Source organism: Brevundimonas vesicularis (assembly GCF_027105095.1).
GTDB lineage: Bacteria > Pseudomonadota > Alphaproteobacteria > Caulobacterales > Caulobacteraceae > Brevundimonas > Brevundimonas vesicularis_E.
The window spans coordinates 280,149-503,212 of sequence record NZ_CP114278.1 but is presented as its reverse complement, the minus strand read 5'-3'; the positions used below and the strand labels follow the sequence as shown (position 1 = coordinate 503,212).

Here is a 223,064-nt window from a genome sequence, read left to right as displayed (position 1 = left end):
CATTCAGGCTCTGGGCCTTGGCCTGGCCACCTATGTCCACGAAATCGGTGTCGCGCCGAAGATCGTCACCGGCCACGACTTCCGCGGGTACAGCCTCAGCGTCAAACAGGCCCTGATCCTTGGGCTGCTGGAAGGCGGGATGGAGGTTCTTGATGTGGGGCTGGCCTTGTCGCCCATGGCCTATTTCGGTCAGTTCGAACTGGACGTGCCGTGCGTGGCCATGGTCACCGCGAGCCATAACGAAAACGGCTGGACCGGCGTCAAGATGGGTGCCAACAAGCCCCTGACCTTCGGCCCCGACGAGATGGGCCGACTGAAAGATATCGTGCTGAACGGCGAGGGTGTGGCTCGGCCGGGCGGCAAGCTGGTGCGGGTCGAAGACTTCCGCGAAACCTACGTCGCCGACGTGGCCTCCAAGGTGCAGATCAAGCGTCCCTTGAAGGTCGTTTGCGCCTGCGGCAACGGCACGGCGGGCGCCTTCGCCCCCGACGCCCTGCGCCGCATGGGCGTCGAGGTGATCGAGATGGACACCAACCTCGACTACACCTTCCCGAAATACAATCCGAACCCGGAAGATCACGCCATGCTGGTGCAGATGGCCCAGCGTGTGCGCGAGACGGGCGCCGATCTGGCCCTCGGCTTCGACGGCGACGGCGACCGCTGCGGCGTTGTGGACAACACGGGCGAAGAGATCTTCGCCGACAAGATTGGTCTAATGCTGGCGCGCGACCTGTCCAAGGTTTATCCGGACAGCACCTTCGTGGTCGATGTGAAATCGACCGGCCTCTACAAAACCGATGAGGTGCTCAAGGCGAACGGCGCCGAGGTCGTCTATTGGAAGACGGGCCACTCCTACATCAAGCGCAAGACCGCCGAATTGGGCGCCTTGGCCGGGTTCGAGAAGTCGGGCCACTTCTTCATGGCCGGCGAGCTCGGCCACGGCTACGACGATGGTCTGGTCGCGGCCGGCGCCGTGCTGGCCATGCTGGATCGTAATCCCGATAAGAAGCTCTCCGAATTGAAGACGGCCCTGCCGGACGCCTGGACCAGTCTGACTATGTCGCCTCACTGTGACGACGAGCTGAAGTATGAGGTGCTTGAGCGGATCGTGAAGGAGTATTCCGACCTGGCGGCAGCCGAGGGTGAAATCCTGGGCCGCAAGATCGTCGAGGCCATCACCGTCAACGGGGTCCGCGTGCATCTGGACGACGGCTCATGGGTCTTGGTCCGCGCCTCGTCCAATAAGCCGGAACTGGTCGTGGTGGTCGAGAGCATGCGGTCGGAAGATGATATGCGCGATCTGTTCCGCAAAGAGATCAAGCCGCGCCTGGCCGCCTATCCGGAAATCGGCGCCTTCAATCAGGAAATCTGAAAGATCACAGCGGACTGAACCAATCGCGCCCGTGACCGCTTCCCTCTCGTCTGAGGCCAGGAGGGAAGATTGCCGCGCTACTTTTTCCATACCCAGAACGGCGATTGCGTCCGCGATGAGCAGGGCGAGGAACTGAAAAACATGGACGCGGCGCGCGAAGAGGCCGTCGCCGTCCTTGGTGAAATCCTACGCTATAGGGGGGCGTCCTTCTGGACGACCGGCGCCTTCAGCGTCATCGTCACGGATGAGGAGGGTCAGACCGTGGTCAGCGTGACGGCGGCCGCGTCTGATCAAGCGCCTGAAGGTTGGACGCTGGCGGGAGAGGTTTGATGCCCAAGACCGTCGGCCCCGCCAAGATCACCACATTGGTCGACAAGTTGTCGCTGAGAGACCGTCTCGACGAAAAGGAAATCGCCGCCTTACGAGATGTGCTCGACGCTCCAAAGACAGCCCCCGCTGGCTCAGACATCGTTCGCGAGCACACCCGTCCGCTGCACAGCACACTTCTGATCTCGGGCTTTTCCGCGCGGTATTCAACCTTGGAAGACGGGTCTCGGCAGATCACCGAAATCAATGTGTCGGGCGACTTCATCGACCTGCACAGCCTGTTGATGAAACAGATGGATCATGGCGTCGTCGCGCTGACCGACTGCGTGATTGCAGAGGCACCGCACAGCGGGCTGATCGACATCACCGAACGACATCCACACCTGGGCCGACTGCTTTGGCTCGACACCATCATCGACGCCGCCATCCATCGGCAATGGCTGGTGGCCATGGGCCGACGGAGCGGTCTTGGTCACCTGGCGCATCTGGTGTGCGAGCTCTACCTGCGCCTCCAGGCCGTCGGACAGACGGGTGATCTGACGTTTGATCTTCCGCTGACGCAGACAACGCTGGGTGACGCGCTCGGCCTTTCGACTGTCCATGTCAGCCGTCTGATTTCCGAGCTCCGCAGCGAGGGCGTCGTCGCCTGGGCGGGCGGGCGGATCGATATCCTCGACTGGCGTCGCCTGGCCGAAATCGCCGAGTTCGATCCGACCTATCTGCGTCTGCAGTCAGAGCCCGTCTGAGAGCTTAACGCATGTTATCGCGCAAAACGGCGATTGGGCGTCTAGATGAGGCATGTCAACGTCGAACCTCGCACACGCCTTGCTGTCCGGCCTTGCACTCCAAGGCTTGGACGCAGGCGACGCGTTCTTCGCCGAGGCCGGCGCACGGACAGCACCTACCTACAATGGCGAACCCATCGTCACCTTCGTGCTTTCCGGCGTCGTGGCTCGGATCGGATTCGACGGTTTCCTTTCGAGAGGGCTCGCCTCCAGCGACGACGTGGTCAACTTCGATGCCGTGCTGGGCGGTGGCGAGACCGAAGTCGCCCTTTGGTTGACGGCGGGACGGTTCCTGACCGTATCGGCGGCAAAACTCGCGCAAACACTCCCTCACGACAGCTTGGTCGAGGCATCATTGACGGACCTGAGGCGTCGCAACAGCGCCCTTCAAGCCGAACTTTCTCGCCACGCGGCCCTGAAGGTCAGCCAGCGCCTGGCCGCCCTTCTGCTCGATGTCCATGACCGAGAAGGGGGCGACGTCCTCGCCCTGCGTCAAACCGAGCTGTCGGACCTGATGGCCGTGCGGCGCGCTAGCATATCGACCGCCTGCACGGAACTGTGCGCCGCCGGGGCGGTGCGGCTCCGGCGCGGCGCGATCCAGATCATCGACCCGGACATGCTACGCCGGCTGGCAGGCGAGCCTCACTCGACCGTGACGGACTTGGCCAGGTTGCGGGGCTGATCGACGTCGGTGCCCTTCTGAACGGCGGTGTAATAGGCCAGCAGTTGCACCGGTACGGCATAGACCAGGGGCGCGATCAGCGGGTGGCAGTCGGGGGCGTGGATGCGGCGAATGCCGGCGCCGTGCGGATCAGGCGCCTTTTCCGGTGCGATCATGATGACCGGACCGCCCCGCGCCGCAACCTCCTGCAGGTTGGACGCGGTCTTTTCGAACACGTCGTCGAGCGGAGCCAGAGCGATGGTCGGGGTCTCTTCGTCGATCAGGGCGATGGGGCCGTGTTTCAGTTCGCCGGCGGCATAGCCCTCGGCGTGGATATAGCTGATCTCCTTCAGTTTCAGCGCGCCCTCCATCGCCAGCGGGAACATGGCGCCACGCCCCAAGAACAGCACGTCGTCAGCCTTTGACAGGTCATGGGTCACGGCGCGGATGCTGTCGCCCATCGTCAGGGCCTCGGCGATCAGGCGCGGGCTTTCGAACAAAGCCTTCACCAGTTCGGCCTCGGTCGCAGCATCGATCCGTCCTCGCGCCACGCCCGCCGCCACGGCCAAGGCCAGCAAAGCCGCGACCTGGGCGGTAAAGGCCTTGGTCGAAGCGACGCCGATTTCCGGACCGGCATGGGTGGGCCACAGCACGGCGGCCTCACGCGCCATCGAGGACGAGTGAACATTCACGACGGCGGCGGTCTGCAACCCTTGCGCCTTGCACCAGGTCAGGCTGGCCAGGGTGTCGGCCGTCTCGCCAGATTGGCTTACGGCGACGGCCAGGGTGGATTTCGAGACGGCCGGCGAGCGATAGCGGAACTCCGACGCGATCTCGACGTCGCAGGGCAGGGCCGCCAGCTTCTCGAAGGCGTAACGGCCGATCTGGCCGGCGTAGAAGGCGGTGCCGCAGGCGACGATCTGGATGCGGTCGATGGCGGCGAAATCGACGGGATTGGTCTTGGCCTTTCCCGTCACCAGGTCGAGATATTCCGACAGGGTGTGCTGGACGCTGTCGGGCTGTTCATGGATCTCCTTTTCCATGAAGTGGCGATATTCGCCCTTCTCGACCATGGCCGATGAGGCCGAAACCTGGACGATGGCGCGTTCGACCAGCTTGCCCGCGACGTCGAACATCTGGGCGCCGGCCTTGGTCACGGCGACGTAGTCGCCCTCTTCCAGATAGGAAATCTTCTGTGTGAACGGACCGACGGCCAGCGCGTCCGAGCCCAGATACATCTCGTCCTCGCCCCAGCCGACCACCAGCGGGCTGCCACGTCTGGCGCCCAGGATCAGGTCGTCCGTCCCATCGATCAGCACAGCCAGCGCATAGGCGCCAGTCAGGCGGTCCAGAGTGGTCTTGAATGCCTCCAGAGGGCTGCGGCCCGTATTCAGCTCGGCGTCCAGCAGGTGGGCGATGACCTCGGTGTCGGTCTGGCTTTCAAAGACATGGCCTTCGGCGGCCAGCTCGGCTTTCAGCTCGGCGAAGTTTTCGATGATGCCGTTGTGGACCAGGGTGACGCGCCCAGCCTTGTGCGGGTGGGCGTTCTCCGTCGTCGGGGCACCGTGGGTGGCCCAGCGCGTATGGCCGATGCCGACCGTCGCCGTCATCGGATCCTCGGCCAAGACGGCTTCCAGATTGCGGATCTTGCCCTTGGCGCGGCGGCGCTCGACCGAGCCTTCCACAACGGCGGCGACGCCGGCGGAATCATAGCCGCGGTACTCCAGCCGTTTCAGGCTGTCGATCAGCCGGGGAACGACAGGACCATTGCCGGTGACGCCGATGATGCCGCACATGAGCGAAGGCTCCGAGAAGTCAGGAAAAGGGCGCCGCTTTGCACTGGCGGCGATCCGGGGCTAAGCCACACATCAAGCCCCATCGGCCGTCTATGCAATCTTAAGGCGGGCCGCATCAAAAAAGGGGTTTCGGAACGTTACCCGAAACAAAGGACCGCACCTTGGGCGACAGAAAATATTTCGGCACCGACGGCATTCGCGGACGCGCCAACACCTATCCGATGACGGCCGAAGTCGCATTGCGCGTAGGCCTGGCTGCGGGGAAACTGTTCCGCACCGACGACGATCGCCGCCATCTGGTGGTGATCGGCAAGGACACGCGCCTGTCCGGCTATACGATCGAGCCCGCCCTGGTCGCCGGTTTCGCTTCGGTCGGAATGGACGTGCGCACCTTCGGGCCCGTGCCGACGCCTGGCGTGGCCATGCTGACCCGCTCGATGCGCGCCGATCTGGGCGTGATGATATCGGCCTCGCACAACGACTATGCCGACAACGGCATCAAGCTGTTCGGGCCGGACGGTTACAAGCTGTCGGACGAGATCGAACTGAAGATCGAGGCCATGATGGATCAGGGTCTCGACCAAGGCCTGGCGCCGTCGAACAAGCTAGGCCGGGTCAAACGCATCGACGACGCTCAGGCGCGTTATATCGAGATCGCCAAACAGGCCTTCCCCAAACGTCTGACGCTGCAGGGCCTGCGCATCGCCGTCGATTGCGCCAACGGCGCCGGATACAAGGTCGCGCCGACCACCCTGTTCGAACTGGGCGCCGAAGTCTTCCCCGTGGGCGTGACCCCGAACGGCACCAACATCAACGCCGAGTGCGGCTCGACCCATCCGGCGACCCTGGCCGATGCGGTCAAACGCTATCGCGCCGATATCGGCATCGCGCTGGACGGCGACGCCGACCGACTGATTATCTGCGACGAGACGGGTCGGGTCGTGGACGGCGATCAGATCATGGCCCTGGTCGGGTTGGACTGGGCCAGGCGCGGCCTCCTGACCGGCGGGGGCGTGGTGGCCACCGTCATGTCCAACCTGGGGCTGGAGCGTAAACTGAATTCCGAAGGCCTGACGCTTGAGCGGACCAAGGTCGGCGACCGCTATGTCATGGAACGGATGCGCGAAGGCGGCTTCAACATCGGCGGCGAGCAGTCGGGCCACATCATCCTGCACGACCACGCCACCACCGGCGACGGCCTGATGGCGGCGCTGCAGGTGTTGGCCGTCCTGGTCGAATCCGGCAAGCCGATGAGCGAACTGGCCCGCCAGTTCGATCCCGTTCCGCAAAAGCTGGAGAACGTCCGCTTCACCGCCGACAAGCCGCTGGAGACCGACACGGTCAAGGGCGCCATCGCAGAGGCCGAGGCGGCGCTGAACGGCTCGGGCCGCCTGCTGGTGCGGCCGTCGGGCACGGAAAAACTGATCCGCGTCATGGCCGAGGGCGACGACGAGGCGCTGGTCAAGCGGGTGGTGGCCGACGTCGCGGGCGCGGTGCGCTCAGCCTAGGGCTTGCATGCCGCCGGTGGGTCGCCGTCGCGTTCCCACAGTTTGCAGGACCGGTCGATCTCACCCTGGATGAGGGCGCAGGGGTTTGAGGCTTTGCAGGGAGGGCGGGTCGCAGGGCTAACGCGGATGCAGCGTTCAACCAGCCGCGCGGCGGCTGCGGAACCGATGGCCTCGCGACAATTCTGCACATCGCCCGCCTTCATGTCCCAAGCTTCCGGTATTGTGGTCGGCGATTGCTTGGCGTCAGGCGCTGACGCAGCTTCGGCCGGCTGAGCAGGCGCTGGCTGCGGCTCAGTCTTTTCTGAAGCAGGTGTTTGAGCTTTCGGAGGTGGCGCGGGCGCAGCGTCCGCCTGCAGCGGCACCGCGTCGATCACATCGGCGTTCGCCGCAGCATCGTCGGACGCCGACTTCTGGTTCGGGCCGGCCGGCTGGCAGGCCGCCAGAAAGGCGCAGGCGGCGAGCGAAAGCCATTTGGATCGACGCATGGGCATATCTCCGGTCAGGACTGACCCGACGAGGATGCCCGGCCGCGCCCCGAGGTGAAACCCCCTATCGCTTCACCGCCGCCAAGGCCGCCCTTTGCAGGGCGAACAGTTCGGTGCAGCCGATCTCGGCCAGCGAGAAGAGCCGGTCGAACTCGGCGCGTGAGAAGCCGCGCTTCTCACCGGTGGCCTGGACCTCGACGATCTGGCCCGAGCCGGTCAGGACGAAGTTCGAATCCGCCTCGGCCTCGGAATCCTCTTCGTAATCCAGGTCCAGCACCGGCACGCCGTCGCAGACGCCACACGACACCGCCGCCACCTGGTCCGTGATCGGATCGGCCTTCAGCACGCCCTCGTCGCGCAGATAGTTCAGGGCCAGACTCATGGCGACCCAGGCGCCGGTGATCGACGCCGTGCGGGTGCCGCCGTCGGCCTGGATGACGTCGCAGTCGATCAACACCTGACGTTCGCCGAGCGCCTTCAGGTCCACCACGGCGCGCAGGGAGCGACCGATCAACCGCTGAATCTCTTGTGTGCGGCCCGACTGTTTGCCAGCGGCGGCTTCACGACGGCCGCGCGTGTGGGTGGCGCGCGGCAGCATGCCGTATTCGGCCGTCACCCATCCCTGACCCGAGTTGCGCATCCAGCCCGGCACCTTGTCCTCGATCGAGGCGGTCACCAGCACCTTGGTGTTGCCGAAGCTAATCAGGCACGAGCCCTCGGCGTAGCGGTTGACGCCGGTCTCGATGGTCACGGGACGCAGTTGATCGTCGGTGCGTTGCGAATGGCGCATGAAAGGGATCCTTGGAAGTCTGACCTTGGAAGCTGTGGCGGCGGTGCTTATCCTGAAACCGTGAGCCTGTATGCCCCGAAAAACCCGCCGTTCGACGCCGGCCAGTCCCTCGCGGGTCTGGCGGGGCTGGATGCGCGGGCGCGCGACATCTTCCGTCGCATCGTGGAAAGCTATCTGGAAACCGGCGAGCCGGTCGGGTCGCGGACCCTGTCGCTGGGCGGCATCGCCCTGTCGCCTGCCTCGATCCGCAACACCATGCAGGATCTGACCCTCGCGGGCCTCTTGGCGGCGCCCCACACCTCGGCCGGGCGCATCCCGACCCACGCGGGCCTGCGCCTGTTCGTGGACGGCCTGCTGGAGGTCGGCGACCTGACCAAGGAAGAGCGTCGCGAGATCGACGGGCGGCTCGCCGGGCGCGGCCGGAACTTCGAGTCCGCCTTGGACGAGGCCTCGAATCTGCTGTCGGGCCTGGCCGGCGGCGCCGGCGTTGTCTCCAGCCCGGTCCGTGATTCCGGCGTCAAACATGTCGAGTTCGTCGCCCTGGGCGGAGATCAGGCCCTGGCCGTCATCGTCGCTGACGACGGCACGGTCGAAAACCGCATCATGATTCTGTCTGCGGGCGTCACGCCTTCGACCCTGGTCGAGGCCTCCAACTTCCTGAACGCCCGGCTGCGCGGCCGCCCCTTCGCCGACGCCAAGCGAGAGATGACCCAGGAGCTGGAAATCGCACGGCGCGAACTGGACCAGACCGCCGCCCGCCTGGTCGAGGACGGATTCGCCGCCTGGTCCGGGGGCGCAGACCGGGAGCGCGCCCTGATCGTCCGCGGTCGCGCCAACCTGCTTCAGGACCGGGAAGGCCTGGCCGATCTGGAGCGGGTCCGCGTCCTGTTCGACGATCTGGAGCAGAAGGAACAGCTGATCGGCCTGCTGGATGGCGTCGATGCGGCGCAAGGGGTGCGCATTTTCATCGGCGCGGAGACACGGTTGTTTTCACTTTCGGGTTCCGCCGTGATCGCGGCGCCCTATATGAGCGGCCGACAGCGGGTTCTGGGCGCCATCGGCGTGATAGGCCCCGCAAGACTGAACTACGCCCGTGTCATTCCGTTGGTGGACTATACCGCCCGGGTGCTGGGCCGGATGCTGGACGGGAACGACAAGTGAGCGACAAGCCCCTTAACGACGAACTGAACGCTGTGGACGCCGACATGGCCGAAACCAACGCCGAACACGGCCTGGACGCCCATCCGTCAGACGATCTGGCGCCGCTGGACGCCGTGATCGCCGAGCGTGACGAATGGAAGGACCGCGCCCTGCGCGTCGCCGCCGAGATGGAGAATCTGAAGCGCCGTTCGGAGACGCAGCAGAACGACGCCCGCGCGTTCGCCATCCAGCGCTTCGCCAAGGACCTTCTGGGCGTCGCCGACAATCTGGAACGCGCCCTGATGGCTGCACCCAAGGACGCCGAGGGCGCGACCGCCGGTCTGGTGACCGGGTTGGAACTGACGCAGAAGGCCCTGCTGCAAGCCTTCGACGCCAACGGCCTGAAGCGCGTCGCGCCCCAGGCCGGCGAGGCCTTCAACCCGCACCTGCACCAGGCGATGATGGAACAGCCGTCCGAGACCGTGCCCGGTGGATCGGTGATCCAGACCATGCAGTCCGGTTTTGAACTGTTCGGCCGCACCGTCCGCCCCGCCATGGTCGTCGTCGCCGCCAAGGGATCCGGAGCGCAAGCCCCGAACCCTTATGGCGCCGCCCCCGCCGCCGAGACTCACACCTTCGACGGCAAGGCCTGATCCGCAGTCGTCAGGCGGCGTCGGTCAGAACTGACGCCGCCAGGCTCCGATCAAGGCGAACTCCGGCGGCGCGTCTGCGACATGGCGCGGCTCTCGGCTGGCAACCGCCTGCAGCGTCATGCTGGACCCATCCCATAGCCGACGTTCGCCGCCGAGGATGAAGTCGATCTGGCGGCCGCTGGGCGTCGCCGAAAACCTGCGGCGCGAATAGGTCAGCGGATCGAAATATTCGACCGGCACGTCCGCCAGCATGGCCGAGAAGGTTCCGCGCTCGATCCTGAGCGGCTGAGCCAGGGTGAAGCTGATCCGGTCGCAGATTATCGAACAGCCCGTCAGCAGGCCCAGCCGCCAGTTCGAACTGATCGCCGCCTGATCCATCGACAGGAACCGACCCTCGATCCGGGTCGACCCCATCCCCGCCTCGCCAATCAGGCGCAGGCCCGGCCGCAGGGTCCAGTCGCCGCCCAGCGCATAGAAGCTTGTTCGTGACGGCAGGGCGAAGTCGGACCCACCCGGCAGGAAGGCGCCCAAGGGTCCGAGACGTTCATCCAGCGCGCCGACGCTGAACGACACACCGCCGTCCGCTCCGCGCCACCCGATCGCCGCGCGACTATAGGTCGAGGCGTCCTGCTCGACGCGACGCAGCGGCATCCGGCGATCGCCGCCGCCCCTCTCGCCAGAGACCGTCACCGGGCCGAACCGCATGGCGCCCCGCACGGCGTGGTCGGCCTGGGCCAGGGCGGCGAAACCGTCACCTGCCGCACCGTTGAACGGCGATGTCGCCCCGCCCTTTCCTTGCCAAACCGAAAAATTCATCCGGCCCGTGGCGACGTCGAGCATCGCCTCCTGACGCGGCTCGTCCCCCATCCAGGACGCATCATACAGATCGTGACGAGGCGCGATCGGGTCGGGTTGAGTGCTGGGCTGGGCGGCGATCAGGTTCAATCGACCGCCGCCCGGCAGGGCCAGGGTGGTTGTCGCCGTGGTGTTCTGCTCGAACGGCGCCGCTTGATAGGATCGGCTCGGCGCAGTCGGATAGGCGCCGCCCAGTTGGACGGCGAACATTCGATCGTAGGTGTCGTAAAGCACCGTGTTCAGCGCCGTCTGGCGACCGAAAGCGTCCCCGAACGCCGCGCCGACGAAGCTGCCCGGTTCGCTCATGCTGACTATGGAGCTTCCGTCCGCCATCGGGGTCGAGGTCGTCCCTGCCGGCCGGAAGGCGCGGGCCATGTCCAGCAGACCGCGCCCATAGACGATGTCCGTGCCGGGATCGCCGGCGTCGCGTGCGGTCGTGAGCAAGATATCCAGAGCCGCGCGCGCCGTCAGATTGGGGAAGGCCTGCATCAGCAGAGCGAGCGCACCGGACACATGCGGCGCCGAGAAGGAAGTGCCGCTGACCTCCCAGCACGACGTGCCTTCACAGCCGGTGACTACTTTTTCGCCTGGGGCCGAGATATAGCCCGCCGCCGTATCGCCTGCCCGGTTCGAGAAGCTGGACATCGCATCTGTCGCGCCGTGCGATCCGACCGCGATGACGCTGCCGGCGAACCGGGGGTCGATGGCGTAACGTGCGGGCCAGCCCGGATTGGCGTTTCCGTCATTGCCCGACGAAGCCACGATAACGGCGCCCGAGTTGACCGCGCGCAGCAGCGCCGCCTCGAATGCCGAGCCCAGCCGCCCATCGCCGCCCAGCGACATGTTGATGATCTTGACGCCATTGGCGACGGCGTAGTCCAGCGCGCGCACCAGATCCGAACTGCTGAAACAGACGTCCGTGTTCTTGTCCGTGCAGTCGGAGATGTCGGTGCGGATCGACAGGATGGTCGAATTGTACGCCACCCCGATCGTACCAAACCCGTTGAAGTTCGAGGCGATCACGCCCGACACCCGCGTGCCGTGGCTGCTTGACGCCACATAGGGTGTGTTGCGTCCCACAACCACGTCGGTCGACGCGCTGGAAATACGCCCCTCCAACTCGGGCAGGGTGTTGGCGATGCCGGAGTCGACGACGGCGACGGTGACGCCGGCTCCGGTCGCCCCGGCCTGCCAGGCGGATTGGACCTTCATATTGGCCAGGCCGTAGTTCCGCAGATACTCGCTCGACGTGACCGAAGGAGGCGGTGGGGGCGGAGGCGGGGGCGGGGGCGGAGGCGGAGGCGGGGGAGGCGGCGGGGGCGGTGGGGGCGGGGGAACGGGGGGCGTGATCGCGCCGCCGCCGCCTCCACCACCACCGCCGCAACCGGCCAGCGGTAAAAACAGCAGACCCAGACCCAGGACCACCGCTCCGCGAAGCTTCAATCCGTTCACGCCTACCCTCCTATACTCGAGGCTGCTTCCCGCAGCCTTCGCACCAGTAACGCCCTAATTCTTTAACGCTTTATCGAATGTCGCCAGCAGCTTGGACCAGCCGTCCTTGGCGTCTGCTTCCGAGTAGCTTGCGCGGTAGTCGGCGTGGAAGCCGTGCTGGGCGTCGGGATAGACGACGATCTGGCTGCCGGTCTGGCCGGCGCGGGCCAGGGCTTCGCGCATCCGTTCGACGCTGGCCAATGGGATGCCCTGATCCTTGCCGCCGTACAGGCCGAGCACGGGCGCCTTCAGATCGTCGGCGATGTCGACCGGCCAGGGTTGGCCCGATGATATCTGAACCGGCGTGGCGTCTGCGGCGGGCGCCAAACGGCCATACCAGGCCACGCCCGCGCCGATGGCGGCGAAGCGGGCCGCCGCCTGCCACACCACCTTGCCGCCCCAGCAGTAGCCGGTGATGCCGACCTTGCCGTCCTTGGACCACGACTGTTGGCTGGCCCATTCCAGCGTCGCCGATAGATCGCCCATCACCTGCTCGTAGTTCGCCGCCGCGACGATCTGCATGATCCGCTGCATATCCGACAGCGGCGCGGGATCCTCGACCCGGACGAAGAAGGCTGGCGCAATGGCGGCGTATCCCTGCTTGGCCAGACGGCGGCAGATGTCGCGGATATATTCGTGGACGCCGAAGATTTCGGACACCACCACGACGACCGAGAAAGGCCCGTCGCCCGCCGGCCGGGCGACATAGGCCGGAAGCTGGAACCCGTCCGGCGCGGCATAGGTTACGGTCTCGGTCGACAGGCCCTCGGCGTCGGTCGTTATGGGCTTGGCTTCTTTGGCCAGGGCCGCGACCGCATAGCCGGAAAAGAGCAAGCCCCCCAAGGCGCCCAGAGTTCGACGGCTCAGTTTCAGGTCGTCGGCGGTCTGGCCTTCGGGGCGGATCAGCACGGTCATGGGACGCTCCAACGCGGAAAGGCGTCAGAGCATCACGGCCGACGACAGTCGTCCAGTCACGTTAAGGCGCGCTTTAAAACGGGAAGAAGGGCGCTCAAGCAGCGAGACGCCGCGCGTCGAGCGTTAGCGCCCTTCTTTCCAGCATCAGTGCCGGAAGACCCGAACGCCGGTGAAGGCCATGGCGATCCCCTTTTCGTCGGCGGCGGCGATGACCTCGGCGTCGCGCATGGAGCCGCCCGGCTGTATCACCGCCGTGGCGCCGGCCGCGACCGCTTCCAAGAGGCCGTCGGCGAAGGGGAAGAAGGCTTCCGAAGCGCAGGCCGACCCGTCGGCCAGGGAGTGGGTCAGGCCCTTGGCTTCACCCGCCTCCTTGGCGCGGATGGCGGCGATGCGGGCGCTGTCGCGACGGTTCATCTGGCCGGCACCGATGCCGGCGGTCTGGCCGTCCTTGGCGTATACGATGGCGTTGGACTTGACGTGCTTGGCCACGGTGAAGGCGAACAGCATGTCCTGGATCTCGGTCGGGGTCGGCTGGCGCTTGGTGACGATCTTCAGGTCCGACGGCTTGATCAGCGACCGGTCGCGGCTCTGGACCAGGAAACCGCCGGCGACCGAGCGGAACACCTCGCCCGGACCGTGCGGGTCGGGCAGGCCGTCGGTGATCAGCAGGCGCAGATTCTTCTTGGCCGCGAAGACGGCCTTGGCCTCATCGTCGGCGCCGGGGGCGATGACGACCTCGGTGAAGATGCCGGTGATGGCGCGGGCGTCCTCAGCCGTAAGCGGACGGTTGACCGCTATCACGCCGCCGAAGGCCGAGACGGCGTCGCATTCCAGCGCGCGGGCGTAGGCTTCGGACAAATCACCTCCCACGGCCACGCCGCACGGGTTGGCGTGTTTGACGATGACCACGGCCGGCTGTTCGAACTCCGCGACCAGCTCATAGGCGGCGTCGGCGTCGGCGATATTGTTGTAACCCAGCTCCTTGCCCTGAACCTGCTCGGCATAGGCCACGCCCGGACGACGCTCCCCGGTACGGTAGAAGGCGCCCGTCTGGTGTGGGTTTTCGCCATAGCGCAGGGTCTGGGCCAGGGCGCCCGCGATGGACTTGCGGGCCGGCGCGGCATCCTCGATTTGACCGGCGAACCATCCTGAGACGGCGGCGTCATAGGCGGCGGTGCGGGCGAAGGCGCGGGCGGCCAGGCGTTTGCGCAGGGCCAGATCGGTCGAGCCTTCGGCCTTCAGCGCCTCAAGGATCAGGCCGATGCTCTCGCCGTCGACGGCGACGGTGACATAGCCGTGGTTCTTGGAGCCCGAGCGGATCATGGCCGGGCCGCCGATGTCGATATTCTCGACCGCCGCCTCGAACGCGCCACCGGCCGCGACGGTGCTTTCGAACGGATAAAGGTCGATCCAGACGATATCGATGCCGCCGATCCCGTGGTCCGTCATGGCCTGGGCATGGTCGGCGGCGTCACGCACGCCCAACAGGCCGCCGTGAACGATGGGGTGCAGGGTCTTGACCCGGCCGTCCATCATCTCGGGGAAGCCGGTCAGATCGGCCACGTCCTTGACCGGCAGGCCCAGCTTCTCGATCGCCGCGCGCGTACCGCCGGTCGAGACCAGTTCGACGCCCAGATCGTGCAGGGTGCGGGCTGCGTCCTCCAGTCCGGCCTTGCCGGACAGAGAGATCAGGGCGCGTTGCGGCTTGACCCGGTCAGGGGGGCACGGAAAGTCGGGAGCGGCGGGCATGTGGCGGCGTCCGTGAAGGCTGTGAGGATGGCGGGGCCTCTAGCACCGCTGGCCCAACGCGTCATCCAAGACCTCGCATCAGAACGGATCGACGACTTCTGGTCGTTTGGGATTGTGCAGATAGTTCAGTCGTCCGTCGGCCCCGAAGTTAGCTCCGATCACGTTGCGCGTGATGACCAGGCCTCGCAGGCGCTGATATTCCCATCGAACGACCCTCAGACCGTCCGGCCGCAGATAATCGAAAGTCGGCTCGCCGAGGGCGGCGATGGCTTCCGCAGGCGTCGTCTGGCCAATGACAAATGTCTCACTGCGGTCGCGGTCGAAAACTTGGCCGCGTGTGGCGCAGGATGCGATCAGGATCGACGCCGCCAAAAGCAAGCCAATCCTGATCCCGGCGCGACATCAGCCCGGTTCGCCGCTTGCGCCGGCCGGGCTCAGCTTCCAGCGAATCTTGGTCTCGCTGTCGGTGCGGGCCGAGCCGCGCACCACGATCTGCAGCGAGCGGCGGGTCAGGCCGGCGTCGATATGGACGCTGGGCTCGATGGCTACGTCCGGTCCGTCGGTCCTGAACCACCAGCCCCGGCCCGAGGCGCCCCGCAACAGGATCGAGCGCCGGTCGCGCGCCAGCGAAGCCTGAACCCCCGGCTCCAGATGGAAGCGGATGGCGTAGGGCGCCGCGATCTGGCGCACCATCTCCTTGCGGCCTGGCGTGGGAAACAGCTTCTCTTCGGCCCGCAGCTCGTCCAGCCGCTGATCCAGATACAGCCGGCGCTGATGGTTCAGGCCGAACAACGCATTCCAGCCGTCGTGTTCCATCTCCAGCCAGACGGCGCCGTCGCCGTCGCGCAGGTCGGTGGTCACATGGATCGGCGGTCCGACCAGGCGCGGACCCAACAAGTCGCCCTTCCAGCCGCCCAGCGGCTCGTTCAGCGACCGTTCGCCCAGGGTCAGGGTCGAATGGGCGGGCGTCAGCCGCAGGGCCTGGCGGTCGGTCGAGGCCGGCGTCCACCCCGAGCCGGTCACCAAACGATCCTTGCCGCAGGCGATCTCCAGCGCCAGCGGCTGGGCGCAGGCGGCCGCCCCCCAGGCGTCGCGCGCCGGCGGAGCGGTGTCGGCGATGATGGTGAGCAGGGGGCTGGCGATGCGTGTCAGGCCGGCGACCGCACCGGTCGCTGCAGGCGCGTCGTCGCTCCTCGCCATCGCTTCGTCGTCGTGGGCGCGGGCGGCCGCGACGCGTTCAATGGTGGACGGGCCGCCGCCCTGGAAGCTGGCCAAACGACCATCGGGCAAGGTCAGCAGGCGCAGGCCCTGCGTCAGCGGGACGATGGCGGCCGAGACGCTCTCCGGCGTCGGTTCGGAAAGTTGCGACAGGGCGTCGTCCAGCGTCAACAGGTCGAGCAGCAGCTCAAGCCCCGCCTCGGGACTGCGCGAGGCGTGGCCGCCGTCGGCCTGCACCGTCGTCTTCAGCGCGCCCTCCAGCCGCGACAACGCGCGGCGACGCAAGGCCTGCCCTGGCGCACCCGCCAGCACGCAGCCGCCGATGGCCGCCGCCGTCAAGCGCTCGGCCCGGCTGGCAAGACCGCCGGGCGGGCGCAGCAGCTGTCGGGTCTGGCGCGCCAGACTGTCGGCCAGTTTCAGTCGCTCAGCCTCTGTCGCGACGGCGCCCATCCGCCGTGCGCCGCACGCCAGATTGACGACCCGCCGCGCCAGGATTTCCGGTCCCCAGGCGAAGGGCGACCATCGTGCGAAGGCGTCGGCCCAGGCCAGGGTCAGACGCAGCGCCTCGCGCGCCCCACGGTCGCCTTGAGCCATCAAGGCCGGCAACCAGGCGAAGGCGTGAAGCTCGACCGCAAAGGGCCGCGAGGGACTGGGCCGGTTCCACGGATCGGACGGCGGTTCGACCTCCATCGAGGCGCCGGCCAGCATGAAACGCCCGGCCAGGACATTGCGCCCCGGCGCCGGATCATGAGGGCGGAAATCGCGCGGCGTGGCGGCGAACGCGGTCACCTTGCCCCCACCCAGCGGAGCCCCAAGCGTCAGGCCGTAGCCGGGCAGACCGTAAAGCTCGATCCACAGCTGCCGCGTCGCCAACCGTCCGGCGATGGCGGGCCACAGGCCGGGTCCGGCGATCGTGTCGCCCGACCGCACCGGCGTGCGCACCGGCGCGCCAGGCAGGCCGGGGATCTGACCCGAGGCGACGTCCAGCGTCGTTTCCTGGCCCCGTGGGGCGAAGGGGCCGAGCGGGCTCACGAGAGGCTCGGAGCAGCCGGCGCGGCTTTCAGGGCGGCGATATTGGCCGCGTAATCGCCCTTGAACACGAACGAGCCGGCGACCAGCGCGTCGGCGCCGGCGGCGACGCAGGCCCCGGCGTTGGCGGATGTCACGCCGCCGTCCACCTGAAGGTGAGCCGACGAGCCGGCGCGGTCGAGAATGGCCCGCGCGCCCGCGATCTTCTTCAGCGAACTGTCGATGAACTTCTGACCGCCGAAGCCCGGATTGACCGACATGATCAGCACCAGATCGACCAGATCGACCACCTCTTCCAGGATCGACAGCGGCGTCGCCGGATTGAACACAACGCCCGCCTTGGCGCCCAGCTGACGAATGCGACCCAAGGTGCGGTGCAGATGCGGCCCGCTTTCAGGATGAACGGTCAGAACGTCGGCGCCCGCCTCGCGGAATGCCTCCAGCCAGAGATCCACCGGCGCGACCATCAGATGCACGTCGAACGGCAAGGTCGTGTGCGGTCGGATCGACTTTACGATGTCGGGGCCAAGCGTGATGTTCGGCACGAAATGCCCATCCATCACATCGACGTGGATCCAGTCGGCGCCCGCCGCCTCAAGCGCGCGGACTTCTTCACCAAGCCGCGCGAAATCGCTGGCGAGGATCGACGGGCAGATCAGAGGGGTAACGGCCATGGCCTTCCGGATAAGGCGGGTTGCGGGCAGGAGCAAGGCGCTCCCGCTCAGGACACCCGCTCCAGCCTGGCCGCGAAGAAGCCGTCCAGTCCGCCGTGTTCGGCCCACATGGAGGGCAGGATGCGCAGCCAGCCTTCGGGCGTCAGCGCCTTGGGCGGGGCGCCGACGGCGGCCGGATCGGCGGCGACCGTGCGGAAGGCGGCGTTGCGACGCAGGAAGGCGATGATCTGGGTTTCGCCCTCCTCACGCTCCAGCGAGCAGGTGCAATAGACCAGACGGCCGCCCGGCTTCACGCGCTCGGCGGCGGCGTCCAGCAGGCGGTGCTGGACGTCGGCCAGTTTGGCGACCTCTGCCGGTTTGGTGGCGCGCAGGACCTCCGGGTTGCGGCGGAAGGTGCCCGTCGCTGTGCAGGGCGCATCCAGCAGGACAGCGTCGAAGGTGCGGGCGTCCTCCCAGTCCTCGGCCGGAACGGCGACCACCTCGGCGGTCAGCCCGGTCCGCTCGAGATTCTGTGTCAGGCGTTTCAGGCGCGGGGCCGAACGATCGAGCGCGACGACCGAGGCGCCGGCGGCCGCCAGTTGCAGCGTCTTGCCTCCGGGCGCGGCGCACATGTCGAGCGCCGTCTCGCCGGGCTTCACATCCAGCAGCCGGCCGGGCACGGCGGCGGCCGCGTCCTGGACCCACCAGTCGCCGTCCTCGAAACCGGGCCAGGTCGCCACGTCGCCGCGACGGCCGGTGCGGACGGTGCCGCCGGCTAGAGCTTCGCCCTCGACCGCGGCGGCCACGGCGGCGGGATCGACGCCTGACTTCAGGCTGAGATCGGTCGCGGGTTCTTCGCGCGCGGCTAAGGCCAGACCCGCCAGGGCGGCCTCGCCATAGTTCGCCTTCCAGCGCGCCGCGATCCAGTCCGGCAGATTGCTCTCAGCCGTCGTCAGGCCGGGGCCTTCACGCCCAACCCCGCGCAGCACCGCATTGACCAGATTCTTGTAGGGCCGGGTCTTGGGATCGCGCTCGGCCAGTTTCACCGCCGTCGAGACCGCGGCGAAGGCGGGTGTTTCCAGCACCAGGGTCTGGGCCAGGGCGATGCGCATCAGGGTGCGCACAGCCTCGGGCGGCGACTTCTTCAGGCGGCGATCCAGGATCTGGTCGATCTCACCAAGGCGACGCAGGGCCGCCATGGCCACGGCGCGGGCGAAGGCGCGGTCCACTGGCTCAAGCGCTCGTGCGGCGGGCTGAGACAGGGCTTCGTCCAGGCCGTTGCGCTTCTCCAGCGCGGCGTTCAGCAGGATGCCGGCGACGACGCGGGCCTCGACGCCGATGTCGTCCTGCGACGGACCTTGAGCAGCCTCGGCCGGGGCCGGGCGCGGGCGGCCCTTGGTGGCCATACGACGGCCGCGCGCCTGCGAGCTCTGCCCGCCCCGTCCCTCGGTGCTCATACCGCCACCTGCGCGCCCAACTCGACCACGCGGCCGGGCGGGATGTGGAAGAAGTCGGTCGGATTGGCGGCGTTACGCATCAGGAAGATGAACAGCTTGTCCTGCCACAGCGGCATGCCCTGACGCGCCGACGGGATCAGCGAGCGACGACCCAGGAAGAAGCTGGTCGACATGATGTCGAACTTCAGCCCCTGTTTGCGGCACAGGCCCAGGGCGCGCGGCACGTTCGGCGTCTCCATAAAGCCGTAGGTGACCGTGACCTTCTTGAAGTCGTCGTTGATCGGCTCCATTCGCACCCGATCGGCCTCCTTGACGCGCGGGCGCTCGGAGGTGCGGACGGTCAGGATGACGTTCTTCTCGTGCAGCACCTTGTTGTGCTTGAGATTGTGCATCAGGGCGACCGGCGCGACGTCGGGATCCGAGGTCAGGAAGATGGCCATGCCCGGCGCACGGTGCGGCGGCCTGGCCTGAAGCATCTCGATCAGATCGTTCAGCGGCAGGCTGTCCTTGCGCGTCTTGGTCGTCAGAATCTGCGTCCCGCGCACCCAGGTCCACATCACGACGACCAGCAGGGCGCCCAGCACCAGCGGCATCCACGCGCCGTCCGGAATCTTCAGCAGGTTGGACGTCAGGAAGACGCTGTCGATGAAGGCGAACGGAATGAGGGTCCCCGCCACCGCCCACATCGGCCACTTCCAGCCCTTGCGAATGACCGAATAGGCCATCAGCGTATTGACCAGCATGGTGCCGGTCACCGCCACGCCGTAGGCGGCCGTCAGATTATGCGAGCTCTGGAACACGACCAGCAGCACCAGAACCCCGACCATCAGGAAGGTGTTGACCGCCGGCACGAAGATTTGGCCCGCCTGGGTCTCGGACGTGTTCTTGATGTCGATGCGCGGCAGTAGGCCCAGTTGCACCGCCTGCTGCGTCACCGAGAAGGCGCCGGTGATCACCGCCTGGGACGCGATGACGGTCGCGGCGGTCGCCAGGATCAGCATCGGCCAATAGGCGAACTGCGGCACCATGTTCCAGAACGGGTTCTCGGACGCGGCCGGATTGTCCAGGATCAGGGCGCCCTGGCCCAGATAGTTCAGCGTCAGGCACGGCAGGACGAAGGCCAGCCAGCCCATGCGGATCGGCGCCTTTCCGAAATGACCCATGTCGGCATAGAGGGCCTCGGCCCCCGTGACGGCCAGGAAGACGCTGCCCAGGATCACGAAGCCCAGGAAGCCGTCATTGAGCAGAAGCATGACGCCATAGTGGGGCGACAGGGCCCGCAGCACGCTGACGTCGTCGAAGATATGATACAGGCCGAGCGCCCCCAGGCTCAGGAACCAGACGGCGGTGATCGGGCCGAAATACTTGGCCAAGCTGGCCGTGCCGCGTGACTGGACCAGGAACAGGGCGATCAGGATGCCGGCTGAGATCGGCACGATGAAGGAATCCAGCCGCCCTGCCAGACCCGGCGCGTCCTGCAGCCCTTCGACGGCGGACAGGACCGAGATGGCGGGCGTGATGATGCCGTCGCCATAGAACAGGGCTGCGCCGCAAACGCCCAAGATGAAGATCCAGGCGCTGCGTCGCCCGACCGCGAACTGGGCCAGCGCCATCAGCGACAGGGTGCCGCCCTCGCCCTTGTTGTCGGCGCGCATCAGGAAGAAGACGTATTTGAACGTCACCACCACCATCAGCGCCCAAAACGCTAGCGACACGACGCCGATCACGGCCAGATCGCCGCCGACACCGGTGCGTGCATGGTCGATCGCCTCGCGCAGGGCGTAGAGGGGGCTGGTGCCGATGTCCCCGAACACGACGCCGATCGCGCCGATGGTCAGGGCCCAGAAGCCGCCGTGCTTGGCGGCCTGGCCGCCCAGGACGTGGGATTCCGGACCCGTGGCGTGGGTGGGCTTGTCCGGCGTGTTCGACGCGGGCGAGGGAGCGCTCGCGTCGTGGGGAGTGTCCCCGGCCATGCGTATCCTCCGGGTCTCCGACGCGGCGTCGGTCCCTTCAAAGCGGCGAGCCTTTAGGCCCATTCCACGCTGTCTTCAATCGCGCCGCGACGGATTCGGTTTCGGCGTTCTGTGGCGCGATTTGTGATTCGGCCCCTGAACGCCTATTTTCGCATCAGGAACAGAACCATGTCAGACAGCCAACGCTTCCCCGTCGCCGCCCACGCCCTGGCCTATATGGCCCACAAGGGCGCGTTTGGGCCTGCGCAGGCGATGCCCAGCGGCGTGCTGGCGTCCTCGATCCCGACCAATCCGGTCGTGGTGCGGCGTGTGACCGCGCTGCTGGCCAAGGCTGGGCTGATCGCCACTCGTCCGGGGGCGACTGGCGGCTCCTGGCTGTTGCAGCAGCCCGAGGACATCCGGCTGGATCAGGTGCTGAAGGCGGTGAACGGCTGCGCCCACATCGGCTCGCCCCCCGCCGGCGCCAAGGGTTGCCCGATCAGCGAACACATTCCCCGCCAAGTCGCCAAGGCCCTGACCGCCGCCGACGAGGCCGCGACCGAGGCTTTGTCCAAGATCACCATCGCCGACCTTCTGGCCGAAAACCCGATCTCGTTGGCCGCCTTTGCGCCGCACAAGTCCTGCCCCGTCGCAGCCTGATCGACCTGTGAACCGGATCGTCCTGATCACCGGCGCCTCGGCCGGCATCGGCGCGGCCCTGGCCCGGACCTATGCGGCCGAGGGCTGGAATGTGATCCTGACAGCGCGTCGCCAAGCCCCGCTGCAGGCCTTGGCCGACGAACTGACCGCCGCCCACGGCGTGACCGCGACCGTCATTCCCGAAGACCTGTCCGACCCCGCGGCGCCCGAGCGGCTGGTTGCGACCATCGCGGCCCGCGGCCTGACCGTCGACGGGCTGGTTAACAATGCAGGATTCAGCCGAGTCACCGGCTTTCTGGACACCGATCTGAGCGCGCACCGCGCCATGATCCAGGTCATGCTGACCGCGCCGGTCGAACTGTCGCGCCTGTTGCTGCCCGGCATGATCCAGCGCGACTTCGGCCGGGTGCTGAACGTCGCCTCCCTGGCCGGCCAGATGCCGGCGACCGGCGGCGACACCCTGTACGGACCGATCAAGAGCTTCTTGATCAAGGCGTCGCAGGGGTTGCATCTGGAGACGCAGGGAACCGGCGTTCACGTGACGGTGCTGAACCCCGGCTACACCCTGACAGAATTCCACGACGTCAACGGTTCGCGCGAGCCAGTCTCCAGCGCCTATCCGGCCTGGATGTGGATGGACGCCGCGCGCGTGGCGCGCATCGGCCATGACGCCTGCGAGGCCAACCGTCCCAGCGTCACACCCGGCGTCATGAACAACGTCATGGCCGGACTGGCTCGCTTCCTGCCCGATGGCCTGGCGCTCCGCATGGTGGCGAACCACGCGAAGCGGCTGGACCGGATATGATCAGATGTGGATGGCGTGCCCGAGGGCGCGCAGGCTGGTCTCGTGGAAGGCCTCGCCCAGCGTCGGGTGGACGTGAATCGTCCCGGCGACGTCTTCCAGAACCGCACCCATCTCCAGCATCTGGGCGAAGCTGTTGGACAGTTCCGACACATGCTGGCCCACCGCCTGGATGCCCAGGATGCGGTGGTCGGTCTTGGACGCGATCACCCGCACGAAGCCGCCGTCCTCGCCCGCCTCGATGGCCAGGGCCCGACCGATCGCGGCGAAGGGGAAGACCGACTGGATCACATCGTCACGGCCCGCGACCTCGTTCGGGCCCAGACCGGCCGAAACGATTTCCGGCTCGGTGAAACAGACGGCGGCGATGGTGACGGGATCGAAGATCCGGTCGTGGCCGGCGATGATTTCGGCGACCACCTCGCCCTGGGCCGAGCCCTTGTGCGCCAGCATGGGTTCGCCGGTCAGGTCGCCGACCGCCCAGACGTTCTTCATGCTGGTGGCGCAGCGCTGGTCAATTTTCACGAACGGGCCGTCCATGGCCACGCCCATGTTTTCCAGACCCCACCCTTGCGTGCGTGGACGCCGGCCGACCGTGACCAGCACCTTGTCGGCGTCCAGTTGCAGCGGCTCGCCGTCCTTGGTCGTGATCGACAGCTTCCTGTCGCCGAAGCCCCCGGCGCGTGCGCCCAGATGCAGCTCGACGCCATGCTTCTCCAGCCACTTGGCGACCGGATCGGTCAGAGCCTTGTCGTAGAGCGGCAGGATGCGGTCGGCCATTTCGACGATGGCCACCTCGGCGCCCAGCTTGCGATAGGCGATGCCCAATTCCAGACCGATATAGCCGCCGCCCACGACGACCAGCTTCTTTGGAACGTCCGACAGGCTCAGCGCCTCCGTCGAGGAAATGACGTCGCCGCCGAACGGCAGGAAGGGCAGTTCGACCGGCTCGGACCCCGTCGCGAGGATGACGTGTTCGGCGGTGATGCGGATGTCGCCTTCGTCGGTTTTCACCACGCAGGTCTTGGCGTCGGCGAACTCGGCCCAGCCCTTGATGACCTTGACCTTGGCCTTCTTCAGCAGAGCCGCGACGCCCGCGTTCAGCTTACGGACGATGCCGTCCTTCCATTCGACCGTCTGTTTCAGGTCGATGGCCGGCTGGGCTGCGGTTATGCCCAGGGTCCCGCCGCCGGCCGCCTTGGCCACGGTCTCGAACTTGCCCGCCGCATGGATGATAGCCTTGGACGGAATACAGCCGACGTTCAGGCAGGTACCGCCCAGCCCATCGCCGCCGTCCACCAACACGGTGTCCAACCCCAGCTGGCCGCAGCGAATGCCAGCGACATAGCCGCCGGTGCCTGCCCCGATGATCAGGACTTTGGTTTTCAGGGTCTGGGTCATCGCCGATAACGCTCTAAGATTTCACGTATTTTGGACAGGTCATTCGTGTAGGGAAGCACTTGAAGATCTTCCTGATAACCCGGATCGCCCTCGGCACGAGAAGGCATTTCGAGGCGGGCAGATTCCATGATCTCGGCATATTGGCGACGCGCTTCGGCAATATCCGACTCTAGTAGAAGCAAGACGCGCTGGCCTCTTTTCACTTCGTAACTCGGGCCGCAATCATCGTTTTCCGCCCACCTGTACCTCGGCACATTTCTGGCTGGGACAGGCCCTGTGAGCTTGAACTCGGCTTCGTGAATTGGTCCCAAGCTGCGCTCCCAGTCCATGGGGTAAACCCGACGAACTCGAACTACCTCAGCTTCGAACACTGCTGGCTCAGTCAGAAAGATCATATTGAGAGGGCTGAGCGTGCAGGCGTCAGCCCCGCTTGACGCAAGCAAAGCAAGCAATGTTGCAGCAAACGCGGAGGCGAACCTCATCGCCTCACCCCATCCACAACGTCGCCGGGTTTTCCAGGAGCCCCTTGATCCGCTGCACGAACACCGCCGCATCATGCCCATCGACAATGCGGTGATCGAAGCTGGACGACAGGTTCATCATCTTGCGCACGACCATCTGGCCGTCCTTGACCATGACCCGTTCGGCGATCTTGTTGGGACCGACGATGGCGACCTCGGGGTGGTTGATGATCGGGGTATGGACCACCCCGCCCAGCGTGCCCAGCGAGGTGATGGTGATGGTCGAACCCGACAGTTCCTCGCGCTTGGCCGAACCGTCCTTGGCCGCGCCCGAGACGCGGGCGATCTCCAGCGCCGTGTCATAGGGGTCGCGCGCCTCGGCATGGCGGACCACCGGCACCATGAGGCCGTTCGGGGTCTGGGCGGCGATGCCCAGATGGACCGGGGCGTGCTGGGTCAGGACGCCCGCTTCGTCATCATAGGTGGCGTTGATCTGCGGCTGGTCGCGCAGGGCGACCACGATGGCGCGGGCGATGAAGGGCAGGACGTTCAGCTTGGGCTGATCCTTGGACTTCGTCGCATTCAGGTGGGCGCGCAGCTCCTCCACCGCCGTCATGTCGATTTCCTCGACATAGGTGATGTGGGGAATGCGGCGCACGCTCTCGGCCATCTTCTCCGCAATCTTGCGGCGCAGGCCGATGATCTTGACCTCGGTCGTCCCTTGCGCCTTCGCATAGGTCGAGCCGCCGCCGGACGGCGCCGACGCAGGTTGCGAACCGCCGCGCGCGATGAAGCCGTCCAGATCCTCGTGCGTGATCCGACCCGCCGGGCCGGACCCGGGCACGAAGGTCAGATCGACGCCCAGGTCCCGCGCGCGACTGCGCACGGCCGGCGAGGCCGACGGGCGTTCGCCGGGCGCACGGCCGGTCAGGGCGGGAACAGGCTTGCCCCCCTCCCCCGCTGCGCGGGTACTCCCCCCGGCGGGGGGAGATTTCGAAGGCGACGATCCTCCCCCATCGGGGGAGGGGGACCGCGAAGCGGTGGAGGGGGCCGGAACGGGCGCGGGCGTCGAGACATTGCCCCGACCCTCGACATCGAATGCGACCAGCGGCCCGCCGACCGGCACAGATTTGCCTGCCTCGCCGTACAGGGCGACGACCGTTCCGGCGACCGGTGAGGTGATCTCGACCGTGGCCTTGTCGGTCATGATGTCGGCGATGATCTGGTCTTCCTCGACCGCATCTCCGACCTTGACGTGCCATCCGACCAGCTCGGCCTCGGCCGTGCCTTCGCCGACGTCAGGCAGTTTGAAGACGTAATTGCCGGATGTCGGCGCGGCGTTAGAGAGCCCCTCCACCGCTACGCGGTCCCCCTCCCCACTGTCGTGGGGAGGAGACGATGCAGCGACAGTTTCCTCCCCGCGCGAAGCGGGGGGAGGTGGCTCGGAGCGCAGGGGAGAGACGGAGGGGCTCTCTTCGGCATTGCCCGCCCCCTCGACCTCGAACTCCACCAGGGGACCGCGCACCGGCACCATGGCGCCGGGTTCGCCATGCAGGGCGACGACCTTGCCGCTGACCGGAGCGGTGATCTCGACCGTGGCCTTGTCGGTCATGACGTCGGCGATGATCTGGTCCTCGGCGACCGTGTCGCCGATCTTGACGTGCCATCCGACCAGTTCGGCCTCGGCGGTGCCTTCGCCCACGTCGGGCAGTTTGAAGACGAAACGACCCATCTTATCGACCTCCCGTCATGACGCTCTTCAAGGCGTCTGCGACCCTTTGCGGCCCCGGGAAATATTCCCATTCGAAAGCGTGCGGATAGGGCGTGTCCCAACCGGTGACGCGCGCAATCGGCGCCTCCAGGGAATAGAAGCAGCGCTCCTGCACCAGGGCCGACAGCTCGCCGCCAAAGCCCGAGGTCTTGGGCGCCTCATGCACGATGACGCAGCGGCCGGTCTTCTTCACCGAGGCCTCGATGGCTTCGATGTCCAGCGGCACGAGCGAGCGCAGGTCGATGACCTCGGCGTCCACGCCCGCGTGCTCCGCCCCGGCCAGGGCGACCCAGACCATGGTCCCATAGGCCAGGATAGTGACGTCGTTTCCTTCGCGCATCACGCGCGCCTTGCCGATGGGCTCGACATATTTGCCGGTCGGGACCTGGGCCAATCCTTGCGACTTCCACGGGCTGACCGGCTTCTCGTGCCAGCCGTCGAATGGGCCGTTGTAGAGGCGTTTCGGCTCGAAGAAGACGACCGGATCGTCATCCTCGATGGCGGCGGTCAGCAGGCCCTTGGCGTCATAGGGGTTGGACGGAATGACGACCTTCAAGCCCGCGATATGGGTGAACAGGCTTTCGGGCGACTGGCTGTGGGTCTGGCCGCCGAAGATGCCGCCGCCATAGGGGCTGCGCACCGTGATCGGCGAGGTGAACTGGCCGCCCGAGCGGTAGCGCATCTTGGCCGCTTCGGAGACGATCTGGTCATAGGCCGGATAGATGTAGTCGGCGAACTGGATCTCGACGACCGGACGCAAGCCATAGGCGCCCATGCCGATCGCGGCGGCGACGATGCCGCATTCCGAGATGGGGGCGTCGAAACTGCGGGTCAGGCCGTGCTTCTGCTGCAGCTTGTCGGTGACGCGGAAGACGCCGCCGAAATAGCCGGCGTCCTCGCCGAACGACAGGACGTTGGCGTCTTCCGCCATCTTGACGTCGATGGCCGAGTTCAGCGCCTGGATCATGTTCATGGGGACCACGCCCGCGCCCGTCGCTTCCGAGGCGGGGGCGGCGTTCTGGTCGACCATGTCGGGCTCGACGCCGTCGTTGCGATCGGCGTCGGTGAAGGTGGTTTGCTCGCTCATGGTCAGACCCCCACCTCGCGGCGCTGTTCGATCAGCCGCCAGTCTTCGGTCGCATAGACCTCTTCGAACATCGTCTTCACGCTGGGGCGCGACTGGCCCAGGGTGCCGATGGCTTCGGATTCCTTGCCGGCGGCGCGGACCTGCTCGACGGCGTCCTTCAGCGCGGCGGCGTGACGCTCGTCGTCCCATTCGCCGATGACGGTCAGATGCTGGCGCAGACGTTCGATCGGATCGCCCAGCGGCCATTTCTCATGCTCGTCGCCGGGGCGATAGCGGCTGGGGTCGTCGGAGGTCGAGTGCGGGGCGCCGCGATAGGTGAACAGCTCGATCACCGTCGCCCCCTGGTTCGACCGCGCCCGCTCCTCGGCCCACTGGGTCGCCGCCCAGACCGCCAGGAAGTCGTTGCCGTCCACCCGCAGGGCCGGAAGGCCATAGCCGATGGCCTTGGAGGCGAAGGTCGTTTCAAGCCCACCGGCGATGCCCTGGAAGGAACTAATGGCCCACTGGTTGTTGACGACGTTCAGGATGACCGGGGCGCGATAGACGGAGGCGAAGGTCAGGGCGTTGTGGAAATCGCCTTCGGCCGTGGCGCCGTCGCCGATCCAGCTGATGGCGATCTTGTCGTCGCCCTTGTAGGCGCTGGCCATGGCCCAGCCCACGGCTTGCGGCACCTGGGTGCCCAGATTGCCGCTGATCGTAAAGAAGCCGTAGTCCTTGGCCGAATACATGATCGGCAACTGGCGGCCTTTGATCGGATCTTCGGCGTTCGAATAGATCTGGTTCATCATCGCGACCAGCGGATAGCCGCGCGCGATCAGAAGCCCCTGCTGGCGATAGGTGGGGAAGCCCATGTCCTCGCGGCTCAGGATCATGCCCTGCGCGATCGCGATGGCCTCTTCGCCGGTGCACTTCATATAGAAGCTGGTCTTGCCCTGGCGGTGGGCGCGGTGCATCCGGTCATCGAAGGCGCGCGTCAGGATCATGGCCTTCAGGCCGCGACGCATCGTCTCGGGATCCAGGCGCGGGTTCCACGGACCGACCGCGGCGCCCTCATCGTCCAGCACCCGAATCAGACGGAAGGCGAGATCGCGCATCTGATAGGGCGTCGATCCGACCTCGGGCCGTTCAACGACACCGGCAGGGTCCATCTGCAGATGGCTGAAGTCCGGCGTATCGCCGGGACGGCCGGACGGCTCCGGCACGCGCAAGGACAGGGGCTGGCTGTTCTTTTTGTTCATTTTGTCGTTCATGCGGGCGTCCATATCCGTTCTGGGGTCCGTCCGTGTTTCCTCTGGACGTGTGATAACACGACCCCTAAGCAGGTGCTCGCTCAATTTGACCTTGCGCAATCCCGATATCGGGTATTTTATTTCGCGATAATCATAATCGGAGAAACGCATTGGCCGACGAACTCGACCCCATCGACGCCCGCATCCTGGATATCCTGCAACAAGACGCCGGGCTGTCGGTCGCAGAGGTCGCCGATCGCGTCGGACTGTCGGCCTCGCCCTGCTGGCGGCGGATCAAGCGGCTGGAAGACTCCGGCCTGATCACCAAGCGCGTCACCCTGCTGAACGCTCAGCTGCTGGGCCTGGACTTCGAGGTCTACGCCATCGTCAAACTGATGCTGCCCTCGTCGGAAAACCTCAATGTCTTCGAGGCCGCCGTGGCCAAGTGGCCGGAAGTGGTCCAGTGCGCCACAATCACGGGGCGCGAGGACTATGTGCTGCGCATCATCACCTCTGACATGCATGCGTTCGACCTGTTCCTGCGCGAAAAGCTGTTGGCCCTGGGCATCGTCTCGGACTGCGAAAGCCACATCGTCACGCGCGGCGTGAAGAATGTGACCGCCCTGCCTCTTGGCATCGTCACGCCTCACGTCGGATAACGTCGCTCAGGCGGCGCGGGCCGCACTGGGAGCCGACACATGATCGAACTGGTGATCGACGCACGCCGCAAGGACCTGGGCGGGTTCGAGGTCGGGCGCGTCCTGCCCTTCCATTCGCGCCGGATGGTCGGGCCCTTCATCTTCCTGGACCAGATGGGACCGGCGGAGTTTGCGCCCGGCGCCACGGCCATCGACGTGCGCCCCCACCCGCATATCGGCCTGTCGACCCTGACCTATCTGTTCGAGGGCGAGATCATGCACCACGACAATCTCGGCTACGATCAAGCGATCCGGCCGGGCGAGGTCAACTGGATGACCGCCGGCAAGGGCATCGTCCATTCCGAGCGCACCGATCCGCTGAAGAAGAGCAAGGGCGGGCCGATGCACGGCATGCAGGCCTGGGTCGCCCTGCCCGACGAGGCCGAGGAGATGGACCCGGCCTTTCATCACCTGGGCGAGGACGCTCAGCCCGCCTACGAGAACGGCGGCCTGTTCGCGCGTCTTGTCGCGGGCGAGGCTTACGGCGCCAAGGCGGCCGTGCCGGTGTCTTCGCCGCTGTTCTATATCCATTGGGAGCTTCAGCCCGGCGTGCGCACGGCACCGCCGTCCGGCAAGGGGGCCGGAGGCATGAGCGAGCGCGCCCTCTATGTGGCGAAGGGCTCCATCGAGGTCGGCGATCGCACCTTCCACGAGGGCCAGATGATCGTGCTGGAGCCGACGGCCGAGCCGACGGTCAAGGCCCTGACCCAGTCGACCGTCATGGTGCTGGGCGGAGAGCCGGTGGGGGAACGGCTGATCTGGTGGAATTTCGTCGCTTCCAGCCAGGCCCGCATCGATCAGGCCAAGGCCGATTGGAAGGCGGGCCGGATGACGCTGCCGGACGCCGACGATCTGGAGTTCATCCCCCTGCCCGACGAACCCGCAAAGGCGCAGGCGGAGCCTGCGCCAGTGACGCCCAAGCCGACCGATCCAGTCTAGCGGGCAGGCAGAAGGTGACGCGGCGAGGTCGGATCGCTACATGCGGCCTATGAACTTCGATTTCGACGCCCAGGTCACCGCCGCCCTGTTCGACAACACCGGCGCTGTCTTCGCCCTCGGCGACGGCTCGATCCGGTTCGAAGACCGGACGCGGGTGGAGGCGCACGACGGCGCCGTGCTGTGCGCCTGCGTTCATCCGTCCGGCGACGGGATCGTCACAGGCGGCGATGACGGCAAGGTCGTCTGGACCCGTCGCGACGAGGACCCGGTCGTTCTCGCCACGGCCAAGAACCAGTGGATCGACGCCATCGACGCCTCCCCGGCCTCGGGCCTGATCGCCTTTTCCTTCGGCCGCACCCTGTCGGTGATCGACCCCAAGGAGGTGGGTTTCCGGCGCGATTTCCAGCATGAGCGCACCGTCTCCGGCGTCGCCTTCGAGCCGAAGGGCCGGCGCATCGCCACCTCGACCTATGGCGGGGCGGCGCTGTGGTATGCGCGGATCGAAAAGCAGCAGCCCATGAAACTGGTCTGGGCCGGATCGCACACCGGCGTCGCCTTTTCGCCCGACGGCGCCTTCGTCGTCACGACGATGCAGGACAATCAGATGCACGGCTGGCGCATCAAGGACGCCAAGAACCTGCGCATGGGCGGCTATCCCGGCAAGGTGCGGTCGCTGGCCTTCCTGGCCAATGGTCAGCTGTTGGCGACCTCGGGCGCGCAGGGCGCGGTCCTTTGGCCCTTCATCGGATCGAATGGGCCGATGGGGCGCGAGGCGACCGAGATCGGCTATGACGACACGACCCTGGTCAATCTGGTCTCGGCCCGCGCCGACCATGGCCTGCTGGCCGCCGGCCTGACCGACGGTCGGGTCTGGGTGGCGCATCCGGCGGCCCAGGGTCTGAACTTCGTCAAGGCCGAGAAGGGTCCAGCCATCGTCGCCCTGTCGCTCAGCCCCGCAGCCGACAAGGTGGCCTGGGCCGATGAAGACGGCGCCGCCGGGCTCTTGATCCTCTAATGGCGACGGGCCGCAAGAGCTGGCGTCGCGTGGTGCTGACCGCGCTTCTGATCCTGGCCCTGATCCCGGTTGCAGGCGTGCTGATCGTCGCCATCGTCCCGCCGCCGCCCACCATACTGATGCTGCGTCAACTCGCGAGGGGCGATGGCATGGACTATCGGTGGCGCGGTCTGAACCAGATTTCTCCCAACATGGTGAACGCGGCCATCGCCGCCGAGGACGCCCGGTTCTGCAGCCACCACGGTTTCGACATGGAGGCGATCCAGAAGGCGCTGGACCACAACGCCGAAGGCGGGCGCCTGCGCGGCGGGTCGACCATCAGCCAGCAGACGGCCAAGAACGTCTTCCTGTGGCCCGGGCGCGACTGGATCCGAAAAGGTCTGGAGGCGGGCTACACCGTCCTGATCGAGGCCGTCTGGTCCAAGCGCCGGATCATGGAGGTCTATCTGAACGTGGTGGAATGGGCGCCCGGCGTCTATGGCGCCCAGGCCGCGTCGCGCCACTGGTTCGGCAAGGATGCCCGTGACCTGAGCCCGCGTGAGGCGGCGCGTCTGGCCGCCATCCTGCCGGCCCCGCGCCGTTACGAAGCCGCCGCGCCCGGCCCCTATGTGCGTCGGCGCGCCGCGCGTATTCAGGCGGCTATGGGCACGGTGCGCAACGAGGGTCTGAACACCTGCGTCGTCGGTCGCTGAACCGTCACGCTTGACGGGCGACCGGGCCTGACCTCTCCTGCCCGCGCTATTCAGGAGAACCATCATGAAGCGTCAGATGATGACCGCCGTCGCGGTCTGCGCCCTCGCCTTCGCCGCCGGCTGCGCCAGCACCAGCGAACCCGCCGCCGGCGCGCCAGGCGCCGAACAGACGGCCTCGACGACGCCCGCGCCGGCCGTCAGCGGCATGCGCGCCGACTATCCGATCACCGCCGAGGGCGCGACGGCCTTCATCGCCGACGCCGAAACCAAATGGGCCGAGGTCAGCGAATATGTCGCCCGCATCCAATGGGCGCGCGCCACCAACATCACCTTCGACACCATGTGGCTGGAATCCAAGGCCAACGCCGAGGCGACCGAGCTTCAGGTCCAGCTGGCCAATCAGGCCGCCAAGTTCAACGACGTGCAGGTCGATCCGGTCGTGCGCCGCAAGCTGAACCTGCTGCGGCTCAGCCTGGTCCTGCCCGCTCCCAACCGCCCCGGCGCGGCCGAGGAATTGGCCCAGATCACCACGCGGCTGGACTCGACCTATTCGACCGGCAAGTTCGACTTCAAGGGCAAGCCGATCACGCTGGACGAGGCCTCTCTGATCCTGGCCGACAGCCGCGACCCCGCCGAGACCAAGGCGCTGTATGAAGGCTGGCGGACCATCTCCCCGGTCATGCGCGACGACTACGCCCGCATGGTCGAGATCGCCAACGAGGGCTCGCGCGAACTGGGCTTCGCCGACACCGGCGCCCTGTGGCGGTCAGGCTACGACATGCCCGCCGACGATTTCGCGGCCGAGACCGACCGGCTGTGGGCCCAGGTGAAGCCTTTCTACGAGAACCTGCACTGCTATGTGCGCGCCCGGCTGAACGCGAAATACGGCGACGCGGTGCAACCCGATCACGGTCCGATCCGGGCCGATCTGCTGGGCAATATGTGGTCCCAACAGTGGGGCAATATCTATGATGTGGTCGCCCCGCCCAGCGGCGGCGCGTCCAGCTATGACCTCACCGAACTGCTCAAGGCCGCCGACTACGACGCGACGAAGATGGTCAAGACGGGCGAGGGCTTCTACGTCTCGCTGGGTCTTGATCCGCTGCCACAGACCTTCTGGGAACGCAGCCAAATCACCCGCCCGCGCGACCGCGAAGTCGTCTGCCACGCCTCGGCCTGGGACCTGGACAACGCCGACGACATCCGCATCAAGATGTGCACCAACGTCAACGGCGACGACTTCTACACCGTCCACCACGAGCTAGGTCACAACTACTATCAGCGGGCCTACAAGAACCAGCCGATGCTGTTCCGGAACGGCGCGAACGATGGCTTCCATGAGGCCATCGGCGACTTCGTCGGCCTGTCGGCCCTGACCCCCACCTATCTGAACCAAATCGGCCTGCTCAAGACCACGCCGGGCGCGGAGGAGGACATTCCCTTCCTGCTCAAGATGGCCTTGGACAAGATCGCCTTCCTGCCGTTCGGCCTGATGGTCGATCGCTGGCGCTGGGATGTCTTCTCGGGCGAGACGGCGCCGGCTGCCTACAACACCGCCTGGACCGCCGACATGCTGCAGTATCAAGGCTTGGTGCCGCCCGGACCGCGTCCGGCCAACGCCTTCGATCCGGGCGCCAAATACCATGTGCCCGGCAACACACCCTATACCCGCTACTTCCTGGCGGCCATCTATCAGTTCCAGTTCCAGCGCGCGGCCTGCAAGCAGGCGGGCTGGACCGGACCGCTGCATCGCTGCTCCGTCTATGGGAACAAGGAGGTCGGCGCGCGCTTCGACGCGATGTTGCAGATGGGCCAGTCACAGCCGTGGCAGGAGGCGATGAAGGCCTTCACAGGCGACGACGGCAACGACGCCTCGGCCATCGCCGACTATTTCGCCCCGCTCAATGTCTGGCTTCAGGAACAGAACCGCGGCCACCAATGCGGCTGGAGCGCCACTTGATCATGAGGCGCGGTTAACTCTTCCGCTTGAGGCTTCCCTTAACCGCCTGATGGCAGACTGAGCGCTATTCAGGCGGGATCCGGGCGATCTGCGCCCTTGGGGATGATCATTGTGAACGCGTCCAAACGGATCGGAAATGCGGTTCGGGCCCTGCGCGGGCTGGCGACCCAACTGGCTTCGGACCGGCGCGGCAATGTCGTGATGATCTTCGCCCTGGTGATGCCGGCCCTGGTCATGCTGACGCTGGGCGGCATCGACATCAATCGGGTGACGACGGCCAAGGCGCGGGTGCAGGACGCCTTGGACGCCGCCACGCTCGCGGCCGCACGGTCATCCTACACCGACCCCAAGGACCTGAAGACCGTCGCCCTTGTGGCCCTGAAAGCCAATCTGCGCAACGCCTCGGTCGAGCCGTTTTCCGACGATGCCGTAAAGATCGAGCTGACGAAGGATCAAGTCGTCATCGCCGACATTCAGGTCCAGGTGAAGACCCTGATCGCCAACGTGGTCCTGCCGCCCTATGGCAAGATTCTGGACGACACCCTGCCTGTGAGCGTCCACTCCGAGGTGAACCGATCGTCCAAGGACATCGAGGTCTCGCTGGTGCTCGACATCACCGGCTCCATGGGCAGCAACAACCGGATCGGCGATCTGAAAAACGCGGCGAATCAGCTGATCAAGCTGGTCGTTCAACCGGCGGCGAAACAGACGCCCTACTATTCGCGCATGGCCATCGTGCCCTATTCGATCGGCGTGAACCTGGGCTCTCGCGCAGACGCCGCGCGCGGCGCCTCGATCGGATCAACCAGCATCACCGGCGCCTCGTGGGCGGCGGCCTCCGCCAAGTCGATTTCCGGCATCACCCGCGCCTCACCCGGCGTCGTTACCGCCAACAGCCACGGACTGGCGACCAACGACTACGTCTGGATCAGCGGCGTCAGCGGCATGACCCAGATCAACAACCGCACCTACAAGGTCGTTCGCATCGACTCCAACAAGGTCTCCCTGCAGTATCAGTCCGGCGGCAACTGGTATGCGCTGAACACGAGCAGCGGTTACAGCAGCTACAGCTCCGGCGGCCAGATCCGCAAATGCACGCGCTCGGACTGCTTCATCACCATCACCTCCAATAACCATGGCCTGTCCGAGGACGAAGGCGTTCAGATCACCGGCGTGAATGGGATGAGCGCGCTGAACAACAACGGCGGCCTTTTCGAAGTCTATGAGCGCACATCCAACGATGCCTTCGTCCTGCCCGTCGGGGGCGCCGCCTACGCCGACTATTCCAATGGCGGCTCTGTTCAATGCGGCCGTGACGGATGCGCGAAACGCGTCTTCCGCGATCCGCAGTACAATCGTCTGAACGTGTTCGACAACACCACCTGCGTCAGTGAGCGTGCAGGGTCGTCGGCCTATACCGACACGGCCCCCGGTTCCGCCTACGTCGGCCGAAACTACGCGTCTCCACGCAATCCCTGTCCAGCGGCGACGATCCAGCCTCTGACGTCCAACATCGACACCCTGACCAACCTTGTGAATGGTCTGTCGGTCACGGGATCGACCGCCGGTCAGATCGGCCTCGCCTGGGGGTGGTACACGGTATCCAACCAGTTCAATGCGCTGTGGACATCGAATACGGCCGCCGCCTATGCGCCGACGAAGGTGCTGAAGGCTGTCATTCTGATGACCGACGGCGAGTTCAACACCCCTTATTGCGGCGGCGTGATCGCTCGAAACGCCGGTTCCGGGTCAGGCAGTCTCTACGACAAGATCGCCTGCGACGCGACGAACGGCGACCCGTTCGACCAGGCGGCGAAGCTCTGTGCCGGCATGAAGGCGAAGGACGTCATCGTCTATACGGTGGGGTTTTCGATCACCCCCGGCAGCGAGGCGGCGAACATCCTCAGCAGTTGCGCCACCGACAAGGACAAGGCCTTCCTGCCGCAGTCGGGGGCGGACCTGTCCAACGACTTCCAGGCCATCGGACGCGACATCACCCGACTGAGGATCTCCCGCTGACGGCCTAGAGCAGGCGAATTTCCCGCAGGCGCTCTGTCAGATAGTCCTCGGCCAGGATGGTTTTGCCCGCATAGCGATCGGGATTATCCGGCGTGATGGCGCTGGGCAGGGTCTCGATTGGGAAGTCCGGGTTGAAGTGCAGGAAAAAGGGCGTCGAATAGCGCGCGAACCCGCGGCGCTCGGGCGCCGGATTAACCACGCGGTGGGTGGTCGACGGCAGGACGTGGTTGGTCAGCCGCTGCAACATGTCGCCGATATTGACCACCAGGGCGCCGGGCGGCGGCGCGATGTCCAGCCAGCTGCCGTCCTTTTCCTTCAGCTGTAGCCCGGCCTCCTCGGCGCCCAGCAACAGGGTGATGACGTTGATATCCTCATGGGCTCCGGCCCGAACACCCGGTGCATCTGCAGGCACCGGCGGATAGTGCAGCATGCGCAGGACGCTGTTGCCCATCTCGACCTTGTCGGCGAAGAAGTCGTCGCCCAGCTTCAGATAGCGAGCGATGGCGCGCAGAATCTTGGCTCCCAGAGCGTCGAGGTCTTCGAACATGCCGTACAGATGCTCGCGGAAGCCCTCGACCTCGGTCGGCCAGACGTTGTCGCGCATATAGCGGCGATAGGGATGGCCTTCGGGCAACTCGCGACCGACGTGCCAGAACTCCTTCAGGTCGACCGTCTTGGCGTCCTTGGCCGCCTCGACGCCAAACGGCGTCAAACCGCGCGCGCCGCCTGTGCCGGGTTGGTGATACTGGCGCTTTACGTCCTCCGGCAGGGCGAAGAAGGCCTTGGCGTCGTCGATGGCGGCCGCGATGCGCGCCTCGTCCAAACCATGGTCGGCGACCACCGCGAAGCCGTAGCGCGAGAAGGACGCGCCCAGGGCGTCGCTGAACCCTTGGAAATCGACATCATATTGGGTCATCGAGACCGGCTGGATGGCGCGGCCGGCAGGGCTGTCGTTCAGGGTCGTGCTCACGAACATCCTCGATCTGAAAAGGTGCGGCGGTTCCCATACGCCTAATCTGCGCCCTTGTCAGGGCGTCGCGAAACCATCGGACGAGCGTTCATGCCCGATACAGATTGGAACCTTCACAGTGAGCCTACGTTTTCGCGCCAGATCGCAATCAGAGAAAAGGACTAGTCCATGCGCGCCAAGTTTATCGTCGCCAGCGTCTCCATCGCCGCCCTCCTAGGCGCCGCCGCCTGCACCACCACCGACCCGTACCGCTCGGGTCCGGTCCGCAACAACACCGGAACCGGCGCCATCGCCGGCGCTGTCGGCGGCGCGCTTCTCGGCTATCTGACGAACACGTCGAACGGCGAGCAGGGCCGCAAGAACGCCTTGATTGGGGCTGGCGTTGGCGCGCTGGGCGGCGCCGCAGTGGGCCAATACATGGATCGTCAGCAGCGTGCGATGGAGGCCGAATTGTCCGGCTCCGGCGTCGGCGTGGCGCGTCAGGGCGACCTGCTTGTGCTGCGGATGCCGTCGGACGTGACCTTCGCCACCAACCAATCGTCGATCGACCCGCGCTTCCTGCCCGTGCTGGAGGACGTCGCCCGCGTGCTGCAACAGTATGACCAGTCGACCGTGGACGTGATCGGCCACACCGACTCCTCGGGCGGCGATGCGATCAATCAGCCGCTGTCGGAACGTCGGGCCAGCAGCGTCGCTTCGGAACTGGTTCGCCGCGGTGTTCTCGCCCAGCGTCTCTATGTCGCCGGCAAGAGCTCCAGCGAACCCGTGGCCACCAACGCCACAGCCGAAGGCAAGGCGCAGAACCGCCGCGTCGAAATCCTGATCCGTCCGTTCACCGGCTGATCAGGCCTCAAGTCAGAATACCTGGGGCGGCGTCGCAAGGCGCCGCCCTTTCTGCTGTCGCTGCTCAAAACGGGCAGACGATACGGCAAAGAAAACGCCGCCTCCTTTCGGAGGCGGCGTTCTGTCTTTCGACGACTTCGAAGGTCGGAGCCGTCCCGGACGAACCGGATCGGCTCCGAAAGTCTTAGAAGTTGATGTCGATGGTCGCGCGGCGGTTGAGCGGTTCACGCACACCGTCGGCGGTCGGCTTGGCCAAGTTGGTTTCACCCTTGCCGTCGAGGGCGATCACGCCGCCGTTGACGCCTTGAGCGACCAGGGCGTCCGCGACGGTGCGCGAACGACGGTTGGACAGACCCAGGTTATAGGCGGCCGAACCCGAGGTGTCGGTGTAGCCGACGATCAGGACGCGCGTCGGACGACCCGACTTGGCGTAGTTGGCGGCCTGCGTCACCACCGAACGGGCTTCCGCGGTCAGGTCCGAGCGATCCCAGTCGAAGTAGACGACGAACTGGCGAGCGACCGGGGTCTGAGCGACCGGCGGCGGGGGCGGCGGGGGCGGAGGAGGCGGCGGGGGCGGGGGCGGCGGGGGAGGCGGCGGGGGCGGAGCGTCTTCCGCACCGAAGCTGTAGCGCAGACCCAGGGTCACGGTGTGCGACTGATCGTAGTCGCCGTCCCATTCGCCGAACTGCGTAGCGCCAGGACCAGCGCCGACCGTCGTCGAGGCGAAGTTGGCGTCGCCCGTCAGGTAACGGTAGGTCAGGTCGATGTTGGTGCGGTCGCCCACAGCCCAGGCCAGACCAGCGATCGCCTGAGCGGCGAACTTGGTCGAGTCGTCATCAGCCGTGAAGGTGGCGGCGCGGTTGGCGCGCAGAGCGCCGGTCGTGTCGGTCTTCACGCGGTTGACGCCGGCGCCGAGGCCGACGAACGGACGAACGCCCCAGTACTCGAAGCCGAAGTCATAGATGACGTTGGCCATCAGGGTGGCGGATTCGATGTCGCCTTCGGGCGAGAAGCAACCGCCCGTCGCCGGGGTGAAGTTGCACAGGCCCTGCGTGCCCGACACGGCGCGAACGCGGCCGATGTCGCCCGAGCGATAACCGCCCTCCAGTTCAACGCGCCAGTTCGGGTTGAAGCGATAGCCGAGGCGAGCGAAAGCCGCCCAGCCGTCGTTCACTTCCCAGTTCCAGTTGGCGCCGGTCGTGGACGATTCAGCATTGATATCGTCGATCATGTGGTAGCCGGCGTCGATGGCGCCGTACCAACCATTGGGTTCCGCCGATGCGGCGCCAGCCGACAGGGCCAAGGCGGCCGCTGCGCTGGTGGCCAGCACGAAAGTCTTCATACGCATAGGGGGGTATCCCTCCGCCTCTGTTATAGTAGGGGGCGGGTCTACCGCCTACGCGGGTCTTACCAGCCTTGCCGTATAAGGTCGAGGCGGAAACGTGACGATATCGAACAGCAAATCTGAGACCGTGGCCTTGATGATACACGTGAATTTCGGGTCAGGCCACAGAATGGTTAATCACCAGCCCTCGACACGTCACAATCTAGGACCGCGCGGCGCTATAACCTATGCGAGCGTCATGGCTCGTTTTTTGGATCGACCATCTGCATCCCGAGCCACTCCGCAATCATCGCCGGCTTGTCGGCCCCTTCGATCTCGACGGTCAGTTCGTGTTTCAGCAACCAGCGTCCGCCGCCCTTGTCGTCCGCCGATAAGAGCTTGAAGCGACCGCGAATGCGTGATCCTGCCGGCACCGGCGCCAGGAACCGCAGCTTGTCAAAGCCGTAGTTTACGCCCATCACGACGCCCTCCAGGGGCGCCACCGCATCATAGCTCATGGCCGAAGCGAGGCTCAGGGTCAGAAAGCCGTGCGCGATTGTTCCGCCGAACGGCGTGGCCCTGGCCGCTTCTGGATCGACATGGATGAACTGGTGGTCTTCGGTGCAATCGGCGAAGGCGTCGATCCGGGCCTGAGTGACATCAAACCATTTCGACACACCGACCTCCCGGCCGATCAATGTCTGAAGTTCACTGGCCTTGGTCATTGTGCGTTTCCTCAGTTCATTTGATGTGAGGTTGGCCGACCGTTGTCACGAAGGAAAGACCCTCAGCCGCCGAAGCGCCCCTCGATGATCTCGGCGTACAGCGTCGGATCAACATTTCCGCCCGAAAGGACAATGGCTGTCGTCCGTCCTTTCGTCCGGATCTTTCCGGCAAGCACGGACGCTAGCGAGACGGCGCCGCCCGGTTCGAGGACGATCTTCAGATGGCGGAACGCGAACCGCATCGCTTGCGCAACCTCCTCGTCCGAGACGGTGATCGCCCCCGCCAGCCTTCGATTGATCGGCCAGGTCAGCACGCCCGGCATCGGCGACATCAGGGCGTCGCAGATCGAGGGCGCGCCTTGCGGATGACCGACACGCTCTCCAGCCGCCAGCGATCGCGCGGTGTCGTCGAACGCTTCGGGCTCGACCACGAACACCTTCGTCGCGGGACTGCGTTCGGCCATGACCAGATTGATCCCGGCCATCAACCCGCCGCCGGACGCCCCGCATAGCAGCTGGTCGAAGGGCGCATCCGCCTGATCCAGCATTTCCAGCGCCGTCGTCCCCTGACCCTCGATAACGAAGGGATCATCAAAGGGGGGAACCAGGATCGAGCCGCGCTCGGCGGCGATGGCCGCGCCGATCGCCTCGCGGCTTTCGCTCCAGCGGTCGTAGAAGCGCACCTCGCCGCCGAAGCCGATCACGCCCTCGACCTTCACCCTGGGCGAGTCCGACGGCATGACGATGACCGCCGGCGTCCCGACCATGGCGGCGGCGGCGGCCACCCCCTGGGCATGGTTCCCGGATGAGAAGGCGGCGACGCCGCGCGCCTTCTCATCGTCGGTCAGTCGGCTGATGCGGTTGTAGGCGCCGCGAAACTTGAAGGCTCCAGCGCGCTGCAGGCTTTCCGCCTTCATCAGAACCCGCCCGCCGACCGCTGCATTCAGCGCAGGACTTTCAAGCAGGGGCGTGCGGACGGCGACTCCATCGATCTGGCGGGCGGCGTCAAGGACGCCTTCATAGCTGGGCAGGTGCGTCGTCATATGCTCCCCTTAGCCCAAGACGCAGCCGGGAGAGAACCATGAGCCTGATCCTCGCCATCGACCAGGGCACGACCTCGACCCGCGCCATCGCCTTCGAGATTCGGGAACAGAACCTCAGGCCCGTCGCGGTCAGCCAGATCGAGCTGGCCCAGCATTTCCCGAAGTCCGGCTGGGTCGAACATGACGCCGCCGAAATCTGGGCGGCGACGCTCCAGACCTGTCGAGAGGTAGTGCGCAAGGCCGGCGGCGTCGCCCGCTTCAACGCCATCGGCATCACCAATCAGCGGGAAACGGCCGTAATCTGGGATGCAGCGACCAGCGAGCCGCTGCATCGCGCCATCATCTGGCAGGATCGCCGTACTGCCGACGTCACCGCACGCCTGACCGCCCAAGGCCACGAGCCTCGGGTCCAGACCATGACCGGCCTGATCCTCGATCCCTATTTCTCGGCGACCAAGTTCGCTTGGCTCCTGGACGCTGTGCCCGGATCGCGCGAGCGGGCGGCGAAGGGCGAGGTCAAGCTGGGCACGATCGACGCCTGGCTGATCTGGAAGCTCACTGGCGGCCGGGTCCACGCCACCGATGCGACCAATGCTTCACGCACGTCGTTGATGGATCTGAGGACGGTCGAATGGCGTGACGACCTGTGCGATGTGTTCGACATCCCGCGCGAAGCCCTGCCTGACATCGTCCCCTGCGCGGGTGTGATCGGCGAGAGCGATCCGGCGCTGTTTGGCCAGCCTCTGCCCATCGCCGGATCGGCCGGAGACCAGCAGGCAGCCCTTGTCGGGCACGGGGCGCTGAAGGCCGGGGACGCCAAGATCACCTATGGCACCGGCGCCTTTCTGGTCGCCAATGTCGGCGCGGAGCCGGTGGCCTCGACACGGCGTCTGTTGGGCACGCTCGGCTATCAGGCCGACGGCCAGACCGCCTATGCGCTGGAGGGGTCGATCTTCTCGGCCGGCTCGGCGATCCAGTGGCTGAGAGACGGGGTCGGGCTGATCTCGGAGTCGCGTCAGTCGGAGGCGATGGCGCAGACGCTCAGGGACAACGGCGGGGTCTATATGGTCCCGGGCTTCACCGGTCTGGGCGCGCCATGGTGGGAACCGGAAGCGAGGGGGACCATCGTCGGGCTGACACGGGATTCCGGTCCGGCCCATTTCGTCCGCGCCGCGCTGGAAGCCCTGGCCTATCAGACGCGCGATCTGCTCGACGCCCTGGCCGCCGACGGCGCCCCGCCTCTGAAGACGCTGAAGGTGGACGGCGGCGTCACCGCCAACAGTTTCGCCATGCAGTTCGTTTCCGACATCTGCGAAGTCGAGGTGGAGCGTCCGGCCTTCCAGGAGATGACGGCCCTGGGCGCCGCGCGCCTGGCGGCCCTGGGCGTCGGCCTTTTGCCGGACTTGGAGGCGCGCCCGGCCGAGGCGCCCGCCTGCTGGAAACCGCGCATGAAGGCGGACGAGCGCGAGCGTCTGCTTTCCGGCTGGCGTCGCGCGGTGAAGGCCGCCATCATCGCCGCGTCGGACCGGGCGTGAGATCCGGACGGCTCAAGGAAACGACGAGGACCGCCGCATGACCGACGCCGCCCCGCTGGACGCCCAGAGCGCCTTCTCCGGCACGCGCGAGGTCGATCCGCGCTATCGCCTAGACGAGGCGGCGCTGGATGCCTGGATGCGCGCCCACGTCTCGGGATACGGCGGCCCGCTGACGGTGCGACAGTTCAAAGGCGGCCAGTCGAACCCGACCTATGAACTGGTGACGCCCACGCACGCCTATGTGCTGCGTCGCAAACCGCCCGGCGTCCTGCTGCCCAGCGCCCACGCCGTCGACCGCGAGTTTCAGATCATCTCGGCTCTGGCCGCGCAGGGCTTCCCCGTCGCCAAGCCGCATGCCCTATGCCTGGACGAAACCGTCATCGGCTCGATCTTCTATGTGATGGACAAGGTCGAGGGTCGGATCTTCTGGGATTTGAAGCTGCCCGGCCTGACGCCCGTGGAGCGGCGCGCCGTATATGAAGCCCAGACGGACACGCTGGCCCGGCTGCACGCCTTCGATCCGGCCGCCATCGGCTTGGGCGACTACGGCAAGGCTGGAAACTATTTCGCGCGTCAGGTCGCTCGTTGGACCAAGCAGTACCGGGCGTCTGAGACCGAGCCGGTTCCGGTGATGGACCGGCTGATCGCCTTCCTGCCCGAAAGCCTCCCGGCCGAGGGACCCAGCCGCATCGTCCACGGCGACTTTCGTCTCGACAACATGATCCTGGCGCCGGACCGCGCAGAGGTTCGCGCCGTGCTGGATTGGGAGCTGTCGACCCTGGGCGATCCGATGGCCGACTTCTCCTATCTGCTGATCGCTTGGGCCATTCCGGCTTCGCTGCGCAACGGCCTCGCCGGCGCCGATCTGGAAGCCTTGGGCATCCCGTCCGTGGAGGAGACCGTGGAACGCTACGCCGCCGCGACAGGCATGCGGCCCGCCAACCTCGACTGGCTCTACGCCTACAATCTGTTCCGCCTGGCGGCCATCTGCCAAGGCATCGCCGGCCGCGTCCGCGACGGCACCGCCGCCAGCGCCCACGCCAAGACCATGGCCGCCCAGGTCGGTCCGCTCAGCGACGCGGCCTGGGGGTTTGCGAAGCAGGCGGGAGCCTAGACGTCTTTAACGTCAGCGCCATTTATGGATAGGCCGGGTCTGATTTCCGTTTCAAAGCGCTTCAGGCAGTGATCATGCTAAGGAACAACCGTCGATGGACACGGCCGATCATTGCCGCATTGGCCTGCGTGTTTGTCGTCCATTTCAATCCAACGACGGCGCAGTCCGTGGAAGACGCGGCGTCGCCTCCACGATTCCACTGGCGCTCTTCGGCCCAACTCATCGCCCCAAGGGCCGGTGACGGGAACGGATATTCGGCCCTGAAGGACCCCACGATCGTCTATGTGGATGACGAGTATCATGTCTTCATGACCTCAGTCGGTGCCGAGGGCTGGCACATGGCCTATACCCATTTCACAGACTGGTCGCAGGCATCGACCGCCCCCATCGTCGATCTGAAGCAGTCGGGTATCGGGCCCGGTTACAGAGCCGCCCCGCAGGTGTTCTACTTCGCGCCGCAGAAGCTCTGGTACATGGTCTATCAGAGCGGGCCGCCCGTCTATTCGACGACCGCGACGATTGGCGACCCACTATCCTGGAGCGGGCCGAAACCGTTCTTCGATCAGGCCCCGGACATCATTAAGGCCGCCACGGGCCAGGAGGCCTGGCTCGATTTCTGGGTCATATGCGATGACGTGTCCTGCTATCTGTTCAACACCGACGACCATGGAAATCTGTTCCGGTCGCGAACCTCGCTCCAGCAATTTCCGGCCGGCTTCTCCGACACACGCCGCATGATGACAGGGCCGCGAGACGACGTCTTCGAAGCCAGCATGCACTATCGACTGGCCGGCACGAACACCTACCTGACCCTGGTCGAGGCCATTGGACCGCAGGGCCGCTATTTCCGCGCCTGGACCAGCGACCGCCTAGATGGCGACTGGCGTCTGCTGGCCGGCAGTCCATCGCGTTCCTTCGCCGGATCGGACAACGTCGTCTTCGATGGAGAGGCCTGGTCTCAGGGCGTATCGCATGGCGAGTTGGTTCGCAGCGGCTATGATCAGACCCTGACGCTAGATCCCTGCCAGCCGCTTCAGTTCCTTTATCAAGGCCTGGAGCCGCATGCGGCGGACACGGCCTATATCGACCTGCCCTATCGCCTGGGCCTGCTGACGGCGACAGGGCCCAATCCGATCAGCGCCCTATGCCCCTCGGCGACGAAAGGCAACGCCTTGCCGCCTAGTCCCTGACGGCGGCGCCCAAGATGCGCTTGTCCGTCTTGCCTTGCACCAGCACCGCCACGGCCTCGCCGGGGCGGGCGGACGGCAGCGCGTAGAGCATCGGGCGGCCGCGCCATTCGCCCAGGCGCGTCACGCCGCGCACGACGTTCATGTGTCGCACGGCCTGACCTCTGTTCTCGCCCTGACGGACCTCGACCACCTGAGGACCGGGCGTATAGGTCACCGCCACCACCTCGGCGCCGCCGACCGGCGCGCGGCCGGAACCGACGCCGACGCCGGCTCCGTTCTCGCGGAACTCGATCTCCGGCGGCCAGGCCTGACGCACCGCCTCCTGACCGATGGCGGTTTCGAGCTCGACGCTGCGGGCGCCCGACACCTGACGTCGGCCGTCGATCACGACCTGCGGCGTCGAGACGCCGCGCTGACGCAGGGCGGCGCGATAGGCGCGCTGGCGCTGAACGAACTCGGGCCGGGCGAAGGTGTCGGTCCAGCCGAGGTAATCCCAGTAGTCGACGCCGTAGGTGAGGGCGATGACGCCGGGCTGGGCCGCCGCCTTCTCCACCGCCGCATTGGCCTCGATGCAGCCGCCACAGCCCTGGGCGGTGAACAGTTCGACGACCACCGGCGGGCCGTTGGCCGTCGCGTGGCGCGGCGCAAGCGGCGGACGCCCCGCCGCCGGCTGGGCTGCCGAGGCGACGGCTGCAAGGGCGCCCGCCATGACCGTGCCCGCGATGATCCAACCCTTGGTGTTCATGCCGTCGTTCTTAGCCCTCGGGCTGCAATGGAGCGCCTCATATTCGCGTGAGGCTCTCCCTCCGCTTCATTCAATCCATCAGCTGTTGCGACAGATAGACATAGTGGCGGGCCCAGCGACGGGCGTTGGCGACCGGGTCGGCGTCGTTGGAGTGGCCGCCGGCCGTGTCCTCATAATAGAGGTGGTCATAGCCCATATCGCCCAGGCGCGCGGCGAACTTGCGCGCATGGCCGGGGTGGACCCGGTCGTCGCGCGTGTTGGTGGTCAGATAGACGCGGGGATAGGGTTGGCCCGGACGGAGCTGCTGATAGGCGGAATATTTCGCGATCCACGCGGCTTCTTCGGGGATGCGCGGGTCGCCGTATTCGCCGATCCACGACGCCCCGGCCGGCAATTCGTGATAGCGCAGCATGTCCACCAGCGGGCTTTCGATCACCGCCGCATTGAACAGTTCGGGGTGCTGGGTGATCGACACCGAGGTCAGGACCCCGCCGTTCGAGCGGCCATAGATGCCCAGGCGACGCGGGCTGGTGATCCCGCGCTGTTCCAGATCGCGCGCCACGGCGGCGAAGTCGTCAAAGGCCTTCTGACGATCGCCGTCCAAGGCCGCCTGGTGCCAGTCGGGCCCGAACTCGCCCCCGCCGCGGATGTTGGCCTGGACGAAGACCCCGCCCCGCTCCAGCCACAGCTTGCCCATCTCGGGCTTGTAGGCCGGGTTCAGACTGACCTGGAAGCCGCCGTAGCCCAGCATGACGGTCGGGTTCGAGCCGTCCAGCTTCATGTCGCGCGGCCGGGTGACGAAATAGGGGATTTTCGTCCCGTCGGTCGAGGTCGCCTCGAACTGCTCCACCACATGGGTCGAGGTGTCGAACTTGGCCGGGGCGGCCTTCAGTTCGGTCAGTGCGGTCGAACCGACTGAAGTCAGGCTCAAAGTCGGGGGCGTCAGGAATCCCTGGGTCGAGACGAAGACCTCGCCCTTCGACTTGGAGGAATCGCCCAGACCGACGGCGATGTTCTGGGGCACGGCGACGTCCTGACGCCGCCAGCCGAACTCGCCCCTGTTCTCGAAGACCGCCAACCGCCCGGCCACATTGTCGGACAGAGACGCGACGACCTGGCGATCCAGAACTCGCACGTCACCCAAAGATTGGCGCGCGGCCGGTTCATAGATCAGGTAGGCCTGATTGCTGATGCTCAGATCGTCGCGGTCGGCCCGCAGACTGTTCAGCGGGATCGAAAGCAGCGAACCGGGCTTGTAGTCGATGCCGTTGAAGGTCCAGGCCTCGTCGTTGGAGACGATCAACAGGTCTCCCTGCGCGCCGAAGACGCTGACCCGATCCGGCAAGGCCAGCTTTTGGGTGGAACCGTCGTGGGCCATCATCCACGTCTCGGACCGGAAGGTGTCCAGCGGGCGCGTGATGATGACGGCCGTCACCTTGCCGTCCCTGTCGCGATAGACGGCGGGGCTGACGCCATAGCCGCCGTCGCCCTGTTCGCCGCGATAGACCTCGGTCGCCTGGGCCAGGGTCTGACCGCGCTTCAGCGTCTTGACGATGAAGGGATAGCCGGACTCCGTCATGGCGCCCGCGCCGAAATCGGTGGCGACCAGCAGGGTGTCGCGATCCAGCCATTCGATGCGGTGCTTGCCCTCGGGCAGGTTAAAACCGCCATCCACAAAGCGCCCGGTCGTCAGGTCGAACTCGCGCACGACCACCGCGTCCTTGCCGCCGTCGGACAGATTGATCAGGCAGCGCGTGTCGTCCGGCGCCAGGCAGTCAGCGCCCTTGAACACCCAGTCCTTGCCCTCCGCCTTGGACAGGGCGTCGATGTCCAGCAGCGTCTCCCATTGCGGCGTTGCGGTCCGGTAGCTGGCCAGCGTCGTGCGACGCCAGACGCCCTTGGGATTGGTCGCGTCCTGCCAGAAGTTGCCGATGCCGTCGCCCAGGAAGGACGGGCTGGGGATGCGATCGGTCGCAGTCAGGATCGCCTGAGCCTCGGCGCGGAAGGTTTCGTAGCGCGGGTCGCCGGTCAGGACGGCGAGGGACTTGCGGTTCTCCTCGGCGACGAAGGCCATGGCCTCGGCCCCGTCCACCTGCTCCAGAGCCAGATGATCGTCCGCCGCCGCGACGCCCGCCGGGGTCAGGTCGTGCGGGAAGTGAGGAGGGGGGAGTTGCGTCGTCAACGCTGCGCCATCTGGCCCAGAACAGTCATAACAGACCGGCTTGTCTTGCGCCGCAGCAGTCGACGTCTGTGCGAGCACGGGCGGCGCCCCCATCAGAAGGGCCGGGATGGCGGCGGACAGGATCAGGTGACGCATTCGAAAACTCCGCAAACTAATCCTCCTCCGCATCGCGGGGGAGGGGGACCGCCGCAGGCGGTGGAGGGGGCTGGAACCAGACAGGGTGCGCGGGGTCGCCCCCACTTCGTGGTCCCCCTTCCCCGTTCGCAGGCGCTCACGGGGGAGGATTGAGTCCTATTCCTGCGCCGGCGTGTCCATCAGGCGGCGCGACAGATAGGTGTATTCCAGCGCCAGACGACGCGCGGTCTCGCGCAGATTGGCGCCCGCTGCGTGGCCGCCATCGACGTTCTCGTAGAACAGCACCGGATAGCCCAGCTCTTCCAGACGCGCCGCCGCCTTGCGCGCATGGCCCGGATGGACGCGGTCGTCCTTGGTCGAGGTATGGATAAAGACTTCTGGATAGGGCTGGCCCGCGCGCAGGTTCTGATAGGGCGAGTATTGCTCGATCCAGGCACGCTGCTCGGGGATGTCGGGGTTGCCGTATTCGCCGATCCACGAGGCGCCGGCGAGAAGCTTGTGGAAGCGCAGCATGTCGAACAGCGGTACCTGAATAACGGCGGCGTTGATCAGGTCCGGACGCTGGGTCAGCATTGCGCCCATGAACAGCCCGCCCTGCGAGCCGCCCATGATGCCCAGCTTGGGCTGACTGGTGATGTCGCGGGCGATCAGGTCCAGAGCCACGGCCTGGAAATCCTCGTGCGCGCGCTGGCGGTTCTGTTGCAAGGCCGCCTCGTGCCAGCGCGGTCCGAACTCGCCGCCGCCGCGCGTATTGGCGATGACGTAAACGGCGCCCCGCTCCAGCCACAGCTTGCCGACCGTCGCCGAATAGCCCGGCAGCAGCGAGCTTTCGAACCCGCCGTAGCCGTACAGAAGCGTGGGGTTGGAGCCGTCCAGCGGCATGTCCGCCTTATGCACCACGAAATAGGGGATCATGGTCCCGTCGGCCGAGCGGGCCTCGTGCTGATCGACCGTCATGCCGGCGGCGTCGAACTTGGCCGGCATCGACTTGACCTGATCGACCGCGCCAGTCGCGGCATCCGCCAGCCACAGGCTGGAGGGGTTTAGATAGCCGGTGACGCTGACAAAGACCTTGTCGTCCTTCTCCGAGGCCGAACCGACGCCGACAGAGACGTTCTGGGGCAGGTCCAGCGTCGTGTGCGCCCATTCGCCCTGACCGGGGGTGTAAACCCGCACCGAACCGCGCACATTTTCGTACAGGGCCACGACCAGCCTGTTGCGCGTGACGTTGACGCCCTCAATGGCCTGACGCTCGGTTGGACGCAGCACCAGCTGGGCCGGGGTCGCCTGATCGGCCAGCCAGGCCTCCAACGGCCAGGCGATCAGGTCGCCGGTCTTGAAATCCTGACCCGACGGCGCGGTCCAGTCCTGTTTCAGCGACACCAGAAGCTGGCCCTGGACTAGGCCGGTGATGTCGGACTTGGCCGGCAGCTGAAGCTGGGTCAGGGCGCCGTCGTCGCCCAGGCGCCAGGTCTCGGACGAATAGAAGTCCACCGAACGGTTGATCAGCATCGCCTTCACCACCCCGTCGGCGTCGCGCAGCGTATAGCCGGACACCGAGACGTCGGTCGGCTGGCCGGTGAACAGGGTCTCGGCCTGGTCGGGCGTCTGGCCGCGCTTCATCCGCTTGACCACCATCGGATAGCCCGAGTTGGTCAGGGTGCCGGGACCGAAGTCGCGCGAGATCAGCAGGGTGTCCTTGTCGATCCAGGATGCGCCGCCCTTGGATTCCGGCAGGGTGATGCCGCCGTCGACGAACTTGCGCTCGACCGTGTCGAACTCGCGCAGGGTCACCGCGTCCTTACCGCCGTTCGACAGGCTGATCAGGCAGTAGCGCTCGTCGGGCTGAAGGCAGGTCGAGCCCTTGTAGACCCAGTTCTGGCCCTCGGCCGCCGCCAGGGCGTCGATGTCGAGGATGGTCTGCCACTCGGGCGTGGCGGTGCGATAGCTGTCCAGCGTCGTGCGGCGCCACAGCCCGCGCACATGCTGGGCGTCCTGCCAGAAGTTGTCGATATGGCCGTCGTGAGTGAAGCCGGGCGAGGGGATGCGGTCCTGGGCCTGAACGATCTCCAGCGCCTGCTGATGCAGGGTCTCGTAGCGGGGATCGCCCTGCAGCACGGCGAAGGTGCGTTCGTTGTGGGCCTTGACCCACTCCATCGCCCGCTCGCCCTCGACCTCTTCGAGCCACAGATAGGGATCGGTCGCATCGCTGACAGCGAAGCCGCCGGAGGTCGGAGCGGGTGAGGAGGTGGGGGTCTGGGCCATGGATACCGAGGTCAGGCTGGTGGAGGCGAGAAGCGTCGCAAGCGCGACGGCGGAAGCACGGATCATGGACAGGTCCCTAAAACGAAGCCGGCACCTTAACGACGCCTTCCCGTGCGGCAAGCCGTGCGACCTAACCGTTTTGTCACATCGGCGGGACGCGCCGCCTCATCCCTCGTCGGGAATGCAAAGCAGATTACCGCACGCCTTGCAGTGGACGGCGTCGGGATCGTGGTTCTGCAGGCCGCAGCGATCGCAGGGGAAATGCACCTTGTGCGGTCGGATCAGGGCCTGGGCCAGGCGCAGGAACAGGGTGATTCCGACCAGCATGACGGCGATGGACAACAACCGCCCCCACGGGCCGGGCAGGGTGACGTCGCCAAACCCGGTCGTCGTCAGGGTGGCCACCGTGAAATACAGCGCATCCACATAGCCGGCGATGCCGTCGTGCCCCCTGAAGGTCGCGTAGACGAAGCCGGTCGCCACGAAGACGAAGGTGATCAGATTGGCCAGGGCCCGCGCGATCCCCTCGACCCGCGTATCATCGAACCGCGCCCCCACGGTGCGCCAGAAGAAGTCCGAGTTCAGTAGGGTCCATAGGCGCAGCATCCGCAGGAAGCCGAGGTTGAACAGCCAGGCCGGAAACAACAGGGTCGCCAGCACGAACAGATCGACCCAGACGATCGGCCGCTTCAGCCAGTCCTTGATGTTGGCATAGGCATAGGCCCGCGCGGCCAGGTCCAGGGCCAGGATGGCCGCGACGAAATAATCCAGCGCATAGAAGGCCCAGCCCATGTTCTTCAGGATCGGCGCCGCCAAGAAAAAGGCGATGATCGCCAGATCGATGACGATGACCATCAACCGGAACCGCACCGCCGGCGGCTGACTGCCGTGATACAGGTATCGCAGCCGGGCGCGCAGTCGCAGGCCGTTGTCCTTGGGGTCGGTTTCGGTCTGGGACACGCTGGTTTCCGCGACGCTGGGTTGGGCCTATATGGCCTGCATGACCCGTCCTTTCGTCAAGATGAACGGCGCCGGCAATGACTTCGTCGTCGTCAATGCGCTGGAACAGCCGTTCGCTCCCGGCGAGGACCAGATTCGTGCGCTGGGAGACCGCCAGACGGGCGAGGGGTTCGACCAACTGATCGCCATCGAACCGTCAGACACGGCCGACGCCTTCATGCGGGTGTGGAACGCCGATGGATCGATGGTCGAGACCTGCGGCAACGCCCTGCGCTGCGTCGGTTGGCTGTTGATGCAGGCCAACGCCTCGGACCGCGTCGTCATCGATACGGCGGCCGGCCCGACCGCCGCCACCCGAGCGGGCGACCACCGCGTGACCGTGGACATGGGCAGGCCCCGCCTGGACTGGACCCAGGTTCCGCTGGCCGAAGAGATGGACACCCGCAGGATCGAGCTTCAGGTCGGGCCGATCGACGCGCCGATCCTGCATACGCCCGGCGCCGTCTCCATGGGCAATCCGCACGTGGTCTTCTTCACCGACCGCCAGGACGACGGCTTCGTCACGGGGTCCGGCTCTCTGGTCGAGCATCACCCGCTGTTCCCGCAAGGGGTCAATGTCGGCTTCGCCAATGTGCTGGACCGGGACCACATCCGCCTGCGGGTCTGGGAACGGGGGGCCGGCCTGACCAAGGCCTGCGGCACCGGCGCCTGCGCCGCCCTGGTCGCCACCGCGCGGCGCGGCCTGACCGAACGTAAGGCGACGGTCGTCGTCGATGGCGGCGAACTGATCATCGACTGGGATGCCGCGACCGATCACGTCCTGATGACCGGACCGGTCGAGATCGAACGGACGGGCGTGCTGTCGATCTGACGGCGTTGACGCTGACGCGCAGCTAAGGCTCCGGGCCGATTGCGCAGGCTTCCTCGGCGTCAAGGGTTGGCGCGGCCCGTCCCAGCCTCTAGGACACGAACGGTTAAAGCCACGCCGACGCCCTGGACGACCGATGCCCGATCAGACCGAAAAGCAAACCTTCTCCGACGACGAAGCGCTGGACTTCCACCGCATCCCGACGCCGGGCAAGATTTCCATGGCGCCGACCAAGCCGATGGCGACCCAGCGCGACCTGTCGCTGGCCTATTCGCCGGGCGTGGCCGTGCCGGTCCTGGCCATCGCCGCCGATGCGGACAAGGCCTACGACTACACCTCCAAGGGCAATCTGGTCGCCGTCATCTCGAACGGCACCGCGATCCTGGGCCTGGGCAACCTGGGTCACATGGCCTCCAAGCCGGTCATGGAGGGCAAGTCGGTCCTGTTCAAACGGTTCGCCGACGTCGACAGCTTCGACGTCGAAGTGAAGACCACCGACCCGGACGAGTTCATCACCGTCGTCAAGAACATTGGCGACACCTGGGGCGGCATCAATCTGGAGGACATCAAGTCCCCCGAATGCTTCGTCATTGAAAGCGAGCTTCAGGACCTGCTGGATATCCCCGTCTTCCATGACGACCAGCACGGCACAGCCATCATCTCGACCGCCGGCCTGATCAATGCGGTCCATATCGCCGGCAAGAAGCTGGACGAGATCAAGGTCGTGCTGGCCGGCGCCGGGGCGGCGGGCCTGTCCTCCATCGCCCTGATGAAGGCCGCGGGCGTCAAGGCCGAGAACACCGTGATCTGCGACCGAGACGGCGTCGTCTACAAGGGGCGCGACCACGGCATGGACCAGTGGAAGGCCGCCCACGCCACCGATACGCCCCTGCGCACTCTGGCCGAGGCCATGGTCGGCGCCGACGTGGTGCTGGGCCTGTCGGCCAAGGGCGCAATCACCAAGGAGATGGTCGCCTCGATGGCGCCCAATCCGATCATCTTCGCCATGGCCAACCCCGACCCCGAGATCACGCCCGAGGACGTCAAGTCGGTGCGTTCGGACGCCATCATCGCCACGGGCCGCTCGGACTATGTGAACCAGGTCAACAACGTCCTGGCCTTCCCCTATCTGTTCCGGGGCGCGCTGGACGTGCGGGCGCGCCGCGTGAACCACGAGATGAAGATCGCCTGCGCCCAGGCTCTGGCCGCCCTGGCGCGCGAAGACGTGCCGGACGAGGTCGCCGCCGCCTATCGCGGACGCAAGCTGAAATTCGGGCCGGATTACATCATCCCAACGCCCTTCGACCCGCGCCTGATCTGGTACATCCCGCCCTTCATCGCCCAGGCGGCGATGGACACCGGCGTGGCCCGCGTCCAGATCGAGGACATGGACGCCTATCGTCACGCGCTGCGTTCGCGCGTCGATCCGTCCGCCGCCCTCATGCAGAAGATTAGCTCGGCCGTGCGCGGCGGACCGAACAAGCGCGTCGTCTTCGCCGAGGGCGAAGAACCCGCCGTCATTCGCGCCGCCTGGGGCTTCAAACAGGCCGATCTGGGCACGCCGATCCTGGTGGGCCGCGAGGATCTGATCCGTCAGAACGCCGCCGAGGCGGGCCTGAACTTCGACGAACTGGGCATCGAGATCACCAACGCGCGCGTCTCCGACCACAATGTCGAGGACACCGATTGGCTGTACGAAAAGCTGCAGCGCCGTGGCTATCTGCGCCGCGACGTGCAGCGGATGATCAATCAGGACCGCAACTATTTCGCCGCCACCTTGGTCGCCAAGGGCCGGGCCGACGCCATGGTCGCGGGCGTGACCCGCAACTTCAACATGGCGCTTAAAGAAGTTCAGCGCGTGCTGGACGTGGACGACACCCTGATCGGCCTGTCGATCCTGCTGGCCAAGGGGCGCACCCTGTTCGTCGCCGACACCACCATCCACGAACTGCCGAACGCCGAAGAGCTGGCCGACATCGCCATCAAGGCGGCCGATACGGTCAGGAAGCTGGGTCGCAATCCGCGCGTGGCCTTCCTGTCCTATTCCACCTTCGGCAACCCGCCCGGCGACCGCGCCGAGAAGGTGCGTGAGGCGATCCGCATCCTGGACAAGAAGGGCGTCGATTTCGAATACGAAGGCGAAATGCCGCCGGAAGTCGCGCTCGATCCCAAGGGGCATTCGGCCTACGCCTTCAACCGCCTGACCAAGCCGGCCAACGTCCTGGTCATGCCCGCCATCCATTCCGCCGCCATCTCGACCAAACTGGTTCAGGCGCTGGGCGGCGCAACCGTGATCGGACCGTTGCTGGTCGGTCTGGAGAAGCCGGTGCAGATCGTGTCGCTGGGCGCCTCGGTCAGCGAGATCATCACCGCAGCCACCTTCGCCGCCTATGACGCCGGTCCCGCCTTCCAGGGGTCAGGCCTGACCTCGGCGCCGCGTCCCCCCGCGGCCGTGGTCGAGCGTTGAGCGAAGCCTCGCCCTTTCCGCCCGCCGCCCCGCCGCCCCGGCGGGTGGAGCCGGGCCTCTACCTGGTGGCCACCCCGATCGGGAACCTGCGCGACATGACGCTGAGGGCGCTGGACGTGCTGGCCGCCGCCGACCTGGTGCTGGCCGAGGACACCCGCGTCACCGCCAAACTGCTGAGCGCCTATGGGCTGAAGGCCAGGCTGGAACGGTGCGACGACCATGCGTCCGGCCGCGCCGCCGAACAGGCGATCGAACGGTTGCGCGAGGGACAAGTGGTGGCCTTGGTGTCGGATGCGGGCACGCCGCTGGTCAGCGACCCCGGCTTCGTCGTCGCCCGGGCGGTGATCGCCGAGGGCCTGCCCGTCCATCCGATCCCCGGCGCCTCGAGCCTGTTGGCCGCCCTGTGCATCGCCGGCTTGCCGGCCGACCGGGTGCTGTTCGCCGGCTTCCTGCCGCCCAAGACGGCAGGCCGCACCGCCGCGCTGGAAGGCTTGAAGAGCCAGCGCCAGACGCTGGTCTTCTTCGAAAGCGGGCCGCGCCTGAAGGACAGTTTGACCGATATGGCCGCCGTGCTGGGTCCGCGCCCCGCCGCCGTCGCCCGCGAGCTGACCAAACTCTATGAAGAGTGCGTGCGCGGGACGCTGGACGACTTGGCCGTCGATCCCCGTCTGGATAGTCCCAAGGGCGAAATCGTCGTGGTCGTCGGCCCCGGCGAAGCGGTCCAGGCGACCGAGGCCGACGCGGACGCCGCCCTGATCGACGCCCTTCAGACCCTGTCCACCGGCGACGCCGCTTCCGAGGTGGCCAAGGCCTTGGGTCTGAACCGAAAGACCCTGTATCGCCGGGCGCTGGAGCTGAAGGGCAAGTGAAGCGCCTGTCTCGTCCCGCGCCGGTCCGTCGCCCCAAGGCGGCGTGGCGTCAGGCGAAGGGCGGGACGGCGTTCAAGTCCGGTCATGTCGCCGAATGGATCGCGGCCTTCTGGCTGATCCTGAGCGGCTATCGCGTGCTGGGGTTCCGTCTGAAAAGCCGGGCCGGCGAGATCGATCTGCTGGTCTGTCGCGGTCGGGTGCTGGCGGTCGTCGAGGTCAAACGCCGTGCGACGATGGAGGCGGCCCTGCTGGCGCTGAAGCCGGTCCAATACGATCGACTGATCGCGGCGGGCGAGGCGATCCGGCGCAATCGGCCGGGTCTGCAACGTCTGGATTTGAGAATTGATATGGTGGCGCTGGCTCCCTGGCGCGTTCCACGTCATCTTCGTGGCGTCGAAAGGCGCTGACGAGGGGATCGCATGACGCGCGAGGAGGCCGAGGCCGTCCTGACCGCTGCCGGTCAGGCCGAAGACGACGCCTTCCCCCTGCTGGAGGCGGCGATCGCCTGCGCCATTCACGACCATCCGTTGCGCGATCCCGAGCCCGTGCGCGCCCTGGCCCACAACGCCTGCGAGCGGCTGAAGGAGCGGATCGGCGGCGAAGGGCCCGACGAGGCCTTGGCCGAAACCCTGTGCGCCGACCTGCGGCTCAATGGCGACCTGATCCATTACGACCATCCCGACAACACCGACATCATCGCGGTCGCCGAGCGTCGGCGCGGCCTGTCCGCCGCGCTGGCGGTCTTCTATCTGCACGCGGCGCGCGCGGCCGGCATCACGGCGGCCGGCGTCGATTTTCCCGGCCATTTCATGGTTCGCGTCGAGACGCCCGAAGGCCCCGTCGCCCTGGACCCGTTCAGCCAGGGGCGGCTGATCCTGCCCAGCGAATTGACGCGGCGCGCGCTTCGGGCCGGTCTGATGCCGCACGTCGCGGATCGGCTGGACATCCTGATGGCGCCGGTGACGGATCGTCAGTCACTGATCCGGCTGCAGAACGTGCTGTTCAGCCGCGCCATTCGCGGTCGGGATTATGAGGGCGCCGAGCGGTCGGCCCTGCGTCGCGCTCTTCTGGATCCCGAGGACCACCGGCCGTGGCTCGACGTCGCCTCGGCGCGTGAAAAACAGGGCGCTCTGGCCGGCTCTCTGGATGCTCTCGCTCGCGCTCAGGGTCTGGACGGCGTCGAGGAGGCGCGGCGGTTCACGACCTTCGAACGCGTGCGGATGCAGTTGAACTAGACGACGGCCTCGCCGCGCAACAGCCGGGGCAAGTCGCCCGTCGCGCCGCCCGCCTCCTGCATGAAGGCGCGGCGCAGGGGGCCGATGCGGTTGACCGCCGCCATGCCCAAATCGCGCGCCAGACGCACCGGCGCGATGTCGTTAGAAAACAGACGCACAAAGGCGTCGAAACCGGCCGCCAGGGCCGCGTTGTCGAACCGGCGCCAGCGGGCGTAACGCTCCAGAACGGTTTCCGACCCGATGTCCTCGCCCAGGCGCGCGGCCTCAGCCAGCACCTCGGCCAGAGCCGCCGCATCCTTCAGCCCCATGTTCAGCCCTTGGCCGGCGACCGGATGCACACCGTGCGCGGCGTCACCGATCAGGGCGATGCGCGGCGCGATCAGTTTCTCGGCCAGGCTCAGCGACAGCGGATAGACGAAGCGCGGGCCCTCGACCGTCGCGCTTGGTTGCCCAGGCGCGGCCAGAAACTCCCCAAACCGCCGCATCAGATGGGCGTGGAAGGCGGCGTCCGAGGCGTCGCGCAGCGCCTCCCCCCGTCGCGTCGTCTCGGTCCAGACCAGGCTAGCGCGCTGATCGGTCAGGGGCAGGATGGCGAAGGGGCCGCTGGGCAGGAAATATTCGTGCGCGACATTGCCGTGGTCGCGACCCAGCCGCACCGTGGCCACAACGCCGCTCTGGCCATAGCCCCAGCCAACGGTCTCGATCCCGGCGGCGCGACGCACGGCCGAGCCTCGCCCCTCGGCGCCGACGACCAAGGGCGCGATCAGGGTTGATCCATCGGCCAGGGTCACGATCGCCTTGCCCGCATCGGGCGCGACGCTGACGACCGTCGCCGGCGCCCGCACCGCGATCCCCGCGCGCGTCACCGCCTCAGCCAGGGCCGCGCGTATGCGACGGTTCTCGACCATATAGCCCAGCGGTTCGCCCCCGGTGCGTCCACCGATCTCGTCGGCGTCGAAGCGCAGGAAGGCGGGCGAGGCGGACCGGCTGGCCGCGCCCGGCCGACGCCCGTCCGTCACCAGAATATGGTCCATCCGACAGGCGTGGGGACGCAGGGTTTCGCCTAGGCCCAGCGCGTCCAGCATGCGGAAGGTCGAAAAGGCCACGGCGGTCGAACGCCCGTCGAAAGTCGGCGCCAACTGGGCGCTGAAAGGCTGCGGATCGACCATCACGACCTTCAACCCGCCTTGCCCCGCCGCCAGGGCGAAGGCCGCCCCGGTCAGCCCCGCGCCGGCGATGACGATGTCGTAGCGTTCGGTATCTGCCATGGAAGGCTTGTCGCGCCGTCGCGGCCAAAGGTCCAGAGGACGGTTTGTCCATCGCCAAGGCCAAGCTGGTAAACAGCCCCTTAACCCTGTGAGTGCGACAAGGGCGGTCGAACGTCAGCCGCCGGAAGGTTCGACCCTTCATGTCCACCGCCCTCGTCATCGGCCGTCAGGCCTGGATCAGCGCCCGCATCCTGTGGGACGCGCCCTTCGTGGTGCGGTTCAGGGGCGTCTTGCAGGCTCTGCTGGCGACCCTGCTGCTGGTCGCCCTGGTGTCTTGGAATCCGGCGGACGGCAGCTTGAATGCGGCATCCAGCCTGCCGACGACCAACTGGCTGGGGGCCAACGGCGCCCTGTTTGCCGACCTGTTCATGCAGTCGCTAGGCCTTGCGGCCTGGCCCGCCGCCCTGTTGTTGGTCGCCTTCGGCCTGGCGCGCGCGGTCGGCGATGCGATCCAGCAAAGGCTCAAGCCCACGCCGTTGAAAGCTCTGGCCGCGACCGGCGGGGTGCTGCTGCTGTCCAGCGCGCTCGCCGCCCTGGCCGCGCCCGCCGCCTGGCCGCTCGCCGCCGGTCTGGGCGGTCTGTGGGGCGATGCGGTGACGGGCCTGGCGGCGCGCGGCCTCGGCGCCCTGCATATCCCCGGCGGCCGGATCATTGCAGGCCTCGTCTTCCTGGTCGCTGGGCTGTGGCTGGTCGGTTTCGCCATCGGCCTGCGCGCCATGGATTTCCTGGACGCCCTGCACTGGGGCAAGTCGCTGCGCGCACCCGCGCCGCCTCAGCCGAAACCCCAGGCCGCCCGCGAAAAGGCGCCCGCCAAAGCCCGAGCGCCCCGCGCCGCGCCACTGGAAGAGCCTCCGCTGGCCCCGACCTATGCCGAAGAGCCGCCTCAGACCGCCTATGACGACCTGCCGCCGTGGGAGGACGACGCCGTCCAGCCCGCGTCCCGCCCGTCGGCCGCCCGCCCGGTCGAGCCGCGCGTCGCCGCGGTCAAGGCGCCCAAGGCCCGCAAGGACGACGTGGACCAGCAGGCCTTCGACTTCGTACGGCCCGAAGGCGCCTTCGACCTGCCGCCGCTGGGCATACTGACCAAGCCCGCCCAGCGCATCGCTTCTGTGGACGAGGATTCGCTGAAGCAGAACGCCAAGATGCTGGAAGGCGTGCTGCAGGAGTTCGGCGTCCGGGGCGTGATCGACCAGATCCGCCCCGGCCCCGTCGTCACCCTGTACGAACTGGTTCCCGCCCCCGGCGTGAAACACGGCCGCGTCGTCGCCTTGGCCGACGACATCGCCCGGTCCATGTCCGCCCGCGCCTGCCGTATCTCGGTGGTCCAGGGCCGTAACGCCATCGGCATCGAACTGCCCAACGCCAAGCGCGAGACCGTCTATCTGCGCGACCTGCTGTCCAGCGCCGAATACGACAAGAAGGGCCACCTGCTGCCGCTCGCCCTGGGCGAGACCATCGGCGGCGAGCCCTATGTCGCCGACCTGGCGCGCATGCCTCACCTGCTGATCGCGGGCACCACCGGCTCGGGCAAGTCGGTCGGGGTCAACGCCATGATCCTGTCGATCCTGTATCGCCACAGCCCGGCCGAATGCCGTTTCATCATGATCGACCCCAAGATGCTGGAGTTGTCGGTCTATGACGGCATCCCGCACCTGCTGGCGCCGGTCGTGACCGATCCGAAGAAGGCCGTCGTCGCCTTGAAGTGGACGGTGCGCGAGATGGAGGATCGCTATCGCCGCATGTCCAAACTGGGCGTGCGCAACATCGCCTCCTACAACGAGCGCGCCCGCGAAGCCCAGGCCAAGGGCGAGCATTTCGAACGCACGGTCCAGACCGGCTTCGACGACCAGGGCCGCCCGGTCTACGAGTCCGAGAAGATCCGGCCCGAGCCCCTGCCCTTCCTGGTCGTGGTCATGGACGAGATGGCCGACCTGATGCTGGTCGCCGGCAAGGACGTCGAGGGCGCCGTCCAGCGCTTGGCCCAGATGGCCCGCGCCGCCGGCATCCACCTGATCATGGCGACCCAGCGCCCGTCGGTCGACGTCATCACCGGCACCATCAAGGCCAACTTCCCGACTCGGATCAGCTTCCAGGTCACCTCCAAGATCGACAGCCGCACCATCCTGGGCGAACAGGGCGGCGAACAGCTGCTGGGCCAGGGCGACATGCTCTATATGGCCGGCGGCGGGCGGATCACGCGCCTGCACGGCCCGTTCGTGGACGACAAGGAAGTCGAGGACGTCTGCAAACACCTGAAGGCCCAGGCCGAGCCCGACTATCTGGACCTGATCACCGACGAGCCGGACGGCGATGCGGACGGCGCCATGGACGAGGGCGGCGGCGGCTCGGGCGACGATCTGTACGACCGCGCCGTGGCCGTGGTCACCCGCGACCGCAAGGCCTCGACCAGCTACGTCCAGCGCCGCCTCCAGATCGGCTACAACCGCGCCGCCTCCCTGATCGAGCGGATGGAACAGGAAGGCGTGGTCAGCCCCGCCAACCACGCCGGCAAACGCGACGTCCTGGCCGGCCCGCCGCCGATGATGTGAAAATAGCCGGTCTCCTCCCTGCTTTGCGGGGAGGTGGCGCGGCGCTTCTTCGCGCCGTGACGGAGGGGTTCTTCAGATCGTTGCGAGCGCCGGTGGCCCTTCAAGACCCCCTCCACCACGCTACGCGCGGTCCCCCTCCCCACAAGTGGGGAGGAGACGCCATGCAACCGTCCTCCCCAATGTCCGTTGTCTGACCCGCCATCGTGTCCAAGCTTCAGCATTTCGATGAACAGGGCTTCATCGCAGCGCCGGAATATGGTCAGGCTCGCGTCATTCCGACGCCAAGCCGACCGGGCAAGACGGCAGGATCGACAACCATCCCGAACGGGAGACGAACTTCATGACCTCGCGCACCAAGACCCTGGCCTTGCCGGCCCCCGATCTGCACCGCCGCAGCCTGCTGCTGGGCGCCGGCCTGACGACTGGCCTGATCGCGCTGGGCGCCTTCGACGCCGCCCACGCCCAATCCAACCTGTCGGCCGAGGATCGCGCCGTGGTGCAACAGGCGCAGGGCTATCTGCAGGCCCTGACCTCGGCGCAAGGGACCTTCACCGAAACGGGCCCGAACGGACAGACGCGCCAGGGCCGCTTCTATCTGCAGCGTCCCGGCAAGATGCGGTTCGAATACACCAATCCGGCCGGTCTTCTGGTGGTGTCGGACGGCTACAACGTCAAACGCTATGACCCGCGTTTGAACAATTTCCAGCAGGTGCCGCTGGGCCGCACGCCCCTGTCCACCTTCCTGGCGCGCAATGTGCGGCTGGATCAGGGCGTGCGTATCGAGCGCGTGACCCGGATGGCCTCGGGCGCGTTCGCCATCACGGCGCGGGATTCTAACCGCCCGAACGATGGTCAGGTCGTGCTGGCCTTCGCCGGCAATCCGATGCGTCTGCAAGAGTGGACCATCACCGATCCGCAGGGCGCCCGCACCCGGACCCAGCTGACCTCGCTGCAACCGGCATCCGGCCTGTCGGCGCGCCTGTTTCAGCTCAGCGATCCGACCCGCCGGCCCGGCCGCAACTAGGGCTTTCGGGGGCGGGTGACCATTCCTCAATCCCTGTTCCCCTAGATTGGCCGCATGAGCGCGACCGCCCCGCCATCCGGCGTCCCATCGCTGAAATGGATCGCGGCGGTCGGCGCGGGCGCCTTTGCTCTGTTCATGCTCGGCGCACTGGTGGTCGAACCGGCTCTGAACCGCTTGATCACGCCGACCGACGCCTCCGCCAGACCTCGCGCGTCCGGACAGGTCGAGGTCGGGGAAGTCGTGCTGTCCGGACGCTACGCCGCGGCCAAGTCCGACATGGCGCTGGACATAGACGGTGGCGCGCTGAGCACGACCGCGGGCGGCCGCCTGACCTCGGCGCCCCATCGGCTGGTTCAGGCGGATCAGCAGGCCAGCGTCTCAAAAAGTTTCACCGACGCCATGGCCGTGCCGCCGACGGCCCAGATCGAGGTGCGGCGCGTCACGGCTGACGAAGACACACGGCTGTGCGCCGGTTATCCCGTCGGATGGCTGGCCCTGGCCGTGCGGCGCGACGGTTTCGTCCTGATGCCGGTGCGACAGGGGCCACCGCCGGGCGCCCTGTTGGCCGACGACCGCCTGTGCGCCGTGCTGGACGTCAGCCGATGATGCGAGCCCTGTTGCTGGCGGCGTTGGCCGGACTGGTCGCCGCGCTTCTGACCTGGACCCGGCCGGGCGCGGAGGATCGTGGGGCGGCGGATACGGTCGGCATCCAGGTGCTCGACAACGGCTTTCACACCGATATCGCCGTACCGCGCGCCGCGCTGGAACGCCGCGGCGGTCCTCTGGCGCTTGCGGTCCAATCCTTGGCGCCCGGCGACTGGATTTTGATCGGCTGGGGCGATGCGAAATTCTACGTCGATCAGCGCCCGATTTCGGATCGGCTGCCGGACGGGGCGCGCGCCTTTCTGCATCCCGGCAATCGATCGGTGCTGATGCTGGCCCCTCGTCGAGAGAATCCGCGGCTGGCCTATGGCGAAGACAGCGCCGCCCTGACCCTGAGCCGTGCCGCGTTCAATCATCTGGCCGCGCGGGTGGAGACCTCGCTCGATCTGTCGAACGGCCGGCCGCGCATCGCAGCCCTGCGGCCCGGCGACGACGCGCGCTTCTTCGCCAGCCGCGAGACCTTCTCCATCCTGCATCTGTGCAATCACTGGACGGCCGGCGTGCTGAACGCCGGCGGCGTCGCCATTCGTCCGGTGCCGGCCATCACCTCGGGCGAGGTGATGCGCTCGGTTCGGGCCGCTGAACGGGCGCGAAAACTGGACAGACCCCCGCTGCGGGACTAGACCGCCCGACTTTCGCCTATCCGGCCGGGTCCGATCCCCAGCGGGCGAACAAGAAGGAGAGGCCGATGGCCCACAAGCAACACACCCGCAACGCCTCCGGTCCCGCCGGACCCAGCCAGCGCCAGCTCCGCGCCGGCGAGCTGATCCGTCACGCCCTGGTCGACATCCTGCGCGAAGAGGATATCCACGACCCGGCCCTGGCCGGCGTTTCCGTCACCGTGACCGAAGTGCGCCTGTCGCCTGACCTGAAGCACGCCACCTGTTTCGTCGAGCCGCTGGGCGCCGGCGTGGAGACCGCGCCGACAGCCGGGCACGAGAGCGAGATCATCAAGGCGCTGAACGCCCACGCCAAGTTCCTGCGCGGCCAGCTGGGCCGTCGGCTGGACATGAAGTTCACCCCCGATCTGCGCTTCCGCCACGACGAAAGCTTCGACGCCGCCAGCCACATCGACCGCCTGTTCGACGACCCCCGCGTCCGCGCCGACCTGGAGCGCCGCGACGAAGACGAGGGCGAAGACTGATGCTGGCGATCCTCTCCCGTCCTTCACGGGGGAGGGGGACCGCGCGCAGCGTGGTGGAGGGGGCGACCCCAGACACCGGCCTTGCGTCCGCCCCCTCCACCACTTCGTGGTCCCCCTCCCCCGCTTCGCAGGGGAGGATCTGAGGATGGCCCGCAAGAAGAAGGGCGACATCGTCGACGGCTGGGTTTGCCTGGACAAGCCGTTCGAGATGGGATCGACCGAGGCCGTCAGCCGCATCCGTCGCCTGTTCAACGCCCAGAAGGCCGGTCACGCCGGAACACTCGACCCGCTGGCCAGCGGCATCCTGCCCATCGCGCTGGGCGAGGCGACCAAGACCGTGCCGATGATGATGGAGGCGCAGAAGGTCTATCGCTTCACCATCAACTGGGGCGTCTCGACCGACAGCGTGGACCGCGAGGGCGAGATCATCGGCCGCTCCGACGTGCGCCCCACCGTCGATCAGGTGAAGGCCGCCCTGCCGGCCTTCGTCGGCGAGATCGACCAGACGCCGCCGCGCTTTTCCGCGATCAAGGTGGACGGCGCCCGCGCCTATGACCTGGCCCGCGACGGGGTGGAGTTCGAGCTTCAGGCCCGCCGGGTGACGATCCACTCGGCCGAGGTGACGGATGCGCCCGACGCCGACCACGTGGAACTGACCATCCGCACCGGCAAGGGCGTCTATGTCCGCTCGCTGGCCCGCGATCTGGCCGCCGCCCTCGATGCCGAGGGTCATGTCAGCGCCCTGAGACGCGAGCGCGTGGGGCCGTTCAGCACGCAAAACGCCGTCACTCTGGATTCTCTGGAGGAAATGGTGCATAGGGGCGCCGCCTCGGAAGGCTTGCTTGCCGTCGCGACCGCTCTGGACGACATCCCGGAACTGGCCGTGAATGAACAGGACGCCTTCTCGCTTCGGCAGGGACGCCCGATCGTTCTGCTCCCCCGTCAGGTGGAAACCCTCAAGGATCGTCTCACCGGCGGTTCGCGCACGGTTTCAGCCTTTCAGGGCCAGACCCTCGTCGCCCTCTGTCAGTTGCGGGCCGGCCGGCTAGAACCCGACCGCGTTTTCAATCTTTCCTGATCGCCTGATCAGGAAACTCCAACCCGGCCTCAAGTAGCGCGAAAGCGCGGTAGGCTACCAAGGGAGAACTACGATGTCGGTTACTGCTGAACGCAAGCACGAGATCATCGCCGATAACGCCCGCTCCGCTGGCGACACCGGCTCGGCCGAGGTTCAGGTCGCGATCCTGTCGGAACGCATCGCCAACCTCACCGAACACTTCAAGACCCACAAGAAGGACAACCACTCGCGTCGTGGCCTTCTGAAGATGGTGTCGCAACGTCGCCGCCTGCTCGACCACCTGAACAAGGTCGACGCCGGTCGCTACCAGGCGCTCATCTCCAAACTGGGCCTGCGCCGCTAAGGCGTCGGAACAGTGTAGAATACGCTTTCGAGGCGCGGGCGGTCACGTCCGCGCCTCGTTGTGCAACTAAGCGCTTCCAGGCCAAGTGGCTGCCGGTTGGCCGCCCGGGAAGCGTGACGACAAAAATACGACCTGTGCGCCGCAGGACTTACCGGCGCAGCTGCGAGGGCCATGACGGTCCTCTCCCGGTCGTCGCGATGGCGCGGCGGCCTCTGGATCGAAGGACTGAACGCCGACGCATCCGCCCCATGATGGGACCCCGCACGGAATACGCCGTCCGGGATACGAAAGACGAAATATGTTCGACATCAAACGCAAGACGATCGACTGGGCCGGCCGCCCGCTGACCCTGGAAACGGGCCGCATCGCCCGCCAGGCTGACGGCGCCGTGCTGGCGACCTACGGCGAGACCGTGGTTCTGGCCACCGTCGTCTATGGCCGCGCGCCCAAGCCCGGCCTGGATTTCTTCCCCCTGACGGTCAACTACCAGGAAAAGACCTTCGCCGCCGGCAAGATCCCGGGCGGCTACTTCAAGCGTGAAGGCCGTCCGTCCGAGAAGGAAACCCTGGTTTCCCGCCTGATCGACCGTCCGATCCGCCCGCTGTTCGTCAAGGGCTTCAAGAACGAGACCCAGGTCGTCGTGACCGTGCTGCAGCACGACATGGAAAACGACCCCGACGTCCTGGGCATGGTCGCCGCCTCGGCCGCCCTGACCATCTCGGGCGTGCCCTTCATGGGCCCCATCGGCGCCGCGCGCGTCGGCCTGATCGACGGCGAGCTGGTGCTGAACCCCGCCATCGACCTGATCCCGTCCTCGGACCTCGACCTGGTGGTCGCCGGCACGCAAGACGCCCTGATGATGGTCGAATCCGAAGCCAAGGAGCTGTCGGAAGAGAAGATGCTCGAGGCCCTGATGTTCGCGCATGCGGGCATGCAGCCGGTGATCGACGCCATCATCGAACTGGCTGAACACGCCGCCAAGGAGCCCTTCGACTTCCAGGCCGAAGACCACTCCGACGTCGTCGCCTCGATCAAGTCGCTGGTCGGCGAAGACATCAAGAGCGCCTACACCCACGCCGGCAAATATGAGCGCCGTTCGGGCGTCGACGCGGCCAAGAAAGCCGCCGCCGCCAAGCTGGTGAGGACCGACGAGAACCCCGATGGCGTCGACGGTTCCAAGTTCTCGGCCGCCTTCAAGGAGTGCGAAGCCGAGGTCCTGCGTCGCGACATCATCGAGAACGCGCACCGCGTCGACGGCCGCGCCCTCGACAAGGTCCGCGCCATCGTATCGGAAGTCGGCGTCCTGCCGCGCACCCACGGTTCGGCCCTGTTCACGCGTGGGGAAACCCAGGCCCTGGTCGTCGCCACCCTCGGCACCGGCGAGGACGAGCAGTACATCGACAGCCTGCAGGGCACCTACAAAGAGAACTTCCTGCTGCACTACAACTTCCCCCCCTATTCGGTGGGTGAAGCGGGCCGCATGGGTTCGCCCGGCCGTCGCGAAATCGGTCACGGCAAGCTGGCCTGGCGCGCGATCCGTCCGATGCTGCCGACCAAGGAAGACTTCCCCTACACCATCCGTCTGGTCTCCGAGATCACCGAGTCGAACGGCTCGTCCTCGATGGCCACGGTTTGTGGTTCGTCGCTGGCCCTGATGGACGCCGGCGTGCCGCTGGTCCGTCCGGTCTCGGGCATCGCCATGGGCCTGATCCTGGAGCCGTCGGGCGAGTTCGCCATCCTGTCGGACATCCTGGGTGACGAAGACCACCTGGGCGACATGGACTTCAAGGTCGCCGGCACGTCGGAAGGCATCACCAGCCTTCAGATGGACATCAAGGTCGCCGGCATCACCAAGGAGATCATGGAACAGGCCCTGACGCAGGCTTCGGCCGGTCGCCTGCACATCCTGGACGAAATGTCCAAGGCCATGGATGCGCCGCGCGCCGAACTGGGTGAACACGCGCCCAAGATCGAAACGGTCAAAATCCCCGTCGACAAGATCCGTGAAGTCATCGGTTCGGGCGGCAAGGTCATCCGCGAGATCGTCGAGAAGACCGGCGCCAAGATCGACATCGGCGATGACGGCACCATCAAGGTCGCCGCCAACGACCAGGAGAAGATCGACGCCGCCAAGGCCTGGATCCAGTCCATCGCCTCGGAGCCGGAAGTCGGAACCATCTACTCCGGCAAGGTCGTCAAGGTCGTCGATTTCGGCGCCTTCGTGAACTTCTTCGGCGCCAAGGACGGCCTGGTCCACGTGTCCCAGATCGCTCTGGAACGCGTCGCCAACCCGGCCGACGTCCTGTCGGAAGGCCAGGAGGTCAAGGTCAAGTTCCTGGGCTTCGACGACCGCGGCAAGACCAAGCTGTCGATGAAGGTCGTCGATCAGGAAACCGGCGAAGACCTGACGGACAAGATCAACGCCGAGCGCGCCGAGCGTGGCGAGGCCCCGCTGTCGGAAGACACCGGCGGTCGTCCCAAGCGCGACGGTGATCGCGGTGGCGATCGCGGACGTCGTCGTCGCGACTAAGCGTCTTCGCATCCCAGACTGATGAGGCCCGGCGGAGCGATCCGCCGGGCCTTTTCCTTGGGCGCCGCCAAAGCCTGTCGGGAATTTCACTTGCCGCCCCGGCCCATGCGGTCTCCATTGCCGCATCCAGTTTCGAGGGGCCGCTCCATGTTCGATCGTCGTCGTCTTCTTCAGTCCGCCGCCCTGGGCGCCGGTCTCGTCGCCGTGGGCGGCCCCGCCTTCGCGCGTCAGGCCGGGGCATCGCAGGGCGACGCCGCCGCCCAGCTCAAGACCTTCATGGACGCAACGTTCGAGCAGACGCTGGACAAGAGCCCCGAGGTCGTCACCATGTTCGGCCTGGATAAGGGCGACCGCGCCGCCGCGAAGTCCAGGCTGACCGTTCCGACCCGCGCCGAGGAAGACGACCAGCGCGCCTTCACCCGCCGCCAGCGCGCCGAACTGTCCCGCATCGACCGCACTCAGCTGGATGCGCGCAACGCCAACTACTACGACAGCCTGACCCAGAATCTGGACGGGGTGATCGCCACCTACGACATCCCCTACGGCCAGGGCGGCTGGCCCAATCCGTACCGCGTCAGCCAGCAGGGCGGCGCCTATCAGTCCACGCCCGACTTCCTGGCCAACCAGCACACGATCGAGACGGCTGCCGACGCCGACGCCTATGTCGCCCGCATCAACGCCTTCGCCGACGTGCTGCTGGCTGAAACGGATCGGCTGAAGGAAGACTATGCGCTGGGCGTCATCCCGCCCGACTTCATCCTGGCCAAGGCCATCCGCCAGCAGGACGGCGTCCTGGCGACGCCGGCGGCGACCTCGCCCCTGACCCAGTCGGTCGTCGACCGGGCCAGCGCCAAGGGCCTGACCGGCGACTGGGGAGCCCAGGTGGAACGGCTTGTGACCGAGCGGGTGTATCCGGCCCTGGCCGCCCAGAACGCCGTGCTGAAAGCGGCTCAACCGAACGCCGTGCACGAGGCTTCGGTTCGACGCCTGCCGCAGGGCGAGCAGTATTACGCCAACAGCCTGCGCTACATCACCACGACCCGGCTGACCGCCGACGAGATCCACCGGACCGGCGTGGAACAGATGGCCGATCTGACGGCGCGCGCCGATGTCCTGCTGAAGGCGCAAGGCCTGACGCAAGGCTCGGTCGCCGAGCGGATCAAGGCCCTGGGGGACGATCCCAAATACGTCTACGCCAACACCGACGCCGGCAAGGCCGAGCTGATCGCCAAGCTGAACGCCCAAATGGCCGACATGCAGGCCCGCCTGCCCAACGCCTTCGGCCGTCTGCCCAAGGCCAAGGTCGAGATCAAGCGCGTCCCGTCCGAGATCGAGGCCGGCGCGCCGATGGGCTATTACAACTCGCCCAGCCTGGATGGGACGCGGCCCGGCATCTACTGGATCAATCTGAAGGACACGGCGGAATGGCCGTCCTGGACGCTGCCCACCCTGACCTATCACGAGGCGACGCCGGGCCACCATCTGCAGATCAGCCTGCAACAGGAAAGCGAATCCGCGCCGCTGCTGATGAACCTGCTGGGCTTCTCGTCCTACGTCGAGGGCTGGGGGCTGTACGCCGAACAGCTGGCCGACGAACTGGGCGCCTATGAGAACGACCCGGTGGGTCAGATCGGCTACCTGCAATCGCTGATGTTCCGCGCCGCGCGCCTGGTCGTCGACACCGGCATCCACTCCAAGGGCTGGAGCCGCGAAGAGGGCATTCGCTACATGATGGAGGCCTATGGCGATCAGGAAGGCGCGGCGACGTCCGAGGTCGAGCGCTATTGCGGCTGGCCGGGCCAGGCCTGCGCCTACAAGGTCGGTCACAACGAATGGGTCCGCCTGCGCGAAAAGGCCAAGACCAGCCTGGGGTCCAGGTTCGACATCAAGGGCTTCCACGACACCGCCCTCGCCGCCGGCGGCGTGCCCCTGTCGGTGCTGGAACGGATCGTCGACGGCTGGGTCGCGACCCAAGCCTAGTCGGCGACGGTCAGGCCGTCGGCTTGGCGCAGGCGATTGTGGATGTCGGTGGCGGCGACGGCGGCTTCGGCGGTCGCGACGGCGATCTGGTTGAGGCCGCGCACGACGTCGCCGGCGGCATACAGGCCCGGCACGCTGGTCGCCTGGTGCAGATCGACCTCCAACCGACCGTCGTCGGCCAGACGCGCGCCCAGCCCTCGGGCCAGTTCGGCGTTCGGCGAGGTTCCGAGCGCCGAATAGACTAGGTCGAACGCGCGGCTCTGGCCGGCGTAGCTCAGCGCCGTCACGCGATCGTTCTCGATGTCGATCGCATCCAGCGGCGCCAGGATCAGTTCGACGCCCAGCCGTTCCAGTTCGTCGCGCCGGCTGAGCGCGTCGGGCGCGTCGATATGGATCAGGGTCACGCGGTCGGAATAGGTGCGCATGAAGGCGGCCTCGCGCGCGCCCTTGTCGCTTCGCCCGATGATGGCCACGGCCTTGTCGGTCGCCTCATAGCCGTCGCAGATGGGACAGATGCGGACCAGCGCCTTGCGCACCGCGTCCTCGACGCCCGGCAAGTCGGGATGGTGATCGACGACCCCGGTCGCCAGCAGGACGGCGCGGGCGCGGATGGCGCGGCCTTCCATCTCAGCGACGAAGCCTTCGCCGTCGTGGGTCAAGCGCCGGACGCGACCGGGTTCAACGACCGCGCCGTATTCTTCGGCCTGTTCGCGCATCCGCTTCAGGATGTCGGCGCCGGTGACGCCGGCCGGAAAGCCCGGCATATTGTGGCTGAGCGGGATCCAGCAGGCGCGGGGCGCCCCGCCATCCACCACCAGGGTCCGTCGCCGAAAGCGGCCCAGATAGGTCGCCGCCGTCAGGCCGGCCGGACCGGCGCCGATGATCAGAACCTCCAGATCCGTCACCGGGTGCGCCAGGTGACAGGCCAGAGGTCGGACGGCACGCCGGCGCATTCGCCCATGATGCTTTCCTGCATCAGGGTAAAGCCCTGTCCCGTCCAGGCCCAGGTCTGCGCCGCGCCGCAATCGCCGAGGCCGCGTGCCTTGGCGAAGGCCGACAAGGTGCGGGTCTTGGGATCATAGGCGCCGTTGACGGTCGCGTTGTCCGGCATGACAGGATCGGAGCTCGGACCTTCCGATCCGGCGAGGATCGCGGGCCGAGGGTCGCGACCGCCCGGACCTGTCAGATACCAGTTGTGGGTGACGTTATAGGCGCCCGATCCGCAGGGCACGGCCCACAGCTCGGTGCGGGCGTCCAGCCGGGCGGACATGACCATGTCGCTGACAGCCGGCATGGCGGATTCCTTGAGGCAATTGCCGACCTCGGTGCGAGCGCGCAGTACGGCGGGCAGGCGCTGGTTCTGATCGCCGAACCCGGCCTGGTCGACAGGCGGGGCGAGGGTGACGGTCGGCAGCGACGGCGCGACCGGAACAAGGGCGTCCGGGCGGTCGCCGCGTCGGATCAGGGCGGTCGGGGTATCCAGACGCCCCTGTTTCTCGTCGATCCACAACAGGGCGGCGGCGGCGGCGTGCAGCGAGACCTCTTGGGTCGAGGCGCCGCGAATGATCATGACCTTGCCCTGGGCCAGGGCGTCGAGGGCGGCGCGAGCGCCGTCGCGGATTTCGCCGATCGGCGTCTCGACGTTGCTCGCGTCGCTGAGCACGGCCGGATAGGCGCGGCCGTCGATCGTCAGACTGAGCGGCTCAGCAGCCTTGGCGTCGCCGTCGCGCCAATAGCCGAAGAGGATTTGCGGCTGGGCGTTCGGACCGGGCGCCAGGCTGATGCGGACCCAGCCGGCGGCGAACTCGGGCGCAAAACCGAAGGCCCAGCAGGTCCCGTCATTGCCGCAGGTGGCGCTCCAGTCGCGGAAGGTCTTGGTTTCGGGGCGGATCTGAAGCACCGGCGCGACGGCGGCGGGCGCAGCCGAGCTGGCTGACGGGGTCGCGGCGGGCGTCTTGGCCGCATCCTTTTCGCCGCATCCGGCGATGACCAGCGCCGACACGGCGAGGGCGGACACGCCTGGGGCATATCGGGCGACGCAGCGCGACAGGCCGTTCGAGGTCATGCCTTCTTCAACTCCGACGGCTTGTGCGCCGCGCGTGCGCCGGTCTTGGCGCTTTCGACGATATACTCCGGATTATCCTTGGAAGCCGCAACCTTATGGCCCTTGATCTTGGTTTCCGAAGTGACCTTCTTGACCACCTTGCCGGTCGTGGTGCCCTGGCTGTGGTCCCACTTCACCTTGTCGCCAGCCTTGAACGTCTTTTCTGACATGACGATGACTCCTGCTGTGTCGCTTCCTGTTCAGCGATCAGCCTGCGCATCAGTTCCGCATCGACCACGGGCGGCGCCTCGCAGAAGGTGATGATCCAACGATCCACCAGCTGGCGCTCTTCCTCCGTCATCCTGCCGTCCGTCACTGTTGCCAAGCCAAAGAGAAGTCCGCACCCGCCAAAGGGTTCAGGATGGATCTGCGTTATTCCGGGCGGCGACGACGGGCGGCGGGGTTTGCGCGGGCGCGCGGCCTCGCTATACCGCCGCCACGACATTCCCTTCCCCACAGTCACAGGCGGACCGCACGCATGGCCAAGATCAAGGTCGAAAACCCCATCGTCGACATCGACGGCGACGAAATGACCCGCATCATCTGGCAGATGATCAAGGACAAGCTGGTCTTCCCGTTCCTGGATCTCGAGCTGGACTACTACGACCTGGGCATGGAGCACCGCGACGCCACCGACGACCAGGTGACCATCGACGCCGCCCACGCGATCCAGAAGCACGGCGTCGGCGTCAAATGCGCCACCATCACTCCGGACGAAGCCCGCGTGCAGGAGTTCGGCCTGAAGAAGATGTGGAAGTCGCCGAACGGCACCATCCGCAACATCCTGGGCGGCGTGGTCTTCCGCGAACCGATCATCTGCTCGAACGTGCCGCGCCTGGTTCCGGGCTGGACCCAGCCGATCGTCGTCGGGCGTCACGCCTTCGGCGACCAGTACAAGGCCACCGACTTCCTGATGCCCGGTCCCGGCACCCTGACGATAAAGTTCGTCGGCGAGGACGGCGAAGTGATCGAGCACGAGGTCTACAAGGCCCCCGGCGCCGGCGTGGCCATGGCCATGTACAACCAGGACGCCTCGATCCGCGAGTTCGCCCACGCCAGCTTCGCCTATGGCTTGCAGCGCAACTATCCGGTCTATCTGTCGACCAAGAACACGATCCTGAAAGCCTATGACGGCCGCTTCAAGGACCTGTTCCAGGAAGTGTTCGACGAACACTACGCCGCCGAGTTCAAGGCGCGCGGCCTGACCTATGAGCACCGCCTGATCGACGACATGGTCGCGGCCGCGATGAAGTGGTCGGGCGGCTTCGTCTGGGCGTGCAAGAACTATGACGGCGACGTGCAGTCGGACGTCGTGGCCCAGGGCTTCGGCTCGCTGGGCCTGATGACCTCGGTCCTGATGACGCCGGACGGCAAGGTGCTGGAGACGGAAGCCGCCCACGGCACCGTGACCCGCCACTATCGCCAGCATCAGAAGGGCGAGGCCACCTCGACCAACTCGATCGCCTCGATCTTCGCCTGGACGCGCGGCTTCAAGCACCGCGCCAAGCTGGACGGCAACGCCGCCCTGGATCAGTTCGCCGACACCCTGGAGAAGGTGGTCGTGGACACCGTCGAGGCCGGCTTCATGACCAAGGACCTGGCGCTGCTGGTCGGCGACCAACAGGGCTGGCTGACCACCGAGGGCTTCCTCGACAAGGTCGCCGAGAACCTGAAGACGGCCCTGCCAGACGTGGGGTAAGGCTAGGCGGCGGACGTCCGTGCCGCGTCCGCCCCCTCCACCACGCTGCGCGTGGTCCCCCTCCCCCGATGGGGGAGGAGACGTCCTCAAGTAGCCCGAAGGGCGGTAGGACAAAGAAGAATGGCCCCGTCGGATCGCTCCGGCGGGGCTTTTCGTTGTGCGAAGGGCCGGGGCGTGCATGATCGGCGGTAATGAGGATGCGTTCGTGAAGCGGCTGTTCGGAAACCTGGTGCTGGCGGCGGTGGTCGTGGCGGTGCTGTCCTTCTTCGCGGCGCCCGCGGTGGCCTTCTTCGCCATTCGGTCGGCGGCCGAGGCGAACGACGTGGCGGGGCTCGCGCGCCTGATCGACTTCAACGCGGTGCGCCAGTCGTTGCGGCCGCAGTTGGCGGGACGGCCCGAGGCGATGGCGCCCGCGCCGTCCTTCCTGGAAGACCCCATCGGCGCCTTCCGGCGTCAGATCGAGCAGAACCCGATCCTGCGCCAGCCGGACGTGGACGCCTATCTGACGCCTGCCGCCCTCAAAGCCCTGCTGAAGGGCGAGGGCCGATACGCCAGCCAGCGCACGTCGGCGGGGGTGGCGCCGGCCTCGGAGCGCAGCCGCAAGCCGTGGCCCAGCCCCGCCTACTGGAGCGTCAACCGAGCGCGGATGGCGGTGACGGATCAGGGCGGGTCGCGCACCCTGTTCACCTTCGAGCGGCGCGGGCCGTTCGAGTGGAAGCTGGTTCACATCGGCCTGCCCGACGGGACGGCGCCGGCGGCGCCGGCCGTCACAGTCACCCCGCGATAAACCCGGCAACCGACGCCGCCCAGCCCGCGTTGGCTTGCCAAGGAGACGACATGAGCCGCAAGATCATCACCGGAGCCCTGATCGCCGTCGTCGTCGGCGTGGTCATCGCCCTGTTCGTCTCGCCCTTCATCGCCGCCCAGGCGCTGGTGCGGGCCGCGCGCACGGGAGATGCGGCCGGGCTGGAGCGGCAGGTGGACTTCCCGGCGTTCCGCACCAGCCTGAAGAGCGAGCTGAACGCCCGCGCGTCCCTGGAAATCCGCAACCGGACCAAGGGCGATACCGGCCTGGCGGCGCTGGGCATGCTGCTGGCCCCGTCGCTGGTCGAAGGCGCGGTCGACAACTTCGTCACGCCGCAGGGGATCGCCGCCATGGTCCGCTCCGGCGAGACGCCTGAACCGGAACGGCCCGTGCCCGCCGACGACACCCCGGCCGTCGACAAGGACAAGATCCGCCAGTCCTGGGCCTATCGCGGGCTCAACACCTTCGCCGTCACCCTGACGCGCGACGACCGGCCGGACGATGCGCTGGTGCTGATCATGGAACGCCGGACGCTCTTCACCTGGAAGCTGGCCGGGGTGGACCTGACGCCCGACCCGATGGGTTGAGACGGTCGGGGACAAAAACACCGTCTAAAGTGTCTAATTCGTCTGATTGGACGGCCGGGCGTCGATCAAAGAATGAGTGCAGTTGGTGCACTTCGCCTTGGGTGCGCGGCCTCCTCTGTGGTGAGCGCAGAGTATAGGCCGTCCCCGGGGCACGCTCAGGAAGCGGACGCTGCGGCCGGTTAAGCCACTGAATAGCAAGGCTGTCAGGCTTGAAATTGCGATGGATCACCCTCTCCCATTGGGAGAGGGCTTGAGCGCGCGAACGCGCAGCGATCGTTCTTGCGCGAAAGGGTGAGGGTCGGGTGGTGCGACATGGCTCACCGGCCGACCCTCATCCGGCCCTGTGGGCCACCTTCTCCCAACGGGAGAAGGGCATCGTAATTTAGGCCAGCGCCGTGCGCACCGCCGCCAGGCCGTCTTCAGCCTTGGAGCCGTCGGGGGCGCCGCCCTGGGCGAAGTCGGGTTTGCCGCCGGCGCCCTGTCCGCCCATGGCGATGACGGCGGCGCGAGCCAGATCGGCGGCGTTGACGCGGTCGGTCAGGTCGGCTGTCACGGCGACGGTGACGGCCGCCTTGCCCTCGGTGACGCCGATCAGGGCGACGACGCCGGTGCCGACCTGTTTCCTGAAGTCCTCGGCGACGCCGCGCAAACCCTTGCCGTCCACGCCGTCCAGCACGCGGGCCATCAGCTTGACGCCGTTGATCTCCTCAGGCGCAGACGACGCGCCCGAACCGCCGCCCAGGGCCAGTTGCTTCTTCAGCTCGGCGACCTGTTTCTCCAGCGACTTGACCGAGGCGGTCAGGCTGTCGACGCGGGCGGGGACGTCGGCGGTCTGGACCTTGAAGCTTTGGGCCAGAGAACGGGCCACGCCGGCCTGGGCCAGCAGATACTGACGCGCGGCCTCGCCGGTCAGGGCCTCGATGCGGCGCACGCCGGCGGCGACGCCGGTTTCCTGAACGATCTTGAACAAGGCGATGTCGCCGGTGCGGGCGACGTGGGTGCCGCCGCACAGTTCGACCGAATAGGGAGCGTTGTCGCTGACCAGCGAGCGGCCCAGCGTCAGGACGCGGACCTCGTCGCCGTATTTCTCGCCGAACAGGGCGATGGCGCCGGCCTCGATCGCCTCCTGCGGGGCCATCAGCTTCGTTTCCGCCGGGACGTTCTGGCGGATGACGGCATTGACCTCGGCCTCGATGGCCGACAGTTCGGCCTCGGTGAGCGGGGCGCCATGGCTGAAGTCGAAGCGGGCGCGCTCGGCGTCGACCAGCTGCCCCTTCTGGGCGACTGCGGGGCCGAGCACATTCTTCAGCGCCGTGTGCAGCAGGTGGGCGGCGGAGTGGTTGGCGCGGCTGGTGCGGCGCTTCTCGGCGTCCACCAACTGGGCGGCGCGGGTTCCAATCTCCAGCTTGCCGGCCGTGACCTGGGCCACCAGGACGTGGAGGTCGCCGGCGTGTTTGCGCACATCGATGACCTCGGCCTCTCCCCCCGGCCATTCCAGGGCGCCATGATCGCCAGCCTGGCCGCCGCTTTCGGCGTAGAAGGGGGTGGTGTCGAACAACACTTCGACGATGTCGCCGGCCTCGGCCGTCTCGACCGGCGCGCCGGCGTTCATCAGGGCCAGGACCTCGCCCGAGCCTTCGATATTGTCATAGCCGGTGAAGACGGTCGGCCCCATCCGGTCGCGGATCGCCAGCCATTCGTTGGTGTTGGCGGTCTGGCCCGAGCCCTTCCAGTTCTCGCGCGAACGCTGGCGCTGCTCGGCCATGGCGGCCTCGAAGCCGTCGACATTGACCGAGAAGCCGCGACGACGGGCCTCGTCCTGAGTCAGGTCCAGCGGGAAGCCGTAGGTGTCGGACAGGGTGAAGGCCGTCTGGCCGTCCAGCATGTCGCCGGGACGGAAGCCCTGAACCGCCGTGTCGAACAGGGCCATGCCGCGGCCGAGCGTGGTGCGGAAGCGGACCTCTTCCTGCTTCAGCGTGTCCTCGATGAAGGGCTGGGCGCGGGCCAGTTCGGGATAGGCGTCGCCCATCTGGGCCACCAGGGTCGGGACCAGACGGTGCATCAGGGGGTCGGCGGCGCCCAGCAGGTGGGCGTGGCGCATGGCGCGACGCATGATGCGGCGCAGGACATAGCCCCGGCCCTCGTTCGACGGGGTGACGCCGTCGGCGATCAGGAAGGACGACGAGCGCAGGTGGTCAGCGATGACCCGGTGGCTGGCGGCCTGATCGCCGTCCGCCTTGGTCGAGGTGGCGTCTTCGGACGCGGCGATCAGCGTCTTGAACAGGTCGGTTTCGAAAACCGAATGCACGCCCTGGAGCACGGTGGTCATCCGCTCCAGACCCATGCCGGTGTCCACGCTGGGCTTGGGAAGGTTGCGAACGATCTGATCGTTCTCCTTCTCATACTGCATGAAGACGTTGTTCCAGATCTCCACGTAGCGATCGCCGTCCTCGTCCGGCGAGCCGGGAGGGCCGCCGGCGATCTTGTCGCCGTGATCCCAGAAGATTTCGGTGCAGGGGCCGCAGGGGCCCGAGTCGCCCATGGCCCAGAAGTTGTCCGAGCCGGCGATGCGGATGATCTTGTCGTCGGAGAAGCCGGTGACCTTTTTCCAGATCGCGGCGGCCTCGTCGTCATCGATATAGACGGTGACCAAGAGGCGTTTGGGGTCCAGGTCAAAATCCTGGGTGACCAGGTTCCACGCCTTCTCGATGGCGTGTTCCTTGAAGTAGTCGCCGAACGAGAAGTTGCCCAGCATCTCGAAGAAGGTCAGGTGGCGGGCGGTATAGCCGACGTTGTCCAGATCGTTGTGCTTGCCCCCGGCGCGCACGCACTTCTGCGAGCTGGTCGCGCGCGGATAGGGCGGCTTGGCGGCGCCGGTGAAATAGTCCTTGAACGGCACCATGCCCGCGTTGACGAAGAGCAGGCTCGGGTCGTTCTGCGGCACCAGCGGCGCCGAATGGACCTTGGCGTGGCCGTCCGCCGCGAAATAGTCGAGGTAGGTGGCGCGGATCTCGTTCAGGCTGGGCATTCGGCGTGTCTTCGGCTGGGGCGGTCGCTAGGAACCGGCGTCATATAGGGTTTTGGCGGGGAGCGCATCACTTCGGACAGAGCGCGGAGTTGAGGGACCAGCGCTCTTCCGTCGTCAGCTTTCAGCAGGGCAACTCATCGAATCCAGACCCGGCTCGCATCCCGTTCCCCAAATCGCCGCAGACAACGCGATTGCACCCACCACAAGAGCGAAGATGATCGCGATTACGCTGGCGCCCAAAACGACAGTTTTTCGAAGCTGACGCTGGATGGTGAGGCTAAAGGTCTCCGCGATCAGATCGTAACACTTCACGGCGGCCCAGCCCAGCGAACCGACCGCAGCAAGAACGACTAGCCACTGGGCAAATAAGACCATTGCAGTTTGATAGCCAAAGTAGGGCAGGCACGCACTCGGTATTTCTGCCGTCCTTTATCTGATTGAGCCTCACACTCTCGGCGGCGGGCCGAACTTGCCGGACTGGTAGTCCTGGACCGCCTGGATGATCTCGTCGCGGGTGTTCATGACGAAGGGGCCGTGGCTGAAGACCGGCTCGCCGATAGGCTCGGCGTGGCCCAGGAGGACGACGGCGTCGGTGGTCGCCGTGATCCGGACCGCATCGCCGTCGGACAGGGCGGCGAGGTTCCATTGCGGCACGGGGGTTCCGGCGACGGCGATCTCGCCCTTGACGCCGTACAGGAAGACGTTGCGGCGGGGGGCGACGGGCGTGTCGAGCGTCGCGCCGGCGGGCAGGCGCAAGACGGCCAGATGGATGTCGATCAGGGACTGGATCGGCGCCTTGACGCCCAGCCAGTCGCCGGAGACCGGCTCAACCGTGACGCCGGCCTCGGTCGTGAAGGTCGGGATGTCGGATTTCTGCAGGCCCACATAATCCGGCTTGGTCATCTTAAGCCGCGACGGCAGGTTGACCCACAGCTGCATAATCTCCATCGGCCCGCCGTCGCGCTTGAAGGCGGCCGGTGACAGTTCGGCGTGGATCAGGCCGGAGCCGGCGGTCATCCACTGGATGCCGCCCGCCTTGATGATGCTCTCGCCGCCGCCGGAATCGTTGTGGGCCAGCTCGCCGTCCAGGATGAAGGTGACGGTCTCGAAACCCCGGTGCGGGTGCGGGCCGAACGGCAGACCGGCGTTGCCCGGCGCATAGGTCTGGGGCCCGTGGTGGTTCAGGAACAGGAAGGGATCGATCTGGTCCACACCGGGGCCGGGCACGGGACGGCGGGTGGTCAGGTCGCCGATGTCGTCGCGATGGGCGGGGTGCAGGCGAAGGACGGAACGGGGCTGGGTCATTCGCTACATATAGGGTGGCGGATCAGCGGTGGCGAGCCCGAGCCCCCGACGATCCATCGTCGCAGACGGACGTATAAGCCGGGCAATCCGTCGATCTGGAAGGTCTGTGCGTTGACACCGGCCCCACGGGGTCACAAAAGCCTTCGCAACCGCACACGGCGATTGAATTCATTCGCTTTTGAGAACCATTCGCATGAACCAGCCCAACCCGACGCCGGGTGGCGCCTCAAGCGACCGGACGGGTCGCTTCGTCACTCAACCGAACGGACATATCGCGCCGCTGTCGCCCCACATGGGTGTCTGGCGCTGGCACGTCACCATGACGGCCTCGATCCTGTTCCGCGCGACGATCATCGCCGCCACGGTCGGCGTGCTGTTCATCCTGGCCTGGCTGGGCGCGCTGGCGTTCGGGCCCGAGGCGTTCCAGAGCGCGCTCGATCTGGCCGGGTCGCCGCTGGGCCTGCTGGTCTTCTTCGGTCTGACGGTCGTGTTGTTCTCCTTCATCCTGAACGGCGCGCGCCACACCTATAACGACACCGGCAACGGGCTGACGGTGAAGTCGGCGACCGCCCTGTCGAACATCGCCGTGTGGGGGCCGATCCCGCTGGCCGTGCTGTTCTGGGTCGTGCTGTTCGCCACGGGGAGGGTTTCGCTGTGAGCGGCGCCGCAAAGTTCAAGAACAACGTCAAGGTTTCCGAGCGCCACGGCGCCGGCGAATGGCTGATCGAGCGCATCCTGCTGGTGGCCCTGCTGCCGCTGGGCCTGTGGGTCGCCTCGACCGGCTTTACCCTGGCGGGCGCCGGCTATGACGCGGCGATGGCGTGGTTCGCCAATCCGCTGAACGCCGCCCTGATGGCGATCACCGCGGTGATCTTCTTCGGCTACGTCAGCCTGGCCTGGAAAGTCATTCTGGAAGACTACGTGCCCAACGTCGGAACGCGCGGCCTTCTGGTCCTGCTGCTGAACGTCGTCTTCCTGGTGCTGGCCGCCGCCAGCGTCTTCTTCATCGTACGGCTGGCGCTGGGTTCGGCGCCGCTGCCCGCTGGTTTCGGAGCCTGATTTACTGATGGCCGCTTACGAACTGATCGATCACGAATACGACGTCGTCGTCGTCGGCGCCGGGGGCTCGGGCCTTCGCGCCGCGCTCGGCGCCGCCCAGCAGGGCCTGAAGGTCGCCTGCGTGACCAAGGTCTTCCCCACCCGCTCGCACACCGTCGCGGCCCAGGGCGGCATCTCCGCCTCGCTCGGCAACATGGGCGAGGACAGCTGGCAGTGGCACATGTACGACACCGTCAAGGGGTCGGACTGGCTGGGCGACCAGGACTCGATCGAATATCTGGTCCGTAACGCGCCCAAGGCGGTCTATGAGCTGGAACACTGGGGCGTGCCCTTCAGCCGCACCGAAGAAGGCAAGATCTATCAGCGCGCCTTCGGCGGCATGACCCGCAACTTCGGCGAAGGCCCGGTGCAGCGCACCTGCGCCGCCGCCGACCGGACCGGCCACGCCATCCTGCACACCCTTTACGGCCAGTCGGTGCGCCGCGAGGTGAAGTTCTTCGTCGAATATTTCGCGCTGGACCTGATCATGCAGGACGGCGCCTGCACCGGCGTGACGGCGCTGCAGCTCGACAACGGTCAACTTCACCAGTTCCGCGCCAAGATGGTGGTTCTGGCGACCGGCGGATACGGCCGCGCCTACTTCAGCGCCACCTCGGCCCACACCTGCACCGGCGACGGCAATGCGATGGTGCTGCGCGCCGGCCTGCCGTTGCAGGACATGGAGTTCGTGCAGTTCCACCCGACCGGCATCTATGGCGCCGGCTGCCTGATCACCGAGGGCGCGCGCGGCGAGGGCGGCTATCTGACCAACTCGGAAGGCGAGCGCTTCATGGAGCGCTATGCGCCGACCGTGAAGGACCTGGCCCCGCGCGACATGGTCTCGCGCTCCATGACCATCGAAATCCGAGAAGGCCGCGGCGTGGGTCCGAACAAGGACCACATCTTCCTGCACCTTGATCACCTGGATCCGAAGATCCTGCACCAGCGCCTGCCGGGCATCTCGGAGTCGGCCAAGATCTTCGCCGGCGTGGATGTGACCAAGGAGCCGATCCCGGTCCTGCCGACCGTGCACTACAACATGGGCGGCATCCCCACGAACTATCACGGCGAAGTCCTGACGCTGCGCGACGGCAACCCCGACAGCGTGGTCCCGGGCCTGATGGCCGTGGGTGAGGCGGCCTGCGTTTCGGTGCACGGCGCCAACCGCCTGGGCTCTAACTCCCTGACCGACCTGGTGGTGTTCGGCCGCGCCGTCGGCCTGCGCTGCGGTGAAGTCGTCGACAAGGCCTCGGCCGTGCCGTCGGCCTCCAAGAGCCAGACCGACCAGCACCTGGCCCGCCTGGATCGCTTCCGCTACGCCGACGGCTCGACTCCGACCGCCGAACTGCGTCTGTCGATGCAGCGCGCGATGCAGGCCGATGCGGCGGTGTTCCGCACCGGCGAGACCCTGCAGCAGGGCACCGACAAGCTGCGCGCCATCGAGGCGGCCGGCGCCGACATTAAGACCACCGATCGCGGCCTGATCTGGAATACGGACCTGGTCGAGACGCTGGAGTACGACAACCTGATCGCCCAGGCGATGGTGACGATCGAGGGCGGCCTGAACCGCACGGAATCGCGCGGCGCCCACGCCCGCGAGGACTATCCCGATCGCGACGACGTGAACTGGATGAAGCACACCCTGGCGTGGAAGCGTCCGGGCGAGCAGGTCCAGATCGATTATCGTCCGGTCCACAACTACACCATGTCCGACGACATCGCGTATATCGAACCGAAGGCGCGGGTTTACTAAGATGGTCCAGCTTACTCTCCCCAGAGGCTCCAAGCCGACGACAGGCAAGGTCCACAAGGCCGCGCCAGGCTCCAAGGACGTGAAGACCTACAAGGTCTATCGCTACGATCCAGAAACCGACGCCGATCCGCGCTGGGACACCTATGAGGTGCCGAGCGGCGACCACGGCCCGATGCTGCTGGACGCGCTGATCCACATCAAGAACACCATCGATCCGACCCTGTCGTTCCGGCGCTCGTGCCGCGAGGGCATCTGCGGCTCGTGCTCGATGAACATCGACGGGCGTAACACCCTGGCCTGCACCAAGGGCTGGGACGAGTGCAGTTCGCACAATATCACCATCTCCCCCCTGCCCCACCAGCCGGTGGTCAAGGACCTGGTGACGGACCTGAGCCTGTTCTACGCCCAGTACGACTCGATCCAGCCGTATCTGCAGTCCGACGAGCCGGACCCCGAGACGGAACGTCTGCAGACCCCGGCCGAGCGCGAGAAGCTGGACGGCCTGTACGAGTGCATCCTGTGCGCCTGCTGCTCGACCTCCTGCCCCAGCTACTGGTGGAACCAGGAAGAGTATCTGGGCCCGGCGGCGCTGCTGCAATCCTATCGCTGGATTTCCGACAGCCGCGACGACGCGACCCAGAAGCGCCTGGACGACCTGGAAGACCCGTTCAAACTGTATCGCTGCCACACGATCATGAACTGCGCCCAGGTCTGCCCCAAGGGTCTGAACCCGGCCAAGGCCATCGCCGAGACCAAGAAGCTGATGGTCGCGCCGAGCCGCAAGAAGGCGGCCTGAGGCCAGGTTTCTAACGCTCGCCAGTCCTTCAGATCAGAGGGGACGGCGGGCGTGCCGGCCGGCGTTAGAAGTTGGCGAACAGACTGGCGACCAGGGCGCCGTCGTCCCTGTCGCTGTAGACCCACTCCAGTCCGGCGGTGAGTTTGCCCACGGGCAGGAACCCACCGATCCGCCAGTCCGTCTTGCCGTCCGGCGCATAGGCGCCCTGCTCGCGGCCGACCGACAGGCTGACACCGACGGGCCAGTCGTCGGGTGCGTAATCGATCCCCGCCCAGCCGTAGTGATTGTCCTCGTCTCCCAAGGCGGTCTGCGACGGGGCATAGGCATAACCCACGGTCGCCGTCGTAGCGCCGAAGCTGCGGCTGACCTGGAAGGGCGCCTCGACATAGTCGACGTCCTGTCCGCCGGGATAGCGATAGGCGGACAGGGCCGCATCCCACTCCAGGCCGAGCCAGGACCCCGCCCATCCGACGCTCAGGGTCGCCTCCAGCCTTGAACCCTCGTCATCTTCATCGCCGCCATAGGCCGCGATGCTGGACAAATAGACGTCGGCATAGAGGCCTGAAGCCTGGGACAGGGTCACGCCGGCCTGCAGCGCCGGCTTGTCGTCAGACAGGCTCAGCCCACGATACCGATAGTCGCTGACGCCGCCGACGACCGCCTCAAGACGCCATCGATCGGCCGCCTCCTGAGCCGACGCCGCGACCGGAAACGCCGACACGAGACCAAGGACGGCAAGAAAGGATCGGCCCATAAGGTCCTCCCCCTGAATCTTAGGGGAATGTGCCGCGCCAGAGGTTAAATATATCGGAAGTATTTCTGTTCTAAAGGCTTTCTCTGTTCATGGCCTTCGGGGAGGTTTGGCCGTTGACCAAGATGCCGCCCTTTGCACAAGCGCATGAGATGCGTTGGTTGAAGGCTGTCGCCGCGACGGTTCTCGTCGTCGTGTGCTTGGGCATGACCATCGCCATGCTTCTGGTCAGTCGCGCCATCGATGAGCGCGCAGCCGCCCACGAACAGACGATGGTGGAGCGTCGTCTGGAGCGCATGCTCAACGTCATCTCCGACGACATCGTCTCTGCGACGATCTGGAACGACGCCGTCGATGCGGTGGAGCGCGAGGATACGTCGTGGATGCAGAGCAACTTCGGCGACTACTATGCGCAATATATGGATCATGCCGTCACCCTCGTCTTCTCGGGCGACGGCCGGCTGATACTGGCGTCGCGCGGCGGCCAGGCGGTCGATGCGGCGAGCGAGGCCGCCTTGATCGCGGCGGTGCAGGATCTGGCGGCCGACGTTCGACGGACCTCGCTGAATCCTGCGCGGCGACAAGCCGTCGGCTTCAAGGCGGTTTCGCGCGGGTCCTCCATCATACGGGCCGGCGACGCGCTTTATCTGGTCGGCGCCGCCACCGTCGTGCCCGAGGATCTGGCGCCCGTCGCCCGGCCGCCGCGTGACGCCATCGTGGTGTCCGCCAAGCCGATCAGCGCCTTCATCAGCTCGCTGCACATGGACCTTGGGCTGCATGACGCCCGCTTGACGACGCCGGATGAGCGCCACTTCTTTTCTCTCAAAGGGCAGGATGGCACGCCCATCGCCGGATTGATCTGGGCGCCCGAGAGACCGGGACGGCACATTCTCGGGACGCTGCTGCCAGTGTTCGCCGGTCTGCTGGTCATGTTCCTGATCGCGGCGGCGCTGATGTGGCGGCGCGTGGCCGCCAATGTCCAGCGGCTCAGCGACAGCGAACGGGCGCTGAGCGAAGCCTTGAAAGCCGCCGACGCCGCCAATCTGGCCAAGTCGCGCTTCCTGGCCAATATGAGCCACGAGTTGCGCACGCCCCTGAACGGCGTGCTCGGCATGTCCGAGGTGGTTCTGATGAGCGATCTCAGCGCCGCGCAACGGGGACAGATCGGCGTGATCAAGGAGTCGGGCGAGCATCTGCTCGTCATGATCGAGCGCATCCTGGAGATGGCGCATATCGATGACGCCCTGGCCGAGCCGGAGAGGCGGCCGTTTGATCCGGCGTCGGTGTTCGCAAAGGCCGCCGCCGGCCTGCGGGCCAAGGCGGAGGCCAAGGGATTGGCGATCACGGAGACCTATCAGCCGACAGGCTTGCGGCTTGGCGACGCGGGACGCGTGTCGAAGGTGCTGACGGCCCTGATCGACAACGCGATCCAGTTCACGCGCGCCGGCGAGGTGCGGCTGACGCTCGAGCCCTCGCCGGAGGGCCTGACCTTCGCGGTGGCCGATACCGGGCCGGGAATGTCCGAAGCGGTTCAGGCGCGGCTGTTCGCCCCCTTCAGCCAGGGCGACGATTCCGCCACCCGCAGCGTCGACGGCGCCGGTCTTGGACTGGCGCTGGCCAGGCGGCTGGCGACCTCGATGGGCGCCGTGCTGGACTATGAGACCCGGATCGGCCTCGGAACCACCTTCCGGCTCCTGCTCCCGGCGCCCAAGGCGCCATCCGACGATGATCGCTCTGAGACGGCGGCCTGACCCGCGTTTCTCGGTGTGCATCGTCTTCCGGGGCCAGCAACGCCCTTGCGCGAGCGGTCCGGCTTGATATGAGCGGGCCATGGCCAGCATCACCTATATCGAGCATGACGGAACCGAGCACGTCGTCGACGTGAAGCCTGGGCTGAGCGTCATGGAAGGCGCGATCCGCAACAATGTGCCGGGCATCGACGCGGACTGCGGCGGGGCCTGCGCCTGCGCCACCTGCCATGTCTATGTCGACGAGGCCTGGCGAGAGGCGACAGGCAAGCCGTCGGCGATGGAAGAGTCGATGCTGGACTTCGCCGAGGAGGTCGAGCCGAACAGCCGCCTGTCGTGCCAGATCCGGGTGTCGGACGCGCTGAACGGCCTGATCGTGCGGTTGCCGGAAAACCAGCACTGAAATGATCGACGCGCGGCTGATCGACAGGATCGGCCGATGGATCGAGCAGCGCGCCGAGGCGATGGGCCGGGACCGTCCGCCTATACTGGGGATTGCGGGATCGCAGGGTTCGGGAAAATCCACTTTGGCCAAGGCCGTCGGCGAACGGTTCGGCGGGGCGACCCTGTCGCTGGACGACGTCTATCTGACGAAGGCGGAGCGGGCGGCGATGGCGGCGCGAGTCCATCCGCTGTTCGCCACGCGCGGGCCGCCAGGGACGCATGATCTGGGCCTTCTGAACCGTCTGCTGGATCGGTTGCAGGCGGCGGGGCCGGACGATCTGACGCCTCTGCCGCGGTTCGACAAGCTGGGCGACGACCGGACGGCCGAGGCGGACTGGCCTGTCGTGAAGGGTCGGCCGCGGTTCATCGTTCTGGAGGGATGGTGCCTGGGCGCGACGCCGCAGGCCGAGGCGGACCTGGTTGCACCGATCAACGCCCTGGAAGCCCGGCAGGACGTCGGGGCAGAATGGCGCAGGGCGGTCAATGATGCGCTGGGTCAGCCCTATGCCCGCCTGCGCGAGCGGCTGGACGCTCTGATCTTTTTGAAGGCGCCGGGGTTCGATGTCGTGCTGGACTGGCGCTGCGAGCAGGAGGCGGGATTGATGGGGCAGGACGCCGTATCGCCTGAGCGGCGCGCGGCCCTGGCGGTCTTCATCCAGCATTATGAGCGCCTGAGCCGGCATATGATGACGGGTGGCGTAGAGGCGGACCTGATCGTCGCCATGGACCGGGAACGCGGGGTTCGCAGCCTTGAAGGCGGGCTTGGCGCCTGAGCCGCATCTGTGCGTTATCGGACCATGAGCCTGTTTGGATCCAAGCCCGCCGTCGAGCCCGACCGCCGCGTGGGCGCGCGCCGACCCGCAAACGCGCGCGGCGTCGTCTGCGCGCCCGGCCTGGAGACGGCGTGCCTGATCGTCGATCTGTCGGACGCGGGGATGAAGCTGCGGCTGGACCGGGGCGGGGCCCTGCCGCGCGAGGTGGTCGTGGTCGATGTGGCTGCGGGCGTCGCCTATCCCGCCACCGTCGTCTGGCAGCGTGGACAGGAGGCCGGGCTGAGGCAGACCGGGGCCAAGTCGCTGAGAGGCCTGGCGCCGGCGAGGCTGATCCCCGCGCGCGACGCCTGGTTGAGGGCCGGCGGGCGCTGATCGGCCTGATTAGTCCGCCGTGTCGGCGGGCATGGAGCCGGCGTTGATGGCGATGCGGCCCACCAGCCCCTTGACGATCAGGTCCAGGGCCGATCCCTCGCGATAGTCGGCGGCGGCGACAAAGTTCACCCGGTCCTCCGAGATCAGGGAATAGACCTTCTTCTGGTCCCGCTCGTTCGAGCGCGGATCATAGACGGCGATCGAGAAGCCGCCCTTGGTGTGCATCATCTTCATGGTCGGTACATCGGTGTCGCCGTCGCCGATGAAGATCATCCGGTCGAAGGGCACGGCGCGCTCGTCGTCGGGGATGAAGTGGTTGATGCGTTCGTGCTCCCAGTGGTTCTTCACGCCCTTGTTGATGCGGAACAGATACTGGGTCTTGGTGGTGTAGTTGACGCCGACCGCCGGCCAGGCGGCCTCGCCCTTGTCGTCATAGACGTAATGGGAGGCGAAGACGTGGGTCAGGGCGGGGCGGATCGGCGTGCCGTCGATCATCTCCTCCAGCCCGGCGGAGATGATGTAATGCTCGATCTCCAGCCCGTATTTGGCCCCGAAGGCGTTCATCCGGTCGAACCAGCTGAGGTCCTTCAGCCCCTCGAACAGGGCCACCGCCTCGCCGTGCTGGCGCAGGGTCTCGCGCGTCACCGGGGCGCCGTTCTGGCGCGCATGGTGCAGCATCAGCTGCATGTACATCAGGATGCCGTCGCCGTCGGCGTCCTTGGTCAGGCGCTCGGCCTCTTCCCAGAAGGCGCCGATGCCCATGCCGACGGAGGGGATGAAGGACACCTCCTGCATATTGCCGCGCGCCAGGGTGCCGTCGAAATCATAGATCAGGGCGGTCTTCAGCAGTGGGGTCTTGGGTTCGGCCGTATCGGACATGGGGGGCGAGATCCTCAGTGGAAGCCCGCCCTCTATATCAGCCCGCCGCGCCCGTCGATTGGCGACGCTGGCCGAAGGTGGGCGCCGCCGCCTTCTGCTCGGCCCAGTAATCGGCGCCCGTCGTCGGCTTGAACATGGTGCGGGGCGACCCATTGCGGGCCACCACGGCGAAGGTGTTGGTCGAGGCCTGATAGATCAGGGTGTCGCCGTTGGGCCGTTTGACCGTTTCGGCGTCGCGCGGAGGCTTTGTCGTGAAAGCCGTGACCTTCGTCAGATAATCCTCGGCCGAGCGTGCGCCGAAGTCTGCGCCGTTGCGGTCGTAGAGACGGGCGATCTTGGCGTCGACGGTTTCGCGCCGATTGGCGGTCAGGACGGGCTTCTCCTGAGGCGTCGCAGCCTCTTCGCTTGCCGTCGGCATGGAAGTCAGGGCGACGGGCTCGGCGCTCGCCGTCCGATCCCGCGTCTCGACCGCCGAACTGTTGTCGCAAGCACTCAGCCCCAGCAGACCGCACAGGACCAGCGCGGCCCCTCCCCTCGTCAGCGCTCTCATTCTTCCCTCCAGATACCCGCTGGACGCGACGAAAGCACAACTTTATTGTTCGTGCAATGTTCTCGTCTCGACGGCGTCACGCGCGGCGGCTAGACCGTGGGCATGGACAATCGCCTCCTTTCGAACCGCAAAATCCTGCTGATCGTGGGCGGCGGCATCGCGGCCTATAAGGCGCTGGAGTTGGTGCGGCTGATCGCCAAGGCGGGCGGGCAGACGCGGGTGATATTGACCGAATCCGGGGCCGAGTTCGTGACGCCCCTGTCGCTGGCGGCGCTGAGCGGTCATCCGGTGCGGTCGGGCCTGTTCCACCCGGACGACGAGACCAGCATGGGCCATATCGAGCTGTCGCGCTGGGCCGATCTGGTGGTGGTGGCGCCGGCGACGGCGGGGCTGATCGCCAAGGCGGCGAACGGTTTGGCCGACGACCTGGCCTCGACGACCCTGATCGCCACGGACAAGCGGGTGCTGTTGGCGCCGGCGATGAATGTGCGGATGTGGGAGCATCCGGCGGTCCAGGCCAATATGGAGCGGTTAAAGGCCTTTCCGGGCTTCCATGGCGTGGCGGTGGTGGGGCCGGATGACGGAGAGATGGCCTGCGGCGAATATGGGCCGGGTCGGATGGCGGAGCCCGCCGCGATCCTGGAAGCCATTGCGGGCCTGCTGGCCGGCGCGGCCGGACGACCGCTCAAGGGACGCAAGGCCGTGGTCACGGCCGGGCCGACGTTCGAACCGATCGACCCGGTGCGGGGCCTGACCAATCGCTCCAGCGGCAAACAGGGCTACGCCATAGCCGCCGCTTTGGCCGAACTGGGGGCCGAGGTGACGCTGGTGTCGGGGCCGACGGCGCTGGCGGCGCCGACCGGCGTGACGCGGATCGATGTCGAGAGCGCGCTGGAGATGCAGGCGGCGACGCAGAGCGCCCTTCCCGCCGACATCGCCGTGCTGTCGGCCGCCGTCGCCGACTGGCGTGTGGACACCATCGCCGGCGGCAAGATCAAGAAGGGGCCGGGCGGCCCGCCGACCCTGGCCCTGATCGAGAACCCCGACATCCTGGCCGGCGTCGCCGCGCCCGGTCCGAACCGCCCGGCCCTGGTCATCGGCTTCGCTGCCGAGACGACGGATCTGGAAGCCAATGCGCGCGCCAAGCTGTCGCGAAAGGGCTGCGACTGGATCCTGGGCAACGACGTGTCCGACGACGTGTTCGGATCGGACGGAAACGCCGTGCTGCTGGTCACCGCCGACAAGACCGAGACCTGGCCGCGCCAGTCCAAGACCGCCATCGCCCGGGCCGTCGCCGCCCGCATCGCCGATCATTTCAAGGCTGCCGAATGACCGAGACCCCGATCCAGATCCTGCGCCTGCCGCATTCCGAAGGCCTTCCCCTGCCCGCCTATGAGACGGCCGGGTCGGCGGGCATGGACCTGCGCGCCGCCGTGCCTGAGGATCAGCCGATGACCCTGGCGCCGGGCCAGCGCGCCCTGGTCCCCACGGGGCTGAAGATCGCCTTGCCGCTGGGCTACGAGGCCCAGGTGCGGGCGCGCTCTGGACTGGCGCTCAAACACGGCATCATCTGCCCCAATGCGCCGGGCACGATCGACAGCGACTATCGCGGCGAGTGCGGCGTGATCCTGGCCAACATCGGCGCCGAGCCCTTCATCATCCGCCGCGGCGAACGCATCGCCCAGCTGGTGATCGCCCGGCATGAGCGGGCGGACTGGGTCGAGGTCGCAAAGTTGGACGAGACCGCACGCGGGACGGGCGGGTTCGGATCAACAGGGCGCTGACGCCCTAAACCAGCGGCGCGGTCGGCTGGATCAGGTTGACCTTGCGGCGGATATGTTCGCGCCAGGCGGTGTAGAGGCCGCTGCTCGCGATCAGGGCGGCGCCGGCCAGGGTGGTGAGGGTGGGCGTCGTGGACATCAGCCACCAGCCGAAAACGATGGCGCCGACGATCTGGAGATAGTCGAAGGGCGCGACCACGGCGACCGGGGCCTTTTGCAGCGAGGCGGTCATGAAGAGCTGGGCCAGGCCGCCGGCGACGCCCGATCCGATCAGCAGGCCGAAGGTGGTGAGCGCGTGCCAATGGCCGACGAAGGGGAGCAGGATCGCCCCCACGACCGAGCAGGCGACGAAGAACCAGAAGACGATGGCGGCGACGTGTTCGGTGTCGCGCAGCTGGCGCAGGGTGATGGTCACGCCGGCCGTCAGCACCGCCCCGATCAAGGCGAAGGCCACGCCCGCCAGCGGCACCGAATGGCCGACGCCCGGCCGCATGACGACGATCACGCCGATGAAGCCGACCGCAACGGCGGACCAGCGGCGCGGGCCGACCGCCTCCTTCAGCACGAAGAAGGACAGGATGGTGGCGAAGATCGGGGCGGTGAAGCTGAGCGTTGTCGCGTCGGCGAGAGGCAGAAGGGTCAGCGTCTGGAACAGGCACAGAATGGCCGCGACGCCCAGGGCGCTGCGTCCCAGATGGGCCAGGGGGCGGCGCGTCGACAGGGCCGACAGCCCGCCCGGCTGGGTCAGCACCCAGGCCAGCACCACCGGCAAGCCGAAGAAGGCGCGGTAGAACAGCATTTCCGGCGCCGCGACGCCGTCCTGCGACGCCAGCTTCAACGTCGCCGTCATGATCGAGAAGCAGCCGGCGGCGGCGATGCGCAGAAGAATGCCGCGGACGACGTCCTCGCCCGCGGCTTTCGATGGATCAGGCGAAGGCCGCGCGGCGGCGACCATGTCGCGCGCTTAGGCCTGGCCGGTTTCGACCGGCTGCTGGGCGATCTGCTGCTGGCGCGCGATGTAGATGGCGGCGAAGTCGATGGGGTCCAGCTGGAACGGGGGATAGAAGCCGCCGTCGGCCGTGGCTCCCGAGATGATCTCGCGCGCGAACGGGAACAGATAGCGCGGGCATTCGATCAGCAGCAGCGGCTCGATGTCCTGCTCCTGGACATTGGCCAGCTGGAACAGGCCGCCATAGACCAGTTCGACGTGGAAGACGGGCTGGTTTTCGTGGGTCGCCTTGATCGACAGCTTCAGGTCCAGTTCGAACAGGCCGTCGGGGCGGCCCTGGGCGGCCATTTCGACGCCCAGGTCGATTGCGGGCTTGCCGTCGATGCGCAGGGATTCCGGCGCGCGCGGGTTCTCGAACGAGAAGTCGCGAACGTATTGCGCCAGGATGCGGAAGCCGGGACCGGCGGGCTGGCCCTGCTGGGCGTCGCCTTGCTGGGGCTGTTCGGCGGGAGGAGCGGCGTCGGTCATGAAACGGTCTTTGGCGCAGTTTGGGGCCGATGAGGCCGGAATGAGGCGCCGCGACTACCATGCCGGGACGCTTGGCCGCAACGTCGCGTGCGTGATTGGGGGCGCGCTTCGCCTTGCCTCACCCTATATGAGCCCGTAATCACGCCAGACTCAGTGTTTGGCGCACCCGTCGTTCGCTACAGGAATCTCCCCTTGAACATGCCGGTTCAGTTCCAGGTCGTCGTCTTCGCCTTCATCGCAGCCTTCGTGCTGTTCCAGCTCTACAATGTGCTGGGCAAGCGGGTGGGCCGTCAGCCGCAGGAAGACGCCAAGATCGCGCCGCCCGGCCCGGCCCAGGCCGAAACGCCCAAGGTCGCGGCGATCGACCCGGCGACCCTGGCCTCCATCGCCAGCCTGAAGGCGCGCGATCCGGCGTTCGACCCGGCCCGTTTCCTGGACGGCGCGCGCCAGGCCTATGAGACCATCGTTCGCGGCTACGCCGCCGGCGACCGGGCCGCGCTGAAGCCGTTGCTGAAGCCGAACGTCTTCGCCTCGTTCGAGGCGGGCATCGCAGCGCGCGAGACGCGTGGCGAGACCGAGACGGTCGAGTTCCTGTATCCGCCCCGGGCCGATCTGGAAGGCGCGGTCGCCGAGGGCGACAAGGCCGTGGCCAAGGTGCGTTTCCTGGCCGAACTGCGCAGCCGGGTGACCAAGGCCTCTGGCGAAACGGCGGACGCGACGACGGGCGAGCCGCTGGTCGAGGAACGCCGCACGGCCGAACACTGGACGTTCGAACGCACCCTGGGCGCGACGGACCCGAACTGGGTCCTGGCGCGCGTCGAGCCGGCCAACGCCTGATGGCGGTTCGCGGCCGGTCGGGCGGACTGGCGACGCTGACGGCCGCCCTGGCTGTCGCCGCCTGTTCGACCGGGCCGATGACGCCGACGGGCGCGACGGGGACGACAGGGCCGCAGACAGGGTCGATCCCCTATACGCCATCGCCCAATCCGACCCCGCTTCCCGCGCCGTCCGACGCCCTGAGCCCCGCCGTGCTGCCGGGCTGGAGCCAGGAGGATCATTTAGCCGCCTTCCGAGCCTATGTGGACGGGTGCGGCGCGGCGCGTGACGAGGCCGCCCGCCGGGTCTGCGGACGCGCCAAGGCCATGGCGACGACAATGACGATCACGCCGTCGCAGGCGCGCGCCTTCTTCGAGGCCAGCTTCAGCGCGATCCCGGCCCAGACGCCGGACGGGCGACCGGGCCTGCTGACCTCCTATTTCGCGCCCGAATATCCGGCGCGGCGACGACCGGACGCCGAGTTCTCGGCCCCCGTCCTGCCCAAGCCCGCCAATCCCCGCGCAGCTGGCGACCGGGCCTATATCGAATCCGCCGCGCGGCCCGAGCAGGCCTTGGCCTGGATGCGGGCCGAAGACCTGTTCTTTCTTCAGATCCAGGGGTCGGGTTATCTGACGTTCGAGGACGGCACGCGCGGCCGCGCCGCCTATGCCGCCGACAACGGCAAGCCGTTCGTGGGCATCGCCCGACCGATGGCGCAGCAGAGGCTGTTGCCGCAGAACGGCACCTCCGGCGATGCCATCCGGGACTGGCTGGCCAGCCACCGGGGCTATGAGGCGCAGGCGGTCATGGCGCTGAACCCGCGCTACATCTTCTTCCGGCTGGACCCGGACGATGACGGCCACCCGGCGGGGGCGGCGGGCGTGCCCCTGACCGAGCGGCGGGCCATCGCGGTCGACCCGGCCCACTGGCGCTATGGCGAACTGGTCTGGCTGGAGGCCGACGGGGGCAATCTGCGCGGCGCCACGGCCAGCTATCGCGGTCTGGCCATGGCGCTGGACACGGGATCGGCCATTCGCGGACCGGTGCGCGCCGACCTCTATATGGGGCGCGGCGACCGCGCGGGGGCCGAGGCCGGGACCGTGCGCCACCCCTTGCGGATGTGGCGCCTGGTCCCGAAGGGTTAGGCGACGGTTAGGGTCACTGCGATATTGCCCCGCGTGGCGTGCGAATAGGGGCAGACGGTATCCGCCTCGGCGACAAGGGCCTCGGCCTCGGCGCGATCCACGCCCGGCAGGCTGACCTCAAGCGCCACCTCCAGGCCGAAGCCCTTGTCGCTGCGCGGACCGATGCCGACCGTGGCGTTGACGGCGGCGTCGGCAGGCACCTTGGCGTGACCGCCCTGAGAGGCGACGAACTTCATGGCGCCAAGAAAGCAGGCCGCATAGCCGGCCGCGAACAGCTGTTCGGGGTTATTGCCGACGCCGGCGCCGCCCAGCTCCTTGGGCGTGCCCAGGGCGACATCCAGGGCGCCGTCGGTGGTGGCGGCGCGGCCATCGCGGCCACCCGTTGCGACGGCGGTGGTGCGGTACAGGGTGTTGATGGACATAGAAATCAGCTCCGAAAGGCCATAAATATCGTGCGCGATTTAATCGCGTGACGTGATTTAGTGCGCCGGGTAGGAGGCGTCAAGCTTGCGATTGTATCGCGTGCGATTATTATCTACTGATGAGCTCAGCCGCCCCCTCCCCCGCCGCCATGGCCGTCGATGACATGCTGTGTTTCGCCGCCTATTCGGCGAACCTGGCGTTTAACCGGTTCTACAAGCCGTTGCTGGACCGGATGGGCCTGACCTATCCGCAGTTCCTGGCCATGGCCCTGCTCTGGCGCGAGGACGAACAGACGGTCGGCCGGCTGGGCGAGCAGCTGTTTCTCGAATCCAATACCCTGACCCCTCTGATCAAACGACTGGAGGCGGCCGGGCTGGTGACGCGCGCCCGCGACAAGGCGGATGAGCGGGTAGTGCGCGTGAGCCTGACCGACGCAGGACGGGCGTTGGCTGTCGAGGCCGCCTGCCTGCCGCAATCGGTATTGGACGCCACCGAGATGACGCCGGAAGCCCTGACCGACCTGCGCCAAGGCCTGGGGGCGCTGCGCGACAAGCTGCGTGCCGCCCAGCCGCCGGCCGAGGGCTAGGCCAGGTCTTCGATCTCGTCTTCGGTCAGTTCGCCGGGGACGATGGTGACGGGCATTTTGCGGCCGCCGATCTGCGCGCCCTGTTTGATGATGGCCGAGACCAGCGGGCCGGGGCCGCGCGAGCTGGTTCCGGCGGCCAGCACCAGGATCTTGATGTCAGGGTCGGCGGCGACGACCTTCTTGATCGCGGCCTGGGCTTCGCCCTTTTCGATCAGGAAGACCGGCGCGGCGCCGGAGCGAGTCTGCGCCTCCTCGCCCAGGCGGTTGAGCAGGATTTCCGCCTCCTGGCGCTGCTGGCGTTCGATTTCCTCGCGCACGCCCGACCAGTGGGCGTCGCTGTCGGTCGGCAGGACGCGCAGCATGACCACGCGCCCGCCGGTCGATTTCGCCCGGCGCGAGGCGAACCGCAGGGCGGCCTCGAACTCCGGACTGTCGTCGACGACGACGAGGAACTTTCTCGGCATTGCGGCCTCCCCAGCCTGATCAGCGGCTGAAGAGGCCGTGAGACGGCGGCTTCGTCAAGCGATCACGTGCTCAAGCAGGCCGACGGCCGATAGCACGACTAACCATTCACCGCCGCCGTCGCCAGATCGCGGATCGTGGCGTTGGCGATGGTCAGTTTGGCGAAGGTCCAGCCCGAGCCGGACTGTTCGATCTCGTCCACCGAAGCGCGCACGCCCTCGACCGTCGCCTGTTTGGAGCCGATCCAGGCGTCCACGGCGGCCTCGGCCGCGTCCTCGCTGACGCCGACCGACGGATCGGAGGCGCGGGCGACGGCGCGGGTCAGGGCCGCCTGCTCGTTCATCAGGTCCTCGATCAGACGACGGACGGCGAGACGATCGAAATGATCCGCAGACGGAATGGAGCCGGCGGCGGCGCGCAGACGGTCGAAGTCGAAGGCGGCCCCGACCTGGTGATACAGGCGCGCCATGGCCGCGACGGGCCAGTTCGCCTCCTGCGCCAGATCCCCGATGTCGGAGGCGGCGACGAGGGGGCGCATGATGGCGATGCTGCGGGTCAGATTCTCAGGCGCGCCGTGATCGGCGAAGCGTTTGACGCGCGCATCCAGACGCCCCTGTTCGAAGCGCGACAGGACCGGCGCGCCCTCGGCCTGCAAGGCGTCGGCGATCGGACGATAGCGGTCGATCAGGGCCTGGACCGACAGACCGCCCTTGGCGCGGCGGGCCAGCCAGAAGGTCTGACGACGCAAGACGACGGCGATCTCCTGATACAGGGCGATCTGCGCCTCGGCCGAGATTTTCAGATCCAGGGCCGACACGGCGTCCCAGGCTTCGTCCAAGCGGAAGACGCGGCGCGCGGCCTCGAAGGCGATGATCAGGGCGGTGGTGTCGCATTCCGCCGAGCCGCGCAGGCGGTCGGGGAAGGTCGGGCCGCACATGTTGACGACTTCATTGGCCATGACGGTGGCGATGATCTCGCGCCGCAGACGGTGGCTCTTCATCTCCGGTTCGAACCGGGCCAGAGCCTCGGGGAAGTAGCGGACCAGGATCTGTTCGAAGAAGGGATCCTCGGGCGCCTGGGAAGCGACGATGTCGTCCGACAGCTCCAGCTTGGCGTAGGCCATCAGGACGGCCAGTTCGGGCCGGGCCAGCGGAATGCCCGCCGTCATCAGCTCCTTGACGCGGGCGTCGTTAGGCAGGCCCTCGACCTTGCGATCCAGCTTTCCACGCGCCGACAGGCTCTGCATGAACCGCTGCTGGGCGTCCAGGGCGCCGACGCCTTCGGCCTGTTGCAGGGTCAGGGCCAGGGTCTGGTCGTAGTTGTGGGCCAGCACCTTCAGGCCGACCTCGTCGGTCATGGAGGCCAGCAGCGGCGTGCGCTCCTCGGCCGGCAGGACGCCGTTGGTCACGGCCGAGCCGACCAGGATCTTGATGTTGACCTCGTGGTCGGAGGTGTCGACCCCGGCGGAGTTGTCGATGGCGTCGGTGTTGATCCGGCCGCCGGCCTGACCGAAGGCGATGCGCCCGGCCTGGGTGAAGCCGAGGTTTGCGCCCTCGCCCACCACCTTGACCCTCAGTTCGTCGGCGTTGATGCGCAGGGCGTCGGTGCCCTTGTCCCCGACCTGGGCGTCGGTTTCGGCCGCCGACTTCACATAGGTGCCGATGCCGCCCAGATAGAGAAGTTCGACCGGCGCCTTCAGGATGGCGCGGATCAGGCTGACGGGGTCCAGTTCGTCCTCGGCGATGTCCAGGGCCGCCTTAATCTGGGGCGTCAGCTGGATCGACTTGGCCGAGCGCGAGAAGACGCCGCCGCCTTCCGAGATCAGCGCCTTGTCGTAGTCCTGCCAGGACGAGCGCGGCAGGTCGAACAGACGCTTGCGCTCGGTCCAGCTGGTCACATGATCCGGGTTCGGATCAATGAAGATGTCGCGGTGATCAAAGGCGGCGACCAGACGCGTCGCCTTGGACAGAAGCGCTCCGTTGCCGAAGACGTCGCCGGACATGTCGCCGACGCCGACCATGGTGAAGGGCTGGGTCTGGATGTCCTTGCCCATTTCGCGGAAGTGGCGCTTGACCGCCTCCCAGGCGCCGCGCGCGGTGATGCCCATGGCCTTGTGGTCATAGCCGATGGAGCCGCCCGAGGCGAAGGCGTCGCCCAGCCAGAAGCCGTAGGCGGCAGAGACGCCATTGGCGATGTCGGAGAAGGTCGCCGTGCCCTTGTCGGCGGCCACGACCAGATAGGGGTCGTCGCCTTCCCAGGCGATGACATTGGCCGGATGGGTCACCGAACCGTCGGCGGCGATGTTGTCGGTAATGTCCAGAAGGCCGGACAGGAAGGTGCGATAGGCGCGGATGGCCTCGCCCTGAATGGCCTCGCGGTCCGTCGTGCGGGGCAGTTGCTTGGGATAGAAGCCGCCCTTGGAGCCGACCGGCACGATGACCGCGTTCTTCACCTGCTGCGCCTTGACCAGGCCCAGGACCTCGGTGCGGAAGTCGTCGCGACGGTCCGACCAGCGCAGACCGCCGCGCGCGACGGGACCAAAGCGCAGGTGCACGCCCTCGACATGGGGCGCCCAGACGAAGATTTCGCGGTAGGGTTTGGGCAGGGGCAGGTCGTCCAGCTCGCGCGAGGCGATCTTGATCGAGATGTGCGGCTTGGGCTGACCGTCGGCGTCCAGCTGGAAATAGTTGGTGCGCTTGATCGCGCCGATCAGGGCGGCGATGCGGCGCAGGGCCCGGTCGTGATCCAGGCTCTTCACGTCCTGCAGCAGGGTGACGATCTTGGCGTCCAGCTCGGCGACGGCCGGCGCGCGGTCGCCGGCCGAACCGCCTTCAGGGGCGAACTTGGCCTTGAACAGCGACAGCAGGGCGCGCGCCACATCGGGGTATTCGCGCAGGGCCTCTTCCTGCACCGTCTGGGAGGGGTCGAGACCCGTCTGCTGTCGATAGTGGGCCAAGGTGCGGATCAGGGCGGCGTCGCGCCATTCCACGCCCAGTTCGATCACCAGGCGGTTGAAGCCGTCGCTTTCGTTGCGGCCGGTCCAGACGGCGGCGAAGGCGTCCTCGAACGGGCCCTTCACATCGTCGAAGACCAGCGCCTCGCCGCGCGGATCCTCCATCAGGAACTCGTGGACGTGGATCTCCTCCTCGCCCATCGGGCGGATCGGATAGCCGTATTCCTCCAGCGTCTTCAGACCCATATCGGCCAGGATCGGCAGGACGTCGGACAGGGGAACGGCGGGGCCGCGACGGTAAAGCTTGAAGCGGAACTGCAGTCGGCTGTCGTCCGGCGTGCGGAAGGCGCGCACGGCGACGGCCTTGCCCTCACCCGGCAGGCCCGTCTCATTCAGCCGGTTCACATATTGCAGGTCGGTCGCGGCCTCATCGGCGTCATAGCGATCGCGATAGGCGGCCCCGAAGGCGCGGGCCCATTGGGCGCTCAGCGGCCCGACGGCGACTTCCTCGACGCCCGAGCGGCGCAGGGCGCCTTCGAAACGATCGACCCAGCCGCGACCGGCCTCGGCGACGTCGGCTTCCAGTTGGGCGGCGTCCGGGATCGGGTGGGCGCCGGGCTCTACGCCGATGATGTAATGGATGCGCACCAGGGGCGCGTCCGACAGCTGCGGATACCAGGCCGAGATGCGGCCGCCCCAGGCGCGGGCGACGATCTGGCCGATGCGTTCGCGTACGGCGGAATCGAACTTCTCGCGCGGGATGAAGCACAGGACCGAGACGAAGCGGTCGAACGGATCCTGGCGTGAGAACAGGCGGATGCGCGGCCGGTCGTAGAGGTGAAGGATGCCCAGGGCGATGGACAACAGCTCGTCCTCGCTGACCTGGAACAGCTCGTCGCGCGGATAATTCTCGAGGATGTTCTTGAGGCGTTTTTCGTTGTGGCTGCCGGGCGCCTTGTCGGCGCGAGCCAGGGCATTGGCCACCTTGCGACGCAGCAGCGGCACCTCGGTCGCCAGCTGGTCGTAGGCTTCCGACGTGAACAGGCCGACAAAACGTGTCTCGCCGGTCGCCTTGCCGTCCGGCCCGTAACGCTTGACCCCAACATAGTCCATGTAGGCGCGGCGGTGGACGCGCGAGCGGGCGTTGGCCTTGGCCACCGTCACCGGTTCGCTGAGATCCAGCTGGCGGCGCATCTGGCGCGTCAGGACGGCGGGTTCCGACGCGCGACGCAGCACGGTGCGCTCGGGATCGGCCAGAATGCCCAGGCCGTCGGTGGACAGGCCCAGCGGCGCCTCGGCCTCATAGTCGCCGTCGGCGTTCAGCGGATAGCTGTAGTCGCGCGCGCCCAGGAAGACGAAATGATCGCTCTTCAGCCATTTCAGGAAGGCGATGTTCTCGGCGAGGACCGCGGGATCGACCGGGGGCGGGGTCTCTTCCAGACGCTGCACGGCCTGGCGCATCAGGGACGTCATGGCGTCGTGATCGGCGACGGCGGCGTGGACGTCCGACAAGCTCTGGGCCAGGCCTTCGCCGAGGACGTCGCGACGCTCTTGGGGCACGCTGTCGATGACCAGCATGATGATCGACAGGCGACGGCCGTCCAGCTCGACCACCGGGTGGAACAGGGCGCGTACCGACACGCCGGCCTCCGCCAGGGCGCCCATGACGCTGTCGACCAGGAAGGGGGCGTCGGACTGGACGATGCGCACCAGATCGTAGTCGAGGACCTGACCGTTCGCGCCGTGCAGCGGGCCGACGGTGATGGCGGGGGCCGCAGTTCCGGTCGGATAGGCCTTGGCGGCGCTCCAGGAGGCGGCGAGCAGGGCGGCCAGATCTTCGCCGCTGAGCTCGGGCGTCTCATCGGCGGAATAGTCTTCGTGCGCCTGGGTCAGATAGGTCTGTTCGACTGCGCCGGGCCCGGTCCCCACGATCTTGGCGAAGGCCGCCTCCAGCGCGGCCTTGGTGATCGGCTGAACGGGTTGGCGCAGATCGTGGGCGGTCATGGACGAGCAGTCTCGAACGACGCGGCAGGGCCGCAAGGGATGCGGCGCGACGGGGCGCCACCCCTGCTGACTAGGCCAGGTCCGGTCGCTCGGGAAGCCCCCGGCGACCGATCCTTGTAATGATCAGTGATCAGGTTGGAATTATTGTGCAGCGCCACAAAGCAGAAAGCCGCCGGACTGGGGGAGTCCGGCGGCCTGCGCGAGCGGCGCCTGGAGGGGAGGGGAGGGCGCCGGCTTCGCTTCGCTGCGGTTCGGAGGGGGAGTGTCCCGCAGCGTCGAGATCGAAAATGGGAAGCCCCCTGCGCCGTTCAAGAGCGGATCGGGCGGAATCTTTCGCGACATTTTGGCTCCTCTGAGCGGCGGTGAAGACGTCGGCGAATACGGGGGGACAACGGATTCCGATGCTATGCGTTAGGATGGGTCAACGGTGAAGCTGGAGCACCCGATTACATGCGTCGCTTTTTGATGGGTTCGATCGTGGCGGCCGTGGTCGGCCTGCTGCTCGCCGGCGCCGGATACTGGGCCTATTGGAACTTCTATTCGCGGTTCCAGCCGGTCACGATCAGCCGCAATCAGGCCGAGGTGCAACAACTGCTGGACGAGGCGTCCTGGGTATCGGACGGCAGTGGCGGACAGGCCCTGTATATCGTCACCTATCGCGACAGCGCCTCGGCCCTGCGTTACGCGCGCGACGAGGCGCCCAAGCTGAAGGCGGCGGGGATCGAGACGCGCTACATCCTGTTCGCCCGCCCCGATCTGGAGGGTGCGGCGCAATCGACGGCGGCGGAGCGGGCGACGGTCGCGGAGCTGTGGCTGACGCGCGACTGGCCGCTGTATCAACGCTGGATGGCGACGCCGGCCAACAGCTGGACCGCTGCCGGCGTGCCGCAGGCGGACGGCAATCTGGCGCGTACCGCCGTGGTCGAGGCCGGCCGCCGCTTCAACGAACGGCTGAGCCAACTGCTCAAAGAGTCCGGCGTCGACATCAGCTATCCGCTGATCCTGTGGCGTGACAAGCAAGGCTTTCTGAAGGCCTGCGGCTGCTCGGACCGGCAGGCCTGGGCCTTCATCCGCGACGATGTCGGCGCGCCCGACCGGTTGGGCCAGTCCGACGCGGGACCGATCGCGCCCTATGAAGCGGCGCCGGCGCAGGACGCCCGCCCTTCGGCCATCCCCTATCCGGACCTGCCGACGATCCCTCCGGTCAATGCGCCGGCGGCCGGGACCACGCCGACGCCGCCCTCGCCTCAAGCGCGACCCACAACGCCCCCTGCAACTAACCGACCGACGACGCCGCCGCGCACGGCCCCGGCGCCCAGCAAGCAGGACGACACGACCTTCTACTGATCAGAGAGCCCTTCTGTTCAGAGAGATTGGCAGGCCGCGATCAGGCGATCGACGTCCTCGGCGTCCTGATACAGGCCGAAGCCGAAGCGGATGACGTCGTCGCGCACATCGGTGACGATGTTCGCCGCCCGCAGACCGGCGCACCAGGCCTGGGCGTCGGGATGAAGCAAGGCGAGGAAACGGGCGCGCGGCGCGGCGCCCTCAACCGGATTGAGGATTTCGGCCTGAGACAACACCCCGGCCTGTCCGGCCTGAACGGACTGCTGGAATCGGGTCGCCAGATCGCGCGCATGGGCGGCGACGGCGGCGGTGTCGATCCCCTGCTGATCCAGCATTCGGCGCACGGCGTTGAAGCGATACAGCGGCGTGCAGTCGAAGGTCGCGCCCCAGAAGCGACCGCCGTCGCTGCGATACTGAACGCCGCCGGGCGGCCCCGACAAGTCGCCAAACTCCGCGAACCAGCCGGTGACGACAGGACGGGGGCAGAAGCCGGGCGGGGCGTGCAGGAAGCAGACGCCCTCGCCCGACATGGCGTATTTATAGCCGCCGGAGACATAGAAGACCCGGTCCGCCACCGCCGACAGGTCGGTCGGGGTCGCCATGAAGCCGTGATAGCCGTCGATCAGCACCCAAGGCCCTTCAGGTCTCGCCAGGGGGGCAAGCTCCTCGATCCGGTCGAACAGGCCCCCGGTGCGGAAGAAGACCTGGCTGACCACGATCCAGTCGTAACCGCCCTTGGACGCCTCGGCGATGAAGCGGTCGGCGAAGGTGTCGAAGGGCGCGAGCGGAACGCGCGTGACCACCGCCGCCCCGACCTCTTCCCACCGTTCGGCCTGACGACGGAACGAATGGAATTCGCCGTCGGTCGCCAGAATGTGGACCGGCTTGGTCTCCACCCCCGAAAACAGGCGCAGCAGGAAGTCGTGGGTGTTGGACGAAAAGACGATGCTGTCGGGCGAGGGCAGGCCCAGCTCGGCCGCGACATGGGCCTGGGCCTCGGGGATCACCTGACCGAAGACGAGATCCCACTTGTGGTCGGCATGCAGATTGGCGTCGAGCCAGGTGTGGTGCTGCGCCTCGAAACTCGCGTCAGGCCACAGGTGATGGCTGTGCGCCGCGAAATGCAGCCGACCGGGCGCCGCTGACAGGGCGCGAGAGAAGAGGGACTTGTAGGTCATCCCTCCTCTTTAGGACATCTCACCCAGCGCTCAAGCAGCGAGCCGCCGCGCGGCGAGCGATAGCGCTGCGCGTAGCGCGCCTCTTAGACGAGAGCCCCGTGGCAGTGTTTGAACTTGCGGCCCGAGCCGCAGGGGCAGGGGGAGTTGCGGCCGGTCATTTCCCAGCCAGGCGGCAGGGCCTCGATCGGCAGTTTGGAGCGGTCGTCGCCGATCAGCGTGCCTTCGGGGTTCTGCGCCGACGGATTGGCCATCTCGTTCTCGCCGGTGCCGGGGTTCAGGTGGATTTCCTGGAACTCGGGCAGTTCGGGCGGGGCCTGGAAGCGGAACTCGACCGTCATCAGCCAGCGGGTTACGTTGTGGCGCAGATCGTAGAGCAGGTTCTCGAACAGCGAGAAGGCTTCGGTCTTGTATTCGTTCAGCGGGTCGCGCTGGCCATAGCCGCGCAGGCCGATGACGCCGCGCAGGTGGTCCAGATGGACCAGGTGCTCGCGCCACTGCATGTCGATCATCTGCAGCATGAACTGCTTTTCCAGACCGCGCGTCTGGTCGGCGCCGATCTGTTCCAGGCGTTCGGCGGCACGGGCGTCGGCGGCGGCCAGCAGCCGCTCCTCGATCTCCTCGTTCGACACGCCTTCCTCGGCGGCCCAGTCGTGCAGCGGCAGCTCCAGACCCAGGGTCGAGCGGACTTTTTCGTCCAGGCCGTCGATGTCCCACTGCTCGGCATAGGCCTTGGGCGGCATATAGCGTTCGACCAGGTCGGACACGACGTCGCGGCGGAAGTCGCCGACCAGTTCCGACAGATCCTCGGAGTCCATGAACTCCTGACGCTGTTCGAACACGGCCTTGCGCTGGTCGTTCACGACGTCGTCGTATTTCAGCAGATTCTTGCGGATGTCGTAGTTACGGGTCTCGACGCGCTTCTGGGCCGTCTCGATGGCGCGGTTCAGCCAAGGGTGGGTGATAGCCTCGCCCTCCGCCACGCCGAAGGTCTTCATGATCGAGTCGAGGCGGTCGCCGGCGAAGATGCGCAGCAGGTCGTCCTCGCAGGACAAGTAGAATTTCGAGGTGCCGGGGTCGCCCTGACGGCCGGTGCGGCCGCGCAGCTGGTTGTCGATGCGGCGGCTTTCGTGGCGCTCGGTGCCCAGAACGAACAGGCCGCCGGCCTCCAGCGCGATCTTCTTCTGGACGGCGATCTCGGCCTTGAACTCGGCCTCCTTGGCCGCTTCCATTTCCGGTGTGACCTCGACGGCCATGTTGCGTTGTTCCAGCAGCCACTTCTGCATCTTCATCTCGAGGTTGCCCCCGAGCTGAATGTCGGTGCCGCGGCCGGCCATGTTGGTAGCGATGGTCACCACGCCGGGCAGGCCGGCGTCGGCGACGATATAGGCTTCTTGCTCGTGCTGGCGCGCGTTCAGGACGCTGTGCGGAATGCCACGCAGCTTGGTCTCGTAGGTGATGTCATAGGCGGCGTCGCCGATCTTCTCGGCTTCCTTGGCCTTGCCCGCATATTCCGGCTTCAGCGTGCGCGAGGTCTCGACCTTGTATTCGAAGCGGCTCAGCAGGTCCGAGAGCTGTTCCGAACGCTCGATCGACACGGTGCCGACCAGGATCGGCTGGCCGGCGAGGTGGCATTCGGCGATCTGGCGCGCGATAGCCTGGTTCTTCTCGGCGTGGGTCCGATAAACCTCGTCGTCGTAGTCCTTGCGCTGGATCGGCCGGTTCGTCGGCACCTCCAGCACGTCCATCTTGTAGATGTCGCCGAATTCCTGGGCCTCGGTCGCGGCCGTGCCGGTCATGCCCGACAGCTTTTCGTACAGGCGGAAGTAGTTCTGGATCGTCACCGAGGCCAAGGTCTGGTTCTCGGGCTGGATCTTAACGTCCTCCTTGGCCTCGATGGCCTGGTGCAGGCCTTCGGACAGGCGGCGGCCGGTCATCATGCGGCCAGTGAACTCGTCGATCAGGACGATCTCGCCGCCCTTGATGATATAGTCCTTGTCACGCTGATACAGGGTGTTGGCGCGCAGGGCCTGGTTGGCGTGGTGGACCAGGCTGATGTTGGCGGCGTCGTACAGCCCGGTGGTGTCGGCGGCGAAGTGACCGCCGGCCTCCAGAGCCTCTTCCATCCGCTCGGAGCCCAGCTCGGTCAGCAGGACCTGCTTCTGCTTCTCGTCGAGCTCGAAGGTGTCCTTGTCCTTGATCAGATCTTTGATCAGGCCGTCGAGGATCTTGTAGAGATCCGAACGGTCCTCGGTCGGGCCTGAGATGATCAGAGGCGTGCGCGCCTCGTCGATCAGGATGGAGTCGACCTCGTCGACGATGGCGAAGTTGTGCGGACGCTGCACCATCTCGCGCCGGTCATAGACCAGGTTGTCGCGCAGATAGTCGAAGCCGAACTCGTTGTTGGTGCCGTAGGTGACGTCGGCGTTGTAGGCCTGCTGGCGCTGGCCCTGGCTGAGGCCGTTGACGATGACGCCGACCTCAAGACCCAGGAAGCGATAGACCTTGCCCATCGTCTCGGCGTCGCGGCGGGCCAGGTAGTCGTTGACGGTGATGACGTGCACGCCCTTGCCGGGCAGGGCGTTCAGATAGACCGGGGCCACGGCGACCAGGGTCTTGCCTTCGCCGGTCCGCATCTCGGCGATGCCGCCTTCATGCAGGATCATGCCGCCGGCCAGCTGAACGTCGTACTGACGCTGGCCCAGCACGCGCTTGGAGGCTTCACGCACGACGGCGAAGGCTTCGGGCAGGATCTTGTCCAGGGTCTCGCCGTTCGCCAGCCGATCGCGGAAGGCGTCGGTCATCATCCGCAGTTCGTCGTCGGACAGGGCGGCGAACTTGGGCTCCAGCGCATTGATGCGCTGGGCGTGGTCCTGGAAGGCCTTGACCTTGCGGTCGTTGGAAGAGCCGAAAAGTTTCTTGGCGAAGCCGAGCATATTGGATCCGGTAAGCGGTCGAGCGTCTGCGAGCTGAGCGGCTCTGAAATCCCGTGAGGGGCGGCGATACGGACGCCGTGAGAGAGGCCCTGACCGACCGCAGCCCCGGAGCGCCGCATCAGGCGCGCGCGAAGGGCCGCGCAGACGATCAAAACCCCTCGACTTGGGCGCAGGCGGGACTTAAGCACCGGCCTAACCCCTGTCAACGCGAGGGGCTTTCGGCCGCCTTCGACGGAGCGCCCCCTTGACCCCCTTCCGGCGATCTTCACGCATTCTGACGGCGGCCTTCCTGACGGCGACGCTTTCGACCGCCGCCTGTTCGCGCAGCGGCGAGAACCGGCCGCCTGAACAAGGGGACCAGGCCGTGGCCACCGTCCAGGACGAGACCATCTGGGCCTCGGACGTGAAACGTGAGGCGGTGGCCCAAGGTCTGATCGGCGAGGACGAGGCGCTGGATACGACGTCGGATCTCTTCCGCCGGGTGCTGGACGAGGTGATCGACCAAAAGCTGCTGGCCGGAGAGGCGCAGCGGCGTCGACTGGATTCCTCGCCCCTGGCGCAGCGACGACTGGAAGCGACGCGCGAACGCATCCTGGGCGACATGCTGGTCGAGAGCGTGGTCAACAAGGCGGTCTCGGACCAGGCGGTGCAGACCCTGTATAATGAGCAACTACGGCTGGCGAAGACCTCAGAAGAGATCCGCGTGCGGCTGATCCTGTCGCTCACCAAGCCCGAGGCGGACGCCGTGATCGGCATTCTGGGCCAGGGCGCAGGCTTCGAGGCGGTGGCGGCGGAGCGGTCGATCGACGAGGCGACGCGGTTTTCCGGCGGCGACCTGGGCTATTCGACACTGGACGTGATGCCCCAAGCCTATGCCGACGCGCTGCGCGACAAGCCGGCCGGCTCGACCGTCGGGCCGTTCCAGACCGAGGGCGGGTGGGCGGTATTGAGGGTCGAGGACCGACGCAAGGAAAACCCGCCGACGCTGGAACAGGCCCGACCGCAGATCGTGCGCTATCTGACCTATGAGGGCGTTCGGCAACTGCTGGAACAACTGCGCGGCAAGGCCAAGGTCGATGTGCGCCTGCCCGCGCAGACGCCGCCCGCATCGCCCGCCCCTTCCACTCCTCCGGGCGCCTGATATGACCAAGCCTCCCTCCACGACCGGCCAGAAGATCGAGCATGCGTTCGAAAAGGCGCTGGACCCGTTCGCCACGGCGCTGAAGCGCGCCACCCGCACGCCGGGATCGGATGCGGCCCCGGCCGCCGCGCCTGCGCCCGCCGCCGCCGGCAAGCCCGGCCTGGCCATCTCGCCCCTGGCCGTGCCGTTCCCGAGCATTCCGCCGATCGGCGGGGTCGAGATCGCGACCGCGCGCGCCGGCTTCTACAAGCATGAGCGCGACGATCTGGTGGTGTTCCGGTTTGCGCGCGGGACCAGCTGCGCCGGGGTCTTCACCCGCCACAAGATCGGCTCGGCCCCCGTCGATTGGTGCAAGAAGCATCTGGCCGGGGCCGAGGGCGGAAAGGATGTGCGCGCCCTGGTGATCAACGCCGGATGCGCCAACGCGTTCACCGGCAAGGCCGGCGCGGACGCTGCGCGGCGCACGGCCTCGGAGGTCGCCAAACGGTTCGGCTGTCGCCAGCGCGACGTGATGCTGGCCTCGACCGGGGTGATCGGGGTGGTGCTGGACGACAAGAAGATCGTCGCCAAACTGCCAGAGATCGAGACCGGGCTGGAGGCGGACGCCTGGGCCCGGGCCGGTCGCGGCATCATGACCACCGACACCTTCCCCAAGGGCTCTTACGCCGAGGCCGAGATCGAGGGCTACAAGGTCCGGATCGCCGGCATCGCCAAGGGATCGGGCATGATCGCGCCGGACATGGCGACCATGCTGGCCTTCATCGTCACCGATGCGGACATCCATCCGAACGTGCTGCAGGCGCTGTTGGGCCTGCACGTGCGCACCACCTTCAACAGCGTGACGGTGGACGGCGACACCTCGACCAACGACACGGCCCTGCTGTTCGCCACCGGGACCTCGGGCGCACCGCGCATCGGGCGGGTCGGGGATCGCCGGCTGAAGAGCTTCTCGGCCGCCTTGGACAAGGTGATGCTGGATCTGGCGCACCAGCTGGTGCGTGACGGCGAAGGCGCGACCAAGTTCGTCAAGGTGACGGTGGACGGGGCCGCCTCGCCCGCCTCGGCCCGCAAGCTGGCCAAGTCCATCGCCGACAGCCCCCTGGTCAAGACCGCCATCGCCGGTCAGGACGCCAACTGGGGCCGGGTCGTCATGGCGGTGGGCAAGACCGAGGAACCTGTCGATCGCGACCGCCTGGCCATAAAGTTCGGCCCGCACCAGGCCGCCGTCGACGGCGCCCCGTCCCCGAGCTACGACGAGGCCAATATGACCGCCTACATGAAGAACCCCGAGATCGACATCACCGTCGATGTGGGTTCCGGCCGGGCGTCGGCGACCGTGTGGACCTGCGATCTGACCAAGGGCTACATCGAGATCAACGGCGATTATCGCTCGTGACCGGCACGTCGCTTCCGACTGTTCTGGTCGTCGCCGTCGCCCTGATCGATGTGGATGGGCGGGTGCTGATCGCCAAGCGCCCCGAAGGCAAGAAACTGGCGGGGCTGTGGGAGTTTCCGGGCGGCAAGGTCGAGCCCGGAGAGCGGCCCGAACAGGCGCTGACCCGCGAGCTGAAGGAAGAGCTGGGCATCGACGTCAGCGAAAACTGTCTGTCGCCGTTCGTTTTCGCCAGTCACGCTTACGATTCGTTTCACCTGTTGATGCCATTGTATCTGTGCCGACGGTGGGACGGCGTGGTCACGGCGCGTGAACACGACGGCCTGGCCTGGGTGAAGCCGAGCAAGCTTTCGGACTATCCCATGCCGCCGGCGGACGAACCTCTGGTCGCCTGGTTGCGCGACCTGCTCTGACCACCGCCGACCAGGGAGGCCGGCCATGCGACGTCTTATCGGCCCGTTCCTGCGCAATGAGAGCGGGGCCACAGCCATCGAATACGGACTGATCTGCGCCCTGATCTTCCTGGCGATCGTGACCTCGGTCAGCGCCCTGGCGAACACGCAGAACGGCGGCCTGGCCGTAACGGTGGAGCGGCTGACGACCGCCATGAAGGCCGTCGTCGGCAATTAGTCCGGCTCTTCGCCCGTCATTTCCCGAACGCCCAGGGCATCGGCCAGCCGCGTCTTGGCCGAGCCGCGCGGCAGGGGCTTCTGCTGGCTGTCATGGGGTTTCCAGCCGGCCAGGTGGATGATCTCGAACGTCGCCGGTATGCGGCCGTCGTCGAGACCGTATCGCTCGGCATAGAGGGCGGCGGCGCGCGCCACGATGCGGCGGCTCAGCGGCCGAACGGGTCCGTGCAGCACATTGGTCTCGCCCATGGCGCGCAGGTCACGGATCAGGGCGAACAGGTCGGCGTAGCGGACGGTGAACCGATCCACGTCCGACACCGGCAGGGCGAACCCGGCGCGTTGCAAGAGGGCCGCCCCGTCATAGCCGTCTGCGAAGGGCGAAACCCGCGCCTGGGCGCCGCCGCGCTCCTGCAGTTCGACCTCGGTCAGGACGGCGCGAAGCTCTTTCAGCGTACCCGCGCCGAACAGCGTGCCGATGAACAGGCCGTCCGGTTTCAACGCGCGCCGGATCTGGGCCAGGGCGCCGGGCAGGTCATTCGCCCAGTGAAGGGTCAAAAGGGAGACGATCAGGTCGGTCGAGGCGTCGGCCAGCGGCAGCGCGTCCGCACCCGGCGCTGCGCGCTGGGCGAGGGAGACGGGCGTCTGGATGGGACCGACGCGGCCGGCGGCGTCGCTGGACCGAACCGCCCTATCGAACACGTCCCGATGGGCGGAAAGATCGACCGCAACGGGAAATTCGCGCAGTATAGCTTCCAGGCTCTCGGCGGCGTTGGCGGCGGCGCGGGCGTGCAGGAAGTCGGCCTGGGGGAACCGGGCGGCGGATCGCGCCAGCCGCGCCTGACGTCGCACGGCGTCGAAGATGCGCGGGGGGCCTTCGGAAGGGGATTGGGGGGCGGTCATGGACGCAAAGGATGGGGGCTGGCGACGCGCCTGGGAAGGGGCGGGCCGTCACTTGCGCGGAGCCGGGCGGGGACTGGCAGACCTGATCCTACCGCCGATGGCGCACGACAGCCAAGAGGCGACGGCTGCGGCCGGCCTGACGCCCGACGCCTGGAGCCGGATCAAATTTCTGGAGGCGCCGGTCTGCGACGGCTGCGGGGCGGCCTTCGACTTTGACGGCGGCCCCTTCGCCGAGGATCGCTGCGCCGCCTGTATCGCCAAGCCCTATGCCTTTGAGAGGGCGCGCGCGGCTTGCCTGTATGACGAGGCGTCGCGCAGTCTGATCCTGAGGTTCAAGCACGGGGACCAGCAACAGTTCGCGCCCCTGTTCGCGCGTTGGATCGGACGCGCCGCCGCCGATCTGGTCGAAGACGCGGACGTGATCCTGCCCGTGCCGCTGCATCGGTTTCGCCTGTTGTCGCGGCGCTTCAATCAGGCCGCCGAAATCGCCCGGCCGCTGGCCCGGCTCGCCGGCCGCGACTATTTGCCCGACGCGCTGGTCCGCACGAGCCACACGACCAGCCAGGGCGGCAAGAGCCAGCGCGGGCGGCGGCTGAACGTCAAGAAGGCCTTCGCTGTGACCGAGGCGGGCCGGCGTCGGATCCGGGGACGACGCATCCTTCTGATCGACGATGTGTTGACCACGGGCGCGACCGGAGAGGCCTGCGCGCGCGCCCTGATCAACGCCGGAGCGCGCGCCGTGGATCTCGCCGTCATCGCGCGGGTGCGAAACGCCCGTGAACTGACTATGTGAAGAGCGCCCTATCGCTCGCCGCGCGGCGGCTCGCTGCGTGAGGGCGCTGGATTCTATATTGGAGACCTGATTTGGCCGACGTCGTCATCTACACCAAGCCTGGCTGCCCCTACTGCTTCAGCGCCATGTCGCTGCTGAAGAAAAAGGGCGTGGACTATACCGAGATCGTCGCCTCCAACGATCCCGACAAGAAGGCCGAGATGGTCGAGAAGTCGGGCGGCCGCATGACCTTCCCGCAGATCTTCATCGACGGCCGGCACGTCGGCGGTTCCGACGACATCCACGCGCTGGACCGCGACGGCAAGCTGGACGGACTTCTGGCCGCCTGATCCATGAGCAGCGGGCTCGACATCGCCCTGATCCAGACGCGCACGCCGGCGACGGCGCGACAGGCGCTGGCCCATGTTGAGCCCCTGATCCGCGAGGCGGCGTCGGGCGGGGCGAAGTTCGTCCTGACGCCCGAGGGGACCAATGTCCTGGAGCAACGCCGAGACCGGCGCGATGCGGCGATTACGACCGAGGACGAGGACGTCGCCGTTGTGGGCCTGCGTCATCTGGCGGCAGAACTGGGCGTTTGGCTGCTGATCGGTTCGGCCATCGTCCGGTCTGGCCAGACGGGAGACGGCCGCGCCGCGAATCGGTCGCTGCTGATCGATGCGTCGGGCGGGATAGTGTCCCGATACGACAAGCTGCATGTCTTCGACGTGAACCTGCCCAATGGCGAGACCTATCGCGAAAGCGCGACGGTGAGGCCCGGCGACGGGGCGGCGGTGGCGGATACGCCCTGGGGCCGTCTGGGTTTGACCATCTGCTACGACATCCGCTTTCCCCACCTGCATCGCCAGCTGGCCAAGGCGGGGGCGTCGATGATCGCGATACCGGCCGCCTTCACCGCCCCGACCGGAGAGGCGCATTGGGAAACCCTGTTGCGCGCCCGCGCCATCGAGACGGGGGCGTTCGTCCTGGCGCCGGCGCAGGGCGGACTGCACGAGGAGGGTCGCCGCACCTGGGGGCGATCCACCGTCGTCGGTCCGTGGGGCGAGATCATCGCCAAGGCGGATCACGACGAACCTTGCATCGTGCGTGCGAAACTGGACATGGAAGCCGTGGCCAGGGCGCGCGCCGCCGTGCCCAGCCTGACCCACGATCGCGATTTCCTGCCTGCTGTTTGACGCCCCATGATCCGCTACGCCCTGAAATGCGACCAGGCCCACGCCTTCGAAGCCTGGTTCGGCTCCTCGACCGACTATGACGATCAGGCGGCGCGGGGGCTTGTGGAGTGTCCGTTCTGCGGTTCGCACGCGGTCGAAAAGGCGATCATGGCCCCGGCCATCAGCGGCGCCCGCAAGGCCGATCCCGCCTCTGACGTCGCCGCCAAGATGCAGACGATGATGATGGCCGCCGCCCACGAGGTTCGCGCCCATGTCGAGGCCAACTTCGACTATGTCGGCGACGCCTTCGCCCGCGAGGCGCGCGACATCCACGAGGGCCGGTCCGAGAAGCGCGAAATCTATGGCGAGGCCACGCCCGCCGAGGTCAAGAAGCTGAAGGACGACGGCGTCCCGGTCTCCGCCCTGCCGGCTGCGCCCGTCGATCCGGCCAAGGTGAACTGATGACCCTGCAATGGCGGCCCATGCGGCCGACGGACATCGATGCGGTGGTGGAGGTGGCGCGGCTGTCGTTTCCCGACCACTTCGAGGATTGCGCCTGTTTCCAGAACCGGCTGGCGCTTTATCCGCGCGGCTGTTTCGTGCTGGCGGAAGGCGACGGCGCCGCGCGGGGCTATCTGATCGCCTATCCGTGGAAGGCCGAGAGTGCGCCGCCGCTGAACACGGTGATCGAAGGCCTGCCGGCCCAGCCGGACCTGATCTATCTGCACGATCTGGCCCTGCACCCCGAGGCGCGGGGCGGGGGCGTGACCGGCGTCATCGTCGAGCGGCTGGCGGAACAGGCGACGGAGGACGGCTGGCCCGCCATCGCCCTGGTCGCGGTCAATGACGCCGTCGGCTTCTGGTCACGACACGGTTTCGTCGAACAGCCCGCCGAGGCCATGGCGGCCAAGTTGGCCAGCTACGGCGCCGACGCCCGCTATATGCTGCGGCCGCTCTAGCGCCGATTGAGCGCGGTCTGGCCGCCCGCGCGCACGAAATGGATGCGCTGGGGGCGGGGCATGGCGACATAGGCCCGGCGTCTCATTTCACGCTCGCAGACGCTGGCGTCGCCAAGGCTGTCGGGCGTCAGGACCGCGCGATGGACGGCGCACCAGTCGCGGCTGGCGGCGCGGATGCGGCCGGCCAGGATCATCGCCTCGCCCGGTCGTGCCATGTTCAGCCCCTCGGCATCCACATGCATGTCCGGCGCCTGGCCCGCGCCCAAGGCGGCGGCAAGCGCGGCTGCGACCATCAAACCCATCGTCATTTCCCCGTCGGAATGGGCCTGCGTCAGGCCCGTCGTGGGAAGGAGGCGTCCGTCGGCGGCGTCGGATGCGGCGTCGGGGATGAAATATCGGTAAGGCGGCGATCGGCGCGACGACGCCCGCTCTGGTCTTTCTGTCCACATGCCTGTAAGAGGCGCGCGCCTCCCGCATGCCTTTTCATGACCAGCGGCCGCCCGTATGCCGGCCGCGCCTTTTCGCGATACTCAAATGAACCTGCGCAACGTCGCCATCATCGCCCACGTTGACCACGGCAAAACGACCCTGGTTGACCAACTGCTCGCCCAATCCGGCGTGTTCCGAGCCAATGAGGCGACGACCGAGCGCGCCATGGACTCCAACGACCAGGAAAAAGAGCGCGGCATCACCATCCTGGCCAAGTGCACCTCGGTGCTCTGGAACGGCAAGGCGGGCGAAACCCGCATCAACATCATCGACACCCCGGGCCACGCCGACTTCGGCGGCGAGGTCGAGCGCATCCTGGGCATGGTGGACGGTTGCGTCATCCTGGTCGACGCCGAAGAGGGCGTCATGCCCCAGACCAAGTTCGTGCTGACCAAGGCGCTGAAGATGGGCCTGCGCCCGATCCTGTGCATCAACAAGGTCGACCGCGCCCACGCCGATCCGGACCGCGTGCACAACGAGACCTTCGACCTGTTCGCCGCTATCGGCGCGACGGACGAGCAGCTGGACTTCCCGCACATCTACGCCTCTGGCCGCAACGGCTGGGCGACGCTGGACCTGAACCAGCCCAACGACAATCTGGCCCCGCTGTTCGACCTGATCGTCGACCACGTCCCGCCGCCCGCCGTTCAGGCCAACAAGGACAAGCCGTTCCGCATGCTGGACGTGCTGATCGAAAGCGATCCGTTCCTGGGCCGCCTGCTGACCGGCCGGATCGAGAGCGGCAAGGCCGTTCCCGGCATGGCGATCCACGCCCTGGACCGTGAAGGCAAGGAAATCGAACGCGGCCGCATCACCAAGGTGCTGGCCTTCCGCGGCCTGAAGCGCCAGCCGCTGGACGAGGGTTCGGAAGCGGGCGACATCGTCGCCATCGCCGGCATGTCCAAGGCGACCGTGGCCGACACCCTGTGCGCCATGGAAGTGACCGAGCCGCTGGACGCCCAGCCGATCGATCCGCCGACCATCTCCATGACCGTCTCGGTCAACGACAGCCCCCTGGCCGGTCGTGAAGGCGACAAGGTCCAGTCGCGCGTCATCCGCGACCGCCTGCTGAAGGAAGCCGAGGCCAACGTCGCCATCCGCGTGACCACCACCGAGGGCGGCGACGCCTATGAGGTCGCCGGCCGCGGCGAACTGCAGCTGGGCGTTCTGATCGAGAACATGCGTCGCGAAGGCTTCGAGGTTTCGATCTCGCGTCCGCGCGTCGTGTTCAAGGAAGGCGAGAACGGCGAGAAGCTGGAGCCGATCGAAGACGTCATGATCGACGTGGACGACGAGTTCACCGGCGTGGTCATCGAAAAGCTGTCGGCCCGCAAGGCCGAGCTGGCCGACATGGGCCCGTCGGGCGCCGGCAAGACCCGCATCAGCCTGAAGGCGCCGTCGCGCGCCCTGATCGGCTATCAGGGCGAATTCCTGACCGACACGCGCGGTTCGGGCGTGCTGAACCGCGTGTTCAGCCACTATGAGCCGCACAAGGGCGCCATCGCCGGCCGTCTGAAGGGCGTCCTGATCTCGAACTCGGACGGTGAAACCGCCGCCTTCGCCCTGTGGAACCTGGAAGATCGCGGCGTCATGTTCGTCGGCGCGGGTGAAAAGACCTACCAAGGCATGATCATCGGCGAGAACGCGCGCTGGGACGATCTGGACGTCAACCCGATCAAGGGCAAGCAGCTGACCAACGTCCGCGCCGCTGGCAAGGACGAGGCCGTGCGCCTGACCCCGCCGCGCCAGATGTCGCTGGAACAGGCCATCGCCTATATCGACGACGACGAACTGGTCGAGGTGACGCCCAAGTCCATCCGCCTGCGCAAGCAGGTGCTGAACCCGTCGTTCCGCAAGAAGCGCGTTCGCCCGGAGTAGTCCTCAATCCCTGACTGACGCGCGGTGGGATGGGGCCTATAGACGGCTGACATGAACACCTCGCCCAGTCTGGATGACCGCCTTGCCGAGGCCGCCCGCGCGGAAGACCCGCGCGCGGCGGTCTCTGTCGTTTTGCGCGAGACCTATGACGCCGCCCGCGCGCGGGCCGAGCGCAAGCTGGATGGCGGCATGAAGGGCCGCGACGTGGCGCGTCTGTACGCCGCCGCCGCCGACGAGATGCTGGCCGGCCTGTGGCGGGTGGCGACCCAGACGCTGTGGCCGACCTCGCCGGTCGAGGCCGAACGGCTGGCCCTGGTCGCGGTCGGGGGTTACGGCCGGGGCGTGCTGGCGCCCCATTCCGATCTGGACCTGCTGTTCCTGAGATCGTCCAAAGCGACGCCGCGCGGCGAGCAGGTGATCCAGTTCGTCCTCTATGTGCTGTGGGACCTGGGGGCCAAGGTCGGGTCGGCGGTGCGCTCGGTCGAAGAGTGTCTGAACCTGTCGCGCACCGACATGACGGTGCGGACGACCCTGCTGGAGGCCCGTCCGCTGGCGGGGGACGATGCGCTGGCCCAGCTGATGATCGGCCGGTTTCGCGACATGGTGTCGAAATCCGATCCGCGCCCCTTCATCGCCGCCAAGCTGGAGGAGCGGGCCGCCCGGCACGAAAAGGCCGGCTCGACCCGCTACAAGGTCGAGCCCAACGTCAAGGACGGCAAGGGGGGCTTGCGCGACCTGAACACCCTGTACTGGATCGCCCGGTCCCTGGCGCCCGAAAGTCGGCTGGGCGCGACGGTGATGGACGAACTGTTTACCCCCCGCGAGCGACGGACGTCGGACGAGGCGTTCGACTTCCTATGGCGGGTCCGCATCCATCTGCATCTGATCGCGGGCCGGGCCGAAGAGAAGCTGACGTTCGACATGCAGCCCGAGGTGGCCCGGCGCATGGGCTGGCGCGGGCGCGGCGACGAACCGGCGGTCGAGCGGTTCATGCGGCGATACTTTCTGGTGGCCCGCGACGTCGGCGCCCTGACCCGCGCCATGTCGGCCAAGCTGGAGGCGCGCCACCAGAAGACGGCGCACGGCCTGTCGCGTCTGATGGCGCCGTTCCGGCCCGCCCCACGGCGCAAGCTGGAGGTCGAGGGGTTCTGGATCGACCAGGGCCGTCTGTCGGTCGAGGGGCCGGAGGTGTTCGCCGCCAATCCGGTCAAGCTGCTGACCCTGTTCGTCTGCGCCGACAAGCATGATCTGGACCTGCATCCGGACGCCTTTTCGGCGGTGACGCGGTCGCTGTCGCTGGTGACGCCCCGTCTGAGGCGCGATCCGGCGGCGACGCGGGCGTTCCTGGACGTTCTGGCGCACGGGCAGCGGCCCTATCGCGTCCTGACCATCATGAACGAGACGGGTCTGTTGGGTCGGTTTCTGCCCGAATGGGGGCGGATCGTCGGCCAGACCCAGTTCAACATGTACCACGCCTATACGGTCGACGAGCACACGCTTCAGGCCATCGGCATCATCAACGACATCGCGCGCGGCAAGCTGAAGACCGATCACCCAATGGCCAGCGAGATCGTGCATCTGATCTCGGACATGGAAGCCCTGATGCTGGGCATGCTGCTGCACGATGTGGGCAAGGGCGGCGAGCGGGGGCAGCTGGAGGACGGCGCCATCGCCGCGCGTCGAGCCTGTGAGCGGCTGGGTGTCGATCCGCGCCGGATCGAACTGGTGGTCTGGCTGGTGCGCAGCCATCTGGCGCTGTCGGACTATGCCCAGAAGCGCGACCTGTCGGACCCGGCGACCATCCGCGCCTTCGCCGAACTGGTCGGCGATCCCGAGCGGCTGCGGATGCTGCTGGTTCTGACCGTCGCCGATATCCGGGCCGTGGGGCCGGGGGTGTGGAACGGCTGGAAGGGTCAGCTGATGCGCACCCTCTACAACCAGGTCGCCGCCCTGTTCCGGGGCGAGGACGTGACGCGCGAGGATCCGCTGGCGGCGCATCCGGCCCTGGTCCAGCGGGCGCGCGAGACGGGCGCGGCGGCCGAGAGCGCGCCCACCGCGCCGGTGCAGGGGCTGACGGTGCAGACCACCGAAATCTCCATCGCAGCGGCCGACCGACCGGGGCTGTTCGCCGACCTGGCCCAGACCATGGCCGCGCTTGGGGCCGACGTGACCGACGCCCGCGTGGCGACCGAGGACGGCGTCGTCCTGGACGTGTTTCGTGTTCAGGACGGAGCGGGCCTGCCCTATGGCCAGGCTGAACCGCGCCGTCTGAAGGCCTTGGTCGATGCGCTGGAAAAGGCTGCGCGAGGCGAGGGCCGCATCGGCCAGGCGCCCGATCCGACCGGCAATGCGCGCAAGGCGGCCTTCGAAGTTCGGCCTGTGGTCATGGTCGATCACCACGCCAGCGAGGTCGCCACCGTGGTCGAGGTGTCCTGCGCCGACCGGCCGGGGCTGCTGGCGGACCTGTCGCGCGTGTTCAACGACGAAGGCCTGAGCATCCGCTCCGCCCATGTCGCCAGCTATGGCGAGCGGGCGGTGGACAGCTTCTACGTCGTGGATCGCAAGGGGCGGAAGATCACCTCGGAACAGCGGATCACCGAACTGCGCACCGCGCTTGAGGCCGTGCTGGACAGCCGCGCGCCCGCCCCCGCCGGACGAAAGGTCGCCTCGGCTCGCGCCAGCGCGCGCGACGTCTCCGACCTGGGCCGCCGCAGCCCGCGCGCAAAGCCCGTATCGCCCGGCGAACAAGCGCGCTAAGCGACAACCTTCCTCCGCGCCCTGTCGAATGTCCGCATGAGCCTCGCCCGAAACACCCTGGTGCAGTCGACCCTGACGCTGGGCAGTCGAATTCTCGGCTTCGTGCGCGACATGGCGCTGGCGGCGCGCTTCGGCCAGGGGCCGATGATGGACGCTTTCACTACGGCGTTGATGCTGCCCAACATGTTCCGCCGCCTGTTCGCAGAAGGCGCCTTCGCCCAGGCCTTTGTGCCGGTCTATGGCGGGGTTCGGGCGCGCGAGGGTGAGCAAGCCGCCGCCGTCACGGCGTCCGAGGCGCTCAGCTTCATGCTGGCCGTGGTCGCCGGCTTCTGCATTCTGCTGCAGGTCGTGATGCCGTGGATCATGCCGTGGCTGCTGTCGGCCTATCGCGACCAGCCGATGGTGCTGCGCGCCGCCGTGATCGCGACCCAGCTGGCCATGCCTTATCTGGCCTGTATGACCGTGGCCTCGCTGCTGTCGGGCGTGTTGAACACGGGCGGTCGGTTCGCCCTGTCGGCGGCCGTGCCGGTGTTTCTGAACCTGTGCACCCTGGCCGCCCTGATGCCGCCGCTGATCCTGCCGATCCCGCAGGAGACGGTGCTGCTGATGGTGACGGCGGCGGTGACGGTGTCGGGCCTGATCCAGGCCGGCCTCTTGTGGTGGGGCGTGCGGCGTCTGGGCGTTCGGCTGAAGATCGGCCTGCCGCGCATCACCCCGAATGTGCGTCACACCCTGGCGCTGGCCGTGCCCGGCGCCCTGGCGGGCGGGGCGCTGCAGATCAACTCTCTGGTGTCGCAGTTCCTAACCGGCTCGGACGAGGGCGCGCGCTCGGTGCTGTATAATGCCGACCGCCTGTATCAACTGCCGCTGGGCTTAGTGGGGGTCGCCATCGGCCTGGCCCTGGTGCCGCGCCTGACCAAGGCGTTCGTCGACGGCGATCACGAGGGCGGGCAGAAGACACTGGACGACGGCATCAACTTGGCCATGGCTTTCACACTGCCCGCGGCCGTGGCCCTGTTCGTCATTCCTTTCTTCATCATCGACGCGACCGTAACGCGGGGCGCCTTCACCTCGGCCGACGCCGCCCGCACCGCCGACGTTTTGCGTCAGTTCGCGTGGGGCGTGCCGGCCTTCGTCCTGGCCAAGGTTCTGACCCCGCCCTTCTTCGCGCGCCAGGACACGCGCCGTCCGATGATCTTCGCCGTCGCCAGCGTGGTCATCACCGTCCTCCTGGGCTCGGCCCTGTTCTTCTGGTTCCGCCGTCAGGGCTGGGACGGGGTGCTGGGCCTGGCCATCGCCACCAGCACCTCGGCCTGGGTCAATGTCGCTCTGTTGGGCGGCGTCCTGGTCCGCGAAAACAGCTGGCGGCCGTCGCCGGCCTTTTCGTCACGCATCGCCCGCGTCATCGCCGCCAGCGCCATGATGGCCGCCCTGCTGTTCGCGGCCGACGTCTTCTATCCGCAGCTTAGCCGACTGTTCCTGGCCAAGGAGATCGCCGTCCTGGTGGTCTGCGGCGCCGGAGCAGGGCTCTACGGCTTCTGCCTGCTGGCGTTCCGGGCCGTCACGATCTCGGAACTGAAGGCCACGCTGAAGCGCGAGCCCGGTGGCGGCGCGGTCTCCGGTCTGGACTGACAGACGGCGAACCGATAAGCGCGAGGCCATGACGACCTCGGGCCTGATCCATGACCTGCGATGGCGCGGCTGAGCCGCCGCCTGCCTCGCCACGCCTGCCTTTCGACCTTCCGAGACCCGATCCCATGACCGACCAGACCCCCGCCGTTGCGACATATGATGGCCCCCGCCGCATCCTGTCCGGCATCCAGGCCTCAGGCGCGCTGCACCTGGGCAACTACCTCGGCGCCTTGAAGCGGTTCGTGGAACTGCAGGACCAGGGCGCGCCGGTCTATGTCTTCGTCGCCGACATGCACGCCATCACCGTGTGGCAGGATCCGGCCAAACTGACGGCCCAGACGCGCGAGATCGCCGCCGCCTATCTCGCCTCGGGCCTGGATCCGGAAAAGGCGATCATCTTCCCGCAGTCAGCCGTGCGCGCCCATGCGGAACTGGCCTGGATCTTCAACTGCGTCGCCCGTCTCGGCTGGCTCGACCGGATGACCCAGTTCAAGGAGAAGTCGGGCAAGCACAAGGAACGCTCCTCGGTGGGCCTGTACACCTATCCCGTGCTCCAGGCGGCCGACATCCTGCTGTACAAGGCGACCGAAGTGCCGGTCGGCGAGGACCAGAAGCAGCATCTGGAGCTGACCCGCGACATCGCCGCCAAGTTCAACAACGACTTCGGCGTTCCCGGCTTCTTCCCCGTGCCTGAACCGATTATCCAGGGGCCGGCGACCCGCGTTATGTCCCTGCGCGACGGGGCGGCCAAGATGTCCAAGTCGGATCCGTCCGACAACAGCCGCATCAACCTGACCGACGACGCCGACACGATCGCTTCCAAGATCAAGAAGGCCAAGACCGATCCCGAGCCGTTGCCGGAAACCCTGGACGGCCTGAACGAACGGCCCGAGGCCAAGAATCTGGTCGCCATCTATGCGGCGTTGGCGGGCCTGACCCGCGAACAGGTAGTCGCACAGTTCGGCGGCCAGGGCTTCGGCGCCTTCAAGCCGGCGTTGGCGGATCTGGCGGTGTCGTCGCTGGCGCCCGTGACGGCCGAGATGCGCCGCCTGATGGACGATCCGGCCGAGATCGATCGCGTGCTGAAGGCTGGGGCCGGGCGCGCCGCCGAGGTCGCTGATCCTGTGGTGGACGAGGTCAAGAAGATCGTCGGCTTCTGGAGGGCGTAATGGGGGTCTATGAAGCCAGGGTCGTCTGGAACCGCGGCGACCAGCCCTTCCTGGACAAAGGCTACAGCCGCGCCCATTCCTGGAGCTTCGACGGCGGGGCGGTGGTGCCGGGGTCTTCGGCGCCCTCCAGCGTGCCCGTGCCGATGTCCGATCCGGCCGGCGTCGATCCGGAAGAGGCGATGATCGCCTCTCTGTCCAGCTGTCACATGCTGTGGTTCCTCGCCTTCGCCGCCAACGCCGGCCTGGTGGTCGACACCTATGTCGACGAAGCGTCGGGCAAGATGGGCAAGGACGATGACGGCAAGCGCTACCTCGCCGAGGTGACGCTGCGCCCCTTTACCAGCTTCACCGGCCGCGAACCCGATCAGGCCGAGATCGACGCCCTGCACCACCAGGCCCACGACCATTGCGAAATGGCCCATTCGGTCCGCGCGACCATCACGGTCGAGGCGACGATCGGCTAGGCGGCGACCGCCGTCTCTTCCTCGACCAGGGACCTGAACAGGGCGTGGGCGGCGATCATGCCGTCCGAGGTCGCCAGGGTGATGTTGGAGGCGGCGCGCGCCAGATCGCCGGCGGCGAAGACGCCCGGCTGGGTCGTCTGCTGCATGGCGTCCACCTTGATCACTCGCCCCATCGGGGTGTCGGTCATCTCGCAGCCCAGCCGCTCGGCGAACGGGCTGGCGACACGCACATTGGCGCCGACGAAGATGGCCTTCAGCTCGACGAACCGTCCGTCGGTCAGCCGCGCGCCGCTCAGGTCCGGCGCCTCGCCCTCCAGCCGCGCGATGGGCGTGGCTTCGATGGTGACCCCGCGTCGATCCAGCAGATGGGCGTCCTCGGGCGACAGGCCGACGTCCAGATCCATGAACAGGGTGACCTGGCCCCATTCGGCGACCGTCGCCGCATACGGAACCGCGTGATCGCCGCGCCCCAGCACGCCGATGGGGCCGCCGCCGATCTCATAGCCGTGGCACCAGGGACAGTGCAGGGCGGTGCGGCCCCAGCGTTCCTTCACCCCCGGGATGTCGGCCAGCACGTCCTCGACCCCGTGCGACAGCAGCAGCCGGCGACCGCGCGTGCGCGTGCCGTCAGCGAAGGCGACCGAGAAACCGCCATCGATCCGTTCGACCTCGACCGCCTCCGCCATGCGGAAGGCGGCGGTCGGATAGGCCGCGACCTGGGCTCGAGCCGACGCCGTGATCTCAGCGCCGGGCTTTCCGTCATTCGTCAGGACGCCATGGGCGCGAGCGGCGAATCGATTGCGCGGCCGGCCGTCGTCGATGACCAGAACGCGGCGACGCGCGCGAACCAGCTGCATGGCTGCGGATAGGCCGGCATAGGAGCCGCCGATGATCAGGGCGTCGTGCGGCATGACGTCAGGACTTTCGAGCGTGGGCATGGAGCAAATCTCTCTTGAAATGTTCGGCCATGCGGCGCGAGAAATCCGCCGCCAGATCGGCCAGGGTTACGTCGTTCAGGCGCGCGATCAGCAGGGCGCGGGCGGCGGCGTAGGTCTCGGCCAGGGCGTCGTTGACCGCCGCCTCGACCAGGCAGCCGTCGGCCTCGATAGGCGGAGCGGCCGGAAACAGATCCGCGCCGCCGAGGGCCGCGTTCACCTGGCCCAGGGTGACCTGATCCAGCGGTCGCGACAGACGCCAGCCGCCGCCATGCCCCTTTTCCGACGCCACCAATCCCTGCTCGCGCAGGCCGGCCATGGTTCGGCGCACCACCACGGGATTCGTCGAAAGGCAGACCGCCAGCTGGTCCGAAGTCATGGGCGAGCCGGTGCGTGTCTCATGCTCGGCCATGTGCAGCAGAGCGTGGAGGATGTTGGAAAGACGAGAATCCCTTTTCATGTAACTTCAATTGTTACGTGATGGATCGCCCGTCAAGAGCGCGGGTCAGTTTTCTTTTCAGCCGTGTGGCACGGCGTCGGTCAGGAAGGCGCCGAAACGGCGCAGGGCCTCGACTGTCAGTTCCGGATCGTGGCGCATCGGACCATTGTTGGTGGGTTCGTCGAAGGCGTGGGTGCCCCCGGCGATCCAGCTTTCGACCTGGGAGCCGCAGTTGCGGATCATGGCGTTGACCTGTTCGGCGTTGCGCACAGTCGTCAGGTGGTCGCGCTTGCAGGTGACGGCCAGAACGCGCGGGCAATGCCGCCACGGCTTCAACCGGTTGAAGGCGAACGGGCCGATATAGGGATAGGCCAGCCAGACCGCCTTGACGCCGGACAGGTCGGCCTCGGCGGGATCGCTCACGCCAAAGGCCCCGGGAGTCGGCGCGCCGCTCATCATCTCCATGATCGACCAGCCGCCGTGGCTCCAGCCGGCCAGGGCCAGCTTCGTCGCGTCGACATCAGGGCGGGCCGAAACGCCCTGGATCGCCGCCAGGACGTCGCCCACCCGCTCATAGCCCCGGAACGACAGGCCCGTGCAGACCGCCGCCAGGGTGAAGGCCCGGCCCCAGCCGCGCGGGCCGTAGGAATCGACGATGAAGGCGCGCCAGCCCGCCGCCTTGGCGACCTCGGCATAGCGGGGCAGGTGATCGCGCAGACCCCCGCAGCCGTGGAACAACAGCACCGCCGGCCGGGGCCGGTCGTCGTCGGGGCCCACGACGGTGATGTGGGGTTCGAGGCGGGCCCAGCGGCGCTTCAGGTCGTCCATTCCCGAGTTACGCCGCAGCTTGCCGTCGAAAGCCAGTCCAAAAATCAGGCGCTCAACCGGCGCAGCGCAGCGTCAGGTTCAGTCGGCCGCCGCCGGGGATCAGGCGCGACGATCCGGCCAGCACGCGGTCGACGCCGTGACGGGCCAGGCGCGCGGGTCCGGTCAGGGCGCAGACGTCGCCGCTGTCCAGCCTCAGCGTCGTGGTGCGTCCGCCCTCCGCCGCGCCGATGCGGAACGTCGCCGTGTCTCCTAGCGACACCGACAGGACAGGCGCGCCCAGATCGGCCTCGTCCTTGTCCTGGTGCAGGCCCATCTTCGCCGCATCGCGATACAGATTGACCAGACAGGCGTCCGGCGGCGTGGGCCAGGCGACCGTGGCGTCCCACAGGTCGAGAAGCACAGTCGGGATCGCGGGCCAGGGTCGCCCGGTCTCGGGATGGGTCGACTGATAGCGATAGCCGCCCCGATTGGAGACCCAGCCCAGCGGCCCGAAGTTGCTCATCTGAACCGAGAAGGGCCGACCGCCCGGCGTAGTCGGCCGATACAGCGGCGCGTCATTCAGTCGGGCGAACACCTCGCTGACCAGATTAGCCTGCGCCGCGGCATCGAGCGCCCCCGGCCAGAGCCGGAAGCCCTCGACGGCGGTCTTCACCTCAACGGGTGTAGGTGTATTCGCTGACCTCACAGACATTGATGCGCGACCGCGTCAGCTCCTGACCGTTGGTGAACTCGGCCTTGAAGTCATAGATGCAGGCGCCCGAGCCGTCATCGATGTTGATGCGCACATCCTGCCCGCTTTCCAGAACGTCCGAGCCCAGGATGTCCTCTTCCCAGTCGTCGCTGCGCGAATCCGACGCGTAGAAGCGCAACATGGTCCAGCCGGTGCGGTTCTTGATGGTGACGTGCCGATCATAGCCGTCGCGCGACTGGTTGGCCGGCGCCCCAGCAGGCGGCGCGGCGGCCGCCGCAGAGCCGATCAGAACGGCGGCGGCGACGGCCGCCTTGAGCATGGTCTTGATCATTGTTTCCTCTCCCTTCCTTCATCGCGGTCCCCAGAGCGCGACGGCAAATCTTATGCCCGACGATCGCTGTCTCCGCATCTTCGAATTTCGGCGTTCTTCGAAAGCGTTGAATCGCAGATCGCCCTTGCGGGCGGGGGGGATTTTCCCATATCGGGGCCAGCTTCGGAGAAACCCCGCGAAACTTGGGGCTATCCAGCCTGATCCACGCCAACCCAACCGGGGGCGGTCACGCGCGGCGCTTCGTCGAAGGCCGCCGCATCGCCCGCCGAACCAGAGAGACTGAAGAACACATGGCCAAGATTATCGGCATCGACCTGGGCACCACCAACTCGTGCGTCGCCGTCATGGACGGCAAGACGCCGAAGGTGATCGAAAACGCCGAGGGCAACCGCACGACCCCGTCGGTCGTGGCGATCCAGGACGGCGCGGAAGTGCTGGTGGGCCAGCCCGCCAAGCGCCAGGCCGTCACCAACCCGTCCAACACCTTCTTCGCGATCAAGCGCCTGATCGGCCGCAACTTCGATGATCCCGTCGTCGCCAAGGACAAGGGCATGGTGCCCTATGAGATCGTCAAGGGCCCGAACGGCGACGCCTGGGTGCGCGCCTTTGGCAAGGACTATTCCCCGCAGCAGATTTCGGCCTTCACCTTGACCAAGATGAAGGAAGCGGCCGAGGCCTATCTGGGCGACAAGGTCACCCAGGCCGTGATCACCGTGCCGGCCTATTTCAACGACAGCCAGCGTCAGGCGACCAAGGACGCCGGCAAGATCGCCGGCCTGGAAGTGCTGCGCATCATCAACGAGCCGACCGCGGCTGCCCTGGCCTATGGTCTGGAAAAGAACGACGGCCAGAAGATCGCCGTCTATGACCTGGGCGGCGGCACCTTCGACGTCTCGATCCTGGAGATCGGCGACGGCGTGTTCGAGGTGAAGTCGACCAACGGCGACACCTTCCTGGGCGGCGAAGACTTCGACCTGCGTCTGGTCGACTATCTGGCCGACGAGTTCAAGAAGGAGCAGTCGGTCGACCTGCGCCAGGACAAGCTGGCCCTGCAGCGCCTGAAGGAAGAGGCTGAAAAGGCCAAGAAGGAGCTGTCGACCACGACCCAGTACGAGGTCAACCTGCCGTTCATCACCATGAACGCCTCGGGCCCGCTGCACCTGAACATCAAGCTGACGCGCGCCAAGCTGGAAAGCCTGGTCGAGGATCTGGTCCAGCGCACGATCGAGCCGTGCAAGAAGGCCCTGGCCGACGCCGGCCTGAAGGCCTCGGACATCGACGAAGTGGTTCTGGTCGGCGGCATGACCCGCATGCCCAAGGTCGTGGAAGCCGTGAAGGCCTTCTTCGGCAAGGAACCGCACAAGGGCGTGAACCCTGACGAAGTCGTGGCCCTGGGCGCCGCCGTTCAGGCCGGCGTTCTGCAAGGCGACGTCAAGGACGTGCTGCTGCTGGACGTGACGCCGCTGACCCTAGGCATCGAAACCCTGGGCGGCGTGTTCACGCCCCTGATCGAGCGCAACACGACGATCCCGACCAAGAAGAGCCAGACCTTCTCGACCGCCGACGACAACCAGTCGGCCGTGACGATCCGGGTCTTCCAGGGCGAGCGTCCGATGGCGTCGGACAACAAGATGCTCGGTCAGTTCGATCTGATGGGCATTCCGCCGGCGCCGCGCGGCATGCCGCAGATCGAGGTCGCCTTCGACATCGACGCCAACGGCATCGTCAACGTCTCGGCCAAGGACAAGGCGACCAACAAGGAGCAGTCGATCCGCATCCAGGCGAACGGCGGCCTGTCGGACGCCGACATCGACAAGATGGTCAAGGAAGCCGAGGCCAACGCCGCCACCGACAAGGCCAAGAAGGATCTGGTCGAGGCGCAGAACGCCGCCGACAGCCTGATCCACTCGACCGAGAAAGCCCTGGCCGAGCACGGCGACAAGGTCGGCGCGGACGAGAAGACGGCCATCGAGACCGGCCTGGCCGAGCTGAAGACCGCACGCGAAGGCAACGACCCGGAAGACATCCGCGCCAAGACCAACACCCTGGTCCAGGCCTCGATGAAGCTGGGTGAAGCCATGTACGCCCAGCAGCAGGGCGACGCCGCCGCTGAAGGCCAGCCGGCCGACGACGGCGTGGTCGACGCCGAGTTCGAGGAAGTGTCGGACACGGACGGCGACGACAAGAAGAGCGCCTGATCCGTCACAGGTCGCTGAAATGATACGGCCCCGCTTGTCTTGCGATAGGCGGGGCCTTTTCATGAAACTTGCATCATTGGTCCCGGACCCCATGTCAGCCGGGACATCGATTTCGACCAACGCTCGATAAGAGGCGAGGCGAAAGCGAACGGGGAAGTATGAGGACGAACGCCCGATGGCGCGTGATTATTACGAAGTTCTGGGTGTCGAACGCACGATCGACGCCCCCGGCCTAAAAGCCGCCTACCGCAAGCTGGCCATGGTTCATCACCCCGACCGCAACGGCGGCTCGGAAGAGTCGATGGCCAAGTTCAAGGAGCTGTCCGAGGCCTATACGGTGCTGTCGGACGACAACAAGCGCGCGGCCTATGATCGTTACGGCCATGCGGGCCTGAACGGCGGCGGGGGTGGCAATCCCTTCGGCCAGGGCGGCCAGGGTTTCTCGGACATCAACGACATCTTCTCCCAGGTCTTTGGCGACGCGTTCGGCGACGCGTTCGGTGGACGTCAGGCCCGGGGCCAACAGGGCGGACCGCGCCGGGGCTCGGACCTGCGCTACGATCTGGAGATCACCCTGGAGCAGGCCTACAAGGGCGAGGACGTCGAGATCGACATCCCCTCCACGATGACCTGCGACACGTGCGAGGGGTCGGGCGCCAAGCCGGGCACCAAGCCCGTCACCTGCACCACCTGCCAGGGCGCCGGTCGCGTGCGCCAGGCCAACGGCTTCTTCCAGGTCGAACGCACCTGCCCCCGTTGCCACGGCCAGGGTCAGATGATCGCCGATCCCTGCACCACCTGCCACGGGCACGGCCAGGTTCGCAAAACCCGCACCCTGAACCTGAAAATCCCCGCCGGCGTGGACGACGGTTCGCGCATCCGTCTGTCGGGCGAGGGCGATGCGGGCCAGCGCGGCGGACCGCGCGGCGATCTGTACGTCTTCATCTCGGTCACGCCGCACGACCTGTTCGAGCGCGACAACTTGGACCTGCTGGTCACCGTGCCCGTGCCGATGACGGTGGCGGCCCTGGGCGGCGAGATCGACGCGCCCTGCCTGGTCTCCACGGCCTGCGACGGCAAGTGCAAGGCCTCCGTCACCGTGCCGGCCGGCGCCCAGACCGGCAAGACCGTACGCATCAAGGGCAAGGGCATGCCCCATCTGAACGGCCGCAACCGGGGCGATCTGGTGGTCGAACTGTTCGTCGAGACGCCCACCGATCTGACCGCGCGCCAGCGTGAGTTGCTGGAAGAGCTTGCCCTGTCGTTCGGGGAGGGGCAGAACCCCAGGAATTCCAGCTTTGCCGGAAAGGCGAAGCGTTTCTGGGCCGACATCCTGGGCAATCAGGACGCGGACGGGTCGAAAGAGAACGCGGTTTGAGCGCAATCTTCCACGCCGGCATTTCCGGCTATCGCGGCCGGATGGGGCGTGCGGTCTCTCAGGTTCTGGACGCCCGCGAAGACGTGGTGGTCGCCGCCCGCTTCGATTGGGGCGAAACCGCCGACCTGTCGCTGTGCGACGTGATCATCGACTTCTCGACCCCGGCCGCCTCGGTCGCCCTGGCCCAGAGCGCGGCCGAGCGCGGAGGCCCGGCCCTGGTGATCGGCTCGACCGGCTTCACGGACGAGCAGGAAGCCGACTTGATGAAGGCCGCCGAGAAGGTCGCCATCGTCAAGAGCGGCAATTTCTCCCTGGGCGTGAACATCTTGATCGGCCTGGTCCAGCACGCGGCCCAACGTCTGGACGCCCAGGACTGGGACATCGAGATCACCGAGGCCCACCACCGCCGCAAGGTCGATTCACCCTCGGGCACGGCCCTGATGCTGGGCGAAGCCGCCGCTGAGGGTCGGTTCGCGGATCTGGCCCAGTTGCGCACCGCCCCCTACGACGGCGTGCAGGGCGAGCGGGAGACCGGCAAGATCGGCTTTTCTTCGATCCGCGCCGGCGGGATCGTGGGCGAACACACGGTGCTGTTCGCCTCCGAGGACGAGGTTCTGACGCTCAGCCATTCGGCCATCGACCGGTCGCTGTTCGCCCGCGGCGCCGTCGCCGCCGCCGCCTGGGTCCGCACACGCCGCCCCGGTCTTTACGACATGCAGGACGTGCTTGGCTTCAGGCAGGCCTGATGCCCAAGGGCGATCGCCGCCCTGCTATGTTCGCGACTCGGTCACGACGTCAAAACAGATCATCTGCGTCATTCCGGGGCGGCCGAAGGCAGAACCCGGAACCCAGGAGCGCAATCTCGTTCTAGAAGATGCGTCCGAGATCCAAACCTCACGCCTGGCTTCCGGGTTCCTCGCTCCGCTCAGCCCCGGAATGACAACGGTTTGTCAGGTTCGTCTTGGCTACGCAGCGTCTTCCTGCGCCGGCAGGCCGTAGGCGTCCCACAGTGATCGGTCCTTCAGCGCCTTGGCGAGGAAGGCGACGTGGGCGGCCTGTTCCTCGGGCGTGGAGCGCGGCGCCAGGGGGCGGGGACGCTGGCCGTAGGCGGCGGTTTCGATGACGCCGCCGGGGCCACGACCGACCGGCGCGGACGACAGGTCCAGCACCCGCTCCTTGCCGCCACGAAGCTCCAGATAGACCTCGGCCAGCAGACGGGCGTCGATCAGGGCACCGTGCAGCGTCCGCTCGACCAGCGACACCTTATAGCGTTTGCACAGGGCGTCCAGTGAGTTGGGCATGCCCGGAAACTGCGTCTGGGCCAGTTTCAGCGTATCGATCCAGCGCGCCTCGCCGGTGATCGGCCGGCCGCACCGCGCATATTCGAAGTCGATGAAGTTCCGGTCGAAGGCGGCGTTGTGGGCGATCATCTGCGCATCGCCGATGAATTCGATCAGGTCGTCGGCGATCTCGGCGAACTTGGGCGCATCCTTGACCTTCTCGTCGGTGATGCCGTGAACCCGGATGGCGTCGGGCGGGATCAGCCGCTCGGGATTGACGAACCGATGGAAGGTCCGCCCCGTCGGCAGCAAATCCTGGATCTCGATACAGCCGACCTCGATCAGCCGGTCGCCCGTCTTGGGGTCGAATCCGGTGGTTTCCGTATCCAGAACGATCTCGCGCGCCATTCGCCCTTAATGGCGGCATTCGCCTCAGCGCGAAAGGCTCGCCGCGCCGCGCCGGGGAGATATCCACGACGGGTCCAGAACGACGGCGACGATCGCCTCGACCTCGGCTCGAGCAGCCTCCAACCCCCGGCCGGTGTCGATGACGAAATCGGCGCGGGCGCGCTTTTCCGCGTCCGGCATCTGGCGCGCCAGGATGGCGTCGAACCGTTCGCGGGTCATGCCGGGACGGGCCAGGACGCGCTCCGCCTGTATCGCAGGGTCGGCGGTGACCACCACGACGGCGTCGACGCCCTTGTCCCCACCCGTCTCGAACAGCAGGGGGATGTCCAGAACCGCCAGTTTCACACCCGCCGTGCGCGCCGCCTCCAAGTCGGCCGCGCGACCCTGGGCGACCAAGGGGTGGACGATGGCTTCCAGACGGTGGAACGCTGTGTCGTCTTTCCCAAGCGCCTCGGCCAGACGCGTGCGATCGACCGCGCCGTCCACGAGGACGCCGGGAAAGGCTTCGCCCACCGGAACGACTGCGGCGCCTCCGGGCGCATAGAGGCGGTGAACCGCATCGTCGGCGTTCCAGACGACCGCACCCAGATCGGCGAACATGGCCGTCGTCGTCGACTTGCCCATGCCGATGGAACCGGTGAGACCGAGCAGGATCATGCCGCCTCGCCCAGATGCGTCATCAACAGGGCACGAAGATCGAGAGGCGGCGGCGGGCGGCGGAACAAGGCTTCGAACGACGGCGCCGCCTGGCCGATCAACATGGCCAATCCATCCACCGTCGGCAGGCCGCGTTCGCGCGCCGCCGTCAGAAAGGGCGTAGCCAACGGCTTGTAGGTCATGTCCATCACCACCGTGCCGGGCGCGATCCGGTCGAAGTCGATGTTGGGCGCAACGCTCAGCGCGTTGACGACCAGGGCTGCGCCGTCGAAGGCGTCATCGGCCGTCACGACCCGAACCGAGGGTCCAAGATCAGCGGCCAAAGCCTCTGCGCGTTCGGGCGAACGGTTGACGATGCGCACCTCGGCGCCCGCCTCGACCAGGGCGCCGGACCCTGCGCGGGCCGCGCCGCCGGCGCCCAGCATCACTACAGGCCGCCCCGCCACGTCCAGGTCTGGCGCCTGTTCCTTCAAGCCGCGCATCAGGCCGACGCCGTCGGAACTGTCGGCCAGCACCCGGCCGTTTTCGAACTGCAAGATATTGGCCGAGGACGTCAGTCGCGCCGCTGCCGTCGCCTGATCCGCCAGGGCGAAGGCCTGTTCCTTGAATGGGGCGGTGACGTTCAGCCCCATGATCAGACCGGCGCGCCCCGCCGCGATCAGGGTCTCGAACCCGGCGGCATCCGCAGGGACGAAGGGCACGTAGGCGCCGTCGATCCCGCCGGCCGCCAGCCAGGCGTTGTGGATGACCGGGCTAAGCGAATGGGCGACCGGATTTCCGGCGATCCCGGCGACCAAGGCGGCCCCGGTTATGCGGTGCGTGCTCATACCGCGATCACACCAGCCCGACGCAGCTCTTTCAACACCGGCCAGAGCGGCAGGCCCAGCACCGTGAAATAGTCGCCGTCCACCGCTTCGAACAGCTGCGAGCCCAGCCCCTCCAGCCGGTAGGAGCCGACGCAGGACAGCAGAGCCTCGCCCTCGGCCGCCAGATAGGCGTCGAGGAAGGCGTCCGAGAAATCGCGCATCCGCATCTGAACCGTATCGACGCCGGACCAGACGATCTGGCCCTTGGTCGCCAGCGCTGAGCCCGAGTGCAGTTGGTGCGACTTGCCGCGCATGGCTTTCAGCCGCTCGCGCGCCGCGTCCAGAGACCTGGCCTTGGAGACCAGGCCGCCGTCAAAGGCCAGGGTCTGATCCGAGCCCAGCACCCAGGCGGTTTCGTCGTCGCGTGAGACGGCCAGGGCCTTGGCTTCCGCGAGACGAACGGCGAGGGCGGCGGCGTCCAGGTCGGTCGAGACGGCCTTGATGGCGTCCTCGTCCACAGCGGCGACGCGCACCTCGAAGGCGACGCCGGCGTTTTCCAATATGGCGCGGCGGGCCGCGCTCTTGGACGCCAGGATGAGAGATTCAGATTTCACCAGGTCGTCCCGATCTTGTGGTTGCGATGCTCGCTCAGAAGATTGGTGATCGCCGCCGCCGTCTCTTCCACCGAACGGCGGGTCACGTCGATGGTCGGCCAGCCGCGCCGCTCGAAGGCCCGCCGGGCTTTGATCGTCTCGTCGCGCACGGCGTCCTGATCGGTGTAGTTCGACGACTGGCTGGCGTTCAGATTGTCGATACGGTTGCGCCGGATCTGAACCAGTCGATCAGGCGACACGGTCAGGCCGATCACCAAGGGGTTCTTCAGCTTGGTCAGCCGCTCGCCGTCCTCCTGACCCGGCACCAGGGGCACGTTGGCCGCCCTGATGCCCCGGTGGGCCAGATAGATGCAGGTGGGGGTCTTGGATGTCCGGCTGACCCCGCATAGAACGACGTCGGCGCCCTCCAGCTGATCCAGAGAGCCTTGGCCGTCGTCGTAGGCCATGGCGAAGTCCAGCGCCGCGATCCGGTTGAAATAGTCATGGTCCAGCGCGTGCTGGGCGCCGACGCGGGTGGACAGGGCCGCGCCAAGATAGCGCGACATGGCCCCGACCAGCGGATCCAGCGCGCCGATCTGGGGCATGTCTAGGCGACGGCAGCCTTCTTCCAGTTGCTCGCGCAGATCGCGGTCGACCAGGGTGTGGAGAACGACGCCCGGCGCGGACTCCACCTCCTGCAGCACCCGCTCCATCTGCTTTGCCGACCTCACCAGGGAGTAGATGTGCTCGATCGGAATGACGCCGTCGAAGCGTGCGGTCACCGCCTTGGCCATGGCGTTCAAGGTCTCGCCGGTGGAGTCCGACACCAGGTGAACGTGGAAATAGGTGGCCAGACGGGCCGGTCCCGAGGGTCTCGCAGGGCTCATGAGACTGTCTGTCTCCCTGTTGAAAGTTGGGGGACGGCGTTGGACCGTCGGGGCGCCGTTTTTCTTAGCCGCTGATCGATCCGCCCGCGAGCGGGGATGATGGTGGATCGCGTTGGTCGTCCGTCGCCGGATCATCCCAAGGCGGAAAACCAAATTTCTAACCGCTGTGGAAAATCCTAATGAAAGGTTAACGACGCTTAACCGTGTTCACAGCCGCACGTCCCCGCAAACCCTTGCCCGTTAAGGTTTCGTTAGGGATTGTCCACCGGCGGGATCAGCCGTTTCGACATCCCCGTTAAGGATATGGCAGACGTGGATATCCGCTTTTGTTCCGCCGCCGCCGATCGAGTCATCCCCGCCATTCCACCGCCCTACCTGCCACTTCGAATCTTTTAATTCTTAATCTGATTAGGGATTGAGAGCGGGGGGCTGTGACCTTAATCCTCCGGCATGACCGATCAGACCCAGACTGCCGATCCGACGCCCTTGGTGCTGCGGGCTCTCCGCGGGGAGACGTTGGAGCGTCCGCCGGTGTGGTTCATGCGCCAGGCCGGTCGGTATCTGCCGGAATATCGCAAGCTGAGGGCCGAGGCGCCCGACTTCATCGCCTTCTGTCTGAACCCCGAAATGGCCGCCGAGGCGACGCTTCAGCCCATGCGCCGGTTCGGCTTCGATGCGGCGATCGTCTTCGCTGACATCCTGCTGATCCCGCGCGCTCTGGGCCAAGACGTCTGGTTCGAGACGGGGGAGGGGCCGCGTCTGGGCGAAATGCCGATCCCGGGTCGGATGGCCGAACTGGCTCCGGCGGCGGGCGAGCATCTGTCGGCGGTGGGTGAGACCCTGTCGATCGTGCGCGCGGCACTGGAGCCTGAACGCGCCCTGATTGGATTCGCCGGCGCGCCCTGGACCGTGGCGACCTATATGCTGGACGGCCAGGCGCGCACCATCGGCAAGGGCGAACGCGCCCAGGCCCGCACCTACGCCTATGCCGATCCCGAGCGTGTCGACGAGACGCTGGAGGTTCTGGTCGAGGCCACGGCGCGGTATCTGAAGATGCAGGCCGACGCCGGCGCCCAGGTTCTGAAGATCTTCGAGAGCTGGGCCGAGGGGTTGCCGGACGACCTGTTCGAAAGATTGGTCCTGAAGCCCCACCAGGCGCTCGTGAAGCGCACGCGGGAGCTGGGGGTCACCGTACCCCTTATCGGCTTCCCACGGGGCTCTGCGGCGCTCGCAGAGCGGTATGCCGAGGCGGTCGAGGTCGACGCCGTGGCCCTGGACACTGCCTGCCCGCTCGAGGTCGGCAAACGGGTCCAACAGATCAAGCCGATCCAGGGGGCGCTCGACCCGCTGTTGCTGCGCGCCGGCGGGGATCTGCTGGACCGACGCGTCGATCAGCTGATGGAGGCCTGGGGGCAGGGATCCTGGCTGTTCAATCTGGGCCACGGCATCCTGCCGGACGTGCCGATCGATCATGTGGAACAGGTTCTGAGACGGATCGGCGCCCAATGAGCGATGCGAACCCCGGCCGCCGCATTGCGGTGGTGCTGTTCAATCTGGGCGGGCCAGACGATCAGGCTTCGGTCAAGCCGTTCCTGTTTAACTTGTTCAACGATCCGGCCATCATCGGCCTTCCGGGGATCTTCCGCACGCCTCTGGCCAAACTGATCTCCAGTCGGCGCGAAACCAGCGCCCAGGCCAACTACGCCCTGATGGGCGGGGGATCGCCGCTGCTGCCCGAAACCCGTCGCCAGGCGGAGTCTTTGCAGGCCGTGCTTGGCGCGCGGCTTGGCGGCGACGAAGTCAAGGTCTTCATCGCCATGCGCTACTGGCATCCGTTGACCGAAGAGACGGCGGCCGAGGTCGCCGCCTTCGGACCTGACGAAGTCGTGCTGCTGCCGCTCTATCCGCAGTTTTCGACCACGACGACGGAATCCTCACTGAAAGCCTGGAACGCCGCCTATACCGGCCCGGGCGTCAGCCGCGCCGTCTGCTGCTATCCGGCCGCGACAGGCTGGGTTGAGGCCCAGGCCCAAGCGATCGGCGAGAAGCTGGACGAGGCGGTAGGTCAGCCGGTGCGGGTGCTGTTCTCCGCCCACGGCATCCCCGAGAAACTTGTGACCGGCAAGGGCGATCCCTATCAGGAGCAGATCGAGACGACGGTCGCCGCCGTCGTCGCCGTCATCGAGGCGCAGCGCGGGCCGATCGACCACGCCATCTGCTACCAAAGCCGGGTCGGGCCGATGAAATGGCTGGGCCCGTCAACGCCTGAAGCCATTGAAACTGCGGCCAAAGACGGCGTAGGCGTGGTTGTCACGCCCATCACCTTCGTCTCGGAGCATATCGAGACCCTGGTCGAGCTGGATATCGAATACGGAGAACTGGCCCAGGAAAAAGGGGCCAGTCCGTATTTGCGGGCGCCGGCGGTCGGGATTGAGCCACTGTTCATTGACGCCTTGGCTGACGCGGCAGTGGGCGCTTTGTCCCACGTGGGCGTCGCGCCGTTCGGCCAGGGGTGCAAGGCGGACTGGAAGGCCTGTCCGCATCGCAAGGGAAGGCAGGCGGCATGAACACCTATGATCTCGCACGCGGGCTGCACATTCTGGCGGTGATCGCCTGGATGGCGGGCCTTCTGTTCCTGCCTCGGCTCTACGCCTATGACACCGAACAGAACGCCAAGCCCGAACCGCTGAAAAGCGAGATGCAGAAGCTGTTGCGCCTGTGGCAGACGCGGCTGCTGCGCATTATCCTGAACCCGGCGATGATCCTGGCCTGGGTGTTCGGTCTGTGGCTGATCCACATCGACATCTCGGCGCGCGGCGCCGCCTTCCTGGCCGAGCCGTGGATGATCGCCAAGCTGGCGGGTGTCTTCCTGCTCAGCGGCTGGCACGGCTTCCTGGCGGCCCAAAGGAAGAAGATCGCGGCCGGCACGTCGAAATATTCAGGCAAGTTCTGGCGCATGACGAACGAAGTGCCCTTCGTTCTGGCCATCGTCATGGTGCTGTCGGTGACGACGGAGTGGACGTTCCGATAAGCGGCTCCGCTTGACCTGACCCGCCGCCTGTGGTTCCGCTGGCGGCGAACCGTTTGGCGTCTTGCGTCGGCGGTCCCTCTCTTTCGTGACGCCTGCAGGCCTTGGAGCCAGCGGGAGCCCGTCGCACCTCCCTTCGGCCTTCCGGCCAGACATTTTCAGAGACCCGCGCCGCAGCCGTCTGGCCGCGTGCGCCCGCGAGCCTGTATCATGACCGACGTCCGCGACACCAATCCCGACACCCCCGAGAACGAAGGCGTGGAGGTTGAAGCCCCCACCCATCACGGCGCTGCGCATGAAGCCGGCGAGGCGGCGGGCGCCGATTCCGGCGTGGACACGACGGCAGACGACGAAGAGGACGGCGAGCCCGTCGTCGCGAACGGCCGGATCACGCTCGCCGAACTGAACGAGAAGACCCCGGCCGACCTGGTCGCCTTCGCCGAACAGCTGGAGGTCGAGAACGCCTCCAACCTGCGCAAACAGGATCTGCTGTTCGCCATCCTGAAGGCCCTGGCCGACGAAGAAGTCGAGATCATCGCCGACGGCGTACTGGAGATCCTGCCGGACGGCTTCGGCTTCCTGCGCAGCTCGGACGCCAACTATCTGCCGGGTCCGGACGACGTCTATGTCTCGCCGTCGCAGATCCGCCGCTTCGGCCTGCGCTCGGGCGACACCGTCCATGGGGCCGTACGCGCGCCACGCGAAGGCGAACGCTACTTCGCCTTGCTCAAGGTCGACACGATCAATCTGGAAGACCCAGAAGCGGTCAAGACCAAGGTCCTGTTCGACAACCTGACGCCGCTCTATCCCGAAGAGCGTCTGCACATGGAAATCCAGGATCCCACGCTGAAGGATCGCTCGGGTCGGGTCATCGATATCGTCGCGCCCTTGGGCAAGGGCCAACGCTGCCTGATCGTGGCGCCGCCGCGCGTCGGTAAGACGGTGATGTTGCAGAACATCGCCAAATCGATCGAGCGGAACCACCCGGAGGTCTTCCTGATCGTCCTGCTGATCGACGAACGCCCCGAAGAAGTGACGGACATGCAGCGCACGGTGAAGGGCGAGGTCGTCGCCTCGACCTTCGACGAGCCTGCCACCCGCCACGTCGCCGTCGCCGAAATGGTGATCGAAAAGGCCAAGCGTCTGGTCGAGCACAAGAAGGACGTAGTGATCCTGCTGGACTCCATCACGCGTCTGGGCCGGGCCTACAACGCCACCGTCCCCTCGTCGGGCAAGGTGCTGACGGGCGGTGTCGACGCCAACGCCCTGCAACGGCCCAAGCGCTTCTTCGGCGCCGCGCGTAATGTGGAGCAGGGCGGTTCGCTGACCATCATCGCCACGGCCCTGATCGACACGGGCAGCCGCATGGACGAGGTGATCTTCGAAGAGTTCAAGGGCACCGGCAACTCGGAAATCGTGCTGGACCGCAAGGTCGCAGACAAGCGCATCTTCCCCGCCATCGACGTGCTGAAATCCGGCACCCGCAAGGAAGACCTGATCACGCCGAAGGATCAGTTGGCCAAGACCTATGTCCTGCGCCGCATCCTGAATCCGATGGGTCCGCAGGACGCGATCGAGTTCCTGCTCGACAAACTGCGTCAGTCCAAGAACAACTCGGACTTCTTCCAGTCGATGAACACGTAATCCGTCTTCGGACGTTTCACGTGAAACAGGAAACCATGCGATGAAGGTCAATGTGGAAGTCGAGTGCACGCCGGCGGAGGCGCGCGCCTTTCTGGGTCTGCCGGACGTGACGCCGCTGAACGACGCCATGGTCGCGGAGATGCAGAAGCGGATGGAGGCCAATGTCGCCGCGATGCAGCCCGAGGAACTGATGAAGAACTGGACAAGCTTCGGGCTTCAGGCTCAGGACCAGTTTCGACGCCTGATGGAAGCGGCGGTGAAGTGAGCACGCGCTTCCTTCGGAGCCGCTCGGTCTGAGTTGATGATCGACACCATCTTCGCCTTGGCGACACCGCCCGGCCGAGGCGCCATTGCGGTTCTCCGTCTGTCGGGCCCCGGCGTCGAGGCCGCGTTGACGGCGCTCGGCGGAACCCGGTTAAAGCCGCGCATGGCGTCGGTGCGGGACCTCAGCCATGCCGGCGAGCACATCGACCAGGCGCTCGTGCTGCGTTTCGTGGCCCCTAACAGTTACACGGGCGAGGACGCGGCCGAACTGCATCTGCATGGCGGTCGCGCGGTCGTTGAGGCCGCCAGCGGGGCCTTGATTGCGTTGGGCTTGCGGCCGGCGGACCCCGGCGAGTTCACACGCCGCGCCTTCCAGAACGGCCGCATGGATCTGGCGCAGGCCGAAGCGGTCGCCGATCTGATCGACGCCGAAACCAGCGCCCAGGCCAAACAGGCCTTGGGGCAGTTGGACGGAAAGCTGAGCGAGACCTATGCCGGTTTCCGCCGTGATCTCCTTCACGCCCTGGCACTGGTCGAGGCCGAGATCGATTTTCCGGATGAAGAGGTGCCGGACAACCTGGCCCATACGGCGGGGCCGGTGCTGGACCGGCTCGGCGCCGACCTGAGACGCGCGGTCGATACGGGGCGGCGTGGCGAACGGGTAAGGGACGGTTATCGCATCGTCCTGATCGGAGAGACCAACGCCGGCAAGTCGTCGCTGTTCAATGCTCTCGTTGCGCGTGAGGCTGCCATCGTGACGCCGATCGCCGGCACCACACGGGATGTGCTGGATGCCGATCTGGTAATCGGCGGCTATGCTGTGACCTTGTCGGATACCGCCGGCCTGAGAGACAGCGATGACCCGGTCGAGGCCGAGGGCATGCGTCGCGCCCGGGTGCGCGCGGAACAAGCCGACCTGCGTCTTTGGGTCCGCGCGCCCGGCGACCCGGCCGGGGTGGCTGCGAACTACGTCAAGGATGGCGATCTGATCGTTGCGACCAAGTCCGATCTTAGCGTCAATTCAGGTCACGGCCGTCATGAGGCTCTAGCGGTCAGCACTGCAACTGGCGACGGCCTGGCCGAACTTCGTGGTTGGATTGCCGCCCGTCTTGCGAAGGATCTGTCCGGCGCCGACTTCCCAGCCGTGACCCAGGAGCGGCATCGGCTGCGTTTGCTTGAGGCGCTGGAAAGCGTCGAAGCGGCGCGCCTCGCGCTAGATGTGGCGCCGGAAATGGCTGGCGACGATCTGAGACGGGCTGCCGACGCTCTGGCGCGCGTGACAGGTGCGATCGGTGTTGAGGACATTCTGGGCGAAGTCTTTTCGACCTTCTGCATCGGAAAGTAGGTCTAGCCATAGCGGTGTTTCACGTGAAACGGAGGGCCATCTTGCTCTGAAGGGCTCGGCCTACCTCTGGCGATCAAACCCGTTTTGCCCTATGTGGCGGCGATGATTTCTCCCCATGATCTTGTATTCGACGTCGTCGTCATCGGCGGCGGCCACGCCGGCTGTGAAGCGGCTGCGGCGTCCGCGCGGGCGGGCGCCCGCACCGTCCTGCTGACCCAGAAGCTGGAGACGATCGGCGAGATGTCGTGCAACCCTGCCATTGGGGGGCTGGGGAAGGGGCATCTGGTTCGAGAGATCGACGCCATGGACGGCGTCATGGGGCGGCTGGCCGATGTGTCCGGCATCCAGTTCCGCCTCCTGAACCGATCCAAGGGCGCCGCCGTTCGGGGCCCGCGCAGCCAGATCGACCGCCGCCTCTATCGCGAGGCCATGCAGGCCGAACTGCAAGGGACGCCCAATCTGACCCTGATGGCAGGGACGGCCGAGCGGCTTGTCCTTGAAGGCGACCGGGTCGTCGGCGTCGTGACCGGCGCCGGAGAGAGGGTTCGGGCTGGGGCGGTCGTCCTGACGACCGGCACCTTCCTGAATGGCGTCATCCATCGCGGCGATGAACGCATCCCGGCGGGGCGACATGGTGAGGAGCCCTCGACGGGTCTGGCCGCCGATCTCCACGCGGTCGACCTGATGATGGGGCGTTTGAAAACAGGCACGCCCGCACGCCTGGACGGGCGGACAATCGCCTGGGACCGTCTAGAAATGCAGCAGGCGGATGAGGCGCCGTCTGCCTTTTCCTTCCTGACCGACCGGATCGACGTGCCCCAGATCGCCTGTGGCGTGACCCACACGACCGAGGAGACGCATCGGATCATCGCTGAGAACCTCGGCGAGAGCGCCGTCTATGGCGGCAAACTGTCGGGACGGGGCCCGCGGTATTGTCCGTCGATCGAAGACAAGGTCGTTCGGTTCGCTGACAAGACGAGTCATCAGATCTTCCTGGAGCCGGAAGGCCTGGACGATCCCACGGTGTATCCGAATGGGATCTCGACCTCGGTATCGGAGCCGACCCAGCTCGCCTTCCTTCGCACCATTGCGGGCTTAGAAGCGGTTGAGGTCTTCCGATACGGCTACGCCATCGAATACGACTACGTCGATCCGCGCGAGCTGACGGCGGCGCTGGAGGTCAAGAAGCGTCCCGGGCTGTATTTGGCCGGACAGATCAACGGCACCACGGGCTATGAGGAGGCGGCGGCTCAAGGGCTGATGGCGGGGCTGAATGCCGCGCGTTCAGCGGCCGGGCGGGAGCCGGTGATCCTGAGGCGCGACCAGGCCTATATCGGCGTCATGATCGACGACCTGGTGACGCGCGGCGTCACCGAACCGTACCGGATGTTCACCAGCCGTGCGGAATATCGGCTGACGCTGCGAGCCGACAATGCCGACCTTCGGCTCACACCTGTTGCGCTCAAACTCGGCATCGTCAGCGACGAGCGGCGCATTCGTTTTGAAGCCAAAGCCTCTGCGCTTGCGGCAGCGAGTGCTGTTTCACGTGAAACACTGTTTACGCCCAATGAGGCCGGGGCGCTCGGCATTTCGGTCAATGCTGATGGTCGTCGGCGCTCGATGCGCGAACTGCTGGCCTTCCCGAATGTGACTTTGGAGCAGTTCGTTTCGGCATTGCCAATAATCGCCGATTGGACGGACGACGTTCGCGAGCAGGTCCAGATCGACGCTGCCTACGCCAACTACTTGGATCGACAATCGCAGGATGCGGATGCGCTGAAGGCGGAGGAGGGGCTGATGCTTCCGACCGATCTCGACTACGGCGCTGTCGGCGGTCTGTCGAATGAGGTGAAGGAGAAGCTGGCTCGCGTGCAGCCTCGCACCTTGGGGCAGGCCGGTCGGATCGAGGGCATGACGCCCGGCGCGCTGACGGCGCTGCTGGCCTATGTAAAGCGCGCGCCCAAGGCGTCGGTCGCGGCCTGATGTTGGAGGCTGAACAAAAGGCGTTCCGTACACGCACCAATGCGTCAGCGGAACAGATCGCGGACCTTGAGGCCTTTCGGCTGCGGTTGGTCGAGGCCAATGCGGTGATGAATCTGGTGGGTCCGGATAGTCTGCCGGACTTCTGGAACCGTCATGTCTGGGACAGTGCTCAACTGCTCGATCTGGCGCCAGAAGCGAAGGCCTGGGCGGATCTGGGGGCGGGAGCAGGCTTTCCTGGCCTGGTGCTTTCCATCATGCTCAAGGGGCGGGATGGGGCTCACGTCTGGCTGATCGATAGCCTGGCCAAGCGCTGCCGATTTCTTCAGGAGGTCGTGAATGCCTTGTCCCTGCCGGCGACGGTCATCGTCGGTCGGGCTGAGGCTCAGTCTGTGACCTGTGACATCGTCACCGCCCGCGCCGTCGCGCCGATGGAGAAACTGCTGGGTTATGCACAGCCCTACTTCCAAAGGGGTGCACAAGGTCTGTTCCTGAAGGGGGAGCGTGCCGAATCCGAGTTGATCGAAGCGCGCAAATCCTGGCATTTCGAGGCTGAACTGGCCCCGTCGCAGAGCGACGTGCGCGGCCGCATTGTGACAATCCGGAGCCTCCGTCGTGCCCGCTCAACGCGCTAGAAAGCCCGCCCGCGTCCTCGCCGTGTCCAACCAGAAGGGTGGCGTTGGCAAGACGACGACAGCGATCAACCTCGGCACCGCCTTGGCCGCTATCGGTGAGCGCGTGCTGATCGTGGATATGGACCCTCAGGGCAATGCCTCGACGGGTCTGGGTGTTCCACGTGAAACACGGCGGGTGACCATCTATGATGTCGTCGTTGACCAGCGCTCCATCGCGGATGCCTCAGTGCAGACGACCGTGCCGGGTTTGTGGATCGTCCCGGCCGACGCGGACATGTCGGGCGTTGAGATCGAACTGAGTCAAGCGGATCGCCGGTCCTATCGGCTGCGTGATGCTCTCCGCGCGCACGACGACGGCCCTACCGCGTATGACTATGTGCTTATCGACTGCCCGCCGTCGCTGAACCTGCTGACGCTGAACGCGATGGCGGCGGCGGATGCAGTGTTGGTGCCGCTGCAATGCGAGTTCTTCGCCCTGGAAGGTTTGAGCCAGCTGATGCGCACCATCGACATGGTCAAGCACAGCCTCAACCCGTCGCTGGAAATCCAGGGCCTGGTCCTGACGATGTTCGATCGTCGTAGCGCCCTGTCGAGCCAGGTGGCCAACGACGTGCGCGCTCACTTCGGCGACAAGGTTTATGAGAGCGTCATCCCGCGTAACGTCCGCGTCGCCGAGGCGCCGTCGTTCGGCAAGCCCGCGCTGATCTATGATCTGAAGTGCGCCGGCAGCCAGGCCTATCTGCGGCTGGCCAAGGAAGTGGTGAAGCGCGAACGCCAGCGCCTGAAGCTGGCCGCCTGAGTTTATTAGAAACGGAACAGTATCTTGGCTGAACGACAAAGAGGTCTGGGCCGCGGCCTGTCTGCGTTGATGGGGCAGGACGCCGAGGCGCCGGTCGCATCTGACGCGCCTGTGCCTGCCGGCGTGCAACGCGTGCCTATCGAAAGCCTGAAACCCAATCCGGACCAGCCGCGCAAGACCTTCCGCCAGGAGGATCTGGAGGAGCTGACCGCCTCGATCCGCGACAAGGGGGTGTTGCAGCCGATCCTGGTGCGGACTCAACCGGGTGAGGACGGCGTCTGGCAGATCATCGCCGGCGAACGCCGCTGGCGCGCGTCGCAGGCGGCGCGCCTGACCGAGGTGCCGATCGTGGTCCACGAGATGGACGACGTCGAGGTGTTCGAAGTCGCGATCGTCGAGAACGTCCAGCGCGCGGACCTGAATCCTCTGGAAGAGGCCGAGGCGTACCGCGTTCTGATGGAGCGCTTCGGGCGGACGCAGGACGCGGTGGCGGGCGTGGTCGGCAAGAGCCGCAGCCATGTGGCCAACACCATGCGCCTGCTGCAACTGCCTGAGCGGGTGCTGTTCTATGTACGCGAAGGCAAACTGTCCGCGGGTCACGCCCGGGCCCTGATCAATACGCCCGATCCGGGCCAGTTGGCGGACATCGCTTTCGTGGATGGTCTCAGTGTCCGTGAGACCGAGGCCCTGGCGCGCCGTGCGGTCGAGGGGCCGAAGCCGACGAAGGCGAAGTCGGCGCCGGCGGCCGGAAGCGGGGAGGGGGCCGCGGATGTCGCCGCCCTGCAGCAGGATCTGGCCGATGCGCTGGGCCTGAAGGTGCAGTTGTCGGACAAGGGCGGAAAGGGCGAACTGACGATCGGCTACGTCTCGCTGGAGCAGCTTGACGACCTGTGCCGTCGTTTGATGCGCGGCTGACCGGCGGACTGTGCTAGGGTGTCGATATGACTGAAGACACGACACCCACTGCCGCCGACAAGCTGAAACAGGCGCTTGCCGCCAAGAAGGCCAAGGCGGGTCATGGGTTCAACGCGCAACCCAGCGCCAAGGCGGAAGAGAAGGCCGTGTCGGCGCGGAACGTCGCCATGGCCCAGCCCGCCTTCCGCAAGGCCTCCAAGCGCGGCTAGTGCTATAGCCCCATGCGCCTGGCGCGACCTGCGATTTCCAGCAGCAGGCGTTCGGCGATCAGTTGGTCCGGCATTCCGGTCGTCTTGGTCGCGACATCGGCCGTGTTGATGCTGTCCAAAACCTCGTCCAGGGCTTCGAGCCGCCAGGACCGCGCCTGACGCAGCATTTCCGCCTCCTGTTTCCAGAAGACGCCAGCGGCCTTGGCGGCCTCCTTGGCGTTCGCGCCGTTGGCCTGCAAGATATTGATCCGGCGTAGCTTTCCCAGATGGATCGCCGCGGAGCGAACGGCGAGCACCGACGATTCCCCCTCGGCGAAGGCGCGCCTGAGCCCAGCCTGCGCTGGACCGGGACGCGCGCCGAAGGCCTGAAGCGCCGCATCCGACAGGGAGGCGTCCGGCTCGACGCCGAGATGATGCTCCAGCGCATCCATATCCAGCGTCTTGCCAGAGCCGGGGCCGATGAAGAGGGCTAGGCGCTCGATCTCCTGCCGCATCAAGCCCCGCTCGCGCGGGAGGCGCATGACGAAGCGGTCCAGGGCGTCGGAGGTCAGGCCCACCTTGTCGGCAGCCAGGGCCTCGCGGACCATGCGGGCGACATCGCCGGTCTCGTCCTCGTAGCAGACGATGCCGACCGCGCCGTTTTCCTTCTCGGCCGCCTTTCTGAGCGCGGATTCGCGGCCCAGCTGGTCGGCCTCGACCACCATCATGGCGTCGGGATTGTAGCCGCCGTCGGCGTGGATTTTCAGCGCGGCGGCCACAGCCTTGTCCACGCCGGGCTTTAGCGCCGACAGACGGATGCGCACCAGACGACGGCCGCCCATCAGGGACATGGCCGTCAGCGCTTCTTCCAGCTTCGTTTCATCGCCATCGATGTCGCTGTCGGTCAGGACGGTGACGTTGAAAGGGTCGTTCAGATCGGGCGTGACCGTCTTGCACAACACCTCGGCCCGCTCGGCGACGCCCGACCGGTCCTTGCCGTGGATCACCGCCGCCCGGATCGCCGGATCGGGCGCCTTCAGGAAGCGATCGATCTCGGGGCGTTTGGCCAGGATCACGGGTTCGACAGCGCCTGCATCAGATCCAGTCGGATCAGGCGAGCCAGTTCGGCCGCGGCCCGCTCCTCGCCGTCCTGCTGGGCGGCGATGGCGGCATAGGGCTGGTCGGCGGTGGCGTAGGTCGTGGTGACCGTTTCCGTGCCGCTCACAGGCATTCCGCCGCCGGCCGGGGTCAGGGTCCAGGTCGCCTTGACCGTCAGTTCATAGCGGGTGGCGGTGTCGTCGATGCGGCGACCCAGCGACCGGCGGTTCTGCTGAACTTCTGTCGTCAGGCGATACAGCGGCGTCGCGCCGCGATCCCAGGCGAGGGCGTCTTCAAGCTGCTCGCGCAGGCGATAGCCGAGGCGGTCGTCCTGGGTCGTGACGGCGATCCGGCGCAGGGATGAACCCACGGCCGGCTCGGCGTACATGGGCGTGAAGCCGCAGGCGGAAACCGCCAGAGACGCGAGAACCGCGGTAGCCGCCGCAATACGCATCAGCCGGCCACCAGATTGACGATACGGTCCTTGACCACGACGATCTTCTTCACGCTCAGACCCTCCAGCCGCGCCTTGACCGTTTCGTCGGCCAGGACCAGGGCTTCGACTTCGGTCGGCTCCATGCCGCGCGGCACGCGGATTTCCGCGCGACGCTTGCCGTTGATCTGGATGGGCAGGACCACCTCGTCGTCGGCCGCGAGCGCAGCGTCCCACACGGGCCACGGCGCGTCCAGAACCATCCCGTCTTCCCCCAGCCGCGTCCAGGCTTCTTCGGCCAGGTGCGGGGTGAAGGGGGCGATCAGGCGGGCCAGCGCCGACAGGGCCTGACGCTTGGCGTCGCCACCGGCCCGTGCATTGTCGCGAATGGTGGCGACAAAGGCGTAGAGCTTGGCGATGGCCGAGTTGAAGCGGAAGCCTTCGACCCCTTCGGACACGGCCTTGATGGCCTTGTGCGTTTCGCGCAGCAGCTCGGCGTTGGCCTTGTCCTCGCCCGCAAAACCGGCGTCATATGTGTCGAACAGGGTCCAGGCGCGCTGGACGAAGCGGCTGGCGCCCTCCACCCCGCCGGGGGTCCATTGCACGTCCCGCTCGGGCGGGCTGTCCGACAGAACGAACAGGCGCCCGGCGTCCACGCCGTGGCTTTCCAGGATTTCGGCCGGAGCGACGACGTTCTTCTTGGACTTGGACATCTTTTCGATGTCGCCGATGACCAGGGTCTCGCCGGTCGACAGCTGGCGGGCGAAACGCACACCGTTGTCGTTCCTGAGCTCGACGTCGGTCGGCTCGACCCAGGCGCCGTCGGCCCGGCGATAGGTTTCGTGGACGACCATGCCTTGGGTGAACAGGCCGGCGAACGGCTCCTTCACCGACAGCATGCCGGCGTCAGACAGGGCGCGGGTGATGAAGCGGGCGTACAGCAGGTGCAGGACGGCATGCTCGACCCCGCCGATATATTGATCGACGGCCAGCCAGCGGTCGGCGGCGGCCTTGTCGATCGGCGCCTCGGCCGTCGGATCGGTGAACCGCGCGAAATACCAGCTGGAATCGACGAAGGTGTCGAGCGTGTCGGTCTCGCGCGTCGCGTCGGCGCCGCACGACGGGCATTTCACGTGCTTCCAGGTCGCGTGACGCGCCAAGGGATTGCCGGGCACGTCGAAGGTCACATCGTCAGGCAGGACGACCGGCAACTGATCGGCGGGAACCTCGACGACGCCGCAGGAAGGGCAGTGGATGATCGGGATCGGGCAACCCCAATACCGCTGGCGCGAAACACCCCAGTCGCGCAGGCGATAGATGGTCTCGGCGCGTCCTTGGCCGGCGGCCTCGACCTTGGCGATCGCGGCGGCCTTGGCGGCCTCGACGTCCATGCCGTTCAGGAAGTCTGAGTTGAAGATGCGGCCAGGGCCGACATAGGCCTCGGTTCCGATCTCTACCGTCTCGGCGTCGTCGGGTTTGACCACCGGCGTCACCGGCAGATCGTATTTGCGGGCGAAATCCAGGTCCCGCTGGTCGTGGGCCGGGCAGCCGAAGATGGCGCCCGAACCATAGGTCGACAGCACGAAGTTGGCCGCCCAGACGGGCAGGGTCTTGTCCGGATCGAAGGGATGGCGGACGCGAACGCCCAGATCCACGCCTAGCTTCTCGGCCTTTTCGATCTCGGCTTCGCTGGTGCCGGTCTGGGCGCAAGACTTGATGAAGTCCGCCACGTCCGGTCGGTGTTCGGCGATGGCCTTGGTCAGAGGATGATCGGGGGCCAGGGCCAGGAAGCTGGCGCCGAACAAGGTGTCGGGGCGGGTGGTGTAGACCTCGATCGGATCGCGGGCGTGGTTGGGTTCGCCCTCGGGGGAGGCGGGCAGGAAGGCCGGCGCCTCGGCGATGTCCCACCACAGGGTCGCGCCCTTGGACTTGCCGATCCAGTTCTCCTGCATCAGCCGGACCTTTTCGGGCCAGCGGTCCAGGGTCTTCAGACCGTCGATCAAGTCGTCCGCATAGTCGGTGATGCGCAGGAACCACTGGTTCAGCTTGCGCTTCTCGACCAGGGCGCCCGAGCGCCAGCCGCGACCGTCGATCACCTGTTCATTGGCCAGGACCGTGTTGTCGACCGGATCCCAGTTGACCACCGCATCCTTGCGATAGACCAGACCGCGCCGATACAGCTCCAGGAACCAGGCCTGCTGCTTGCCATAGTATTCCGGGTCGCAAGTGGCGAACTCGCGCGACCAGTCCAGCGACAGGCCCAGCAGCTTCAGTTGCTCGCGCATGTTGGCGATGTTGGAATAGGTCCAGCCCTTGGGGTGGATTCCGCGCTCCATGGCCGCGTTCTCGGCCGGCATGCCGAAGGCGTCCCAGCCCATCGGGTGCAGAACGTCGTACCCCTGCGCGCGTTTGGACCGCGCCACCACGTCGCCCATAACATAGTTGCGGGCGTGACCCATGTGGATGTTGCCCGACGGATAGGGGAACATCTCGAGCACATAGTATTTCGGCCGGCCGGTGTCCTTCGTGACGAAGGCGGAAGCCTCGGCCCATCGGGCCTGCTGGCGGGGTTCGGCGGTCTTGGGTTCGTAACGGGCCACGGTCGTCCTGAAAGTCGAAAGGGCGCTGACGCCCTTCCGGCTCAACTAGCCCGAAGGACGACAGCGCCCAAGAAGTAATACGTCCCGCAAACTCTTGGACGTGTCGCGCTCAAGCAGCCCGAAGGGCGATAGCGCCTACAAAGACTCCAACGCAGGCTTAGCCTGCGTTGGACAGGTTCAGCTGGCGCGCCTTGGTCAGGATGGCGTTTTCCAGATCGGCCTCGGTCTGGGCGGCGACCGGGGCGGCGGTCCACTGACCATCGGCGCCATTCACTTCCTTGGTCACCGTGACGTTCAGCGCGTCGGCGCGCAGACGGGTGTCCAGGATGAAGACGGTCGCCTTGAAGCGCTCGTTCGGCGTCTGAGGGTTGATGTACCAGTCATAGTTGATGACGCCGCCCCACGGATCGGCGGTCAGCAGCGGCATGAAGCTGAGGGTGTCCAGCGAGGCGCGCCACAGGAAGGCGTTGACGCCGATGCCCTGTTGCACGTTCGTCTTGGGCGCAGACTTCTTGCCGCCGACGAAGGGAATGCTCGAGCAGGCCGACAGGGACGCGCCCAGGGCCACGCCCGAGACCAGCACGACCGCGACGTTCCGAACCAGGGCCTTGTTGAGGCTCATCAAGAGAAGTCTCCGTAAACTCAGGGACGTGAGAGCCCTCGCCCGCACGCGCGCACGGCATGAGGAATGCCGACTGCCAGGCTCTATAACACGGCGAAAAGGGGCGATGACAAGGCGAAGTCGGTTCCCGTCGCATCGCTCGTGGCGTGTTTTGCGAAGGGCGTGTGAGATTTCGCCGGAATCCGCCCGAATCCCGTGACGCTTGAGACACATACGCCGACAACAATGCGTGGGAACCTTGTTATCGCCGGCCCATTGCGTTGACCGCGCAGACGCCCGGTGTCTAATCGCGGGGCTCACGACCATATAAGGTCGGTTCAGGGATGAAACGCCGCCTCATGGCGGGGTTCGAAGGATTTGGTATGCGGTTCGGTGGTTTCCTGGCAGTGATGATGGCGACGACGGCGATGGCCGCGTCGACGTCGGCGCTCGCCCAAAGCCGGTCCACAGTCTCTCTGTCGGAAGCCCAGGCGGCGCAACGCAATACGCCGGCTCCGCAGCGTCGCGGTCTGCGCCTGAACGACCGCGGCCGGTGGGGTCTGGATTTCAACCTCAATCAGCCCGTCGGCCGCGAGACCGAATGGGGTGATGTGGAAGCCGGCGCCTATTATCGGCTGAACGACCGTCTGCGGGTCGGGGCCGCCGCCGCCGTCAGCACGCCGGAAGCCGATCCGGCCCGCGCGCCCGAAACCAACGGCCGGGCCCAGCCTCGGGTCCGTCTGGAAACCATCTTCAAATTCTGATTTCGATCGGTCAGCGAAACGCTGACTGGATCGCACTTACCGCCGCCAGGCCGCAGGCGCCTGTGTGTGCGAGCGTTGCGGCGTTCTCTGGCGTGACACCGCCCAGCGCATAGACCGGCAGGCGGGCGGCTTTCACATGCTGTTCGAATGCGGTGACGCCCAGGGCGGGTTTACCGGCGGACGCACCGCCCGCCGGAAATACTGGCGACAGGATCAGGGCGTTCACGGCTTCGGGCGCGGGCGAAGAGCCATGCCAGGCTGCCGTCAGGATCCAGTCGGGTCGGTCTGAGCGGATGCGCGCTGCTTGGTCCGCGGCCCGTTCGGGCAGGTGGAGCCCGTCGGCGTCGATCGCCTCGGCCAGATTGGGGTCCAGCCCAACCAGCAATTTCACGTCCCGACCGGCCGTTGCTTCCCGAAGCCGATGCCCCGTTTCGACGGCATCGGATGCGCCAAAAGCGCGATAGACCACCGCCGAACCGGCGGGCAGGCGCGCCGCCGTCTCCCACGGTCGTGGCGTGCGATCCGGGTCGGTGAAGAACAGCATCGGCGGCAAGGCTGCGGCGGCCGGGCTGACAGCAGCGGCGGCGCGGTTTAGAGCGGTCGCGGCGTTCCAGAGCGCGCGCGCATCGTCGCTGTAACCAGCCGGCAGGATCATGACCTCTTCTTCCTCCGCTTTCTCCGCCCCGTCCATCGCCGAAAAGGTCGCCGAGGTGCGAGCGCGCATCGGCGCCGCCTGCCATGCGGCCGGTCGGGATCCAGCGGACGTGACCCTGACCGCCGTCTCCAAGACGCAAGCCCCAGTGGCCATCGACTCTATCCTGGCGACGGGTCAGCGGATCTTCGGCGAGAACCGGGTGCAGGAGGCGCAGGGTCGTTGGGCCGACCGTCGTGGGGCCTTGCCGGGTCTGGAACTGCGCCTGATCGGCCCCCTGCAGACCAACAAGGCCGAGGATGCGGTCGCTCTGTTCGACGTGATCGAAACCCTGGACCGCGAGAAGCTGGCGCGGGCCCTCGCGCAGGCGGGCGAAAAGCGCGGCCGATCGCCGCGCGTCCTGGTCCAGGTCAATACCGGCTCCGAACCCCAGAAGGCCGGCGTCCTGCCCGACGCCGCCGACGCCCTGATTGCGGCGGCGCGCGACACCTACGGACTGACGGTCGAGGGTCTGATGTGCATCCCCCCGGCGGATCAGGACGCCGAGCCGCATTTTCAGATGTTGCGGGACATGGCCGAACGAAATGGTTTGCCGGTCCTGTCGATGGGCATGAGCGGCGACTACGAGACCGCCATACGGTGTGGCGCAACGCACGTCAGGGTGGGAACGGCCCTGTTCGGGGAACGAAATCGACCCGAAACGCCCTCTAGCTCGTAACCCGATGTGAATATTCGCACCCCCAAGCCTTGGCGCGGGGGCCAAGCCTCGCCATTGTCTGTCCCATGCCTACGCCCAAGACCATTCTGATCATCGACGACGACGACGACCTGCGCGAGGCCTTGGCCGAGCAGCTGAATCTGCATGAGGAGTTTCGCACCCAGCAGGCGTCGACCGCCACGGACGGGGTGCGGATGGGGCGCGAGATCCGCGCCGACCTGATCCTGCTGGACGTCGATCTGCCCGACATGGACGGCCGCGAGGCCTGTCGCCTGTTGCGCAAGGACGGGGTTTCGACCCCGGTCATCATGCTGACGGCGCAATCGGCGGACGCCGACGCCATCCTGGGTCTGGACGCCGGGGCCAACGACTATGTCACCAAGCCCTTCCGGTTCGCCGTGCTGCTGGCGCGCATCCGCGCCCATCTGCGCAGCCATGAACAGTCCGAGGACGCGGTCTTCACCATCGGCCCCTACGAGTTCCGGCCCGCCGCCAAGGTGCTGATGGACACCAAGGGCAAGAAGGTGCGGTTGACCGAGAAGGAAACCAACATCCTGAAATACCTCTATCGCGCCGGGGCCAAGCCGGTGTCGCGCGAAGAGTTGCTGACCGAGGTCTGGGGCTACAACGCCGGGGTCACGACCCATACGCTGGAAACCCATATCTACCGTCTGCGCCAGAAGATCGAACCGGAACCGGGCCATGCCCGCCTTCTGCTGACCGATGCGGGCGGATATCGGCTGCAGCCCTAACGGCTCAGTCGGCCAACTTCGGGCGGATCGTGAACAGCGGCAGGAAGATGTGGACCAGCGGGCCGATGGTCAGGGCGTAGAGCAACGTGCCCACTCCGACCGAACCGCCCAACATCCAGCCGACGGCGATAACAGTCAGCTCAATGGCCGTCCGCACCCATTTCACCGGCCAGCCGGTGCGCGCGACGATGCCGGTCATCAAGCCGTCGCGGGGACCGGGACCAAGACCTGCGCCGATATAGGCCCCGCTGGCCACGCCATTCAGGACGATGGCGGCGATCAGCAGGCCAGCCCGAAGCGGTAGGCCCAGGTCAGACGGAATCCAGTCCAGGCCGAAGTTGGCGACCGTGCCGATGACCAGCACATTGGCGACGGTCCCGATCCCCGGCTTCTGGCGCAGGGGAATCCATACCAGCAGCACGGCCATACCGATCAGATTGACCACCAGACCGAAGCTGACTCCGGCGGGTTTCGCGAACTGCTCGAACACCCCTTGGTTCAGCACGTCCCAAGGATCCAGGCCCAAATCGGCGCGGACGATCAGGGCGATGGACAGGCCGTAGAGACACAGGCCGACGAAGAGCTGGATCAGGCGACGGGTCATGAATCGATGAGTTGCGGCAAACTGGCTATCAAAAACAGGGCCAGTTATGCCATTCTGGCCTGATGTCGTCGCGATCGATCGGTCTTGGTTCCCTGACGCGCCATCTCGGCGCCTGGCGGTCGTCGGGCGCAGGCGCGGCCTATCGGCAGCTCGCCGGTGCGGTACGACTGCTGATTCTGGATGGTCGATTGCCCTTGGCGGCGCGGTTGCCCGGCGAACGGGAACTGGCCCAGGCGCTGGGCTTGAGCCGCACGACCGTGTCCGCTGCCTACGGCCGCTTACGGGATGACGGATTTCTCACCGGCGGGCAGGGCGCCGCTGCACGCACCAGCCTGCCGGCCGGACCGGCGCCGCGTCACGAGGCGACGCAAACGGACAAGCCCGGCCTGATCGACTTGACCGCCGCCGTCCTGCCGGCCGATCCCAATGTGCATGCGGCCTATGTGCGGGCGCTGGAGCGATTGCCGGCGAACCTGCCAGGACACGGTTATGAGACGTCGGGGCTGGAGGAACTGCGCGAAGCGGTGGCCGCGGGATACCGGCGGCGCGGCCTGGCAACCTCTTCGGGTCAGATCCTGATCACACACGGCGCGCACAACGGACTGGTCCATCTGCTGCGCCTGACGACGCGCCCCGGCGCCCCGGTGGTGTTCGACCATCCCACCTATCCGCAGGCGATCGACGCCATCCTGGCGGCGGGCGGCCGCGCCGTGCCCGTCGCCTTGCCGGACGGCGAGGAGGGTTGGGATGTCGAGGGTCTGATTGCGGCCTGCCGAAGCAGCAACGCGGCAATGGCCTATCTGGTGCTGGACCACAACAATCCGACCGGGCGGATGATGCGAGCGGCGGACCGGACGCGCTTGCTGGCGGGGCTGAAGGGATCGGAGACCTTGCTGGTGCTGGACGAGACCCTGGTCGAACTGACCTTGAGCGGACCACCGGCGCTCAGCGCCTCCGCCGTCGATGCGCCGCGGATCGTCAGATTGGGATCGATGTCCAAAAGCGTCTGGGGCGGACTGCGCATCGGCTGGATCCGCGCTGACCGGGCGGTGATCCAGCGTCTGGCCCAAAGTCGCGCCAGTTTCGATCTGGGTGTTCCGATACTGGAGCAGCTGGCGGCGGTCGAACTGTTGACCGACGGCGGCAAGGCCCTGGCGGCGCGCCGGCCCCTTTTGCGCGCCCGGCGGGATCATCTGCGGGCGCGGCTCGCTGAAAAACTGCCTGACTGGGTCTGTCCACGCCCGGCTGGAGGCCTGTCGTTGTGGGCGCGCCTGCCCGGGCCGATCAGTTCCGCTCTCACGATCGCGGCCGAGGCCGAAGGCCTGCGCCTCGCCGCCGGTCCGCGATTCGGCGTCGACGGCGCCTTCGAACGCCGGCTGCGCCTGCCCTATACCTTGCCGGAAGATCAGCTGGACGTGGCGGTGCTCCGGCTCGGGCGCGCCGCCAGAAAGGTCGGCCGGGGTCGAAAGGCGGCGGGGTCGGTCAAGCCGGTCGCCGTCTATTGAGGATCAGATATCCAGATCGACCGTCACCGGCGCGTGGTCGCTGGGACGATCCCATTCGCGGACGTCGTCGTGGATGCGGGCGGTGTCCTTGACCACGGCGGGAGTCAGGCCGGGCGACGTCCAGATGTGGTCCAGCCGCAGACCGCGATTCGATTTGCGGAAGTCGGCGGCGCGATAGCTCCACCAGCTAGCCAGTTTCTGGGGCTCGGGGAAGCGGTCACGCAGCACATCGGCGAAGCCACCCGTCTCCTGAAGCCGATTCAGGGTCTCGACCTCGATCGGCGTGTGGCTGACGATCTTGGACATGTAGCGGTGGTTCCAAACATCGCCTTCGCCGGGGGCGATATTGAAATCGCCGGCCATGACCAAGGGGCGAGACTTGTCCTGCTTGGCCACGATCGCGGTCAGCTGCTCGTAGAAGTCCATCTTGTGGTCGAACTTGGGGTTCAGCGCCCGGTCGGGAACGTCGCCGCCGGCCGGGATGTAGAAGTTCTGCACGTCGATGCCGGAAACGCGGGCCGAGACGCAGCGCGCGTGACCCAGTTTACAGACCTGGAACGTGTCGCTGTCCTCAAGTGGCAGGCGGCTGGCGATGGCGACGCCGTGCCAGCCCTTCTGGCCCGCCGCGCGAAGGTGGGGCATGCCCATCTCCTCGAAGGCGCCGCGTGGAAACTGGTCGGTGGTGCATTTGATCTCCTGTAGCATCAGGACATCGGGCGCGCGTTCGGCGACGAAGCGGGCGACCTGGTCGATGCGCAGGCGGACGGAGTTGATGTTCCAGGTGGCGAGGCGAAGGGTCATGCCCTCGTCTAGCAGGCGCGCCGCGTAAAAAAAGCCCGGCCGCGACGGGCCGGGCTTTGGGAGGTTCGTCTCTCTCGCCGCCGGGGAGGGGGATATTCCAGGGCGGTAGAACGGCCGCCGCCGCTCATGTGCTTAAAGTGTCACTGACGATTGTAAAAGTCAACTCGTCACAATTACATGCTTGCGCGTGCTGATTATGAAACAGTCTGGACGCGGATCAGTCTCGCGGCGTTTGCGCCTGCGGCGCCGTCGCCCATTCGCCGCGCCAGTCGTAGCTGAGCGTCACGCAGTGCCGGTAGGCGCCGTCCGACCACCGACCCACGGCCTGCATCGTCAGGGGACGCGGCGCACGAACGCGACCCATGATCAGCCAGACCTCGTCCGCGCCGGGACACACGGCGCGCGACAGGCCGCGACCGTCGCCGTCCTGATCGATGGCGTAGATGTCGTTCTCCTCGGCGCCTTGGGGCAGGACGCGTCGCGCGGCGTCCGGTCCGCCGCGTGTGAAGCCTGCGGTGCCGCGTGCGGTGGTGGAGAACAGACGTTCCACCTGCACCGCCCCGAACAGACCGCGCCGCACCTGCAAGGTGACACCCTTGGTCAGCGCCTGGGTGATCCGGTCCGACGCATTATAGGCCAGATAGCGGGTGTCCGCATGGGCGGGCGCCGCCGCCGAACCGACGGCGATCAAGGCGAGAGCGGTGGCGGTGATACGGCGCATACGTTTCTCTTCCTCAGGTTTTGCGGCGAGAACGGGGCTGATCCGATCAGTGCTCGCCGAGGCAGCGCAGCGCGACCTCGAGATTGCGCAGGCCGTCTTCGCCGGTGACGGCCGGCGTTTCGCCGGTCGTGATGGCGCGGGCGAAGGCCTCCAGCTCCTTTTTCAGCGGTTCGGCCGGCCAGCTGTTCAGCATCCGGGTCGAATAGGAGCCGTCCGGCTGCTGGCCGAAATATTCGGTGACCTGGCGCGTGATCAGATCGGCGACGATGAATTTGGTCTTGGTCGCCACCTGCAGCGTGCGGGTCTTGTAGGGGGTGACCCAGTTGGTGGTGATATGGGCGATCACCCCGCTGTCCAGGCGGAACTGAAGCAGGGCCGTGTCCTCGCGGTCCGCGCGGGTGCGGGCCAGCTGCGGCTGGACCTCGACGATCTCGGAGCCCGTCAGGTGGCGGATGATGTCGATATCATGCACCGCCAGGTCGATGACGACGCCGACCTCGCCCATGCGGGGCGGGAAGGGACCGACCCGCGTGATCTGGATCGAGATGATGTCATCGTCGGCGACGGCGCGCTTGACGGTTTCGACCGCCGGATTGAAGCGCTCGACCTGACCCACCATAAGGACGCGGTCATTGGCCTTGGCCGCATCGATCATGCGCTGGGCGTCGGCGACGCTGGCGGCGATCGGCTTTTCGACCAGGACGTGGACGCCCTTTTCCAGCAGTGCCACGCCGATCTCGGCGTGGAACCGGTTGGGCGTGGCGACGATGGCGGCGTCCAGACCGGCGTCGACGAAGGCCTGGGCCGTCGTGACGGGCGATGCGCCATAGGCGGCGGCGACGCCCTCGGCCGTCACCGCATCGGGATCGAAGACGGTGGTCAGGTCGAACTCGCGCATCTCGGAGGCGACGCGCGCATGGTTGCGGCCCATGACGCCGACGCCGGCGACGCCGATCTTGAGGGCGGGAGTGTTCGGCATCGGCTTAGCCCTTGTAGTTGGCGACGGCGGCGACGACCTTGTCCTGGGTCGCCTCGTCCAGATCGGCGTGCATCGGCAGGCTGAGGACCCGGTTCCTCAGCCGTTCGGTGACGGGCAGGCCGCCTGCGCCCTGCGGGAAGCGCTGATAGGCCGGCTGCATGTGCATGGGCACCGGATAATAGACGGCGGTGGGCACGCCGTGATCCTTCAGGTGCGCGGCCAGACCGTCGCGATCCTCATGCTCGATCGTGTACTGCGCCCAGATGGAGACGCTGCCGTCGATGACGTGGGGCACGGCCGAGACATGGGGCGCGAGGCGTTCGTTGTAACGGGCGGCGATCCGGTTGCGCCATTCGATTTCCTGACCGAAGACCTTCAGCTTCTCGATCAGGATGGCGGCCTGGATGGTGTCCAGCCGGCTGTTCATGCCGATGCGCATGGCCAGATATTTGGGGTCGTGGGCGAAGGCGGCGGCGCCGGCCTCCAGGTCCTTGGCGACGACCTTGCCGTGCACGCGAAGGGAATCCATTTCCTGCGCCAGGTCGTCATCGTCGGTCAGCACCGCCCCGCCGTCGCCGTAGCAGCCCAGGGGCTTGGCCGGAAAGAAGCTAGTCGTGGTGACATCGGCCCACTTCAGCGGATGGTCGCCGTCCAGGGTGCATCCGAAACCTTGCGCCGAATCCGAGATCAGCTTCAACCCGTGGCGGTCGCAGATGGCGCGGATGGCGGGATAGTCGGCGGGCTGACCGAACAGATCGACGGCGATGACCACCTTGGGCGTCAGGCGACCCTCGGCCTTGACCGCTTCGATGGCCGCCTCGAGCTTGACCGGGTCCATATTGTAGGTGTGGGCGTCGACGTCCACGAATACGGGCGAGGCGCCCAACCACGGCACAACCTCGGCCGTGGCCGTGAAGGTGAAGCTGGGGCAGAAGACGGCGTCGCCGGTCCGGACGCCCCAGGCGATCAACGGCAGGATCAGGGCGTCGGTGCCGTTGCCGCAGCCCAAGGCGTGCTTGGCCTGACCGAAGGCGGCGAGGTCGGCCTCGAACTGGCGGACCTGCGGACCCATGACCCAGGCGCCGCCGACGACGGCCTCCTGAACGGCGGCCTCGATCTTGCCGCCGAGGCGCTGGCGCTGGGCCTGAAGGTCGATGAAGGGGATCATGGGGGACGCTCTCCACGGGGGATCGGGGGCGGCGGCCGGACAGGCGGGCCGCGAATGTCGGGTCGTCCTAGCAAGATCGGGCGCGGGGGCCAAATCGCGCGGCGTCACATCGCGTTGCCCTTTGCTACCGCACACAGGTCTTGGCGCCCGTCGGCTTGCGCCTTAAGCCAGCGCCATGACGACGCTTTCCGCCGCCCGGACCAGGGTCTCGAACTGGCTGTTCGACCATACCCTGCCGCTGTGGGCCGAGCGGGGCGTCGACGCGCAGGGGCGGTTCTTCGAGCAGCTGGATTTCGACGGCCGGCCGGTGACCGGCCTTCGTCGTCGCACGCGGGTTCAGGCGCGTCAGATCTATGTGTTCTGCGAAGCGGCCGCCTTGGGATGGGCGCAGGGCCGTGCGGTGGCCAAGGCCGGGCTGGATCAACTGATATCAAGTCGTCGGCGTGACGACGGCCTTTGGGTCTCGGCAACCGATGACGACGGCGTGGTGGTCGATGAGACGCCTGATCTCTATGATCTGGCCTTCGTCCTGTTCGCGCTCGCGGCGGCGCATCGCGTCCTGGGTGATGCGCGAGCGCGGCCTCTGGCGCTTGAGACGCTGGCTGCAATCGATCGGTTGATGGCGTCTCCGCATGGGGGATGGGAGGAGGCCCTGCCGCCGCGCCTGCCGCGGCGTCAAAATCCCCACATGCATATGCTGGAGGCCATGCTGGCCTGGCAGGCGATTGCGCCTGATCCCGCGTTCGAGACGGCGGCGCGGGCGTCGCTGGACCTGTGCAAACATCACTTCCTGATCGGCGGCGCGATCCGCGAATATTTCACCGAGGACTGGTCCGCCGATCCTGTGACCGGTCATGTGATCGAGCCGGGCCACCTCGAAGAATGGGCCTGGCTGCTGAAACAGAGCGGGGACGATTCAGATCTGGCCACGGCGCTGCATCGTCGGGCGGCGGCGCAGGGGTATCGCGACGGATTCGCCATCCGCGAGATCGGCCCGACGGGAGAGACGCTGGATGGCGGACGGCGTCTTTGGGCTCAGACCGAGGCCATCCGCACAGGGTTGAGTTTTGGCGACACCGGCGTTTCAGGCTTGATCCACGCCGTGTTCGACACGCATCTGGCCACCGCTGTCCCGGGCCTATGGGTGGACAGCTACGACGCCGAAGGCCGCTCTCACGATGCGGCGGCGCCGGCGTCCAGCCTCTATCACCTGATGACCGCCTTTTCTGAACTGCTTCGGAGCGATGCATGACCGGCCGGCCCGCCGCCTTTCTGGATCGGGACGGGGTGCTGATCGAGGACAGCGGTTATCCGCATCGTCCGGAGCATCTGACGCTGATCCCGGGAGCGGCGGCGGCGGTGCGGCGGTTAAACCAGGCCGGGTATCCGACCGTGATCGTGACGAACCAGTCGGGCGTGGCGCGGGGCTTGTTCAGCGAAGAGACGATGAACGCCTTCAATGATCTGCTGGTCGCGCGGTTGGCCGAAGAGGGGGCGATCATCGACGCCGTCTATTCCGCGCCCTTCCATCCCGAGGCGATCGAGGCGCGCTATCGCCATCCGGACCACCCTGATCGCAAACCCAATCCGGGCATGTTGCTGCGCGCCATCGAAGAGCACGATCTGGACCCGGCGCGGTCCTTCATCATCGGCGATCAGAAGCGGGATCTGCAGGCCGGAGAGCGGGCCGGGGTGGCGGGCTACCTTTTCGAAGGCGGCGATCTGGATGCCTTCGTGCGCGATGTGGTCGGTCTCTAAGACCGGCCGTCGCATTTCCTCGCCTGGTGAATTACTCTGATCCAAAATCGGAGGACATCGCCAATGAGCGCGCCCTATCCATTCGTTGAACGCCGCTGGACCTCGCCGGATGGTCTCACGCTCTTTGCGCGGGATTACGCGCCCGGTCCCGGCGTCGCGCGGCCGCCGGTGATCGCCATTCATGGCCTGACCCGCAACAGCGCCGATTTCGAGGCCATCGCGCCGCTTCTGGCCCAGAGCGGGCGGCGGGTGCTGGCGGTGGATGTGCGCGGGCGCGGCCTTTCGGACCGTGCGCTCGACCCCATGACCTATATGCCCGATGTCTATGCGCGCGACGTTCTGGCCCTGATGGAGCAGGCCGGGATCGATAGAGCGGTCTTCCTCGGCACCTCGATGGGCGGGTTGATCACCATGGCGCTGACGGCGATGCGGCCGAAGGCGGTTGTCGCGGCGATCCTGAACGACATCGGCCCGGAGGTGGCGCCGGAAGGTCTGGCGCGCATCGCCGCCTACAGCGGTCAGCCGGTGGAGATCGGCTCCTGGGCCGATGCGGCGGCCTATGCGAAGCGGATCAATGCGGTGGCGTTCCCGCACTATATGGATGCGGACTGGGACGCCTTCGCGCGGCGCATTTTCCGCCAGCAGCCGGACGGTGAGATCGCGCTGGACTACGATCCCGACATCGCCGTGCCGATCCGAGCGGCGGGGGCCAAGGCGCTGGTCCCGAACCTGTGGCCGATGTTCCGGCGGCTGGCGAAGAAGAAGCCCACGCTGCTGGTGCGGGGCGCTGCCTCGGATCTGCTGAGCGCCGACATCGCCGCGCGGATGAAAAAGGCGGCCCCGACCATGGCCTATGTCGAGGTTCCCGGCATCGGCCACGCGCCCATGTTGGACGAGGCCGAGGCCAAGGCGGCGATCTTCGAATTCCTGGCCGAGATCGATTAGTCCCTTGTCGGATCAACCCGCGACGCATCGCCGTAGGTCAGGGCCAGGAAGACGTCCTCCAAGTCCGGATCTTCGGTGGTGATGTCGGCGATGGTGACGCCGGCGGCGCGCACGGCGTTGATGACCTGCTCGACCGACGACTGCCCCTTCTTGTAGGCGACCGCGAAGGCGCCGCCCGGACGGGGCGTAACCTCGAAGCCGGCCAGCACCGGCGGCGTCGCCTGGGGCGTTTCCGGGGTCACGACGACATTGCGGCTGTCCAGACGGCGCAGAAGCTGCGGCGTCGGTTCGCAGGCCACCACCTCGCCCCGGTTGACGATGGCGATGGTGTCGCAAAGCTCCTGCGCTTCTTCGAGATAGTGGGTGGTCAGGACGATGGTCACCCCCTCCTCGTTGATGCGGCGGACATAGGCCCACAGCTGGCGACGCAGTTCGACGTCCACGCCGGCCGTCGGCTCGTCCAGGATCAGGATGGGCGGATTGTGGACCAAGGCCTTGGCCACCATCAGGCGGCGCTTCATGCCGCCGGACAGGGCGCGGACATAGGCGTTGGCCTTGTCCGACAGGCCCAGCGCGGCCAGAAGTTCGTCGGACCGGCGCTCGTCCTTCGGTACGCCGTAAAAGCCCGCCTGTACCTCCAGCGATTCGCGCGGGGTGAAGAAGACGTCGGCGACGATCTCCTGCGGCACGACGCCCAGAGCGGCGGCGGCGTCGCGCGGCTCCTTGTCGATGTCGCGGCCCCAGATGGTCACCGAGCCTTCGGACTTCTTCACCACCCCCGCCAGGATGTTGATCAGGGTCGACTTGCCCGCCCCGTTCGGGCCGAGCAGGCCGAAGACCGAGCCGCGCGGAATGACCAGATCGACGCCGCGCAGGGCCGTCTTGGGGGCGGCCTTCTTGGAGCCGGCATAGGTCTTCTTCAGTCCCCGCACCTCGATGGCGTTGTCGGGCAGGGCGGGGGTCTCTGACATGGTCGGCTATTCACTCGGACGGGACGGCGAGCGGCATAGGTAGGGCGAGGGATCGCAATCGCCAACCTGTCTTGCCGACAGCATCAGACAAGCAGGCTTATCCATGTGTCAATGGTGCTTGACTTGAGCATTTTGCGTGTCTAGCTTGCTTGTCATAAAGACAACTGAACTTGATGGAGACCGCCATGACCCCCGTTCAAAAAGTCAAGACGCCTCTGACCCGCACCCGCCTGATCGGCTTCGTCGCCATGGCGGTCTGCGCGATTGGCTACATCGGTGGAGGACTGGCGCTGCTGGCGGGCAAGACCGATCAGATCGAGATGACACATGCCGCCATCGCCGGCGCCGCCCTGCTGCTGATCGGCGAGATCGGTCTGTGGGTCGGCGCGGCCTGTCTGGGCCTGACGCTGTTCAAGAAGCGCAAGGCGATGCTGAACCGGCTGCTGGGTCGCCGGACCGCCGAGGTTTGACCTTCAGGCCTGCGCCGCCTAGGAAGCGCGCAAGCCTTTCAGACCCGGACCGGACCATGCCTCCCCGCCATTCCGACGCCATCATCCCGCCGCCCGAAGAGATCGTCGTCTCGACCAAACGCGTGGCCTGCGACGGCGGCGGCGGGGCCCTGGGCCATCCGCTGGTCTATATGGACATGGGCGAGGACGACTTCATCGAGTGCGGCTATTGCGACCGGCGTTTCGTCCTGTCGGCCCAGGCCCACGACGAGAACGAATATCTGAGCCCCGCCGCCCGCGCGCCCGAGGCCCACTGAGACCGTAACCTCAGTTCAGTCGCGGTGTTGCGGCGGTTGGGTCTATAGACGGCTGACACGCTGTTCGGACGGAGACGAGCCTTGCGCTATCTGCACACCATGGTCCGGGTAAAGGACATCGACGCCTCGCTGCACTTCTATTGCGATCTCCTGGGTCTGCAGGAGGTGCGCCGCACCGAGAACGAGGCGGGCCGGTTCACGCTTGTGTTTCTCGCCGCGCCCAAGAATCTGGAACAGTCGGCGGCGGAACGCTGCCCCGAGGTCGAGCTGACCTTCAACTGGGATCCGGAAGAGTACCAGGGCGGCCGCAACTTCGGTCATCTGGCCTATAAGGTCGATGATATCTACGCCGCCTGCCAGAAGCTGATGGACGGCGGGGTGACGATCAACCGTCCGCCGCGCGACGGCAACATGGCCTTCGTCCGCTCGCCCGATGGCATCTCCATCGAACTGCTTCAGGAAGGCGCGCCGCTGGCGCCGGCCGAGCCCTGGGCCTCCATGCCGAACGTCGGCGCCTGGTGATGACGGCGCGGACGGCGGCTCTGCTGACGGTTGCGGCGGTCGTGCTGTCGGCCTGCGCCTCGACCACCGAAAGCAACACCGGCCGCACGGCGACGGAGCAGCTGCTCTTGGCGCGCGCCTCGGACCGGGCGGTCGAGGGGCTGGTCCTGCCGCTGCCGACGGGCGCTTCGGTCTTCATCGACGACGCCTATTTCCAGGGCGAGGGCACCCGCTACGCCGTCAGCGCGATACGCGGCGCGATCTCGGACGCCGGTTTCAGCCTGGCCCGCAACAAGGACGAGGCGAACGCCGTGTTCGAGATCCGCGCCGGCGCCCTGTCGCTGGAGCAGATGCGGCGCGTCTTCGGCATTCCCGAGATGCGGATCCCGATCAACGAGACCTTCAACGTCGTCTCTCTGCCGGAACTGTCGGTCTACAGCCACCGCGACCGGGTCGGGGTCGCCGAGTTTTCCGGCTTCCTCTACGAAGCCAAGACCGGTGCGCCGCTGGGCGCCGTCATGCCGATGATCGGCACCTATCGCATCCGCAGCCACAAGGCCTTCATGGTCGTGTCCTGGGGTCAGCAGCAGGCCCAGCCGGGTCAACGCGATCCCGGATCGAGCTGGACCGAATTCTGACGCTGACGCGGGGGCGTTGGAGCCCTATGTTCTCGCGATGACCGAGACGACTGCGCCCGAAAATCCAGAGACCGAACGCCCGATGACGCAGGACGGCCCTGCGCTGCGGCTGTGGATGATCGACGCCTCGGCCTACATCTTTCGCGCCTATCACGCCCTGCCGCCTCTGACGCGCAAGTCCGACGGCCTGCCGGTCGGCGCGGTCCAGGGCTACTGCAACATGTTGTGGAAGCTGCTGAAGGACATGAAGGGCGCCGATGGCCCGACCCATCTGGTGGCCATCTTCGACCATTCGGAAAAGACGTTCCGCAACACCCTGTACGATCAGTACAAGGCCCATCGCCCGCCGCCGCCCGAGGATTTGGTCCCGCAGTTTCCGCTGGTGCGCGAGGCGACGGCGGCGTTCGGGGTGCATTGCGTCGAACTGCCCGGCTATGAGGCCGACGACCTGATCGCCACCTACGCCTGCAAGGCGCGCGATGCAGGCGGCGAGGCGGTAATCGTCTCGTCGGACAAGGACCTGATGCAGCTGATCGGCGGCGGCGTCGTGATGTGGGATCCGATGAAGGACCGGCGTCTGGCCGAGCCTGAGGTGTTCGAAAAGTTCGGCGTCGGCCCTGAGAAGATGGTCGATCTGCAGGCCCTGATCGGCGACAGTGTGGACAACGTCCCCGGCGCGCCAGGCATCGGACCGAAGACGGCGGCGCAGCTGCTGGACGAATACGGCGATCTGGACACCCTGCTGGCCAACGCCGGCGAGATCAAACAGCCCAAGCGCCGCCAGACCCTGATCGACTTCGCCGATCAGATCCGTCTGTCGCGCGAGCTGGTGCGCCTGACCTGCGATGCGCCGGCGCCCGAGGCGATCGACGATTTCGCTGTGCGTGATCCCGATCCCGCGATCCTGTCGGCCTTCTTGGAGACGATGGAGTTCCGCTCGCTGCAGCGCCGCGTCGGCGACGGCAAGGCCGGGCCCAGCGACGTTTCCGCCTTCGCGCCCAAGCGTGCGCCGAACCTGACCGCCCCCGTCGCGACCCCTCGCTACGGCCAGGTCGTCGAAGGCCCGGCCGAGGTCCAGACCTTCGATCACGCGGCCTACGAATGCGTCCAGACCGAAGAGGCGCTGGATCGCTGGATCGCGCGCGCGACCGAGGTCGGCGTCGTCGGATTCGACACCGAGACCGATACGCTGTCGGCGACCCACGCGGGCCTGTGCGGCGTGTCGCTGGCGGTGGGGCCGAACGAGGCCTGCTACATTCCCCTGACGCACGAGCACGAGCCGCAGGCCGGCGAAGGCGGTCTCTTTGGCGAAGCGGGAGAGGCGCCCGAGCCGTTCCATCAGCTGGACAAGCCCACGACCCTGGCCAAGCTGAAGGTGTTGCTGGAAGATCCGTCAGTCCTGAAGGTGCTTCAGAACGCCAAATACGACATCGCCGTCATGGCGCGTCGGGGCATCCGCGTCGCGCCCTATGACGACACGATGCTGATCTCCTATGTGCTGGAGGGCGGACTGCACGGGCACGGCATGGACGAGCTGGCGCGCCTGCACCTGGGCCACGAGCCGATCCCGTTCAAGAGCGTGGCGGGGACCGGCAAGAGCCAGAAATCCTTCAAGCACGTCGCGCTGAAACCCGCCTCGGAATATGCCGCCGAGGATGCGGATGTGACCCTGCGGCTGTGGCGGATTCTGAAACCCCGTCTGGCGCGTGAGGGCCTGTCCACCGTCTATGAGACGCTGGAGCGCGGCATGCCGACGGTGCTGGCGGACATGGAGCTGAACGGCGTTCGCATCGATCCCGACCGGCTGAAGCGACTGTCCAGCGAGTTCGGCCTTCGCATGGCCGAGCTGGAGGCCCAGGCCCATGAGATCGCCGGACGCCCCTTCAACATCGGCTCGCCGCGCCAGATCGGCGAGATCCTGTTCGGCGAACTGAACCTGCCGGGCGGCAAGAAGACCGCCTCGGGTCAGTGGGGCACCGACGCCAGCGTGCTGGAGGAACTGGCGCTCAGCCACGATCTGCCGCGCGCGATCCTGGACTGGCGCCAGCTGTCGAAGCTGAAGGGCACCTATACCGACGCCCTGACCGCGGCCGCCGATCCCAAGACTGATCGCGTCCACACGAGCTATCAACTGGCCGCCGCCACCACCGGCCGTCTGGCGTCCAGCGATCCAAACCTGCAGAACATTCCTATCCGCACCGAGACCGGCCGCGAGATCCGCCAGGCCTTCATCGCCGCACCCGGCAATATCCTGATCAGCGCCGACTACAGCCAGATCGAGCTGCGCCTTTTGGCCCATATCGGCGACATCCCAGAGCTGAAGCGCGCCTTCAAGGCGGGGCTCGATATTCACGCCGCAACGGCGTCGGAGATGTTCGGCGTGCCGGTCGAGGGCATGCCGTCCGAGACCCGCCGTCGCGCCAAGGCGATCAACTTCGGCATCGTCTATGGTATTTCGGCCTTCGGCCTGGCCAATCAGCTGGGCATCGATCAGGGCGAGGCGGGGGCCTATATCAAGACCTATTTCGAACGGTTCCCGGGCATCCGCGCCTATATGGACAAGACCAAGGCCGAGGTGCGCCAGACGGGCTTCGTCTCCACCGTCTTCGGCCGCCGAATCCACATCCCGGCCATCCACTCCAAGTCCGGCGCCGAGCGCCAGTTCGGCGAGCGCGCCGCCATCAACGCCCCGATCCAGGGCGCGGCCGCCGACATCATCCGTCGCGCCATGATCCGCATGCCCGCCGCCCTGACCGAAGCCGGCCTCAGCACGCGCATGCTGCTTCAGGTCCACGACGAACTGGTGTTCGAAGCGCCCGAAGCCGAGGCCGACCGCGCCATCGCCGTCATCAAACGCGTGATGGAAAACGCGTCGGATCCTGCCGTGGCGTTGTCGGTGCCGTTGGTGGTGGACGCCCGCGCGGCGTTGAACTGGGACGCCGCGCACTAGGATCGGGCTAGGCGGCGATCATTCCGATGTCATCGGGGACTTCGCCGCGACCCAGCAGGCCGGTTTCGAAGTCCATGAAGATGTCCATCAACTCCTCGACGTTCACCGGAGCGGCCGAAGGGCCGAAACGGAAGCGCCAATAGCTGACGATGTGCTGGACGGCGCCCAGCTGGTCGCCGAGTTTGGAGAACATGGACGGGGCGTCCAGCAGGAAGTCGCGGAAGGCGATCGGGCGGCCTTCCTGGGTCAGTTTGGCGTAGGCGTCGTCATAGATGCGCAGGGTGCGGCTGACTTCGTCGCACGTCTTGATGATGCGACCGCGCAGCACATCGCGGCTTCGGGTGAGGTATTCCTTCGCGGCGTGGTCCACCTTGCCGACCGGCTTGATGGTGCGCACAGCCTCGGCGACCGCGGCGACCTCTCCCAGCAGGGCCGCGAGCGTCCATTTGTAATAGAGGAAGCCTTTCCAGCAGAAAACGCCCTCCTGATACTGCTCGGGAGCCAGACGCAAGGTCAGCCGCAGGGCGTCCAGCTGATCGCCCGGCGTGTTCGACAGGATCTTGGACGCCATCCGCCCGGCCGAATCCGAGTTTACCGCGATGGTGTCGCCGCCAAAGCTCAGCGTCACAAGCGGTTCGATTTCGTTACGCACGAAGGTCAGCATTCGCTGAAGATCGCTGTCGCTGATGGAGAAGTAGCAGGGCGCGGGATCCAACCCGCCACGTCGAAGCTGTTCTCGCAGAAGAAACGGATCCAGCGACGGAAGTTTGTCGATCAGTCGCAGGGTCTCGATGTCGGGATGGTTCGCGGGAACGCCGAACGCCTCCATCATGACGCGCTCGAAGCCGATCTGATTAACGAAGACGTATCGGCCGCCGGTCTTCAAATCCGCATCGTCGATCGGCATCACCACCTTGGTGGCCACCTGGCGTCGGCCGTTGAACAGGTCGGTTTCGTTTCGCCGCAGCCGATGTTTGATGATGAGGGCGCGGTTCAGAGCCGCCGTGCGGAAGATCGGGCGCGCGGCCCAATCGGGGTTGCGCACGGCGCCGTCGAAAGCGCTGTCGCCATTCTCTTCCCAGACGCGCAGCAGGTTCAGCACGCGAGCGGTGGAAGCCGAGCCCCTCAAAAGCTCCAGGTTGCGAACGGCGCGATCAGTCATGGCGCCAACCTAAGCCGCAATCGTCACCAAATGGCTTAGCTGGATCAGAAAAATATCCTTGGTTGATGAAGCCCGTTCAGTTGAGCCTCAAACCCGCTAGCAGAACGTTCGATGCGCTGCGCTGGCGCGTGACGGCGATCCGGGTCTAGAACGGCGGCATGCAGATTTTCGACATTCTGATCATCCTCGCGATCCTGGCCGTGACGATCACCTTGGGCTTCGGCCTCTATTCGCTGTTTCGGGGCGGGGACTATGCGCGCAGCCATTCCAACAAGCTGATGCGCCTGCGCGTCGGGCTTCAGGCGGTGGCCGTCATCCTGCTGGTCGTCGGCATGATGTGGAAGGCGACGCAGGGGGCCTGATCATGGTGACGCTGAACAAGATCTACACCCGCACGGGCGATGACGGTCGCACGCGGCTGGCGTCTGGCGCGCCTGTGTCCAAGAGCGATGCCCGGGTCGAGGCCTATGGCGCGGTGGATGAGCTGAACGCGGTGATCGGGGTCGCCCGGCTGAACAGCGGCCAGAACGACCGGATCGACGCCATGCTGGGCCGGATCCAGAATGAGCTGTTCGACCTGGGCGCCGATCTGGCCACGCCTCTGGACCCGCCGCCGGCCTGGGAGGCCTTGCGCATTGTCGACAGCCAGGTTGTGCGGCTGGAGCAGGAAATCGACTGGATGAACGAGAGCCTGAAAGCGCTCGACAGCTTCATCCTGCCGGGCGGGGCTCCACTGTCGGCCCATTTGCATGTCGCGCGCACCGTCTGCCGACGGGCCGAACGCGAGGCGGTGCGTCTGATCGAAAGTGGTGAGGCGGTGAATGTTGAGGCGGTCAAATATCTGAACCGCCTGTCCGACCATCTGTTCGTCGCCGCGCGACGGGCCAACGCCAACGGCGCCAGCGACATCAAATGGAAGCCCGGCGCGACCCGCTAGGCGAAACCGGTCAGGCGGCGGGACGCGCCGCCGCCAGTGCGGCTTTCTGACGCTCGGCCTCTGCGGCGCGGGCGCGGCCCTGGGCGGCGAGATCCTGTTCGATCCGAACCAGCTCGCGGTTCTTCTCGGCCGAAGCCTCGGCGCGCGACACGCCATTGGGGCGGCCGGTGATCTGGGCGATGGAGATAGGCTGTGCGCAGATGCGGCTTTCCATGTCGTACCATTTGCCCGCCGCCTCGCAGCGTTTGCCGGGCGCGACCCAGTAGTCCTGCAAGGCGAAAATCCCGACGACCGTGATGCCGAACAGGCCGAAGAAGATCATCGCCAGGCGGGGAAAGGTCAGGAAACGCTTCATCTCGTGGTCCGTTGGATAGGGATCGAAGCCGCAGCTTGACCCCACGTTACGTTGACAGGCCTTCGCGACCGCTCCATGTCCTGCCCACACATTCAGGCGATTTCACGGATAGACCCATGAAGGTACTCGTCCCCGTCAAACGGGTGATCGACTATAACGTCAAGGCCCGCGTCAAGGCGGATCAGTCGGGCGTCGATCTGGCCAACGTCAAGATGAGCATGAACCCCTTCGACGAGATCGCCGTCGAAGAGGCGGTTCGTCTGAAGGAAGGCAAGGAACACCATGCCGCCGGCACCGCGACGGAAATCGTCGTGGTCTCCATCGGGGTGACCCAGGCGCAGGAAACCATCCGCACGGCGCTGGCCATGGGCGCGGATCGGGGGCTGCTGATCCAGTCGGACACGGATCTTGAGCCGCTGGCGGTCGCCAAGCTGCTGAAGGCGGTGGTCGAGGAAGAAAAGCCCGACCTGGTCCTGATGGGCAAACAGTCGATCGACGGCGACAACAATGCAGTGGGCCAGATGCTGGCCGCCCTGCTGGACTGGCCCCAGGCGACCTTCGCCGGCAAGCTGGTGATCGATGCCGGCAAGGCCACGGTCACGCGCGAGGTCGATGGCGGCCTGCAGACGATCGCCGCCGAACTGCCGGCGGTGGTGACGGTGGATTTGCGGCTGAATACGCCGCGCTACGCCTCCCTGCCAAACATCATGAAGGCCAAGAAGAAGGAGATCGCCATGAAGGCGGTCGCCGACTACGGCGTCGATGTCGCCGACCGTCTGAAGGTCATCAAGGTCACCGAGCCGCCCAAACGGTCGGCCGGCGTCAAGGTGGCCGATGCGGCCGAACTGGTTTCCAAGCTCAAGTCTGCGGGAGCGCTGTAATATGGCTGTCCTCGTCATCGCCGATCACGACGGTTCGACCGTTCGCGACACCACCCACAAGACCGTGACCGCCGCGCTGGGCCTCTCGTCCGATGTGGATGTCCTGGTTCTGGGGCAGGGGGCGCAGGCCGCCGCCGATAGCGCCGCCAAGATCGCGGGCGTCCGCAAGGTGCTGCTGGCCGATAGCGCCGGTCTGGGCAAGATGCTGGCTGAGGCGGTCGAGGCGACCGTCCTGCCGCTGGCCGGGAGCTACGACGCCATCCTGACGCCGGCGACCACGGACGGGAAGAACTTCGCCCCGCGTCTGGCCGCCAAGCTGGACGTGGCGCCGATTTCGGACATCATCGAGGTGGTGTCGGCCGATACCTTCGTGCGCCCCATCTATGCCGGCAATGCGCTGGAAACGATCCAGTCGGCCGACGCCAAGAAGGTGATCACGGTGCGCCCGACCGCCTTCGCCGCCGCCGCCGAAGGCGGTTCGGCTGCGGTCGAGAGCGTCGCCGGCGCCGATGCGCCCAAGACGGTCTTCGTGTCCGAGGAAATGGTCAAGTCGGACCGGCCTGAGCTGGGCGCCGCCAAGATCATCGTTTCGGGCGGTCGCGCCCTGGGCTCGGCGGAAGAGTTCCATGCCGTGATGGAGCCGCTCGCCGACAAGCTGGGCGCCGCCATCGGCGCTTCGCGCGCGGCGGTCGACGCCGGCTATGCGCCCAACGACTATCAGGTCGGTCAGACCGGCAAGGTGGTCGCCCCGGCGCTCTACATCGCCATCGGCATCTCGGGCGCGATTCAGCACCTGGCCGGGATGAAGGATTCCAAGACCATTGTCGCCATCAACAAGGACGCGGACGCCCCGATCTTCCAGGTCGCGGACTATGGTCTGGTCGGCGACTACAAGACGGTGGTGCCGGAACTGATGGCCGCCTTGGGCTAGGCCCAGGTCGAATCGATCTGAAGAGGGCGCGGCGCCGATCGGAGCCGCGCCCTTTTTCTTGCCCGCAGAGGACCGTATGGCGAACTTGCCTGTACGGCTGCAGCCCGGCGCTGCGGCCGACCGCATCGATGGGTGGACGAGCGACGTCGAGGGTCGACCTGTGCTCAAGGTGCGCGTCCGCGCTCGCCCGATCGAGGGAGAGGCCAATGACGCCCTGATCCGACTGCTGGCCAAAAGTCTCGGCGTCCCGAAGTCGTTGGTCAGCCTGGGACGCGGCGGACAGTCGCGCTCGAAGATGCTCGTCGTGCAGGGCCTGGATGACGAAGAGCTGCGTTTGCGCCTCGCCGACGGTCTTTCTGGCGATTGAGGAGAGCCATCCGGCCGATTGGTGCGTTCTGCATCGGAACAGGAGACCAGCCCAATGACGATGGACGCCCGCATCCTCCACGCCCGCAGCGGCGTCACGCTCGAGCTGAAGGGCGATGTCTACGCGGTCTCAAGCTTGCGGTTGTCCGACCCGGCGACCTTCTCGGAAGAGGCGGACGCCCAGCGCGCCTTCGATGATGAGGTCGCGGCCTCTGAGCAGGATCCGGAACTGATGTCGCGTCTCGGCGGGGCCTGAAACGGCGAAACGCCCGGATTTGCAGGCCCCGAATAGGCTCGAGGACTGCGATTCCTGATCGACGATCATGAGTCTGCGAGAAACTTCCCCCGCATCATCAGAATCCGCTTGCTGACAAATCCACGTCTCCGTATAGAGCCGCCTCGCTCGGAAACGGGCCGGCCGGCGGGGCGGCGGGGATGAAAATCTCCAAGGTCCCACGAAAGAAAGAGTTGAAAAACTTCTTGCTTTCATCGGTTGGTTTAACTAGGTTCCGCGCTCCAATCGAATCGCCGACGGGTTTTTAGAGGTAAGCCTCGCTTTCCTCCGGTGGTTTCTTGCGGTCTGAAGGGTTCGCTCTTCTCTCCGAAAGATCTCTGAAAAGAGCGGTTGACACGGGGTTTGCGGTTCTCTAAATCGCCGCCTCCGCCGACGACACGGCGTTAAACGGTCGGGCCTCTCCGGAGGTTCCAGGTCTTTGACATTGTTGATTTGGAAAGAGAAACGCAGGCGGCGGTGTTCTTGCGATGACCCTAGAGGTCATCATACGACACTGACTATCTGCGGTCTTTTTTGAAAAGATACCATGCGTCGGTCTTCGGATCGATGACGTGGGAACTCGTCAATAAAATACGTAGAACTAATGCCAAGGACGACTTCGGTCGGTCCGATGCTTAGGTCAGAAGTCAACTCAACCTGAGAGTTTGATCCTGGCTCAGAGCGAACGCTGGCGGCAGGCCTAACACATGCAAGTCGAACGAACTCTTCGGAGTTAGTGGCGGACGGGTGAGTAACACGTGGGAACGTGCCTTTAGGTTCGGAATAACTCAGGGAAACTTGTGCTAATACCGAATGTGCCCTTCGGGGGAAAGATTTATCGCCTTTAGAGCGGCCCGCGTCTGATTAGCTAGTTGGTGAGGTAAAGGCTCACCAAGGCGACGATCAGTAGCTGGTCTGAGAGGATGATCAGCCACATTGGGACTGAGACACGGCCCAAACTCCTACGGGAGGCAGCAGTGGGGAATCTTGCGCAATGGGCGAAAGCCTGACGCAGCCATGCCGCGTGAATGATGAAGGTCTTAGGATTGTAAAATTCTTTCACCGGGGACGATAATGACGGTACCCGGAGAAGAAGCCCCGGCTAACTTCGTGCCAGCAGCCGCGGTAATACGAAGGGGGCTAGCGTTGCTCGGAATTACTGGGCGTAAAGGGAGCGTAGGCGGACATTTAAGTCAGGGGTGAAATCCCGGGGCTCAACCTCGGAATTGCCTTTGATACTGGGTGTCTTGAGTATGAGAGAGGTGTGTGGAACTCCGAGTGTAGAGGTGAAATTCGTAGATATTCGGAAGAACACCAGTGGCGAAGGCGACACACTGGCTCATTACTGACGCTGAGGCTCGAAAGCGTGGGGAGCAAACAGGATTAGATACCCTGGTAGTCCACGCCGTAAACGATGATTGCTAGTTGTCGGGATGCATGCATTTCGGTGACGCAGCTAACGCATTAAGCAATCCGCCTGGGGAGTACGGTCGCAAGATTAAAACTCAAAGGAATTGACGGGGGCCCGCACAAGCGGTGGAGCATGTGGTTTAATTCGAAGCAACGCGCAGAACCTTACCACCTTTTGACATGCCTGGACCGCCACGGAGACGTGGCTTTCCCTTCGGGGACTAGGACACAGGTGCTGCATGGCTGTCGTCAGCTCGTGTCGTGAGATGTTGGGTTAAGTCCCGCAACGAGCGCAACCCTCGCCATTAGTTGCCATCATTTAGTTGGGAACTCTAATGGGACTGCCGGTGCTAAGCCGGAGGAAGGTGGGGATGACGTCAAGTCCTCATGGCCCTTACAGGGTGGGCTACACACGTGCTACAATGGCGACTACAGAGGGTTAATCCTTAAAAGTCGTCTCAGTTCGGATTGTCCTCTGCAACTCGAGGGCATGAAGTTGGAATCGCTAGTAATCGCGGATCAGCATGCCGCGGTGAATACGTTCCCGGGCCTTGTACACACCGCCCGTCACACCATGGGAGTTGGTTCTACCCGAAGGCGCTGCGCTGACCGCAAGGAGGCAGGCGACCACGGTAGGGTCAGCGACTGGGGTGAAGTCGTAACAAGGTAGCCGTAGGGGAACCTGCGGCTGGATCACCTCCTTTCTAAGGATGCTTCTCCAGGCCGTCTCTCACGAGACTGTCTATTGAGGCTCCAATAAACGGCGGAACGCCGCCGTCTCCGTTTCTCTTTCCACTTTCGTCATCGACGCCTCGACCATACGGGTCGTTGAGTTGGTGACGCGATCGCGAGCCTGGGTGTCTATGACCCGGCTGTCGCTGCCATAGGCCCGTAGCTCAGGTGGTTAGAGCGTACGCCTGATAAGCGTAAGGTCGGCAGTTCGAGTCTGCCCGGGCCTACCAGGACTTCTGGTTCGCTGGGGGTTCTCAGCCTCAAGACGGCATCGCCGACAGCTCTCCTGGGCTTCGCACCGTTCCTCGGAATGGGGCCATAGCTCAGTTGGTAGAGCGCCTGCTTTGCAAGCAGGATGTCGTCGGTTCGACTCCGTCTGGCTCCACCAGGATCTTGTGATTGCATCAAGAATTGCTCGTCGGCGCTCGTCGGCTGGCATTGATATCGTAAAGGAAGAACGTGACCGGCTCCCCTGAGCTTTGAGGTCCTGTTCGAGAAGAAGACATTGTCTGACAAAAATCAGGCTTGGTCCCCCGGCATCTTTCCAGTCGGGCGGAATAAACCAAGCATGAGTTTTGCTGAGAAACGATCAAACGTTGAAGGGCTTCTGACGGATGCCTTGGCGTAGAGAGGCGATGAAGGACGTGGCAAGCTGCGATAAGAACCGGGGAGGCGCTAGCACCCTTTGATCCGGTTATTTCCGAATGGGGAAACCCACCTTTACAGTCTTCCAACTCTGCTCTTCGGGGCAGCGATTGGCGGATTGTTGAAAGGTATAATGAGCTGAATACATAGGCTTCATTAAGCGAACCCGGGGAACTGAAACATCTCAGTACCCGGAGGAAAGGACATCAACCGAGACTCCCGTAGTAGTGGCGAGCGAACCGGGACCAGGCCAGTGCTCTTGTGAAATAAAGACGAACGATCTGGAAAGGTCGGCCATAGTGGGTGAAAGCCCCGTAGTCATCAAACAGCAAGAGACTCGAGTAGGGCGGGACACGTGAAATCCTGTCTGAACATGGGGGGACCACCCTCCAAGCCTAAGTACTCCTCTACGACCGATAGTGAACAAGTACCGTGAGGGAAAGGTGAAAAGCACCCCGACAAGGGGAGTGAAACAGATCCTGAAATCGGAAGCCTACAAGCAGTCGGAGCCGCCAAGCGCGGTGACGGCGTACCTTTTGTATAATGGGTCAGCGACTTCATGTGTCGAGCAAGCTTAAGCCGTTAGGTGTAGGCGCAGCGAAAGCGAGTCTGAATAGGGCGCTAAGTTCGACGTATGACGACCCGAAACCAGGTGATCTATCCATGAGCAGGTTGAAGGTTGGGTAACACCAACTGGAGGACCGAACCCGTGAATGTTGAAAAATTCTGGGATGACTTGTGGATAGGGGTGAAAGGCCAATCAAACCTGGACATAGCTGGTTCTCCGCGAAATCTATTTAGGTAGAGCGTCCGACGAATTCCTTGGGGGGTAGAGCACTGGATGGTTGCGGGCTGCGCGAGCGGTACCAATACTAACCAAACTCCGAATACCCAAGAGAACTATCGGGCAGACACACGGCGGGTGCTAACGTCCGTCGTGAAAAGGGAAACAACCCTAACCATCATCTAAGGCCCCCAAGTCACGGCTAAGTGGGAAACGATGTGGGATTGCTTTGACAATCAGGAGGTTGGCTTAGAAGCAGCCATCCTTTAAAGAAAGCGTAACAGCTCACTGATCAAGCGATCCTGCGCGGAAAATGTAACGGGGCTCAAGCCGTGCGCCGAAGATATGGGTTTGCAGTTTACTGCAAGCGGTAGCGGAGCGTTCCGTAGGCCGGTGAAGGTCAGGCGTGAGCCTGGCTGGAGGTATCGGAAGTGAGAATGCTGACATGAGTAACGATAAGAGTGTGAGAGACACTCTCGCCGAAAGACCAAGGGTTCCTGCGTAAAGCTAATCTGCGCAGGGTTAGTCGGCCCCTAAGGCGAGGCTGAAAAGCGTAGTCGATGGGAAGCAGGTAAATATTCCTGCACCAGCTGGAAGTGACGGATGGCTTAACTCGTACCCACTTATTGGATTGTGTGTGCGGGGGCGTTGTCCCAGGAAATAACTCCAGCAGAGACCGTACCCGAAACCGACACAGGTGGTCAGGTAGAGCATACCAAGGCGTTTGAGAGAACTATGCTGAAGGAACTCGGCAAATTGCACGCGTAACTTCGGAATAAGCGTGACTCACCTTGCGCAAGCAGGACTGAGTGGCACAAGCCAGGGGGTAGCGACTGTTTAGCAAAAACACAGGGCTCTGCGAAGCAGCAATGCGACGTATAGGGTCTGACGCCTGCCCGGTGCCTGAAGGTTAAAGGGAGATGTGAAAGCGTCGAACTGAAGCCCAGGTAAACGGCGGCCGTAACTATAACGGTCCTAAGGTAGCGAAATTCCTTGTCGGGTAAGTTCCGACCTGCACGAATGGCGTAACGACTTCCCCACTGTCTCCAGCATAGGCTCAGTGAAATTGAATTCCCCGTGAAGATGCGGGGTTCCCGCGGTCAGACGGAAAGACCCTATGAACCTTTACTATAGCTTCGCCTTGGCGTTAGCGACCGTATGTGTAGGATAGGTGGGAGACTATGAAACCGGGGCGCCAGCTCTGGTGGAGTCGTCCTTGAAATACCACCCTTACTGTCGTTGACGTCTAACCGAGGGCCGTTATCCGGTCCCGGGACATGGCGTGGTGGGTAGTTTGACTGGGGCGGTCGCCTCCTAAAGTGTAACGGAGGCGCGCGATGGTGGGCTCAGACCGGTCGGAAATCGGTCGTCGAGTGCAATGGCATAAGCCCGCCTGACTGCGAGACTGACAAGTCGAGCAGAGACGAAAGTCGGCCATAGTGATCCGGTGGTCCCGAGTGGAAGGGCCATCGCTCAACGGATAAAAGGTACTCTAGGGATAACAGGCTGATTTTGCCCAAGAGTCCATATCGACGGCAAAGTTTGGCACCTCGATGTCGGCTCATCACATCCTGGGGCTGGAGCAGGTCCCAAGGGTATGGCTGTTCGCCATTTAAAGTGGTACGTGAGCTGGGTTCAGAACGTCGTGAGACAGTTTGGTCCCTATCTGCCGTGGGTGTTCGAAGCTTGAGAGGATCTGTCCCTAGTACGAGAGGACCGGGATGGACATACCTCTGGTGTACCTGTCATGGCGCCAGCTGTGCAGCAGGGTAGCTAAGTATGGAATAGATAACCGCTGAAAGCATCTAAGCGGGAAACTAACCTCAAAACAAGGCTTCGCTGAGGATCGTGGAAGACTACCACGTTGATAGGCCAGGTGTGGAAGTGGGGCGACCCATGAAGCTTACTGGTACTAATAATCCGATCGGTTTGATCGTTTCTCAGCAAAACTCATTCGATGATCGTTCAGACCAGAACGATCTCAGACAATGTCTTCTCATCATCCGCTGTCCCCCTGGTTGACCTGGTGGCTATGTCGGAGGTTCCCCACCCGATCCCATTCCGAACTCGGTCGTTAAGCCCTCCAGAGCCAATGGTACTTCGTCTCAAGGCGCGGGAGAGTAGGTCGCCGCCGGGTCTACCAGGCGGACAGCCGATGATGAACAAACACCGCTATCGCGGTCCTTCTCGAACCGTTCTTCCTTCTCGATACACTACCGTTTGCCGCGGGATGGAGCAGCCCGGTAGCTCGTCAGGCTCATAACCTGAAGGTCGTAGGTTCAAATCCTACTCCCGCACCCAGAATAACAAAAAGCCCCACCGCCAAAAGCCGTGGGGCTTTCTGCTGCCGTGCGGTCAGAGGCCGAGACGCGGCCAAACTGCCGTGGACCTGAAGACCGAACCTGCCCAAGCATTCCAACAGATAGAAATCCATGCGGCAGCGTCACGTCACCGAGGTTACGAACACCCGTTTGATGGAATACATCGCCTCGCTGGCGTCGCCGGGTTCGACGTAAAGGTGCGCCTCGATGCCATCAGTTTTTTGGGCCAGACCTGGCACTCCGTCGAGCTGGCGAAGGCTGGTGAACAGACCGCGTTCCTCACGATAGCGGACAATCTCAAAGCCATGGCCACGCAAAAGTTCGACGCCATCGAGCTCGCCCGCAGTGGCGGTGTTCAAGTCAATCATCTCTTCCGGCCCCTAGTACAGCCTCCCCGCCGGTGGCCGCGGGGTTGCGCGGGCTGGCGACTTCGCGGGCTGGTGAAAAGTTCAGGCGCTTGGGGCGGACGTACAGCCAGCCACGTCCTGAAACAGGTCGGAAGGCCGTGAGCCCCTAGATCCCGCCGCTTCGCATGACGACGACCGCGATCAGAGTCAGGAACACGACGGCTGCGGCCGCTATGGCGAGAGCCGTGATGCGAAAGGCGCCGCGTGTCGGCTTGTCGGGCCGGTCTTCGTAGCCAATCGGGACTTTGCGGGGTTCTTTGTCGGTCATGGGCGATCAACGCACGGAGGCGGTTCGCGTTCGCCGACGCGTGTGAGCCTTCGGCGCAACCAAGGCTGCGCCGAAGGCTCTCGATGTTCGTCAGAAGCGGTAGGCGACGCCGACCCGAAGGTTGCGCCCCGGCAGAGGGGCGATGTCCTTGAGGAAGGACACGTGTTCGCGGGCTTCCTCGTCCGTCAGGTTGCGCGCCTCGGCGAACAGGGTGACGTTCTGCTGGGCGAAGGGGCGGACCGCGACCGAAGCGTTGACCAAGGTGTAGTCGTCGGTCGGCAGTTCGAATTCGTTGGCGACCCGGTCCTGTTCGCCAACGTGGCGAACCTCGGCGCTGGCGTCGAACCTGGTCGATGTCCAGGCCAGACGTCCGGTGACGGAGTAGGGCGGGATCCGCGCGGCAGGCCCGAAGTCCGTCTGGGCGTGGACATAGTCGGCCGCGCCTTCCAGCGACAGTTTGCGATCGCCGTCCTGCCAAAGCGCATAGGCGCCTTCCAGCTCGAAGCCATAGAACTTCGCGTCGGTCTGGACGAACCGATAGATGGGGAAGAACTCGTCCTCTTCCTCGAAATAGAACTGGTCGCCCGTCGGCCGTTCGTCGATGAAGCCGTTATACCAGGAGTGATAGACGTGCAGATCGCCGGTGAATCGGCCGCGGTCATAGTGTGCGGTCCCCTCCAGCGTCGTCACCTTCTCGGAGTTCAGCGTGAGGTCGCCGGTCTCGTAGGCGGCGGTGGCGATGTGGACGCCGTCGGCGAACAACTCGACCTCGCTGGGCGCGCGTTCATTGTGGGCCAGGCTGAGGCCCAGGAACAGGCCGGCGGCCGGGCGGATGAAGGCGGCGGCGGACGCCGACCAGTTGTCGAACTCACGCGTGACTTCGCTTGCGCCCCCGATGGGCGTACCGCTGAGTTCGCGCCGGTCATAGCGCAGGCCGCCCTCGAAACCATGGTTGCCGAGGTCCAGCCGCTGCACCGTATACAGGCCCAGTTCGTCGATCTTGACGCTGGGCACGAAGGCCTCCTCGCCGATCGCTTGGAAGTTACGCGACAGGGCCTGGACGCCCACTGCGCCGTTCCAGCCGTTGCGTTCGCGCTGGACGAGGTCCGCACGGCCTTCCCAACCATCGGAGTTGAAGATGGTGCCCGGCTCGCCCACGGCCTCGAACTCGGTGTGAGTATAGTCGGCATGGCCATAGGAGCCGCGCAGGGCCGAGAAGGGGCCGCTGTCGAAACGGTATTCGCCGCGCGCGTCCCACCGCTTCTGGTTCAGCTTGATGAAGACCGATTCCTCGGCGACCGTGCCGTATTCGCTGTCGGTGTTCTTGTAGGAAACGCCGGCGAAGCCCTTGTCGCCGATGTAGGAACCGCCGACGCCCCAGGCTTCCAGGTCCGTATAGCTGTTGGGCTGGGTTCCGGTGTCCTCGCGCGCAAGGCCTTCGGCGGCGGCGCGCCTGGCGGAAATGGCCGGAGCCGGGATGTCATAGTCGTCGGTCTTGCGCTTCACCCCATCGACATTGAAGGCGAAGTTTCCACTGCCGACGGTCACGCGTCCGAAGGCGCTGCGGCCGTCATCGACGCTGGAAGCCTGCGTGGAGACCACGCCGGACACGCCGCCCTCGGGGATCTCGGTGGGAATGCGATCGTCCAGAACATTGACCACGCCGCCGATGGCCGAGCCGCCATAGACCAGCGTCGCGGGCCCGCGGATGATCTCGATACGATTGGCCTCGGCCGGATCGGTGGCCACGGCGTGGTCGGGCGAGACAGAGCTCGCGTCGATCAGGCCGATACCGTTGGTCAGCACTTGGACGCGCGGCCCGCTAAGGCCGCGAATGACGGGTCGGCTGAGCTCCGCTCGCCCAAAAGTCTCGAACGCTGGAAGCGGGCGCTGACCGTCCATGCGGCCGCCCTGCGAGACATCCGGGTCGATGGCGTGACGACCGAGGACGTGTTGGCGGTTCTAAAGCCGATCTGGTCGGTGAAGGCCGAAACGGCGAAAATGGCCCGAGGCTACATCGAACAGGTGCTGAACGCCGCCAAGGCTCAGGGCTGGCGGACCGGGGAGAACCCGGCGCGATGGACGGGCCACATGGATCAACTGCTGCCGAAGGTTCCGCAGCGCCTTTCGTGATTGGGCGGGCGACCAGACCGATTATCCTCGTGAACTCGCCGAGCAGGCATTGGCCCACAGCATCGGCGATCAGGCCGAGCAGGCCTATCGGCGCGGCGACGCTCTGGAACGCCGCCGCGCCATGATGGAGGATTGGGCGAAGCATTGCGTCCGAGGCCGCGCCTCGGACGATCAACGGCCCGAGGCGCTCGAACCATCGGCTATGTAGCGGCCATAACGCATCGGCTCGGGGCCAGCAGGTCGTTGTCATCTGGCCCGACGGCGTTCACTGCGTTCGCCGCTACTTCCGGCATGGCTGCTGGCGATTGCGGCAGTTCTGACGATCTCGGCTCGTCACCGCCCAACAGTCTCGCTTTCTCCAGAGCGAACTCGGCGTCTGTCAGCACCCCATCTTGATGCAGCCGAGCCAGACGTTCGAGGCTGTCGATCCGACCGTTCATTGGGCGTACTCCAACGTCAACGGGACGCCTTGCGGAACTCGTCCGTTGTAGTGCGACAATCCCATCTCATGCGGGTGCCAGAGTTGCCGCTTAAGGGCGTCAGGGCTCTCTTCCATTCCATCCACGTCGACTAGGATCGGCTCGTAATAGCCTTTGCAGTAGGCCTCGGTTTTCGCTGGCGAAGTCGTGGGCGCAAATAGGACTGACACCTGCTTGACGTCCCCGTTGAGAGGGTTGGTCGTGTCGCTGCGAAAGATGACCTTCCTATCCGCTAACGGCTCCCAGGAGATCGCCGAGGTCGCACCGATCATCGGCTTGACCCACTCCGGCGCATAAAGAACACCGTTGCCTAACGCTGTCGAAACGCACGCTTCAGCAATCTCTGCCGGAGGGTCTTTCGATGCTCCGTCTGCGCATCCAGACAGCGGCGTCAGCAGGCACAAAGCCGCGCCTAACATAAGTCTTCTCATGTCCCCTCCGACGACGAATAACAATTATAGTTGTTACCGCGACCTGGCCGATAACGCCACGCTCGGCGAATGGATATTCGCGCGCTGGTGGGCCGAAACGTCCGCCGCGCGCGGATTTTAAAGGGCCTGACTCAAGAGGAGTTGGCCGAACGCGCCGAGACCAGCCAGTTCTATGTGTCTTCGCTTGAGGCGGGCCGTAGGAACCCGACCGTCGAGATGGTGGTGACGTTGGCGGTGGCTCTGAGCATGGACTACCTCGACCTGCTCCGGCCTGACGGTGAGTCCATATCGACGGGCGACGATTGAAGCAGTCCCTCCGCCAAGGCGGCCAGCGCCCTGGCGTACGGCGGCAAGGGCGAAAATGATCGCGGACCACGCATCGCACCCAAGAGCATCCCGGCCAAAACAAAGGCGGGTGGTTCGGCATGGATCGCCTTCATGGCGCGAGCAGCGGCCGGCCAGCGAGACTCCCGTAGGCTTATGGCGCGAGCCTGAGCGAGAGCCGAGGCCAGACTACCCCGACACTCCTTGGGCACCGGCTCCGTGCTGAGTTGGATGTTGACGGTGTCGTGGGGCTCTGTCGGCCTGTCAGGCGTTGCGGCGTGGTCCGCTCACAAGGCCTTTATGGAACTGATGCGGAAATGGCGTCGGGAACGTGATCTGCCGGAAGCCTGGGTTTGGGTTCGTGAGAATGGTCGTAAGTTGGGCGATCACAGCCACGTCCTCATGAGCCTGGAGCGATGGCATGAGGCCGATTGCCTCGCATGGGCTATGCGCGCGGTCAAAACCGTGACGGGCATCGCGCCCCTGACGAAGGCCGAAGGGCAGCCGATCCAAACGGTGCACCTGTCCCGAGGCAACGTCCGCCGCCACTCCGATGTTCAAGCCCAGTGGCAGTTGTTCCAGTATGTCTCGAAGGGGCTGAATCCCGACGAGCCGACACCGATATGGGATCGCACCAAGGGCAACATCCTTGCTACCAATTTGATCAATCGGCCTTGCGAACAGGCTGGATTGGTTCTGGGCCAGCGGTCGGGATCGTCGCGGGCGTTGAGTGCGCGGCGTGGGGCCGAAGTTGCCCGTCATCCCGACTGGCCCATCACGCTCACGGCTGACGGAAGGCCTTTTTATGATGATCGCTATCTGGCCGCTGGTCGGGTGGAACGGGACTTGGCGGCGTTGAAAGTTCGATGGTGAGACGCTGTCCCCGGATAGCAAAACGGAGGCTTGGCCCCTAAAACCGGAGGCGCCATGAGGTCAGGCCATTGATTGCCAAAGGACAATCAGGACCGAAAATACCTAGGCGATACGGGCCGGACGACCATTCCATTTGAATGGTTCTTCCGGCGCAAATCAGGGAGATCAGAAAGCAGGGAATGCTGATGCAGTGGGAGTAGCTGATCAGCCGCAGTTTAGTCCGTGTGCAGATGAAGAGCAGGGGCAGACCAGACGGGAATAACCGATCCGCCTCCGCGAAAATCGCACATGGTCAAGCGGTTCACAATTCGAGTGTGCGGTCAGTGGTCGAGCGAATGGCGTCTTGCGGCATCGACTCCATCCCAAGCGGGAGCGTCTGTTCGCCGAGAATGTCGCACATGGCCTGTTCGAGTGCGGCAAGGCCTTTGACCTTCACGCTGGGCGTATCATCCGGTCGCACGGTGCCGGTGCTGGGATAATAGCTCAGGCTTCGCCATTTCAGTTGATGGGCGGAAACCCGATAGGGGCGATAACCGTGGCGAATGAACCAGTCGATGGCCTCGGACATCTCCGGGCTGTCATAGGTTGTGCGAACCGGCCCGTGTTTGCTGGCGCGTTTCACGACAAAACGTCCTTGGCGGCCGCCTTGTCCAGCAGCCGATCCAGCCACCGCTCCGCCTCGGCGGTCGGTATGAGGCGGCGGCGGCCGAGCGTCACCGTCTGAAGACGGCCCGCCTCGATTTCCTCGTAAACCTTCGTGCGCCCGATCCCGGCCCAGGCGCAGAACGCCTGAACCGACATGAGGGCGGGCTGGGTGGTGTGCATCTCGACGCTCCTAGTGCGATGGGGCGGCGATATGGAATCTCAGCTCGAGGCTGGTCAGTGCCCAGCGCAGAAGCCTAAAAGATCACACCTGTCGATCGGTGCAGCTCCGCTTGGATGCGGGCAAGTATGAGTTAGCGCGTGGTCAGACTGCTTCTGACTCGTTGCGGCGATTCAGAGTGTCTGCTTTCGAAGGAGAGCGCAGGAGGGTGCGGCGGCCTCCGAAGCCTAGCTCCTTCGTCGATGTGGATCGGGGGCTGCCACCTCTTCCGGATGGGCTGCACGTCACGCATCGCGGCATCCATTTATTGCCGTCTTCAATCAGCGCCTGGCCACAATCCCTTGCTGCGCAAAATGAACTCGCCAAATCACAGACTGACGGTGTTGATTGCGTTCTCTTCGGTGCTGGGAGGGGGCTCACATCGGCATCCAAGCGAGCCTGAGCGTCCCGTGCATGAGGCCGGGGTAGCTGACCAAGTGAAATACCGCAGTTTGGGTTGATCTCGGACAGATCGCGCTGCACGTTATGGTTACAGTTGGAGCTGCCAGAATGATAGGTTGGGACGGGCAGTCCCTCACGGGTGGCGAGGCAGTTTCGGAGGGGGATATGACGGAGGCTTCACCCTATTCGGCGGCTGCTTCAGCCTTGGGTTTCATGTACCAGCCACGTCTGGCCCTATTGCGGATCCTGGCGCTTCCAGAGACGACGAACCTTCTGATCGAAAAGAGCGACGACCTCGATTTCGATGACAGCTCCGGCTCCAAATCGCTCCTTTCGCTGAAGCATCGGGCGCCTGGCACGCGGCTGACCGACTTGGACGCGGACTTCTGGAAATCGGTGCGAGTCTGGCTCAACCACTATGAAAACGACGGCAGGGCTGGCTCTGCAGCCGAATTCGCGCTGTTCACCACCGCCACGATCGGCCCGGACTCCTATCTGAAAGGCTTCACCGAGGACGAGCTGGACGGCCCCGGGCGAGCTGAGACCGCAATGGGAGCTCTGGCCGCAAGCACGGGAAAAGCGCTGGTGGCGATCCGGACTTCTCTGGAGGCGCTAACCGAGGCGGAACGCGGGGATTTTTTCCGCAGGATCGTAATCTTCGACGATGCGCCACGGATTGATGCGATCCCGCAGCTTGTCATGGACCAACACCTCAGAACCGTGCGCCGGGACGCTAGGGGCGTCGTGTTCGAGCGGCTGGAGGGCTGGTGGTCGGGGGTCATGATCGCTCTCCTTACGGGGGCGCGGACTCAAGCGGTCACCGGGTATGAGGTCTCGGATCGGATGATGGTCATCGCCGATGAGTATCGCGTCGATAGCCTGCCCATCACCTTCGGCAATCAGCATCCGGATGGCGCGATCGACGTAGCCAACGATTCCCGCCTCTTCGTCGTTCAACTGCGCGACATCGACGTGTCGCCCACGCGCCTGCAGAAGGCGATTATCGACTACTATCGGGCCTTCGAGCAGAGATCGGCCTGGGCGCGGGAAGACCTGCTGATCGCGGGCGAGATAGAGGAATACGAGGCGCGCCTGATCGATGAGTGGGAACGCTACAGGGAGATCGTTTTCGAAAGTCTCGGAGACAGCGACAGCGATGACCACTTTAAAAAGGCCGGACGGGCCCTCTACAACTGGGCGGAGACGGAGACTTCCCACCTGCGTATTCGGGAAGGGTGCCCACTACACGACCGAAAAGAATATCCTGAAGGTCATCGAGCCGTTGTTTCTCGACGACCTCCGGGCCGAGCTGTCCCGTATCAAGGGCCTGCGGCGCGGGCGCGAGGCGGCCCTCCGGGCGTTCCAGGATCGCCTCGCTGCTCTCAATCTGTTCGACCCGGCCTGCGGCTGCGGCAACTTCCTGATTATCGCCTATCGAGAGCTTCGCGCGCTTGAGATCGAGGTGCTTAAGGCCCTCTATCCCACGGGCCAGCGCGACCTTGAGGCCACTGCCCTATCCAAGGTCGACGTCGACCAGTTCTACGGCGTCGAGATCGACGAGTTTCCAGCCCGCATCGCCGAGACCGCGATGTGGATGATGGACCACATCATGAACAACCGGCTGAGCCTCGAATTCGGCCAGGCGATCCTTGACGCCCGCGACGCTCATCCGGGGACCATCCTGGCAGACCTTTACGACCCCGACGTCATGCCGGCCGACTTGCGCCGCGCTCACCGGGCGCTGGATCAGGCTGTCGACCGCCTCTACCGCAGGGCACCGTTCGACAGCGACCGCGAGCGCGTGGAACACCTGTTCGCCCTCTATGAGAAAATGACGGCGGGCTTGCTTGCCGCGCCATCGAAGCTCAAACGCCGCAAGAAAGCCGATGCCTAGCCGCCCGTGCGCGCGTGACGCCAGGTGCAAGCTGACAGCGGCCGTGGGGGGCGCAGCATCTTTAGTCAGTTCACCAAGCGCAGCTTGGATACCTCACCCGGCCCGTTGGTGACCGGCGGCGCCGCTATTCCAAATAGAAGCGCGTTGATTTCCCGCTCCGGCAGATCAAGCTGTTGTGCCAGCCGCGAGACGGACACACCTTGTCGCCAGAGGTCAGTCAGAACTTTCGTCCAGACCTGCGATACCTCCCGAGGCATTGGGTTCGGCTCATACGAACGGCCATGCTTTCCTAGTTCGATGCAAAAGCCGCGATAGGTCCAATCACTGATCCTACCAGCCTTATGCAGAGTGTAGGCCAAGGCGGCCGCCGAAACGCCCCACCGCCTCTTTTTCACAATGATATCGTTGAGGCTTCTTACCCTCGGAAGTTCTGCTCTCAGGTCTGCCGGCGGCATCAGAAACGCAGAGGCAAACGCATCAGCCTCAGCCTCAGCGCTTGGATGCCCGGACCCAACGTGGCGGTGCATGACCAAGTGGGCCAGTTCGTGGGCCGCGTCGAAACGGCTGCGTTCTGCCGTTTTCAGCGTGTTTAGGAAAACATAGGGCTCGTCGTTGCGCCAAAGTGAATAAGCGTCGAGGTGACGCGTCTCCTCCACCAGCGAGAAAACGCGAACGCCGTGAGCTTCGAGCAGGTTCAGCATGTTGCTGATTGGTCTGTTGCCGATACCCCAATGGGCGCGCAGCCGCAGGGCAGCTTCGACTGGAGCCAGGTCGCGATCTACGATCAGATCATGGGCAGGCAAGTCGTACCGGAGCTGGATCCAGTCGTTAAGGTCATAGGCATGGGAGCCCGCCGCCATGGCCGCGTCGCGCGAGCTGGCAGTCAGGCTCCGCAGGGACCGGAAGCTGACGGCGTCCGCGTTCGGATACTCTGGCGTCGGCCGCCCGAAAAATGGTTCCGGGTAACCCGACACTTCCAGGAGTTTGGCCTTCGCCGCCTCCGGAAGGTCGTATTCGCCTTTCTCGAAGCGCTGGATTGTCTTCCTGTCGACGCCAAGACGTTGAGCGAATCCGATCTTCGTCAGTCCCAGCCTTCGCCGGACCAACTCCACACGTTCGGGGTTGAACATCTCTATTTCCGGGTGACGGCAATATCGATGATCTCGGTGGGCTCGTCGCGCGGCTTACGATCACCGCCGGCATAATCTTCGTCACCAGTCAGGAGGATGATGCGAGGTTGGAACTGGGTGTACTTCCCAGAGGAGAAATTCAAAGGACGCGACAGTTCCGCGCGTACTATGCCGTCGTCATCGACATAGGTGCCGAGCACAAACGTGTCGTAGTCCTCCGACCCGTCTTCGGCGACCGGCTCCAGCCCAGGAAGCCAAGCCGTCTTGTTGCACTGAGCCTTGGAGGACGACGCGGTGCCTTTCTCGCGCAAGTTGGTCGGGTCAGCGAGGCGGTTTCCAGCATTCTGATCGAAGTTGCAGGGAATTACCCGCAGCTTAAGCCGCGGGTTACGGATACCCGGCTGGTTGTCTGTTTCATCCAGTTCCCAATCCTCCCCGACGAACTGGTCGCGCAGCGCCCTCGCCAAGCGGGCGTTCATCGTGATGAGATCGAAGCCTTTGGGATCATGAGCAGTGCAGAGCGCCCGCTCTGCATCAGCGTAGCGGACAGCGTCGACGAGCCCGTCCACGGTCAACGCCATCTGATCCACCGCAGGGCCAACGTCTTCGGCAAAGATGATCTGCGGTTCGGCCATGGCGATTGTCCCAAATCTCTCCCTCATATGAGGCAGAAAAATGGGACAGTCAAGGTGCGGCTTCGTCCACGCGGTCCACCCTCGCCAAAGTTCGCCAGTGGTTAGTGATCTCGGTCGTACGACTGGATTTGACTCATTTCAGACCTTACCAGGGTCCGCTCTGCGCCCTCAGTCTGACGTAAGCGCCTCCAGAACCGGGCATTCCGGTACTTCCCCGCCCGAGCATTTCGCGGCGGCGTTGGCGAGGATCCGTTCCATCCGCCGCAGATCGGCAATCTTGGCGCGCACATCCTCCAGCTGCACTTCGGTCTTGTGTTTGACCTCGGCACAGGTCTGGGTCCCGGTGTCTGTCAGCGCCAGCAGCGAGCGGGTCTCCTCCATCGAGAAGCCGATATCCCGCGCACGCAGGATGAACCGTAACCGCTGCGTCAGGTCTGGCGAATAGACCCGGTAACCGTTGGCCGAACGAGGCGGCGGGGGCAGCAGTCCGACCTTCTCGTAATAGCGGATGGTTTCGAGGTTGCACCCGGTCAGCTTCGCCAATTGGGCCCGCAACAAGCCCGTCTGAAGCACCATGAAAAAAGCCCTTGTGTCTGTAGCAACTACAGGGATTACGCTGAAATCAGTCAGAAAGAAATCGAGAGAACTTATCGATGTTTTCAGCACCGGAGCCGGAGCCACCGGCATCAACGCCGGACGAGGGCGCGAAGCAGGGCCGATGGATCGCGGGCGGCGCGCTGATCGGCGCGGTGCTGGCGTCGGCCTGCTGCATCGTTCCGCTGGTGCTGGTCATGCTTGGCATTTCAGGGGCGTGGATCGCCAACCTGACGGCGCTTGAGCCGTACAAACCCTATGTCGCCGCCGTCACCCTGGCCCTGCTCGGCTACGGGTTCTGGCACGTCTATTTCAAGCCGAAGCCGCCCTGCGAGGACGGGACCTACTGCGCTCGCCCGCAATCGGCGCGGACCACGAAACTGGCCCTTTGGTTCGGGTTGGCCGTCGTCATCATCGCGCTCACCCTCAACTGGTGGGCTCCCTATTTTTACTGAGAGGAAAGACCCATGAAAAAGACATTTCTGATCGGCCTGGCCGTTGTGGCCGTGGCTGGCGTCGGTGCCGCCGTCGCGTTTGATGGACCGGCACAGAACCGTCCGGCGGCGACCGCCGCTGCCCAGCAGCAGACGACTTTCGCCATTGAGCACATGACCTGCGCCACCTGCCCGATCACGGTGCGCAGGGCGATGGAGAGCGTGCCGGGCGTCAACTCGGTCGAAGTGGACTTCGCCGCAAAGACGGCCCGCGCCACCTACGACCCGGCGCGCGCCACGGCCGCGCAGATCGCGGCCGCCTCGACCAATGCCGGCTATCCCGCCCGCGTCGTACAAAACTAGGCCCCGCAGGCAACAAGACGGCCTTCATCGGCGCCAGAGCTCCCGCCCCCCCGCATGGGGGTGGGACCAGGCCACCAACGCAATGCATCGCGTGCATCCCGGCCTCGGGCTGCAGCCGGGGAAGGCTGCGCGTCTTCAGGATCAAACGGCGTTATGGCTGACAAGGCTGACAAGACGGACGGGACCGACAGCCTGCTGCTGCGGATGGGGGTGATCGGCACCGTCATTGTGGCGCTGTGCTGCTTTGCTCCGGTGCTGGTGGTGCTGCTGGGCGTCGTCGGGCTTTCTGCGCTGACGGGCTGGCTCGATGTTGTGCTGCTGCCCGCGCTGGCCGTGTTCGCCGCGTTGACGGTCTATGCCGTCTGGCGGCGTCGGCGGCGGATGAAGACCACCTGATCGACGGCCCACCGGACAGCGCCGATCGTCAGAGGCTGCAGGCCCCCGAAATGGAGAAGACTGACATGACCGACACATATGACTACGACCTGATCGTGATCGGGGCCGGGACCGGCGGCAACGGCGTCGCCCGGATGACGGCGGCGGCGGGGTGGAAAGTCGCCAGCATCGACAGCCTGCCCTACGGCGGCACCTGTGCGCTGCGGGGCTGTGATCCCAAGAAAATGCTGATTGCCGTCACCGAAGGCGTGGACTGGGCCCACACCATGGCCGGCAAGGGCCTGGAGGCGCGGCCCTCGGTCAACTGGCCCGAGATGATGGCGTTCAAGCGCACCTTCACCGACGCCATGCCGTCGCGCATCGAAGCGGGCTTCCGCAAGGCCGGAATCACCCCGCTGCATGGCGAAGCACGCTTCATCGGGCGCGATACGATCACGCTAAACGGCGAGACCCTGCGCGCGAAGCATTTCCACATCGCCACCGGCGCACGGCCGATGACGCTGAACATTCCCGGCGAGGACCTGCTGACGACCAGCACGGAATTTCTGGAGTTGTCCGAGCGCCCCGACAGGATCGTCTTTGTCGGCGGGGGGTTCATCGCCATGGAGTTCGCCCATATCGCCCAACGCGCCGGAGCCAGCGCCGTCACGGTTCTGGAAATGGCCGGGCGGCCGCTCGGGCCCTTCGACGCCGATCTGGTGGCGATGCTGGTGGAGGCCTCGACCGAACTGGGCATCGACGTGCAGACCGAGGCGAAAGTCCTCAAGGTCGAGAAGCAGGGCGACGAATTCGCCGTGTCCTATGAAACGCCGTCCGGCATCCAGGTGCTGACCTGCGATCTGGTGGTCCATGCGACCGGTCGCGTGCCCAATATCGACCATCTGAACCTGCCGGCTGCAGGGGTGGACGCCGGGAAGCGCGGAATCAAGGTCGACGCCGCCATGCGTACCACCAATCCCGCCATTTTCGCCGCCGGGGATTGTGCCGACAGCGGGCTGAACCTGACCCCGGTCTCGGCCTATGAAGGGCGGATCGCGGGCAAGAACCTTCTGGCCGGGAAGGACGCACGGCTCGTGTCCTATCCGCCGATACCCAGCGTGGTCTTCACCCTGCCGCCGGTCGCGACCGTGGGGCTGTCCGAGACGGCGGCGACGGAAAAGGGTCTGGAGTTCGATACGCATTTCGAGAAGACCTCCGGCTGGTATTCGTCGATGCGGGTCGGGGCGACCACGAGCGGATTCAAGGTGCTGGTGGAACAGAAAACCGGCTTGATCCTCGGCGCGCATCTGATCGGGCCGGGGGCCGAGGAACAGATCAATCTGTTCGCCATGGCCATGGGCGCGGGGCTCACCGCCAACCAGATCAAGGCCATGATTTTTGCCTACCCCAGCTTCGCCTCGGACATCGGATCGATGGTCTGAGGCCACTCACGCGCGCGTCGGCTGAACCCATGACACTACTGGCCCACCCAACAGAACGGACTGCACGATGAACAAGCCCGCAAAGGACCTCGACTGCTGTTCGGGTACCGCGAAAAAATCCGGCCATGCGAGTTTCGACGTCGCCGTCATCGGCGCGGGGTCGGCGGGATTCTCCGCCGCGATCACCGCAGCCGATCTGGGTGCCCGGGTGGCGCTGGTCGGCCATGGGACGATCGGCGGCACCTGCGTCAATGTCGGCTGCGTCCCGTCCAAGACATTGATCCGGGCCGCTGAAGCGGTTCATGCCGGCCAGGCTTCCCGTCGGTTTCCCGGCCTGGGGGGCAGCCTCAAGCTGGAAGACTGGGCTGCGCTCGCGGCCTCGAAGGATGAGCTGGTCGCGGGTCTGCGGCAGAAGAAATATGTCGACCTGCTGCCGGCCTATCCGGGCGTGACCTATGTCGAAGGCCGGGCGCGCTTTGTCGACGGCAGGTTGCTCGTCGATGATGCACCGATGCCGGTCGGCAAGATTATTCTGGCGATGGGCGCGCGCGCCGCCGTTCCCGAAATTCCGGGGCTGGATAGCGTCCCGTGGCTCACTAGCACTTCGGCGCTGGCGCTTGAACGTTTGCCCCGGTCGCTGCTGGTGATCGGCGGTGGGGTAGTCGGTGTTGAACTGGGACAGATGTTCGCCCGGCTTGGCGTGGCCGTCACGATCTGTTGCCGCAGCCGGCTGTTGCCCGACATGGACCCGGAGTTCAGCGTCGCCCTTAAGACCTATCTGGAGGCGGAGGGTATCAGGGTGTGCACCGGGGTCGGCTACCAGCGGATTGTGCACGCGAAGCACGGGATCGAACTCACCTGCGACCGTCCGCCCGGCAAGGGCGCGGCGCGCGACCGGGATGCGGCGGTCGAGGTCATCGCCGCAGAGCAGGTGCTGATCGCGACGGGCCGCCAGCCGAACAGTGACGGCATGGGACTGGAGTCACGGGGCGTCGCATTGTCCCGCCATGGCGGGATCGTCGTCGATGCCCATCTCGAGACCACGGCCCCAGGCGTCTACGCAGCCGGGGACGTCACCGGGCGTGACCAGTTCGTCTATATGGCGGCCTATGCCGCGAAGCTGGCCGCGCGCAACGCCGTCGGCGGCAATGACCATCGCTACGACAACAGCACCATGCCGGCGGTGGTATTCACCGACCCGCAGGTCGCGAGTGTCGGCCTTACTGAAACGGCGGCGAGGGCGCGCGGACTGGATATCAAGGTGTCCTTGCTCGCACTCAATCAGGTGCCCCGGGCACTGGCAGCGCGCGACACACGCGGGCTCATCAAACTGATCGCCGACAAGACGACGGACCGCCTTCTCGGCGGGCAGATCATGGCCCCCGAAGGCGCGGACGCAATTCAGACGATGGTGCTGGCGATCAAACACGGCATGACGGCCGCCGAGCTGGGGGCGACGATCTTCCCCTATCTGACCACGGTCGAAGGTCTGAAACTCGCCGCACAGACCTTCGACATGGATGTAGCAAAGCTCTCCTGCTGTGCGGGGTGAAGCGAGCAATTTGGGCCGCTGCCTCAGGCGGTCAACCTCTTGGTGGCCTTGCACGGTCTTGACCAGTTGCCTGACGCCGTGGCCCTAGCCCGGGAAGGCCTCGCCTTTGCTCCCGACTCCCTGGTCCTGATCCGCTACGCGGCGGTGATCGCGGGCGAGTCCGGCGACCGCGCCCTGGGCGCAGAGGTCATCCCCCGCCTGACGAATGAGCCCGAGGACGTCGCCCTTGCCCTGCGCTTCCATGCCAACGAGCGAGATTGGGCGGCTTTGGCGTCCATTCACCACACGGCCGCGAGCGGACTGCCCGAAAGCGAAGTGGTCATGGCCGAGACGCTCGGGGCCATTGGAGCGCTGAAAATCTCCGGCGCCACGGACCTCGCGCCGGGACTTGGGACGGTTCTGGAAGCCACAGGAGACGATCCGCGCGCCGCCGTGGTCGTGGCTGATTTCGCGATGGACGAGGGGCTCGAGGAGGTGGCCGAGACCGCCTACGACCGCGCCGTCGGCCTGATCGATGACGACAGCCACGTCGCACGCCGACAGATGGTCTCCGCCCTGGCCATGCGCCGGGGCGACTGGTCGGTCGTGGCGGACATGCTCAGCGGCCATATCGACGAAAGCCGCGACAACGACGAGACCCGCCGACTCGCCCTCGCCTTCGTCAACGAGCGGCCGATCAAGCAGCGGGGTCTGCGCTTCTTCCGCGAATTGGCATCCGACCTTGCGAACCGCCCGACCTATTTGCGGCTGGCGGGGCTCTTCCACTTCAATCATGGGGCCCTGGGCCAGGCCGAGACGGCGCTACGCCGCGCGATCGTCGTCAGCAACGACCTCCTGTCCTATCTGGCCCTGTTCGAAACCCTGCGCCGACGCAACAAGGCCGATGAGATCGCCCCCCTGATCGCCGCCGTCGACGCGCGGACCCTACGCGGGACGCCGGGTGAGCAGATGGGGTTCGCGCAAGCGTGGCGCGACGTCGGCGAAGGCGAAGCAGCGATCGCCTTCGCCTATGATGTCCTTCAATCCGCGCCCGACGATCCGGCGGCGGCCTTGGGTTACCTGGGCCTGGTCATGAGTGATCCGACCGAAGGCCTCATCCCGGCAGCGCCGGTCGTCGCGGTGGACACCTGGGTGCGCCTGGAGGACGACCTTGGCGAAAGCCGCGCCTTCCTGATCGTCGCAGCCGACCCGCGACCCGCCGCCGGGATCGTCACACCGGACCACCCGCTGATCGCCGTGGCTCTGGGCCTGGGGGCGAAATCCGAGTTCACCATCGAGGATCGCCTGACCGGGCCGCACATCTGGCGGATCGCCGAGATCAAGCATCGGTATCTTCACGCCCTGCATGACGTGATGCTCAACTTCGAGACCCGGTTCCCGAACGCGAAGGGCCTGCAACGCGCCCGAATGCGCGAAGGCGAAACGGTTCAGGTCCTCGTCCAGCCCCTTGCGCCACGCCGCATCCTCGGGAGTGTTCAAGGTCTGGAAGATCAGGTTTAGCTTGGCCCCCAGATCATGGCCGTCTGGCGCGGTGCGGTCGCGCAGATAGGTCTCCAGCATGCCCCGTTCGGGGAAGATGCCGGTGTCATCGGCGAACAGGCAAAACAGCAGCCGGACCAGCAACCGCTCCAGCGGGGCACCGTCGTAGGTGGGCTTGAGCGCGTCGTGCAGCTTGCCCATCAGTTCGGCAGCGATGATGTTGACCGGGTCCTGGTCATGGAAGACCCGTTTTTTCGACCCCGACGATGAAGCCGAAGGCCTCGACGTGCGCGGGCAGCTCGGCGAGAGCGAAGCGGGTCTCCTCGCGGGTGTCGAGGTCGATTAGCTCGAAGAACTGGAAGTCGCACAGCAGGATGTAGCGCGGCAGTTCATGGTCTTTCAGGCCGGGGAAATAGTCGTGGGCCTGCTTGCGGGCGCGAACGAGGTCGCGGCCGGCGCTCTTCTGCTCCACCAGCAGGACGCCCTTCCAGAACAGGTCGATGAAGCCGCGTTTCTCGCCCAGCAGGCGGACCGACTCCTCGAAAGTCGCGACCTTGCGGCGGCGGACCCCAAAGACCTCGAAGAAGTCGTTGTAGAAACTCTGCGTCTCGCCCTTCTCATAGTTGGCATCGGCCCATTCGCGCGCGAACTCAGCGGCGCGGGCGCGAACTTCATTCCAGCTGAGACGCAAAGACGGTTTCCTCCCCTAGCCGCTCATTTGGCCCGGTTGGTCAGGCCCGCGCAACCTCGAAGGCCGCCGGGTGGCGCCACACCCAAGTCTACCTCAGAAGGACACATACTCACGCCGGCGCGTGCAGCTGTTCGATCCTCTCCAGCTCGCCACGCCCCTCGATTGCGGCCTTGGACAGGTCATGCGTAGTCTGGAGGTTGATCCAGTACTGAGGGGACGTGCCGAAAACTTTGGCCAGACGGAGCGCCGTATCAGCGGTGATAGACTGCTTCTCACGTACCAGGCGCTCGATACGGGCCCGATCCTTCAGGCCCATCGCTTTGGCGAGAGCGCCGGCGCTGAGATCGTAGGCGGGCAGGTAGTCTTCCCGAAGGTGCTCGCCAGGGTGCGGCGCGGGGGCCACGAAGTTGGCGAAGTCATGCGTCGCCATCGGCGGACTTCTCTCTTTCTGGCCCGATCCCGGGCCGCTCCACTGAGCTTCCACTCAGTGGTAATCCACGAACTCGACGTCCTCCGGACCTTGATCGGTCCATCGGAAGCAAATGCGGAACTGGTCGTTCACGCTGATCGACCACTGCCCCGCTCGATCCTCCTGGAGGCGGTGCAGGCGGTTACCCGGCGGATGTTTGAGATCATCAAGCCGCGTCGCCGCATCCAACTGGAAGAGGCTGCGCCGCACCCGCTTGAAGAGGTCAGCCGGAAAACCTTTGGGGCAGTTGCCCTCAAAGACCTCCCTGGCTTGTTTGCCCTTCCAACCGAGGATCACGATGAAAGCCTTCCATGCGCAACCTGTAGCGAGTTATGCTACATAAATCAAGCTATTTGTAGCGCGATTCGCTACACGCGAAATCACCGGCTCAGTCGTGCCTTAACGAACGTCAGGCCTTTAGTCTCACCCCTGGCCCGCCCGTTGCGTCGGCTGAAATGAAGATAGCGCCGTCAGCTTCGAGAGCCGACTGGAGGCGTTCGAGCGTGCTGGTCTGCATTCCACCTCGCCCAGCCTCAAATCGGTGGATTGTTGAATCAGCCACCTTGGATCGTTCAGCCAGCACTCGAACGCTGATGCCGAGGCCGGCGCGAGCCATCCGAATTTGAGCAGGATTGATCATTTTTAGAGAAAACCTCCGACTAGTTGCGGAATTCCGTTGACTAAGTCGGCGAATTCCGCTTAACTCTAACCGAAACACTCCAAAACTCCACCGTTCAGCATGTTCTGAGCGACCGGGCGGCTGCGCGGGAGGTCACGCGTGCCTAAGCATCAGCGGATGCCATCTAGACGGTGGAGGGGATGCCCTCCCCAGCGCCGCCTAGCTATCGCCTTCGTCCGTAACGCCCGAGGCTTTCACGCAATGGCATGGACGGACGACGACCGCGTTGGCACCCAGTCAGCTTATCACTCAGCCATCGCCATTGAACTGGGCCTCAAAGCCTATCTCCTGCATCGCGGCTTCTCTGATGACTGGACCCGCGTCTGGCTCCGTCACGATGTCAGCAAGGCGCTCCGCTGCGTCCGGATGCTGGGGTTCCAGGGCGTCCCTGACGGCATTGCCGAACTCGCAGCGGTGCTCAGTCCGCTCTATGGCTCCGGCGCCCTGCGCTCTGGCGTAAAGCCGGACCTCCCGCTCCCACCTGATGTTGCCGATCAAGCCATTTGCGACCTTCTGAGCGCCGTGGAGGCTGCGATAGAGATCGACAGCGGGACAGATCGATGAGCGGTCCGCCATCGCGGTCTACTGAGGAAGACCGGGAGCGACAGATTCTTATTCGGGCGATCCAGCGACTGCCCCGGCGCTACCGGGATGTCTTCGTCCTCCATCGGTTCGCCGAAATGCCTTTGGAGCGGATCGCCGAGCACTTGGGCATCGAGACAAGAGCGGTCGAAGCGCGTCTGGCGGAGGCGCTCGTTCGGTTGAGCCGCGCCGCCGATAAGGCGGCCGGTGCAGAGGCTACTGAGCGCTCGTGAGGGTTTAGGGCAGGATAGGCTTTGCGCCGGCATTGTCTGACAAGCTTGGCCGTATCGACCCTCATTCTCGTGGTGGGGAGCAGCGCCGTCCGCCCGCTTCAACCCCGCTTCGCGCCCTGCGGGCTGCGGCTGGCGCCGCAGGCGTTGACCCGGTCGGCCGCCGCCGCTGAGGGCTTGGCGTGGATCGATGGATCGATCCGCTTTGCGAGAAAGCGACGGCCGGAGATTTGCGAGGGAGAGGTTACGAGTATGCGCGTCGATCTACCGCGATCAGCTTGGCGGGCATGTATGTCCAGCCGTCATCAGAGCCGGAGGCGCTTCGGCAGCGGACTCCGCAAGCCCGGCCAGTTGGCCTACAATCGGCCGTCCGCGTCACCGACACTTGGCCCGATGATCTCCCGATCACCCCGGCCGAGCTTCTGGCGGTGGAGGCGTGGCTTGGCGAGGTGCTCGACGAAGTTCTGGGTCCTCGCCTCTGAAAGGAGCCGGACATGAGCGGGAAGATCATCACCCCAGGCGTTCAGACCCGAGCCGCCCTCTATCTCAGGGTTTCGACCGGTCGACAGGCCGTCAACGACCTCTCTATTCCTGACCAGCGCCGCCAGCTTGAAGCCTATTGCGAGACCAAGGGGTGGGAAGCAACGGCGGAGTATGTCGAGCCGGGCAACACCGCAACCGACGACCGGCGCCCCTCCTTCCAGTCCATGATCGAAGCGGCGCTGACCAAGCCGCCCGCCTTCGACGTGATCGTGGTGCACAGCTTCTCACGGTTCTTCCGCGATCAGTTTCAGTTCGAGTTCTACGTCCGCAAGCTGGCGAAGAACGGGGTGCGCTTGGTCTCCATCACGCAGGAACTAGGCGACGACCCAATGAGCATGATGATGCGCCAGATCATGACGCTCTTCGACGAGTATCAGTCCCGTGAGAACGCCAAGCACACCCTGCGAGCCATGAAGGAGAACGCCCGCCAGGGCTTCTGGAACGGCGCCCGACCGCCCATCGGCTACCGCATCGTCGCGGCCGAGCAGCGCGGGGCCAAGATCAAGAAGACGCTGGAGATCGACCCGCTCCAGGCCGAGACCGTTCGCACCATCTATCGTTGGGCGCTGACCGGCGACGGCTCGCAAGGACCGATGGGGTTGAAGACCATCGCCACGCGACTGAACGAGCGGAATATCCGCACACGAGACGGCGGGCGCTGGGGGATCGGCACGGTCCATCAGATACTGACCCGCTCGACCTACATGGGCGAGCATCGGTTCAACACGCGCGACCACAAGACCAAGGCATCGAAGCCTGAGTCCGAGCACGCTATCATGGCTGTGCCGCCCATCGTGTCGAAGGCGGATTATGAGGCCGTTCGGGCGCGTTTGACGTTGCGAAACCCCAGGTGGACGCCGCCGCGTGTTTCGACGGGACCGAACCTGCTCACGGGCATCTGCTTCTGTGGCGTCTGCGGCGGCGCCATGACGCTCAGGACCGGCAGGGGGAGCACGGGCGGCCAGTATCGCTATTACGCTTGTTCGACGAAGGCCCGCATGGGCGAGACTGGCTGCACCGGCCTAGCCGTCCCCATGCACAAGCTCGACGACGCGATCATCGACCATCTCGAAACCCGATTGCTCGATCCGGACCGCCTCGCGGCTCTGATGGAGCAGCTTCTGGATCGTCGGGAGGAATGGGCCGACCAGAGGCGCGGCCACATCGCGGAGATGCGTAAGCGCGCCACCGAGGCCGAGGCCAAGCTAAACCGCCTATACGAAGCCATCGAGAACGGCCTGCTGGCGCCGGATGACGCCTCGCTGAAAGATCGGGTCGCCGAACTTTCCGGCACCCGCGATCAGGCCAGGGCGGACGCTGAGCGGATCAGTGCGTCAGTCGAGCGGTTGGCGCCGACGATTACGCCGGACGCCTTGGCGCGGTTCGCCACTGCCGCCCGGCGCAAGCTCCGGGATCGCACCAGCGGCTATCGGCGGGATCACCTGCGCGCCCTGACGCAAAGAGTGGAGGTCATCAGCAAGACCGAAGCACGCATAATCGGCTCGCGAACCGAGCTTCTACGAGCATTGGCGTCCAGCGATGGTGGGAGTTACGCCGCCTCAGGCGGAGTTCTCAGTTTTGAACGAAAGTGGCGCACCCGACAGGATTCGAACCTGTGACCTCTGCCTTCGGAGGGCAGCACTCTATCCAGCTGAGCTACGGGTGCGTCGGCCGGCGCGAGGCCGGAACAGGCCGCTTACAGCATGGCGCAAGCGGCCTCAATCCCGAATGCGCGGATGACGACCGGATGGCCGCCATCAATCACCGGCAAGCAAGGCCAACGGCCTCAAGCAGCGCGAAGCGCGATAGGCCCAAAAAGAAAGCAGTAGGGCGCTCGCGCCCTACTGCGCCGTCATGCCGCCGTCGATCTTGAACTCGGACCCCGTGACGAACTTGGATTCGTCTGACGCCAGATAGAGGACGCAATAGGCGACGTCGTCGGGTTCGCCGATCCGCTTCAAGGGAATGCCGCGCGCGAGGCGCTCGTGCGCCTTGTCCTCGTCCCCGCCGGCCACGGCGATGAAGGGATCCAGGATCGGTGTCTTGATGAAGACGGGGTGGACCGAGTTGCAGCGCACGTTCCATTCGGCCTTGGCGGCCTCAAGCGCCAGGGTCTTGGTGTACATCCAGACCGCCGCCTTGGTGGCGTTGTAGGCGCCCATCCCGGGGGCGGCCGCGAGCCCTGCGATCGAGGAGATGTTGATGATCGAGGCCGGAGCCGAGGCGCGCAGATGCGGCATGGCGTGTTTGGCGCCCAGCATGATCGAGCGCAGGTTGATCTCATACTGACGCTGCCAGTTCTCGACCGTGTCCTGTTCAACAAAGGCCAGGGGGCCGCCGACGCCGGCGTTGTTGACCAGCACCGACAAGCCGCCGAGGTCGGCGACGGCGGCGGCGATCACAGCTTCCCATTCGGCCTCGCTGGCCACGTCGTGGGCATAGGCGAAGGCGGCGTCCGGGATTTCCGCATTGATCCGGCTCGCCAGGGCTTGGGCGCGAGCGGCGTCGATGTCGGTGACGGCGACGCGGGCGCCCTCGCGGGCCAGCATGAAGGCTATGGCCTCGCCCAGGCCGCCGGCCGCGCCGGTGATCAGGGCGGTCTTGCCGGCGACGCGGCCGGGACGCGCGGACCCGCTCACGACTTCACCCCCATGCCGGCGGCGGCGCCGTCAATGAAGCGGGCCAGGGTCACGTCCTTGTCCGTCACGCCATCGGCGTCGTGGGTGGTGAGCAGGATTTCGACACGGTCATAGACATTCGACCATTCGGGATGGTGGTCCATCTTGTCGGCCATCAGGGCGACGCGGGTCATGAAGCCGAAGGCGGCGTTGAAATCCGCGAACTTCAGCGTCCGCGTGATGGCCGGGCGATCGCCGTCATGCGCGCGCCAGGCGGGCAAATCCTTCAGCGTTTCCGCTACGTCAAGCCGTGTGTCGGTCATCGCGTTTCCTCTTTTTCCATTTTGCGTAGGGCGCCGGATGGATGGCGGCAAGGTGTGTCGGCACGGGGCCAGCCTCTCGGGAACCTATGGCCAAGCTTAGGCATTGATTGACCAGAGCGTGCCGGTCTTCGGCGTCGCCGTTCGTCAGCGGGGTTAGGATGGAAAATCTCTGGATCGCCGCTCTGGACCCGGCCGACCGGAAGCGGATCGAACCTCATCTGAACGAGCGCGAGATCACACGCGGCCAGATGCTCTATGACGCAGGCGAGGCGGTCGATCAGGTGTGGTTTCCGATCAAGGGCGTGGTGTCGCTGATGACCATCCTGCCTGATGACAAGATGGTAGAGACCGCCGCCATCGGGCGCGAAGGCCTGATCGGGGTCACCTGCGGACCCTTCAACGCCCGCGCCGCCAGTCGGGCCATTTCACAACGCGATGGCGTTGCGGCCCACTGCTCGGCCGAGATGTTCGGCGAGGCCTTGCAAAAAAGCGAGACGCTGCGCTCGGCCCTGTCGCGCTTCACCGAAGGCTTGATGGCGCAGGTCCAACAGGCGGCCGCCTGCAACGCCCAGCATCGGCTGGACGAACGGTTGGCCCGCTGGCTGTTGATGCTTCACGACCGGGCCGAGGATGACCGGATCGATCTGACGCAAGCCGATATCGCCCTCATGCTGGGCGTGCGTCGCGCCACTGTGTCGGAGGTCGGCACGGTGCTGGAGCGCAAGTCGCTGATCCAGCGTGGGCGCGGCTGGGTCAAGGTGCTGGATCGCGACGGCCTGGAGGCGGCGTCGTGCGGCTGTTACGGCCTGATGCGCGACGTGATGAAGGATTTGAAACTGCCGCAGCCCGAAGCGGCCTGATCGAGTGTCTCATCGGATGACGGGGGCGCTGCGACGCGCTAGACGACGACTATGACCGACGCCTCCCCCCACGGCCCGCATTCGTCGGGTGATCGTTCTTCCTTCGGCTTTCGCGACGTGGATGCGCGCGAGAAGGTGAAGATGGTGCGCGGGGTTTTCGATTCCGTCGCCTCCAACTACGATGTGATGAACGACCTGATGAGCGTGGGCGTCCACCGCATCTGGAAGGACATCGCCGCCGCCAAGCTGAACCCGCGTCCCGGCGAGACCATTCTGGACGTTGCGGGCGGCACCGGCGACATGGCGCGTCGCTATTCTAGGATGGCGCGCGCGGCGCAGGAGCGGCGCGGCGGCGAGGACGCCAATGTCATCGTGCTGGACTACAACGCCGAGATGATCCTGGCGGGCGTCCAAAAAGGCGGCGAACCGGAGATGCAGTGGAGCGTCGGCGACGCGATGAACCTGCCGCTGCCGGACGCCTCGGTCGACGCCTATTCGATCAGTTTCGGCATCCGCAACGTGGCCCATATCGACAAGGCCCTGGCCGAGGCGCGCCGGGTGCTGAAGCCGGGCGGTCGGTTCCTGTGCCTGGAGTTCTCGCGCCCCACCACCACGCCGATCCGCAAGGTCTATGACGCCTGGTCCTTCCACGCCATTCCGCGCATCGGCGGCTGGGTCGCCAAGGATCGCGACAGCTATCAGTATCTGGTCGAGAGCATCCGCCGCTTCCCCGATCAGAACACGTTCAAGGGCATGATCGAGGACGCCGGTTTCCGCCGCGTATCCGTGACCAACCTGTCGGGCGGGATCGCCGCCATCCATCATGGGTGGGCGATCTGACCAGCCGGATCTATCGCACGGCCCCGCCGCCGCCCGCGACGGTCGCGGTCCAGAACCCGGTTGCGTCCTTCCTGCGCCTGCTGGGCTGGCTGTGGGTCCTGGCGCGTCATGACGCGCTGATCCCGCGCGAGGTGACCCATCTGCTGCCGGCCTGGACGCGGCCGTTCGCCCGGTTCGTGCAGCTGTTCTCAGGTCGCGCTGGGCGACAGGGCCGGCCGGGCCAAAGGCTGGGCAAGGCGTTCGAACATCTGGGCCCTGTGGCGATTAAACTGGGCCAGGTCCTGGCCACGCGCGCCGACATCTTCGGGCTGGAATTCGCGCGCGACCTTGGCCGGTTGAAGGACGCCCTGCCGCCCTTCTCTTTGGAAGAGGCGCGGCGCGAGATCGAGAAGTCGCTGGGTCGTCCGGCCGAAAGTCTGTTCATCGACCTCAGCCCGCCGGTCGCCGCGGCCTCCCTGGCCCAGGCGCACCGCGCGACCCTGGCTGATGGGCGGGCCGTCGCGGTCAAGGTGCTGCGGCCCGGCGTCGAACGCCGGGTCGCCAATGGCCTGGATTCAATGCGGCTGGCCGCGCGGCTGGTCTGGCGGCTCGTGCCGATGGCGCGGCGGCTGGAGCCGTCCGCCTTTGTCGAGACCATCGCCAACTCGCTGGATCTGGAGTTGGACATGCGGCTGGAGGCCGCCGCCGCCAGCGAGATGGCCGAGGTGCTGGCCAAGGACGGATACATGTCCGCGCCGGCGGTGATCTGGGACGGGGTGGGCAAGCGCGTGCTGACGCTGGAGTGGGCCCAAGGCGTGCCCATGACGGATCCGGCGCTGCTTGAACTGCCGGGCATCGACACGGATCGACTGGCCGACAATGTGGTGCGCGCCTTCCTGGTCCAGGCGTTGGACCACGGCGTCTTCCACGCCGACTTGCACGAGGGCAATCTCTTCGCCAGCGCGCCGGCGCATCTGACCGCCATCGACTTCGGCATCGTCGGGCGCTTGGGCCCGACCGAGCGGCGCTATCTGGCCGAGATCCTGTGGGGCTTCATCAGCCGCGACTACGACCGGATTTCGCGCGTGCATTTCGAGGCCGGCTACGTCCCGCCGCACCATTCGGTGGAGACCTTCGCCCAGGCCCTGCGCGCGGTGGGCGAGCCGGTGATCGGCCGCGCCGCCAGCCAGGTGTCGATGGGCCGGCTCCTGGGCCAGCTGTTCGAGATCACCGCGCTGTTCGACATGCGGCTGCGGCCCGAACTGATTCTGCTGCAAAAGACTATGGTCTCGGTCGAGGGCGTGGCGCGCCGGCTGCAACCCGATCACGATCTGTGGAAGGCCGCCCAGCCGGTGGTCGAACGCTGGATCCGCCGCGAGCTGGGACCGCAGGCCCAGGCGCGTGATGCGGTCAACGAAATGATCGCCGCCGCCCGCGCCATCTCGCGCCTGGTTCAGGAGCCGCCGCGCCCGGCGGCGGTGGTCATCGAAAAGTCGGGAACTCCGGCTTGGGTGGCGGCTTCAGTCACGGTCGCGGTCATCGCGGCCCTGGCGGCCCTGGGCCTTTCGCTCTGGCCCTATCTGACCTGACCGGAGCTTTCGCTATGAAGCCGACCTTGATGAAGACCGCTATCGCAGCCGCCGTGCTGCTGGCGCCCGTGCCCGCCTTGGCTCAGGCCGCCGCCGGCGCTGTGCCGAACGCCTTTGACCGCCCGGCTCAAGCCGCAGCGCCTCAAGCCCGCCCCGCCGCTGCGCCCGCAACGGCGTCCGCCGCCCAGGCTCCCGACATCGCCCGTTCGGAAGAGGCGCTGCGCGCCGTGATCGCCAGCGCCCAGGGGACCGGCTTCGACTATTCGGACTTCACGACGGGTCTCGGAACCCAGATCCGTCAGCAGGAGGCCCAGGTGGTCCCGCTGATCAAGGGCTTCGGCGCCGTCAAGACGGTCGAATACGTCAAACAGGAAGGCGAGGCTCAGATGTTCAAGGTGACCTTCGACAATCAGGTCACCGAATGGCTGATCGGCTTCGACGCGGAGGACAAGATCGCCGCCCTGCTGTTCCGCCCGGCCGAGAGCTGACCGTCAATCCAGCGAAGGCTTGCCGCGCCCCGATTTGATCGAGGCGCGGGTCGTCTTGGCCTTGAGGCGGCGTTCTTTCGACGCCTTGGTCGGGCGTGTCGGCACGCGATAGACGGGACGGATCGAGGCCTCGTCCACCATCGCCTGAAGCCGTTCGATGGCGTCGGCGCGATTGCGCTCCTGGGTGCGATGACGCACCGCGGTGATCAGGATCACGCCTTCCAGCGTCAGCCGGCTGCCGGCCAGCTTCATCAGCCGCGCCTTGACCGGATCGGTCAGCGACGGCGAGTTCTTCACATCGAACCGCATCTGGACGGCGGTCGAGACCTTGTTGACGTTCTGCCCGCCCGGACCGCCCGCGCGGTAGAAGTGAAACTCCAGCTCGTCTTGGGGGATGACGGTGGTCATGTCGCCGCCTTGCGCGCCTTGACCACGGCCTGGTCCAGCGCCTGCAAGAAGCGCGAACGGTCGGCGGCCGAGAACGGCGGCGGACCGGATGTGGCGACGCCCATTGACCGCAGATGCTCGCCCACCATCCGTCCCGCCAGCGCCGAGCCGATGGAGTCCGGGGTGAAGGGCTGGCCGTTCGACTTCAGCGCCTGTGCGCCCGACTTCAGACAGCGGTCCGCCAAGGGGATATCGGCGGTGACGACCACGTCGCCTACGCCCGCCCGCTCAGCGATCCAGTCGTCGGCGATGTCGGGGCCGGCGTCCACCACCACCTGTTCGATCAGCGGCTCACGCGGAACCTGCATCCAGGTGTTGGAGACGACATAGGTCTTCAGCCCATAGCGGCGGGCGACGCGATACACCTCTTCCTTCACGGGGCAGGCGTCGGCGTCGATGTAGAACACGGTGGGCATGGGCCTGACCTAGCGCGGACGCGGCCAATGAAAAAGGGCGGGACCGTGCGGCTCCGCCCTTTGCCTTCAGACCAAAGCGGTCCTTAGTTGCGATAGGCCGGCGGCATCGGCGTCTGCTGGCGATAGCGGTCGCGCAGCATCAGCGGGCGGCTGGTCAGGGGCTGTTCGACGCCATTGACGAAGACGGCCGACGGTTGGCTAAGCGGCTCCAGCGGATCGCCGGACCAGACCACCAAGTCACCCGCTGCGCCCGGTGCGATCTGGCCGAACTGCCCGGCCATGCCGAAGATCCTGGCCGGATTGACCGTCAGGGCGGCGATGGCGGCGCCGTAGGGCAGGCCGTGCGAGACAGCGTTGCCGGCGTTGTAGCGAGCCTCGCGGGCGCGGTGGGTCGAGCCCTCATTGCCCTTGATGGCGATCACGACGCCCGCCGCGTTCAGGGCCGCGGCGTTTTCCGCCCGCGCCGCCCGCATCTCGAAATCGCTGGGCAGGTTGGAGATGGGGTTCAGCAGCACGGGCACGCCCGCAGACGCGATGTCGCCGGCGACCAGCCAGCCCTCTTCGGCGCCGTCCAGGATCAGCTTGATCCCTTCCTCGCGCGCCAGACGCAGCACCTGCTGAATATCCGAGGCGCGGTGGACGGTCACGATCAGCGGCATGGTCCCGTTGGCGACGGGGATCAGAGCCTCAAGATCGGCGCGCGACAGGCTAAGGTCGCGCAGGCCCGCCCGCTCATAGGCCGACTTGTTGCGGGCATAGAGGCGGACCTCCGACAGCGTCTCCTTGAACAGGACGAACTGCGCGCCGCGCGCGCCTCCGGCGATGCCGGCTCCGGCCTCGCCGAACGGGGCGACCATGGCCACGCGCGGCTTGACCAGGATGTTCGAGCCTTGGCCCAGGTTTATGATCGCCGCCTGACCCGCGAACAGGCCCGGCGTCTGATAGCCGCCGTCGCCGGCGCCAGCCGTCTCGTCCTCATGCACATGGCCGCCGGACGAGCCGGGATGCTGGGGCACGACGATCGCCCGGGTGATGCCGCCCAACCGCGCGACCGGCAGGGTGAAGGACCAGGGGTCCAGGCCGTACGAGATGTCAAAGGCGGCGCTGAGCGTATTGGCGCTGTTGCGCAGTTCGTTGGTGCCGCTGACCGAACTGACCTCGGTCCCGGCCAGGCCGGAATCTACGGCGACGAAACCGGGCGCGACCGTCTTGCCCGCTGCGTCGATGACGCGGGCGCCGGACGGCGCGCCGCCCGAGCCCACCGAGACGATCTTGCCGTCGCGGATAACGACCGTGCCGTTATCGATGACGGAGTCGCCGGTCAGGATGCGCCCGCCGACGATGGCGACGGTTTCCTGCGCAAGGGCAGGGACGGCGAGAGACAGGGCCGCGACGGCGCCCGCGAGGATGTGAGACAGGCGCATCAGCGGGCTCCTTCCGTGACGTTGGCGGCGGTCAGGCCATAGCCCGGCTGACCCAGTTCGAAGTCGCTGGTCGGCTGATAGGCGGGGTTGCTGCGATCAAAGGTAAGGGCGCCGTCGATGAAGACCTGATCGGCGCGGGCGTAGATCGAAAAGGGATCGGCGCTCCAGATCACCACGTCGGCGCGCTTGCCGGGCTCCAGCGACCCGGTCTGGTCGGCGATGCCGATGGCCTTGGCGGCGTTGGAGGTGATCCAGCCGATGGCGTGTTCTTCGGAAATATTCAGCCCGGCGCGGCGACCGGCCGAAAGGGCGGCGGCGGCTTCCTGGTTCAACCGCTGAGTCAGCTCGGCGTCGTCGGAGTGGATGACGGCGCATGATCCCTGTTGGGCGTCAACCAGGGCGGCGTTCTCTTCTATGGCGTCAAGGGCCTCCATCTTGAAGCCCCACCAGCCGGTCCACATGGCCGCGCAGATGCCGTTGGCGGCCAGTTGCGGCGCCAGCTTGTAGGCTTCGGTGGCGTGGTGGAAGGTCGTGATGCGGTAGCCGAACTCCTTGGCCATATCCATCATCAGCGCCATCTCGTCGGCGCGGTAGCAGTGATTTTGGATCAGGATCGAGCCGTCCAAAACGCCCATCAGGGTCTCGTTCTGCAGGTTGCGGGTCGGGGCGGCGCCTTCGCCGTCCTCGCGCCACTTGTCCCATTTGGCCTTGTAGTCGCGCGCGGCGATGAAGGCGGCGCGATAGCCGGCCATATTGCCCATGCCCGTCGCCGGGCTCTGGTTGCGGCCGCCGTAGACGCGCGACGGGTTCTCGCCGCAGGCCATCTTGACCGTATAGGGGGCGGCCGGGAACTTCAGGCCCTGCATGGTGATCGAGGGCACGTTGCGGATCGTCACGCCGCGTCCGCCGAACAGATTGGCCGAGCCGGGCAGGATGTGAAGCGTGGTCACGCCGCCGGCGCGGGCGGTGTTGAAACCGGGGTCTTGGGGCCACAGCGAATGTTCGGCCCAGACCTGGGCGGTGTTCGGGCTGGTCGCCTCGTTGCCGTCGCTCATGCCGCTGACGCCGGGCGAAGGATAGACGCCCAGGTGGCTGTGCACGTCGATGACGCCGGGGGTGACATAGCGGCCGCGCGCCTCGACGACGCGATAGCCGGCAGGGACGGGGGTCGAGGCGTCGCCGACGGCGGCGATCTTGCCGTCTGTGACCACGACCACGCCGTTCTCGATCTTGCGATCCGTGCCGGTCAGGACGGTGGCGCCGACCACGGCGAAGTTCTCGCGCGGCAGGGGCTGATAGGTTGAGGGATAGGGATCCAGCGTCGTCACGGGATCCAGACCGGCGGCCAAGGTCCGGTCCTTCGAAGGTTTCGCGGCCGTATCGTCAGGGGTCGAGCCGGTGGTGGCGCAGGCCGACAGGCCCAGCACGGCGCATATGATGGCCGCGAGGCTGACGCCCCGCAGATGATGTCCGATCATCGAAATCCCTCTCCCGCGATGCGTCAGCCCCGACGCCGCTTGTAACGGGCATAGAAAGGCGTTCGGCCGCTACCGTCAAAAGGTTTCGGCGTTCTTCTGGACGCCTGCATCCGCGACGGCTAACGGCAGGCGCATGAACGCCGATGACCGTCCCGAGGACGAAAACCCCCATCTCGACCGCCCGCTGCGATCGTTCGGCCGCATCAAGGCCCGTCCCATCAAGCCCCGCCAGGCGGCGCTGATGGAGACCCTGCTGCCCGAGATCGCCGTGCCCGATCCCAAGGCCGGGCCGCTGGATCCCAAGACGATGATGCCCGAGGCGACCGAGGTCTGGCTGGAGATCGGCTTCGGCGGCGGCGAACATATGGCCGCCCAGGCGGCGACGCGGCCCGACGCCCTGGTGATCGGCTGCGAGCCCTTCCTGAACGGCGTCGCCTCGGCCCTGCGCCATGTCGAAGAGGGCGGACTGAAGAACGTCCGCATCCATGCCGACGACGCCCGCGACCTGGTCGACGCCCTGCCGGACGCCTCGATCGACCGGGTTCTGATCCTGTTCCCCGACCCCTGGCACAAGGCGCGCCACAACAAGCGCCGCCTGCTGCAGGACGAGACGGCCCAGGCCTTCGCGCGCATCCTGAAGCCCGGCGGGACCCTGCGCTTCGTCACCGATTGGCTGGATTACGCCGAATGGGCTTTGGAACGGCTGAACCGCACGCCGGGACTGGAGCGAATGGGTCCAGCCGACCAGGACTGGTTTGTCCCGCCCGCCGACCACGTCGTGACCCGCTACGAAGAAAAGAAGCTGGGCGACACGACGCCGGTCTTCCTGGAGTTCATACGCCGTTAAACAAAGGACGCGTGACGAAGCCGGATTTCGACGGGACGAAGACGTCTTGTCGCAACGTGCCGTCATTACGGGTTTCTACCTAGCGGCGGCGTTTCGCCAAAATTAACATCCTTGGCCGAAATGTGATGGTTCGACTTCAATATCGGAACGTCACATGAAAACCCTGTCGATCGGCGGCCGGATCAACCTTCTCACGCTGGTGACCATAGCGGGTCTGCTGATCGTCACCGGGCTGGGCCTGTTTCAGGTCAACAAGGTGATGCGCGACGACATCGCCGACAGGACCAAGAAGGCCGTCGAGATCGCCTACAGCGTCGTCGCCCATTATCAGGCCGAAGAGCAGGCCGGGCGCCTGACGCGCGAACAGGCTCAGGACGCGGCAAAGGTCGCAGTCGGCGCCATGCGCTATGGCCAGGACGACTATTTCTGGATCAACGACATGCATCCCACCATGGTGATGCATCCGATGAAACCGGCCCTCAACGGCACGGACCTGAGCGCGAAGACCGACGCCGACGGCGTGCTCATGTTCAAGGAGTTCGTGTCGGTCGTTCAGAAGGACGGCGAAGGTTTTGTCGATTACCAGTGGGATAAACCCGGTCAGGAAGAGCCAGCGCCGAAGATTTCCTATGTGAAGGGGTTTGCCCCTTGGGGCTGGGTAATCGGTTCCGGCGTCTACACCGACCAGATCGCCGCCGCTGTCGGCAAGGCGGCGCTGACACTGGGCGGTCTGGCGCTGTTGGTCGCGTGCGCCGCCGGGGCGGCCGGCTGGTTCATCGGCCGGTCGGTGTCCATGCCCGTGGTGGCCCTGGGCCGCCGGATGCGCGGTCTGGCCGACGGCGACAGAGGATCTGACATCCCCGGCGTGGCGCGCGGCGACGAAATCGGCCAGATGGCCGCCGCCCTGGCCATCTTCCGCGACGCCGCCATCGAGAAGGATCGGCTGGAAGCCGAGGCTGTGTCGCAAAGGTCGCTCAGCGAGCAGGAACGCGCCGAACGCGAGGCGGACAAGGCACGCGAAGCCGCCGAGGACGCCCAGGCCATCGCGGCCCTGGGCCAAGGCCTGTCGGCCATGTCGAACGGCGACCTGACCCACCGGATCGACATCGAGTTCAACCCTAAATTGGCTCAGCTGAAGACCGACTTCAACGCCGCCATTTCTCAGTTGCAGCAGGCTGTTTCGGTGGTGGTCGGCAACGTCTCGGGCATCCGCTCGGGCGCCGGCGAAATCTCGCAGGCCGCCGACGACCTGTCGCGTCGCACCGAACAGCAGGCCGCCTCGCTGGAAGAAACGGCCGCTGCCTTGGACGAAATCACCGCTACGGTGAACAAGACCGCCTCCGGCGCGCGGCAAGCGTCTGACGTGGTACGCGCCGCCAAGGGCGACGCCGAGACTTCGGGCGTCATCGTCCGCGATGCGGTGCAGGCGATGCAGGCCATCGAGGGCTCGTCCAGCGAGATCAACCAGATCATCGGCGTCATCGACGAGATCGCCTTCCAGACCAACCTGCTGGCCCTGAACGCCGGGGTCGAGGCCGCGCGCGCGGGCGAGGCCGGTCGCGGCTTCGCGGTGGTCGCTTCCGAAGTCCGGGCCCTGGCCCAGCGCTCGGCCGAGGCCGCCAAGGAGATCAAGACCCTGATCTCGGCCTCCGCCGGCCAGGTCGGCGCGGGCGTGAAACTGGTCGGCGAGACCGGCGAGGCCCTGCAACGGATCGTCGATCGCGTGGCCGAGATCGACAGTCTGGTCACCGAAATCGCCGCCTCGGCCCAGGAACAGGCCGTCGGTCTGGCCGAGGTCAACACGGCGGTGAACCAGATGGACCAGGTCACCCAGCAGAACGCCGCCATGGTCGAACAATCGACCGCCGCCAGCCATTCGCTGGCCCAGGAGGCGGAAAGCCTGCAGGCCTCGGTCGCCCAGTTCCGCGTCGGGTCTTCGCCGTCGCGCGCCGCTGCGCCCGCGCTGGCTCGCGCCCCTGCGCCGGTCTCCAAGCCTAGCAGCCACATGGCCGCCGCCCTGAAGGTCATCGGCCGAGGCGGCGCCGCACCCAAGCCTCAAGCCGCAGCCGTCGAAGACGGTTGGGAGGAGTTCTGAGGGCGACCGCCTCGAAAGGGGCTGACAAGCGAAGGTGAAGCGCCTATATGGGCGCTCACATCGTTAGACCGGCGTCCAACGGCGTCGTTCCAAGCGGCGGCCCGGGCGGACCGCCGCTTTTGTTTTGGATACTCGTCGCTTGCGCGCAAGAACCGCCCAGGATCGCCAGTTGCTGGACCTGATCGACCCCATCGCGGAGTCTTTGGGCCTGGATGTCGTGCGCGTGCGCCTGATGACCGGCTCAAAGCGCCAGCGCCTTCAGATCATGGCCGAGCGGCCGTCCGACCACGACATCTCGGTCGAACAATGCGCCAAGCTGAGCCGCGCGGTGTCGGAAGTGTTCGACGCCGCCGATCCCATCCCCGGCGAATATATGCTGGAGGTGTCGTCGCCCGGCATCGACCGGCCCCTGACCCGTCCCATCGACTTCGACCTGTTCGAGGGCGAGGAGGCGCGTCTGGAAACCGACCGGATGATCGAGGGCCGCAAGCGGTTCAAGGGCGTGCTGGCCGGCTATGAAGACGGCAACGTCCTGATCGATCTGGACGGCGAGGACGACACCGCCCTGATCCCCTTCGACTGGTTGGCCGACGCCAAGCTGGTCCTGACCGACGCCCTGATGAAACGGGGCGCCGCCATTCGCGCCGCACGCGGCGAACCCGAAGACGACGGCCTTCCCGAAGGGGAAGCGTCCGACCTGACAACCGACACCACGACCCCTTCTGAGGACAACGCCTGATGGCCGTCACCGGTATTTCCGCCAACCGCCTCGAACTGCTGCAGATCGCCGACGCCGTCGCTCGCGAGAAGAACATCGAGCGCGAGATCGTCATCGAGGCGATCGAAGAAGCGATCCAGAAGGGCGCCAAGTCGCGCTACGGCGCGCACCACGACATCCGCGCCAAGATCGACCACAAGACCGGCGAACTGTCGCTGACCCGTCACGTCACCATCGTCGAGGACGACTGGATGCCGGAAGACGAGCTGGAAGAGTTCAACGACAGCGCCATGGTGCGCTTGAAGGACGCCTCCAAGCGCGATCCGGAGGCGGTGGTCGGCAAGGAATACGTCGAGAATCTGCCGCCGTTCGAGTTCGGTCGTGTTCAGACGCAGATGGCCCGCCAGGTCGTGACCGGTAAGGTCCGCGAGGCCGAGCGCGCCAACCAGTACGAAGAGTTCAAGGATCGCGTCGGCGAGATTGTCAACGGCACGGTCAAGCGCGTCGAATACGGCAACACCATCGTCGACCTGGGCCGTGGCGAAGGCGTCATGCGCCGCGACCAGTCCATCCCGCGCGAAGTGTTCAACATCGGCGACCGGATCCGCACCTACATCTACGACGTCCGACCCGAGGCCAAGGGGCCGCAGGTCATGCTGTCGCGCGCCCACCCCGGCTTCATGGCCAAGCTGTTCGCCCAGGAAGTGCCGGAAGTGTATGACGGCGTGATCGAGATCCGCGCCGCCGCCCGTGACTCGGGTTCGCGCGCCAAGATGGCCGTCCTGTCGAACGACAGCTCCATCGACCCCGTCGGCGCCTGCGTCGGCATGCGCGGCTCGCGCGTTCAGGCGGTCGTCGCCGAACTGCAGGGCGAGAAGATCGACATCATCCAGTGGAACCCGGACGAGCCGACCTTCATCGTCAACGCTCTGGCGCCCGCCGAAGTCTCCAAGGTGGTGCTGGACGAAGAAGCCGGTCGCGTCGAAGTGGTTGTGCCGGACGAGCAGCTGTCGCTGGCCATCGGCCGTCGCGGCCAGAACGTCCGCCTGGCCTCGCAACTGACCGGCTGGCAGATCGACATCATCACCGAAAGCCAGGACTCCGAGCGTCGTCAGCGCGAGTTCGCCGAGCGCACCGGCCTGTTCCAGGAAGCCCTGGACGTCGACGAAGTCATCGCCCAGCTGCTGGTCACCGAAGGCTTCGCCACGGTCGAGGACCTGGCTTATGTCGACGCTTACGAAGTCTCGGAAATCGAAGGCTTCGACGAAGAGACCGCTGAAGAGCTTCAGGCCCGCGCCCGCGAATATCTGGACAAGAAGGCCGCCGAACTGGACGCCAAGCGCGTCGAGCTGGGCGTCGAGGACGCGATTCTGGACGTGCCGGGCGTGACCTTGGCCATGGCCGTCGCTCTGGGTGAGGGCGGTGTGAAGACGGTCGAGGATCTGGCCGACCTGGCCACCGACGAGATCCGCGGCGGCTATGAGGTCAAGAACGGCGAGCGGGTGAAGGTCCCTGGCGTGCTGGAAAGCTTCAACCTGGCTCAGGAAGAGGCCGAGCTGCTGATCCTTCAGGCGCGGGTCGCCGCCGGCTGGATCGACGCTTCGGAACTGCCGCAGCCCGAGCCGGAAGAGTACGAGCAAGAGGGCGATTACGCCGAGGGCGAATACGATCCAGACCAGGTGTTCGGCGACGCGCCTGCCGAAGATGACGCGGCCGAGGGCGACGAGTCCGACGCCGAACCGTCGAACGCGTGATGGGAGACCTGGCCACATATGAGCTTGCGCGACGCAACGATCGATAGGGAACGCCGGGACCTCGTCTCTCACGAGGTCATGGACGAATCTCGCCTGATCCGTTTCGTCGCCGGGCCCGATGGCCAGGTGGTCCCCGACCTGGGCAGGAAACTGCCCGGACGCGGCCTGTGGGTCGAAGCCAGCCGCGCCTCGGTCGAGGCGGCGGTCAAGAAGAACGGCTTCACCCGCGCGGCCAAGACCAGATTGACCGCCCCGGCCGACCTGGCCGATGTCGTCGAACGGCTGCTGGCAAGGCGCTGTCTCGACCAGCTGGGTCTTGCCCGGCGCGAAGGCGTTCTTATATCCGGCTTCGAAAAAACCGCAGCGAGCCTGCGTGCAGGTAAGGCCGCCTGGGTGCTGGAAGCCGCCGATGGCTCGGCCGACGGGCGCGGAAAGATCCTCGCCCTGGCCCGTCATCAGACCGCCAAGATCTGCGGCGCGTTCACGGCGGACGATTTGAGTTTGGCCCTTGGGCTGGAAAATGCGATACACGCCGTCCTGCTTGCGGGCGGACGCGCCGATCGGTGGACCATCGAGGTCGAACGACTGGCTGGATTTCGGCCGCTTCGCCCCCCTCACTGGGACGTTCCCAGTGTCGAGGACGGATCGGCGGGAGCACCCCTTACAGGGGCGAGCTGAGGATTTTAGCGGCCGAGGGCCTGTCTCCAAGGGCGGAGACGGGCTCACGGTCGTTCATGGGTATTAGATGAGGACGGCGGGCCTTTCCGCCCCGAGTAAAGCGACCGGATGAGCGACGAAAACGACAAGACCAACCAAGGCCAGGGCAACACGGGCGGCACGCCGTCCCAGACGGGGCCGCGCGCTCCGCTGAGCCTGAAGCCGCGCGTTGTGGGATCGGTGCCGACCGGCACCGTGAAGCAGAGCTTCAGCCATGGCCGATCCAAGACGGTGGTGGTCGAGACCAAGCGCCGCGCCGGCGCCGGCGGGCCGCAACGCCCGCAGGGCTTCGATGTCGCACGTCCTCAACAGGCCGCTCAGGCGCCGCGTCCGCAAGGTCCGCGTCCGTCGCAACCCGCCGGCGGCGCCCTGTCGGCCGAGGAGCAGGAAGCGCGCCGCCGCGCCATCGCCCTGGCCACCCAGGCGAACGCCGCCAAGGCCGCAGCCGAAGCCGCCGCCAAGGCCGCTGCAGACGCCGCCGCCCGCGAGCAGGCCGCCGCCACCGAGCGCGCCGCCCAGGCGGCCCGTGACGAAGCCGCCGCCGCCAAGGCCGCCGCAGAAGCCGCACGCGCCGAAGCCGCCAAGCTGACGGCCGCTGCGCCCGCCGCCCCGGCCAAGCCCGCACCCAAGCCTGCCGCGCCGGTCGCGGCTGCGCCGACCCCCGCGCCCGCCGCGCCGGCTCCGACACCCGCTCCCGCCCGTCCGGCCGCTCCGGCCCGTCCGGTGGTCAACTTCGGCCAGCGCGTGCCCAAGCCCGGCAATCCCCAGCGCGCTGCGCCCGAGCGTCCGGCCTTCGGCGGCCGTTCGGCCCGCGAGCAGGCGATGGGCGGTGGTGATCGCGCCTATTCGGACCGCCCGCAGAGCGATCGCCCGCAAGGCGACCGTCCGCAGGGCGCCCGTTCCGGCCCTGGCGGTCAGCGTCCGCAAGGCGCCAAGCCGGCCGAGCCCGTCCGCTATTCGGCCCTGAACCCGCGTCCGGCGCCGGGCGCCGCGCGTCCGGGCGGTCCCCGCACCGGTCCAGGCGGTCGCGCCGCCCCGAACGCCCCGCCGGCCGAGGCCAATGTTCTGCGTCCCGCCCGCGCGCCCGGCGCCGGCTTCGGTCGTCCGGCCGGTCGCGACGATGATCGCGAGAAGCGTTTTTCCGAAGCCGGCAAGGCGGTCAGCCGCACGCGGGGCGAGCCCAAGCGCCGCGAAGGCCGCATGACCATCCAGTCCGTGGTCGGCGACGGCGACGCCGCCGAGCGGATGCGCTCGCTGGCCTCGGTCCGCCGTGCGCGCGAACGCGAGAAGGAAAAGCGCAAGGGCGGCTCGACCGATGCGCCCAACCGTCCGCGTGAAGTCGTCATTCCCGACGTCATCACCGTGCAGGAGCTGTCCAACCGGATGGCCGTGCGCGGCGTCGACATCATCAAGTTCCTGATGAAGCAGGGCCTGATGATGAAGATCAACGACGTGATCGATTCCGACACCGCCGAACTGGTGGCCGAAGAGTTCGGCATGGCCGTCAAGCGCGTCTCGGAATCCGACATCGAAACCGGCTTCCTGGGCGAGGCCGACGATGCGGACGCCTCTGACACCCGCGCGCCGGTCGTGGCTATCATGGGTCACGTCGACCACGGCAAGACCTCACTGCTCGACGCCCTGCGCACGACCGACGTCGCAGGCGGCGAAGCCGGCGGCATCACCCAGCACATCGGCGCCTATCAGGTTCGCCTGCCGGACGACCAGAAGGTCACCTTCCTGGACACCCCGGGCCACGCCGCCTTCTCGGCCATGCGGGCGCGCGGCGCCAATGTGACCGACATCGTGGTCCTGGTCGTCGCCGCCGACGACGGCGTCATGCCGCAAACCATCGAAGCCATCCAACACGCCAAGGCGGCCAACGCGCCCCTGATCGTGGCGGTCAACAAGATGGATAAGCCCGGCGCCACGTCTCAGAAGGTCGTCAACGAGCTGCTGCAGTACGAGGTCATCGCCGAAAGCCTGGGCGGCGACACCCAGATCATCGAGGTCTCGGCCAAGGAGCGGATGAACCTCGACGGCCTGCTGGAAGCCATCCTGATCCAGGCCGAGGTCATGGACCTGCGCGCCAACGCCGATCGTTCGGCCGAGGGCGTGGTCATCGAGGCCAAGCTGGACAAGGGTCGCGGTCCGGTCGGCACCGTCCTGGTCAAGCGCGGCACGCTGAAGCGCGGCGACATCGTCGTCGCCGGCGGTTCGTGGGGCAAGGTTCGCGCCCTGCTGAACGAGCGCAACGAGCAGCTGACCGAAGCCGGCCCGTCCGTCCCGGTCGAGATTCTCGGCCTGGACGAGGCGCCGTCGCCCGGCGATGTTTTCGCCGTGGTGGATTCCGAGGCCCGCGCTCGCGAGCTGACCGAATACCGTCAGCGGGTGAAGCGCGAGAAGGCCCAGGTCTCTGGCGGCTCGGTTTCGCTGGTCGACATGATGGCCAAGCTGGGCTCCAAGAAGATTAGCGAACTGCCGGTGGTCATCAAGGCCGACGTGCAGGGCTCGGGCGAAGCCATCTCCGCCTCGCTGGAGAAGATGGGCAACGACGAGGTCCGTGCCCGGATCGTCTATTCCGGCGCCGGGGGCATTACCGAGAGCGACGTCAACCTGGCCAAGTCGGCCGGCGCGCCGATCCTCGGCTTCAACGTCCGCGCCTCGAAACAGGCGCGCGATCTGGCCGAGCGCGAAGGGGTCGAGATCCGCTACTACTCGATCATCTACGACCTGCTGGACGACATGAAGGGCGTGCTTTCGGGCATGCTGGCGCCGCTGCAACGCGAAACCTTCCTGGGCAACGCCCAGGTGCTTCAGGTCTTCGACATCTCCAAGATCGGCAAGATCGCCGGCTGCCGCGTCACCGAGGGCGTCGTGCGCAAGGGCGCGCGCGTCCGCATCATCCGCGACGACGTGGTGGTGCTGGAACTGGGCGTGCTCAACACGCTCAAGCGCTTCAAGGACGAGGTCAACGAGGTGCCTTCGGGCCAGGAGTGCGGCATGCAGTTCCAGGGCTTCCAGGACATCAAGGAAGGCGACTACATCGAGTGCTTCACGGTCGAAGAGATCAAGCGCACGCTGGACTAGTTCCTGTCGCGAGCACGAAAGACCAAGGCCCGGAACTCAGGTTCCGGGCCTTTTCTTTTGCAGACCGGACACCACGCGTTTGGCGGTGTGCGTTCGCGCTTCGCCAACGCCCATGCCTGTTCATTCGCGAACGGCGACCGTGCATCGCCGCATGTGCGGTGGCGAAGGGCAAGGGAGGCCGGCACCGTCTGGTCATCGAGGGCCGGTCGTCGGTCCTCTCACTGACACAGGATAAGCCGTCATGAAGACCGTCGCCGCCATCACTCCCGTTCTCGCTCTCGCCGCCGCCCTCACCGTTGCCGCGCCCGCCTTCGCCGCCGACCTGACCGTCGCCTTCCCGAGCGCCGCCCCCCAGGGCCGGATCATGGTCGCCGTGTTCAACAGCGAGGCCAACTATGGCGGTGAAGGTCAGCCGGCTCAGGTCGCCATGCTGGATGTCGCCGCCGGCCAGACCAGCATCACCTTCGACGGCCTGCCCGACGGCGACTATGCGGTGCGCGCCTTTCACGACCTGAACGGCGACGGCAAGATGAACACCAATCCGTTCGGCATGCCGGTGGAGCCCTTCGCCTTCTCCAACAACGCCGTCGGCAATATGGGACCGGCGTCTTGGGAGCGCGCCAAGTTCGCGGCCGCCGGCGCGACCACCCAGTCGATCGACCTGAAGTAAGCGACGAAAGCCGGAGCTCGATCATGACCCCCTCCCGCCGTTCCTTCCTGATGGGCGCCGCCGCCCTTTCAGCCGCCGTGGCCACGCCCGAGATGGTGCGCGCCGCCGCCGCCCTGGACGCCGTCGCCGCGACGAAGGCCGACTGGGCCCTGGCGACCCAGGACGTCGAGGGCGACATCGCACGCCGGACGATGCGCCTGATCCACGGCCGGGCGCCGGCGGGGTTGCAGGGCGCGCTGTATCGCAACGGACCGGCCAAGTTCCGGCGGCCAGGCGGATCGGCGACCCATTGGTTCGACGGTGACGGCATGATGCGCGCCTTCCGCATTCAGGACGGCCAGGCGACGCTGGAGGCGCGGTTCGCCGACACGCCCAAGCGCCGCACCGAAACGGAGCTGGACGCCGTGGTCACGCCGGGCTTCGGCACCAAGGGCGACGAACGCGCCCGCATCGGCTCGAACGACGACGCCAATGCCGCCAACACCGCCGTCATGGTCGCGGGCGATCAGGTCTGGGCGCTGTGGGAGGGGGGATCGCCGCTGGCCCTGTCGGCGTCGGACCTGTCGACCCGCAACTTCGTCACCCTGCGCGATGATTTGAAAGGCATGCCGTTCCAGGCCCACCCGCGCTACGCCCCCGACGGCTCGATCTGGAATGTGGGGTCGGCGGGCGGTCAGGCCGTCATCTGGCATCTGCGCGCTGACCGTAGCTTGAGCGACGCCCAGGTCGTGCCTTTGCCGCGCGCCAGCTATATGCACGACTTCACCGCCACCGACCGGCACGTGATCCTGGTGCTCCAGCCCTGGGTGTTCGCGACCCACGCCATGCCGGTGACCGCAGGCCTGGCCTGGCGACCGGAGATGGGGACCCAGGTCCTGGTGCTCGACAAGGACGACCTGTCCAAGCGCCGCCTCTATGAACTGCCAGGCTTCTTCCACTTCCACCTCGGCGACGCCTGGGCCGAGCGCGACGGCACCATCCGCTTCGATGTCGCCGCCAGCGGCGATCCGCGCTTCGCGATCGATGGCGCGCGGGTTCTGGTGGATGGACATGGGGTCGTTCCGGGCGATCCGGCGAAACTGGCTCTGATCACCCTGCGGCCGGACGGACGCGCCGACATGACCTATAGCGATGTCGTCGGCGAATTTCCGAAAGGCGATCCGCGTCGTGCGGGACTGAAGCGCAGCCTGACCGCCCATACATCGGGCGAGACTGGCGGCCGGCCCTTGCCGACGGGACTGGCGGTTCACGACTGGGACCGCGGTCGCTCGCACGCCTTCGAGTTCGGCGTGCACCAGGTGGTCGAGGAAGCGGTCTTCGTGCCCAAGCCCGGCGCGACGGCGGAACGCGACGCCTGGCTGGTCGCGCCATCCGTCAATCTGAAGGACGGACGCACCGAACTGCATGTCTTTGATCTGGCGCGGATCGAGGATGGTCCGGTTGCGACCTGGCAGGCGGACGTGGCCCTGCCGGCCGGCTTCCACGGCGCGTGGGCAGGGTAGGGCCGCCCGGGCACAACCTTTGCGGGCCTTCACGGTTCGAAAAGGCTGCCGTGCCAAGGTGAGACCATGACCCCCGTCCAGACGCCCGCCGATCTTCGCCCCATCACCGCCCTGCGCTTCGGCGCGGCCATGTGGGTCGCCGTCTACAGCTTCTGGGAAAACCTGGCGGGCGCCGGTCAGTCTGGCCTCGTCGCCAAGGGCTACCTGGGGGTCGAGCTGTTCTTCGTCCTGTCCGGCTTCATCCTCAGCCACGTCTATCTGGCGGCGGCGGGCGAGAAGCGGTTCTCGTATCGCGGCTTCCTTTGGGCGCGGATCGCGCGCGTCTATCCGCTGCATATCGCCACCCTGATCGGCGTGGGGCTGCTGGCGGCCGCCGCCCTGTTCGCCGGCATGAGGGTGGACGCCAATGTGCTGAGCTGGCCGTCGCTGCCCGCCAACCTCTTCATGGTGCACGCCTGGGGTCTGGCGCCGGTCGCGGGCTGGAACCATCCGTCCTGGTCCATTTCTGCGGAGTGGTTCGCCTACCTCTGCTTCCCGCTGTTCGCCTTCGTTTTCTGGCGCCTGCGTCATCGGCCGATCGCGGCGGTGGTCGGGGCTGCGGCCTTCCTCGTCATCCTCTATTTCGCGTTCGAGCAACTGGCCGGCTTCGCCTTGACCGAGGCGACGATCCGTTGGGGCGCGCTCAGGATAGTGCCGTGCTTCGCCTTGGGGTGCGCCCTCTATCTTGTTTATCGCCGCGCGCCGTTGAAGGCGCCGTGGGTGTGCGCCGCCGTCTCATTCGGGCTGATGGTCCTCAGCGCCGCGCTCGGACTGTGGGACGGCGTCACGGTTCTGCTGGCCGGCGCCCTGATCCTGTCACTGGCCTCGCTGCCCAACGCGCGCGCCGGATGGCTGGCCTCTAAGCCGGCCGTCTACCTCGGCGAGATCAGCTATTCGGTCTATATGGTCTGCGTGCCGTGGAAGCTTTTGGCGGTCGGTCTGGCCGCCAAACTGTTCGACGCGCCGGACAAACAGCTTCAAATTTTCGTGTGGTTGGCGATTTTAGCCCTGCTGCCTGTCGTCGCCGCCGTCTCCTATCATCTCGTCGAACGCCCAGCGCGCAAGGCTCTCAGGGACATGGCCGACAAGCGCGCCAAGCGTCACGACAAGGTTTTAGAAGGAAATTTGAAGCACGGCGATATTCCGAAACAACTTGCGACAGGGCGTGATCCCGTGGCCTAAAGGGCGCTTCCAAAGGCGGGTCGGGATACCCCAAGCATGCTGAAACGGCTCAAAGCCGCCGCGGTTGCGGCGACCCTCGGTTTTTTTGCGCTGGGCGCCGTTCCCTCTACCGCAAAGGCAGATGAGCCCTATTGGCAGTGCGTGACCTTCGCGCGCATGTTTTCCGGCATCAACATCTTCGGCGACGCCTGGACCTGGTGGCGTCAGGCCGCCGCCAACTTCCGCACCGGCAAGGCCCCGGAAACCGGCTCGGTTCTGGTCTTCCGCCCCGAGGGTCGCATGAGCCGGGGCCACGTCGCCGTCGTCTCCGACATCCTGACCGACCGCGTCGTGCGCGTGACCCACGCCAACTGGGGCGGCAGCCGCGGCAAGGTCGAAGAGAACGTCACCGTCGTCGACGTGTCGCCCTCCAACGACTGGTCGCAGGTCAAGGTCTGGTACAATCCGATCAACGATCTGGGCACGACGGTCTATCCGACCTACGGCTTTATCTACAAAGGCGCCCGCGACGCCTTCGACGCCGGCCGTCAGATCGCCGCCAACGTCTCGGCCCAAGGCCAGCATTAAGGGCCGGCGCCAAGCTTGCACCGCCCGCCATCGCGGGCGATAGGCGGGCATGACCCAATCCAGCGACATCACCTACGCCGGCTATCTGGCGTTGGACGACCTGCTTTCGACGCAGCATCCGCTGTCGGACCAGCACGACGAAATGCTGTTCGTCGTCATCCATCAGACCAAGGAACTGTGGCTCAAGCAGATCCTGCATGAGACGGCCTTGGCTCAGTCGATGGTGCGCGCCGGTGACCTGGTCCCGGCCTACAAGAGTCTTGCGCGCGTCAGCCGTATCCAGGCGGTGATGACCCACAGCTGGGACATTCTGTCGACGATGACGCCGTCGGACTATCTGCAGTTCCGAGGCTCGTTGGGATCGTCCTCCGGCTTCCAGAGCGACCAGTTCCGACGTTTCGAGGCCATGCTGGGCCTCAAGGACGCCAGCTTCCTGAAGTTCCACGAAGACCGCCCCGAGGCCCTGGCCGCGCTTCAGGCCGCCATCGCCGCGCCAAGCCTTTACGATGACGCCCTGGCCCAACTGGACAAGGCCGGTCTGCGGGTGCCCGCGGAGGTGCTGAACCGCGACGTGACCCAACCCTATCAGCCGTCCGACGCCGTCGAGGCAGCCTGGCTAGAGGTCTATCGCGACACGGAACGGTGGTGGGTCCTGTATCAGCTGGCCGAAAAGCTGGTCGATCTGGACGACGCCCTGCTGACCTGGCGGCACAAGCATGTCGTTACGGTCGAACGCATCATCGGTCGACGTCGCGGCACGGGCGGAACCGAAGGCGCGGCCTATCTGGCCTCGACCCTGACCAAGCGCTGCTTCCCCGAGCTGTGGTCGCTTCGCACCAAACTTTGATGTCGCAGGCGGCAACCTTCGCCGAGCCGGGCCATTTCGCCGTTTGACCGCAACAGCGGAAGGAACGGACAAGATGAGCAACCCCAACGCCCACGACATCAAGGTTCTGAACGGCCTGATCGAAACGACGCTGGACAGCGCGGACGGCTATCGCGAAGCCGCAGAACAGACGCAGGATCCCCACTACCGCACCCTGTTCGAGCGCCGTAGCAGCGAACGCCAGCGGGTCGTCGACGATCTGTCGGCCGCCGTGCGCGGTCTGGGCGGCGATCCCGAATCCGACGGGTCGATCCTGGCCAAGGCGCACCGCGCGTTCCTGGACATCAAACACGCCCTGCTGCGCAATGACGATTCCGTCGTCGGCTCGATCAACTCTGGCGAAGGCTTCATCGCTGGCAAGTATGAAAAGGCGCTGCAAGACACCGGCATTTCCGCCACCACGCGCGAGACGATCCGGCGGGCCTATGCGGCGGTGAAGACCGAGCATGAGCAGATGGAAGCCCTGAAACACAGCCTGGAAGGCCAGCGTGACGCGGCCAATCCCCTGTTCCCTCAGTAAGCTCCCTCTGACGGAATAGAAAAAGGCCCCGGCGTCACCGCCGGGGCCTTCGTCATTTGATCATTTGGCCTGAAACTAGGCTTCTTCGGTCTTGGCGGCCGAACCGGTTTCCGGAACGACGACGCCCTTGGCGGGACGGACCGTCTGGCGTTCGGCGATACGGGCCGACTTGCCGCGACGATCGCGCAGATAATAGAGCTTGGCGCGACGCACGACGCCGCGGCGCTTCACTTCGATCGACTCGATGTTCGGCGACAGGATGGGGAAGCGGCGCTCGACGCCTTCGCCGAACGAGATCTTGCGGACCGTGAAGGTTTCGCTGATGCCGCCGCCGTCACGGGCGATGCAGACGCCTTCGAAGGCCTGAACGCGTTCGCGCTCGCCTTCCTTGATCTTCACGTTGACGCGCAGGGTGTCGCCGGGCTGGAATTCCGGGATTTTGCGTTCGCCTAGGACGCGGGCTTTTTCTTCGGCGTCCAGCTGTTGAACGATGTTCATGTCATTTCTCCTCGGGCTTTGCGCCCTTTAGCTGTGAGTTGGCGAGATGCGCCTGCCAGAGGTCCGGCCGCCGCTCCCGCGTAGTCATCGCCCGCTGCGCCTCGCGCCATCCCGCGATCTTCTTGTGATCGCCCGACAGCAGCACCTCGGGTATCTCAAGCCCCTCGAACGTCCGCGGTCGCGTGTACTGCGGGTGTTCCAGAAGCCCATCCTCGAAGCTTTCGGACGACAGGCTGTCGCCTGAGCCGAGCACGCCGGGGATCAGTCTTACGCACGCCTCGATCGCGACCATCGCCGCCGCCTCGCCGCCTGCGAGAACCGCGTCTCCGACCGAGACCTCCTCGAACCCGCGTGCGTCCAGCACCCGCTGATCCACCCCCTCGAAACGGCCGCACAGCACAACGATCCCGTCGGCTTTCGCCCATTCCTTGACGCGCGCCTGGGTCAGGGGCCGACCCCTGGCGCTCATGTACAAAAGCGGCCGTTTCGGTCCCGGCAGGCTATCCACTGCCCGAGCCACCACGTCCGCCTTCAGCACAGCCCCCGGGCCGCCACCCGCAGGGGTGTCGTCCAGGAAGCCGCGCGTATCTGTGGAAAAGGCACGAATGTCAACCGTTTCCAGGCTCCACAAGCCCTTCTCGCGCCAGGCCGTGCCGATCAGAGACACCCCGAGCGGGCCCGGAAAGGCGTCGGGAAACATGGTCAGGACGGTTGCGTTGAAAGGCATGGCGCTACCAGCCCTGCGGCTTGGTGATCGTTCCGACCTTGTCCTGAAGAACGTCAGCGAACTGCGACGAGGCGAGATGATGTGGACGGATGTCACGCTTAAATCTGGCGAGGCGTTTGAGCTCGGCGCTTCCATGCGGACGCGGTGGAATCAAGCCTACGGTAATGCCGCCATCCTGTTGCGCCATCCTGATCGGGGTCAAAAGATCAGAATCATTCGAAACGACAACGGCACAGGGGCTGGCGTTCTTCAGGGCATCTCTGAGAAGATGAGAGGCTAAATTGACGTCTGATCCTTTCTCTTCGGTCTTGTGAACCCACTCCATGGCCACCGCACCCGTCGGTTTCCGCTTGACGACCAATTTTCCATTCTCGCGGATCGGCTTTCCGTCATCACCACATTGGAGAACCGGAGCGCGTACCGCCGAAGCCAAGAAGCTTCCGAAATGGACATGGACTCTTGGCAGCGTCGCCAAGGCACGAAGGTAGGTTGCCTGCCTGATCGCAACTTCAAGGTCGTTAGGGCGAGCTTCAACCCGAGCCGTGAAGTAGTGAATTTCTTGAATGTCGTTCTTGGGTAAAACTCGGTCGAACAGCGCTTCGAGATTCAGCCACTTATGCGGCGTGCCCTTCAAGCATCCGTAATAGAGGTTGAATCCGTCGATATAGACGTTCGTCCGCATGCGCCCGCCGCAAAATGCAACGGCGGACCCGAAGGCCCGCCGTGCGTCCGGTCGCCGAAGCAGCCGGAGGGGTGATGAGCAGCATAAGTGGACTTTAAGCGCGAAAGGTCAATATGGGGTTGAACTTTTTTCAGTTTCGAGTCCGATCGGTCACGCATTTCTGAGTCGCGACCCTTAGGCCGGCGCCCCGCCGCCCGCCGCGATCCAGCCGTCCACCTGATCCTCCAGCACGTCCAGCGGCACCGAGCCGGAGCCCAGCACGACCGCGTGGAAGTCCTTGATGTCGAACCGGTCGCCCAACGCCGTCCTGGCCCGGTCGCGCAGTTCCTCGATCTTCAGCTCGCCGATCTTGTAGCTGGTCGCCTGGCCGGGGTTGGTGATGTAGCGCTCGACCTCCTTTTCGATGTCTCGCTCGGACAACAGGGAGTTCTGGCGGAAATAGTCCATCGCCTGTTCGCGGCTCCAGCGCTTGGCGTGCAGGCCGGTGTCGGTCACCAGACGCACCGCGCGCCACAGCTCGGTCGAGAGCCGGCCGAAGTCGGAATAGGGGTCCTGATAGAAGCCCATCTCCTTGCCCAGCTGTTCGGCGTACAGCCCCCACCCTTCCGCATAGGCGCCGTAGCCGCCGAACCGGCGGAAGCGCGGCAGGCCCTCGATCTCCTGCGCATAGGCGATCTGGAAATGGTGGCCCGGCGCGCCCTCGTGATAGCTGATGCCCTCGATCTGGGGCTTCAGCACCTGGGTCATGTCCGACAGATTGACGTAGTAGATGCCCGGCCGCGATCCGTCCGGCGCCGGCGAGTTGTAGAAGGCGATCGAGGCCGTCGCCTCGCGGAACGGCTCCACCGCCCGCACCTCCAGCGCCGCCTTGGGCAGGGTCGAGAACCACTGCGGCGCCGCCGCCATCACCTGGGCGATGAAGCCGCGCGCGTCGGTCAGATACTGCTCCTTGCCCTCGGGCGTATTCGGGTATTGGAACCGTGGATCCGTCTTCAGGAAGGTGAAGAACGCCTGCAGCGAGCCGGTGAAGCCGACCTGGGTCTTGATGGTCTCCATCTCGGCCTGGATGCGGGCGACCTCGGCCAGACCGATCTGGTGGATCTGGTCGGCGGTCAGGTCGGTGGTGGTCGAGAGCTGGAGCCGGGCGTTGTAATAGGCCTCGCCCTGCGGCAGGCGCCACACGCCCGCATCGCTGTCCGCCTTGGGCTGCACCTCGGCCAGCGCCGTCAGCACGGTCTCGAACCCGGCCTTGTAGGGACCTGTCAGGGCGGCGCGGGCTTCCGACAGCAGCCGGTCTTTCGTCGCCTGATCGGTCTCCAGCGCCTCGACCTTCTTGGTGAAGTCGGCCCAGACCGGATTGTCCGCGCCATCGTCGAACGGCGCGCCAGTGATGACGTTTCGGGTGTTGGCGATGGAGGGGGCGAAGACGAAGCGCGGCGACACGACGCCCGCCGCCGCGCGCTGACGCAGTTCCTCGGCCACCTGATCCATCTGCGTCTCGGCGGCCTTGATCCGCGCGACATAGGCCTCGGCGTCGGCCACGCTGGAGACCCGGTGGTTGTTGATCAGAAAGACCGGCAGGCTGGTGGTCGGATTGCCGTTGGCGGAGAACTGAAAGCCCCAGTCGCGCCACTGGTTCGACAGTCGCGCCTGCTGGACGCCATATTCGAACATCAGCCACGACAGCGCTGCCTGCGGCCCCAGCTTCTGCGGATCGAACTGGGCCTTCATCTGCGCCAGCTGCGCCTCCTGAAGCGCCAGGGCCCGGTCGGCGGCCGCGTCCGACACATCGTCCAGCTTGTCGTAGTCGGTCTTGATGCCCAGAGACGTCATCTGTTGCGGGCTCAACGCGATCCGCGCCTGGAAGGCCTGTTCAAAGAAGGCGTTCAGCCGCGCGTCCTCGCTATCGGCCGCGACTGTCTGTGCGGGGGCGGAGGTATGCGCCAGCGCGGGCGCGGCGGACAGCGCCGCCATCATGGCGGCGGACGAGATCAGAAGACGACGCATGAACAACCCCTCGTGAAACAGGGGCGCACCTTCAGGGTCGTGTGCGCGCGGCGCAAGCGATCAATGCCGCCGCCGTTGCGGCGATCCGACACGTCGAAAGCAAAATT

At 66.2% G+C, this 223,064-nt stretch carries 216 protein-coding genes, 4 tRNA genes, 3 rRNA genes and 1 pseudogene (1 of these 224 only partly in view); 133 read left to right on the top strand and 91 right to left on the bottom strand.

The genetic code is table 11. The features are described from left to right. From O2K97_RS02460 to O2K97_RS02445, 4 genes are all read left to right on the top strand, one after another. Nucleotides 1–1,372, top strand: partial view of a phosphomannomutase/phosphoglucomutase gene (locus tag O2K97_RS02460; protein WP_269220308.1) — the 3' portion only. Its footprint begins 125 nt before the window's first position; only the last 1,372 of its 1,497 coding nucleotides appear in the window; the start codon falls outside the window, past its left edge; the stop codon is at nt 1,370–1,372. Between the two features lie 69 nt (nt 1,373–1,441). Beyond that, nucleotides 1,442–1,702 (top strand): DUF6894 family protein, encoded by a 261-nt coding sequence (locus tag O2K97_RS02455; RefSeq protein WP_269220307.1) that lies wholly within the window; start codon nt 1,442–1,444, stop codon nt 1,700–1,702. After that, nucleotides 1,702–2,445 (top strand): Crp/Fnr family transcriptional regulator, encoded by a 744-nt coding sequence (locus O2K97_RS02450; RefSeq protein ID WP_269220306.1) that lies wholly within the window; start codon nt 1,702–1,704, stop codon nt 2,443–2,445. The genes O2K97_RS02455 and O2K97_RS02450 overlap by 1 nt, the downstream gene beginning before the upstream one ends. Nucleotides 2,446–2,497: 52 nt before the next feature. Beyond that, entirely contained in the window at nt 2,498–3,166 is a 669-nt protein-coding gene (locus O2K97_RS02445; RefSeq protein ID WP_269220305.1) for a Crp/Fnr family transcriptional regulator, read from the top strand. Here O2K97_RS02445 and glmS read toward each other — a convergent pair. Further along, nucleotides 3,127–4,941, bottom strand: a complete 1,815-nt coding sequence (gene glmS / locus O2K97_RS02440; RefSeq protein ID WP_269220304.1) for a glutamine--fructose-6-phosphate transaminase (isomerizing) — start codon at nt 4,939–4,941, stop codon at nt 3,127–3,129. The genes O2K97_RS02445 and glmS overlap by 40 nt on opposite strands. 161 nt (nt 4,942–5,102) lie before the next feature. Between glmS and glmM the strand changes: the two genes are divergently transcribed. Then, entirely contained in the window at nt 5,103–6,449 is a 1,347-nt protein-coding gene (gene glmM / locus O2K97_RS02435) for a phosphoglucosamine mutase (protein ID WP_269220303.1), read from the top strand. Here the strand turns inward: glmM and O2K97_RS02430 are convergent. Together O2K97_RS02430 and rph are read right to left on the bottom strand one after the other, a co-directional pair. Continuing rightward, the gene (locus tag O2K97_RS02430) at nt 6,446–6,934 is read right to left on the bottom strand and encodes a hypothetical protein (RefSeq protein ID WP_269220302.1); all 489 of its coding nucleotides are present in this window, start codon (nt 6,932–6,934) and stop codon (nt 6,446–6,448) included. The two genes, glmM and O2K97_RS02430, sit on opposite strands and share 4 nt — an antisense overlap. Before the next feature lie 64 nt (nt 6,935–6,998). Beyond that, nucleotides 6,999–7,724 (bottom strand): ribonuclease PH, encoded by a 726-nt coding sequence (rph, locus tag O2K97_RS02425; protein ID WP_269220301.1) that lies wholly within the window; start codon nt 7,722–7,724, stop codon nt 6,999–7,001. A gap of 66 nt (nt 7,725–7,790) precedes the next feature. Here rph and hrcA point away from each other — a divergent pair, with 66 nt between their 5' ends. Further along, complete coding sequence (hrcA, locus tag O2K97_RS02420; RefSeq protein WP_269221088.1) at nt 7,791–8,885, top strand: heat-inducible transcriptional repressor HrcA; 1,095 nt, start codon at nt 7,791–7,793, stop codon at nt 8,883–8,885. A gap of 44 nt (nt 8,886–8,929) precedes the next feature. After that, entirely contained in the window at nt 8,930–9,517 is a 588-nt protein-coding gene (grpE, locus tag O2K97_RS02415; protein ID WP_419466100.1) for a nucleotide exchange factor GrpE, read from the top strand. 24 nt (nt 9,518–9,541) lie between these two features. Here grpE and O2K97_RS02410 read toward each other — a convergent pair whose 3' ends face one another. The 8 genes from O2K97_RS02410 to O2K97_RS02375 form a co-directional block, all read right to left on the bottom strand. Further along, a complete protein-coding gene (locus O2K97_RS02410) occupies nt 9,542–11,584 on the bottom strand; it encodes a S8 family peptidase (RefSeq protein ID WP_269220299.1) in 2,043 nt (680 codons plus the stop codon). 294 nt (nt 11,585–11,878) lie between these two features. Continuing rightward, entirely contained in the window at nt 11,879–12,778 is a 900-nt protein-coding gene (locus O2K97_RS02405; protein WP_269220298.1) for a dienelactone hydrolase family protein, read from the bottom strand. A gap of 144 nt (nt 12,779–12,922) precedes the next feature. Then, nucleotides 12,923–14,527: a bifunctional phosphoribosylaminoimidazolecarboxamide formyltransferase/IMP cyclohydrolase gene (gene purH, locus O2K97_RS02400; protein ID WP_269220297.1), complete on the bottom strand. Its 1,605-nt coding sequence runs from the start codon at nt 14,525–14,527 to the stop codon at nt 12,923–12,925. A 78-nt stretch (nt 14,528–14,605) separates the two neighbouring features. Further along, the gene (locus O2K97_RS02395) at nt 14,606–14,905 is read right to left on the bottom strand and encodes a hypothetical protein (protein ID WP_269220296.1); all 300 of its coding nucleotides are present in this window, start codon (nt 14,903–14,905) and stop codon (nt 14,606–14,608) included. Nucleotides 14,906–14,929: 24 nt separating this feature from the next. Continuing rightward, a complete protein-coding gene (locus tag O2K97_RS02390; RefSeq protein ID WP_269220295.1) occupies nt 14,930–16,777 on the bottom strand; it encodes a heparinase II/III family protein in 1,848 nt (615 codons plus the stop codon). After that, nucleotides 16,774–17,448, bottom strand: a complete 675-nt coding sequence (gene rpe / locus O2K97_RS02385; protein ID WP_269220294.1) for a ribulose-phosphate 3-epimerase — start codon at nt 17,446–17,448, stop codon at nt 16,774–16,776. Before rpe ends, O2K97_RS02390 begins: the two co-directional genes overlap by 4 nt. 47 nt (nt 17,449–17,495) lie before the next feature. Further along, nucleotides 17,496–18,884 carry an RsmB/NOP family class I SAM-dependent RNA methyltransferase gene (locus O2K97_RS02380; RefSeq protein WP_419466078.1) on the bottom strand — a complete coding sequence of 463 codons (1,389 nt, stop codon included), beginning with the start codon at nt 18,882–18,884 and terminating at the stop codon, nt 17,496–17,498. After that, complete coding sequence (locus O2K97_RS02375; protein WP_269220293.1) at nt 18,881–20,857, bottom strand: potassium transporter Kup; 1,977 nt, start codon at nt 20,855–20,857, stop codon at nt 18,881–18,883. The genes O2K97_RS02380 and O2K97_RS02375 overlap by 4 nt, the downstream gene beginning before the upstream one ends. A 168-nt stretch (nt 20,858–21,025) precedes the next feature. Here O2K97_RS02375 and O2K97_RS02370 point away from each other — a divergent pair, with 168 nt between their 5' ends. Both O2K97_RS02370 and O2K97_RS02365 read left to right on the top strand, forming a co-directional pair. Further along, nucleotides 21,026–21,496, top strand: coding sequence for an Rrf2 family transcriptional regulator (locus O2K97_RS02370; protein ID WP_269220292.1), 471 nt, complete (start codon nt 21,026–21,028; stop codon nt 21,494–21,496). Nucleotides 21,497–21,503: 7 nt separating this feature from the next. Then, nucleotides 21,504–22,301 carry an SDR family NAD(P)-dependent oxidoreductase gene (locus O2K97_RS02365; protein ID WP_269220291.1) on the top strand — a complete coding sequence of 266 codons (798 nt, stop codon included), beginning with the start codon at nt 21,504–21,506 and terminating at the stop codon, nt 22,299–22,301. Here the strand turns inward: O2K97_RS02365 and lpdA are convergent, their stop codons facing one another. From lpdA to O2K97_RS02340, 5 genes are read right to left on the bottom strand one after another with little or no spacing between them, the layout of a single operon-like run. Beyond that, the gene (lpdA, locus tag O2K97_RS02360) at nt 22,302–23,699 is read right to left on the bottom strand and encodes a dihydrolipoyl dehydrogenase (RefSeq protein ID WP_269220290.1); all 1,398 of its coding nucleotides are present in this window, start codon (nt 23,697–23,699) and stop codon (nt 22,302–22,304) included. After that, a complete protein-coding gene (locus O2K97_RS02355) occupies nt 23,696–24,181 on the bottom strand; it encodes a hypothetical protein (protein WP_269220289.1) in 486 nt (161 codons plus the stop codon). The genes lpdA and O2K97_RS02355 overlap by 4 nt, the downstream gene beginning before the upstream one ends. Before the next feature lie 4 nt (nt 24,182–24,185). Next, nucleotides 24,186–25,892 carry a 2-oxo acid dehydrogenase subunit E2 gene (locus O2K97_RS02350; protein ID WP_269220288.1) on the bottom strand — a complete coding sequence of 569 codons (1,707 nt, stop codon included), beginning with the start codon at nt 25,890–25,892 and terminating at the stop codon, nt 24,186–24,188. Between the two features lies 1 nt (nt 25,893). After that, nucleotides 25,894–26,961: an alpha-ketoacid dehydrogenase subunit beta gene (locus O2K97_RS02345; RefSeq protein WP_419466099.1), complete on the bottom strand. Its 1,068-nt coding sequence runs from the start codon at nt 26,959–26,961 to the stop codon at nt 25,894–25,896. Between the two features lie 59 nt (nt 26,962–27,020). Next, nucleotides 27,021–28,256, bottom strand: coding sequence for a thiamine pyrophosphate-dependent enzyme (locus O2K97_RS02340; RefSeq protein ID WP_269220286.1), 1,236 nt, complete (start codon nt 28,254–28,256; stop codon nt 27,021–27,023). A gap of 161 nt (nt 28,257–28,417) precedes the next feature. Here O2K97_RS02340 and O2K97_RS02335 point away from each other — a divergent pair, with 161 nt between their 5' ends. From O2K97_RS02335 to O2K97_RS02310, 6 genes are all read left to right on the top strand, one after another. Next, nucleotides 28,418–28,906, top strand: coding sequence for an Lrp/AsnC family transcriptional regulator (locus O2K97_RS02335; RefSeq protein ID WP_269220285.1), 489 nt, complete (start codon nt 28,418–28,420; stop codon nt 28,904–28,906). Between the two features lie 39 nt (nt 28,907–28,945). Further along, nucleotides 28,946–29,884, top strand: coding sequence for a pirin family protein (locus O2K97_RS02330; RefSeq protein WP_269220284.1), 939 nt, complete (start codon nt 28,946–28,948; stop codon nt 29,882–29,884). A 49-nt stretch (nt 29,885–29,933) separates the two neighbouring features. Next, nucleotides 29,934–30,899: a WD40 repeat domain-containing protein gene (locus tag O2K97_RS02325; RefSeq protein WP_269221086.1), complete on the top strand. Its 966-nt coding sequence runs from the start codon at nt 29,934–29,936 to the stop codon at nt 30,897–30,899. Continuing rightward, nucleotides 30,899–31,591, top strand: coding sequence for a monofunctional biosynthetic peptidoglycan transglycosylase (gene mtgA, locus O2K97_RS02320; protein ID WP_269220283.1), 693 nt, complete (start codon nt 30,899–30,901; stop codon nt 31,589–31,591). The genes O2K97_RS02325 and mtgA overlap by 1 nt, the downstream gene beginning before the upstream one ends. A 64-nt stretch (nt 31,592–31,655) precedes the next feature. After that, on the top strand, nt 31,656–33,551 hold the full coding sequence (locus tag O2K97_RS02315; protein ID WP_269220282.1) for a M2 family metallopeptidase: 1,896 nt from the start codon (nt 31,656–31,658) through the stop codon (nt 33,549–33,551). A gap of 111 nt (nt 33,552–33,662) precedes the next feature. Then, the gene (locus O2K97_RS02310) at nt 33,663–35,570 is read left to right on the top strand and encodes a TadE/TadG family type IV pilus assembly protein (protein WP_269220281.1); all 1,908 of its coding nucleotides are present in this window, start codon (nt 33,663–33,665) and stop codon (nt 35,568–35,570) included. Nucleotides 35,571–35,574: 4 nt separating this feature from the next. Here O2K97_RS02310 and O2K97_RS02305 read toward each other — a convergent pair whose 3' ends face one another. Further along, nucleotides 35,575–36,546: an isopenicillin N synthase family dioxygenase gene (locus O2K97_RS02305; RefSeq protein WP_419466077.1), complete on the bottom strand. Its 972-nt coding sequence runs from the start codon at nt 36,544–36,546 to the stop codon at nt 35,575–35,577. Between the two features lie 162 nt (nt 36,547–36,708). Between O2K97_RS02305 and O2K97_RS02300 the strand changes: the two genes are divergently transcribed. Next, nucleotides 36,709–37,383 (top strand): OmpA family protein, encoded by a 675-nt coding sequence (locus tag O2K97_RS02300; RefSeq protein WP_017505819.1) that lies wholly within the window; start codon nt 36,709–36,711, stop codon nt 37,381–37,383. 184 nt (nt 37,384–37,567) lie between these two features. Here the strand turns inward: O2K97_RS02300 and O2K97_RS02295 are convergent, their stop codons facing one another. The 3 genes from O2K97_RS02295 to O2K97_RS02285 form a co-directional block, all read right to left on the bottom strand. Then, nucleotides 37,568–38,725, bottom strand: coding sequence for an OmpA family protein (locus tag O2K97_RS02295; protein ID WP_269221084.1), 1,158 nt, complete (start codon nt 38,723–38,725; stop codon nt 37,568–37,570). Nucleotides 38,726–38,964: 239 nt separating this feature from the next. Continuing rightward, nucleotides 38,965–39,432 (bottom strand): MaoC family dehydratase, encoded by a 468-nt coding sequence (locus O2K97_RS02290; RefSeq protein WP_269220280.1) that lies wholly within the window; start codon nt 39,430–39,432, stop codon nt 38,965–38,967. A 62-nt stretch (nt 39,433–39,494) separates the two neighbouring features. Next, nucleotides 39,495–40,475 carry a threonine ammonia-lyase gene (locus tag O2K97_RS02285; protein ID WP_269220279.1) on the bottom strand — a complete coding sequence of 327 codons (981 nt, stop codon included), beginning with the start codon at nt 40,473–40,475 and terminating at the stop codon, nt 39,495–39,497. 38 nt (nt 40,476–40,513) lie between these two features. Here O2K97_RS02285 and glpK point away from each other — a divergent pair, with 38 nt between their 5' ends. From glpK to O2K97_RS02270, 3 genes are all read left to right on the top strand, one after another. Beyond that, nucleotides 40,514–42,010: a glycerol kinase GlpK gene (gene glpK / locus O2K97_RS02280; RefSeq protein WP_269220278.1), complete on the top strand. Its 1,497-nt coding sequence runs from the start codon at nt 40,514–40,516 to the stop codon at nt 42,008–42,010. Between the two features lie 37 nt (nt 42,011–42,047). After that, complete coding sequence (locus tag O2K97_RS02275) at nt 42,048–43,124, top strand: phosphotransferase family protein (protein ID WP_269220277.1); 1,077 nt, start codon at nt 42,048–42,050, stop codon at nt 43,122–43,124. Between the two features lie 74 nt (nt 43,125–43,198). Beyond that, the gene (locus tag O2K97_RS02270) at nt 43,199–44,314 is read left to right on the top strand and encodes a non-reducing end alpha-L-arabinofuranosidase family hydrolase (RefSeq protein ID WP_269221083.1); all 1,116 of its coding nucleotides are present in this window, start codon (nt 43,199–43,201) and stop codon (nt 44,312–44,314) included. On the opposite strand, the gene O2K97_RS02265 is transcribed toward O2K97_RS02270, so the two are convergent. The 4 genes from O2K97_RS02265 to O2K97_RS02250 all read right to left on the bottom strand — a co-directional run bounded on the left by O2K97_RS02265 (nt 44,304) and on the right by O2K97_RS02250 (nt 50,601). Further along, nucleotides 44,304–45,059 (bottom strand): DUF1223 domain-containing protein, encoded by a 756-nt coding sequence (locus tag O2K97_RS02265; RefSeq protein ID WP_269220276.1) that lies wholly within the window; start codon nt 45,057–45,059, stop codon nt 44,304–44,306. The genes O2K97_RS02270 and O2K97_RS02265 overlap by 11 nt on opposite strands. 70 nt (nt 45,060–45,129) lie before the next feature. Beyond that, nucleotides 45,130–47,376: a prolyl oligopeptidase family serine peptidase gene (locus O2K97_RS02260; protein ID WP_269220275.1), complete on the bottom strand. Its 2,247-nt coding sequence runs from the start codon at nt 47,374–47,376 to the stop codon at nt 45,130–45,132. 156 nt (nt 47,377–47,532) lie between these two features. Then, nucleotides 47,533–49,707 (bottom strand): prolyl oligopeptidase family serine peptidase, encoded by a 2,175-nt coding sequence (locus O2K97_RS02255; protein ID WP_269220274.1) that lies wholly within the window; start codon nt 49,705–49,707, stop codon nt 47,533–47,535. Nucleotides 49,708–49,806: 99 nt separating this feature from the next. Next, nucleotides 49,807–50,601 carry a potassium channel family protein gene (locus O2K97_RS02250; protein ID WP_269220273.1) on the bottom strand — a complete coding sequence of 265 codons (795 nt, stop codon included), beginning with the start codon at nt 50,599–50,601 and terminating at the stop codon, nt 49,807–49,809. Between the two features lie 40 nt (nt 50,602–50,641). On the opposite strand from O2K97_RS02250, the gene dapF reads away from it, so the two are divergent. The 5 genes from dapF to O2K97_RS02225 all read left to right on the top strand — a co-directional run bounded on the left by dapF (nt 50,642) and on the right by O2K97_RS02225 (nt 56,040). Next, nucleotides 50,642–51,472 carry a diaminopimelate epimerase gene (gene dapF, locus O2K97_RS02245; RefSeq protein ID WP_269220272.1) on the top strand — a complete coding sequence of 277 codons (831 nt, stop codon included), beginning with the start codon at nt 50,642–50,644 and terminating at the stop codon, nt 51,470–51,472. A 133-nt stretch (nt 51,473–51,605) separates the two neighbouring features. Then, on the top strand, nt 51,606–53,936 hold the full coding sequence (locus O2K97_RS02240) for an NADP-dependent malic enzyme (protein ID WP_017506676.1): 2,331 nt from the start codon (nt 51,606–51,608) through the stop codon (nt 53,934–53,936). Continuing rightward, on the top strand, nt 53,933–54,805 hold the full coding sequence (rsmI, locus tag O2K97_RS02235; protein ID WP_055809787.1) for a 16S rRNA (cytidine(1402)-2'-O)-methyltransferase: 873 nt from the start codon (nt 53,933–53,935) through the stop codon (nt 54,803–54,805). The genes O2K97_RS02240 and rsmI overlap by 4 nt, the downstream gene beginning before the upstream one ends. 5 nt (nt 54,806–54,810) lie before the next feature. Continuing rightward, on the top strand, nt 54,811–55,212 hold the full coding sequence (locus tag O2K97_RS02230) for a YraN family protein (RefSeq protein WP_269221082.1): 402 nt from the start codon (nt 54,811–54,813) through the stop codon (nt 55,210–55,212). A gap of 12 nt (nt 55,213–55,224) precedes the next feature. Next, nucleotides 55,225–56,040: a SirB1 family protein gene (locus O2K97_RS02225; RefSeq protein ID WP_269220271.1), complete on the top strand. Its 816-nt coding sequence runs from the start codon at nt 55,225–55,227 to the stop codon at nt 56,038–56,040. Here the strand turns inward: O2K97_RS02225 and O2K97_RS02220 are convergent. Beyond that, nucleotides 56,037–57,308 carry a UbiH/UbiF/VisC/COQ6 family ubiquinone biosynthesis hydroxylase gene (locus O2K97_RS02220; RefSeq protein WP_269220270.1) on the bottom strand — a complete coding sequence of 424 codons (1,272 nt, stop codon included), beginning with the start codon at nt 57,306–57,308 and terminating at the stop codon, nt 56,037–56,039. The two genes, O2K97_RS02225 and O2K97_RS02220, sit on opposite strands and share 4 nt — an antisense overlap. Nucleotides 57,309–57,448: 140 nt before the next feature. Between O2K97_RS02220 and O2K97_RS02215 the strand changes: the two genes are divergently transcribed. From O2K97_RS02215 to O2K97_RS02175, 9 genes are all read left to right on the top strand, one after another. Continuing rightward, the gene (locus O2K97_RS02215) at nt 57,449–59,857 is read left to right on the top strand and encodes an FtsK/SpoIIIE family DNA translocase (protein WP_269220269.1); all 2,409 of its coding nucleotides are present in this window, start codon (nt 57,449–57,451) and stop codon (nt 59,855–59,857) included. 340 nt (nt 59,858–60,197) lie between these two features. Further along, a complete protein-coding gene (locus tag O2K97_RS02210; protein ID WP_269220268.1) occupies nt 60,198–60,881 on the top strand; it encodes a LolA family protein in 684 nt (227 codons plus the stop codon). Nucleotides 60,882–60,935: 54 nt separating this feature from the next. Next, the gene (locus tag O2K97_RS02205; RefSeq protein WP_269220267.1) at nt 60,936–61,487 is read left to right on the top strand and encodes a hypothetical protein; all 552 of its coding nucleotides are present in this window, start codon (nt 60,936–60,938) and stop codon (nt 61,485–61,487) included. Next, nucleotides 61,484–62,167 carry a DUF2459 domain-containing protein gene (locus O2K97_RS02200; protein ID WP_269220266.1) on the top strand — a complete coding sequence of 228 codons (684 nt, stop codon included), beginning with the start codon at nt 61,484–61,486 and terminating at the stop codon, nt 62,165–62,167. The genes O2K97_RS02205 and O2K97_RS02200 overlap by 4 nt, the downstream gene beginning before the upstream one ends. A 65-nt stretch (nt 62,168–62,232) precedes the next feature. Further along, the gene (gene rbfA, locus O2K97_RS02195) at nt 62,233–62,688 is read left to right on the top strand and encodes a 30S ribosome-binding factor RbfA (protein WP_269220265.1); all 456 of its coding nucleotides are present in this window, start codon (nt 62,233–62,235) and stop codon (nt 62,686–62,688) included. Nucleotides 62,689–62,833: 145 nt separating this feature from the next. Then, a complete protein-coding gene (truB, locus tag O2K97_RS02190; RefSeq protein ID WP_269220264.1) occupies nt 62,834–63,766 on the top strand; it encodes a tRNA pseudouridine(55) synthase TruB in 933 nt (310 codons plus the stop codon). A 73-nt stretch (nt 63,767–63,839) separates the two neighbouring features. Continuing rightward, on the top strand, nt 63,840–64,109 hold the full coding sequence (rpsO, locus tag O2K97_RS02185; RefSeq protein ID WP_017506665.1) for a 30S ribosomal protein S15: 270 nt from the start codon (nt 63,840–63,842) through the stop codon (nt 64,107–64,109). 298 nt (nt 64,110–64,407) lie between these two features. Next, nucleotides 64,408–66,639: a polyribonucleotide nucleotidyltransferase gene (gene pnp, locus O2K97_RS02180; protein ID WP_269220263.1), complete on the top strand. Its 2,232-nt coding sequence runs from the start codon at nt 64,408–64,410 to the stop codon at nt 66,637–66,639. A gap of 147 nt (nt 66,640–66,786) precedes the next feature. Further along, complete coding sequence (locus O2K97_RS02175; RefSeq protein ID WP_269220262.1) at nt 66,787–68,619, top strand: DUF885 domain-containing protein; 1,833 nt, start codon at nt 66,787–66,789, stop codon at nt 68,617–68,619. On the opposite strand, the gene O2K97_RS02170 is transcribed toward O2K97_RS02175, so the two are convergent. Genes O2K97_RS02170 through O2K97_RS02160 form a run of 3 tightly spaced genes read right to left on the bottom strand, consistent with a single transcriptional unit; the run spans nt 68,616 to nt 70,893 of the window. Then, nucleotides 68,616–69,572 (bottom strand): NAD(P)/FAD-dependent oxidoreductase, encoded by a 957-nt coding sequence (locus O2K97_RS02170; protein WP_269220261.1) that lies wholly within the window; start codon nt 69,570–69,572, stop codon nt 68,616–68,618. The genes O2K97_RS02175 and O2K97_RS02170 overlap by 4 nt on opposite strands. Beyond that, complete coding sequence (locus tag O2K97_RS02165; RefSeq protein ID WP_269220260.1) at nt 69,521–70,684, bottom strand: DUF1176 domain-containing protein; 1,164 nt, start codon at nt 70,682–70,684, stop codon at nt 69,521–69,523. The genes O2K97_RS02170 and O2K97_RS02165 overlap by 52 nt, the downstream gene beginning before the upstream one ends. After that, on the bottom strand, nt 70,681–70,893 hold the full coding sequence (locus O2K97_RS02160) for a DUF2945 domain-containing protein (RefSeq protein ID WP_017506660.1): 213 nt from the start codon (nt 70,891–70,893) through the stop codon (nt 70,681–70,683). The genes O2K97_RS02165 and O2K97_RS02160 overlap by 4 nt, the downstream gene beginning before the upstream one ends. 308 nt (nt 70,894–71,201) lie before the next feature. Here O2K97_RS02160 and O2K97_RS02155 point away from each other — a divergent pair, with 308 nt between their 5' ends. The 3 genes from O2K97_RS02155 (at nt 71,202) to O2K97_RS02145 (ending at nt 73,814) form a co-directional block, all read left to right on the top strand. Continuing rightward, a complete protein-coding gene (locus tag O2K97_RS02155) occupies nt 71,202–72,422 on the top strand; it encodes an NADP-dependent isocitrate dehydrogenase (RefSeq protein ID WP_039246750.1) in 1,221 nt (406 codons plus the stop codon). Nucleotides 72,423–72,627: 205 nt separating this feature from the next. Beyond that, on the top strand, nt 72,628–73,209 hold the full coding sequence (locus O2K97_RS02150; protein WP_269220259.1) for a DUF2939 domain-containing protein: 582 nt from the start codon (nt 72,628–72,630) through the stop codon (nt 73,207–73,209). Nucleotides 73,210–73,259: 50 nt separating this feature from the next. Continuing rightward, nucleotides 73,260–73,814: a DUF2939 domain-containing protein gene (locus O2K97_RS02145; RefSeq protein WP_269220258.1), complete on the top strand. Its 555-nt coding sequence runs from the start codon at nt 73,260–73,262 to the stop codon at nt 73,812–73,814. A 382-nt stretch (nt 73,815–74,196) separates the two neighbouring features. On the opposite strand, the gene alaS is transcribed toward O2K97_RS02145, so the two are convergent. From alaS to O2K97_RS02130, 3 genes are all read right to left on the bottom strand, one after another. Beyond that, nucleotides 74,197–76,842 (bottom strand): alanine--tRNA ligase, encoded by a 2,646-nt coding sequence (alaS, locus tag O2K97_RS02140; protein WP_269220257.1) that lies wholly within the window; start codon nt 76,840–76,842, stop codon nt 74,197–74,199. 114 nt (nt 76,843–76,956) lie between these two features. Further along, nucleotides 76,957–77,217, bottom strand: coding sequence for a hypothetical protein (locus O2K97_RS02135; RefSeq protein WP_269220256.1), 261 nt, complete (start codon nt 77,215–77,217; stop codon nt 76,957–76,959). A 69-nt stretch (nt 77,218–77,286) separates the two neighbouring features. Beyond that, nucleotides 77,287–78,147: a pirin family protein gene (locus O2K97_RS02130; protein WP_269220255.1), complete on the bottom strand. Its 861-nt coding sequence runs from the start codon at nt 78,145–78,147 to the stop codon at nt 77,287–77,289. Between the two features lie 193 nt (nt 78,148–78,340). On the opposite strand from O2K97_RS02130, the gene sdhC reads away from it, so the two are divergent. From sdhC to O2K97_RS02110, 4 genes are read left to right on the top strand one after another with little or no spacing between them, the layout of a single operon-like run. Beyond that, nucleotides 78,341–78,805 carry a succinate dehydrogenase, cytochrome b556 subunit gene (sdhC, locus tag O2K97_RS02125; protein WP_269220254.1) on the top strand — a complete coding sequence of 155 codons (465 nt, stop codon included), beginning with the start codon at nt 78,341–78,343 and terminating at the stop codon, nt 78,803–78,805. Further along, complete coding sequence (gene sdhD / locus O2K97_RS02120) at nt 78,802–79,206, top strand: succinate dehydrogenase, hydrophobic membrane anchor protein (RefSeq protein WP_066553486.1); 405 nt, start codon at nt 78,802–78,804, stop codon at nt 79,204–79,206. Before sdhC ends, sdhD begins: the two co-directional genes overlap by 4 nt. Before the next feature lie 7 nt (nt 79,207–79,213). Continuing rightward, nucleotides 79,214–80,998: a succinate dehydrogenase flavoprotein subunit gene (gene sdhA / locus O2K97_RS02115; protein ID WP_055809722.1), complete on the top strand. Its 1,785-nt coding sequence runs from the start codon at nt 79,214–79,216 to the stop codon at nt 80,996–80,998. 1 nt (nt 80,999) lies between these two features. Then, nucleotides 81,000–81,794: a succinate dehydrogenase iron-sulfur subunit gene (locus O2K97_RS02110; RefSeq protein ID WP_205682082.1), complete on the top strand. Its 795-nt coding sequence runs from the start codon at nt 81,000–81,002 to the stop codon at nt 81,792–81,794. 64 nt (nt 81,795–81,858) lie between these two features. On the opposite strand, the gene O2K97_RS02105 is transcribed toward O2K97_RS02110, so the two are convergent. Continuing rightward, nucleotides 81,859–82,548 carry a TorF family putative porin gene (locus O2K97_RS02105; protein ID WP_269220253.1) on the bottom strand — a complete coding sequence of 230 codons (690 nt, stop codon included), beginning with the start codon at nt 82,546–82,548 and terminating at the stop codon, nt 81,859–81,861. A gap of 122 nt (nt 82,549–82,670) precedes the next feature. Between O2K97_RS02105 and O2K97_RS02100 the strand changes: the two genes are divergently transcribed. The 4 genes from O2K97_RS02100 (at nt 82,671) to O2K97_RS02085 (ending at nt 85,882) form a co-directional block, all read left to right on the top strand. Continuing rightward, on the top strand, nt 82,671–84,296 hold the full coding sequence (locus O2K97_RS02100; RefSeq protein ID WP_269221081.1) for an ATP-binding protein: 1,626 nt from the start codon (nt 82,671–82,673) through the stop codon (nt 84,294–84,296). Nucleotides 84,297–84,375: 79 nt separating this feature from the next. Continuing rightward, a complete protein-coding gene (locus O2K97_RS02095) occupies nt 84,376–84,696 on the top strand; it encodes a 2Fe-2S iron-sulfur cluster-binding protein (protein ID WP_039246732.1) in 321 nt (106 codons plus the stop codon). A gap of 1 nt (nt 84,697) precedes the next feature. Then, the gene (locus tag O2K97_RS02090) at nt 84,698–85,510 is read left to right on the top strand and encodes a kinase (protein ID WP_269220252.1); all 813 of its coding nucleotides are present in this window, start codon (nt 84,698–84,700) and stop codon (nt 85,508–85,510) included. Nucleotides 85,511–85,519: 9 nt separating this feature from the next. After that, the gene (locus O2K97_RS02085; protein WP_269220251.1) at nt 85,520–85,882 is read left to right on the top strand and encodes a PilZ domain-containing protein; all 363 of its coding nucleotides are present in this window, start codon (nt 85,520–85,522) and stop codon (nt 85,880–85,882) included. 9 nt (nt 85,883–85,891) lie between these two features. On the opposite strand, the gene O2K97_RS02080 is transcribed toward O2K97_RS02085, so the two are convergent. Then, nucleotides 85,892–86,761 (bottom strand): HAD family hydrolase, encoded by an 870-nt coding sequence (locus tag O2K97_RS02080; RefSeq protein WP_039246730.1) that lies wholly within the window; start codon nt 86,759–86,761, stop codon nt 85,892–85,894. A 37-nt stretch (nt 86,762–86,798) separates the two neighbouring features. Further along, nucleotides 86,799–87,311 carry an S-type pyocin family protein gene (locus tag O2K97_RS02075; protein WP_269220250.1) on the bottom strand — a complete coding sequence of 171 codons (513 nt, stop codon included), beginning with the start codon at nt 87,309–87,311 and terminating at the stop codon, nt 86,799–86,801. A 102-nt stretch (nt 87,312–87,413) separates the two neighbouring features. Between O2K97_RS02075 and coaBC the strand changes: the two genes are divergently transcribed. Both coaBC and dut read left to right on the top strand, forming a co-directional pair. Next, complete coding sequence (coaBC, locus tag O2K97_RS02070) at nt 87,414–88,643, top strand: bifunctional phosphopantothenoylcysteine decarboxylase/phosphopantothenate--cysteine ligase CoaBC (protein ID WP_153925272.1); 1,230 nt, start codon at nt 87,414–87,416, stop codon at nt 88,641–88,643. Further along, complete coding sequence (gene dut / locus O2K97_RS02065; protein ID WP_269220249.1) at nt 88,640–89,095, top strand: dUTP diphosphatase; 456 nt, start codon at nt 88,640–88,642, stop codon at nt 89,093–89,095. Before coaBC ends, dut begins: the two co-directional genes overlap by 4 nt. A 4-nt stretch (nt 89,096–89,099) precedes the next feature. On the opposite strand, the gene O2K97_RS02060 is transcribed toward dut, so the two are convergent. Next, nucleotides 89,100–90,047 (bottom strand): DMT family transporter, encoded by a 948-nt coding sequence (locus O2K97_RS02060; RefSeq protein ID WP_269220248.1) that lies wholly within the window; start codon nt 90,045–90,047, stop codon nt 89,100–89,102. Between the two features lie 9 nt (nt 90,048–90,056). Beyond that, complete coding sequence (secB, locus tag O2K97_RS02055; RefSeq protein WP_017505358.1) at nt 90,057–90,569, bottom strand: protein-export chaperone SecB; 513 nt, start codon at nt 90,567–90,569, stop codon at nt 90,057–90,059. Nucleotides 90,570–90,767: 198 nt separating this feature from the next. Here secB and timA point away from each other — a divergent pair, with 198 nt between their 5' ends. Both timA and O2K97_RS02045 read left to right on the top strand, forming a co-directional pair. Then, entirely contained in the window at nt 90,768–91,406 is a 639-nt protein-coding gene (timA, locus tag O2K97_RS02050) for a TIM44-related membrane protein TimA (RefSeq protein WP_165118487.1), read from the top strand. Further along, entirely contained in the window at nt 91,406–92,530 is a 1,125-nt protein-coding gene (locus O2K97_RS02045; RefSeq protein ID WP_269220247.1) for an MltA domain-containing protein, read from the top strand. The genes timA and O2K97_RS02045 overlap by 1 nt, the downstream gene beginning before the upstream one ends. Here the strand turns inward: O2K97_RS02045 and O2K97_RS02040 are convergent. After that, nucleotides 92,527–92,952: an organic hydroperoxide resistance protein gene (locus O2K97_RS02040; protein ID WP_091751964.1), complete on the bottom strand. Its 426-nt coding sequence runs from the start codon at nt 92,950–92,952 to the stop codon at nt 92,527–92,529. The genes O2K97_RS02045 and O2K97_RS02040 overlap by 4 nt on opposite strands. A 119-nt stretch (nt 92,953–93,071) precedes the next feature. Between O2K97_RS02040 and O2K97_RS02035 the strand changes: the two genes are divergently transcribed. After that, nucleotides 93,072–93,539: a MarR family winged helix-turn-helix transcriptional regulator gene (locus O2K97_RS02035; protein WP_269220246.1), complete on the top strand. Its 468-nt coding sequence runs from the start codon at nt 93,072–93,074 to the stop codon at nt 93,537–93,539. On the opposite strand, the gene O2K97_RS02030 is transcribed toward O2K97_RS02035, so the two are convergent. Both O2K97_RS02030 and O2K97_RS02025 read right to left on the bottom strand, forming a co-directional pair. Next, nucleotides 93,536–94,003 carry a universal stress protein gene (locus tag O2K97_RS02030; RefSeq protein ID WP_269220245.1) on the bottom strand — a complete coding sequence of 156 codons (468 nt, stop codon included), beginning with the start codon at nt 94,001–94,003 and terminating at the stop codon, nt 93,536–93,538. The two genes, O2K97_RS02035 and O2K97_RS02030, sit on opposite strands and share 4 nt — an antisense overlap. Before the next feature lie 98 nt (nt 94,004–94,101). Then, nucleotides 94,102–98,958, bottom strand: a complete 4,857-nt coding sequence (locus O2K97_RS02025; protein ID WP_269220244.1) for an NAD-glutamate dehydrogenase — start codon at nt 98,956–98,958, stop codon at nt 94,102–94,104. A 450-nt stretch (nt 98,959–99,408) separates the two neighbouring features. Between O2K97_RS02025 and O2K97_RS02020 the strand changes: the two genes are divergently transcribed. Beyond that, entirely contained in the window at nt 99,409–100,305 is an 897-nt protein-coding gene (locus tag O2K97_RS02020) for a hypothetical protein (protein ID WP_269220243.1), read from the top strand. A 17-nt stretch (nt 100,306–100,322) separates the two neighbouring features. Here the strand turns inward: O2K97_RS02020 and O2K97_RS02015 are convergent, their stop codons facing one another. Together O2K97_RS02015 and secA are read right to left on the bottom strand one after the other, a co-directional pair. Then, nucleotides 100,323–101,483 (bottom strand): aminotransferase class V-fold PLP-dependent enzyme, encoded by a 1,161-nt coding sequence (locus tag O2K97_RS02015; protein WP_269220242.1) that lies wholly within the window; start codon nt 101,481–101,483, stop codon nt 100,323–100,325. An 83-nt stretch (nt 101,484–101,566) separates the two neighbouring features. Then, on the bottom strand, nt 101,567–104,416 hold the full coding sequence (secA, locus tag O2K97_RS02010) for a preprotein translocase subunit SecA (RefSeq protein WP_174086822.1): 2,850 nt from the start codon (nt 104,414–104,416) through the stop codon (nt 101,567–101,569). A gap of 244 nt (nt 104,417–104,660) precedes the next feature. Here secA and O2K97_RS02005 point away from each other — a divergent pair, with 244 nt between their 5' ends. From O2K97_RS02005 to O2K97_RS01990, 4 genes are read left to right on the top strand one after another with little or no spacing between them, the layout of a single operon-like run. Continuing rightward, nucleotides 104,661–105,557 carry a peptidylprolyl isomerase gene (locus tag O2K97_RS02005; protein WP_419466076.1) on the top strand — a complete coding sequence of 299 codons (897 nt, stop codon included), beginning with the start codon at nt 104,661–104,663 and terminating at the stop codon, nt 105,555–105,557. A gap of 1 nt (nt 105,558) precedes the next feature. Continuing rightward, nucleotides 105,559–106,953, top strand: a complete 1,395-nt coding sequence (argJ, locus tag O2K97_RS02000) for a bifunctional glutamate N-acetyltransferase/amino-acid acetyltransferase ArgJ (RefSeq protein WP_269220241.1) — start codon at nt 105,559–105,561, stop codon at nt 106,951–106,953. Beyond that, on the top strand, nt 106,950–107,363 hold the full coding sequence (locus O2K97_RS01995) for a (deoxy)nucleoside triphosphate pyrophosphohydrolase (protein ID WP_269220240.1): 414 nt from the start codon (nt 106,950–106,952) through the stop codon (nt 107,361–107,363). Before argJ ends, O2K97_RS01995 begins: the two co-directional genes overlap by 4 nt. A 25-nt stretch (nt 107,364–107,388) precedes the next feature. After that, nucleotides 107,389–107,580: a Flp family type IVb pilin gene (locus O2K97_RS01990; RefSeq protein ID WP_269220239.1), complete on the top strand. Its 192-nt coding sequence runs from the start codon at nt 107,389–107,391 to the stop codon at nt 107,578–107,580. On the opposite strand, the gene O2K97_RS01985 is transcribed toward O2K97_RS01990, so the two are convergent. Continuing rightward, a complete protein-coding gene (locus tag O2K97_RS01985; protein WP_269220238.1) occupies nt 107,577–108,479 on the bottom strand; it encodes a class I SAM-dependent methyltransferase in 903 nt (300 codons plus the stop codon). The two genes, O2K97_RS01990 and O2K97_RS01985, sit on opposite strands and share 4 nt — an antisense overlap. Here O2K97_RS01985 and O2K97_RS01980 point away from each other — a divergent pair. The 5 genes from O2K97_RS01980 (at nt 108,478) to O2K97_RS01960 (ending at nt 111,382) form a co-directional block, all read left to right on the top strand. Continuing rightward, the gene (locus O2K97_RS01980) at nt 108,478–109,272 is read left to right on the top strand and encodes a ComF family protein (protein WP_269220237.1); all 795 of its coding nucleotides are present in this window, start codon (nt 108,478–108,480) and stop codon (nt 109,270–109,272) included. The two genes, O2K97_RS01985 and O2K97_RS01980, sit on opposite strands and share 2 nt — an antisense overlap. Nucleotides 109,273–109,343: 71 nt before the next feature. Then, nucleotides 109,344–109,601, top strand: coding sequence for a glutaredoxin 3 (gene grxC, locus O2K97_RS01975; protein ID WP_017505372.1), 258 nt, complete (start codon nt 109,344–109,346; stop codon nt 109,599–109,601). A 3-nt stretch (nt 109,602–109,604) separates the two neighbouring features. Continuing rightward, nucleotides 109,605–110,444 (top strand): carbon-nitrogen hydrolase family protein, encoded by an 840-nt coding sequence (locus O2K97_RS01970; protein ID WP_269220236.1) that lies wholly within the window; start codon nt 109,605–109,607, stop codon nt 110,442–110,444. Nucleotides 110,445–110,450: 6 nt separating this feature from the next. After that, nucleotides 110,451–110,885 carry a DUF1178 family protein gene (locus O2K97_RS01965; RefSeq protein WP_269220235.1) on the top strand — a complete coding sequence of 145 codons (435 nt, stop codon included), beginning with the start codon at nt 110,451–110,453 and terminating at the stop codon, nt 110,883–110,885. Then, nucleotides 110,885–111,382 (top strand): GNAT family N-acetyltransferase, encoded by a 498-nt coding sequence (locus tag O2K97_RS01960; RefSeq protein WP_269220234.1) that lies wholly within the window; start codon nt 110,885–110,887, stop codon nt 111,380–111,382. The genes O2K97_RS01965 and O2K97_RS01960 overlap by 1 nt, the downstream gene beginning before the upstream one ends. On the opposite strand, the gene O2K97_RS01955 is transcribed toward O2K97_RS01960, so the two are convergent. Next, on the bottom strand, nt 111,379–111,684 hold the full coding sequence (locus tag O2K97_RS01955) for a UrcA family protein (RefSeq protein WP_269220233.1): 306 nt from the start codon (nt 111,682–111,684) through the stop codon (nt 111,379–111,381). The genes O2K97_RS01960 and O2K97_RS01955 overlap by 4 nt on opposite strands. Before the next feature lie 232 nt (nt 111,685–111,916). Here O2K97_RS01955 and typA point away from each other — a divergent pair, with 232 nt between their 5' ends. The 5 genes from typA to O2K97_RS01930 all read left to right on the top strand — a co-directional run bounded on the left by typA (nt 111,917) and on the right by O2K97_RS01930 (nt 119,771). Beyond that, on the top strand, nt 111,917–113,749 hold the full coding sequence (gene typA, locus O2K97_RS01950) for a translational GTPase TypA (protein ID WP_039246805.1): 1,833 nt from the start codon (nt 111,917–111,919) through the stop codon (nt 113,747–113,749). Nucleotides 113,750–113,800: 51 nt separating this feature from the next. Further along, nucleotides 113,801–116,506, top strand: coding sequence for a [protein-PII] uridylyltransferase (glnD, locus tag O2K97_RS01945; RefSeq protein WP_269220232.1), 2,706 nt, complete (start codon nt 113,801–113,803; stop codon nt 116,504–116,506). A gap of 36 nt (nt 116,507–116,542) precedes the next feature. Beyond that, nucleotides 116,543–118,138 (top strand): murein biosynthesis integral membrane protein MurJ, encoded by a 1,596-nt coding sequence (gene murJ, locus O2K97_RS01940; RefSeq protein ID WP_269220231.1) that lies wholly within the window; start codon nt 116,543–116,545, stop codon nt 118,136–118,138. A gap of 125 nt (nt 118,139–118,263) precedes the next feature. Then, complete coding sequence (gene trpS, locus O2K97_RS01935) at nt 118,264–119,307, top strand: tryptophan--tRNA ligase (protein WP_269220230.1); 1,044 nt, start codon at nt 118,264–118,266, stop codon at nt 119,305–119,307. Beyond that, on the top strand, nt 119,307–119,771 hold the full coding sequence (locus tag O2K97_RS01930) for an OsmC family protein (RefSeq protein WP_269220229.1): 465 nt from the start codon (nt 119,307–119,309) through the stop codon (nt 119,769–119,771). Before trpS ends, O2K97_RS01930 begins: the two co-directional genes overlap by 1 nt. Here O2K97_RS01930 and O2K97_RS01925 read toward each other — a convergent pair. Genes O2K97_RS01925 through O2K97_RS01905 form a run of 5 tightly spaced genes read right to left on the bottom strand, consistent with a single transcriptional unit; the run spans nt 119,768 to nt 122,995 of the window. Next, entirely contained in the window at nt 119,768–120,709 is a 942-nt protein-coding gene (locus tag O2K97_RS01925; protein WP_269220228.1) for an NAD(P)/FAD-dependent oxidoreductase, read from the bottom strand. The genes O2K97_RS01930 and O2K97_RS01925 overlap by 4 nt on opposite strands. After that, the gene (locus tag O2K97_RS01920) at nt 120,687–121,166 is read right to left on the bottom strand and encodes an Rrf2 family transcriptional regulator (protein WP_269220227.1); all 480 of its coding nucleotides are present in this window, start codon (nt 121,164–121,166) and stop codon (nt 120,687–120,689) included. Before O2K97_RS01920 ends, O2K97_RS01925 begins: the two co-directional genes overlap by 23 nt. Before the next feature lie 57 nt (nt 121,167–121,223). After that, a complete protein-coding gene (locus O2K97_RS01915; RefSeq protein ID WP_269220226.1) occupies nt 121,224–121,973 on the bottom strand; it encodes a dienelactone hydrolase family protein in 750 nt (249 codons plus the stop codon). Nucleotides 121,974–122,025: 52 nt separating this feature from the next. Beyond that, the gene (locus O2K97_RS01910) at nt 122,026–122,664 is read right to left on the bottom strand and encodes an alpha-ketoglutarate-dependent dioxygenase AlkB (RefSeq protein ID WP_269220225.1); all 639 of its coding nucleotides are present in this window, start codon (nt 122,662–122,664) and stop codon (nt 122,026–122,028) included. Further along, nucleotides 122,627–122,995, bottom strand: coding sequence for a hypothetical protein (locus O2K97_RS01905; RefSeq protein WP_269220224.1), 369 nt, complete (start codon nt 122,993–122,995; stop codon nt 122,627–122,629). The genes O2K97_RS01910 and O2K97_RS01905 overlap by 38 nt, the downstream gene beginning before the upstream one ends. Before the next feature lie 290 nt (nt 122,996–123,285). Here O2K97_RS01905 and dnaK point away from each other — a divergent pair, with 290 nt between their 5' ends. From dnaK to dapB, 3 genes are all read left to right on the top strand, one after another. After that, the gene (gene dnaK, locus O2K97_RS01900) at nt 123,286–125,193 is read left to right on the top strand and encodes a molecular chaperone DnaK (protein ID WP_419466075.1); all 1,908 of its coding nucleotides are present in this window, start codon (nt 123,286–123,288) and stop codon (nt 125,191–125,193) included. 175 nt (nt 125,194–125,368) lie between these two features. Next, nucleotides 125,369–126,571 (top strand): molecular chaperone DnaJ, encoded by a 1,203-nt coding sequence (gene dnaJ / locus O2K97_RS01895; protein WP_269220223.1) that lies wholly within the window; start codon nt 125,369–125,371, stop codon nt 126,569–126,571. Beyond that, a complete protein-coding gene (gene dapB / locus O2K97_RS01890; protein WP_091751883.1) occupies nt 126,568–127,317 on the top strand; it encodes a 4-hydroxy-tetrahydrodipicolinate reductase in 750 nt (249 codons plus the stop codon). The genes dnaJ and dapB overlap by 4 nt, the downstream gene beginning before the upstream one ends. Nucleotides 127,318–127,536: 219 nt before the next feature. Here the strand turns inward: dapB and dnaQ are convergent, their stop codons facing one another. Genes dnaQ through O2K97_RS01865 form a run of 5 tightly spaced genes read right to left on the bottom strand, consistent with a single transcriptional unit; the run spans nt 127,537 to nt 131,202 of the window. Then, a complete protein-coding gene (gene dnaQ, locus O2K97_RS01885) occupies nt 127,537–128,259 on the bottom strand; it encodes a DNA polymerase III subunit epsilon (protein WP_269220222.1) in 723 nt (240 codons plus the stop codon). 24 nt (nt 128,260–128,283) lie between these two features. Continuing rightward, on the bottom strand, nt 128,284–128,916 hold the full coding sequence (gene coaE, locus O2K97_RS01880; protein WP_269220221.1) for a dephospho-CoA kinase: 633 nt from the start codon (nt 128,914–128,916) through the stop codon (nt 128,284–128,286). After that, nucleotides 128,913–129,743: a shikimate dehydrogenase family protein gene (locus O2K97_RS01875; protein WP_269220220.1), complete on the bottom strand. Its 831-nt coding sequence runs from the start codon at nt 129,741–129,743 to the stop codon at nt 128,913–128,915. Before O2K97_RS01875 ends, coaE begins: the two co-directional genes overlap by 4 nt. Beyond that, nucleotides 129,740–130,336, bottom strand: a complete 597-nt coding sequence (locus O2K97_RS01870) for a Maf family protein (protein ID WP_419466074.1) — start codon at nt 130,334–130,336, stop codon at nt 129,740–129,742. The genes O2K97_RS01875 and O2K97_RS01870 overlap by 4 nt, the downstream gene beginning before the upstream one ends. Next, entirely contained in the window at nt 130,333–131,202 is an 870-nt protein-coding gene (locus O2K97_RS01865) for a pyruvate, water dikinase regulatory protein (RefSeq protein ID WP_055809600.1), read from the bottom strand. The genes O2K97_RS01870 and O2K97_RS01865 overlap by 4 nt, the downstream gene beginning before the upstream one ends. Nucleotides 131,203–131,652: 450 nt before the next feature. Between O2K97_RS01865 and hemE the strand changes: the two genes are divergently transcribed. From hemE to O2K97_RS01810, 11 genes are all read left to right on the top strand, one after another. Then, nucleotides 131,653–132,711, top strand: coding sequence for a uroporphyrinogen decarboxylase (gene hemE / locus O2K97_RS01860; RefSeq protein WP_269220219.1), 1,059 nt, complete (start codon nt 131,653–131,655; stop codon nt 132,709–132,711). After that, nucleotides 132,708–133,769 carry a ferrochelatase gene (gene hemH / locus O2K97_RS01855; RefSeq protein WP_269220218.1) on the top strand — a complete coding sequence of 354 codons (1,062 nt, stop codon included), beginning with the start codon at nt 132,708–132,710 and terminating at the stop codon, nt 133,767–133,769. The genes hemE and hemH overlap by 4 nt, the downstream gene beginning before the upstream one ends. Next, a complete protein-coding gene (locus tag O2K97_RS01850) occupies nt 133,766–134,233 on the top strand; it encodes a CopD family protein (protein ID WP_269220217.1) in 468 nt (155 codons plus the stop codon). Before hemH ends, O2K97_RS01850 begins: the two co-directional genes overlap by 4 nt. A 207-nt stretch (nt 134,234–134,440) precedes the next feature. After that, on the top strand, nt 134,441–135,874 hold the full coding sequence (gene rho / locus O2K97_RS01845; RefSeq protein ID WP_055755074.1) for a transcription termination factor Rho: 1,434 nt from the start codon (nt 134,441–134,443) through the stop codon (nt 135,872–135,874). 40 nt (nt 135,875–135,914) lie between these two features. Continuing rightward, a complete protein-coding gene (locus O2K97_RS01840) occupies nt 135,915–136,139 on the top strand; it encodes a DUF6489 family protein (RefSeq protein ID WP_269220216.1) in 225 nt (74 codons plus the stop codon). 36 nt (nt 136,140–136,175) lie between these two features. Beyond that, nucleotides 136,176–137,483 carry a tRNA uridine-5-carboxymethylaminomethyl(34) synthesis GTPase MnmE gene (gene mnmE, locus O2K97_RS01835; RefSeq protein ID WP_269220215.1) on the top strand — a complete coding sequence of 436 codons (1,308 nt, stop codon included), beginning with the start codon at nt 136,176–136,178 and terminating at the stop codon, nt 137,481–137,483. A 102-nt stretch (nt 137,484–137,585) separates the two neighbouring features. Next, a complete protein-coding gene (gene mnmG / locus O2K97_RS01830) occupies nt 137,586–139,466 on the top strand; it encodes a tRNA uridine-5-carboxymethylaminomethyl(34) synthesis enzyme MnmG (protein WP_269220214.1) in 1,881 nt (626 codons plus the stop codon). After that, nucleotides 139,466–140,098, top strand: coding sequence for a 16S rRNA (guanine(527)-N(7))-methyltransferase RsmG (gene rsmG / locus O2K97_RS01825; protein WP_269220213.1), 633 nt, complete (start codon nt 139,466–139,468; stop codon nt 140,096–140,098). Before mnmG ends, rsmG begins: the two co-directional genes overlap by 1 nt. Continuing rightward, a complete protein-coding gene (locus O2K97_RS01820) occupies nt 140,079–140,897 on the top strand; it encodes a ParA family protein (protein ID WP_269220212.1) in 819 nt (272 codons plus the stop codon). The genes rsmG and O2K97_RS01820 overlap by 20 nt, the downstream gene beginning before the upstream one ends. Nucleotides 140,898–140,921: 24 nt before the next feature. Further along, nucleotides 140,922–141,812: a ParB/RepB/Spo0J family partition protein gene (locus tag O2K97_RS01815; protein ID WP_269220211.1), complete on the top strand. Its 891-nt coding sequence runs from the start codon at nt 140,922–140,924 to the stop codon at nt 141,810–141,812. A 26-nt stretch (nt 141,813–141,838) separates the two neighbouring features. Then, entirely contained in the window at nt 141,839–142,021 is a 183-nt protein-coding gene (locus O2K97_RS01810) for a hypothetical protein (protein ID WP_174086888.1), read from the top strand. Between the two features lie 2 nt (nt 142,022–142,023). On the opposite strand, the gene holA is transcribed toward O2K97_RS01810, so the two are convergent. The 4 genes from holA to O2K97_RS01790 form a co-directional block, all read right to left on the bottom strand. After that, nucleotides 142,024–143,076 (bottom strand): DNA polymerase III subunit delta, encoded by a 1,053-nt coding sequence (gene holA, locus O2K97_RS01805; protein ID WP_269220210.1) that lies wholly within the window; start codon nt 143,074–143,076, stop codon nt 142,024–142,026. Continuing rightward, nucleotides 143,073–143,552 (bottom strand): LPS assembly lipoprotein LptE, encoded by a 480-nt coding sequence (gene lptE, locus O2K97_RS01800; protein ID WP_269220209.1) that lies wholly within the window; start codon nt 143,550–143,552, stop codon nt 143,073–143,075. The genes holA and lptE overlap by 4 nt, the downstream gene beginning before the upstream one ends. Beyond that, nucleotides 143,552–146,131 (bottom strand): leucine--tRNA ligase, encoded by a 2,580-nt coding sequence (gene leuS / locus O2K97_RS01795; RefSeq protein ID WP_269220208.1) that lies wholly within the window; start codon nt 146,129–146,131, stop codon nt 143,552–143,554. Before leuS ends, lptE begins: the two co-directional genes overlap by 1 nt. 157 nt (nt 146,132–146,288) lie before the next feature. Next, nucleotides 146,289–146,753 carry a DUF3576 domain-containing protein gene (locus tag O2K97_RS01790; RefSeq protein WP_269220207.1) on the bottom strand — a complete coding sequence of 155 codons (465 nt, stop codon included), beginning with the start codon at nt 146,751–146,753 and terminating at the stop codon, nt 146,289–146,291. Between the two features lie 323 nt (nt 146,754–147,076). On the opposite strand from O2K97_RS01790, the gene O2K97_RS01785 reads away from it, so the two are divergent. Next, nucleotides 147,077–147,496 (top strand): NtrZ family periplasmic regulatory protein, encoded by a 420-nt coding sequence (locus tag O2K97_RS01785; RefSeq protein WP_258522566.1) that lies wholly within the window; start codon nt 147,077–147,079, stop codon nt 147,494–147,496. A gap of 10 nt (nt 147,497–147,506) precedes the next feature. On the opposite strand, the gene O2K97_RS01780 is transcribed toward O2K97_RS01785, so the two are convergent. Next, a complete protein-coding gene (locus O2K97_RS01780) occupies nt 147,507–148,151 on the bottom strand; it encodes a thiamine phosphate synthase (RefSeq protein WP_269220206.1) in 645 nt (214 codons plus the stop codon). On the opposite strand from O2K97_RS01780, the gene O2K97_RS01775 reads away from it, so the two are divergent. After that, nucleotides 148,150–148,866, top strand: a complete 717-nt coding sequence (locus O2K97_RS01775) for a YggS family pyridoxal phosphate-dependent enzyme (protein WP_269220205.1) — start codon at nt 148,150–148,152, stop codon at nt 148,864–148,866. The genes O2K97_RS01780 and O2K97_RS01775 overlap by 2 nt on opposite strands. 65 nt (nt 148,867–148,931) lie before the next feature. Beyond that, complete coding sequence (locus tag O2K97_RS01770) at nt 148,932–149,618, top strand: response regulator transcription factor (RefSeq protein ID WP_017505413.1); 687 nt, start codon at nt 148,932–148,934, stop codon at nt 149,616–149,618. Between the two features lie 4 nt (nt 149,619–149,622). Here the strand turns inward: O2K97_RS01770 and O2K97_RS01765 are convergent, their stop codons facing one another. After that, entirely contained in the window at nt 149,623–150,222 is a 600-nt protein-coding gene (locus O2K97_RS01765; protein WP_269220204.1) for a YczE/YyaS/YitT family protein, read from the bottom strand. A gap of 62 nt (nt 150,223–150,284) precedes the next feature. On the opposite strand from O2K97_RS01765, the gene O2K97_RS01760 reads away from it, so the two are divergent. After that, nucleotides 150,285–151,727 carry a PLP-dependent aminotransferase family protein gene (locus O2K97_RS01760; RefSeq protein ID WP_269220203.1) on the top strand — a complete coding sequence of 481 codons (1,443 nt, stop codon included), beginning with the start codon at nt 150,285–150,287 and terminating at the stop codon, nt 151,725–151,727. Nucleotides 151,728–151,730: 3 nt separating this feature from the next. Here the strand turns inward: O2K97_RS01760 and O2K97_RS01755 are convergent, their stop codons facing one another. The 4 genes from O2K97_RS01755 to O2K97_RS01740 all read right to left on the bottom strand — a co-directional run bounded on the left by O2K97_RS01755 (nt 151,731) and on the right by O2K97_RS01740 (nt 155,396). Then, nucleotides 151,731–152,528 carry an exodeoxyribonuclease III gene (locus O2K97_RS01755; protein ID WP_269220202.1) on the bottom strand — a complete coding sequence of 266 codons (798 nt, stop codon included), beginning with the start codon at nt 152,526–152,528 and terminating at the stop codon, nt 151,731–151,733. A gap of 217 nt (nt 152,529–152,745) precedes the next feature. After that, nucleotides 152,746–153,249 (bottom strand): hypothetical protein, encoded by a 504-nt coding sequence (locus O2K97_RS01750; protein ID WP_269220201.1) that lies wholly within the window; start codon nt 153,247–153,249, stop codon nt 152,746–152,748. Nucleotides 153,250–153,295: 46 nt separating this feature from the next. Continuing rightward, nucleotides 153,296–154,228 carry a Gfo/Idh/MocA family protein gene (locus tag O2K97_RS01745; RefSeq protein WP_045810937.1) on the bottom strand — a complete coding sequence of 311 codons (933 nt, stop codon included), beginning with the start codon at nt 154,226–154,228 and terminating at the stop codon, nt 153,296–153,298. 4 nt (nt 154,229–154,232) lie between these two features. Beyond that, nucleotides 154,233–155,396, bottom strand: a complete 1,164-nt coding sequence (locus tag O2K97_RS01740; protein WP_269220200.1) for a DegT/DnrJ/EryC1/StrS family aminotransferase — start codon at nt 155,394–155,396, stop codon at nt 154,233–154,235. Between the two features lie 175 nt (nt 155,397–155,571). On the opposite strand from O2K97_RS01740, the gene O2K97_RS01735 reads away from it, so the two are divergent. The 3 genes from O2K97_RS01735 to O2K97_RS01725 all read left to right on the top strand — a co-directional run bounded on the left by O2K97_RS01735 (nt 155,572) and on the right by O2K97_RS01725 (nt 158,099). Beyond that, nucleotides 155,572–156,648, top strand: a complete 1,077-nt coding sequence (locus O2K97_RS01735; RefSeq protein ID WP_269220199.1) for an AGE family epimerase/isomerase — start codon at nt 155,572–155,574, stop codon at nt 156,646–156,648. Continuing rightward, nucleotides 156,645–157,154 carry a D-glycero-alpha-D-manno-heptose-1,7-bisphosphate 7-phosphatase gene (locus tag O2K97_RS01730; protein WP_269220198.1) on the top strand — a complete coding sequence of 170 codons (510 nt, stop codon included), beginning with the start codon at nt 156,645–156,647 and terminating at the stop codon, nt 157,152–157,154. Before O2K97_RS01735 ends, O2K97_RS01730 begins: the two co-directional genes overlap by 4 nt. Nucleotides 157,155–157,217: 63 nt before the next feature. Next, nucleotides 157,218–158,099 carry an alpha/beta fold hydrolase gene (locus O2K97_RS01725; protein WP_269220197.1) on the top strand — a complete coding sequence of 294 codons (882 nt, stop codon included), beginning with the start codon at nt 157,218–157,220 and terminating at the stop codon, nt 158,097–158,099. On the opposite strand, the gene O2K97_RS01720 is transcribed toward O2K97_RS01725, so the two are convergent. Further along, entirely contained in the window at nt 158,096–159,070 is a 975-nt protein-coding gene (locus O2K97_RS01720) for an ABC transporter ATP-binding protein (RefSeq protein ID WP_055809533.1), read from the bottom strand. The genes O2K97_RS01725 and O2K97_RS01720 overlap by 4 nt on opposite strands. A 185-nt stretch (nt 159,071–159,255) precedes the next feature. On the opposite strand from O2K97_RS01720, the gene O2K97_RS01715 reads away from it, so the two are divergent. The 5 genes from O2K97_RS01715 (at nt 159,256) to polA (ending at nt 163,925) form a co-directional block, all read left to right on the top strand. Continuing rightward, nucleotides 159,256–159,540, top strand: a complete 285-nt coding sequence (locus tag O2K97_RS01715) for a hypothetical protein (protein WP_269220196.1) — start codon at nt 159,256–159,258, stop codon at nt 159,538–159,540. A gap of 56 nt (nt 159,541–159,596) precedes the next feature. After that, nucleotides 159,597–159,836, top strand: coding sequence for a zinc-finger domain-containing protein (locus O2K97_RS01710; RefSeq protein ID WP_017505425.1), 240 nt, complete (start codon nt 159,597–159,599; stop codon nt 159,834–159,836). A gap of 81 nt (nt 159,837–159,917) precedes the next feature. After that, on the top strand, nt 159,918–160,358 hold the full coding sequence (locus O2K97_RS01705) for a VOC family protein (protein ID WP_017505426.1): 441 nt from the start codon (nt 159,918–159,920) through the stop codon (nt 160,356–160,358). Next, a complete protein-coding gene (locus O2K97_RS01700; protein ID WP_137720427.1) occupies nt 160,358–160,975 on the top strand; it encodes a DUF6655 family protein in 618 nt (205 codons plus the stop codon). The genes O2K97_RS01705 and O2K97_RS01700 overlap by 1 nt, the downstream gene beginning before the upstream one ends. Before the next feature lie 37 nt (nt 160,976–161,012). Beyond that, on the top strand, nt 161,013–163,925 hold the full coding sequence (gene polA / locus O2K97_RS01695; protein ID WP_269220195.1) for a DNA polymerase I: 2,913 nt from the start codon (nt 161,013–161,015) through the stop codon (nt 163,923–163,925). A 7-nt stretch (nt 163,926–163,932) separates the two neighbouring features. On the opposite strand, the gene O2K97_RS01690 is transcribed toward polA, so the two are convergent. Continuing rightward, the gene (locus tag O2K97_RS01690) at nt 163,933–165,087 is read right to left on the bottom strand and encodes a hypothetical protein (RefSeq protein ID WP_205682015.1); all 1,155 of its coding nucleotides are present in this window, start codon (nt 165,085–165,087) and stop codon (nt 163,933–163,935) included. Nucleotides 165,088–165,245: 158 nt separating this feature from the next. Between O2K97_RS01690 and O2K97_RS01685 the strand changes: the two genes are divergently transcribed. After that, nucleotides 165,246–165,449 carry a twin transmembrane helix small protein gene (locus O2K97_RS01685; protein WP_055755048.1) on the top strand — a complete coding sequence of 68 codons (204 nt, stop codon included), beginning with the start codon at nt 165,246–165,248 and terminating at the stop codon, nt 165,447–165,449. A 2-nt stretch (nt 165,450–165,451) separates the two neighbouring features. Then, nucleotides 165,452–166,024: a cob(I)yrinic acid a,c-diamide adenosyltransferase gene (locus O2K97_RS01680; protein WP_269220194.1), complete on the top strand. Its 573-nt coding sequence runs from the start codon at nt 165,452–165,454 to the stop codon at nt 166,022–166,024. A 10-nt stretch (nt 166,025–166,034) separates the two neighbouring features. On the opposite strand, the gene O2K97_RS01675 is transcribed toward O2K97_RS01680, so the two are convergent. Then, a complete protein-coding gene (locus O2K97_RS01675; protein ID WP_017505432.1) occupies nt 166,035–166,379 on the bottom strand; it encodes a hypothetical protein in 345 nt (114 codons plus the stop codon). Between the two features lie 116 nt (nt 166,380–166,495). Here O2K97_RS01675 and O2K97_RS01670 point away from each other — a divergent pair, with 116 nt between their 5' ends. The 10 genes from O2K97_RS01670 to O2K97_RS01625 all read left to right on the top strand — a co-directional run bounded on the left by O2K97_RS01670 (nt 166,496) and on the right by O2K97_RS01625 (nt 174,703). Then, nucleotides 166,496–167,260 carry an electron transfer flavoprotein subunit beta/FixA family protein gene (locus tag O2K97_RS01670; RefSeq protein ID WP_017505433.1) on the top strand — a complete coding sequence of 255 codons (765 nt, stop codon included), beginning with the start codon at nt 166,496–166,498 and terminating at the stop codon, nt 167,258–167,260. A 1-nt stretch (nt 167,261) separates the two neighbouring features. Then, the gene (locus O2K97_RS01665) at nt 167,262–168,191 is read left to right on the top strand and encodes an electron transfer flavoprotein subunit alpha/FixB family protein (RefSeq protein ID WP_269220193.1); all 930 of its coding nucleotides are present in this window, start codon (nt 167,262–167,264) and stop codon (nt 168,189–168,191) included. 76 nt (nt 168,192–168,267) lie between these two features. Further along, nucleotides 168,268–168,558 (top strand): DUF167 domain-containing protein, encoded by a 291-nt coding sequence (locus tag O2K97_RS01660; RefSeq protein ID WP_269220192.1) that lies wholly within the window; start codon nt 168,268–168,270, stop codon nt 168,556–168,558. 54 nt (nt 168,559–168,612) lie between these two features. Next, nucleotides 168,613–168,813: a hypothetical protein gene (locus O2K97_RS01655; protein ID WP_017505436.1), complete on the top strand. Its 201-nt coding sequence runs from the start codon at nt 168,613–168,615 to the stop codon at nt 168,811–168,813. 671 nt (nt 168,814–169,484) lie between these two features. After that, a 16S ribosomal RNA gene (locus tag O2K97_RS01650) occupies nt 169,485–170,945 on the top strand. 181 nt (nt 170,946–171,126) lie between these two features. Continuing rightward, nucleotides 171,127–171,203: transfer RNA gene (locus O2K97_RS01645), tRNA-Ile, on the top strand. Nucleotides 171,204–171,285: 82 nt separating this feature from the next. Further along, a tRNA-Ala gene (locus O2K97_RS01640) sits at nt 171,286–171,361 on the top strand. 199 nt (nt 171,362–171,560) lie between these two features. Further along, a 23S ribosomal RNA gene (locus O2K97_RS01635) occupies nt 171,561–174,339 on the top strand. Nucleotides 174,340–174,424: 85 nt separating this feature from the next. Beyond that, nucleotides 174,425–174,539: ribosomal RNA gene (gene rrf, locus O2K97_RS01630) — 5S ribosomal RNA — on the top strand. Together the 16S, 23S and 5S rRNA genes with 3 tRNA genes alongside form the textbook arrangement of a ribosomal RNA operon. 87 nt (nt 174,540–174,626) lie before the next feature. Beyond that, nucleotides 174,627–174,703 (top strand) — tRNA-Met (locus O2K97_RS01625). Between the two features lie 142 nt (nt 174,704–174,845). Here the strand turns inward: O2K97_RS01625 and O2K97_RS01620 are convergent. The 3 genes from O2K97_RS01620 to O2K97_RS01610 all read right to left on the bottom strand — a co-directional run bounded on the left by O2K97_RS01620 (nt 174,846) and on the right by O2K97_RS01610 (nt 177,204). Next, nucleotides 174,846–175,082 (bottom strand): helix-hairpin-helix domain-containing protein, encoded by a 237-nt coding sequence (locus O2K97_RS01620; protein WP_269220191.1) that lies wholly within the window; start codon nt 175,080–175,082, stop codon nt 174,846–174,848. 154 nt (nt 175,083–175,236) lie between these two features. After that, nucleotides 175,237–175,398 (bottom strand): hypothetical protein, encoded by a 162-nt coding sequence (locus tag O2K97_RS01615; RefSeq protein WP_153923917.1) that lies wholly within the window; start codon nt 175,396–175,398, stop codon nt 175,237–175,239. A 90-nt stretch (nt 175,399–175,488) separates the two neighbouring features. Then, nucleotides 175,489–177,204, bottom strand: coding sequence for a TonB-dependent receptor (locus O2K97_RS01610; RefSeq protein ID WP_269220190.1), 1,716 nt, complete (start codon nt 177,202–177,204; stop codon nt 175,489–175,491). Here O2K97_RS01610 and O2K97_RS01605 point away from each other — a divergent pair, their 5' ends adjacent. Next, complete coding sequence (locus O2K97_RS01605) at nt 177,205–177,531, top strand: phage integrase central domain-containing protein (RefSeq protein WP_269220189.1); 327 nt, start codon at nt 177,205–177,207, stop codon at nt 177,529–177,531. 49 nt (nt 177,532–177,580) lie between these two features. Continuing rightward, entirely contained in the window at nt 177,581–177,739 is a 159-nt protein-coding gene (locus O2K97_RS01600) for a hypothetical protein (protein ID WP_269220188.1), read from the top strand. Here O2K97_RS01600 and O2K97_RS15680 read toward each other — a convergent pair. Further along, nucleotides 177,732–177,971 (bottom strand): SHOCT domain-containing protein, encoded by a 240-nt coding sequence (locus O2K97_RS15680; RefSeq protein ID WP_419466073.1) that lies wholly within the window; start codon nt 177,969–177,971, stop codon nt 177,732–177,734. The genes O2K97_RS01600 and O2K97_RS15680 overlap by 8 nt on opposite strands. Before the next feature lie 539 nt (nt 177,972–178,510). Between O2K97_RS15680 and O2K97_RS01595 the strand changes: the two genes are divergently transcribed. Beyond that, nucleotides 178,511–178,747: a helix-turn-helix domain-containing protein gene (locus O2K97_RS01595; protein ID WP_269220187.1), complete on the top strand. Its 237-nt coding sequence runs from the start codon at nt 178,511–178,513 to the stop codon at nt 178,745–178,747. Between the two features lie 222 nt (nt 178,748–178,969). Further along, nucleotides 178,970–179,638, top strand: a complete 669-nt coding sequence (locus O2K97_RS01590; RefSeq protein ID WP_269220186.1) for a hypothetical protein — start codon at nt 178,970–178,972, stop codon at nt 179,636–179,638. A 301-nt stretch (nt 179,639–179,939) separates the two neighbouring features. On the opposite strand, the gene O2K97_RS01585 is transcribed toward O2K97_RS01590, so the two are convergent. After that, nucleotides 179,940–180,260, bottom strand: coding sequence for a hypothetical protein (locus O2K97_RS01585; RefSeq protein WP_269220185.1), 321 nt, complete (start codon nt 180,258–180,260; stop codon nt 179,940–179,942). Beyond that, nucleotides 180,257–180,463: a helix-turn-helix domain-containing protein gene (locus O2K97_RS01580; RefSeq protein ID WP_269220184.1), complete on the bottom strand. Its 207-nt coding sequence runs from the start codon at nt 180,461–180,463 to the stop codon at nt 180,257–180,259. Before O2K97_RS01580 ends, O2K97_RS01585 begins: the two co-directional genes overlap by 4 nt. 604 nt (nt 180,464–181,067) lie before the next feature. On the opposite strand from O2K97_RS01580, the gene O2K97_RS01575 reads away from it, so the two are divergent. Together O2K97_RS01575 and O2K97_RS15650 are read left to right on the top strand one after the other, a co-directional pair. Beyond that, nucleotides 181,068–182,357: an ABC-three component system protein gene (locus O2K97_RS01575; protein WP_269220183.1), complete on the top strand. Its 1,290-nt coding sequence runs from the start codon at nt 181,068–181,070 to the stop codon at nt 182,355–182,357. After that, on the top strand, nt 182,290–182,796 hold the full coding sequence (locus tag O2K97_RS15650) for a DNA methyltransferase (RefSeq protein WP_331276141.1): 507 nt from the start codon (nt 182,290–182,292) through the stop codon (nt 182,794–182,796). The genes O2K97_RS01575 and O2K97_RS15650 overlap by 68 nt, the downstream gene beginning before the upstream one ends. Before the next feature lie 65 nt (nt 182,797–182,861). On the opposite strand, the gene O2K97_RS01570 is transcribed toward O2K97_RS15650, so the two are convergent. The 3 genes from O2K97_RS01570 to O2K97_RS01560 all read right to left on the bottom strand — a co-directional run bounded on the left by O2K97_RS01570 (nt 182,862) and on the right by O2K97_RS01560 (nt 185,137). Then, nucleotides 182,862–183,926 carry an ImmA/IrrE family metallo-endopeptidase gene (locus tag O2K97_RS01570; protein WP_269220182.1) on the bottom strand — a complete coding sequence of 355 codons (1,065 nt, stop codon included), beginning with the start codon at nt 183,924–183,926 and terminating at the stop codon, nt 182,862–182,864. Nucleotides 183,927–183,928: 2 nt separating this feature from the next. Next, nucleotides 183,929–184,561: a hypothetical protein gene (locus O2K97_RS01565; protein ID WP_269220181.1), complete on the bottom strand. Its 633-nt coding sequence runs from the start codon at nt 184,559–184,561 to the stop codon at nt 183,929–183,931. A 168-nt stretch (nt 184,562–184,729) separates the two neighbouring features. Further along, nucleotides 184,730–185,137 (bottom strand): MerR family transcriptional regulator, encoded by a 408-nt coding sequence (locus O2K97_RS01560; RefSeq protein ID WP_045318677.1) that lies wholly within the window; start codon nt 185,135–185,137, stop codon nt 184,730–184,732. A gap of 77 nt (nt 185,138–185,214) precedes the next feature. Here O2K97_RS01560 and O2K97_RS01555 point away from each other — a divergent pair, with 77 nt between their 5' ends. The 6 genes from O2K97_RS01555 to O2K97_RS01530 all read left to right on the top strand — a co-directional run bounded on the left by O2K97_RS01555 (nt 185,215) and on the right by O2K97_RS01530 (nt 190,821). Further along, nucleotides 185,215–185,610 carry a mercuric transporter MerT family protein gene (locus tag O2K97_RS01555; protein WP_021696242.1) on the top strand — a complete coding sequence of 132 codons (396 nt, stop codon included), beginning with the start codon at nt 185,215–185,217 and terminating at the stop codon, nt 185,608–185,610. 12 nt (nt 185,611–185,622) lie between these two features. Beyond that, a complete protein-coding gene (locus O2K97_RS01550) occupies nt 185,623–185,952 on the top strand; it encodes a cation transporter (RefSeq protein WP_021696243.1) in 330 nt (109 codons plus the stop codon). A 153-nt stretch (nt 185,953–186,105) separates the two neighbouring features. After that, nucleotides 186,106–186,348, top strand: a complete 243-nt coding sequence (merF, locus tag O2K97_RS01545) for a mercury resistance system transport protein MerF (protein WP_021696244.1) — start codon at nt 186,106–186,108, stop codon at nt 186,346–186,348. A 65-nt stretch (nt 186,349–186,413) separates the two neighbouring features. Next, nucleotides 186,414–187,769: a dihydrolipoyl dehydrogenase family protein gene (locus O2K97_RS01540; RefSeq protein ID WP_021696245.1), complete on the top strand. Its 1,356-nt coding sequence runs from the start codon at nt 186,414–186,416 to the stop codon at nt 187,767–187,769. Nucleotides 187,770–187,836: 67 nt separating this feature from the next. After that, nucleotides 187,837–189,321, top strand: coding sequence for a mercury(II) reductase (merA, locus tag O2K97_RS01535; RefSeq protein ID WP_021696246.1), 1,485 nt, complete (start codon nt 187,837–187,839; stop codon nt 189,319–189,321). A gap of 66 nt (nt 189,322–189,387) precedes the next feature. Continuing rightward, complete coding sequence (locus tag O2K97_RS01530; protein WP_269220180.1) at nt 189,388–190,821, top strand: hypothetical protein; 1,434 nt, start codon at nt 189,388–189,390, stop codon at nt 190,819–190,821. 9 nt (nt 190,822–190,830) lie between these two features. Here the strand turns inward: O2K97_RS01530 and O2K97_RS15675 are convergent. The 5 genes and pseudogenes from O2K97_RS15675 to O2K97_RS01510 form a co-directional block, all read right to left on the bottom strand. Beyond that, a pseudogene (locus O2K97_RS15675) lies at nt 190,831–191,001 on the bottom strand (type IIL restriction-modification enzyme MmeI); the annotation flags it as partial. 34 nt (nt 191,002–191,035) lie between these two features. Beyond that, nucleotides 191,036–191,491: a type IIL restriction-modification enzyme MmeI gene (locus tag O2K97_RS01525; protein ID WP_269220179.1), complete on the bottom strand. Its 456-nt coding sequence runs from the start codon at nt 191,489–191,491 to the stop codon at nt 191,036–191,038. A 109-nt stretch (nt 191,492–191,600) separates the two neighbouring features. After that, entirely contained in the window at nt 191,601–191,921 is a 321-nt protein-coding gene (locus O2K97_RS01520; protein WP_269220178.1) for a HigA family addiction module antitoxin, read from the bottom strand. A 54-nt stretch (nt 191,922–191,975) separates the two neighbouring features. Further along, a complete protein-coding gene (locus O2K97_RS01515; RefSeq protein ID WP_269220177.1) occupies nt 191,976–192,257 on the bottom strand; it encodes a type II toxin-antitoxin system RelE/ParE family toxin in 282 nt (93 codons plus the stop codon). A 112-nt stretch (nt 192,258–192,369) separates the two neighbouring features. Continuing rightward, the gene (locus O2K97_RS01510; RefSeq protein WP_269221077.1) at nt 192,370–192,576 is read right to left on the bottom strand and encodes a helix-turn-helix domain-containing protein; all 207 of its coding nucleotides are present in this window, start codon (nt 192,574–192,576) and stop codon (nt 192,370–192,372) included. A gap of 264 nt (nt 192,577–192,840) precedes the next feature. Here O2K97_RS01510 and O2K97_RS01505 point away from each other — a divergent pair, with 264 nt between their 5' ends. From O2K97_RS01505 to O2K97_RS01495, 3 genes are all read left to right on the top strand, one after another. Continuing rightward, on the top strand, nt 192,841–193,203 hold the full coding sequence (locus O2K97_RS01505) for a hypothetical protein (RefSeq protein ID WP_269220176.1): 363 nt from the start codon (nt 192,841–192,843) through the stop codon (nt 193,201–193,203). Next, a complete protein-coding gene (locus O2K97_RS01500) occupies nt 193,200–193,454 on the top strand; it encodes an RNA polymerase sigma factor (RefSeq protein ID WP_269220175.1) in 255 nt (84 codons plus the stop codon). Before O2K97_RS01505 ends, O2K97_RS01500 begins: the two co-directional genes overlap by 4 nt. 491 nt (nt 193,455–193,945) lie before the next feature. After that, on the top strand, nt 193,946–195,613 hold the full coding sequence (locus O2K97_RS01495; RefSeq protein ID WP_269220174.1) for a recombinase family protein: 1,668 nt from the start codon (nt 193,946–193,948) through the stop codon (nt 195,611–195,613). Here O2K97_RS01495 and O2K97_RS01490 read toward each other — a convergent pair. The 3 genes from O2K97_RS01490 to O2K97_RS01480 all read right to left on the bottom strand — a co-directional run bounded on the left by O2K97_RS01490 (nt 195,584) and on the right by O2K97_RS01480 (nt 196,935). Beyond that, nucleotides 195,584–195,660: transfer RNA gene (locus tag O2K97_RS01490), tRNA-Arg, on the bottom strand. The two genes, O2K97_RS01495 and O2K97_RS01490, sit on opposite strands and share 30 nt — an antisense overlap. A 175-nt stretch (nt 195,661–195,835) precedes the next feature. Beyond that, nucleotides 195,836–196,633, bottom strand: a complete 798-nt coding sequence (locus tag O2K97_RS01485; protein ID WP_269220173.1) for an SDR family oxidoreductase — start codon at nt 196,631–196,633, stop codon at nt 195,836–195,838. Continuing rightward, nucleotides 196,630–196,935, bottom strand: coding sequence for a 4a-hydroxytetrahydrobiopterin dehydratase (locus tag O2K97_RS01480; RefSeq protein WP_269220172.1), 306 nt, complete (start codon nt 196,933–196,935; stop codon nt 196,630–196,632). The genes O2K97_RS01485 and O2K97_RS01480 overlap by 4 nt, the downstream gene beginning before the upstream one ends. Nucleotides 196,936–197,093: 158 nt before the next feature. On the opposite strand from O2K97_RS01480, the gene O2K97_RS01475 reads away from it, so the two are divergent. From O2K97_RS01475 to O2K97_RS01460, 4 genes are read left to right on the top strand one after another with little or no spacing between them, the layout of a single operon-like run. After that, the gene (locus O2K97_RS01475; RefSeq protein ID WP_269220171.1) at nt 197,094–197,795 is read left to right on the top strand and encodes a Crp/Fnr family transcriptional regulator; all 702 of its coding nucleotides are present in this window, start codon (nt 197,094–197,096) and stop codon (nt 197,793–197,795) included. 51 nt (nt 197,796–197,846) lie between these two features. Next, complete coding sequence (locus O2K97_RS01470) at nt 197,847–198,635, top strand: class I SAM-dependent methyltransferase (protein ID WP_269220170.1); 789 nt, start codon at nt 197,847–197,849, stop codon at nt 198,633–198,635. Continuing rightward, nucleotides 198,623–200,203 carry a 2-polyprenylphenol 6-hydroxylase gene (gene ubiB / locus O2K97_RS01465; RefSeq protein ID WP_269220169.1) on the top strand — a complete coding sequence of 527 codons (1,581 nt, stop codon included), beginning with the start codon at nt 198,623–198,625 and terminating at the stop codon, nt 200,201–200,203. Before O2K97_RS01470 ends, ubiB begins: the two co-directional genes overlap by 13 nt. 29 nt (nt 200,204–200,232) lie before the next feature. Next, on the top strand, nt 200,233–200,691 hold the full coding sequence (locus O2K97_RS01460) for a hypothetical protein (RefSeq protein ID WP_269220168.1): 459 nt from the start codon (nt 200,233–200,235) through the stop codon (nt 200,689–200,691). A gap of 3 nt (nt 200,692–200,694) precedes the next feature. On the opposite strand, the gene arfB is transcribed toward O2K97_RS01460, so the two are convergent. From arfB to O2K97_RS01440, 4 genes are all read right to left on the bottom strand, one after another. Further along, nucleotides 200,695–201,099 (bottom strand): alternative ribosome rescue aminoacyl-tRNA hydrolase ArfB, encoded by a 405-nt coding sequence (arfB, locus tag O2K97_RS01455; RefSeq protein WP_269220167.1) that lies wholly within the window; start codon nt 201,097–201,099, stop codon nt 200,695–200,697. Next, complete coding sequence (locus O2K97_RS01450; RefSeq protein ID WP_269220166.1) at nt 201,096–201,554, bottom strand: YaiI/YqxD family protein; 459 nt, start codon at nt 201,552–201,554, stop codon at nt 201,096–201,098. Before O2K97_RS01450 ends, arfB begins: the two co-directional genes overlap by 4 nt. 83 nt (nt 201,555–201,637) lie before the next feature. Beyond that, nucleotides 201,638–202,978, bottom strand: a complete 1,341-nt coding sequence (locus O2K97_RS01445) for an amidohydrolase family protein (RefSeq protein ID WP_269220165.1) — start codon at nt 202,976–202,978, stop codon at nt 201,638–201,640. Beyond that, nucleotides 202,978–204,456: an amidohydrolase gene (locus O2K97_RS01440; RefSeq protein ID WP_269220164.1), complete on the bottom strand. Its 1,479-nt coding sequence runs from the start codon at nt 204,454–204,456 to the stop codon at nt 202,978–202,980. The genes O2K97_RS01445 and O2K97_RS01440 overlap by 1 nt, the downstream gene beginning before the upstream one ends. Nucleotides 204,457–204,589: 133 nt before the next feature. Here O2K97_RS01440 and trmB point away from each other — a divergent pair, with 133 nt between their 5' ends. From trmB to O2K97_RS01380, 12 genes are all read left to right on the top strand, one after another. After that, nucleotides 204,590–205,303, top strand: a complete 714-nt coding sequence (gene trmB, locus O2K97_RS01435; RefSeq protein ID WP_269220163.1) for a tRNA (guanosine(46)-N7)-methyltransferase TrmB — start codon at nt 204,590–204,592, stop codon at nt 205,301–205,303. 154 nt (nt 205,304–205,457) lie between these two features. Continuing rightward, a complete protein-coding gene (locus O2K97_RS01430; RefSeq protein WP_269220162.1) occupies nt 205,458–207,398 on the top strand; it encodes a methyl-accepting chemotaxis protein in 1,941 nt (646 codons plus the stop codon). A gap of 139 nt (nt 207,399–207,537) precedes the next feature. After that, nucleotides 207,538–208,137 (top strand): ribosome maturation factor RimP, encoded by a 600-nt coding sequence (rimP, locus tag O2K97_RS01425; protein ID WP_039247144.1) that lies wholly within the window; start codon nt 207,538–207,540, stop codon nt 208,135–208,137. After that, the gene (nusA, locus tag O2K97_RS01420; protein WP_269220161.1) at nt 208,137–209,870 is read left to right on the top strand and encodes a transcription termination factor NusA; all 1,734 of its coding nucleotides are present in this window, start codon (nt 208,137–208,139) and stop codon (nt 209,868–209,870) included. The genes rimP and nusA overlap by 1 nt, the downstream gene beginning before the upstream one ends. An 18-nt stretch (nt 209,871–209,888) precedes the next feature. Then, the gene (locus O2K97_RS01415; RefSeq protein WP_269220160.1) at nt 209,889–210,548 is read left to right on the top strand and encodes an RNA-binding protein; all 660 of its coding nucleotides are present in this window, start codon (nt 209,889–209,891) and stop codon (nt 210,546–210,548) included. A 108-nt stretch (nt 210,549–210,656) separates the two neighbouring features. Next, a complete protein-coding gene (gene infB / locus O2K97_RS01410; protein WP_269220159.1) occupies nt 210,657–213,677 on the top strand; it encodes a translation initiation factor IF-2 in 3,021 nt (1,006 codons plus the stop codon). Between the two features lie 241 nt (nt 213,678–213,918). Then, nucleotides 213,919–214,347 carry a DUF2141 domain-containing protein gene (locus tag O2K97_RS01405; RefSeq protein WP_269220158.1) on the top strand — a complete coding sequence of 143 codons (429 nt, stop codon included), beginning with the start codon at nt 213,919–213,921 and terminating at the stop codon, nt 214,345–214,347. Nucleotides 214,348–214,370: 23 nt separating this feature from the next. Continuing rightward, nucleotides 214,371–215,849 (top strand): carotenoid oxygenase family protein, encoded by a 1,479-nt coding sequence (locus O2K97_RS01400; RefSeq protein WP_269220157.1) that lies wholly within the window; start codon nt 214,371–214,373, stop codon nt 215,847–215,849. Between the two features lie 66 nt (nt 215,850–215,915). After that, the gene (locus O2K97_RS01395; protein WP_269220156.1) at nt 215,916–217,070 is read left to right on the top strand and encodes an acyltransferase family protein; all 1,155 of its coding nucleotides are present in this window, start codon (nt 215,916–215,918) and stop codon (nt 217,068–217,070) included. 141 nt (nt 217,071–217,211) lie between these two features. Continuing rightward, the gene (locus O2K97_RS01390) at nt 217,212–217,637 is read left to right on the top strand and encodes a CHAP domain-containing protein (protein WP_242077562.1); all 426 of its coding nucleotides are present in this window, start codon (nt 217,212–217,214) and stop codon (nt 217,635–217,637) included. Between the two features lie 49 nt (nt 217,638–217,686). Next, nucleotides 217,687–218,484, top strand: coding sequence for a tryptophan 2,3-dioxygenase (locus O2K97_RS01385; protein WP_269220155.1), 798 nt, complete (start codon nt 217,687–217,689; stop codon nt 218,482–218,484). 73 nt (nt 218,485–218,557) lie between these two features. Then, nucleotides 218,558–219,043: a PA2169 family four-helix-bundle protein gene (locus O2K97_RS01380; RefSeq protein ID WP_269220154.1), complete on the top strand. Its 486-nt coding sequence runs from the start codon at nt 218,558–218,560 to the stop codon at nt 219,041–219,043. A gap of 75 nt (nt 219,044–219,118) precedes the next feature. On the opposite strand, the gene rplS is transcribed toward O2K97_RS01380, so the two are convergent. The 4 genes from rplS to O2K97_RS01360 form a co-directional block, all read right to left on the bottom strand. Then, nucleotides 219,119–219,541, bottom strand: a complete 423-nt coding sequence (gene rplS, locus O2K97_RS01375; protein ID WP_017505017.1) for a 50S ribosomal protein L19 — start codon at nt 219,539–219,541, stop codon at nt 219,119–219,121. A 1-nt stretch (nt 219,542) separates the two neighbouring features. Further along, nucleotides 219,543–220,268 (bottom strand): tRNA (guanosine(37)-N1)-methyltransferase TrmD, encoded by a 726-nt coding sequence (gene trmD, locus O2K97_RS01370; RefSeq protein WP_269220153.1) that lies wholly within the window; start codon nt 220,266–220,268, stop codon nt 219,543–219,545. 4 nt (nt 220,269–220,272) lie between these two features. Further along, a complete protein-coding gene (locus O2K97_RS01365; RefSeq protein ID WP_269220152.1) occupies nt 220,273–220,950 on the bottom strand; it encodes an NYN domain-containing protein in 678 nt (225 codons plus the stop codon). A 174-nt stretch (nt 220,951–221,124) separates the two neighbouring features. Then, nucleotides 221,125–222,957 (bottom strand): DUF885 domain-containing protein, encoded by a 1,833-nt coding sequence (locus O2K97_RS01360; protein ID WP_269220151.1) that lies wholly within the window; start codon nt 222,955–222,957, stop codon nt 221,125–221,127. Between the last annotated feature and the right edge of the window lie 107 nt (nt 222,958–223,064).

Excerpts from the sequence above, each read along its gene's own strand:
- O2K97_RS02450 (WP_269220306.1), top strand. The coding sequence starts at position 1,702 with ATGCCCAAGACCGTCGGCCCCGCCAAGATCACCACATTGGTCGACAAG.
- O2K97_RS02445 (WP_269220305.1), top strand. The coding sequence starts at position 2,498 with ATGTCAACGTCGAACCTCGCACACGCCTTGCTGTCCGGCCTTGCACTC.
- glmS (WP_269220304.1), bottom strand. The coding sequence starts at position 4,941 with ATGTGCGGCATCATCGGCGTCACCGGCAATGGTCCTGTCGTTCCCCGG.
- O2K97_RS02430 (WP_269220302.1), bottom strand. The coding sequence starts at position 6,934 with ATGCGTCGATCCAAATGGCTTTCGCTCGCCGCCTGCGCCTTTCTGGCG.
- rph (WP_269220301.1), bottom strand. The coding sequence starts at position 7,724 with ATGCGCCATTCGCAACGCACCGACGATCAACTGCGTCCCGTGACCATC.
- grpE (WP_419466100.1), top strand. The coding sequence starts at position 8,930 with ATGGCCGAAACCAACGCCGAACACGGCCTGGACGCCCATCCGTCAGAC.
- O2K97_RS02410 (WP_269220299.1), bottom strand. The coding sequence starts at position 11,584 with ATGAAGGTCCAATCCGCCTGGCAGGCCGGGGCGACCGGAGCCGGCGTC.
- O2K97_RS02405 (WP_269220298.1), bottom strand. The coding sequence starts at position 12,778 with ATGACCGTGCTGATCCGCCCCGAAGGCCAGACCGCCGACGACCTGAAA.
- purH (WP_269220297.1), bottom strand. The coding sequence starts at position 14,527 with ATGCCCGCCGCTCCCGACTTTCCGTGCCCCCCTGACCGGGTCAAGCCG.
- rpe (WP_269220294.1), bottom strand. The coding sequence starts at position 17,448 with ATGGCCGTTACCCCTCTGATCTGCCCGTCGATCCTCGCCAGCGATTTC.
- O2K97_RS02380 (WP_419466078.1), bottom strand. The coding sequence starts at position 18,884 with ATGAGCACCGAGGGACGGGGCGGGCAGAGCTCGCAGGCGCGCGGCCGT.
- O2K97_RS02375 (WP_269220293.1), bottom strand. The coding sequence starts at position 20,857 with ATGGCCGGGGACACTCCCCACGACGCGAGCGCTCCCTCGCCCGCGTCG.
- O2K97_RS02370 (WP_269220292.1), top strand. The coding sequence starts at position 21,026 with ATGTCAGACAGCCAACGCTTCCCCGTCGCCGCCCACGCCCTGGCCTAT.
- lpdA (WP_269220290.1), bottom strand. The coding sequence starts at position 23,699 with ATGACCCAGACCCTGAAAACCAAAGTCCTGATCATCGGGGCAGGCACC.
- O2K97_RS02355 (WP_269220289.1), bottom strand. The coding sequence starts at position 24,181 with ATGAGGTTCGCCTCCGCGTTTGCTGCAACATTGCTTGCTTTGCTTGCG.
- O2K97_RS02350 (WP_269220288.1), bottom strand. The coding sequence starts at position 25,892 with ATGGGTCGTTTCGTCTTCAAACTGCCCGACGTGGGCGAAGGCACCGCC.
- O2K97_RS02345 (WP_419466099.1), bottom strand. The coding sequence starts at position 26,961 with ATGGTCGACCAGAACGCCGCCCCCGCCTCGGAAGCGACGGGCGCGGGC.
- O2K97_RS02340 (WP_269220286.1), bottom strand. The coding sequence starts at position 28,256 with ATGAACAAAAAGAACAGCCAGCCCCTGTCCTTGCGCGTGCCGGAGCCG.
- O2K97_RS02330 (WP_269220284.1), top strand. The coding sequence starts at position 28,946 with ATGATCGAACTGGTGATCGACGCACGCCGCAAGGACCTGGGCGGGTTC.
- O2K97_RS02325 (WP_269221086.1), top strand. The coding sequence starts at position 29,934 with ATGAACTTCGATTTCGACGCCCAGGTCACCGCCGCCCTGTTCGACAAC.
- mtgA (WP_269220283.1), top strand. The coding sequence starts at position 30,899 with ATGGCGACGGGCCGCAAGAGCTGGCGTCGCGTGGTGCTGACCGCGCTT.
- O2K97_RS02315 (WP_269220282.1), top strand. The coding sequence starts at position 31,656 with ATGAAGCGTCAGATGATGACCGCCGTCGCGGTCTGCGCCCTCGCCTTC.
- O2K97_RS02305 (WP_419466077.1), bottom strand. The coding sequence starts at position 36,546 with ATGTTCGTGAGCACGACCCTGAACGACAGCCCTGCCGGCCGCGCCATC.
- O2K97_RS02300 (WP_017505819.1), top strand. The coding sequence starts at position 36,709 with ATGCGCGCCAAGTTTATCGTCGCCAGCGTCTCCATCGCCGCCCTCCTA.
- O2K97_RS02295 (WP_269221084.1), bottom strand. The coding sequence starts at position 38,725 with ATGAAGACTTTCGTGCTGGCCACCAGCGCAGCGGCCGCCTTGGCCCTG.
- O2K97_RS02290 (WP_269220280.1), bottom strand. The coding sequence starts at position 39,432 with ATGACCAAGGCCAGTGAACTTCAGACATTGATCGGCCGGGAGGTCGGT.
- O2K97_RS02285 (WP_269220279.1), bottom strand. The coding sequence starts at position 40,475 with ATGACGACGCACCTGCCCAGCTATGAAGGCGTCCTTGACGCCGCCCGC.
- glpK (WP_269220278.1), top strand. The coding sequence starts at position 40,514 with ATGAGCCTGATCCTCGCCATCGACCAGGGCACGACCTCGACCCGCGCC.
- O2K97_RS02275 (WP_269220277.1), top strand. The coding sequence starts at position 42,048 with ATGACCGACGCCGCCCCGCTGGACGCCCAGAGCGCCTTCTCCGGCACG.
- O2K97_RS02270 (WP_269221083.1), top strand. The coding sequence starts at position 43,199 with ATGCTAAGGAACAACCGTCGATGGACACGGCCGATCATTGCCGCATTG.
- O2K97_RS02265 (WP_269220276.1), bottom strand. The coding sequence starts at position 45,059 with ATGAACACCAAGGGTTGGATCATCGCGGGCACGGTCATGGCGGGCGCC.
- O2K97_RS02260 (WP_269220275.1), bottom strand. The coding sequence starts at position 47,376 with ATGCGTCACCTGATCCTGTCCGCCGCCATCCCGGCCCTTCTGATGGGG.
- O2K97_RS02255 (WP_269220274.1), bottom strand. The coding sequence starts at position 49,707 with ATGATCCGTGCTTCCGCCGTCGCGCTTGCGACGCTTCTCGCCTCCACC.
- dapF (WP_269220272.1), top strand. The coding sequence starts at position 50,642 with ATGACCCGTCCTTTCGTCAAGATGAACGGCGCCGGCAATGACTTCGTC.
- O2K97_RS02240 (WP_017506676.1), top strand. The coding sequence starts at position 51,606 with ATGCCCGATCAGACCGAAAAGCAAACCTTCTCCGACGACGAAGCGCTG.
- O2K97_RS02225 (WP_269220271.1), top strand. The coding sequence starts at position 55,225 with ATGACGCGCGAGGAGGCCGAGGCCGTCCTGACCGCTGCCGGTCAGGCC.
- O2K97_RS02220 (WP_269220270.1), bottom strand. The coding sequence starts at position 57,308 with ATGGCAGATACCGAACGCTACGACATCGTCATCGCCGGCGCGGGGCTG.
- O2K97_RS02215 (WP_269220269.1), top strand. The coding sequence starts at position 57,449 with ATGTCCACCGCCCTCGTCATCGGCCGTCAGGCCTGGATCAGCGCCCGC.
- O2K97_RS02210 (WP_269220268.1), top strand. The coding sequence starts at position 60,198 with ATGACCTCGCGCACCAAGACCCTGGCCTTGCCGGCCCCCGATCTGCAC.
- O2K97_RS02205 (WP_269220267.1), top strand. The coding sequence starts at position 60,936 with ATGAGCGCGACCGCCCCGCCATCCGGCGTCCCATCGCTGAAATGGATC.
- O2K97_RS02200 (WP_269220266.1), top strand. The coding sequence starts at position 61,484 with ATGATGCGAGCCCTGTTGCTGGCGGCGTTGGCCGGACTGGTCGCCGCG.
- rbfA (WP_269220265.1), top strand. The coding sequence starts at position 62,233 with ATGGCCCACAAGCAACACACCCGCAACGCCTCCGGTCCCGCCGGACCC.
- truB (WP_269220264.1), top strand. The coding sequence starts at position 62,834 with ATGGCCCGCAAGAAGAAGGGCGACATCGTCGACGGCTGGGTTTGCCTG.
- rpsO (WP_017506665.1), top strand. The coding sequence starts at position 63,840 with ATGTCGGTTACTGCTGAACGCAAGCACGAGATCATCGCCGATAACGCC.
- pnp (WP_269220263.1), top strand. The coding sequence starts at position 64,408 with ATGTTCGACATCAAACGCAAGACGATCGACTGGGCCGGCCGCCCGCTG.
- O2K97_RS02175 (WP_269220262.1), top strand. The coding sequence starts at position 66,787 with ATGTTCGATCGTCGTCGTCTTCTTCAGTCCGCCGCCCTGGGCGCCGGT.
- O2K97_RS02170 (WP_269220261.1), bottom strand. The coding sequence starts at position 69,572 with ATGCGCCGGCGTGCCGTCCGACCTCTGGCCTGTCACCTGGCGCACCCG.
- O2K97_RS02165 (WP_269220260.1), bottom strand. The coding sequence starts at position 70,684 with ATGACCTCGAACGGCCTGTCGCGCTGCGTCGCCCGATATGCCCCAGGC.
- O2K97_RS02160 (WP_017506660.1), bottom strand. The coding sequence starts at position 70,893 with ATGTCAGAAAAGACGTTCAAGGCTGGCGACAAGGTGAAGTGGGACCAC.
- O2K97_RS02155 (WP_039246750.1), top strand. The coding sequence starts at position 71,202 with ATGGCCAAGATCAAGGTCGAAAACCCCATCGTCGACATCGACGGCGAC.
- O2K97_RS02145 (WP_269220258.1), top strand. The coding sequence starts at position 73,260 with ATGAGCCGCAAGATCATCACCGGAGCCCTGATCGCCGTCGTCGTCGGC.
- alaS (WP_269220257.1), bottom strand. The coding sequence starts at position 76,842 with ATGCCCAGCCTGAACGAGATCCGCGCCACCTACCTCGACTATTTCGCG.
- O2K97_RS02135 (WP_269220256.1), bottom strand. The coding sequence starts at position 77,217 with ATGGTCTTATTTGCCCAGTGGCTAGTCGTTCTTGCTGCGGTCGGTTCG.
- O2K97_RS02130 (WP_269220255.1), bottom strand. The coding sequence starts at position 78,147 with ATGACCCAGCCCCGTTCCGTCCTTCGCCTGCACCCCGCCCATCGCGAC.
- sdhC (WP_269220254.1), top strand. The coding sequence starts at position 78,341 with ATGAACCAGCCCAACCCGACGCCGGGTGGCGCCTCAAGCGACCGGACG.
- sdhA (WP_055809722.1), top strand. The coding sequence starts at position 79,214 with ATGGCCGCTTACGAACTGATCGATCACGAATACGACGTCGTCGTCGTC.
- O2K97_RS02110 (WP_205682082.1), top strand. The coding sequence starts at position 81,000 with ATGGTCCAGCTTACTCTCCCCAGAGGCTCCAAGCCGACGACAGGCAAG.
- O2K97_RS02105 (WP_269220253.1), bottom strand. The coding sequence starts at position 82,548 with ATGGGCCGATCCTTTCTTGCCGTCCTTGGTCTCGTGTCGGCGTTTCCG.
- O2K97_RS02100 (WP_269221081.1), top strand. The coding sequence starts at position 82,671 with ATGCCGCCCTTTGCACAAGCGCATGAGATGCGTTGGTTGAAGGCTGTC.
- O2K97_RS02095 (WP_039246732.1), top strand. The coding sequence starts at position 84,376 with ATGGCCAGCATCACCTATATCGAGCATGACGGAACCGAGCACGTCGTC.
- O2K97_RS02090 (WP_269220252.1), top strand. The coding sequence starts at position 84,698 with ATGATCGACGCGCGGCTGATCGACAGGATCGGCCGATGGATCGAGCAG.
- O2K97_RS02080 (WP_039246730.1), bottom strand. The coding sequence starts at position 86,761 with ATGTCCGATACGGCCGAACCCAAGACCCCACTGCTGAAGACCGCCCTG.
- O2K97_RS02075 (WP_269220250.1), bottom strand. The coding sequence starts at position 87,311 with ATGAGAGCGCTGACGAGGGGAGGGGCCGCGCTGGTCCTGTGCGGTCTG.
- coaBC (WP_153925272.1), top strand. The coding sequence starts at position 87,414 with ATGGACAATCGCCTCCTTTCGAACCGCAAAATCCTGCTGATCGTGGGC.
- dut (WP_269220249.1), top strand. The coding sequence starts at position 88,640 with ATGACCGAGACCCCGATCCAGATCCTGCGCCTGCCGCATTCCGAAGGC.
- O2K97_RS02060 (WP_269220248.1), bottom strand. The coding sequence starts at position 90,047 with ATGGTCGCCGCCGCGCGGCCTTCGCCTGATCCATCGAAAGCCGCGGGC.
- secB (WP_017505358.1), bottom strand. The coding sequence starts at position 90,569 with ATGACCGACGCCGCTCCTCCCGCCGAACAGCCCCAGCAAGGCGACGCC.
- timA (WP_165118487.1), top strand. The coding sequence starts at position 90,768 with ATGCCGGTTCAGTTCCAGGTCGTCGTCTTCGCCTTCATCGCAGCCTTC.
- O2K97_RS02045 (WP_269220247.1), top strand. The coding sequence starts at position 91,406 with ATGGCGGTTCGCGGCCGGTCGGGCGGACTGGCGACGCTGACGGCCGCC.
- O2K97_RS02040 (WP_091751964.1), bottom strand. The coding sequence starts at position 92,952 with ATGTCCATCAACACCCTGTACCGCACCACCGCCGTCGCAACGGGTGGC.
- O2K97_RS02035 (WP_269220246.1), top strand. The coding sequence starts at position 93,072 with ATGAGCTCAGCCGCCCCCTCCCCCGCCGCCATGGCCGTCGATGACATG.
- O2K97_RS02030 (WP_269220245.1), bottom strand. The coding sequence starts at position 94,003 with ATGCCGAGAAAGTTCCTCGTCGTCGTCGACGACAGTCCGGAGTTCGAG.
- O2K97_RS02025 (WP_269220244.1), bottom strand. The coding sequence starts at position 98,958 with ATGACCGCCCACGATCTGCGCCAACCCGTTCAGCCGATCACCAAGGCC.
- O2K97_RS02020 (WP_269220243.1), top strand. The coding sequence starts at position 99,409 with ATGCGTCGCTTTTTGATGGGTTCGATCGTGGCGGCCGTGGTCGGCCTG.
- O2K97_RS02015 (WP_269220242.1), bottom strand. The coding sequence starts at position 101,483 with ATGACCTACAAGTCCCTCTTCTCTCGCGCCCTGTCAGCGGCGCCCGGT.
- secA (WP_174086822.1), bottom strand. The coding sequence starts at position 104,416 with ATGCTCGGCTTCGCCAAGAAACTTTTCGGCTCTTCCAACGACCGCAAG.
- argJ (WP_269220241.1), top strand. The coding sequence starts at position 105,559 with ATGACCAAGCCTCCCTCCACGACCGGCCAGAAGATCGAGCATGCGTTC.
- O2K97_RS01990 (WP_269220239.1), top strand. The coding sequence starts at position 107,389 with ATGCGACGTCTTATCGGCCCGTTCCTGCGCAATGAGAGCGGGGCCACA.
- O2K97_RS01980 (WP_269220237.1), top strand. The coding sequence starts at position 108,478 with ATGGACGCAAAGGATGGGGGCTGGCGACGCGCCTGGGAAGGGGCGGGC.
- O2K97_RS01985 (WP_269220238.1), bottom strand. The coding sequence starts at position 108,479 with ATGACCGCCCCCCAATCCCCTTCCGAAGGCCCCCCGCGCATCTTCGAC.
- O2K97_RS01970 (WP_269220236.1), top strand. The coding sequence starts at position 109,605 with ATGAGCAGCGGGCTCGACATCGCCCTGATCCAGACGCGCACGCCGGCG.
- O2K97_RS01965 (WP_269220235.1), top strand. The coding sequence starts at position 110,451 with ATGATCCGCTACGCCCTGAAATGCGACCAGGCCCACGCCTTCGAAGCC.
- O2K97_RS01960 (WP_269220234.1), top strand. The coding sequence starts at position 110,885 with ATGACCCTGCAATGGCGGCCCATGCGGCCGACGGACATCGATGCGGTG.
- O2K97_RS01955 (WP_269220233.1), bottom strand. The coding sequence starts at position 111,684 with ATGGGTTTGATGGTCGCAGCCGCGCTTGCCGCCGCCTTGGGCGCGGGC.
- typA (WP_039246805.1), top strand. The coding sequence starts at position 111,917 with ATGAACCTGCGCAACGTCGCCATCATCGCCCACGTTGACCACGGCAAA.
- glnD (WP_269220232.1), top strand. The coding sequence starts at position 113,801 with ATGAACACCTCGCCCAGTCTGGATGACCGCCTTGCCGAGGCCGCCCGC.
- murJ (WP_269220231.1), top strand. The coding sequence starts at position 116,543 with ATGAGCCTCGCCCGAAACACCCTGGTGCAGTCGACCCTGACGCTGGGC.
- trpS (WP_269220230.1), top strand. The coding sequence starts at position 118,264 with ATGACCGACCAGACCCCCGCCGTTGCGACATATGATGGCCCCCGCCGC.
- O2K97_RS01930 (WP_269220229.1), top strand. The coding sequence starts at position 119,307 with ATGGGGGTCTATGAAGCCAGGGTCGTCTGGAACCGCGGCGACCAGCCC.
- O2K97_RS01925 (WP_269220228.1), bottom strand. The coding sequence starts at position 120,709 with ATGCCCACGCTCGAAAGTCCTGACGTCATGCCGCACGACGCCCTGATC.
- O2K97_RS01920 (WP_269220227.1), bottom strand. The coding sequence starts at position 121,166 with ATGAAAAGGGATTCTCGTCTTTCCAACATCCTCCACGCTCTGCTGCAC.
- O2K97_RS01915 (WP_269220226.1), bottom strand. The coding sequence starts at position 121,973 with ATGGACGACCTGAAGCGCCGCTGGGCCCGCCTCGAACCCCACATCACC.
- O2K97_RS01910 (WP_269220225.1), bottom strand. The coding sequence starts at position 122,664 with ATGTCTGTGAGGTCAGCGAATACACCTACACCCGTTGAGGTGAAGACC.
- O2K97_RS01905 (WP_269220224.1), bottom strand. The coding sequence starts at position 122,995 with ATGATCAAGACCATGCTCAAGGCGGCCGTCGCCGCCGCCGTTCTGATC.
- dnaK (WP_419466075.1), top strand. The coding sequence starts at position 123,286 with ATGGCCAAGATTATCGGCATCGACCTGGGCACCACCAACTCGTGCGTC.
- dnaJ (WP_269220223.1), top strand. The coding sequence starts at position 125,369 with ATGGCGCGTGATTATTACGAAGTTCTGGGTGTCGAACGCACGATCGAC.
- dnaQ (WP_269220222.1), bottom strand. The coding sequence starts at position 128,259 with ATGGCGCGCGAGATCGTTCTGGATACGGAAACCACCGGATTCGACCCC.
- coaE (WP_269220221.1), bottom strand. The coding sequence starts at position 128,916 with ATGATCCTGCTCGGTCTCACCGGTTCCATCGGCATGGGCAAGTCGACG.
- O2K97_RS01875 (WP_269220220.1), bottom strand. The coding sequence starts at position 129,743 with ATGAGCACGCACCGCATAACCGGGGCCGCCTTGGTCGCCGGGATCGCC.
- O2K97_RS01865 (WP_055809600.1), bottom strand. The coding sequence starts at position 131,202 with ATGAGCCCTGCGAGACCCTCGGGACCGGCCCGTCTGGCCACCTATTTC.
- hemE (WP_269220219.1), top strand. The coding sequence starts at position 131,653 with ATGACCGATCAGACCCAGACTGCCGATCCGACGCCCTTGGTGCTGCGG.
- hemH (WP_269220218.1), top strand. The coding sequence starts at position 132,708 with ATGAGCGATGCGAACCCCGGCCGCCGCATTGCGGTGGTGCTGTTCAAT.
- O2K97_RS01850 (WP_269220217.1), top strand. The coding sequence starts at position 133,766 with ATGAACACCTATGATCTCGCACGCGGGCTGCACATTCTGGCGGTGATC.
- rho (WP_055755074.1), top strand. The coding sequence starts at position 134,441 with ATGACCGACGTCCGCGACACCAATCCCGACACCCCCGAGAACGAAGGC.
- O2K97_RS01840 (WP_269220216.1), top strand. The coding sequence starts at position 135,915 with ATGAAGGTCAATGTGGAAGTCGAGTGCACGCCGGCGGAGGCGCGCGCC.
- mnmE (WP_269220215.1), top strand. The coding sequence starts at position 136,176 with ATGATCGACACCATCTTCGCCTTGGCGACACCGCCCGGCCGAGGCGCC.
- mnmG (WP_269220214.1), top strand. The coding sequence starts at position 137,586 with ATGATTTCTCCCCATGATCTTGTATTCGACGTCGTCGTCATCGGCGGC.
- rsmG (WP_269220213.1), top strand. The coding sequence starts at position 139,466 with ATGTTGGAGGCTGAACAAAAGGCGTTCCGTACACGCACCAATGCGTCA.
- O2K97_RS01810 (WP_174086888.1), top strand. The coding sequence starts at position 141,839 with ATGACTGAAGACACGACACCCACTGCCGCCGACAAGCTGAAACAGGCG.
- lptE (WP_269220209.1), bottom strand. The coding sequence starts at position 143,552 with ATGCGTATTGCGGCGGCTACCGCGGTTCTCGCGTCTCTGGCGGTTTCC.
- O2K97_RS01790 (WP_269220207.1), bottom strand. The coding sequence starts at position 146,753 with ATGAGCCTCAACAAGGCCCTGGTTCGGAACGTCGCGGTCGTGCTGGTC.
- O2K97_RS01785 (WP_258522566.1), top strand. The coding sequence starts at position 147,077 with ATGAAACGCCGCCTCATGGCGGGGTTCGAAGGATTTGGTATGCGGTTC.
- O2K97_RS01775 (WP_269220205.1), top strand. The coding sequence starts at position 148,150 with ATGACCTCTTCTTCCTCCGCTTTCTCCGCCCCGTCCATCGCCGAAAAG.
- O2K97_RS01780 (WP_269220206.1), bottom strand. The coding sequence starts at position 148,151 with ATGATCCTGCCGGCTGGTTACAGCGACGATGCGCGCGCGCTCTGGAAC.
- O2K97_RS01770 (WP_017505413.1), top strand. The coding sequence starts at position 148,932 with ATGCCTACGCCCAAGACCATTCTGATCATCGACGACGACGACGACCTG.
- O2K97_RS01765 (WP_269220204.1), bottom strand. The coding sequence starts at position 150,222 with ATGACCCGTCGCCTGATCCAGCTCTTCGTCGGCCTGTGTCTCTACGGC.
- O2K97_RS01760 (WP_269220203.1), top strand. The coding sequence starts at position 150,285 with ATGTCGTCGCGATCGATCGGTCTTGGTTCCCTGACGCGCCATCTCGGC.
- O2K97_RS01755 (WP_269220202.1), bottom strand. The coding sequence starts at position 152,528 with ATGACCCTTCGCCTCGCCACCTGGAACATCAACTCCGTCCGCCTGCGC.
- O2K97_RS01750 (WP_269220201.1), bottom strand. The coding sequence starts at position 153,249 with ATGCGCCGTATCACCGCCACCGCTCTCGCCTTGATCGCCGTCGGTTCG.
- O2K97_RS01745 (WP_045810937.1), bottom strand. The coding sequence starts at position 154,228 with ATGCCGAACACTCCCGCCCTCAAGATCGGCGTCGCCGGCGTCGGCGTC.
- O2K97_RS01740 (WP_269220200.1), bottom strand. The coding sequence starts at position 155,396 with ATGATCCCCTTCATCGACCTTCAGGCCCAGCGCCAGCGCCTCGGCGGC.
- O2K97_RS01735 (WP_269220199.1), top strand. The coding sequence starts at position 155,572 with ATGACGACGCTTTCCGCCGCCCGGACCAGGGTCTCGAACTGGCTGTTC.
- O2K97_RS01730 (WP_269220198.1), top strand. The coding sequence starts at position 156,645 with ATGACCGGCCGGCCCGCCGCCTTTCTGGATCGGGACGGGGTGCTGATC.
- O2K97_RS01725 (WP_269220197.1), top strand. The coding sequence starts at position 157,218 with ATGAGCGCGCCCTATCCATTCGTTGAACGCCGCTGGACCTCGCCGGAT.
- O2K97_RS01720 (WP_055809533.1), bottom strand. The coding sequence starts at position 159,070 with ATGTCAGAGACCCCCGCCCTGCCCGACAACGCCATCGAGGTGCGGGGA.
- O2K97_RS01715 (WP_269220196.1), top strand. The coding sequence starts at position 159,256 with ATGACCCCCGTTCAAAAAGTCAAGACGCCTCTGACCCGCACCCGCCTG.
- O2K97_RS01710 (WP_017505425.1), top strand. The coding sequence starts at position 159,597 with ATGCCTCCCCGCCATTCCGACGCCATCATCCCGCCGCCCGAAGAGATC.
- O2K97_RS01700 (WP_137720427.1), top strand. The coding sequence starts at position 160,358 with ATGACGGCGCGGACGGCGGCTCTGCTGACGGTTGCGGCGGTCGTGCTG.
- polA (WP_269220195.1), top strand. The coding sequence starts at position 161,013 with ATGACCGAGACGACTGCGCCCGAAAATCCAGAGACCGAACGCCCGATG.
- O2K97_RS01690 (WP_205682015.1), bottom strand. The coding sequence starts at position 165,087 with ATGACTGATCGCGCCGTTCGCAACCTGGAGCTTTTGAGGGGCTCGGCT.
- O2K97_RS01685 (WP_055755048.1), top strand. The coding sequence starts at position 165,246 with ATGCAGATTTTCGACATTCTGATCATCCTCGCGATCCTGGCCGTGACG.
- O2K97_RS01680 (WP_269220194.1), top strand. The coding sequence starts at position 165,452 with ATGGTGACGCTGAACAAGATCTACACCCGCACGGGCGATGACGGTCGC.
- O2K97_RS01675 (WP_017505432.1), bottom strand. The coding sequence starts at position 166,379 with ATGAAGCGTTTCCTGACCTTTCCCCGCCTGGCGATGATCTTCTTCGGC.
- O2K97_RS01670 (WP_017505433.1), top strand. The coding sequence starts at position 166,496 with ATGAAGGTACTCGTCCCCGTCAAACGGGTGATCGACTATAACGTCAAG.
- O2K97_RS01665 (WP_269220193.1), top strand. The coding sequence starts at position 167,262 with ATGGCTGTCCTCGTCATCGCCGATCACGACGGTTCGACCGTTCGCGAC.
- O2K97_RS01660 (WP_269220192.1), top strand. The coding sequence starts at position 168,268 with ATGGCGAACTTGCCTGTACGGCTGCAGCCCGGCGCTGCGGCCGACCGC.
- O2K97_RS01655 (WP_017505436.1), top strand. The coding sequence starts at position 168,613 with ATGACGATGGACGCCCGCATCCTCCACGCCCGCAGCGGCGTCACGCTC.
- O2K97_RS01615 (WP_153923917.1), bottom strand. The coding sequence starts at position 175,398 with ATGACCGACAAAGAACCCCGCAAAGTCCCGATTGGCTACGAAGACCGG.
- O2K97_RS15680 (WP_419466073.1), bottom strand. The coding sequence starts at position 177,971 with ATGAACGGTCGGATCGACAGCCTCGAACGTCTGGCTCGGCTGCATCAA.
- O2K97_RS01595 (WP_269220187.1), top strand. The coding sequence starts at position 178,511 with ATGGATATTCGCGCGCTGGTGGGCCGAAACGTCCGCCGCGCGCGGATT.
- O2K97_RS01580 (WP_269220184.1), bottom strand. The coding sequence starts at position 180,463 with ATGCACACCACCCAGCCCGCCCTCATGTCGGTTCAGGCGTTCTGCGCC.
- O2K97_RS01575 (WP_269220183.1), top strand. The coding sequence starts at position 181,068 with ATGACGGAGGCTTCACCCTATTCGGCGGCTGCTTCAGCCTTGGGTTTC.
- O2K97_RS01570 (WP_269220182.1), bottom strand. The coding sequence starts at position 183,926 with ATGTTCAACCCCGAACGTGTGGAGTTGGTCCGGCGAAGGCTGGGACTG.
- O2K97_RS01565 (WP_269220181.1), bottom strand. The coding sequence starts at position 184,561 with ATGGCCGAACCGCAGATCATCTTTGCCGAAGACGTTGGCCCTGCGGTG.
- O2K97_RS01560 (WP_045318677.1), bottom strand. The coding sequence starts at position 185,137 with ATGGTGCTTCAGACGGGCTTGTTGCGGGCCCAATTGGCGAAGCTGACC.
- O2K97_RS01555 (WP_021696242.1), top strand. The coding sequence starts at position 185,215 with ATGTTTTCAGCACCGGAGCCGGAGCCACCGGCATCAACGCCGGACGAG.
- O2K97_RS01550 (WP_021696243.1), top strand. The coding sequence starts at position 185,623 with ATGAAAAAGACATTTCTGATCGGCCTGGCCGTTGTGGCCGTGGCTGGC.
- merF (WP_021696244.1), top strand. The coding sequence starts at position 186,106 with ATGGCTGACAAGGCTGACAAGACGGACGGGACCGACAGCCTGCTGCTG.
- O2K97_RS01540 (WP_021696245.1), top strand. The coding sequence starts at position 186,414 with ATGACCGACACATATGACTACGACCTGATCGTGATCGGGGCCGGGACC.
- merA (WP_021696246.1), top strand. The coding sequence starts at position 187,837 with ATGAACAAGCCCGCAAAGGACCTCGACTGCTGTTCGGGTACCGCGAAA.
- O2K97_RS01520 (WP_269220178.1), bottom strand. The coding sequence starts at position 191,921 with ATGGCGACGCATGACTTCGCCAACTTCGTGGCCCCCGCGCCGCACCCT.
- O2K97_RS01510 (WP_269221077.1), bottom strand. The coding sequence starts at position 192,576 with ATGGCTCGCGCCGGCCTCGGCATCAGCGTTCGAGTGCTGGCTGAACGA.
- O2K97_RS01505 (WP_269220176.1), top strand. The coding sequence starts at position 192,841 with ATGGCATGGACGGACGACGACCGCGTTGGCACCCAGTCAGCTTATCAC.
- O2K97_RS01500 (WP_269220175.1), top strand. The coding sequence starts at position 193,200 with ATGAGCGGTCCGCCATCGCGGTCTACTGAGGAAGACCGGGAGCGACAG.
- O2K97_RS01495 (WP_269220174.1), top strand. The coding sequence starts at position 193,946 with ATGAGCGGGAAGATCATCACCCCAGGCGTTCAGACCCGAGCCGCCCTC.
- O2K97_RS01480 (WP_269220172.1), bottom strand. The coding sequence starts at position 196,935 with ATGACCGACACACGGCTTGACGTAGCGGAAACGCTGAAGGATTTGCCC.
- O2K97_RS01475 (WP_269220171.1), top strand. The coding sequence starts at position 197,094 with ATGGAAAATCTCTGGATCGCCGCTCTGGACCCGGCCGACCGGAAGCGG.
- O2K97_RS01470 (WP_269220170.1), top strand. The coding sequence starts at position 197,847 with ATGACCGACGCCTCCCCCCACGGCCCGCATTCGTCGGGTGATCGTTCT.
- O2K97_RS01460 (WP_269220168.1), top strand. The coding sequence starts at position 200,233 with ATGAAGACCGCTATCGCAGCCGCCGTGCTGCTGGCGCCCGTGCCCGCC.
- arfB (WP_269220167.1), bottom strand. The coding sequence starts at position 201,099 with ATGACCACCGTCATCCCCCAAGACGAGCTGGAGTTTCACTTCTACCGC.
- O2K97_RS01450 (WP_269220166.1), bottom strand. The coding sequence starts at position 201,554 with ATGCCCACCGTGTTCTACATCGACGCCGACGCCTGCCCCGTGAAGGAA.
- O2K97_RS01445 (WP_269220165.1), bottom strand. The coding sequence starts at position 202,978 with ATGCGCCTGTCTCACATCCTCGCGGGCGCCGTCGCGGCCCTGTCTCTC.
- O2K97_RS01440 (WP_269220164.1), bottom strand. The coding sequence starts at position 204,456 with ATGATCGGACATCATCTGCGGGGCGTCAGCCTCGCGGCCATCATATGC.
- trmB (WP_269220163.1), top strand. The coding sequence starts at position 204,590 with ATGAACGCCGATGACCGTCCCGAGGACGAAAACCCCCATCTCGACCGC.
- O2K97_RS01430 (WP_269220162.1), top strand. The coding sequence starts at position 205,458 with ATGAAAACCCTGTCGATCGGCGGCCGGATCAACCTTCTCACGCTGGTG.
- nusA (WP_269220161.1), top strand. The coding sequence starts at position 208,137 with ATGGCCGTCACCGGTATTTCCGCCAACCGCCTCGAACTGCTGCAGATC.
- O2K97_RS01415 (WP_269220160.1), top strand. The coding sequence starts at position 209,889 with ATGAGCTTGCGCGACGCAACGATCGATAGGGAACGCCGGGACCTCGTC.
- infB (WP_269220159.1), top strand. The coding sequence starts at position 210,657 with ATGAGCGACGAAAACGACAAGACCAACCAAGGCCAGGGCAACACGGGC.
- O2K97_RS01405 (WP_269220158.1), top strand. The coding sequence starts at position 213,919 with ATGAAGACCGTCGCCGCCATCACTCCCGTTCTCGCTCTCGCCGCCGCC.
- O2K97_RS01400 (WP_269220157.1), top strand. The coding sequence starts at position 214,371 with ATGACCCCCTCCCGCCGTTCCTTCCTGATGGGCGCCGCCGCCCTTTCA.
- O2K97_RS01395 (WP_269220156.1), top strand. The coding sequence starts at position 215,916 with ATGACCCCCGTCCAGACGCCCGCCGATCTTCGCCCCATCACCGCCCTG.
- O2K97_RS01385 (WP_269220155.1), top strand. The coding sequence starts at position 217,687 with ATGACCCAATCCAGCGACATCACCTACGCCGGCTATCTGGCGTTGGAC.
- O2K97_RS01380 (WP_269220154.1), top strand. The coding sequence starts at position 218,558 with ATGAGCAACCCCAACGCCCACGACATCAAGGTTCTGAACGGCCTGATC.
- rplS (WP_017505017.1), bottom strand. The coding sequence starts at position 219,541 with ATGAACATCGTTCAACAGCTGGACGCCGAAGAAAAAGCCCGCGTCCTA.
- trmD (WP_269220153.1), bottom strand. The coding sequence starts at position 220,268 with ATGCCTTTCAACGCAACCGTCCTGACCATGTTTCCCGACGCCTTTCCG.
- O2K97_RS01365 (WP_269220152.1), bottom strand. The coding sequence starts at position 220,950 with ATGCGGACGAACGTCTATATCGACGGATTCAACCTCTATTACGGATGC.
- O2K97_RS01360 (WP_269220151.1), bottom strand. The coding sequence starts at position 222,957 with ATGCGTCGTCTTCTGATCTCGTCCGCCGCCATGATGGCGGCGCTGTCC.